Source organism: Coleofasciculus sp. FACHB-1120 (genome assembly GCF_014698845.1).
Lineage (GTDB): Bacteria > Cyanobacteriota > Cyanobacteriia > Cyanobacteriales > FACHB-T130 > FACHB-T130.
This window is the reverse complement of record NZ_JACJTV010000007.1, coordinates 1-200,552: the sequence shown is the minus strand read 5'-3', so window position 1 is coordinate 200,552 and position 200,552 is coordinate 1. Positions and strand designations below refer to the sequence as shown.

162 protein-coding genes and 3 pseudogenes are annotated in these 200,552 nt (G+C 46.8%); 74 read left to right on the top strand and 91 right to left on the bottom strand.

The genetic code is table 11. From position 1 onward, the window contains the following. Positions 1-60: 60 nt before the first annotated feature. The 4 genes from cas12k to H6H02_RS09885 form a co-directional block, all read right to left on the bottom strand. Positions 61-1,752 carry a type V CRISPR-associated protein Cas12k gene (cas12k, locus tag H6H02_RS09900; RefSeq protein WP_190817069.1) on the bottom strand — a complete coding sequence of 564 codons (1,692 nt, stop codon included), beginning with the start codon at positions 1,750-1,752 and terminating at the stop codon, positions 61-63. A gap of 108 nt (positions 1,753-1,860) precedes the next feature. Then, positions 1,861-3,786, bottom strand: coding sequence for a DUF262 domain-containing protein (locus H6H02_RS09895; RefSeq protein ID WP_190817067.1), 1,926 nt, complete (start codon positions 3,784-3,786; stop codon positions 1,861-1,863). A 48-nt stretch (positions 3,787-3,834) separates the two neighbouring features. Beyond that, entirely contained in the window at positions 3,835-4,143 is a 309-nt protein-coding gene (locus H6H02_RS09890) for a helix-turn-helix domain-containing protein (protein WP_190817065.1), read from the bottom strand. Beyond that, entirely contained in the window at positions 4,140-4,487 is a 348-nt protein-coding gene (locus H6H02_RS09885) for a hypothetical protein (RefSeq protein WP_199329083.1), read from the bottom strand. Before H6H02_RS09885 ends, H6H02_RS09890 begins: the two co-directional genes overlap by 4 nt. A gap of 75 nt (positions 4,488-4,562) precedes the next feature. Between H6H02_RS09885 and H6H02_RS09880 the strand changes: the two genes are divergently transcribed. From H6H02_RS09880 to H6H02_RS09870, 3 genes are all read left to right on the top strand, one after another. Further along, positions 4,563-5,081 (top strand): hypothetical protein, encoded by a 519-nt coding sequence (locus tag H6H02_RS09880; protein WP_190817063.1) that lies wholly within the window; start codon positions 4,563-4,565, stop codon positions 5,079-5,081. 262 nt (positions 5,082-5,343) lie between these two features. Further along, positions 5,344-6,711, top strand: coding sequence for a P-loop NTPase fold protein (locus H6H02_RS09875; protein ID WP_190817061.1), 1,368 nt, complete (start codon positions 5,344-5,346; stop codon positions 6,709-6,711). Beyond that, positions 6,708-12,380 (top strand): hypothetical protein, encoded by a 5,673-nt coding sequence (locus tag H6H02_RS09870; RefSeq protein WP_190817059.1) that lies wholly within the window; start codon positions 6,708-6,710, stop codon positions 12,378-12,380. The genes H6H02_RS09875 and H6H02_RS09870 overlap by 4 nt, the downstream gene beginning before the upstream one ends. A 13-nt stretch (positions 12,381-12,393) precedes the next feature. On the opposite strand, the gene H6H02_RS09865 is transcribed toward H6H02_RS09870, so the two are convergent. From H6H02_RS09865 to H6H02_RS09805, 13 genes are all read right to left on the bottom strand, one after another. Beyond that, a complete protein-coding gene (locus H6H02_RS09865; RefSeq protein WP_190817057.1) occupies positions 12,394-12,543 on the bottom strand; it encodes a hypothetical protein in 150 nt (49 codons plus the stop codon). Between the two features lie 143 nt (positions 12,544-12,686). After that, positions 12,687-14,762: a protease Lon-related BREX system protein BrxL gene (gene brxL / locus H6H02_RS09860; RefSeq protein ID WP_190817055.1), complete on the bottom strand. Its 2,076-nt coding sequence runs from the start codon at positions 14,760-14,762 to the stop codon at positions 12,687-12,689. A gap of 77 nt (positions 14,763-14,839) precedes the next feature. Next, positions 14,840-17,353 (bottom strand): PglZ domain-containing protein, encoded by a 2,514-nt coding sequence (locus H6H02_RS09855; RefSeq protein WP_190817053.1) that lies wholly within the window; start codon positions 17,351-17,353, stop codon positions 14,840-14,842. A gap of 13 nt (positions 17,354-17,366) precedes the next feature. Beyond that, positions 17,367-18,032: an MAE_28990/MAE_18760 family HEPN-like nuclease gene (locus H6H02_RS09850; protein ID WP_190817051.1), complete on the bottom strand. Its 666-nt coding sequence runs from the start codon at positions 18,030-18,032 to the stop codon at positions 17,367-17,369. Beyond that, positions 18,029-19,132, bottom strand: a complete 1,104-nt coding sequence (locus H6H02_RS09845) for a DUF262 domain-containing protein (RefSeq protein ID WP_190817104.1) — start codon at positions 19,130-19,132, stop codon at positions 18,029-18,031. The genes H6H02_RS09850 and H6H02_RS09845 overlap by 4 nt, the downstream gene beginning before the upstream one ends. Positions 19,133-19,191: 59 nt before the next feature. Further along, entirely contained in the window at positions 19,192-23,940 is a 4,749-nt protein-coding gene (pglX, locus tag H6H02_RS09840) for a BREX-1 system adenine-specific DNA-methyltransferase PglX (protein ID WP_190817049.1), read from the bottom strand. Between the two features lie 99 nt (positions 23,941-24,039). Next, positions 24,040-25,083, bottom strand: a complete 1,044-nt coding sequence (locus H6H02_RS09835; protein ID WP_190817047.1) for a Fic family protein — start codon at positions 25,081-25,083, stop codon at positions 24,040-24,042. Next, a complete protein-coding gene (gene brxC, locus H6H02_RS09830) occupies positions 25,080-28,784 on the bottom strand; it encodes a BREX system P-loop protein BrxC (protein ID WP_190817045.1) in 3,705 nt (1,234 codons plus the stop codon). Before brxC ends, H6H02_RS09835 begins: the two co-directional genes overlap by 4 nt. Positions 28,785-28,807: 23 nt before the next feature. Next, entirely contained in the window at positions 28,808-29,371 is a 564-nt protein-coding gene (locus tag H6H02_RS09825; protein ID WP_190817043.1) for a hypothetical protein, read from the bottom strand. Then, complete coding sequence (locus H6H02_RS09820) at positions 29,358-30,212, bottom strand: BrxA family protein (protein ID WP_190817041.1); 855 nt, start codon at positions 30,210-30,212, stop codon at positions 29,358-29,360. The genes H6H02_RS09825 and H6H02_RS09820 overlap by 14 nt, the downstream gene beginning before the upstream one ends. A gap of 98 nt (positions 30,213-30,310) precedes the next feature. Then, positions 30,311-30,829, bottom strand: a complete 519-nt coding sequence (locus H6H02_RS09815; protein ID WP_190817039.1) for a TniQ family protein — start codon at positions 30,827-30,829, stop codon at positions 30,311-30,313. Beyond that, complete coding sequence (locus tag H6H02_RS09810) at positions 30,829-31,638, bottom strand: TniB family NTP-binding protein (RefSeq protein WP_199329082.1); 810 nt, start codon at positions 31,636-31,638, stop codon at positions 30,829-30,831. The genes H6H02_RS09815 and H6H02_RS09810 overlap by 1 nt, the downstream gene beginning before the upstream one ends. A 123-nt stretch (positions 31,639-31,761) precedes the next feature. Continuing rightward, a complete protein-coding gene (locus H6H02_RS09805) occupies positions 31,762-33,504 on the bottom strand; it encodes a Mu transposase C-terminal domain-containing protein (protein ID WP_190817037.1) in 1,743 nt (580 codons plus the stop codon). A 963-nt stretch (positions 33,505-34,467) separates the two neighbouring features. Here H6H02_RS09805 and H6H02_RS09800 point away from each other — a divergent pair. Continuing rightward, positions 34,468-34,701: a hypothetical protein gene (locus H6H02_RS09800; RefSeq protein WP_190817036.1), complete on the top strand. Its 234-nt coding sequence runs from the start codon at positions 34,468-34,470 to the stop codon at positions 34,699-34,701. A gap of 81 nt (positions 34,702-34,782) precedes the next feature. Here the strand turns inward: H6H02_RS09800 and H6H02_RS09795 are convergent, their stop codons facing one another. After that, the gene (locus H6H02_RS09795) at positions 34,783-35,433 is read right to left on the bottom strand and encodes a hypothetical protein (protein ID WP_242040643.1); all 651 of its coding nucleotides are present in this window, start codon (positions 35,431-35,433) and stop codon (positions 34,783-34,785) included. Between the two features lie 47 nt (positions 35,434-35,480). Continuing rightward, entirely contained in the window at positions 35,481-36,557 is a 1,077-nt protein-coding gene (gene ribD, locus H6H02_RS09790; RefSeq protein ID WP_347342594.1) for a bifunctional diaminohydroxyphosphoribosylaminopyrimidine deaminase/5-amino-6-(5-phosphoribosylamino)uracil reductase RibD, read from the bottom strand. Between the two features lie 48 nt (positions 36,558-36,605). On the opposite strand from ribD, the gene H6H02_RS09785 reads away from it, so the two are divergent. Both H6H02_RS09785 and H6H02_RS09780 read left to right on the top strand, forming a co-directional pair. After that, positions 36,606-36,941, top strand: coding sequence for a hypothetical protein (locus H6H02_RS09785; protein ID WP_190817034.1), 336 nt, complete (start codon positions 36,606-36,608; stop codon positions 36,939-36,941). A gap of 95 nt (positions 36,942-37,036) precedes the next feature. After that, complete coding sequence (locus tag H6H02_RS09780; protein WP_190817032.1) at positions 37,037-37,849, top strand: HAD family hydrolase; 813 nt, start codon at positions 37,037-37,039, stop codon at positions 37,847-37,849. A 47-nt stretch (positions 37,850-37,896) separates the two neighbouring features. On the opposite strand, the gene mreD is transcribed toward H6H02_RS09780, so the two are convergent. From mreD to H6H02_RS09765, 3 genes are all read right to left on the bottom strand, one after another. Then, positions 37,897-38,448 carry a rod shape-determining protein MreD gene (gene mreD, locus H6H02_RS09775; protein WP_190817031.1) on the bottom strand — a complete coding sequence of 184 codons (552 nt, stop codon included), beginning with the start codon at positions 38,446-38,448 and terminating at the stop codon, positions 37,897-37,899. Between the two features lie 111 nt (positions 38,449-38,559). Continuing rightward, positions 38,560-39,294: a rod shape-determining protein MreC gene (mreC, locus tag H6H02_RS09770; RefSeq protein WP_190817028.1), complete on the bottom strand. Its 735-nt coding sequence runs from the start codon at positions 39,292-39,294 to the stop codon at positions 38,560-38,562. Positions 39,295-39,420: 126 nt separating this feature from the next. Next, a complete protein-coding gene (locus tag H6H02_RS09765; protein ID WP_190817026.1) occupies positions 39,421-40,428 on the bottom strand; it encodes a rod shape-determining protein in 1,008 nt (335 codons plus the stop codon). Positions 40,429-40,726: 298 nt separating this feature from the next. Between H6H02_RS09765 and H6H02_RS09760 the strand changes: the two genes are divergently transcribed. Continuing rightward, entirely contained in the window at positions 40,727-41,089 is a 363-nt protein-coding gene (locus H6H02_RS09760) for a single-stranded DNA-binding protein (protein ID WP_190817024.1), read from the top strand. Positions 41,090-41,408: 319 nt separating this feature from the next. Here H6H02_RS09760 and H6H02_RS09755 read toward each other — a convergent pair whose 3' ends face one another. The 8 genes from H6H02_RS09755 to arsM all read right to left on the bottom strand — a co-directional run bounded on the left by H6H02_RS09755 (position 41,409) and on the right by arsM (position 47,790). Then, positions 41,409-42,128, bottom strand: coding sequence for a TVP38/TMEM64 family protein (locus tag H6H02_RS09755; protein ID WP_242040642.1), 720 nt, complete (start codon positions 42,126-42,128; stop codon positions 41,409-41,411). A 100-nt stretch (positions 42,129-42,228) separates the two neighbouring features. Then, entirely contained in the window at positions 42,229-43,230 is a 1,002-nt protein-coding gene (gene arsS, locus H6H02_RS09750; protein WP_190817022.1) for an arsenosugar biosynthesis radical SAM (seleno)protein ArsS, read from the bottom strand. Between the two features lie 775 nt (positions 43,231-44,005). After that, on the bottom strand, positions 44,006-44,629 hold the full coding sequence (arsH, locus tag H6H02_RS09745; RefSeq protein WP_190817020.1) for an arsenical resistance protein ArsH: 624 nt from the start codon (positions 44,627-44,629) through the stop codon (positions 44,006-44,008). 97 nt (positions 44,630-44,726) lie between these two features. Continuing rightward, entirely contained in the window at positions 44,727-45,200 is a 474-nt protein-coding gene (locus H6H02_RS09740; protein ID WP_190817017.1) for a dual specificity protein phosphatase family protein, read from the bottom strand. Positions 45,201-45,207: 7 nt separating this feature from the next. Beyond that, positions 45,208-45,621: an arsenate reductase, glutathione/glutaredoxin type gene (gene arsC / locus H6H02_RS09735; RefSeq protein ID WP_190817015.1), complete on the bottom strand. Its 414-nt coding sequence runs from the start codon at positions 45,619-45,621 to the stop codon at positions 45,208-45,210. 13 nt (positions 45,622-45,634) lie between these two features. Next, on the bottom strand, positions 45,635-46,327 hold the full coding sequence (locus H6H02_RS09730) for an MIP/aquaporin family protein (protein WP_190817098.1): 693 nt from the start codon (positions 46,325-46,327) through the stop codon (positions 45,635-45,637). Positions 46,328-46,438: 111 nt separating this feature from the next. After that, positions 46,439-46,762 carry a metalloregulator ArsR/SmtB family transcription factor gene (locus H6H02_RS09725; protein WP_190817013.1) on the bottom strand — a complete coding sequence of 108 codons (324 nt, stop codon included), beginning with the start codon at positions 46,760-46,762 and terminating at the stop codon, positions 46,439-46,441. 59 nt (positions 46,763-46,821) lie between these two features. Then, a complete protein-coding gene (gene arsM / locus H6H02_RS09720; RefSeq protein ID WP_190817010.1) occupies positions 46,822-47,790 on the bottom strand; it encodes an arsenosugar biosynthesis arsenite methyltransferase ArsM in 969 nt (322 codons plus the stop codon). 343 nt (positions 47,791-48,133) lie between these two features. Here arsM and H6H02_RS09715 point away from each other — a divergent pair, with 343 nt between their 5' ends. The 3 genes from H6H02_RS09715 to H6H02_RS09705 all read left to right on the top strand — a co-directional run bounded on the left by H6H02_RS09715 (position 48,134) and on the right by H6H02_RS09705 (position 51,166). Next, positions 48,134-48,469, top strand: a complete 336-nt coding sequence (locus H6H02_RS09715; protein WP_190817096.1) for a (2Fe-2S) ferredoxin domain-containing protein — start codon at positions 48,134-48,136, stop codon at positions 48,467-48,469. 194 nt (positions 48,470-48,663) lie between these two features. Next, positions 48,664-49,638, top strand: coding sequence for a M48 family metallopeptidase (locus H6H02_RS09710; protein WP_190817009.1), 975 nt, complete (start codon positions 48,664-48,666; stop codon positions 49,636-49,638). 238 nt (positions 49,639-49,876) lie between these two features. After that, positions 49,877-51,166 carry a hypothetical protein gene (locus tag H6H02_RS09705; protein WP_190817007.1) on the top strand — a complete coding sequence of 430 codons (1,290 nt, stop codon included), beginning with the start codon at positions 49,877-49,879 and terminating at the stop codon, positions 51,164-51,166. Positions 51,167-51,264: 98 nt separating this feature from the next. On the opposite strand, the gene H6H02_RS09700 is transcribed toward H6H02_RS09705, so the two are convergent. Beyond that, complete coding sequence (locus tag H6H02_RS09700; protein ID WP_190817005.1) at positions 51,265-52,296, bottom strand: YbhN family protein; 1,032 nt, start codon at positions 52,294-52,296, stop codon at positions 51,265-51,267. Between the two features lie 635 nt (positions 52,297-52,931). On the opposite strand from H6H02_RS09700, the gene H6H02_RS09695 reads away from it, so the two are divergent. The 11 genes from H6H02_RS09695 to H6H02_RS09645 all read left to right on the top strand — a co-directional run bounded on the left by H6H02_RS09695 (position 52,932) and on the right by H6H02_RS09645 (position 72,321). Then, positions 52,932-53,489, top strand: a complete 558-nt coding sequence (locus H6H02_RS09695) for a DUF6658 family protein (protein WP_190817003.1) — start codon at positions 52,932-52,934, stop codon at positions 53,487-53,489. 109 nt (positions 53,490-53,598) lie between these two features. Beyond that, positions 53,599-54,195, top strand: coding sequence for a DUF6658 family protein (locus H6H02_RS09690; RefSeq protein ID WP_190817001.1), 597 nt, complete (start codon positions 53,599-53,601; stop codon positions 54,193-54,195). A gap of 358 nt (positions 54,196-54,553) precedes the next feature. Continuing rightward, a complete protein-coding gene (locus H6H02_RS09685) occupies positions 54,554-55,534 on the top strand; it encodes a HetZ-related protein 2 (RefSeq protein ID WP_190816999.1) in 981 nt (326 codons plus the stop codon). Between the two features lie 199 nt (positions 55,535-55,733). After that, positions 55,734-57,113: a hypothetical protein gene (locus H6H02_RS09680; protein ID WP_190816997.1), complete on the top strand. Its 1,380-nt coding sequence runs from the start codon at positions 55,734-55,736 to the stop codon at positions 57,111-57,113. After that, positions 57,110-58,465: a DUF1822 family protein gene (locus tag H6H02_RS09675; protein ID WP_190816995.1), complete on the top strand. Its 1,356-nt coding sequence runs from the start codon at positions 57,110-57,112 to the stop codon at positions 58,463-58,465. The genes H6H02_RS09680 and H6H02_RS09675 overlap by 4 nt, the downstream gene beginning before the upstream one ends. A 64-nt stretch (positions 58,466-58,529) precedes the next feature. After that, complete coding sequence (locus H6H02_RS09670; protein WP_242040640.1) at positions 58,530-60,995, top strand: CHASE2 domain-containing protein; 2,466 nt, start codon at positions 58,530-58,532, stop codon at positions 60,993-60,995. Continuing rightward, positions 60,988-61,746 (top strand): hypothetical protein, encoded by a 759-nt coding sequence (locus H6H02_RS09665; protein ID WP_190816993.1) that lies wholly within the window; start codon positions 60,988-60,990, stop codon positions 61,744-61,746. The genes H6H02_RS09670 and H6H02_RS09665 overlap by 8 nt, the downstream gene beginning before the upstream one ends. Before the next feature lie 89 nt (positions 61,747-61,835). Next, positions 61,836-65,345, top strand: a complete 3,510-nt coding sequence (locus H6H02_RS09660) for a CHAT domain-containing protein (RefSeq protein ID WP_199329081.1) — start codon at positions 61,836-61,838, stop codon at positions 65,343-65,345. A 29-nt stretch (positions 65,346-65,374) separates the two neighbouring features. Further along, the gene (locus H6H02_RS09655; protein ID WP_190816991.1) at positions 65,375-67,564 is read left to right on the top strand and encodes a caspase family protein; all 2,190 of its coding nucleotides are present in this window, start codon (positions 65,375-65,377) and stop codon (positions 67,562-67,564) included. A gap of 211 nt (positions 67,565-67,775) precedes the next feature. Continuing rightward, positions 67,776-70,823, top strand: a complete 3,048-nt coding sequence (locus tag H6H02_RS09650; RefSeq protein ID WP_190816989.1) for a tetratricopeptide repeat protein — start codon at positions 67,776-67,778, stop codon at positions 70,821-70,823. Between the two features lie 34 nt (positions 70,824-70,857). Beyond that, entirely contained in the window at positions 70,858-72,321 is a 1,464-nt protein-coding gene (locus tag H6H02_RS09645; protein ID WP_190816987.1) for a serine/threonine-protein kinase, read from the top strand. A 145-nt stretch (positions 72,322-72,466) separates the two neighbouring features. Here H6H02_RS09645 and H6H02_RS09640 read toward each other — a convergent pair whose 3' ends face one another. From H6H02_RS09640 to H6H02_RS27595, 5 genes are all read right to left on the bottom strand, one after another. Next, positions 72,467-74,995: a sigma 54-interacting transcriptional regulator gene (locus H6H02_RS09640; RefSeq protein WP_190816985.1), complete on the bottom strand. Its 2,529-nt coding sequence runs from the start codon at positions 74,993-74,995 to the stop codon at positions 72,467-72,469. Positions 74,996-75,204: 209 nt separating this feature from the next. Further along, positions 75,205-75,879 carry a GNAT family N-acetyltransferase gene (locus H6H02_RS09635; protein WP_190816983.1) on the bottom strand — a complete coding sequence of 225 codons (675 nt, stop codon included), beginning with the start codon at positions 75,877-75,879 and terminating at the stop codon, positions 75,205-75,207. 18 nt (positions 75,880-75,897) lie between these two features. Further along, entirely contained in the window at positions 75,898-76,722 is an 825-nt protein-coding gene (locus H6H02_RS09630) for a PD-(D/E)XK nuclease family protein (protein WP_190816981.1), read from the bottom strand. 390 nt (positions 76,723-77,112) lie between these two features. Beyond that, a complete protein-coding gene (locus H6H02_RS09625) occupies positions 77,113-77,694 on the bottom strand; it encodes a PAP/fibrillin family protein (RefSeq protein ID WP_190816980.1) in 582 nt (193 codons plus the stop codon). Between the two features lie 43 nt (positions 77,695-77,737). Beyond that, on the bottom strand, positions 77,738-77,863 hold the full coding sequence (locus H6H02_RS27595) for a hypothetical protein (RefSeq protein WP_277922538.1): 126 nt from the start codon (positions 77,861-77,863) through the stop codon (positions 77,738-77,740). A gap of 45 nt (positions 77,864-77,908) precedes the next feature. On the opposite strand from H6H02_RS27595, the gene H6H02_RS09620 reads away from it, so the two are divergent. The 5 genes from H6H02_RS09620 to H6H02_RS09600 all read left to right on the top strand — a co-directional run bounded on the left by H6H02_RS09620 (position 77,909) and on the right by H6H02_RS09600 (position 82,756). Next, complete coding sequence (locus H6H02_RS09620; protein WP_190816978.1) at positions 77,909-78,148, top strand: DUF3134 domain-containing protein; 240 nt, start codon at positions 77,909-77,911, stop codon at positions 78,146-78,148. Positions 78,149-78,238: 90 nt separating this feature from the next. Beyond that, entirely contained in the window at positions 78,239-79,351 is a 1,113-nt protein-coding gene (gene mraY / locus H6H02_RS09615) for a phospho-N-acetylmuramoyl-pentapeptide-transferase (RefSeq protein WP_190817091.1), read from the top strand. Between the two features lie 434 nt (positions 79,352-79,785). After that, positions 79,786-80,469, top strand: coding sequence for a response regulator transcription factor (locus tag H6H02_RS09610; protein ID WP_190816976.1), 684 nt, complete (start codon positions 79,786-79,788; stop codon positions 80,467-80,469). Between the two features lie 589 nt (positions 80,470-81,058). Next, positions 81,059-81,643, top strand: a complete 585-nt coding sequence (locus H6H02_RS09605) for a low molecular weight protein arginine phosphatase (protein ID WP_190816974.1) — start codon at positions 81,059-81,061, stop codon at positions 81,641-81,643. A 129-nt stretch (positions 81,644-81,772) separates the two neighbouring features. Then, positions 81,773-82,756, top strand: coding sequence for an alpha/beta fold hydrolase (locus H6H02_RS09600; RefSeq protein ID WP_190816972.1), 984 nt, complete (start codon positions 81,773-81,775; stop codon positions 82,754-82,756). Positions 82,757-82,838: 82 nt separating this feature from the next. On the opposite strand, the gene H6H02_RS09595 is transcribed toward H6H02_RS09600, so the two are convergent. Next, a complete protein-coding gene (locus tag H6H02_RS09595) occupies positions 82,839-83,546 on the bottom strand; it encodes a PHP domain-containing protein (RefSeq protein ID WP_190816970.1) in 708 nt (235 codons plus the stop codon). 96 nt (positions 83,547-83,642) lie between these two features. Here H6H02_RS09595 and H6H02_RS09590 point away from each other — a divergent pair, with 96 nt between their 5' ends. Continuing rightward, a complete protein-coding gene (locus H6H02_RS09590; protein ID WP_190817089.1) occupies positions 83,643-84,371 on the top strand; it encodes an ATP-binding cassette domain-containing protein in 729 nt (242 codons plus the stop codon). A 68-nt stretch (positions 84,372-84,439) separates the two neighbouring features. Here the strand turns inward: H6H02_RS09590 and H6H02_RS09585 are convergent, their stop codons facing one another. Beyond that, entirely contained in the window at positions 84,440-85,636 is a 1,197-nt protein-coding gene (locus tag H6H02_RS09585) for a HetZ-related protein (protein ID WP_190816968.1), read from the bottom strand. Between the two features lie 478 nt (positions 85,637-86,114). Then, positions 86,115-86,768 (bottom strand): L-threonylcarbamoyladenylate synthase, encoded by a 654-nt coding sequence (locus tag H6H02_RS09580; protein WP_190816965.1) that lies wholly within the window; start codon positions 86,766-86,768, stop codon positions 86,115-86,117. A gap of 70 nt (positions 86,769-86,838) precedes the next feature. Between H6H02_RS09580 and larC the strand changes: the two genes are divergently transcribed. The 6 genes from larC (at position 86,839) to H6H02_RS09550 (ending at position 93,660) form a co-directional block, all read left to right on the top strand. After that, positions 86,839-88,203, top strand: a complete 1,365-nt coding sequence (gene larC / locus H6H02_RS09575; RefSeq protein WP_190816963.1) for a nickel pincer cofactor biosynthesis protein LarC — start codon at positions 86,839-86,841, stop codon at positions 88,201-88,203. 114 nt (positions 88,204-88,317) lie between these two features. After that, on the top strand, positions 88,318-89,178 hold the full coding sequence (gene blaOXA, locus H6H02_RS09570) for a class D beta-lactamase (RefSeq protein ID WP_190816961.1): 861 nt from the start codon (positions 88,318-88,320) through the stop codon (positions 89,176-89,178). 408 nt (positions 89,179-89,586) lie between these two features. Further along, positions 89,587-91,287, top strand: coding sequence for a GTPase HflX (hflX, locus tag H6H02_RS09565; protein WP_190816959.1), 1,701 nt, complete (start codon positions 89,587-89,589; stop codon positions 91,285-91,287). Between the two features lie 208 nt (positions 91,288-91,495). After that, positions 91,496-91,891 carry a hypothetical protein gene (locus tag H6H02_RS09560; protein ID WP_190816957.1) on the top strand — a complete coding sequence of 132 codons (396 nt, stop codon included), beginning with the start codon at positions 91,496-91,498 and terminating at the stop codon, positions 91,889-91,891. Positions 91,892-92,102: 211 nt separating this feature from the next. Then, complete coding sequence (locus H6H02_RS09555) at positions 92,103-92,648, top strand: NUDIX hydrolase (RefSeq protein ID WP_190816955.1); 546 nt, start codon at positions 92,103-92,105, stop codon at positions 92,646-92,648. A 229-nt stretch (positions 92,649-92,877) separates the two neighbouring features. Continuing rightward, entirely contained in the window at positions 92,878-93,660 is a 783-nt protein-coding gene (locus H6H02_RS09550; protein WP_190816953.1) for a DUF72 domain-containing protein, read from the top strand. A gap of 96 nt (positions 93,661-93,756) precedes the next feature. Here the strand turns inward: H6H02_RS09550 and H6H02_RS09545 are convergent, their stop codons facing one another. Further along, on the bottom strand, positions 93,757-93,957 hold the full coding sequence (locus H6H02_RS09545) for a hypothetical protein (protein ID WP_190816951.1): 201 nt from the start codon (positions 93,955-93,957) through the stop codon (positions 93,757-93,759). Here H6H02_RS09545 and H6H02_RS09540 point away from each other — a divergent pair. Then, on the top strand, positions 93,956-95,359 hold the full coding sequence (locus tag H6H02_RS09540) for a hypothetical protein (protein WP_190816949.1): 1,404 nt from the start codon (positions 93,956-93,958) through the stop codon (positions 95,357-95,359). The two genes, H6H02_RS09545 and H6H02_RS09540, sit on opposite strands and share 2 nt — an antisense overlap. Positions 95,360-96,021: 662 nt before the next feature. Here H6H02_RS09540 and rppA read toward each other — a convergent pair. After that, the gene (rppA, locus tag H6H02_RS09535; protein WP_190816947.1) at positions 96,022-96,729 is read right to left on the bottom strand and encodes a two-component system response regulator RppA; all 708 of its coding nucleotides are present in this window, start codon (positions 96,727-96,729) and stop codon (positions 96,022-96,024) included. A gap of 86 nt (positions 96,730-96,815) precedes the next feature. Here rppA and hisG point away from each other — a divergent pair, with 86 nt between their 5' ends. Genes hisG through H6H02_RS09520 form a run of 3 tightly spaced genes read left to right on the top strand, consistent with a single transcriptional unit; the run spans position 96,816 to position 99,610 of the window. Then, the gene (gene hisG / locus H6H02_RS09530; RefSeq protein ID WP_190816945.1) at positions 96,816-97,460 is read left to right on the top strand and encodes an ATP phosphoribosyltransferase; all 645 of its coding nucleotides are present in this window, start codon (positions 96,816-96,818) and stop codon (positions 97,458-97,460) included. A 14-nt stretch (positions 97,461-97,474) separates the two neighbouring features. Continuing rightward, entirely contained in the window at positions 97,475-97,708 is a 234-nt protein-coding gene (locus H6H02_RS09525) for a hypothetical protein (protein WP_190414807.1), read from the top strand. A 27-nt stretch (positions 97,709-97,735) separates the two neighbouring features. Further along, entirely contained in the window at positions 97,736-99,610 is a 1,875-nt protein-coding gene (locus H6H02_RS09520; RefSeq protein ID WP_190816943.1) for an ABC transporter ATP-binding protein, read from the top strand. Positions 99,611-99,774: 164 nt separating this feature from the next. Here the strand turns inward: H6H02_RS09520 and H6H02_RS09515 are convergent, their stop codons facing one another. Further along, entirely contained in the window at positions 99,775-102,171 is a 2,397-nt protein-coding gene (locus tag H6H02_RS09515; protein ID WP_190816942.1) for a PhoX family phosphatase, read from the bottom strand. A 566-nt stretch (positions 102,172-102,737) separates the two neighbouring features. On the opposite strand from H6H02_RS09515, the gene H6H02_RS09510 reads away from it, so the two are divergent. Next, a complete protein-coding gene (locus H6H02_RS09510) occupies positions 102,738-103,571 on the top strand; it encodes a hypothetical protein (RefSeq protein ID WP_190816939.1) in 834 nt (277 codons plus the stop codon). Positions 103,572-103,847: 276 nt separating this feature from the next. On the opposite strand, the gene H6H02_RS09505 is transcribed toward H6H02_RS09510, so the two are convergent. The 3 genes from H6H02_RS09505 to H6H02_RS09495 form a co-directional block, all read right to left on the bottom strand. Further along, complete coding sequence (locus H6H02_RS09505; RefSeq protein WP_190816937.1) at positions 103,848-104,324, bottom strand: hypothetical protein; 477 nt, start codon at positions 104,322-104,324, stop codon at positions 103,848-103,850. A 209-nt stretch (positions 104,325-104,533) separates the two neighbouring features. Continuing rightward, on the bottom strand, positions 104,534-107,329 hold the full coding sequence (locus H6H02_RS09500) for a PAS domain S-box protein (protein ID WP_190816935.1): 2,796 nt from the start codon (positions 107,327-107,329) through the stop codon (positions 104,534-104,536). A gap of 140 nt (positions 107,330-107,469) precedes the next feature. Continuing rightward, complete coding sequence (locus tag H6H02_RS09495) at positions 107,470-112,299, bottom strand: PAS domain S-box protein (RefSeq protein ID WP_190816932.1); 4,830 nt, start codon at positions 112,297-112,299, stop codon at positions 107,470-107,472. A 428-nt stretch (positions 112,300-112,727) separates the two neighbouring features. On the opposite strand from H6H02_RS09495, the gene trpD reads away from it, so the two are divergent. From trpD to H6H02_RS09465, 6 genes are all read left to right on the top strand, one after another. Next, on the top strand, positions 112,728-113,816 hold the full coding sequence (gene trpD, locus H6H02_RS09490; protein ID WP_242040639.1) for an anthranilate phosphoribosyltransferase: 1,089 nt from the start codon (positions 112,728-112,730) through the stop codon (positions 113,814-113,816). A 227-nt stretch (positions 113,817-114,043) separates the two neighbouring features. Further along, positions 114,044-115,195, top strand: coding sequence for a glutamine-hydrolyzing carbamoyl-phosphate synthase small subunit (gene carA, locus H6H02_RS09485; protein ID WP_190816930.1), 1,152 nt, complete (start codon positions 114,044-114,046; stop codon positions 115,193-115,195). 243 nt (positions 115,196-115,438) lie between these two features. Next, positions 115,439-115,807, top strand: a complete 369-nt coding sequence (locus H6H02_RS09480; protein WP_190817085.1) for an anti-sigma factor antagonist — start codon at positions 115,439-115,441, stop codon at positions 115,805-115,807. Between the two features lie 357 nt (positions 115,808-116,164). Next, entirely contained in the window at positions 116,165-116,584 is a 420-nt protein-coding gene (locus H6H02_RS09475; RefSeq protein WP_347342593.1) for a ribonuclease III domain-containing protein, read from the top strand. Positions 116,585-116,960: 376 nt separating this feature from the next. Continuing rightward, a complete protein-coding gene (gene rlmB / locus H6H02_RS09470; RefSeq protein WP_347342592.1) occupies positions 116,961-117,980 on the top strand; it encodes a 23S rRNA (guanosine(2251)-2'-O)-methyltransferase RlmB in 1,020 nt (339 codons plus the stop codon). A gap of 61 nt (positions 117,981-118,041) precedes the next feature. Continuing rightward, entirely contained in the window at positions 118,042-118,329 is a 288-nt protein-coding gene (locus tag H6H02_RS09465; RefSeq protein WP_190816924.1) for a DUF1816 domain-containing protein, read from the top strand. Between the two features lie 357 nt (positions 118,330-118,686). Here H6H02_RS09465 and H6H02_RS09460 read toward each other — a convergent pair whose 3' ends face one another. Together H6H02_RS09460 and H6H02_RS09455 are read right to left on the bottom strand one after the other, a co-directional pair. Beyond that, positions 118,687-119,538 carry an alpha/beta hydrolase gene (locus tag H6H02_RS09460; protein ID WP_190816921.1) on the bottom strand — a complete coding sequence of 284 codons (852 nt, stop codon included), beginning with the start codon at positions 119,536-119,538 and terminating at the stop codon, positions 118,687-118,689. A gap of 5 nt (positions 119,539-119,543) precedes the next feature. After that, the gene (locus tag H6H02_RS09455; protein ID WP_190816919.1) at positions 119,544-120,260 is read right to left on the bottom strand and encodes a CAP domain-containing protein; all 717 of its coding nucleotides are present in this window, start codon (positions 120,258-120,260) and stop codon (positions 119,544-119,546) included. Positions 120,261-120,785: 525 nt separating this feature from the next. Between H6H02_RS09455 and H6H02_RS09450 the strand changes: the two genes are divergently transcribed. Further along, positions 120,786-123,935 carry a PAS domain-containing protein gene (locus H6H02_RS09450; protein WP_190816917.1) on the top strand — a complete coding sequence of 1,050 codons (3,150 nt, stop codon included), beginning with the start codon at positions 120,786-120,788 and terminating at the stop codon, positions 123,933-123,935. Between the two features lie 81 nt (positions 123,936-124,016). Here H6H02_RS09450 and H6H02_RS09445 read toward each other — a convergent pair whose 3' ends face one another. Further along, complete coding sequence (locus H6H02_RS09445; protein ID WP_190817083.1) at positions 124,017-124,805, bottom strand: thioredoxin domain-containing protein; 789 nt, start codon at positions 124,803-124,805, stop codon at positions 124,017-124,019. Between the two features lie 237 nt (positions 124,806-125,042). Here H6H02_RS09445 and gatA point away from each other — a divergent pair, with 237 nt between their 5' ends. Next, on the top strand, positions 125,043-126,500 hold the full coding sequence (gene gatA, locus H6H02_RS09440; protein ID WP_190816915.1) for an Asp-tRNA(Asn)/Glu-tRNA(Gln) amidotransferase subunit GatA: 1,458 nt from the start codon (positions 125,043-125,045) through the stop codon (positions 126,498-126,500). 79 nt (positions 126,501-126,579) lie between these two features. Further along, positions 126,580-130,125, top strand: a complete 3,546-nt coding sequence (locus H6H02_RS09435) for a DNA polymerase III subunit alpha (protein WP_190816913.1) — start codon at positions 126,580-126,582, stop codon at positions 130,123-130,125. A gap of 49 nt (positions 130,126-130,174) precedes the next feature. Here H6H02_RS09435 and H6H02_RS09430 read toward each other — a convergent pair whose 3' ends face one another. The 4 genes from H6H02_RS09430 to H6H02_RS09415 all read right to left on the bottom strand — a co-directional run bounded on the left by H6H02_RS09430 (position 130,175) and on the right by H6H02_RS09415 (position 132,784). Then, positions 130,175-131,380, bottom strand: coding sequence for a serine/threonine-protein kinase (locus H6H02_RS09430; protein ID WP_190816911.1), 1,206 nt, complete (start codon positions 131,378-131,380; stop codon positions 130,175-130,177). 135 nt (positions 131,381-131,515) lie between these two features. Then, positions 131,516-131,818 (bottom strand): TMEM165/GDT1 family protein, encoded by a 303-nt coding sequence (locus H6H02_RS09425; RefSeq protein ID WP_190816909.1) that lies wholly within the window; start codon positions 131,816-131,818, stop codon positions 131,516-131,518. A gap of 80 nt (positions 131,819-131,898) precedes the next feature. Further along, positions 131,899-132,225, bottom strand: a complete 327-nt coding sequence (locus tag H6H02_RS09420; RefSeq protein ID WP_347342591.1) for a TMEM165/GDT1 family protein — start codon at positions 132,223-132,225, stop codon at positions 131,899-131,901. A 208-nt stretch (positions 132,226-132,433) separates the two neighbouring features. Then, on the bottom strand, positions 132,434-132,784 hold the full coding sequence (locus H6H02_RS09415; protein ID WP_190816905.1) for a YkgJ family cysteine cluster protein: 351 nt from the start codon (positions 132,782-132,784) through the stop codon (positions 132,434-132,436). A 251-nt stretch (positions 132,785-133,035) separates the two neighbouring features. Between H6H02_RS09415 and H6H02_RS09410 the strand changes: the two genes are divergently transcribed. Beyond that, positions 133,036-133,158 (top strand): photosystem II reaction center protein Ycf12, encoded by a 123-nt coding sequence (locus tag H6H02_RS09410; protein WP_190817081.1) that lies wholly within the window; start codon positions 133,036-133,038, stop codon positions 133,156-133,158. Between the two features lie 158 nt (positions 133,159-133,316). Here H6H02_RS09410 and H6H02_RS09405 read toward each other — a convergent pair whose 3' ends face one another. Together H6H02_RS09405 and H6H02_RS09400 are read right to left on the bottom strand one after the other, a co-directional pair. Next, positions 133,317-135,482: a DHH family phosphoesterase gene (locus H6H02_RS09405; RefSeq protein ID WP_190816903.1), complete on the bottom strand. Its 2,166-nt coding sequence runs from the start codon at positions 135,480-135,482 to the stop codon at positions 133,317-133,319. An 89-nt stretch (positions 135,483-135,571) separates the two neighbouring features. After that, the gene (locus tag H6H02_RS09400; protein WP_190816901.1) at positions 135,572-135,997 is read right to left on the bottom strand and encodes a hypothetical protein; all 426 of its coding nucleotides are present in this window, start codon (positions 135,995-135,997) and stop codon (positions 135,572-135,574) included. Between the two features lie 477 nt (positions 135,998-136,474). On the opposite strand from H6H02_RS09400, the gene H6H02_RS09395 reads away from it, so the two are divergent. Both H6H02_RS09395 and H6H02_RS09390 read left to right on the top strand, forming a co-directional pair. Beyond that, positions 136,475-137,059, top strand: coding sequence for a hypothetical protein (locus tag H6H02_RS09395; RefSeq protein ID WP_190816899.1), 585 nt, complete (start codon positions 136,475-136,477; stop codon positions 137,057-137,059). Between the two features lie 97 nt (positions 137,060-137,156). Further along, the gene (locus tag H6H02_RS09390; protein ID WP_190816897.1) at positions 137,157-137,999 is read left to right on the top strand and encodes a DUF1350 family protein; all 843 of its coding nucleotides are present in this window, start codon (positions 137,157-137,159) and stop codon (positions 137,997-137,999) included. Between the two features lie 106 nt (positions 138,000-138,105). Here the strand turns inward: H6H02_RS09390 and sbcD are convergent, their stop codons facing one another. The 4 genes from sbcD to H6H02_RS09370 form a co-directional block, all read right to left on the bottom strand. Continuing rightward, the gene (gene sbcD, locus H6H02_RS09385; protein ID WP_190817079.1) at positions 138,106-139,458 is read right to left on the bottom strand and encodes an exonuclease subunit SbcD; all 1,353 of its coding nucleotides are present in this window, start codon (positions 139,456-139,458) and stop codon (positions 138,106-138,108) included. 91 nt (positions 139,459-139,549) lie between these two features. Beyond that, complete coding sequence (gene cysH / locus H6H02_RS09380) at positions 139,550-140,281, bottom strand: phosphoadenosine phosphosulfate reductase (protein WP_190816895.1); 732 nt, start codon at positions 140,279-140,281, stop codon at positions 139,550-139,552. A 293-nt stretch (positions 140,282-140,574) separates the two neighbouring features. After that, positions 140,575-141,030 carry an orange carotenoid protein N-terminal domain-containing protein gene (locus H6H02_RS09375; protein WP_190816894.1) on the bottom strand — a complete coding sequence of 152 codons (456 nt, stop codon included), beginning with the start codon at positions 141,028-141,030 and terminating at the stop codon, positions 140,575-140,577. 244 nt (positions 141,031-141,274) lie between these two features. Beyond that, positions 141,275-142,045 (bottom strand): YebC/PmpR family DNA-binding transcriptional regulator, encoded by a 771-nt coding sequence (locus H6H02_RS09370; protein ID WP_190816892.1) that lies wholly within the window; start codon positions 142,043-142,045, stop codon positions 141,275-141,277. A gap of 434 nt (positions 142,046-142,479) precedes the next feature. On the opposite strand from H6H02_RS09370, the gene H6H02_RS09365 reads away from it, so the two are divergent. Then, complete coding sequence (locus tag H6H02_RS09365) at positions 142,480-143,811, top strand: ABC transporter substrate-binding protein (protein WP_190816890.1); 1,332 nt, start codon at positions 142,480-142,482, stop codon at positions 143,809-143,811. A gap of 110 nt (positions 143,812-143,921) precedes the next feature. On the opposite strand, the gene H6H02_RS09360 is transcribed toward H6H02_RS09365, so the two are convergent. The 3 genes from H6H02_RS09360 to H6H02_RS09350 form a co-directional block, all read right to left on the bottom strand. Beyond that, positions 143,922-144,968 carry a glucokinase gene (locus H6H02_RS09360; RefSeq protein WP_190816887.1) on the bottom strand — a complete coding sequence of 349 codons (1,047 nt, stop codon included), beginning with the start codon at positions 144,966-144,968 and terminating at the stop codon, positions 143,922-143,924. Between the two features lie 4 nt (positions 144,969-144,972). Further along, positions 144,973-145,617 (bottom strand): histidine phosphatase family protein, encoded by a 645-nt coding sequence (locus H6H02_RS09355; protein WP_190816885.1) that lies wholly within the window; start codon positions 145,615-145,617, stop codon positions 144,973-144,975. 191 nt (positions 145,618-145,808) lie between these two features. After that, a complete protein-coding gene (locus H6H02_RS09350; RefSeq protein WP_190816883.1) occupies positions 145,809-145,997 on the bottom strand; it encodes a hypothetical protein in 189 nt (62 codons plus the stop codon). A 353-nt stretch (positions 145,998-146,350) separates the two neighbouring features. On the opposite strand from H6H02_RS09350, the gene H6H02_RS09345 reads away from it, so the two are divergent. The 3 genes from H6H02_RS09345 to mutY all read left to right on the top strand — a co-directional run bounded on the left by H6H02_RS09345 (position 146,351) and on the right by mutY (position 149,096). Beyond that, positions 146,351-147,310: an RNA polymerase sigma factor, RpoD/SigA family gene (locus tag H6H02_RS09345; RefSeq protein ID WP_190816881.1), complete on the top strand. Its 960-nt coding sequence runs from the start codon at positions 146,351-146,353 to the stop codon at positions 147,308-147,310. A 275-nt stretch (positions 147,311-147,585) separates the two neighbouring features. Next, positions 147,586-147,933: a DUF760 domain-containing protein gene (locus tag H6H02_RS09340; protein WP_190816879.1), complete on the top strand. Its 348-nt coding sequence runs from the start codon at positions 147,586-147,588 to the stop codon at positions 147,931-147,933. Positions 147,934-147,971: 38 nt separating this feature from the next. Further along, a complete protein-coding gene (gene mutY / locus H6H02_RS09335) occupies positions 147,972-149,096 on the top strand; it encodes an A/G-specific adenine glycosylase (RefSeq protein ID WP_190816877.1) in 1,125 nt (374 codons plus the stop codon). A 115-nt stretch (positions 149,097-149,211) separates the two neighbouring features. Here the strand turns inward: mutY and H6H02_RS09330 are convergent, their stop codons facing one another. Together H6H02_RS09330 and H6H02_RS09325 are read right to left on the bottom strand one after the other, a co-directional pair. Next, positions 149,212-149,640, bottom strand: coding sequence for a DUF29 family protein (locus tag H6H02_RS09330; protein WP_190817077.1), 429 nt, complete (start codon positions 149,638-149,640; stop codon positions 149,212-149,214). A gap of 184 nt (positions 149,641-149,824) precedes the next feature. After that, positions 149,825-149,995, bottom strand: a complete 171-nt coding sequence (locus tag H6H02_RS09325; RefSeq protein ID WP_190817108.1) for a hypothetical protein — start codon at positions 149,993-149,995, stop codon at positions 149,825-149,827. 64 nt (positions 149,996-150,059) lie between these two features. Between H6H02_RS09325 and H6H02_RS09320 the strand changes: the two genes are divergently transcribed. Then, on the top strand, positions 150,060-150,353 hold the full coding sequence (locus tag H6H02_RS09320; protein WP_347342590.1) for a hypothetical protein: 294 nt from the start codon (positions 150,060-150,062) through the stop codon (positions 150,351-150,353). Here the strand turns inward: H6H02_RS09320 and H6H02_RS09315 are convergent. After that, positions 150,341-150,693, bottom strand: a pseudogene (locus H6H02_RS09315) (aminotransferase class I/II-fold pyridoxal phosphate-dependent enzyme); the annotation flags it as partial. The gene H6H02_RS09320 and the pseudogene H6H02_RS09315 overlap by 13 nt on opposite strands. Positions 150,694-150,816: 123 nt before the next feature. Next, the gene (locus tag H6H02_RS09310) at positions 150,817-151,011 is read right to left on the bottom strand and encodes a hypothetical protein (RefSeq protein ID WP_190412161.1); all 195 of its coding nucleotides are present in this window, start codon (positions 151,009-151,011) and stop codon (positions 150,817-150,819) included. 538 nt (positions 151,012-151,549) lie between these two features. Between H6H02_RS09310 and H6H02_RS09305 the strand changes: the two genes are divergently transcribed. The 3 genes from H6H02_RS09305 (at position 151,550) to H6H02_RS09295 (ending at position 155,405) form a co-directional block, all read left to right on the top strand. Further along, the gene (locus H6H02_RS09305; RefSeq protein WP_190816871.1) at positions 151,550-151,888 is read left to right on the top strand and encodes an STAS domain-containing protein; all 339 of its coding nucleotides are present in this window, start codon (positions 151,550-151,552) and stop codon (positions 151,886-151,888) included. A gap of 117 nt (positions 151,889-152,005) precedes the next feature. Further along, on the top strand, positions 152,006-154,711 hold the full coding sequence (locus tag H6H02_RS09300) for a TIGR03960 family B12-binding radical SAM protein (RefSeq protein WP_190816869.1): 2,706 nt from the start codon (positions 152,006-152,008) through the stop codon (positions 154,709-154,711). A gap of 7 nt (positions 154,712-154,718) precedes the next feature. Beyond that, complete coding sequence (locus H6H02_RS09295; RefSeq protein WP_190816867.1) at positions 154,719-155,405, top strand: metallophosphoesterase; 687 nt, start codon at positions 154,719-154,721, stop codon at positions 155,403-155,405. A gap of 71 nt (positions 155,406-155,476) precedes the next feature. Here the strand turns inward: H6H02_RS09295 and H6H02_RS09290 are convergent, their stop codons facing one another. Together H6H02_RS09290 and H6H02_RS09285 are read right to left on the bottom strand one after the other, a co-directional pair. Next, entirely contained in the window at positions 155,477-156,667 is a 1,191-nt protein-coding gene (locus tag H6H02_RS09290) for a glycosyltransferase family 4 protein (protein WP_190816865.1), read from the bottom strand. Positions 156,668-157,255: 588 nt separating this feature from the next. Next, a complete protein-coding gene (locus H6H02_RS09285) occupies positions 157,256-158,953 on the bottom strand; it encodes a DUF2079 domain-containing protein (RefSeq protein ID WP_190816863.1) in 1,698 nt (565 codons plus the stop codon). Between the two features lie 114 nt (positions 158,954-159,067). On the opposite strand from H6H02_RS09285, the gene H6H02_RS09280 reads away from it, so the two are divergent. After that, positions 159,068-160,267: a histidine kinase gene (locus H6H02_RS09280; protein WP_190816861.1), complete on the top strand. Its 1,200-nt coding sequence runs from the start codon at positions 159,068-159,070 to the stop codon at positions 160,265-160,267. A 7-nt stretch (positions 160,268-160,274) separates the two neighbouring features. Here the strand turns inward: H6H02_RS09280 and H6H02_RS09275 are convergent, their stop codons facing one another. The 7 genes from H6H02_RS09275 to H6H02_RS09245 form a co-directional block, all read right to left on the bottom strand. Beyond that, positions 160,275-161,315, bottom strand: a complete 1,041-nt coding sequence (locus H6H02_RS09275) for an ABC transporter permease (protein WP_190816859.1) — start codon at positions 161,313-161,315, stop codon at positions 160,275-160,277. A gap of 8 nt (positions 161,316-161,323) precedes the next feature. Next, a complete protein-coding gene (locus H6H02_RS09270; RefSeq protein ID WP_190816857.1) occupies positions 161,324-162,007 on the bottom strand; it encodes a DUF1877 family protein in 684 nt (227 codons plus the stop codon). A gap of 163 nt (positions 162,008-162,170) precedes the next feature. Beyond that, on the bottom strand, positions 162,171-162,770 hold the full coding sequence (locus H6H02_RS09265) for a DUF1877 family protein (protein WP_190816855.1): 600 nt from the start codon (positions 162,768-162,770) through the stop codon (positions 162,171-162,173). Between the two features lie 98 nt (positions 162,771-162,868). Next, positions 162,869-163,327, bottom strand: coding sequence for a type II toxin-antitoxin system VapC family toxin (locus H6H02_RS09260; RefSeq protein WP_190816853.1), 459 nt, complete (start codon positions 163,325-163,327; stop codon positions 162,869-162,871). Next, positions 163,324-163,593, bottom strand: a complete 270-nt coding sequence (locus H6H02_RS09255) for a hypothetical protein (protein WP_190816851.1) — start codon at positions 163,591-163,593, stop codon at positions 163,324-163,326. Before H6H02_RS09255 ends, H6H02_RS09260 begins: the two co-directional genes overlap by 4 nt. A 54-nt stretch (positions 163,594-163,647) precedes the next feature. Beyond that, the gene (locus tag H6H02_RS09250; protein ID WP_190816849.1) at positions 163,648-165,156 is read right to left on the bottom strand and encodes an ABC transporter ATP-binding protein; all 1,509 of its coding nucleotides are present in this window, start codon (positions 165,154-165,156) and stop codon (positions 163,648-163,650) included. Positions 165,157-165,245: 89 nt separating this feature from the next. Continuing rightward, positions 165,246-166,310 carry a BMP family protein gene (locus tag H6H02_RS09245; protein ID WP_190816847.1) on the bottom strand — a complete coding sequence of 355 codons (1,065 nt, stop codon included), beginning with the start codon at positions 166,308-166,310 and terminating at the stop codon, positions 165,246-165,248. 186 nt (positions 166,311-166,496) lie between these two features. Here H6H02_RS09245 and H6H02_RS09240 point away from each other — a divergent pair, with 186 nt between their 5' ends. Continuing rightward, a complete protein-coding gene (locus H6H02_RS09240) occupies positions 166,497-166,919 on the top strand; it encodes a DoxX family protein (RefSeq protein ID WP_190817075.1) in 423 nt (140 codons plus the stop codon). Positions 166,920-167,100: 181 nt separating this feature from the next. After that, positions 167,101-167,595, top strand: coding sequence for an ureidoglycolate lyase (locus H6H02_RS09235; RefSeq protein ID WP_190816845.1), 495 nt, complete (start codon positions 167,101-167,103; stop codon positions 167,593-167,595). Positions 167,596-167,700: 105 nt separating this feature from the next. Here the strand turns inward: H6H02_RS09235 and H6H02_RS09230 are convergent, their stop codons facing one another. Next, positions 167,701-168,060, bottom strand: coding sequence for a hypothetical protein (locus H6H02_RS09230; RefSeq protein WP_190816843.1), 360 nt, complete (start codon positions 168,058-168,060; stop codon positions 167,701-167,703). A gap of 467 nt (positions 168,061-168,527) precedes the next feature. On the opposite strand from H6H02_RS09230, the gene H6H02_RS09225 reads away from it, so the two are divergent. Next, on the top strand, positions 168,528-168,935 hold the full coding sequence (locus tag H6H02_RS09225) for a helix-turn-helix domain-containing protein (RefSeq protein ID WP_190816841.1): 408 nt from the start codon (positions 168,528-168,530) through the stop codon (positions 168,933-168,935). Between the two features lie 58 nt (positions 168,936-168,993). Here the strand turns inward: H6H02_RS09225 and H6H02_RS09220 are convergent, their stop codons facing one another. Both H6H02_RS09220 and H6H02_RS09215 read right to left on the bottom strand, forming a co-directional pair. Then, positions 168,994-169,695, bottom strand: coding sequence for a methyltransferase (locus tag H6H02_RS09220; protein ID WP_190816838.1), 702 nt, complete (start codon positions 169,693-169,695; stop codon positions 168,994-168,996). Positions 169,696-169,816: 121 nt separating this feature from the next. Further along, complete coding sequence (locus tag H6H02_RS09215) at positions 169,817-170,038, bottom strand: hypothetical protein (protein ID WP_190436149.1); 222 nt, start codon at positions 170,036-170,038, stop codon at positions 169,817-169,819. Between the two features lie 447 nt (positions 170,039-170,485). Here H6H02_RS09215 and H6H02_RS09210 point away from each other — a divergent pair, with 447 nt between their 5' ends. Together H6H02_RS09210 and H6H02_RS09205 are read left to right on the top strand one after the other, a co-directional pair. Beyond that, positions 170,486-171,229, top strand: coding sequence for a TVP38/TMEM64 family protein (locus tag H6H02_RS09210; protein ID WP_190816836.1), 744 nt, complete (start codon positions 170,486-170,488; stop codon positions 171,227-171,229). Next, the gene (locus H6H02_RS09205; RefSeq protein ID WP_190816834.1) at positions 171,229-172,761 is read left to right on the top strand and encodes a mercuric reductase; all 1,533 of its coding nucleotides are present in this window, start codon (positions 171,229-171,231) and stop codon (positions 172,759-172,761) included. The genes H6H02_RS09210 and H6H02_RS09205 overlap by 1 nt, the downstream gene beginning before the upstream one ends. A 46-nt stretch (positions 172,762-172,807) precedes the next feature. Here the strand turns inward: H6H02_RS09205 and H6H02_RS09200 are convergent, their stop codons facing one another. The 8 genes from H6H02_RS09200 to H6H02_RS09160 form a co-directional block, all read right to left on the bottom strand. After that, complete coding sequence (locus H6H02_RS09200) at positions 172,808-174,184, bottom strand: leucine-rich repeat domain-containing protein (RefSeq protein ID WP_190816832.1); 1,377 nt, start codon at positions 174,182-174,184, stop codon at positions 172,808-172,810. A gap of 161 nt (positions 174,185-174,345) precedes the next feature. Continuing rightward, positions 174,346-175,269 (bottom strand): LysR family transcriptional regulator, encoded by a 924-nt coding sequence (locus tag H6H02_RS09195; RefSeq protein ID WP_190816830.1) that lies wholly within the window; start codon positions 175,267-175,269, stop codon positions 174,346-174,348. 299 nt (positions 175,270-175,568) lie between these two features. Continuing rightward, entirely contained in the window at positions 175,569-176,255 is a 687-nt protein-coding gene (locus H6H02_RS09185) for a BMC domain-containing protein (RefSeq protein WP_190817073.1), read from the bottom strand. A 186-nt stretch (positions 176,256-176,441) separates the two neighbouring features. Further along, complete coding sequence (locus H6H02_RS09180) at positions 176,442-177,128, bottom strand: hypothetical protein (protein WP_190816826.1); 687 nt, start codon at positions 177,126-177,128, stop codon at positions 176,442-176,444. Positions 177,129-177,267: 139 nt separating this feature from the next. Next, positions 177,268-178,923 (bottom strand): ribulose bisphosphate carboxylase small subunit, encoded by a 1,656-nt coding sequence (locus H6H02_RS09175; protein ID WP_190816824.1) that lies wholly within the window; start codon positions 178,921-178,923, stop codon positions 177,268-177,270. A gap of 31 nt (positions 178,924-178,954) precedes the next feature. Beyond that, complete coding sequence (locus tag H6H02_RS09170; protein ID WP_190816822.1) at positions 178,955-179,257, bottom strand: EutN/CcmL family microcompartment protein; 303 nt, start codon at positions 179,255-179,257, stop codon at positions 178,955-178,957. 93 nt (positions 179,258-179,350) lie between these two features. Beyond that, positions 179,351-179,692, bottom strand: a complete 342-nt coding sequence (locus tag H6H02_RS09165; RefSeq protein WP_190412142.1) for a BMC domain-containing protein — start codon at positions 179,690-179,692, stop codon at positions 179,351-179,353. 132 nt (positions 179,693-179,824) lie between these two features. Next, a complete protein-coding gene (locus H6H02_RS09160; protein ID WP_190412141.1) occupies positions 179,825-180,133 on the bottom strand; it encodes a carbon dioxide-concentrating mechanism protein CcmK in 309 nt (102 codons plus the stop codon). A 674-nt stretch (positions 180,134-180,807) separates the two neighbouring features. On the opposite strand from H6H02_RS09160, the gene H6H02_RS09155 reads away from it, so the two are divergent. The 3 genes from H6H02_RS09155 to H6H02_RS09145 all read left to right on the top strand — a co-directional run bounded on the left by H6H02_RS09155 (position 180,808) and on the right by H6H02_RS09145 (position 185,579). Beyond that, positions 180,808-182,679: an NAD(P)H-quinone oxidoreductase subunit F gene (locus H6H02_RS09155; RefSeq protein ID WP_190816821.1), complete on the top strand. Its 1,872-nt coding sequence runs from the start codon at positions 180,808-180,810 to the stop codon at positions 182,677-182,679. Positions 182,680-182,776: 97 nt separating this feature from the next. Further along, positions 182,777-184,291: an NADH-quinone oxidoreductase subunit M gene (locus H6H02_RS09150; RefSeq protein ID WP_190816819.1), complete on the top strand. Its 1,515-nt coding sequence runs from the start codon at positions 182,777-182,779 to the stop codon at positions 184,289-184,291. Positions 184,292-184,448: 157 nt separating this feature from the next. Next, the gene (locus H6H02_RS09145; RefSeq protein ID WP_190816817.1) at positions 184,449-185,579 is read left to right on the top strand and encodes a CO2 hydration protein; all 1,131 of its coding nucleotides are present in this window, start codon (positions 184,449-184,451) and stop codon (positions 185,577-185,579) included. 94 nt (positions 185,580-185,673) lie between these two features. Here H6H02_RS09145 and H6H02_RS27865 read toward each other — a convergent pair. Further along, positions 185,674-186,684 (bottom strand): annotated as a pseudogene (locus H6H02_RS27865) (SDR family oxidoreductase). Positions 186,685-187,453: 769 nt separating this feature from the next. Here H6H02_RS27865 and H6H02_RS09135 point away from each other — a divergent pair. Then, entirely contained in the window at positions 187,454-187,942 is a 489-nt protein-coding gene (locus tag H6H02_RS09135; RefSeq protein ID WP_242040636.1) for a DUF6335 family protein, read from the top strand. 136 nt (positions 187,943-188,078) lie between these two features. After that, positions 188,079-188,309 carry a hypothetical protein gene (locus H6H02_RS09130; protein WP_190816815.1) on the top strand — a complete coding sequence of 77 codons (231 nt, stop codon included), beginning with the start codon at positions 188,079-188,081 and terminating at the stop codon, positions 188,307-188,309. On the opposite strand, the gene H6H02_RS09125 is transcribed toward H6H02_RS09130, so the two are convergent. Then, positions 188,293-189,312 (bottom strand): SDR family oxidoreductase, encoded by a 1,020-nt coding sequence (locus H6H02_RS09125; RefSeq protein WP_190816812.1) that lies wholly within the window; start codon positions 189,310-189,312, stop codon positions 188,293-188,295. The two genes, H6H02_RS09130 and H6H02_RS09125, sit on opposite strands and share 17 nt — an antisense overlap. A 670-nt stretch (positions 189,313-189,982) precedes the next feature. Between H6H02_RS09125 and H6H02_RS09120 the strand changes: the two genes are divergently transcribed. Both H6H02_RS09120 and H6H02_RS09115 read left to right on the top strand, forming a co-directional pair. Then, positions 189,983-190,726 (top strand): chromophore lyase CpcT/CpeT, encoded by a 744-nt coding sequence (locus H6H02_RS09120; protein WP_190816810.1) that lies wholly within the window; start codon positions 189,983-189,985, stop codon positions 190,724-190,726. A gap of 90 nt (positions 190,727-190,816) precedes the next feature. Further along, a complete protein-coding gene (locus tag H6H02_RS09115) occupies positions 190,817-191,599 on the top strand; it encodes a PEP-CTERM sorting domain-containing protein (protein ID WP_190816808.1) in 783 nt (260 codons plus the stop codon). On the opposite strand, the gene phaB is transcribed toward H6H02_RS09115, so the two are convergent. The 3 genes and pseudogenes from phaB to H6H02_RS09100 all read right to left on the bottom strand — a co-directional run bounded on the left by phaB (position 191,590) and on the right by H6H02_RS09100 (position 195,175). Beyond that, a complete protein-coding gene (gene phaB, locus H6H02_RS09110; RefSeq protein WP_190816806.1) occupies positions 191,590-192,312 on the bottom strand; it encodes an acetoacetyl-CoA reductase PhaB in 723 nt (240 codons plus the stop codon). The two genes, H6H02_RS09115 and phaB, sit on opposite strands and share 10 nt — an antisense overlap. A gap of 288 nt (positions 192,313-192,600) precedes the next feature. Continuing rightward, complete coding sequence (locus tag H6H02_RS09105) at positions 192,601-193,638, bottom strand: hemerythrin domain-containing protein (RefSeq protein ID WP_190816803.1); 1,038 nt, start codon at positions 193,636-193,638, stop codon at positions 192,601-192,603. 336 nt (positions 193,639-193,974) lie between these two features. Then, positions 193,975-195,175 (bottom strand): annotated as a pseudogene (locus H6H02_RS09100) (thiolase family protein). A 1,086-nt stretch (positions 195,176-196,261) separates the two neighbouring features. Here H6H02_RS09100 and H6H02_RS09095 point away from each other — a divergent pair. Continuing rightward, positions 196,262-197,488, top strand: a complete 1,227-nt coding sequence (locus H6H02_RS09095; RefSeq protein WP_190816801.1) for a sensor histidine kinase — start codon at positions 196,262-196,264, stop codon at positions 197,486-197,488. A 46-nt stretch (positions 197,489-197,534) separates the two neighbouring features. Here the strand turns inward: H6H02_RS09095 and H6H02_RS09090 are convergent, their stop codons facing one another. Beyond that, the gene (locus tag H6H02_RS09090; RefSeq protein WP_190816799.1) at positions 197,535-197,942 is read right to left on the bottom strand and encodes a response regulator; all 408 of its coding nucleotides are present in this window, start codon (positions 197,940-197,942) and stop codon (positions 197,535-197,537) included. Between the two features lie 394 nt (positions 197,943-198,336). Between H6H02_RS09090 and H6H02_RS09085 the strand changes: the two genes are divergently transcribed. Then, positions 198,337-198,870, top strand: a complete 534-nt coding sequence (locus H6H02_RS09085) for a vitamin K epoxide reductase family protein (RefSeq protein WP_190639221.1) — start codon at positions 198,337-198,339, stop codon at positions 198,868-198,870. A gap of 516 nt (positions 198,871-199,386) precedes the next feature. Next, complete coding sequence (locus tag H6H02_RS09080) at positions 199,387-200,445, top strand: SDR family NAD(P)-dependent oxidoreductase (protein ID WP_199329078.1); 1,059 nt, start codon at positions 199,387-199,389, stop codon at positions 200,443-200,445. Positions 200,446-200,552: the final 107 nt, after the last annotated feature.

Below are 200,552 nucleotides of genomic sequence, written 5' to 3'. Positions count from 1 at the left end.
GCTTACTATATACTTTTTACTCATTGGACAGCTCGGTGGTAGTTGGTTAAGACTTTTACCTTAAATACTACCCAATTTATACCCATCGATTTGCCCTTGACAGGCTAGTAGGACAATACTGCTAGCTCGATACTGTAAAGCCACTTCCACAATCGCTTTTGCCAGCAGTCTATCCACATACTCCCCTTGCCTCGATTCTCCAAAGTTACAAGGAGTACCCTTTTTTTGAGCGTTGTGGTGTTCGTAGTTGTTGAGGCGTTGTTGCTCTCGCCTACGTTTGAGTTGCTCATACTGAGTCTTTTTCTTCTTAGTTTTCCCTTCCTTGATGGGCTTGCTCAGTAATTGCTTAACATCACGATATGCCAGAACTTTTCTAGTCTCGATGTTGACAACCGCAACCGTTGCCGGTTTAGTTTTTCCGAAGCTAACCCCAATGACAATTGAGGGATTGCCCTTGTAGCCTGCTTGACTGGGGCGAGAGAAGCCATCAAAGGTTTTGAGTAGGTTTAGAGAAGTTTCATGGGCTGTCAGCTTGTTACTCCGACTGCCTTTTGCTTTCATACTGTCGATAATTTTTTGCGTTTTCGCAATTTTCTCGGCACGTACCTCCTCGGTTCCCTCCGCTGTCCACAAACGAGTCTCAACAGAGCAGTGAAGCAACAGTCGATGCACTTGCCAGGGTTCGCCTTTGCCTTCACCTTCTTGCCAAACTAATCGAGCAGAACGTAAAGTCAGTAATCCAGCAGGAACCTGCTCCTTGTTCTGGGTAAAAATTTTATAGTCTTGAACAAGGCGTTCAAACCAATGTAGTTGGCGCTGATCGCAGAAAACCTCAAAAGTATGCTTGCTGATGCCTTTGCCATTGAAACTAACGCAGATGCGTTTGTGTTCATTTCTCGACCATCGCAAGTCGGTGCTGGTTTCGTAGGATATCGAGAAGGGAACTGAGCTTTGTTTTCTGGTAAGACTGGCTTGCACTTCTCTCAATTTCTCGTCATCGAGGATTAGTTCCTGCGCTTGTTCCAGGGCTTCCAGCCACTCTTGGTCAGATAGATTTCTTCCCTTGGGAAGACGGCTCTTGAGCTGTTCGTCGAGGCGGTCGATTTCAATTTCCTTCTTGCGCCGCCGCAGTTGATAAGCTTTGGGGTCTTCTTCTACTTCCCTAACCTCGCAATTATTTTTCAATAAATAGGCGATCGCACAGCGTTGCTGAGGGGCTTTAGCTTTGTCGTAGGCTTGGAAAAGGCTGTTGAATAAGGCTTTTGAATTATCCTTAGGAGCTTGATCTGATTTTTCTTCTTGATTGCGCTCTAACTCAGCCTTCTTCTTGGTGAGGACTTTCGTGGCTTGAGTACGTAGCTTTTTTAAACTACAACCGCTTTCTAGTTCTAGTTCCAAATCGCTTCTAAGCATATCGAGCCAGTGTTGTTTTTTCTGGAGGAGAACCCTGCGTTTTTCCTGTAGAGCAAACCAGGACTTGTAAATGTATTTGACTAAGTTCTCAGCAGCGTTGGCGAAACGACCTGGCATATCCTGAAAGCGAGATTCAGCTCTGAGATTTTTGCAGAGTCCTTCGATGACTTCGGCGGTAATGTTTCCTTCTTGCAACCAGTTATCTAAATCAGGGTGAGTATTAATCTGTTTCAGAAGTTCATTGACCAAAAGTGTATTTTTCTCTGCCATTAGGCTCCAGAGATGGCGCAGGGAGTCTTCAGTCGCTTTGAGCTGGCATTGAACAGTAATGATGCTCATGACTTGGGAAAACTAACAGAGTTTGATTGGGATACTGAATGGAAACAGGTGTACTACATCAGCCCGAACAAAAACAGTTGTTCTTATTACAAGAGGCGATCGCAACTGTCACTTCCCAGCTTGATAATCGGTAAATATCTTTGGATGAAATCCATTACCGTTGCCATTTTCCAGCAAAGGCTCCCCAATCAAACCCTTACCCATTGCTCGACCCATTTTCGATAACAGTGCCTGTGTTCTTGCCTCAAAAAATGCATCAAAATCATCGTTGTGCAATGTCATCGGCTCAATCAGGTGCGATCGCAAAATCTCATCAATCCGTTGCCGCGACATCCCTTGTTCTTCTAATTTCGCCAGATATGCTGATGGTGCTTTCCCCCCTAAGAATTTATTCGTCTTCGCCGTTAGGGGAGTCTTGTTCACGATGCTGTTGTAGCGCCAACGGGGAATCTTCTGCTGCTTGCACCACTCCCTCGAAAAGATGTGATGGTTCTCAATCCGTTGTTGGAAGTAACGCACTGCCGTAATCGGTTCGCCACTCAAAAAATCCAACGCTCCATCGCGTCGAAGCAAGGCAGTAATTGCTCTATAAGCCGCCCCTTGAGAACTAACCAAATTCTGCAACCGTGCCGCAAACAGCTCAGCTTCCTGAATCGTGGCAGGCACTTCCCCACCATTGACCCATTGGGGAATTTCAATTAAATCCTTAGCCGCCGTTGATTGCCGCGAACGGGAGTAAATTCCTGATGCTGCCCCGCAGTAAAACCACTGTTCGATGCGTTGCCGTACCCAGTCGAGCTTCAGGGTTTCGCCCAAGATGACAAACAGCGGCACCATCACCACTAATTGCATCGGGTAGGGCAAGTCATCGGCATCAAATATTGCCTGGGTATGGAGAAAGCGAGCAACGGCCTCAAAGCCCTGAGTAATGGGTTCCACCCAACGCTGATACTGGGATAAATCCAGACGCAACACATCCTGGTAATTGCACACCACCGCTGGCAGTCGGTCGGTATCACTACCTTGGTTGAGAGCTTCAGTTCGCCGTTGGTAATTGACCATCAAAGCGATCGCTTGTAGGAAATCCGTCGCCTTGAGCAGCCGCAACACTCGATGCGTCGCCAAACGCTGTTCTCGTTGCGTCCAATCTTGCCGCAAGTCAAACTCACTAGCAGCAAAGGCAGAGGTTAATAAGTCAAAGTGGGTAAGTTCACTCTGCCGCTTGTTGTTTTCCTCAAAAATGTAACAGACAGCTTCTTTAGGCAGTTCACTTTTCAAGACAAACAACCCCATCTGATAATGCTCGAATTTTTTGATGACCGTCGCTTCAAACTGTTCAATGAGAGCTAACTTCTGTCGGTCGTAATTCCAGTATTGGCAGTATTGAGAGCGCCACTGGGAAAAGTTAAATACCTGGGAGACGGGAAATAAGCCCGATTCAAATTCTTTTTCTGGAGTAGAACAATTAAGCGCCGCTTCTCCTAGCCGATGCAGCATTCTGTTAGCGGTTAAGCCAAAGATGGCATCGCGACGGTCAGTATGGGGGTAATCTAGGGCTTTGAGGATGTCGATGTAGTACCAGCGCTGTAAAGGGGGATAGCGTTTGCCCTGGTCAATCCAAACGGGTTGGTTGGATAGCAGAGACATGAACAGGCTGGTAAGGCGTTGCTGTCCGTCGAGAATCAAGGCGGTAGGCGTCGGCGGCTGGTCGAGGGTCGTGCCCTCAACGAGGCGGGGTTTGAACTTTACGTCTGAGTTGCCTTGCTGGAGTAGCATCACAGCACCGACAGGGAAGCCTAAAGAGACACTGGCGATAACTCGTTCGATGCGCTCTTCGTCCCAGCACCAGGAACGCTGAAAGTCCACGAGCTGTATTTTGCCCTGTTGGATGTCCCGTAGCAGGTCGAGCAGGGGTTCTTTGGTGATATCGAAGGTGGAAATGGAGGTCATGCCCTTGTTCGTGCTAGAAGTCGGCAGCAGCAACGGAGTAGTTTTAACTACCCTAAAACGTTCTTGTGTGACCAAGTGAGGCATCAATGGGATTCCTCTCAATCTGATAGTTTTTTGTTAACTTTGTTTAAATCACTCTTGACTATTGAAGGGAGGGCATAAAAGAGCCTTCAACCTGTCGGGAATTTCTTCAAAATGCTCGATAAACAAATCTGCGAGTGCTAGGTAGCGCAGGTGGTATCTAGTGGGTGGTGAAAAGTTTGTTCCTCGCTCAAACCAGCGTTGGACTGTGGCAAGGGAGCATTGACAGATTGCTGCCATTTGCGCTCGCGTTATGTTCCACTTGGCTTCAAAGGCACGGGGAGACATCCCTAACTGGCAGGTGGCGTAGAGACGAATTAACTCCAGTTCTCGTTGTCCGAGGGGACGAGGAGAGGTCATGAGTTTGTCTCCAACGGTAGAGGTTCGAGATGTTCTTCCCAGCAGGTATCAGCGACACAGAACTGAGCGCTGGGAGATTCAGGAGCCAGGAGAATCAGGTATTTCCACTCCCACTGGTAGCGATGAGGAGCAAAGGTGTAGAACCGCCCAATGACGATGCCCCTGTCAGTTTCGTCTGTATCAGATAGCGGCTTCCACTGGAGGCGATCTCCATACAGAAAACGTGGTATTTGGGCGCTATCTGGGAAGTTGGGGGGGAGGCGGACTGATGGAGGCGGTGCATCCAAACCGATTAAAGGCAAGTCCGGAATCACGATTGCTTGGGGTTGAGTGAATACAATCAAAAGTACGCGATATACGCGATATTAGCAATAATAGCAATATTAGCGAAAATAGAGCTTTCGCGAGTTTGTGCGAGAATGAAGCCTGAAACTCCCGTGTATAGCTTATTTGTGGTCGATAAAAGGAAATCTACGAATTATCAGGAGTTGCGGGGTTTTGTCCCTAAGACGCTTTCCTTGAAGTTCAAGGGAATTTGTAAAAGTTTGGGTCAGGATATTAATGTCGGTTTAGAGGAAGCGATCGCTAACTGGATCGAAAAACAGCAACAGCAGGAAGACTCGCCACTGTCTGAATCTTCGGGAGTAGTGGCTGCATCGACTGCGCCCCAAGCAGTACCCACGATCGCATCTGTGATTGACGAAACGTTGAGTAATCGCGACTGGGCACTTGGGAGACTTGCGGTGGATGCTGAAATGTCTGTGGAACGGATTAATGAGTTACTGGAAGGCGATCGCGCTTCAGATTCAGAACTCCAAAAACTTGCCCAACAGCTTGTTAAACCGGATGGTGAAGCGTGGGAGGAGGAGGAACTGGTGGATATTCGACTAGCTGAGGATTTGAAGCGGAGACGACAGCACAAGCGCTCAAAAAAATGACTCGAAGACCTGTCTGTTTTCAACAACCAATTGAGTTCGGTTACATGTTGTAAATAGACCACTATTCTCGGCAAACCACGCTGGCGATTCCCGTGTTCTGGCGGGGAAAGCGAAGTTTTAGGACTACACCACTCAGATACTGCGCGCTTTAACTTTCTTGTCACTGCCTGAGCTTAACAGAAGCTAACAATCTTCCATAAAACCCTGCTGGTAAAGCTATGGTGTCGAATAGGGCTTCCAAAGAAACCAATTGGGACGTGGCATGACGGTAGATATACGAAAATTTTTTCAGGCAACTGACCCTGGCAAGACCCTGGTCGTAGAAAATCCGGAAGACAAGAAGTATTACATTGACTTTTCTTCGGTTCGGGGCGGCGAGATTATCAAGAAGCTGAAGCAAAAAATCACATTTTTCTCCCCCGATGCTCCTACCTGTGTTCTATTTACAGGGCATATCGGTTGTGGCAAATCCACCGAGCTAATGCGGCTGAAGACCGAACTGGAACACGAAGGCTTTCAGGTGGTCTATTTTGAGTCCAGTGAAGACCTGGAAATGACGGATGTTGATATTAGCGATGTGTTGCTGGCGATCGCACATCGAGTCAGTCAGAGTTTGGACAAAATTACACTTGAGGAACCCAGTAGGCTCAAAGGGTTGCTACAGGGAGCCTGGAAGGTCTTAAACTCCGAGGTGACGGGGTTTAAATTGAAGCCTCCCGAAATGCCTGGAGTTCCCAAACTTGGTGATATCGGTATCACTTCGGAAAACGAAAAGTTTTCTCTCGCGTTTGGTATTGGCGAAATCACGACAAAGGCGAAAAGTGATGCAACGCTGCGGGAGAAACTCAACCAGTATTTGGGTCCACAAAAAACGCAGTTGTTGGAAGCTATTAATCAGGAACTGCTAGAACCTGCGATCGCTTCCCTGAAACAGCAAGGCAAAAAGGGGCTAGTGGTGATTGTGGATAATCTCGATCGCTTAGATACCCGCACCAAGTCTTGGGGGCGTCCTCAACAGGAATACCTGTTTGTTGATCAGGGTGAGTATCTCAAAAAGTTGAATTGTCATCTGGTCTATACGATGCCGCTAGCCCTGAAGTTCTCAAATGATTATGGGAACCTCACTCAGCGCTTTGATGAACCGAGGGTACTGCCAATGGTATCGATACAGTTACAAGATGGCAGTGAGTGTGAGGCAGGGATAGCATTGCTGCGGCAGATGGTACTGGCGAGAGTGTTTCCAGAGTTTGATGAGCAAGAGCGCCTGAATAAGATTACTGAAATTTTTGACAGTCCCAACACACTAGACCGCCTGTGCCGTGTTAGCGGGGGTCATGTTCGAGATTTGCTGAGGTTGCTGAATACGTGGATTATGGAGGAAATGGAGCTTCCTCTGTCCGGTGCAACGTTGGAAGCCGTGATTCGCGCCCGTCGCAATGAAATGACCATGCCCATTTCCGATGATGAATGGGAGTTGCTGCGTCAGGTGCGGCAACGAAAGAAGGTAAGTGGTGATGATGGATACCAGGCGCTTATCCGCAGCCGATTGGTGTTTGAATATCGGGATAGCAGCGAGTCTTGGTTTGATATCAATCCGATTTTGGCAGAGGCGAAAGAGTTGCAGCCATGAGTGAATCGCACCAACCGCAAGATGTGGCTGTTCACAACGAGCGATCGCTTAAAAAATTGGCTTGGGCGATTGAGGCGTCTGTTGGGCAGTTCAAGCTGTTTTTAGCGCGTTGTAACTATACCCGCTTGCGATCGCAGTTGGTTGAGCGGTTGCAAGAACTAATGAGCGTCGAAATCCGTATTCTGGAACTGAATGAGTCTGAAAAGACTCTCTATGCCAGAATTAAGGAGGAATTAGACTTTCAACAGCCAGATGCTTTGATGGTATTTGGCTTAGAATCAGTGGGTGATTTGGATGAGTTGTTAAGTGCAACCAATCAAGTCAGAGAGGAGTTTCGCAAGAATTTCCATTTCCCATTGGTGCTTTGGGTGAATGATGAAGTTTTGAAGAAACTGCTTGGGCTAGCTCCTGATTTCGAGAGTTGGGCAACAACGACGGACTTTACGCTCACCACTCATGAATTAGTAGACTTCCTCAGAGAAACAGCCGAGCGATTCTTTGAGGGAAATTTAACCGTTACTTTATCAGCTTGTCGGGAAATCAAACTAGCTTGTCAGGATTTACAAAGCCGCGAACAAGTATTAGACCTAGAACTCAAAGCGAATATAGAATCCTTGCTAGGGCTTACTAAATATGGGGATTCTACCAATCGAAATTTAGATTTCGCTCTAGAGCATTATCAAAAAGCCTTAGAAATTTGGCAGCAGAGTAACAATTTAGAGCAACAGGGGCAACTCCTCAGTAATATAGCCTTCTGCTATTACCTGAAAGCACTTCGGCATCGAGAAATCGACCACCCAGATTGGCAAGCAACTCGGCATTATCTTCGGCAATGCATTGAAGTTTTTGAACAAGCTCAACGTCCAGACTTAGTTGCTAATTCAATTTTGACCTTTGGTATAATTCTGCGGCGATTACAAGATTGGCAGCAATTGCAAGCTTTAGCTCAGAAAGCTTTGCAATGGCATCAAGCTGCAAACAAGACGATAGAAGTGGCTCAGGCTTATGGCTTTTTAGCAGAGGTAGCTCTAGCAGACAAACGCTGGCAAGAGGCGGGGGACTTTGCCCAGAAAGCCATAAAAGTTTCATCAACAGCGTCTGGCTCCCAATCGCCTATCATTTCAGATACTGAGTCTAGGTCTAGGTTACGAAATAATCAATCTGTAACCTCATACGCTCCAGTTTTCTATCGGTTTCTTCTGGCGCAAGCACAACAACAGATAAACGAAACTCAAGAGGCTATCCGTAATTTAGAAATAGCGAGAGAAGTAGGTAGCCCTGAGTTTGATACCTGGTTTTATCTCGACATCCTGAGTCATTTACAGAAACTTTATTTCGAGCAGCGAGAATATTTCAAAGCCTTTGAAATTAAATCTGCTCGACAATCTATTGAGCAGCAGTATGGGTTTCGGGCGTTTGTTGGTGCAGGGCGCATACAGCCGCAAAGACAGGCAAAATCTGCTCTGACGCAGCTGGCAAGTCAGGAAACTGTAGCTCCAGAGATTACCGCTTCTGGTCGGCAGTTGGATGTGGACCGTTTAGTTCAGCGGATAGGCGAGCCTAGCTACAAGCTAATCGTCATTCACGGGCAGTCTGGGGTGGGTAAAAGTTCCCTAGTCAATGGGGGGCTAGTGCCAGCTTTGAAACACAAAGCGATTGGCACGTCTGATGTTTTACCTGTACCGATGCGAGTTTACACGAGCTGGGTTGGGGAATTAGGGAAATTACTGGCAGAGGCACTCTTAGAAAAGGGAATCGATTTACCCATTCCCCTTGATTCAGAAGCAGCTATCTTGGAACAGCTACAACAAGGTGAATCGCGCCATCTGCGGACGGTACTGATTTTCGACCAGTTTGAAGAATTCTTCTTTGTCTATCCCACTCCTGGCGAAAGGCGGCGATTTTTTGAATTTATGGGAGCGTGCCTCAACATTTTGCCAGTGAAGGTAATCCTATCGTTGCGGGAGGATTACTTGCACTACTTGCTGGAGTGCGATCGCCTGGACAGCATGAAGACGATTGGCAATGATATTCTCACCAAGAATGTCCGCTATGGGTTGGGCAACTTTTCAGCCGAAGATGCGAAAGCGATCGTCGAGCGCTTAACCGAGCGCACTTATTTCCACTTAGAACCTGCGTTGATCGAGCAACTGGTGCGGGATTTAGCAGGTAATGAGGGGGAAGTGCGCCCGATTGAGTTGCAAATTGTGGGGGCGCAGTTGCAAGCAGAGAACATCACCAAGCTAGCCGAGTATCAGGCTTGCGGTCGAAAGGAAGAACTGGTCAAGCGCTATCTGGCGGAAGTGGTGAAAGACTGCGGTGCTGAAAACGAGCAAGCGGCGGAATTGGTGCTGTATTTGCTCACGGATGAAAAAGGAACTCGTCCTCTGAAAACTCGTGCCGAATTGGAACGGGATTTGCAATTCCTATTGCCGTTGCCTCCCATCATCATAAATAAAATTCCTCTGCGAACTCGCAACATTCTGAAACAGGATTTACAGGCATTAGCGGCAGAAGCGGGCAAGTTGGATTTGGTACTCCAGATTTTTGTCGATTCCGGCTTGGTCGTGCTGTTGCCAGAACTTCCGGCTGACCGCTATCAGCTAGTGCATGACTATATCGCTACGTTTATCCGCCAGCAACAGGAACCGAGATTGAAGGAATTAATGGTTGAGCTGGAAAAGGAACGAGAACAACGAAAACTCGGTGAAGAAAAGCTCAATCAGTTTCTCAAACGCGCCCTTAAAGGTTCAATTGCGGCTGGGGGCGTGTTTGCAGTTCTGGCAGTTGCAGCTTTGGGATCGGCATGGCGGGCAGAAAATCAGAGACAACGGGCAGAAGTGAGCGAGATCAATGCTCTCACTGCATCTTCAGAAACACTTTTGGCTTCAGACCGAGATTTCGATGCGTTGATCGAGAGTTTAAGGGCCGGAAAAAAACTCAAGCAGGCAGCTTGGGCAGACGCTAAAACTCAGAATCGAGTGTTAGGAACACTGCAAATGACGGCTTACAGAACCAGAGAACGCAGCCGTTTAGAAGGGCATCAAGGCAGGGTCTGGAGTGTAATTTTCAGCCCCGATGGCAAGCAACTGGCGAGCAGTGGAGATGACGGCACGATTCGCTTGTGGGATTTATCCGGCAAGGAGTTGGCCCAATTTAAAGGGCATCAAGGTATGGTCTGGAGTGTAATTTTCAGCCCCGATGGCAAGCAACTGGCGAGCAGTGGAGATGACGGCACGATTCGCTTGTGGGATTTGTCCGGCAAGGAGTTGGCCCAATTTAAAGGGCATCAAAGCTCGGTCAATCGTGTAATTTTCAGCCCCGATGGCAAGCAACTGGCGAGCAGTGGAGATGACGGCACGATTCGCTTGTGGGATTTGTCCGGCAAGGAGTTGACCCAATTTAAAGGGCATCAAGGCAGGGTCTTTGATGTAATTTTCAGCCCCGATGCCAAGCAACTGGCGAGCAGTGGAGATGACGGCACGATTCGCTCGTGGGATTTGTCCGGCAAGCAATTAGCACAATTTAAAGGGCATCAAAGCTCGGTCTATAGTGTAATTTTCAGCCCCGATGCCAAGCAACTGGCGACCCGTGGTTCTGACGGCACGATTCGCTTGTGGGATTTATCCGGCAAGGAGTTGGCCCAATTTAAAGGGGATCAAAGCTCGGTCAATCGTGTAATTTTCAGCCCCGATACCAAGCAACTGGCGAGCAGTGGTTCTGACGGCACGATTCGCTTGTGGGATTTGTCCGGCAAGGAGTTGGCACAATTTAAGGGGCATCAAGGTATGGTCTGGAGTGTAATTTTCAGCTCCGATGGCAAGCAACTGGCGACCAGTGGTTCTGACGGCACGATTCGCTTGTGGGATTTGTCCGGCAAGGAGTTGGCACAATTGAAAGGGCATCAAAGCTCGGTCAATCGTGTAATTTTCAGCCCCGATGCCAAGCAACTGGCGACCAGCGGAGATGACGGCACGATTCGCTTGTGGGATTTGTCCAGCAAGGAGTTGGCACAATTGAAAGGGCATCAAGGCTCGGTCAATCGTGTAATTTTCAGCCCCGATGGCAAGCAACTGGCGACCCGTGGAGATGACGGCACAGCCCGGTTGTGGGATTTGTCCGGCAAGCAGTTGGCACAATTTAAAGGGCATCAAAGGGTCTTGAGTGTAATTTTCAGCCCCGATGGCAAGCAACTGGCGACCAGTGGTTCTGACGACACGGCCCGGTTGTGGGATTTGTCCGGCAAGCAGTTGGCACAATTTAAAGGGCATCAAGGCTCGGTCAATCGTGTAATTTTCAGCCTCAATGGCAAGCAACTGGCGACCAGTGGTTCTGACGACACAGCCCGGTTGTGGGATTTGTCCGGCAAGCAGTTGGCACAATTTAAAGGGCATCAAGGTATGGTCTGGAGTGTAATTTTCAGCCCCGATGGCAAACAACTGGCGACCAGTGGTTCTGACGGCACAGCCCGGTTGTGGGATTTGTCCGGCAAGGAGTTGACCCAATTTAAAGGGCATCAAGGCAGGGTCTTTGATGTAATTTTCAGCCCCGATGGTAAGCAACTGGCGACCAGTGGTTCTGACGGCACAGCCCGGTTGTGGGATTTGTCCGGCAAGGAGTTGACCCAATTTAAAGGGCATCAAGACTCGGTCAATCGTGTAATTTTCAGCCCCAATGGCAAGCAACTGGCGACCAGCGGAATGGACGGTATGATTCGCTTATGGGATTTGTCCAGCAAGGAGTTGACCCAATTTAAAGGGGATCAAAGCTCAGTCTATAGTGTAATTTTCAGCCCCGATGGCAAGCAACTGGCGACCAGTGGAGATGACGGCACAGCAGGGTTGTGGGATTTGTCAGGCAAGCAGTTGGCAGAATTTAAAGGACATCAAGGCCCGGTCACGAGTGTAATTTTCAGCCCCGATGGCAAGCAACTGGCGACCAGTGGTTCTGACGGCAGGACTAAGTTATGGCAGGTTGAAGGATTGGATGAACTCCGGGTGCGAGGTTGCCATTGGGTGCAGAATTATTTGAAGAACAAGCGAGATTTAGAGAAGAACAGCTTGGATGTCGAAAAGAGCGATTATAACCCCTGCGATGGTATAGACAGAGATTGGTTAGCAGAGGGTGATGAGTTGGCACGAGCAGGCGACATTCAAGGAGCAGTCGTCAAATTTCAAAAAGCACGAGAGAAAAATCCTACACTACCGATCGCTCCAACAGAAAGAGCAAAACGGGTAGCAGCCCAAACTCTCGCCGATAAAGTAGATATTTTGTTAGTGCAGCATAAATTCAAAAAAACGATTAAGTTCAAGGACGCGATCGCAACCTACAGCGAAGCCCAAAAGCTCGATGCAAACGTTGACATCTCTGCCGATTCTTGGAACACCCTCTGCTGGGACGGTAGCCTGCGAGGGTATGCCAAGCAAGTAATGTTTGCCTGTGAAAAAGCCGTAGCACTTGCTCCTGACGATGGTAATTTTCGCAATAGCCGTGGTCTTGCCAGAGCTAGAGCAGGCAACACTAAAGGAGCGATTGAGGACTTTCAAGCATACATCAAGCAAACTAAGGATAAGGAAAGTAAATCCCAACGGGAACGTTGGATTAATGCCCTACGTGCTGGTGAAAATCCATTCACACCTGAAGAAATTAAGAGTCTACTCAATCAGTAGAAAACGATAAAGTTCAACGGTAGCCTAATTCACATAGTTGCACCGAGTGGGGATAAGCCCCAACGCGATTGACAAGAGTGGCAATCTGTATCTCTAAAATGGAGTGAAGGCGATCGCGAAGTGCTGCTGCGTTAGCGGAGCGGCTCTGAAAGAGCGATCGCATTGCCCCTCAGATGTAGAACTCAAAAGCTCGCACAACGGTTGGTTAAACCGGATGGTGAAGCGTGGGAGGAGGGGGAACTGGTGGATATTTGACTGGCTGAGGATTTAAAGCGGAGACCGCAGCAGAAGCGATCGCGCTGAGCTTCAAATTTCTGCTAATGCCTTAAACGCAGCCTGTGCCGGATCGCTGTAAAAATCAATCTGTAACTTATCAATCACCCCAGCAGGCAACTCGGCAAAGTCTCGCCGATTCTCAGTTGGGAACATTACCCGCTTTGCCCCTGCATCCATCGCAATACGAAGTTTGTCTCCCAACCCTTCCACCCGACTCAGAACGCCGTGAATACTCATTTGCCCAAGAATTACTAGACCGCCTGCAATGGGACGGTTCAAAATGGCAGAAATTAAACCGATGTAGAAGGCTACACCCAAGTCATCGGCATCTTTGCCCTGCATCAAACTCATCACTTGGATGTTGAAGTCGTAGGATGTGAGGTCGCGGTCAATGCCTACCCGTTTGGCATTGGCTTTCAAATAGTCATACGCCATACGTGCGCTTTCTTTGATGCCTTTGCCTGTAGTGCCGATGAGATTGAAGCGGTGTGTCCCAGGTATGGCAGAAATTTGGATGCGGTAGAGGGAGTAACGGCTTTCGTTGGAGTCAAACCCGACAGTGAATAAGTCACCGGGGGAAAGGGGATGATCGGGAATCATCTGGGCGGAACTGAGTTCGGGGCAGGTGACAATAGTTTCCTGTCCGGTTTGTTTGTCGATGTAGGAGAGATTCACCTTGGAATACTCAATGCCCCCCATGCGCTTGAGCTGTTCTTTGACTCGGCGACGTACTTCAATGGCAAGGGTAATGTATTCTTCAATTTCCCCTTGGGAGCAGTTGCCATCGGGGTGAAGGAGTTTGACGAAACCAGCGGTAGTACGTGCGATCGCTCTCCTATCCCTCTCTTCTACATGACTACCCAAACTGAAAAAGCGATCGTAGGTATCGGTGTAGTTGCGCCTCCTTAACTCGGTGTGGAAGATTTCGGCAATGTAATCGGCAATAAACCCCAAGTGGGCAGTAAAATAATCCGGTTGCATTTTGGGCATTTCCCAACCGGGGAGATAGGCGTGCCAGCGATCGTGGAATGCCATATCGTTGCGGATGGCATCTGGGAGGGCGTTGAATAGGTGAGAGATACGGGCAGTGGTTTCTACATCACCGTCTAGGTTGCCGTTAAAGACGATGCCAGCGTCAGCAGAAAGGGTGCCTTTGTCATCCCCGCGAGAGAAGGAACCCTGTTCCATGTAGCCCTTGTACATCTGTTTGTTGGCTTCGACTTTGAAGTTGGAACCTGCCACTTCATCAAATGCCACCAAGTCAAATCTCAACACCAATCCAGGCTTATCGCGACGGTTTTTCCAGCCAAACAGGTCAGCAATGCTCCCTTGTCCGCCAGATAGGAGGACGACATAGGGGGAGATTTCTCGGTAAACGTAAGATTTGCCCGTTCCACGCGGCCCCAGTTCAATCAGGTTGTAGTTGGATTCGACAACTGGGACGAGACGCAGCAGGAACAATAGCTTGCGGCGTAGGGTAAAGTCGGGGTGGGTGGGTTCGTAGCCCATCGATCGCACAAGTACGTCAATCCATTCGTCGCGGGTGAAGTGCGATCGCCCTTCGACAAATTCTTCAAAGTTGGCGCTGGCAATTTGGATGGGGGCGAGGCGGTGGATGACAAACGGGCGGATTTGACCGTCACTAACGAAGGAATCGTCATAGACTAGTTCCAGATTCGCCCAGACACCTCCGGTGAGCAGTCGTTCGTACTTGTGAACGATATCCTCATCGATATGAACTTTGTCGAGTCCGCAGGTGGAAAGTCGCGCCCAGAATTTGCCGCCTTGGACTTTTTCATCAAAGGTAACGATAACGAGGTCAATTAACTTGAGGGAACCCAAGCGTTGCAGACGGGCTTTGATTAGTTCGGACTCGTCGCCGCGTACCACCCGTTCAGAGATCGCGTTTTTTACTTGTTCCAGTCCCGCTTGAATTTCCACTTCATCGGTGGTCGAGCAGTATTTGCCCAGCAGGTACTCTAAAACATAGACGGGAATGTTGAACCCGACTTTGAGTTTTTTTACCAAGTCCTTGCGGACGATTCGACCGGGGAAAGCCTTGTCTAGTTTGCGATCGAGTTCATCTAATACTAACTCGCCTGCCATATCAGCCCTCGTAAACAATATTGCCCACAGACATTAGTCCGGGGCTATTGCATTCACTAGCCAAAGTGATTTTCTTATCAAAACCACTCGTCTAGGTCAACTTTGAGCGTAACAGTCCTGCGGTCTAATACCTCTTCATCATCAGCATCAATGAGCCGGAGTTCCATTTCGGTGCCGACTCTGGCTTCTGCCCCTTCTACCTTTTCTAATTGTAGGATTTGCAATTCTGCCCCTGGTTCAATCGCTACGGCAGTTTTGGACTTGAACAGCCGTTTCCCGGTGCTGAGGTCAACGACATTAACCTGCACCTGTCGGGTTGTCAGGGTTGCATCGAGGTTGCCAAATAAATCCGTGTTGACGGCGGCAGAGGCAACTTCTATCCGTTGGCTGAGGGAAGTAATCTGGGTGATGGGCTTGAGGACGACTTTAATTTTCTTAGCTCTCTGGTGCCAGTTGGCTTTGAGGACAGGGATAATTAGTTCTTGCAGGGTTGCGCCGCCGTGAAAGAATCCCAGTCCGCCGTAGGTTTTGAAGGCGTTGATGCTTCTGGGGACGTAGCAATCTAAATTGCCATTGGTGACGCGCAGTTTGATGGCGGAGGAGTGCTGGAGGTTTTGACCCGCGATCGCTCGTCTCGATTTCCACAGGATATCGCCTTCTGGTTTTTCTGGGTCATTCTCGTCTTCAGCAGGTTGCCAGCGGAAAAAGCCATGATCGGTCACCATCACAATGGTATTGTATCCCCCAGAACGCAGGCGGCGAATTAGGGTGGCGTAACGTTCAATGGTGGGATTGAGTCCAAAGGGTTCGAGGGTGTCGTCGTGGTCATCGAGTTCATCACCGAAGATGAAAATGAGTTTGCCTAAATTGTTGATATTAATGGCATCGTGTGTCTCAGAATCTAGGACATCCTTGACGGTTAGTATACTTTTCTCTTTGAGCTTGTAGTTCTTTTTCAGCCATTCCCGTCGCTGTTCGGCTTGGCTGAGGTCGCCGGGGAACCCGTCTGCCGTTACGCGCCAGTAACTCCCTGGTTTTTTGGGAAATTCAACCCGAAGTTTATCGGCAATTCCAGGGAGGCAGAAGGGCATTCCCAAGGCGGTGATGGAGGGGATGGGGGCTTTGGCAGGAGTAACTTCAGCGCGTTGGGTGGGTTCGCCTTGGTTCAGCACTTCGGCGAGGCGACAGCCGATGTCGTAGCGACAGGCATCAAGGACTAGAACGGCAACGGGTTCTTTTGCAGAGGCTTGGTTGACGGTAGGGGAGATCGCATTTCCGGCAAAAGGCAGGGGTAAGGACTCCAATGAAGCGTTAGACAGCAGTTCGGAGAAGGCGGTGTTGATTCGGTCTAGATGACGCAGGTACGCTTGACGCAGCAGGGTGCGGACGCGGATGAGTCCGTTGGGGAGTTCGGTATCTTCTTGGAAAAGAGCTTCTCCGGCGCGATCGACTTGCCAACCTTGAGTGGTGAACCAGTTAACGGCATCTATTGAAGTCTTCCACTGCTGTTCTACCTGGTTGTGTTGGTATAGCAGGCTGGCGTTCATGGCGAGTTTTACTAGATGACTCCAGCAGACTTTGTTTTTTGCTTGATGTCCCCAGAATGCCTCGGCATGGGTTTGGTAGGCAACAGCGCGGGATTCTAGGGTTTTGACTAACTCCTCAAAGGTTTGAATGGTGCTGAGGTGTTGGATTTGCTTTTGGAATAGGGTGTTTTCCGCAATTTGGGAAGCAAGGGGGATGGGAATGGTGTCGAGGTGGCTTGCCCAGTATTGCAGGGTGGTTTGGTTATCGGCTTGAGGGGATAATTGTTCAAAGTAGTCAATTAGGTTAATTTGGTTTTGCCAACGGTCAAGCAGTTTTAATGCCGCCTCTCGCTGTTGCCCTTCTGGAATGATGCGAGCGCGTTCGGTGGGAGGATGATTTGGGCATCGGGTAACAGCATCGGTGACTAGGAGAGACGCGGTTGCTTGGATGCGCCATGCTTCGGCATTGTCGGGTTTGGGTTCGGGGAGTCCGAAATCTTCCACGACGCGACGGGCAAAGATGGAAAAGCGGTTATCGGTGAGGAGGCGATCGAAGCTGAGTCCGGGAGTGGCTAGGAATTCTAGGATTTTCTCGTCATTGACGAGGGTGCTTTTGACATTACCGGGGGTGAGTTCTTTCCAGGCCTCTTTGGGATAATCGAGCCATTCTTTGGCGTGGGCAGGTAGGATGGGTTCGAGTTCAACGCGGTAGTCTGAGGGGATGTCTATGCCGTATTCGGAAAGGGCTTCGGAGAGAGTGAGTTGTTTGACCGCTTCAGCTTGGAGTTCAAAGACTTTGAAATAGGTAATTTCGTCGCGGCTGACGGGTAGCCAGACGATGCGGGGAGTGCGGGGGGTTTTGTAGAATTTTTCTCTAAGTATGAGTTCGTGAGTGTCTTCTGCCCAAAGTTCAAAGATGTTGTCCTCTGCTGCGGCTTGTAGCAGGTCTTTCCAGATGCGCCGAGGGTCGCACCAGATGAAAAGGGGGGGTTGGGGACTCCTTCGGTTGAGGATTTGCAGGATTTCCTGGCGAAGCCAGTTGCGAAGGCTATCAGAGGAGGTCATCTATTAAAAGAGATTAGGGTGATGCAATAGATGCACCTGGGCAACAATATTGTTTAGTTGCTGCACAGTTATCTATTTGATTCCGAAAAGTATCCATCATTGCTATGACTTGCGTGTGTAACTCATCATATTGTTCTTCATCTATATCAAGATAATTACCATGAGCAATTTTATTCCTTTTTTGGAGCAATCTTTCATCAATCAGCACTTCTTTTGATTCATAAAATCTGTAGTCTAAGCCAAGCATACATACTATTTCTTTAAATACAGATGATGATAAATTAGAGGTAGTAATTCTATTTTCATATCTAATTAAACTTCTGTCGCTAAGTTTTGTTGTAAAGAAATCTGCAACCTCACTATATATAGTTGCTTTATTCGTTTCTCTTGCTTGATCTAACTTATCCTTCATAGCTAAAGCTATAAAGTTATTTGCAAGTTGCTTATAAGGTAGACCCTGCATAGCAACGAATTCCAAATAGCTATTTGCTGCTACTTTGATAAATCCTTCCCAATGAGCATAAAGCATAGTGATTCCACCGCGCAGTAATGCCTTCCGCTTTCCAGATGCAAATGACTTCGAGTCAATCAGAGCTTTCAATGTTGAAAGCTCTACTTTTCGCCATCCAAGTTCCTCAGCTAGTTTATCGCTAAGGTTTTCTGCTGTGCGTATTTTCATGGTTTGAACATTTGACGACCAAAGGGAACTAGCCTTGGTACTCTTCGCTGTGCAGTAGTGCCTGAACCTGACCAGTTCGTATATTCAGGATTTGTCCAAATTTGCTTCACTCTATCTCTTATATCTATATGAGAGTGAGATAACTCTGCATAGTTATAACCAACCCCCAAAGCAATCACTTCGTAGGCTGAGACTAGGAACCCACCTAAAAACTTGTTTTTATTCGGAGAATATCTGCGAAAACTATCACTTCCCATTTGTTCATACAGAATTTCAAATGTCTTATGGAATGCATCTTCTTCTTGTTTATAATTAAAATTCTTATCTTTTGCCATTTCTACCATCCTATCGGTCAAAAATCCTCCCAAATCACCTATTCCTTTCATTGCATGTTCATCAATATTGCGGAATACTAAGAACCTTAGTAATAGCTCCATATTATATTGTTCTTCGAGGGGACGCTCACTAAGAGCTATACATTCTCTGAACATTTCGTTTTGGCTCAAGTCTTTCATCCATTGAAACATTTCTCGATTAACCATCACGAGAATACAGTTCCTGACTTCCTGCTGTGTAGCTATTGACCCTCCAGTATTTAATCGTTGGAATAACTCATATTTAGCAATCTCATCGCTTTCTTTTAGGAGAATAGCTGCATCAATTTTTGCTCTTTTTATCAAAAGCCGTTGTGTCGAGCTTAGGGAATTTGCTGTATCATAGGCATCGTCCCACTTTTTACCTTTCAAATTTGGTAAATACTTAGTCTCTTCAAGGACTAAAGGTGGTATCAAATTTTTATCTTCATCCTTTAGTTTCCCAGCAAATTCGTATATCGTAGATAGCCTTTGTAGACCGTCTACTACATCCCAAACTCCATCCTCACGCTGAGATACAAAAATAGGTGGGATGGGAATGCCAAGTAAAATAGACTCTATGAGGCTGGTTTTTTGGCGACTAGACCAACGAAAAAATCGTTGGAATTCTGGATGTATATCAATTTCTTCATTCTCATAAAGGCTTATCCATTCACCGATAGACATTGAATAGCCATCGGCTCGAATTTCTTGCCTCATGCTGTCAATTTCTTCCTGAAGTCCCATATTCTTACTCCAAGCTGTTTCGTGTGTATAGCGCTCTGATATGTTAAAAGAATAAGTGTTTACTTCCACCATCCGGGCTGTGGCAGTTTCCCCTCGCGGCACCAACGGCGTTCGTCCGCACGCCACTCCGCCCGATCGCTTATTGCCTTCTCGACATCCTTTTTCGCAATTACTTCAGCAGCTAATAGTCCAGCCTTCTGTAACGGCGCAATGTTAACTCGCACACCATCGTTCAAGTCTGGCACGTAGGCACTTTCTTGAGCAACAAACTCTGCTACTGTCTTGGGTGGGTTGCGGCGTCCGTCGAGGCTGGAAATGGCATCATACAGAGGCTGCGATGATAACCAGGGTTCCCAGGTTTCGGCTTCTGGGCATTTCCAGGTTTCGATTGACAAGCGAATGGCTTCCCCCGTTTCTGTGCGTTGTTTGAGTTCTGCCTTGAGGTTCTTAATTTTAGCTTTGAGGGTTGCCTGTCTGTGCTTAATCTCGTCTACTAGGAATTTTTCGGGTGTGGTGCCAAGGTTATCCCACTTTTCCTTAAGTTGTTTGGTGTCTTCTGTGGCATCCTTAATCTGTTGTCGCAATGGGACTAGCAAGGTTTCATTGAATTTCGCCCACCAGCGCTGACAAGCGAGAGATAGGGAATTCTTGACCATTGATTTTGCTTCTTTGCAGATGAGTTTGGCGAGGTCGGCTGAGGTGGGGTCGTTGGTTAGGTTCGCGGCATCCGGTGGCTGAGTACCGACAGCAGAACAGTGATGGTCGAGATGTATTAATGCTTCTTCTATCCAGTTAGGGAAGTCGGGGTGGAGTTTGGTTTCTTGCGCCGTTTGTTTCCAGGTTTCCAGGGGTGTCGGTTGCATCACGTCCATCAGTTTTCGTAACCAAAGGACTTTGAGGCAGAGGGTGGCATCGTCAATTGCTAGTTGGCGCAGTCTGGCTTTTAAGGTTTTGGCATCGCTGGGACAAAAGCCAGTGGTGGCTACTTCACTCAGTTTTTGGTCAAAGGTGTTGAGTTCTTCTATCCAATTCTGGAGTTGCAGTATACGTCCAGCTTGGTCGGTTGTGCGTTCGTCGCTGGGGATGTTTTCTAAGGTACGCAATTCGGTTTCGTAGCGCGTCCGCAGGGAACCGATGTACTGAGTGCGAAGTTTCGGCAGGAGGTCGCCGTTGAGTTGGTGGTAGTAGACGAGGCTGGAAAAGGCAGGGGTTGTACCTCGGCTTGCTTTGCTACGAGTCGCAGGGGTGGATTCCATTTGCCACGCGATCGGGCGTTTTTTGAATTGGGAGATGTGGCGTTTGAAGAATCCCCCGGTCAGCCATTTTTCTAGGCTGATGCCGACGATTTCTGCAAATTCCCGTTCGATGCTGGCGACGTTGCCGTTGGGGAATTCTGCGGCGATTCTGTCACGCACTCTGTCTAGCAGGGTTTGTTCGCCTGCACCTATGGAAATGGGGATAATGCCGTCTTTGTCTGCCCAATCGGGGACGGGTTCGCCTGCTTCGATTTGTTTGGGCCACCGATGACCGAGTAGGCGAAGCACCAGGACGGTGAAGGTGTCTTCGGTGAAGCGCTTTTCTTCTGGGATACAGCGCCAGCCTTCCTGTTCTCTGCCTTCTTTGAGTAGCCAGTAGACGGAGATGGGATGGATTTCTAGTTTGACGGAGAGTTCTTCGAGGAAGGTTTCGGTTGGGATGGGGATGTGTGCGCCAACTGCAACTTCTGATTCTTCTTCATCTTCTTCGTCATCAGTTGGGGTGTCACTGTCTATGTCTTCGTCTTCAACTTTGGCACCTGAACCTGCTTCGTAGAGATTACGCAGACGGCGTTTGAGGTTGGTTAGTTCGCCTGAAGGGAGGGTGAGGCGATCGCACTTTTGCAGGTAGTCGAGGATTTCTGGGAGAATTTCAGGAAGTTCTGAGGGAATTTTAGGTAATGTTTCGTAGTTAGAAATGATGGAAAACCAACCAGGAGAAGTGCCAACCTCATCAAATACCTGTTTTTGGTCATTGGAATCCAAATCATATAGGTCAATAATTACTGTCTCGATCATCCCCTCTAAGGTATGAATTAATGTTTCTAATATTATAAAGTTAAACTGAGCTTTAAACAATTGAAGTAAATTCCAGTAATTAAATGTTTCTTCTGTAGGGTTTACTGATTCAATATACTCTTTGATTTTTAAAGAATAATTACTAAAATCTGTAAGCCTTTTGCAAGTAAAAACAGAATTAGGAACTGGAAGTTGACTTGCCGTGCCAGCCTGAAACATTAAATTTTGGCTAATAGTACGGAGAAACCAAGAAGCTAAGCGAGAATTTAAAAGACCTAATAAAGGTAGACAATAATCTTCTATTTTTGGAAAAACCCCCATACTCGCTACATCAAATACGCATCCTTCCATAACGCGAGTATTAAGCGCTCCTCGACATATATAAGAATAGGTTAAGCCCTTCTTGAAATAGTAGTTTGAGTTTTGAAAACGAGCACGAGGACTTGTTCGTAATTGCATCGCATCATTGCGCCAGTCAATTTTATATGTCTCAAGACCCACCCAACGACAGAAACCTCCTCCTTTTCGATAAGATACCCAACCTGGAAGAGTTGTAATTTCCCAATCAGTTCTTATAAATCTCTCATTTACTCCAGTTTGTAAACCGGCAACTACATCTGCATACTGTTCCAGAGTAGGATTTTGCCTCACAATCTCAAAAAAACTAGGTCGTAGTGAGTAGACAAATGGATATCCAGCAACTGATAATAGATTAGCTTGAGCAGTTTGATAGGAAATTGTACAAATAGTTTCGGAAATTGCATTAGCTAGCAGTTGAGCTTGCTCATCAGCTAACCGAGGAGCAGACAGGCGAAAAGCATGGATATGACCATTAAGATGATTCGGAGAAAAAACGAATAAAACAGCAAATCCTGGTGGATCTGCCTCTGAAAACGCATATCGTCCAAGCTGTGCAATCAGATGTATGCAGTCTTCCTGAAGAATTAAACGACGTATTTCGACATAGGAAGCATGGAACATCCAAGCATGAAGAGTAATCATTCCTACTCTTCCACCACGCAAACATAATTGACGGCAGCGAAGCACAAAAGCAGTATATAAGTCACCTTTACCAAAAACATAATGCTTAGTGATATAGCTTTTCAGCCTTACTTCCATATTTCTAGCCCCCATATAAGGCGGATTTGCTGTTACCACGTCATACCGTTTTGCTAACAAATCAAATAACGCCAACCCCTTCCCAGCAGACTGTCCAAAAAACGCTTGAGATAAATCCGCCGTCTCCGCCTCTGCATTAAAATGTTCCTTCAACCTGGAGAGCGTCTTCTTTTGCCAATCCTCATAAGACTCCACCCCGAAAGGCAATTCCCCTTGAACCACCACAGGTTCAAATAAGTCCAACTGAAGATTCATCTTCATCTCAAATTCTTCTGTGCCTTTGAGGTAGCGCAACTCCTTCTCTACAGGCTCCTCAATCTGCACTAATGACCCCAGTTGGTGAGCATTTGCCAACCCTTCAAACACCGTTTCCAGTGCAGGACGCAGCGGTTCATCGTCTGGGTATCGCTTGAGAAACGCCTCCAGATGATTCTTACCCCTCGGCAGACGAATATTCGTCGCCACTAAATGTCCCCGAAACTCATCCAAATAAGACGCTTCCAAATCCGGCGCTTTCTCCTTCGCCTTCATCCACAGCGCCGCCGTTGCAATCTGCACTGCCCGTTCATCAATATCAATGCCATACAGATTGTGATTAAGAATCGCCGCACAGATTTCCTCTGGTTCCGTTAACCTGTCCTCCTCCTCATACATCGCATAAAACAGGTCAAACGCCTCCAGCAGAAAATGACCCGAACCCACTGCTGGATCGAGAAAGCGAACCTCTAAAATCGACTTATGCTCGACAGGCGATCGATCCGCATCTTTGACAAAATACTCCCAATCCTCATACAGCTTGGATTGCGGATTCATCCCCATCCACAACGCCCCCAAGCTATTCTGCACCAGGAACTTCACCATGTAAGGCTCGGTGTACAATTGAGTCGCCGGGACAATATCCGCTCCCTCAATCTTCGCTCCCTTCTTGGTGCGAACCTTCTCAAAAACTCGGTTTTTCTCCTCCGCGTTCCAATACTGATACGCCCAACCCAAAGCATCCGGTGCCTCAAACACCTCATCCGTGGCAGGTGCCTGCACCCCAACACTCTCCCGTCCCGACAGCAAAGCAATACACCGTTTCAGTGCCGATACCGAAGGTCTTAGGGCGACGGCTGGTGCTTTAGGATTAAATAGCTGGGGTAACTCCGTTGCTCTCTCGACAAACTCCTCACTCAAGACGGCAAACAACCCATCGTCCTCACCCGCACAAGCTTCAGGGTTACGACGGGCAAAGCGATTGTGAACCAGCGATCGCCCCCCATAGGCATCTTTCTGTAAAATTACCTCATCGATAATCATCCGCGCCTCCATACAGCGCAGCGCAAACAGGCGGTTTGCCCAAGTATAAGCAGACTCAAGACAGAACTCCGCCACCGCCTCCTGACGGGAGACACCCGCCTCTTCCCGAAATTGAATATAGGCATCAACAACCCGACGCGCATCTTTATCTTCAATGCATAAATGAGGTAATTCGTCAAGAGGTTTCGCAGTGCGATCACGCCAAATCCCAATCTCATTTAATCGGCGTTCCAAATCGCCAGCGTGAAACTTGCCCCGTTCGTCGTAAGTGCCTTCCAGAATATGGCGAAGTTCTAGCGAGAGCGATCGTAGGATTTTTTTCAGAGAGGCTTCCATCTGACTCAAACTTCTCAATGGAGGATAACGTAACGAATAGCTTGTAACCCATAAACATGATCGCAATCACCCTTGATGATCATATTAATTAGATCGCGATCATATTTTTTCCCAGACAGCATCACGTCCAGGCTTGATACAACGAATTTGATTTGTCTTCCGCAACTCTGCCAAAGCTCGGTTGATGGTAGGACGGCTAACACCGGGGCAAGCGCGTTCCAAATCAGCAAATTGAAACTGGTTTGGCAACCGCTGCACTGTATCCAGAATCATTTCCCGTTTAGCCCCTCGCGTAGTCGTAACCAATCCAACCCGTTGCTCAAATTCCCGATACGCCGACAGCACCACTCCCAGAAAATAGGAGTACCAGGGCAATAAGCTATGTTGCCCCTGATGCCAGTTTTGCGAGCACTGGTAGAGCGTATCGTAATAGCTTTGCTTAGTGTCCTCCACAATCCGCTCCAAGCTAATAAACCGTCCCACCTCGTAACCCGCTTGGTATAGCAGCAACAAAGTGAGAAGCCGAGCCATCCGCCCATTCCCATCTAAAAATGGGTGAATGCACAAGAAATCCAGAACATAACTAGGAATTAGCAGCAATGGCTCAAATTCACCGGACTGCCAAAGGTAGTTGAACCGTTCGTGCAAGCGTTCCATTGCCTCTGGAGTTTCAAAGGCTGGAACAGGCTGAAATCTCAGAAATTTCGTGCCATCAGGACGAGTTTCACTAATTTCATTATTAGCCGTCTTCCAGCGTCCACCCTGAGGCACTGAAAACTGGTAAAGATCGCGATGTAGTTGTAAAACTACACCCGTAGTAAACGGGATATGAGCATAGCTGGCGTGAATTGTGTTTAACACATCCCGGTAGCCAGCTATTTCCTGTTCCGAGCGATCGCGGGGCGTCGTTTTCTCAGCCACCAATTGCTTGATGCGTTCCAAAGGGGCAGTGATGCCTTCTATGCGGTTAGAAGACTCAGTACTCTGAATAACGGCAGCTTGACGCAAGGTTTCCAGGGCTTGGGGGGCTTGCTCTTTGAACAACTCCTGCTTACCTTTATATTCCCCAATCAGGCGAATCGTCTGAAGGAGCTGTTGGGTAATCGGCGGTTGTTCAATGAAGCCTTGTTCAAATGACTTCATCCCAACTCCACTTCATTCCCGTTTTCCAGTTCCTGCCTCACGGCTGCATCCAGCGCATCTCGCACCTGTTCCCATTCTTCCACCGTCTTAATCCGAGTTTTCTTGGCAACCTCTGGAACGCGAATCAACTTAAACGATGACTGGTTTGGATCATTGCCATTCTTGGTATCGGGTACCCAATTAACTGGCTGAGTCGGCTTGGTTTCTTCTGTTGGTGTTTTAGGGACACGAGAGAGCCGTTCTTCCTCAATCGCTGCCTCTAACTTACGAATTAAACTTCTCGCCTGGTCTGAAAGTGAGGCAATATGAGCAACTTCCTTATTTTCATCCAGCGCGGCAAGAAACTGATTGAGTTCTGAAGCCAGGGAGTCTTGCAGTTCATCAACGGATAAATTGTTGTCAGCTAGCTTTTGGGGCAATTGGTCAATGGCTTCCTGCGCGAGAGTTCGCGCCTCATTGCGCCAATCATTAAGGATTTTTTTCCAATCCAAAAGGGCTGCGGCTTGGTCATTTTGTAAGCCCTTCCAAACCGAGCTGTCTGTAATCGTGGCATCTGCGATCGCTGTCTTCCAGTTACTTAGAAAAGCAGCACTGGTGCTATTTTTGGGGAGTCGATAGTCAACCGTAGTAATAGATGCGGCAAAATCACGCATTTCTGTAAATGCCTTGCGCCATTTCTCCACAAAGTCAGACACTCGCACAATTGCATTGGCATACGTTTTCAGATGCTCTTGATGAACGTGAATTTCATTCACCCGATGCATTGGGTTAGATAATGCTAAAATCTTGTCAAACACATCTTTCCCCTGCTGGAAATCAGCAGGTAAGGGCAGTTTCGCTGGTTCTGCCCAAAGTGCTGCTGCTGTAGCCTTCTCTAAAATCTCCGTACCAAATTTCTCCATCTCCTCCGAGAGTGCCGCAGGAGTCTCGTCAACCTTGCGATTTCCCGTTAACTTAAACAATATCTTGCGGACATCGGTCAAAACGTCCGGGTTAAGCTCAGTCTCTTCTAGAACCAGATCTACTGTGTTAAAGCTGCGGCTGTTTCTTAGGGCATTCTGGAGTTCAGCATCTACGGGATTCGTGTAAGCCTTCTTATTAATTAGAACCCGCATGGCTCCCGCCCGAACAAGGGCTGCTACCCCCACGCGAACCGCATTTCCATCCCAACCATAAGGAGGCTTAACAAACTCATCCAACAAATCTCTCCCCAGCGTCCGCTCATTTTGACTCTGACGAGCTAAAAGAAAGACACGAATCGTATCGAGCAACGGACATTGCAAATCGATTTGTCCGGCTTTATCAAAAATCTTCAGTTCCTGAACGTCAGCACTGAGGTTCTTAGAACCGTTCAAGACATCTGCGATCGCTTTGCCTTCATTGATAATGCGAACAGTAACCTTCTCATATTTCGGGTACAGCGTGGGAAAAAACGCTGCGACTTCCGCCCGTACCGCTTCTCCTGGCTTCTGTCCCGCTCTAGCGGAAACCGTGCGCGTTGCGCCCCGGAAAACGATGCGTGCTTGTCTGAGTCCCTCTTGAATACCTTTTTGCACATGCCCTCGCAGCTTCTTCAAGTCATTGGACTCGCGCTCGGAGGCTAATTTCCGCGCCTCCTCAGACTTGTACGGATCGCCCTTCCAGCGATCGACAACCGCTTGCATCGCTAAGTAATAGCGCAATTGCTCATCAAATCCAGCAACGCGATCGCACAAGACAAAAACGGTTTGTTTTGCTTCGGAGTTAAGGCTTTGATTTTCTAACTCAGCAACATTGGTTGAGAACGCAGCTAGCGGAGAATAAACTCGAAGCTCGACAAACCCATCTTTGCTGACTAAATTATCGTCAAAGTAAATCTTGATCGGAAATTCTGTTCCCTTAAACGGAATTTTGGGAAATCCCAAAACATCTGCACTGGCAAATTTAGCTAATCCTTTTTCTAAATCAGGAACTCGAAGTTCTCCCGATTCACCCCCCACTTCTTCCTCAAATGTGCGCCGCTCACCCGTCAAGAACTCATACTCTTCACCAAGCTTGGCAACCATTTTCGCCTTTATCAGCTTGTCTAGTTCTGGTTTTACCCAGTTACTAATCGAAGTCAGGTCATCTGTGGTGTGTTCGGCTAGCAAACGAGCAAGATTATCAATCGTTTTAGGGATAAAAGCAATGTCACGAATTAAGTAGAGTACCTCAGCTACTCGGCGCGTTAAGGTAGTTGCCCCTAGAACATCCCTCTCAATCCGTCCCATCTCTCGCCGGACATCCGGGGTTACTTCTACTTGCTGATCTCCAGCTATAGACAAGTTACTGTAGATTTCATCAAAAGAAACGATTTCTCCAACAGTTTGATCGAGATAAGTACGTCGTCCCTTACGTAAAATATCCTGAGTAATTCCTATGAGTGTTCTGGTTGAACCCGATAATTCCTCTCCACGACCCCCTGCACGTCGCAAGCTTTTGACCACTTCTGGAATCAAATGAATTTGGTAAGGCAGAAACGGATAAAAGGTTGTAAACCGCTCCTCGCTACATTCTGGCAATTTCTGACTGGTATTTTTCAACTCTCCCAAATCACGCAGAATTCCTGGATTCTCGTTATAAGCTTCTATTACGGCATTTTTCCCAGCCAAATTTTTTCTAAAAATCCTATCTTCTAAAACGAGTTCGATATTTTCTGTCGTCAAACTAAATTTGAAGCGAAATCGCCCTTCGAGTCTTTTGATATCGGCTGGACGTGTACGAGCATTTTGAAGCACAGCTCCCATATCTTCATGAGTGGTCACAAACACCCAAATCTTGCCCTGAGCTTTCTCTGCCGCTTCCTCAATGAGGGCTTGTAGGTGATTAAGGCGATCCCTATCCTCCCCAATCCACTGCCCAGTTTCATCTAAAACCAGCACTAGACGGCAGGGTTTCCCCAAATCCCGCTGACGGGTTTCTAGCTCATCAAGGACAGTTTGGACAAAAAACTGAATATTGTAGAGGTCTCCCTGTTGTGCTATCGTCAGTGCTTTTTCCACCTCTTGTGGTGAAGAAAAGGCATCGGGGGCTACTTCACAAACTGCCTGATAAAGATGTTTCGAGTGATAAGCTAGATTCTTTTGCAGTTCTTGCCAAGGTTTCTTTGCCAGCCGTTCGATGGTGCTGTGAAGCTCAGACAGCTTGCCTCGCTTGTCCAGTTCTGCCTCAATGACACGGGCATAAACTAAATTGGTTCCGTATCCTTTGGCGAGGTAATACTGAGATAGCAAGATCTTAGGCAGGGGCGTCGGCGTCGTTTCACCTTCAGTTAACGCATTGATATTGAACGCTAACACTTGCGTATCGCATTGGGGAAGCCGGGAAAGACTCGCTGTAATGGAAGCTTGCCTTGGAGCGTTAACGATCCGAGCTTTAAATCGCTCAGAGGCTGAGTAACCGTCAAGGATAGGGTTTTCAATCAGAAGTGCTGCAATCTTGGCAAAGTAGGACTTTCCTGAACCAAAATAGCCAGAGATCCAGACACCGATTTCACCAGTCTTTAACCGTAACGTATCAGTATAATGTTCCAGCAAGTCATCGATATAGCGTTCGATGGTTGGTGTAACAACATAGCTACCAATTTCAGCGGCTAGCTTCGTGTCATCTTGGCGTTCCCCCACTTTAACAACGGGTTCAATATCTTCCTCAACGGGAGTTTGAAATATTTCTCGAATTCGCATAGCCGCCCTTTAGGACTCCTGTTTTAAATAAGGTCACCTCTATACATAGAGTGTTCCCGTTGATTGATGAAAAAGTACACGTTTCTGCTTTTAAGCCTGCCAGGAATCAAAAAAACCACTAGTCCCTCTACTCCACCTTCCTCCAGAGTTTTCATCACCGCCTGGGGGCTTGTTACTGGATAAAGAGCGCTCAAATGCTCCAACACCACTACAAGCTTGGTAGTAGATGGCTGGGACAAAACTTGCTTGACCTGCTCGACTACTGCCCTCACCCACATCTGACCCAACTCAGCTTCCGGGTTAGAACCGGGCATCGGAGCAGCAAGTGTGTCTGCGATCGCCTCACTACCCAATTCATCAACCACTGACATGGTGACCGCTAGAACATCTACGGTTCTAACGTCAAACTCCGATCCCAGTCCACTTGTTAGCGTTGTCCACTCTCTTAAGACTGCCGATTCCACCTCTGGCGGATAGACGACTCCTAAAAACGACGCACCTGTCTGACGACCAATAAACTCGTATCGGGTTTTGATTTGTTCAACAGCCTCCCGCAACGTTCCCTGCCAATCCCTACTTTGGCTCATTGGGAACCTCCGGCATCCGTATCATCTCTAGAATGACGGTTCTACCCACTCTTTCAAACCTGATCCACCGTTTTTGGGCAAGTTCGCTTAAAGCGCTGGCTACCTCCGTTTCAGACCAGAGAAACAGCCGCCAATCTGGTGCTGACAAGATAGCTTGTCCCCTCAGACCTTCTGCCATGAGAATGCACAACAGATGGAAAACTGTTTCTGAAGCAATCGTTGGTCGTTGGATGTACTTTTTCCGAATGCCTCTAAGAACACCAAAATCCCTAAGCGAAGACAGGGCATTACTTGCCAGTTTTTGAAGCGTACTTTCGCGCCATCGATTAATCTGAGGGAATTCATCAGCCTGTTGTTTTAAAAAATCCAGCACATCATAGCGATCGATTGCCGTTGCCTGTCGCTGCCACTTATCCGAAACTACCTGGGTTACAAAATCAAACACTAAGCGATCGCGCAGAGCAAAGTATAGATATGCCAGAGAAAGGTACTCTGCTGATTGTAATCCCGACTCACTAGCCTCAGCCAGGGAACCCCCCACCCACTTAGCGCACACCGAAAGATACCGACGCGAGATCGCATCCCAAATTTTTCGACGAGTTTGGTAGGAACGCTTCTGAATCACCTCTCCTGCCACTACGCTGGCACGCACGTCGGATAGAGGCAATCCGTTTCTAACAGCACTGAAGAGAGTATAACTCTCCCCTACCAACGCCCCATTAGAGGTATTGCGAGACGAAGCTGGAGAAGTATCTCGAATCTGACCCAAGAGTTCCATAATCGGGAATCGCGGGTCAGTTTCCAAACATTCTTGCTGTTGTTCTCGCACACAAAGATCCATTATCCTCTCCGACGGCATTGCTGCTACTGGATCATAAATCCAGGCAGCTCCTTATGCTCGCTGATTTTGCTCAATCTTTATTCAGGGATTGCACTCAACTATTTATCACATCTTGTCAAAAGTTTTTGACGTTTCGCCATTGTTGCAAACGGCAGAAAACAATGCGGACATTCACCGTGTACCCACAACGCAGGAACCGGGAACGGTGTTTCACAGTTAGTGCATTTTGCTAACAAACGCAACTGGTGGCGATCGCATCCCCATCGCTCCTTAAACTGCCACTCAAGCCGATGATAGGGGTTCTCCCCATAACAAGCTGCACATAAACGAATCGGTTTAAGCTGCATTACCACACCCTGCGAGGGCAGCATTTGATACAGCCTTTCAATCTCCACCCCCACTATAGAGGCTAAAGCCTCTAACTCTTGCTTTGTAGGAAAGGGATTCAAGTAAAACTTTTCCCATCGTCCGACAACCCAACCAATGCCTGCCAGTTTACCTAATTCCCCAGGAGTCAAATAATTATCCCGGCGAAAGCGTCCTAAAAAATGGCTGATACTTTCGCCTTCTAAAGGTTCTACTTGGAAAAACCAAGGTTTATCCTCAACTGTTTCCACTACTCAAATCGCTCCAGCACTTCATGCAATGTAGCTTTATCAATAGATTTCAACCCTTTCTTTAAAGATAAAATTGCTGCTTTTCGGATTACTTTATCTAGCAAACCAAGTTTACCTCCTGTTTTTGTATACAAAGGCTTTAAAGTTTCTTCTCTGTTAAGATTCGATGGCACTGGTAAGTCAGCAATCTCCCGTTCCCATATTTCTACCATCTTGGGAAATTTCTTTTCCGATATGACATCAAAGCGGTAACACTCTATGAAGCGATCGTGAATATACTCATTTCGCTTGATTAAATTATCTAGTCCATCTGTACCCACCAGAATAATCGAAATTTTTAACAAATCATAAATACGGGCAATTTCGCTGAACGTATTCAGCTTAAGGAAATTGGCTTCATCAATAATAATCATCTCTACCTGAGATTCCTTCAGAACCCGTTGAACCCTTTTTCTAAGTTCGGTTACTTTCCCCGTAGTTGCACCATACTTAAGAAGCTCAAGAATTAATCCTAATAATTCTCCTACGGAACAATCTCCAGGGGCTTGCAAATACAAAACGGGTACAATATCTCGCCTACCTGGTTTTTTCTGTGGCTTATTTAGCAACCTGTAAACATCGCAAGTGATAGACTTACCTGCTCGTGGAGGAGCCACAATTCGCCCTGGCTGTTTCGATAGGCGCTGCATATCCAACCATTCATGGATCTGTTGCATATGTTCCAGTTCTACAACGATTGGAGTAATTAATCGCTTAATTAATGGTTGCAATTCCTCAGCAATTGGCTCATCACCCCATAACTTTTGCACCCATTTCTGCAAATTAGTATCTGTCATTATCAGTATTGTTTTTTTTTTAAATCTTAAACAACAAGAATTTCGTTAAAATAAATTTTGATATTTGTGAGCAAGGGATACCTAAGGGTTTAAAAACTATTCATCGTAATCTCTACTGAGTTGGTCAAGGTTAAAGACTCTAGGACGTTGCGGTTGAGTTTCAGGCTGTGTTTCAGAAGATTCCACCGCTTCTAATTGAATATTTTTAGGTGACTCGTAAATAGGATGCACCTGAGCTTGTTCTGATTTTTTGCGTTCCTGTCGGCTTTTTTTCTTTTGCTTGATGAAAACATCCCGCTCACGGACTTCTGCCAAGATAGATTTATTATTAATATCTTTCCCCGCCTTACGCAGTTTACGACTAGCCGCTTTATTATCTTCAAAAGAAAGTTGCTCCGTTTCTAAATCTAGAGCATGGGCAGCAGTTAGAAATACATCTTTTCCCATCTCCGAACGGTATACCCAAACGGTGGTGATATCTCTAGGGTCAAATCGGAGGGTTACAGTTTCACCAGCGTAAACTGGCAGGCTATCACCCCGATACATGATATTTTCAAAGCTTAAATACCCACCTTTATAGATACTGCGGCGAGTTTTTTTCATCAGGCAAATATCTAATTCCCGCTCCTTAATTACAGGCGGCAAAGTAGGCAATCCTGCATCCCACCGTTCAAAACGAGTCTGATCTTTTGTTCTGGCATCAATGCGCTGATTGTAGTTATCAACGATGTAGCGCACCAATAGCAGATGTATCTCCCGTAGCGTTACGCAAGCTTCTTCCTCAGCTTTCTCTGAGCGTTCCTGCACGTTTGAGCCTAAATATCCGTAGAACCCGGCTAGAAAATCAGTATTAATTGTCCCAAATCCCCGTTCTTCTATACCCCCTTCAGAAGGGCGATCGCGCAAATGGCACTCAAAGCCAAGTTCAAAAGCAATTTGCTTCAAATGCTCCGAACGAAAATCCTTGCCACCATCAGTGAACAAGTTTTCTGGAATGCCATAAGTTCCCCACTCACAATGAAGGTTAAATTCAGAACTATAGTGCTTGGGTAAAATTGCATGGCGCAAAGCTAAGGCAACAACTTGAGAACTCGGTGCATCGAAGCCTAAATGAATGCCCATGATGCAGCGAGAATAACTGTCGGTGATTTTGCTTAGCCAAGGACGAGCCAAAGGTTCACCATATTGATCCACCAACATGATGTCTAATTTTGTATGATCGCACTGCCAGACATGATTGCTATGCCGCACGTCCAGAGTTTGCCCATCGCGAGTCTTATGGGATACTCTTGACCCTCGCCAGCCAATATTTCGTATCTTCTGTTTCTGTTCTTGTCGCTCAATTATAGGATTAAGAACCCTATACACACTCATATGGCTAGGGTATTTCTCGCAACCTAGCTGCTCCGCTCTAGCTTGTACCCTAATTGCCACTTGAGCCGGAGTCATTTTTTTACTACCTTTATTCCCCTCCTTAAAGGTTTTAATAATAAAATCTTGCCAGTCAGGATCAATTCGGTAATTGCCTTTATCGGAGCGCTCAGTGTCAGTAATCGCCGATAAACCTTCTTTCTGATACTTGTTAACGAGTCGCTGTACTGTCCGAACCGTTTTTCCGAGTTTGTCCGCTGCTTCCTTTAATTTTTGCCCATAGGTTTTGCGATCGCATGGTGCAATCAGGCTTTGAATCACTTCCATCCTGAACTTTGCTTCGTCTGACAGTTCAGTTACGATCGCAATTTCTTCTGTTACTTCTTTCTGTTGGATTTCTTCTCGGTCATTGTCCTCATCAGAAAGAAGAGATTCAACACCAGGATCTATCAGTGGCATTTCTTCCATAGTCGGGCTTCTATGTCAAAGCATGAATTAGTAGCGGTGTAGCATCGCCGAGTTTAAGAGCGACGAGAGCTAGGTATCAGCATTCTGGTTCTCGTCCTACAGAGGTAAAGAAGTGAATAGACCTAATACACAGCGCGACTTAGTACATTTGTATTAATCACTTGATTAATATAATACATGTTTATTTCCAAAAAGCGACACTTTATTTGTTAAGGAATGTAGAAAATTTGGAAAAGGTAAATTTCAAATAAGCGACATCTAAATTGTTAATTATTTAAATAACGACAAATAATGTGTTAAAATTGATTTTGGAGGAAAACACATTAAAAATGGCTAAAGCCTTTGAAGGGTAAAGGTTTTAGCCATGACAACTTCGGCGACAATAATTTGTTAAGACGACAAATAATGTGTTAATCGACAGAAAGAGTTTATAAAGCTTTTTAGCCTCTACAAGGCAATTAGAATCAGACTTTATGTTAAGCATACCTTAATAATGTTTGTCGTGCTTAACAGCAGATTCTGAGAAGAGCGCCTGGTGCTACTAGCGTTCCCAGAAAGAGGTTCCAGAATGTCCAATACACTTATCGCCGAGTCTTCTAGCCTCTTTCTTGGCTCTATCTCGCTGAAACGCCTATGGAGCCTAATTTTTTCATGAGGGTTAGGGTGGCGTTTTAGAGGTTTTTGCCAACCTTGGAAGGCTCTCAACCATCGTTAACACCGAACTGTCTTAACTTTCCATTTGAGTCCCTGTCAAGTTATTGTTCGCTTTGTTAAGTATTTGGTAACTCTTGTTGCAACTTGTGCGATCGCGATTTTGGTATTACCAGATAAGTTATCGTGGAAAGCTAAAGGAATAATTAAATAAGAGGCAGTGTGCCGTACCCATCTGCTCCCACCACCCACATAACACTCGTTCCTAGCCAATTCGGCACTCAGAACAGCTATCCGCTTATAGGAGGTTTTATGACTCCCACAATGCTGCGTCAGCTTTGGGCTTTAATTGAAACTACTCAGGCCAATATGTTATTGAAGTTAGACGATGCCAGCCTAGTACAGTGGCTGCTGAAGCAACTGAAACAACAGCGATCGCTCAATTCCGACGAAACAAATATTATGACTGACTATCTGCACTCAAAGCTATCCCTGATCCGGGATCTTGCTCAAGAGCGTCAGTCTGTCTGGCAAGAAACCAATTAACAATCCATTAGCAAGTAGAGACGCGATCCACATCGCGTCTCTACTTGCTAAAGTGCCAATTATTTATTAGAAGCCGAAGAGCTACTTGGGTGCCAACGGACGCTTTGGGAAAGACTGCGGCTCCGGTGGGGGTGCCGCTGGTGGATTAACCTGTGAAGAATTCGCCAGCGTTGCCGACACGAGGGCATAGCCCAAATAAGCCGGTAAACTTATCGCCATCACAGCCGCGATCGCAGCCACCCAGGTACGCCGCGTCAATACAGGCCCGTAATGGCTGCGATAGGGGTCATAAGCCAGAGATTCTGATGGAATCATGTCCCGCATGGCAGTCGGTCGCTTGAACCGCACCCGCCGATCATCCATTTTCTCTAACAAAATCCAGCCGGATTGTGCCTCTTCTTCACACAGCTTTTGAAAAACTGTTGGATTGCGAAATAAATCGCTTTTAGCTCGCACAATTTTAAATTCCCAGCCCATCAGTCGCGGATCTTTAAATATCGGTGGCGAGGAACCATTACAAGGCGGCTCTGCGGGTGCCACGTCTTGTTTAGATTCATAACGAGTTAAAGTTTCTTCCTCTTCTTCATGTTGCTGACCTGTACTCACCTGCTGCCAGCGCATCCATCCGCTTACCATGACTGCCTCCAGACCAAAACTTCCAACCAACAGGCTCCACACAATCACTTCGAGCATATTTTGATAGCTATCAGCTTTGCTAATGGCGAATGGCAATTGACAATTAGCTATTCGCCATTAACGTAATGACCAATAACCACTGACTATTGACTACTGACTGCTAAGGGTAAATAACCTTCAACCAGACAATCTGAGCCGACAGCTCGCCAACAGACGCGCTCTAAAGAGAGTGCCTCTGTCATGCTTGCAAACCCCAAATCCCCAATAGGAGAAGGAGCCAACCTGCCGCCGACAATTTTGGGAGCAATGAAGGCAAGAATTTTTTGCACTGTCCCTTCTGCGATCGCGCTTGCTGCTAAAGTGCCGCCACATTCCCACAGCACGCTCGATAATCCACGCTCATATAGGTACGCCATTGCCTTGGTCGGTGTTAGTGGAGTCAGCTCCACTACCATCACACCCTTTTTCAACAGCATCTGCTGAAAATCCGGATTAGCTCCCACCTCTGTTAGCACTAAAGTGGGAGCCTCCACCGTCTCCCACACATGAGCCTCGACGGGCAAATCCAGCGTGCGACTCATGACTACCCGCAAGGGATTGTGTGCCTCTGTCTGATGGCTAGTCAAGTGGGGGTTATCCAGACGCACCGTATTGCCGCCCACGATCACCGCATCACACGCCACCCGCATTCGATGTACCTCATTGCGGGCATTCGGGCTGGTGATCCAGGCACTATGTCCGGTGGTTGTAGCAATTTTGCCATCCAAAGTCATGGCGTATTTTAAAATGCCAAACGGACGCTGGTAGAGAACGCGATGGATAAAAGCCTCATTTAGCTGCCGACAGGCGTCTTCTTCCACGCCCACCACAACTTCTATGCCCGCTGCTCGTAACCGCTCAATCCCTCCTCCCGATACGCGCGGATCGGGGTCTACCATGCCCACCACCACCTTGTTCACCCCTGCGGCTACCAACGCTTCCGAACAGGGAGGCGTCCGTCCGTAGTGGTTACAAGGTTCCAGATTTACATAAATTGTGGCTCTTTTGGCTCGTTCACCGGCGTCCCGCAGCGCAAAGACTTCTGCATGGGGATGACCGGCACCGGGATGAAACCCTTCCCCCACAATCTGCCCATCCTGGACAATGACAGAACCCACTAGGGGATTAGGCGCGGTTTGTCCCAAGGCGCGACGAGCTAATTCTATACACCGCTGCATCATCGCGCGGTCGAAGGAGGTAAAAGGGGACTCCTGTTGGAGTGCATCCGATTGGGTGTTTGCGGAAAAGTTGTCCATGAGTTTGCTGCTGTCCTGGCTACACCTGAGTGTAATAGCCAGCCTACTTTAGCAGCAGCAGGCTTAGGGAGGGATGCTAGGTGGATTATCCCTGCAAAAAAAGAGGAGCGCGTGTTTACCTGTCAACAGCAGAATATGGGGGGCGCATCTGAGCCGATAAGCACCGTTTCATGGTGCTTTGCTTTGAGAAATTCATCCGTCGGGGAACCAATCACTAATTTGCGATTACCCACCTTCAGTAGTTATCTTGATTTTCACCCCGATTTTCACCCCGATACTTACGCGATCGCGACATATCCCTATAAATAGGTCTAATATATTTTGAGGGCTAAATCCCATGACAACTTATGTCGCACCTGTTAATGTAAATAAACGTATCAAAAAGTTCGGATTCGTAACGTCCTATGAACTGCTGCCCCGCCGCCTCAGATTTGCAACCACCTCAGCCCTACCGGCGTCAAGCCGCTGCCCCTCATTTCCAAAAACTGACTGTGTTTTGCGACTTTGACGGCCCACTGGTGGACGTTTCCCACCGCTATTACAGTACCTATCAACTTGCACTCGCTGATACTCAGGAGATATACCAGGAGCAAGGAGAAATCCTGCATCTTCAGGTATTGGCTAAAGAGCAGTTCTGGCAAATGAAGCAAGATCGCGTCCCAGATGTGGAAATTGCAATGCGATCGGGCTTACAGGGGGAGCAAATTGATGTGTTTTTGCAGCGTGTTGTGAGCATCGTCAATCAACCGGCGCTGTTACAGAAAGACAAAATGCAGCCAGGCGTTAACTGGGCGCTAGCATTGCTACATTCTCAGGGCATCAAGCTAGTGTTAGTGACGTTACGATGTCAATCCCAAGCTCTGCAAATCTTGCAGAATCACGGTTTGGCTCGTTTGTTTAGTGGCATTTACGGGACTCAAGACAGCCATGCTGCTTATCAAAACTACGCTGAAGTGAAAACGCAACTTCTCACCACAGCGATCGCAGAACATTGTTCGCCGATGCAAACCGCCGATGATTGTTGGATGGTCGGCGATACAGAAGCAGACATCTTAGCAGGACAAGCGCTTTCGATTCCTACCATCGCTCTGACTTGTGGCATTCGCAGCAGCCAAAGGTTGCGACAGTTCCAACCAACCCTCATTCATAGCGATTTACTTTCTGTTGCTCATTACCTGCTAGGAGTGAGTCATCGGTCATTGGTCAATCGTCAATAGTCCTCACTCAATACTCAGAAGACTGAGTATTGACGATTGGCTAGAAACTACTTGGAAGACTGCCCTAACAGGTTCATCTGCTGCCACCAGCGATTTAGAGGATAGTAAACAACAGGTGCCCAAAGGCTGCTCAGGATGGCACTGGAGAGGGCAATACGCTGGTGATATGTCCAAATTGCGGTTAGATCGCGATCGCCCTGTAGCGTGAACTGAATTGCACTCACCGTCTCCCCCACAACCGCCATCCCAAAAACAATTAACGCCACCGAAATAAAATCTTCCTCAATATACCGCTGCTTTTGAATCCGAGCGGTCAAAATTCCTACCACTGCTAAACTGAGGGCATGACTGGGATCGGGGGATGTCATCCCATCTTGGATCAGTCCTAACACTAAACCAGCGATCGCCCCTTGCAACATTGTTCGCTTCAAACTCCAGGCGACCACCCAAATTAACAACCAGTTGGGGCCAATTCCCAACAATTCCATTCCCGGTAGGCGCATCGGCAAGACCAATAAGCATAACAGGGCAGAACCAATGGTTACTGCCCAGTTAAGCATTTGACGAGGCCAAGGTGACAAGTCAGATACATTGATCATGGGTCATGGGTCATGAGTCATCTGTGATTAGTCGTTAGTCCATCGTCTATTACTAATGACTAATCACTATTTACTATCGCTATTTCCTAATGACAGCTAACCCCTCATTCCTCATTTCGGGTACGCAACCACCCATTCCAAGGAACTCATCGGTGCTGTCAACTCAATCACAGCTTCAGGCGCTGGAGTTTTGTCCAAATTTACAGATTCTATTCGCCCTATCGGCAATCCTGACGGAAAAAGTTTACTGACAGATGATGTTGCCACGACATCGCCCCGACGGACATCAGGAACTTTATCAAAAAACTGCATCACTGCTCGGTTAGAACCTTGCCCCCGAAGATAGCCCATATAACGGCTGCGGCTAACTACAACCCCCACCCGGCTGCTAGGATCGCTAACCAGTAAGACCCTGCTGCTATGGGGAGTCACGTTGGTTACGCGACCGACCAAGCCACCCGTACCCATCACGATGAAATCTGGTTTGATCCCATCTTGACTTCCTCGACCGAGGGTTATCTGTTGCCACCAATGATCGGCACCACGTCCTGCAATCGGAGCGACTATCCCTGGCTGTTTTTTCTGTTTAACATAACCCAACAGCTCTTTTAACTTCTGATTTTGGCTTTCGAGTTCAACTAACCGCTCCTGTAGTTCTAGGAAGCGGGCATTCTCGATGCGCTCTTGTGACGTGGGTTCTATTTGAAAAGGACGGGTGAGCAACTGGTAAGTCTCATAAAGAGCAGCTCCCTGAGTCTCCCGAATTGCCCAGGCACTTCCGATTGCTAGCCCAGCCAATATAACTTGTATTCCGTGCCGAACCCACCAGCGACGCAGTGTAAACATTTAGCTATCAGCGATTTGTCTTTAGCCCTTTAGTTTTTAGTCCTGAGTCCCTAGTCCCTAGCCTTAGTCTTTAGTTCATTGCCTACTGCCAATGACTAATGACTAATGACTAACGACTAATGACTGCTACATATGGCGCGATCGCCCGCTGAACACCCGCTCTAGCTGTTTGAAATTCTCCAACACCCGCCCGGTTCCCAGCACCACGCACGAGAGTGGATCTGCCGCTACGTGGGTGACAATGCCGGTTTCGTGGCTGATGAGCGTGTCTAGCCCCTTTAACAAAGCACCGCCGCCAGCCAGCATGATGCCCCTGTCGATAATATCGGCTGCGAGTTCAGGTGGCGTGCGCTCTAAGGTTCGCTTCACCGCATCCACAATCACTGAAAGCGGTTCAGACATACTTTCCCGAATTTCTGGCCCCTTGATAGTGACAGTGCGCGGCAAGCCAGAGAGCAGGTGTAAGCCTCGCACTTCCATGATGGCTTCTTCATCAAAACTGGTAGGGTAGGCAGAACCAATCTGAATCTTGATTTCTTCAGAGGTGCGTTCCCCAATCACCAAGTTATGGACTTTTTTCATGTACTGCATGATGGCTTCCGAAAGCTCGTCGCCAGCCACGCGCACCGATTCACTTAAAACCGTTCCTTGTAAAGAAAGCACGGCAACTTCTGTGGTGCCGCCACCAATATCAATGATCATGTTGCCCGTAGGCTCAGCCACTGGTAGTCCAGCACCAATGGCGGCAGCGACCGGCTCATCTATCAAGTACACATCCCTGGCACCTGCCTGAGATGCTGCTTCCATCACGGCTCGTCGTTCTACGCCAGTGACACCCGAAGGAATGCCAATGACAACACGAGGTGAAACTAAGGCTCTTCCCTCATGTACTCGCTGAATAAAATGCTTAAGCATTAGCTCAGCGACATCGAAATCTGCAATGACACCATCGCGCAGGGGGCGCAGGGCCACCACATTGCCGGGAGTTCTTCCCAACATTTTTTTGGCATCTTCGCCCACGGCTAGCGGGGTTTTTGTGTCCATATCCATAGCAACCACAGAGGGTTCTTGGAGAACAATGCCTTTGCCGGACACATAAACCAGGGTGTTAGCAGTGCCCAGGTCGATACCCATGTCCCGGGATAAGGAAAAGCGACTGAAAAGACCCACTCGTTTCTACGCCCCCAAAATGAAATGCTGTTGTGTGTGATGGAATTCTAACGGAAATGGAACCGAGGTGGATTCTATTACGTTTTCTACCCGGAGTCTAGTCAGGTAGACGAATTTATCCTGTGAAAACGCCACGCTCCCCTTGCCAAGCATCATTCTAGTAGTAGAAGAGCAAATCAGGATAAAGTTGACTTGAACCTATCATCTAAATATTGGTTAAAGTATATTCACTACAATCAGTACAAGCGTACTAACTAATCTTATGAGCCTGAACGTTGTGAATTTGGTTGGTCGTGTGGGTGGAGATCCTGATGTCAAGTACTTCGAGTCAGGTAGCGTTAAGTGTAAGCTGACATTAGCCGTGAACCGTCGCACGCGCAATAGCGACCAGCCTGACTGGTTTAATCTGGAACTGTGGGGGAAGACAGCGGAAGTCGCTGCGAACTATGTGAGAAAGGGCAGTCTGATAGGGGTACAAGGCTCCTTAAAAATAGAGACTTGGAGCGATAATAAGGCATCCAACCGTTCTACACCCATCATTAAGGTGGAGCGCCTGGATTTACTCGGTTCCAAGCAGGATACAGACCCTGGTGCAGTGAATGGCTATAACGACAGCGAATTTTAATTCGTTGCTACTTGTTAGCTGTTAACGACAAGCCATCAGTCCCCAGAGAACTGATGGCTTAGTTATTGTATTTGGGCGGAAAAAACGAAGAATCTTCCAATCTTTAACGACAGTCTACCTCTTGGTGATTTGCACCGAGCCGCTGCTAGACGAGTTCAGATCGCCAAATTCAGGGAGATTCGCAGTCAGGTTTTTGCCGTCCATCGTGAAGCTTCCCGATACGTCCGCAGTCCGATAAGAGCCAATCTAGCGAGAGTGCGACATACCGCCCATCCACTGATAGTGAGAACTGCTGCCAAGAATTTGTTGAATTTATTCGTCAGTTAATTGGTTGCGTCTTTTTACGAGCCAAAATAGGCAATACAGAGAAGAGGGTTAAAAAACTGAGCGCTAGTAGCAAGGGCAAGCGATCGCCTCCCTGCAAAGCTTGCTCACCCGTAACCCCCACCCAAGCATAAGCTAGCGTCCCCGGAATAATTCCGATAAACGTGCCAACTGAATAATGCACCCAGCTGATAGGCGTGAGTCCCAACAAGAAATTAACCACCGTGAAGGGGGAGATTGGCGCAAAGCGGATCGCCAGCACAAAAGCCAGAGGCTGACGGGTCACGGCTTGATTGAACCGCATCAACGCTTGATGTTGACCAAATCGGTGTTCCGCCCAGTCGCGCAGCAGATAGCGAGACGCCAAAAATGCGCCAATTGCCCCCAGCGTTGCGCCGATGACCGACCAAAGGCTTCCCCAGACCAAACCGAAAACCGCACCAGCCGCAACAGGAAACATAATTCCAGGGATGCCGATGGCGCTGGACAGGGCAAAAACCAGGATAAACAGGCAGACTGCCCAACTGCCGAATCTTTCCAACTGACTAACTAAGAAAGATTTATCCAACAAAAGTTTCAAGGGGCTAAAGATACAGAGCAGAAAGCAGATCGAGAGTGCGATCGCTATCCACAAGGGGGGACTTTTGAGCGTTCTGACCCACTGGCTGCAACGTTTCAGCATTGGGGAAGCACTTTGGTTGATCTTATTTCTCATCCGATAAAATCCAGGCAAAATAAAGTTTTGCGAATAAACTTTGCCTTGACTGAGAACGGGGAGAATCTAACTTTTTTTCCTGGTTTCAATTTTCCTAGTTTCAAATCAGGGCACCCCCACAGCTAGAACCACATCCAGCCGTGCAACCATAGCAGTAAGATGCAGTTTGTATCTCTTCAATAATGTCTAAGCTGCCAGCTTCCAAAATCTTGGCAACTGTCAGCTTTTCACCATTACGGTTTTTCGCGGGTAAATTTTCCATCTGGTTAAAGTCGCAATCATAGACATTTCCCAGATAGTCAATTGAAAGTTCATCGCGACACATTAAATGTTCAATGGTGCTGCCATTGAAATTTGACTCTAAAAAGTGTAAATAAGGCTTAATTAATTTTCTGTGTTCTAAATGAAACTTTGTTCGCCCAATTGGTAAATTTGTAATCGTGAACAAACTGTTGAAAACAATGTCAAAATGCTCTTTTAGATAAGCTTTGTAATCTTGTTCCAGATTTACCTGATTAGGGGTCAAAGAAAATTTTTCGGTTGCCGGAACTGGAGGATTGTATACCAGATCGAGGATTAAGTTAGGGTCAAGACCATAACCTTGCTGATTCAAACATTGCAGCGCTTGAATTGAGTCGTTATAGACCCCAGAACCGCGCATTTTATCAACATTGTCTTCCAAATAGCATGGCAAGGAAGCAACAATTCTTGTTTGGTGTTTGGCACAGTATTCTGGAAGATACTCAAACCCCTTTTCAAAATAGATAGTGAGGTTAGAACGCACAATTACTTGTTTACCTGCATCCCTTGCTGCCTCTACCAGGGGTTTAAAACCATAGTTCATTTCCGGGGCACCCCCAGTCAAGTCAACAATCTTGATTTGGGGAAATTTATAGATTAGTTCAATTAGCTGATTACAAACTTCTGGGGTTAGTTCTTCAGTTCGTTTTGGTCCTGCTTCTACATGGCAGTGAGTACAGGCAAGGTTGCAGCGTTTCCCCAAATTAATTTGTAAAACGCTAATTTTACTTTTAGTTAACGGGGCACCAATTTTTTGTTTAAAGGGTGTTACGGTTGAACGAGTTGATTCAAGATTAATCATGGGGTACTCCTAAACAAGGAAACATGGTTATCAAAGATTGCGTTGGTCATAACAATGACATCTGCCAAATCTTCCTGCCTAAACGGTTGTTTGCCTCATCTTGTCAAACATGAATAAGGCATAAATGGCACGCGAAAAATTAGGTGCCGTAACTGTGGCAGACATTTTAGGCAGAATCTTCTAATAAATTAGTAGATAGACAACTCAAAATTAGATTTAACAAGTCCAGTTACCGCCAATCTCCTAAAAGGAAGTGACAAAAACACTGTTTTATGGTAATAAATTCTCAATTACAACTTTAAGCGTCGCTGCTGTCGCAGTAGATGCTAGCATAAGTGCCGAGCCTAGTGCGATCGCCTTTGCAGTGATTTTTTTGTTCTGATTTTTTTCTGAAATACAGCGATACTCGGATAACTCATCGTCCTATCCTAATCAGTGCCTGTAGCTCAGTACATTGACCCTCGGCAAGATGCGTCGGCTGTTGCCGAACTTGCCCAAAAGATAGAGGGATATAACCTGATACCCTTGTATGACTACAATTAAACAGGTCAGGTATTGAGCTTAGATATTATTAAAACTTGGCAAGCTGATTATCAGCTGAGAACAATCTTAGAAGTGGTCTATAGCGGTTCTCACGCTTAGTGCAATATACACACTCATAACCCCACCCCCAACCCCTCGACATCTACGGAGGGGGAATATTGAACCCCGCCCCGTTCGCGGGGCGGGGCTGGGGTCTTTCAAGGGTAGGTTTTTAAAAAGCGAGATGTCGTTATCACCTCGGCTGAGTTGCTGCTTTTTCCTTGCGTTCGCTGTAGCGATCCGTCAAGTAGTCTACTCGATCTCGGAGTAGTAGCGTAAACTTATAAAGTTCTTCCATTACGTCGATAACGCGATCGCGATAAGCGGAATCCTTCATCGTTCCGTCTTCGTTAAACTCGTTGTACGCTTTGGCAACAGAAGACTGATTGGGGATGGTAAACATCCGCATCCAGCGTCCTAAGATTCTCATGGTATTAACGGCGTTAAACGACTGAGAACCACCGCTGACCTGCATGACAGCCAAAGTTCTGCCTTGAGTCGGTCTCACTGCCCCTAAAGTTAGGGGAATCCAGTCGATTTGGTTTTTCAGAATGCCCGTAATATTCCCGTGCATCTCTGGACTAGACCAAACTTGTCCCTCAGACCACAAACTTAAATTTCGCAATTCTTGAACTTTCGGATGGTCAGCTTCTACGCTACCGTGAATCGGCAATTCACGCGGGTCAAAGAATCTGGTTTCTGCACCAAAACCTTCGATGATTCTGGCGGCTTCTTCTGCTAATAAACGGCTGTAAGAACGCTCTCGTAAAGAGCCATACAAAAACAAAATTCTGGGTGGATGATCGAAACTTGTCATGACTAAGGATAACTTTTGCTGAAGAACCTGCTTTTTCCAAGCCTGGGCGCTGATTTGTAAACGATCCCAAGCGCTACAGAGGGGTGGTATGTAAGGCTTATCCTCTTGCCAATTCTCGCAAAAAGGCGCTTTGAGCTTCTCGCAGTTCGACTTCGGAGTTTGCACTCTCAATTGTCTGCATTGCGTCGTTATAAGACGAGCCAGTGCAAATCAGGTAAGACGCCAGCATCGTTCCCGTCCGTCGTCTCCCACTGGTGCAATGGACTGCAACAGCGTTGCCTTGGCGATTTTGGCTGTCAACAAAGTTTTGTAATTCCTCAACCTGTTCCCGACTGGGTTGGGTACCGCCTTTGGTTGGCAACCAGAGGTGAGGGATGTTTGCCTGGTGATAAAAATCTAGGTTGGAGGGGTCATCCATAACAGAGACAATCGCGCCAACACCGGCAGCCTGTAGTTCAGTCAGTTCCTCTGGCATTGGCTTACGAACACCTGCTAGTTTGCCTGGAATCACCCACCACAGGTTCTCTGCAATCGGTTGGATTGGTTGCTCTATCGGTGTTTGGTTTGTCATCAGAACCTTATCCAACAGGTGTCGCTTCTTCCTTTAGTGATTCAATGAGTTTAGTCACCCGCTCTTTTATCTGATCGCGCACTCTGGGGAAAATTTCAGGCTGTTCAGCCGGATCGTCAAGCTGCCAATCCTCAAAGACTTCCCGAAGTACCCAATCTGTCGGAAGATTAACTCCACAACCGCACAGGGAAATTACCACATCAAAGTCTTCAGCCTTAAAGTCGCTAAGGGGTTTCGAGTGTTGATTGGTAATGTCAATGCCGATTTCTTTCATAGTAGCGATCGCTTCCGGTCTAACCTGAGAGGCTTCTAATCCAGAGCTAATTACTTCAATTTTTCCCTTACCCAGCGTTTTTGCAAAGCCTTCCGCCATTTGGGAACGGGCAGAATTTTTCTTGCAAACAAACATTACTCGTTGCATCAGGTTTTCTCCCTTACTTGATATCTTGAAATCCGTTGGAAAGTTGGCTGTAAATCAACACGGCTAATTGCGCTCCTAAAATCGGTGCAACCCAATAAACCCAGTGGTGCTGCCAAATTCCGCCCACTAAAGCGGGACCGAGCGATCGCACTGGATTCATACTGGCTCCCGTAATTGGCCCCATAAATGCCGCCTCTAGCCCCACCGTCAAGCCAATCGCTAACCCCGCAAAGCCAATCGGGGCGCGGCGATCGAGACCGGAACCAAAAATCACAAACATTAAAATAAAGGTGAGAACCGTTTCTAGCACCAGGGATTGCAGCCAATTCCCTTCTAGTGGCACAGTTGCACCCAGATTGCCAACACGCCCTAAAGCCATCAAGAGTAAAGCTGAAGCAGCAATTGCCCCCAAGGACTGCGCCAAGATGTAGGGCAATACTTGGTGTTTCGGAAAAAAACCGCTTGTCCAGAAAGCCAGTGTTACCGCCGGGTTAAAGTGAGCGCCGCTAATGTGTCCCAAGGCGTAAATTAAAGCGGCAACAACTGCGCCAAACACAAAGCTGATACCGAGATGAGTCACCGCGCCATCGCTAATTTGGTTTACCATCACGGCACCCGTACCGGCAAACACCAGGATGAATGTACCCACTCCCTCAGCGATCGCTTGTTGCTTGCACGATTGGAAAACTGAGTCCCAACGCGCCATCCGGGACACTGATTTCACGACCATCCCCAGCACCCAATAATTTTTTACACCTGGCATTTCAAAAAAACTTGATGGATTAAGTTTATTTCAAAAAAAATTGATGTGTCAAGCCTAGTCTTTGCAGGAACGCGCGGATAAGACGGGACTGAAGCAACTGTACTCTGCCAAATACTGCTCCAAAACAACAAATTGGGGCAGATTGAGGCTGTAGTAAATCCAGCGTCCTTCTTGCCGGGAGCAAACTAAGGCAGCTTCTTTGAGGGTTTTTAGGTGAAAGGAAAGTTTAGACTGAGTGACCCCCAACTGTTCGCAGAGTTCGCAAACGCATTGCTCTTGTTCGCGCAGCAGCTCCAATACTTGAATCCGTAGGGGGTCAGACAGGGCATGAAAGCCAGAAGAAACGGAAGGAGGTGCGATCGCGGGTAGTTTAGCCATCAAGGTTTATTTTAAAATCTCTTCAGCTATCCTATCCAAGCACCCAGCCAATCCGTCATTTAACAGCAACCGCCGCCCGTATAGTACCAAGTTGAATCAGTAATCAGGATTTCTTTTGGCATCAATGCACCAAGCTTCCCCGCTGTCTTATCGCATACTGCTGCTGGTAAACCCCGTGGGAGGATATGCCCATTCGAGTCATCAAAAAACTCTTCGGTGCCGGTGTAAATCGCCGTTTTTCCCGTAAAAATACAGGCACCATCTTCGGGAATTTGCACTTTAAAAGAAACAGAATCCAAACTTTCTAATAGCAATGGTTCCTGCAACCCGTAGCTAGCACAATCCAGCAGTCGGTAAGGACGCCGCGCTCGAATTTCTATCTGCCCAAATCCAGCATCAATAAGATGCTGAGTATATTGCTCGTAAGTTAAAGCACCCGATAGACACATCGCTCGTAACCGTTCATCCTGCCGAAGATGAGGTGGAATGGGACGAGTGGCAATGGGGTCGCTCATCAGTAGGCGACCCCCTGCTTTTAACACCCGGAAGGCTTCTTGAAGCGCCCGATGCAGGTCGGTGGGTTCAAAGATATTAAACAGACAATTCTGCGCCACCACATCTACAGAGGCATCTGGCACCGGCAGGGAGAAGGCATCGCCTTCCCGAATTTCCACAAAACTGGGGTCAAACCAGGAATTTTCTTGGGCAGCGATCGCTAAGTTACGAGTCGCTGCCTCGCGCATCGCTGCCACCGGATCGACGGCAATCACCCCACCGGGACGGCGAGAAAAATAAGCAAATTGCAGCGCTTCCAAACCACCGCCAACACCGACATATAGCACCGTCGGGTCATTACCAAGTTCAGCGGCATGGACAGTGGTACCGCAACCGTAGTTCATCTCCTGCATCTGAGGCGAAATTTTCAGTCCTGGCAGTTGCAGGGGACTGTTTTGGACACAACACAGTCCGACTTGTGGCGTCTGCGCCACTTCACTATAAAACTCAGCAGCGGTTTCGAGATAACTCACTCAAAGATTCTCCTAGATTAGCATTGCGACTTTCTAGCAAATTCAGGGCTTCTGCTCAGGACTTCTGCTCTAAAAGCTTGAAACCTAGATCGCCCCCTAACCGTCCTGAACAAGAGGGGAACCGGAAAAGTCCCCCTGAAAAAGGGGGACTTAGGGGGATCTGTGCGTCAATCCTAAATTGCTAAAAATACTCTAATTCCAATCTATAAGGCTATCAACTTCCAAATAGATGAGTATTGCCTGAGAAAGGATTCTCTCCGGCGCTACTCGCTTTCCCCCTAGTCTGCTGAGGCGAAGTTAACATAGAGCCATAGGAATTTATACTGTTGTGCTGGACTCAAAAGTGGAAACTGGTTCGCAAGAAAAGTGTTTAGAGCAGTGTTTAGAGCAAGATCGGCTTTGCGTCATTGTTTGCCAGTACCGTTCCTGTCTAGCTAATGGAAGCGCAGAGGTACTTGCCGCTTTTGAGAGTGCTGAAATTCCCGGAGTCATGGTAACGGGTAGCGGTTGCCAGGGACAGTGCAGCTGCGGCCCTACGGTGCGAATTGTCCCCGAAGAAACTTGGTACTGCCGAGTTCAACCCAGCGATGTCCAGACGATCGTTGAACAACATTTACAAGGAGGGCAACCGATAGAAGCAAAGCTCAATCCCAGAATTCACATGAGAATCAGTTTTTGAAGTGATTTTCGCTCCGATAACTGTCTCCGTGTCAAGTTTTCTCAGACGTGGGTTGATTACTTGCTTAAATCAAGCAGTTTTCGTGACAGTTTGACGATACTGCGATCGCGCATCTATGTGATGTAGATCAAAAACCGCTCGTTGTATTTCTAGGCTTTAATAGTTCAGTAGAACGCTGTATAAGACTCATCAATATGCCTACTTATACCGGAATATCCAGTGAAGCTTTTAGACATCCCCTTGACCGACAAGCGGAGCAAGCCTTACGCAGCGTGCCTGGATTTGATATGGTTGCCCGTAGATTTGTAGAATTTGCCTCTGAGCGTCCCCAGTTTGTCTACCACATGGGCAATAGCATTCAGGTCGGGCCGCGTCAGTATGCTAGCATCTACGGAATCTTCCGGGAATGCTTACGCGATCTGGATGTTTACCCAGAACCAACGCTTTTCGTTTCTCAAGCGCCTTGGGTGAATGCCAGCGCCCTCGGACAAGAACGCCCTTATGTGATCCTGAACTCTGGACTTTTAGACTTGCTTGACGAAGCGGAACTTCGGGCAGTCATTGCACATGAATTGGGACATATTAAATGCGGTCACACGACCTTACGTCAGATGGCAATTTGGGCTTTGCAAGCCGTCAATTTTATCGGGAATGCGACCTTTGGTTTCAGCACTTTGATCAGTACCGGGTTGATTTTGGCGTTTATTGAATGGAGCCGTAAAGCGGAATTATCAGCAGATCGAGCCGCTTTTCTAGTGACCGACGAACTGAATCCAGTGATGCACTTAATGATGAAATTTGCTGGCGGCAGTGCCCGTTATGGCAATGAAGTGAGTTTAGATGAATTTATTCGCCAATCGCAAAAATATCAGGAATTGGACCAAGACGGGTTGAATCAAGTCTACAAGTTCTTACTTTACAATAACTTTACTCAAGGTTGGTTTACGACCCATCCCTTTACGGTCGATCGCCTTCACCACTTGCAAGAGTGGGCAAACTCAGAGGAATATCGTCAGATTCGTCGGGGCAATTACCAACGTTCCTCTGCACAGGGCGCGGTGAATGTCCCATCAGAAACAGCCGTTAATGAGGTGGATGCGCTACAGCGTCAAATTGAGGAATTGCGAGAACAAATTAACCGTCTCCGGTCTGAATCGGAAGATCCCTAGCGGTTGAGAGCAAATTCCCCCAGCGTATGTATTTTCAAGGATTGCTATAGGCAGTCAACTCAAGTAATATACACTGCAATTAGCATTTGACGCTGGGTACTATCTACTTTTATCTACTTTCTCTTCTCACACTCTAAGGAAGGACTCAATAGTCCTATTTAATGGAATGGTCAGGGACATTCTATCAGATGAATATCAAACCGAGCTTTTCGTCATCTCAACCCAGCCAGATCAAAATATGATCTATCGTTTTTTGGTGGACATTGTTCAGCAATGGCCTCCAGAAGCCGTTCTGCAAGAATTTAAGCAGTTATTTATTTACTACACTCCTAACGCTGTTAACACCAATGCGGTAAAAGCGCTTTCAGATATTATCTTTGCGAATAACGAAGAAGAATTCACAAACACTCTGAAGCGCTCTTGCTATATTCTCATCAATAACTGGGAGACGACTCGAAGCTATAACTCAATTAAAGAGTTAATTCTATTATTTGGCGATCTTAATATCAGTAGGTCAACCTTGTCTCCTAGTTTGAGTAAGCTAAGACTTTGGTTGTCAAACTTTATTAAAAGCCAAGATTATCAAGACTTAAAGATATTTGTCGCTCGATACGAAGAACATGAAACAACCCATTGGAGCCATCGTTATACTTCTTATCTGTTAGTTCCTCAATATGCGAATCTCAAAAACCCCGTAGAACAGCGGGAAGCTGCCAGAGCATTGTCGCAAGAACTGAAAGATCGCTTCAAGTTTGACCTGGCGATGTATACTGCGCGATCGCAATCGGCAATGCCTAGAGAAATTTTGCCTAAAAACCCGACTGCCTTGGGAGACGAGGTGCTGCGTCTGATCAAGACGATTGTCGCGAAACGGGGGCCGTTTAGTTATACAAATTTGGCAAATATCTTTGTCCAACAAACTCAGGAACTTCCCTACAAAAAATTTAAGCAGAGTCTACAAAATTATTTGATTTTTTCAGTGGAGAATCGAAAATTTGTAGAGGTATTGAAAACAAAATTAGCGGAAAAGCTAGATGTTGTATATGAAAATCATCATGAAGAAATTCTAGATGAGGCTCTGTTGTTAAGAACCTGTAACCGGGTGATCGAATATTTAACAACAGAAAATCATCGGGAACCTTCGCCTCTATTTATTTTATTGATGTCGCAAGGGCATCCTTTGACTTTAGTTATCGTCCTGCTGAAAATTCTATTAATTTGTAAAAATGTTCGCACCCATTTAGAGACTTGCATTGCTGAGTTAATCAAATACTATATGCACTATCCGGAAGAGGATTGCAAGTGGGTAGTGAATTTCTTTGAAATCTTTCATATAACTTTTGCTATCTATGCTGAAAACGTTCAATACAATTTGATCAAGATGAACGGAAATGGAACAAAGAAGCTGCCTCACGGGACGGCACAGATGTATCGGGTGTTTTCTCAACTGAAGTTTGATAACAATATAAAAGCTGCAACCTCTGCGATCGCAGAGGTGATGTCAGATTCAGGACTTGCAGAAGATTAGTTTTCTGGCTACCCGTCGAAAGCGGGATAGGAGAACCCCACCCCTAATTCCTCCCCGTGAACGAAGAGGAGAACCTTGAGCTGTAGTTGATAGCCGTTTTATTTATCCTTCAGCTCGCTCAAAGTTGCCAATCCAGCAGCAGCGGCTTCCGCTAAAATACTCACCAAGCGGAATAGGGCGACGACGCTGAGAAGAATGGCGGCAGAAAAATGTTGATCGAATAGCGCGATCGCTGTCGTTTCAAATACCCCGATTCCCCCAGGTGCGCCGGGAACAATCAAACCCAACAGCCATGCGAAACTAAACCCACTCAGCAGCATCGGTATCTGATTCGGATTCACTGGCGTCAGCGCTAGCATGGCAAACAAAAACCCCGCGCCACGCAGTAACAAAAAGCCAATTTCTCCCAACAAAGGGAATAGGGGATAGCGCTCAAGTCGAAAAGAAGCTTCTGTCGCTTCTGTGGGGGGTTGAGAAGCTGAAGCAGAGAAATTGGCATTTTCTTCTCCCCCGCCCGCCTGTGTCCCTGTATCCCTGTGTCCCTGTATCCCTGCGCCTCTTGCCTTCTTTCCCTTCAACTTACTTGCCAACTTCATCAGCGGGTTCAAAATTCGGGGATGAACGCTCAACAAAACCACACCTAAACCGAGAATTTGCAAGGTTCTCGTCTGGGTATTCTGCGGGACGCCTGCCCAACCTAACTGGCTACCTGCTAAGGCAACTAATAAAGCGGCTGCTGCCATCAGGAGGGGTTCAAGTAACACGCTGAGAGTCGCGGCACCGAAAGAACCCCCGTGGGATGTCACCGCCACGATGCGCCCGTAGTAGTGCCAGACATTCCCTGGTAAATACTTGGCAAGGTTGGTTTTGAGGTAAACTTGGAGCGCCCATCGAGGCTGAACGGGTTGCCGGAAGGATTGCAAAATCCAACTCCAGACAAATCCAGACCAAGTATGAGCCAGTAAAGTAATCAAAAAGGCGATCGCTAGATTTGTCCATCCCGCATCAGTCATTCGGATGGCTGCGACTTCCCGCCAGTTGTCTTTGAGAGCTTTTGCCAAAAAAAATAGCGTCCCGCCGAGAATAACCCAGCGCAAGTACGGCTTCAGGAATGACCAAATTTTTTTCATGACCTTTCACACTGGGAAGCAAGTTGAGGCAAATACCTCATCCTAGAGTATGAGAATACCGTAGCCAGAACGGTAGCGAGTCTGTAACTTTTGCTAGAGGGAGCGATCGCTCTTCTCTTTCTACACTTTGCAGACATTAGCGAACAATTTCCCCAGCACCTGGCGGTTGAAACCGTAAAGCGACAGCAAGCACACAAACGAAACCTGCCAACAGCAGGTTACAAAATAAAACTCTTGATTTGCAGTTAGTATCGCTCTAAATTCCCTTCTGAGGGCTTCGTCAAAGATGTGAGTCGGCAAAAATTGTACGTCTGGGATACGGATAACGATCTGATACCTGGTGGTGAGGCAAGTTTGATGTGGGCGATCGCGCTTGAACCAGATCGATGCCCATACTCATCAGATCGTGAAAGAACGAGAAAAATTAGCCAAGTTTTAGGCTGAGCGACATTTTTAACCAGCATAGTCACGAACAAACCAATATAACCGTAGTTTGGCTTATTTTTTAGGAATCTCTCTACGGTTAGAGAGAGGTGGCTTTTAGTTGCAGTCAGAATGTGACCTGCGCTAGAGGCTCAAATACCGTAGCCTTTTGTATTGTTTATGACAGTTCGTAAAAATCTTGGGAGTAGTGTGTGAAACACTTAACTGCTTTCTTTAAAAAACTACGGTTAGGTCAAATTTTGACCGTTTTTTTGGCAGGTGTGTTGCTAATTTTTACCACCGCTTGTAACAATGGCGATTCTTTAGGGGCACGTCCCCAAAATCCCCCCGTACAAATGGGAGGGAACAACAATCCCCACAGCAATGGTGGAGATGGCTACACAAATTACAAAATGTCTACCGATCCGACAGTCAGCAAAACAGCGAATCCACGCGATCGCGCTGACTTGCAGATCCTCTCTAATCAGTTAATTGCTACCAGCGATTCTGAAATCCTCTACCCAGGTGCTGAGACACCACAGGGGCGGTTGGAAAAAGAGAGAGAACTTCCCATCAAAACCGCCGATGACTTCACCCAGGCTAAGCCAGGTGGACTCAATCAGCGCAATTCCGATATTGGAGAGCGAGCCGGAAATCGACTGGAGAAGGTCGGTGAAGAGTTTAAAGAGGCTTCTAGCTTCCTTAAAGATAAATCAGATGAAGCCGCTCAGAGACCCGAACTGCAAAGCAACCCTGCATTGCACAAGTAAGCAAATAATTGAGGTTTGAGATTTTCGATTGATTGCCAATTGAAAATCTCAGATTGCAATGCGCTAACAAAAACAACCATTGACTCGTACAGAAAAAGGAGTTTTTTCGATGAACAGCGTCATTAATTGGTTTAAAAAAATCAACTTGGGCAGAATCATCACCGTGTTTTTGTCCGCCACGATCATCTTTGTTACCACCGCTTGTAATGGTGGGGCGCAAGCGAAGACCGCGGACCAAGTAAGGGAGGACGTTCCTACAGGTGCCTTAACCAATGAGTACAAAGGCGGGATGAACGACTATAGCGATACCGATCCCAGAAGAGACACTTCAGGCGTAGCAGCTAAGGCAAAAGGTTTAATTGACAATGCTGAGCGCCACGTAATTGACGAGACCGATGACGTAGGTACGAACACCAAGCGGATTTTGGATAAGAAGGGCGAAAACGCTAAACAGTTCGGTGACAATGTGAAGCAAAATGCCGACGCAGTTGGCGACAAAGCCCAAAGATCGGCTAGCGATTTTGCTAGGGGAACAAAGCAGGGAATTGAAAATATCAAGGGCAATACTCAGGATTCAACCAAAGACCTGGGTAAAGGAACGCAACGGGCAGCTGACAATATCCAGCAAAATACTAAAGATGCAGGCAGAAATGTAGTTGAGAGCGCCAAGCGGGCAGCTGACAGGGCTGCTGATGCGATTGATTAGCAGCTTCTGGAATTAAATAAACTCCAGACTGAATCAATGATTCTAGGGGCAGGATTATCCTGCCCCTATTTATTTTTGTATCCCTATAGTCGTTCTTGGTTGAGTGGAATATATATAGGAACCTCACCCCCAGCCCCTCTCCGTGAACGGAGACGGGAGAATATTGAACCTTTTTGGGTGAAGGGAAGGTCAAGGGGCAGGGGTGGGGTTAAACCGTACTGCATCGAATAAAGAATTGTGATAGTACCCTGTCAGGGTTTCTCCGGGAGACTCCTTCCGGAGAAACCGGATCAAAAATACATAACCTCAGCCTGACTGAAGATATAGCCGAGTAGAACACACACTCTCGGCGATTGAAATGAAAAAATTTCTAACCGTTGTGCTGTCTCCAACTGAGGTGGCGAAGCAGCTGGCATCTGACTGTCCTGGCTATAGCGCAGCAACCCATGAAAGTATTGCGCTCTGGCTGGTAGGAGAGGACGTAGAGCGTTTTGAAACGTTTAACGCAACGCAGAGAACAATTGCCTTGCAAGCGATGGATTATCGCTATCGCATTTTACGGCAACGCTACTTAGGCGTGGCACCAGAGCGTGCTTATTGTAACTTGACGACTCGGTTGGGGAGTTTAGTCTTGCTGAAGAATAAAATTCGGACTTGGGTAGCGCTATCGCGCGATCGCTCGGCAACAGTTGTCGATGTGTTGCAAGAAGTCCTTCAGGAATTATTGCATCGCGATCGCTACATTCAACAGCAAATTGCCTGGATTGGCAAATGTACTTCCGACCCTCGCTTAAGCAACGCCCTACTGATGAGCAGCATCGAAGAATACTGTCTCAGACCAATTCGCAACCAGCCACTTTTAGTTTATAGATTTTTTAACTATCTACGTCGTTCCCGGCGGGGAGGAATGACTCATATCCCAAAGGGTGAACTGGTGCGACTGGTTTCTGAGGAAGTGCCTTCCCATGAGACAAACAATCCGGTAAGTTTCCTCGATATCCACGCAGTTGCCGAGTATCAAGAAAATCAAGCAATTGAGGAACAAATGTTTCTGCGGACAACTGTAAAGCAGGAGTTTTACAACTATTTAGCCGAAAATGTCAGTCGAGAAGCAGCGGTTTGGCTGGAGCTTTACCTAGCTGGCAATTCTCAAGAAGCGATCGCTCGCACCTTGAATTTGCAGAGTAGGGAAGTCTATCGTCTGCGGGAAAAAGTCAGCTACCATGCAATTTGCGTTTTTGCCAGAAAAAAGAAGCCGGAGCTAGTCGCAAGCTGGCTAAAACCCACCGCAGCCGGTAGAACATCTGAGCAACTTGTGCCGATAGGAATGGAAAAGTAGCCGAATGAAGTTTGGGGAAAAGCGGGAATTTCTTGAAGATGTCACTTGCTTTGTTTAAAGTTATCCTTATCGTTTTTAGCCGTTCAATCAGCTCCCCCGAACTTGCCTCAATTGACTTCGAGCGGCATCCTGGTTTAAGCGAGGCAAGGATGAGGAACTTCAGAGTCGCTTTGCATTTGCACAATTGAGTGAAATAACGATGGGTACGGCATCGAGATACTGGCTGTTGATGAGAATTGATAGTTTCGGCAAGTGCCGAACTGAAGAAGTTGAGTCGGCAAAAGCCTTTTTCTTGACTCAATTTCCCGACCTCTCTGACCGAGAGGATATGCCAGACCGGGAAATTCAACGCCAACTCATGCAGTGGTTCCAGAACGATGACACTCGCCGCCAGATGGCTGAGGTGTGTCTGCGCTGCTTTATCTCTCATCAAATTCAAGAATTTTGCTTAGAACTAGAGCAGAAGTTTGGCAAAAACCATGACTTCACCAGTCTCGATCTGTTGCCGTTGGTACTCGATAGCACTTTGCGTTCTCCACGTCAGGAAATGGATGAAAACCGGACAAACTCTCCCTCTGTAACCGCTCGAATTTTGCAAACCTTTGACCCGGATAAGAGTAAATTATCGACTTGGACGGTCAGGATGGTAAAGAGCGATCGCTTCCTCAAACGATTCTTACTCGAACACGGAATTGAGCAAGTAACTGACTGGATGATTTTGAGTTACATGAACCCCGGACGATTACAGCGAGTTTTATTAGAGTTTGACCGGACACCAGCAGAAATCAACCAAGCACTTCAGCTACTTGATAGCTACCATCAGATTTATCGCACCCAACTTTTGCAGCACCGCAAGGCTGGAGAGAAAAGCCGATATCCAGACCCAACCGCCTCGCAATTGCGTCAAATGGGTGAACAATTGTCAGCCACTCGGACAATATTTCCCGAACAAATCTTAAGAGAATTGCAAGAACTCGCGCAGTTTCTCAGAGCCGAACGCCTCCGGACTCGCAAAGGCTTACCGTTAGATAATTCAGGAAATCCTGCGGAAAGAAATAGAGCATCTAGTGAGGAGGATTCTAATGAGCAATCAGAGTTCTTAGCAGGTTATCACCAGCAATTTAATACCTGTTTATCTCAGTCCGTTAAGCAGGTCATTCAAGCTCGCTTTATCTATTTGCAATCAAAGAAAAATCAGAAAGCGCAAAACTTCCTCAAGGCACTTCATTTATTTCACTGTCAGGGAGTCCCCATGAAAGAAATAGCTCCCCAACTCGGCTTAAAAGACCAACCTCAAGTAAGCCGCCTGCTGGAACTCAAAAACTTACGCAGCGATATCGGACGCCGAACCTTATTGTGCTTGAGAGCTTGCGTTTTAAAGTTAGCTCAATGTTATGTTAATCCCGTGCAGCTCCAAGATTTGGAGTCTAAAGTCCAATTCATTTTAGATAAAGAGATTTCTACAGAGATTGAGAAGGCGAAAAAAGAATCTCACATCGGACACAATCGAGTTATGAACAGTCAACTAGCTGCAACTATTTGTAACCATCTTAATAGCCAGAAAGAAGAACGAGCATGAATTACTTAACAGATTTGACAGATGATTGGGTCGAACTTGAAGAATTGCCAGAAACAATTCCCTTAGAATCAGAGCAGCTTGACCAAGCTGTAGAATTGAGTAACCAAGTAGGGAATGAAGACCGTAAATGGCAAACTTATCTTCAAGCTTTAATTTTATTGAGTTTTGAGGAATGGCTCCGGAAACGAGAACCGGAAATTTTTCTAGATAGAGAACACTCTTCAGTTTTTCAACCCCAGTATACTAATGCAATCGACGCCGTTTTTAATTTGAGAGTTAGCAAATTCAAGGTTTGTTTAATTCCTACTATTACCTTAACCGATAAAGAAGTCACTATTCCCAGAGCAGTAGTAGATTTACCAGAATTTACCGCTCATTTTTATATAGTTATTGGCATTGAGGAAGACTTAGAAATTGCAGCGATTAGAGGTTTTTTGCGTTACGACCAACTGATTAATTATCAACCGCAATTACAACCAGAAGCGGATTGGACTTATCAGATCCCGATTGCTTGGTTTAATCGCGAACCTAATGAACTGTTGCTTTATTTGCAATGTTTAGCTCTATCAGCAATTCCTTTACCTGAAATCCCAACGAATCGTCAGGATACCCTAGCTCGAATGCAGTCAACCCTATTAACATTATTACCCCAACTGCGTAACCGTCCTTTGTGGCAAGTCTTGACGTGGGAGCAGGGAGCAGCAGTTCTAACGACGCCGGATTTACTCAATTGGCTCTACCAGCCGCTAACTGAAAATACAGCAACCGTTACCAATCATCTATCAGAGCTGCTCCAAATCTTGACTCAGCAAGCGATAAATGTCAGGAACTGGTTACGCAACCAAGTGGATGAAGTAATGCAAGAATTGTCCTGGGAAGCCTTGCCAGCACCGTCTCCTTTGCGCGGAACTGAGCCAATCAGAGAGTTACCAGCATCATTTTCCCTCCGCAGGAGCGAACAAAACCCATCTCAAGAATTAGATGAAATTTTGATAGAAATTAGTCGCAATAATCAGTTGGAGATTCCAGCCAATTCGGGTCGTGCTTACCGAGACTTAACCCTAGGAACTCGGTTGCGGCTGTATGCTGTTACCTGGTCTTTCCCGGATGATGATGGCTGGACGTTATTGCTGATATTAAAGGCGATTTATGGAAATGAATCTCAGGAGGAGATGACGTTGCGTGTAAGCGATCGCGTGGAAGTTTTGGCGGAAGATACACTGCAATTAGATGGGAACGAAGACTATATTTTTACTCAAGTAGCGGGGACTTATCAGGATAAATTTCTCGCAACCATTACCTCAGAAACTGGGAAGTTCCAAACTTTGCCGCCGTTTGAATTTATTTTATAACTACTCGAAACTCATCAGAGGTGGGACGACTCCGACCTCCGCAAAATTCAAAATCCAAAATTAAATGATGGATAGAATAGTTTTTAAGCTTAGGGTTAAGCAAGTCGGCACTGTTTGCGACTTTGAGTTGTCTTGGGGGAAAGGACAAATACTCTCTGTAGAGCTGAATTATCCCCTCTCGCTGACCAGGAGTTATGAACAGTGGCAAAGCGCCTATCTTAACTACTATAGGCGGCTGCGAGGGCACAAAGTCATCAGCGGTAAAGGCACTCTCCCAGTTGACCGACATCAGGAACTGGTGAAAGCAGAAGTTCAGCTAGGGGATGAATTTCAGCACTGGTTGCTCACTCCTGAATTAGTCAGTATTCGCCGCGAAATTGTCAAAGCGGCTCATAAACCGGAACATCATATGGTTGAGGTGTTCCTGACTTGCACTCCTCTAGAACTGGCGCGATTACCGTGGGAAATTTGGGAAATTGGGACGGATTTGGGTGCTACTCAACAAATACGTATTGCTCGCACTCCCGCCAATATTCTGAATGAACCCGTTCGTCCGATTCGCCGTAAAGCTAGGGTTTTAGCAATTTTAGGGGATGACACAGGCTTGAATTTGGAAGCTGATCGAGAAGCACTGCGATCGCTCGATCGTGTTGCAGATATTCAGTTGATTGGTTGGAAACGGAACCAGGGGAAAACTGAACTAAATATCCCGAAGAGTGTAGAGGCTCGATTTTTTGATGCTGATGCACTCAAAATGGAGATCCAGAAAGCGATCGCATCTGAACCTGGTTGGGATATCTTATTTTTTGCCGGACATAGTAATGAAACTGTCCTGACGGGTGGAGAATTAGGCATTGCACCTCATACTTCAATCTCGATTCGGGAAATTGAAGAGTCACTGAAACAGGCGAAAAAACGGGGACTTCAGTTTGCAATTTTCAACTCGTGTAGTGGCATGAATATTGCCGAATCCTTGATTAACTTGGGATTGAGCCAGGTAGCAGTAATGCGGGAACCGATTCACAATCAGGTAGCACAAGAATTTTTGGTGCAGTTTCTCGCTAGTCTGACTCAATACAAGGATGTTCATTCAGCTTTGCTGGAGGCAAGTTTCTTTCTTAAACAACAGGAAAAGTATCTTTCCTACCCTTCTGCTTACCTGGTTTCCTCCCTATTTCGTCATCCCGAAGCCGAGTTATTTTGCATTAAACCTTTTGGGTTCTCTGACACACTAAAACGCTGGTTGCCAACAAAAAAAGAAGCTTGGTGGCTAGCCACTATCCTGTTTTTAAGTTTATTATCACCCGTACAAAGTTTATTATTAGAACCGCGCATCTTACTTCAGGCTGTCTATCGCCAAGTCACCTTCCAAGTGCCAGCCAAAGGAAGTTCACCCGTGCGACTTATCCAAATTGATGAAGAATCTCTAAAGGCTGATGCAGATAAAATTAAACAAATTTATCCGATGGATTATCGTTATTTAGCGGCACTCTTAAATCGGGTTTCTGAATTAGAAGCTAAAACTGTTGGCATTGATTATATCTTAGATGATAAAAAGCAACCGAATAACACGCTAAAGCTTAAGCAGTCTATACGGAATGCTGTTGATAAAAATACTTGGTTAGTATTTGGTTCGGGAGAGGGAGAATCCACTCCTAGGTCAGGGGTAAGCAAGGATATTGCCAACCTCAATTGGAGTTTGGAAGGGGATATCATGTTCTTCCCTTGGTATGTTGAACTTTTGCCAGCAGAACCCGAAAGTCCACAGATGTATCCTTTTGCTTACCTCTTGGCGATAGCGTATGCGTTAAATCAAGAATTACCTCCTAATTTACCGCGACCAAATTTGCAGGCTCGAACAAATTTTAATTCCTCAGTTACTAACTATTTAAATCAAATAAGCCAACCTCCCCATAAAATGGCTTTTTTACGAGAAATTCGCCTTCATCCACTTACCCGCTTTTCTCAAAATTTTATTCAAGCATGGTTGCATCCAATTATTGACTTTTCTATTCCCCCCAAATCTGCCTACGAACGCATTTCTGCCTGTAAGTTGCTAGGAGATTGCCTAGGAAAAGGAAAAGTACCAGACACCTTTAAGAATGAAGTGGTGTTGATTACTCCAGGTGGATATAAAGGAGCCGGGTTAGAAGGGAAAAATGAAGATAATTATGCGATTCCTTTAGCTGTCGGTTTCTGGCGCGGTTGGGAGGAGGAAAATTTTCCTGGCGGTGAAGCTCATGCTTATATGCTTCATCATTTATTAACGCGGCGGTTGGTGATACCTATCCCCGATTTATGGATGATTTTACTTTCAGGATTGCTGGGAAAAGGCGTAACGCTGATGTTACAGGATAATCTTCGTCAGCGGCAACGGTGGGTGATGAAGTTAGCAGCATTTACAAGCGTTTATATCCTTGCTTCCTTGCAAATTTATATATCAGTGGCGATGTTATTACCTTGGTTTTTACCAACCGTTTTGTTTTGGAATTATATTCGTTTAGCATTTAGGAGACAGTCTCATGGCTAATTTTAAACGAGTCCAGTCAATTTTGTTGATATCTACCTTAATTACAACTTCTTTCTCACTACCAATCCAAGCGGCAATTAGACAACAACCGTATCCTGTACTAACAGAAAGCAATGATACATATCTAGCTTTATCGTGGGGTGATATCTGGAGAAAGTTACGTCGCAAAAGGAAAGGAGGGGGTGGGCGAGGAGGAGCGATTTGCGCGATCGCTCCTGGGAAACTGGTAGACGCAGATTCGCTTCATGCAAAGCCAGGGGAAATTCTAGAGATTTGGAGCGATCGCCCTCTGTTTCTCTGGAATATCCAAGGAGGAACGGTAAAGCGAATTGACCTATCTCGTCAGGGGAATAAAGGGGTATTGTGGTATCGACCCATCGCCCCAGAACAGACGAGAGCGGTCTATGATGAGGAACCGTTGCAACCGGGTCAGCTCTACGAATGGTATTTGTATGCTTCAGCGCCGTACCCGATTCAAATCGGATTCGTGTTTCAAGTGATGGAATCGGAAAGACGCGATCGCATTACCGCAGAATTGACTGCACTGGAGGAGCGATTCAAGGGAGCGTCAGAGGAGACAATTGCGCTGGAGAAAGCGAACTACTTTGCCGAACGCGAACTCTGGTCAGATGCACTACAACAACTCTACTCGGTGCCAAAACCTTCGGCGGAATTAGTGGATGCGATCGCGCTTCTTCAAGCTCATAATTTCTGTGCAGAAGATGAGCCAAACGTTTCTGCATCTCGATAGGCTACTGGTGGGGTTTTTGCATAAGTTCCCCTTGCCAAAGATATATGTAAGCGGGTAATCTCAAATGCTGCGGTTGGACTCTTAGAGCTATGCGATTGAAAAGATTTTTCTGGATTGCACCTACCACTGTACTACTCGTTGCCTCGCAGTCTTTTCAGCTCAATTTTCCGATGCCATTGGCAGTGTCTCCTGTAGTAGCTCAAACTTCAGATGCTCGTAAAGCGGAAGCTGACCGACTGTTGCAACAAGGGCTTCAGCAGTTGCAGACTAAGCAATGGCAGGCGGGGGAAAAGTTGCTGCTACAGGCGCTCGCAATTTATCGGAAAATTGGCAATCGCCCCGGAGAAGGCAAAGCTTTAGTTTATTTAGGATTGAGTTACTTTGCTCTAGAGAAACCCGACAAAGTAATCGAGTATATGGAGCCAGGTTTAGCGATCGCACAGGAAATCAACGACCCTCGGCTAGAGAAATTAGCGATGGAAATATTACCAATAGCTCGCTTAATGAACCCCCGTACAGCCAAAGCTGACGTGCTGATGCAGCAAGCAAATCAACAGGGTCAGACTGGTCAATTTCAAGCTGCCATCCAGTCTGGACAACAAGCACTGAATATTTATCGAGAAATTGGTGACCGTAGAGGAGAAGTGCGTGCGTTGGGAATTTTAGGAGAAGCTTATCGTTTACTGGGAGATTTGCCTCGCGCCATTGAGCTGTTTCAGCAATGTTTAGCAATTGCGCGGGAAATTAAAGACCCTCAGCTAGAGAAGTTAGCTTTGCAGAGTTTATCGCGAATTCCAAATAAAAATAATCCTCAGAAAACGGAAGCAGATAAACTGACGCAACAAGGGACTCAGCAACGGCAAGCCGGTCAGTTTGAAGCTGCATTAAAGTCTTACCAACAGGCGCTAATCATTTACCGGCAAATCAAAGACCGGCAAGGCGAGGGTTTGGTGCTGGCTAATCTAGGGAATGCTTACAATAACCGAAGTGACTTCACCAAAGCGATTGAGTACTCCCAGCAGGCGTTGAAAATTACACGGGAAATCAATGACCGTGAAAGTGAGGGAAGGATACTTTCAAATCTCGGTGCTGCTTACCTAAATCTAAAAGACTACCAAAAAGCGATTGAATACTTCCAGCAAGGATTATCAGTAGCACGTGAATTAAAAGACCCTCAACTGGAGCAACAAGTTCAGACATGGTTACAACTGGCGCAAGGGCAAAGTAATCCTCAGACAGCTCAAGCAGAGAAACTGATAAAACAGGGTAATGAGCAGTTACAAACTGGTCAATTTGAAGCTGGATTACAGTCTTTTCAGGCGGCGCAGAATATCTATCAGCAAATCAAAGATCGAGGAGGCGAAGGGAGGGCGCTAGCTAAGTTGGGTCTTGTTTACGCTAACTTGGGAGACTCTGCCAAAGCGATTGGGTTTGCCGAGCAGTCACTGGCAATTGCACGAGAAATCAAAAACCAACTAGGCGTGGGTGACGCGCTGAATAATCTGGGTACTGTTTACCTAACTCTGGGGGACTACGCTAAAGCGATTTGGTACACACAGCAGAGCTTGGAATCTACGCGGGAAATCAAGAACCGAGGAGGCGAGGGAGCGGCGCTGGGTAATCTGGGTCTTATCTATATGCGCTTGGGGGATTACGCCAAAGCCATTGAGTACCACCAACAAGACTTGCAGATTGCACGGGAAATGAAAAATCGGCAAGGGGAAGGTCAGGCGTTGGCAAATCTGGGTGCAGCCTACCTAAATCTGGGGGACTACAGCACAGCCGTTGAATCCCTACACCAGTCTTTAGCAATTGCACGAGAAATTAAAGCTTCTCAAAACGAGGGTCAGGTGCTGGGAAATCTGGGTGGAATCTACTTAAATGTGGGGGATTCTAAACAAGCGATCGCTCACTTTGAGCAAGTATTAGCGATCGCGCGGGAAATTAAAGACCCTCAAATCGAGGGAATGGCGCTAGTAAATCTGGGGGTTGCTCACGCAGAACTGGGGAGCTACAAAAAAGCGATTGAGTACGAACAACAGTCGTTACTCATCTCACGGGAAATCAAAAACCGTTACGGCGAGAGTATGGCTTTGAAAAATTTGGGTCGTGCTCTGTTTAAAGAAGGAAATCTCGCTCAGGCAGAAACCACCCTAATGGAGGCAATTAAGGTTCAGGAATCTCTACGAGGTGGGTTGAACGATCCCCAAAAAGTCTCTATTTTTGAGACGCAACTCGATACCTACGAAACATTACAGCAAATCCTCATTGCCCAGGATAAAACGAATGAAGCACTGGAAATCTCTGAACGGGGACGCGCTCGCGCATTTGTTGAATTAGTGGCGTCTCGCCTATCACCCGACCAAACCACATCTGTCACACCTGATCCACCAAACATTCAGGAAATTAAACAAATTGCAAAAGAGCAAAATGCCACAATTGTTCAGTATTCAATTTCCAATTCTAGAGAAGCTGTACAATTTATTCCCTTTTCTAATTCCTCAGAAGTCAGAAACTCGGAACCGAAAATTGAGCTGACTAACAAATCTGAATTCTACGTTTGGGTTATCGAGCCAAACGGCAAAGTTACATTTCGTTCTTATGGACTTAAATTTAAAGGCACGGAAGCAATGGCAGGAGGTTCTGCCCTACGAAAACTTGTTACTGAAACCCTTGCATCTTTAGGAGTCGGTGAAGATCGCCAGGGGATTTTTGAAGTAACTTTCCCTTCACCTGATCCACAGCTGCAAACTAAATCCTTACAACAACTCTATTTTTTCCTGATTCAGCCGATAGCAGATTTGTTGCCAGCTGACCCCAACTCCCGCGTTATCTTCGTTCCCGATCAAGAGCTGTTCCGCGTTCCCTTCGCCGCTCTTATTGCCCCAGACGGCAAGTATCTAATTGAGAAACATACGATTCTCACATCTCCCTCTATTCAACTGCTGGAGTTAACCCACAAGCAACGGCAAAATGGTTCCCGTTCAGGACAAGGTGCGCTAATCGTGGGCAATCCCAGCCCCATGCCGAAAGGATTTACACCCCTCAAAGGTGCCCAAAAAGAAGCCCTAGATGTCGCTCAACTGCTGAAAACCCAACCGCTCATCGGCTCCCAAGCCACCGAGCCTGCCATTATGCAGAAGTTACTGAGCGCACGTATCATTCATCTGGCAACCCACGGCACCTTTAACGAACAGCAGCCTTTACTCGGTGGTGTAGCACTCGCACAAACGGGTAAAGACACCCAAAATGACGGACTGCTCACCGCTGAAGAAATCTTCAACCTTAAGAGCAAACTAAGTGCTGAATTATTGGTCTTAAGTGCCTGCAACACTGGACGCGGACGCATCACGGGTGATGGTGTCATCGGCTTATCTCGCTCATTTATTGCAGCTGGCATCCCTAGTGTCCTCGTCTCCCTGTGGGCTGTCCCCGATGCTCCCACGGCTGAATTAATGACCGAGTTTTATACTAATTTCTACCAAAAGAAACTTGATAAAGCCCAAGCCTTACGCCGAGCGATGCTCAAGATGATGGAAACCCACCGCGACAATCCTAGAGCTTGGGCTGCTTTTACTCTTATCGGTGAAGCTGAGTAAACATTCTGCTATTGGAGGAGAAATTAGTAATGTCCCGCATTTCTCGCCGTCATTTCTTACAGTTCGCTGGCTCAACTATAACCACCTTGGGATTAAGCCAGTTGGATATTATCAGTAAGGGAAATCGCTACGCTCAAATTCTGGCGCAAAATACCCCGCGCAAGCTCGCTCTTTTAGTGGGAATTAATGATTATCCAGCCAACGACCGCTTCTTTAGAAACCTGGAAGGATGCGTCACCGATGTCACTTTGCAAGAAGAACTGTTGATTCATCGTTTTGGTTTTAATCCTAGTGATATTGTCAAGCTGACGAGCAATCAATCTTCCTCTCAACAGCCGACTCGCAACAATATTTTAACAGCGTTTGAAGAACACCTAATTAAACAAGCTAAACCTGGAGATGTGGTGGTTTTCCATTTTTCCGGTCACGGTTCTCGATTGCGCGACCCTAATCCTATCCAAGGTTGTTCTAATCAGGCATCGAATGATGAATTTAATAGCACTTTAGTCGTTGCCGATGAAGGACAAAACAGTTTGGCACCGGACATCATGGGACGCACTTTGTTTCTTTTGATGTCAGCTTTAAATACAGAAAACGTCACAGTCGTACTAGATAGTTGTTACTCTGGTGGTGGTACTCGTGGTAACTTTCGAGTGCGTTCCGTACCTGGTGATAAACTCAATCCCAGCCCTGAAGAAATCGCCTATCAAAAAGGCTGGATGGAACGGCTGCAACTGTCCGAAGCCGAACTCGCCCGTCGGCGCTGTGCAGGTGTCGCTAAAGGGGTTGTTTTTGCCTCAGCTCAACGAGAGCAAGAAGCTTTGGATGCCGAGTTTGGGGGCTTTTCTGCCGGTGCGTTTACCTATTTAATGACCCAGTATCTCTGGCAACAAACCGATAATGTGGGGAGCGCGATCGCTCAAATCACTATTGGCATAAATTCGCTTTCTAGTCAAGTTCCTTTAGCAGATGGCGACCTGAAAAAACCAGTTTATTTCATCAACAAACAAGTTCCTCCGATTGATGCTGTAATTACCAAAGTAGAAGGCGAAAAAGCAATTTTGTGGTTGGGAGGAGTAGATTCTGAAAGTCTAGAAGCTTTCCAACCCGGTGCTACGTTCGCAATTGTCGATGATAAAGGGCAAACATCGGGAAAATTGCAATTAATCTCTCCTCGTAGCGGTTTAAAGGGAGAAGCGAAGCTGGTTGAGAAAGGAGCCAATGCGTCTCTAAAACCAGGGATGCTACTGCAAGAATCAAGTCGGGTTGTGCCAGCGGATTTGAAGTTAAGCATTGGTCTTGACCCGTCTTTAGGAGGAGAGACGAACGCGGCTAAACAGGAACTCTCTGCGATTAATCGCATTGAAGCCGTACTTGCACAATCGGGAAATGTCCCCTATCCGGGAGGGGTGCAATATATTTTCAGCCGGATGACAGCAGATTATCAACAAAAACTGCAAAAGCAAGTGGAAAATCTTCCAGTCGTTGGCAGTATTGGTTTATTTACCCAAGGACTGGAACTGGTGCCGAAATCCTTTGACGAACCAGGGGAAACGGTAACAGCAGCGGTTGAGCGTCTGGAAGCTAAACTCAAATCTCTGCTAGCAGCTCGGATTATTAAAAAGACTTTAAATGCCGATTCCTCAGAGCTTTCTGTAGAAGTTTCGATGAACTTGGTAGAACAACCCAATCAAACCCTTGCTAGAACTTCCAGTCGAGGTAGGAATACTCGTCAGGAGTTGGAACAAACTTATGCTAATAAGTTACCAGTGAATCAACTATTTCAGTTTCGAGTTACCAATCACGAGTCTAGCGATCTCTATCTGACGACTTTACTGATTGACTCGACTGGGGGATTAGTGGTGGTATTTCCCTATCAGTGGCCCGCGTCAAATGAGACGATGAAATTACGACCCAATCAAACGCAACTGATTGGCGACCCGCAAGAACTGAAATTGAGAGCGATCGCAACCGGAACAGGAGAAGCGCTGGTAATTGTTAGCCGTAAGCCTCTAGACAGAGCTGTCAAGACATTAGCATCTCTAGCCGCTGAACTGAATCAAGATAGAGGGGCGTTGGAGTTAAAAGAGCCAGTTGAGGTGATGGGTGATTTACTTGATGATTTGAGTGGCGAGCGTGGTGGTATTGCTGTAGAAGCCATACCCATGAACACTTCAGAGATGGCTACTTTGTCAATCGCCTTTGAGGTGAGCGATTAGCGATTCACGGATTTAGGGGGAAAGAAAAAAGCATCTGAAACGGCTGTTGAGCAATTTCACCCTCAACTGAGCCAAGGAAATTGTCAAAGTATTTACGAACAACGCACTCTTCGGAATCTTCGGGAAGAAGTTGAGTGAATTTTTACATAACCTCCCCAACATGGGAGATATATATAAGCAGTTCGCTAACCCACTGCTAGAGAATTCTGCTATGAATCATCATCTGCGTCGCCTTAGCGTTGTTACTGCAACCTTGCTCATCTCGTTGAGTTGTCCGTTACCAATGGTGGGAAATAGTTGGGGAAGCGATGCTGTTTTGGCGCAGGTGCAAACTAGAGAACAACGCAGAGATGAGGCGTTTCGTCTATACAAAGTAGGAGTTCAGCAGGATCAGCAAGGACAATTTAGAGAAGCTTTGGAAACGTTTCAAAGTGTTTTAGTTATTGTCAGAGAAATTGGGGAGCGTCAAAGAGAGGGAGCCACTCTCAACTATCTTGGGGGAGCTTACAGCAATCTGGGACAGTACCCGAAAGCCTTGGAGTATTTTCAACAAGCTTTAGCTATTTACGAAGAAATTGGTAATAAGGCAGGAGAAGGTACGACGCTCAACAATCTTGGAGGAGTTTACATCTACCTGGGACAGTACCCAAAAGCCTTGGAGTATTTTCAACAAGCCTTAGCCATTTATAAAGAAATTGGTAACAAGGCAGGAGAAGGTACTATGCTCAACAATCTTGGGTTAGTTTACATCTACCTGGGACAGTACCCAAAAGCCTTGGAGTATTTTCAACAAGCCTTAGCCATTTACAAAGAAATTGGTAATAAGGCAGAAAAAGGTACGACGCTCAACAATCTTGGAGGAGTTTACGCCAACCTGGGACAGTACCCAAAAGCTTTGGAGTATTATCAACAAGCTTTAGCTATTACCCAAGAACTTGGTGGCAAGGTCATGGAAGGGAAGACACTCACCAATATTGGGGAAGTTTACCGCAACCTGGGACAGTACCCGCAAGCTTTGGATTATCACCAACAAGCCTTAGCCATTACCCAAGAAATTAGTGACCGGGCAACAGAAGGTATATCTCTCGGCAATATTGGGTTAGTGTACACCTACCTGGGACAGTACCCGAAAGCTTTGGAGTATTCTCAACAAGCCTTAGCAATTGCTCAAGAAATTAGTGACAGGGCAACGGAAGGTAGGGCGCTCATCAATATGGGGGAAGTTTACCGCCACCTAGGACAGTACCCACAAGCGTTGGAGTCTTATCAACAAGCTTTAGCCATTGCCCAAGAAATTGGTGGCAGGGCAGCAGAAGGGACGACGCTCAACAATATTGGGACAGTTTACCGCCACCTAGGACAGTACCCACAAGCGTTGGAGTATTTTCAACAAGCCTTAGCGATTACCCAAGAAATTGGTGACAGGGCAGGAGAAGGGATGGCGCTCGGCAATGTTGGCGGAGTTTACGACAATCTGGGACAGTACCCACAAGCGTTGCAGTATTATCAACAAGCCTTAGCGATTACCCAAGAAATTGGTAATAAGGCAGGAGAAGGTGCGACGCTCAACAATATTGGTACAGTTTACGGCAACCTGGGACAGCCCCCACAAGCGTTGGAGTCTTATCAGCAAGCTTTAGATATTGCCCAAGAAATTGGTGGCAGGGAAGTAGAAGGGACGACCCTCAACAATATTGGGATAGTTTACGACAAGCTGGGACAGTACCCACAAGCGTTGGAGTCTTATCAGCAAGCCTTAGGTATTCACAAAGAAATTGGTAACAAGGCGATGGAAGGGACGATACTTAGCAATGTTGGTTCAGCTTACAATACTCAAGGTAAATATTTCCAAGCCGAAACAACCTTATTTGCAGCTATTGAGGCTCTGGAGTCTCTACGGTCGCGAGAATTAAAAGATGACCAAAGAATCTCTATTTTTGAACAACAAGCTGGTTCTTATAGAGTGCTTCAACAAGCATTGGTCGCACAGAATAAATTTGACCAAGCTCTCTTAATTGCCGAACGCAGCCGCGGTCGAGCTTTGGTGGCTTTATTAGATTCTAAGCTATCAGAAAACCTCAGCAATCTACCCGATATAAAACCCCCACTTCTTCAAGAAGTTAAGCAAGTTGCTTCTGAACAAAACGCTACAGTCGTTCAGTATTCGATTATTTATGAACCATTCAAAATTAAAGGAAAAGAAGAATGGCAGCAAAAACTCTACATTTGGGTGATTAAACCAACAGGCGAAATTGGCTTTAAGCAGGTTGATCTGGAAAAATCTCTGAATAAATCTTTACAAGACCTTGTTATCAATAGCCGTGACTCTATCGGTGTCAGAAGTCGCAGTATCTTTGAAGTCACTCCCACAAATCCCCAACCTCAAAACCCAACTGAAAAATTACAGCAACTCCATAAAATACTCATCGCACCCATTGCAGACTTGCTACCAAAAGACCCTAACGAGCGTGTCATCTTCATCCCGCAAGAATCGCTGTTTGTCGTCCCATTCCCCGCACTACAAGACGAGCAAGGCAAATACTTAATCGAAAAACATACCATCCTCACTGCTCCTGCAATCCAAGTTTTGGACTTAACCCGCAAGCAGAAGCACAACGGTCAAAGGTCAGTCAAGGATGTGCTGGTTGTGGGTAATCCTACCATGCCCAAAATTCAAATTGGGGAATTAGTTGCAAAGTTAGACCCTCTCCCTGGTGCAGAAAAAGAAGCAATTCAAATTGCTAAATTCTTCAATACTGAAGCATTGACAGGTAGCAAAGCCACCAAAGCAACCGTGATGCAACTCATGCAGAAATCACGCATCATTCATCTGGCTACCCACGGCTTACTTCATGATTTTAAAGGATTCGGTGTACCGGGAGCGATCGCGCTTGCTCCTTCTGGGAAAGCTAACGATGGAATTGATGGTTTACTCACTGCCGGGGAAATCTTCGACATGAAACTACAAGCTGATTTAGTTGTCCTCAGCGCTTGCGACACGGGAGGCGGGAATATTACAGGAGATGGTGTAGTTGGCTTATCTCGCTCTTTGATTTCTGCGGGAGTTCCCAGCGTCTTGGTCTCGCTGTGGGCAGTTAATGATAATTCTACTGCCTTTTTAATGACTGAATTTTATCGCAATTTACAACAAAATCCTGACAAAGCTGTTGCCTTACGTCAAGCGATGCTGACAGCAATGAAACAATATCCTAATCCGAAACAATGGGCGGCTTTTACGCTTATTGGTGAGGCGGAGTAAGTTTTTACATACATTGCAGGAGGAATTATTTCTTATGCTTGCAGAAGAGCAGGTCTTGCGCGATCGCTATCACATTCAATGCCAATTAGGGCAAAATTCTGGACGGCGTACCCTACTAGCGCAGGATTTACAAACCCAGGAACTTGTTGTGCTTAAGATTCTCACTTTTAACAGTGACTTCCGTTGGGAAGATTTAAAACTGTTTGAACGAGAAGCAGAAACCCTAAAATCTCTATCGCATCCGGCAATTCCCCGCTATCTCGATTCCTTTGAATTGCACTTACCCGATCGTCAGGGATTTGTACTCGTGCAAACTTATATTCCTGCAACCTCCTTGGAAGAATGGATTAAGCGCGGACGGACATTTAGCGAAGAAGAGGTAACAGAAATCGCGAAAGCATTACTGAATGTATTGAACTACTTGCACTCTAGCAATCCTCCGGTGATTCATCGGGATATTAAGCCAAGCAATATTTTATTAACTAGCGATCGCTCTGCTCATCAGGTTGGAGATATCTACTTGGTTGATTTTGGTTCTGTGCAAACGGCTGTCCGAGAAATCGGGACGATGACAATTGTTGGAACCTATGGTTATATGCCACCCGAACAATTTAGCGGACGTGCTTTTCCAGCCTCCGATCTTTATAGTTTGGGAGCAACATTAATCTACTTAGTGACAGGAACACAACCCGCCGATTTGTTACAAGAAGATTTGCTGCTTGAGTTTGAACCCGCGACGCATCTGGCTCCCAGCTTTGTGCAATGGCTCAAGCAAATGACCCATCCCAACCGCAAGCAGCGATTTAGTTCAGCTCAATCCGCGCTCGCTACGTTGGAGCAGCCGTCTCTCCTGCAACTCCCATCTGTTGCATCAGCAACATCAACTCCTCTAACTCTGCAAAAACCGGATTATAGTAAAGTTTCTCTTCACAAAAATGCAGAAACTCTAGAGATATATCTACCTCCAGAAACTTCTAATGGAGGAGCGGGTTGTCCAATTTCCTTTCTTTTTTGTTTTACTATTATTTCATTGATAGCACTGATTGGTTCTTTGCCTAGCGGAAACGGATTCTTAATCTTGATGAGCTTGTTTCTTCTAGCGGTTGCTTGTTCCAGTCTGTGGCAAGCTTTTTTCATCAGCAAGGTAAACACTTACATTTATATCGATCGCAAGTCAATAAAGGTAACTCAACTAGCGTGGAAAATACGGCGACTGGTTTTTCAGGCAAGTCGCAGTAGCCTCTATAAATTGACCTACGTTAAGCGCCTGTATCGTCGAGATACTGAAGCGGGCATTATGGAGGTACCGCCAGAGTTAAAGATTTGGGCTACAGAGGGAGCCATCAACTACACAGACGCTAGCTCTAGCTATCGCATTGGGCAATCAATAAGTACAGACAGTGAAACTCGCTTCTATGGTTATTTGACAACACAAGAACTTGATTGGTTGGCGCAAGAATTAAGTAATTGGTTGGAGTTACCAATTACCAGAGAGTAGGAGCAAAAAATTTTTGAAAATACGACAAGTTACATAGTTTGTGGCAGCTTTCATATATAGCCATCTTAAATAATTCCTCAAGGTGAGATACCAGGCTTCTTAGAGAAGTCTGGTATCTGATTACAAGAGTCATTTACTACGCCGACTATCTCACAATAATTGCCCAGAGACTCACAAATAGAGCGATCGCGCCCAGATGCTGAGGCAACAGCGCTCGGAAAGATTGACGAGCAATTTTTTGGGTTAATAGCATCGTCAATAGGAGTGAGAAAATTAGCGTTGTGCCTTGCAAAAACTCAATCACAGCCGGGTGTGCAACCAATACAGGCAACCCTTCACCGCTAAGACCGAAAGTTGCCATTGTTAGCGGCAGAATCCGTCCCGCTTCCCCTAAACCCAGCCGCCAATAGTGAGCTAAATTTGCCCCCAACACGAGCGGCAAATATCCATAAGCCAACTCTATAAACGAGCGAGGCTTTACGGAACCCTTAAAGAGTTTGATGGCGCTATAAGCTAAAAACGGCACAGTCGCAGGGACAATTAAAGCTACCAGGGAGAACCCAAAATGTTGCCAAAACTGGGTTAAATCCAGGTTCAATCTCAAAGTTGATTGCAATTCTGGCAACCGATGGAGATAGACGCCTCCTAATAGCAACAGTAACAGCGCCACTTCCGAATCATGGGGTACATGAGTTGTCCACAATTCAATCCCTGGCGGACGCAAATTTAACTCGACCGAACGGTGGGGACAAGCTTTGAGACAAGTCATGCACAAAACGCAGTCTTTGTTCTCTTCCAACTGAGCCGGGTGAGAGTACAACGGACAGCCGCCGGTTTCTAAACCTTCCCCTTTTCGAGGGCCACCTTTGTAGCATTGATAGGTGGTGCATTCCGCCGAACAAGTACCCTGTTGCGCTCTGAGTTCAGTCATCGATAGTTTGGCAAAAAGGCCATTCATCCCGCCAATGGGACAGAGATACCGACACCAAAACCGCCGCTCAAAAATTGCGGAGAAAATCATTGCCCCAGCAGTAATTAATAACAGCAAACAAGCGGAGAGGTAGGCAGTATCTTCTAAATCCCAGAGTTCTTCCCACAGGTAAATAAGGACAAATAGCCCGAACAAAAACCATCCGCCCCACTTCTCGGCAGATTGTCGGGGCCAACGCTTCAGCGATCGCCCTGGAAAAAGCCACTGAGAAAGTTTTTGGGTGACTTCCCCATAAATCATGAAGGGACAAACAGAGCACCACAGGCGTCCGACAAACGGAAAACCGATCAATACCAAAGGCCACCACCACGCCCAAAATAGGTTTAGAGCTACATTTTCGGAGCGATGCTGGGGACCCAAAAATAAGAGGGCGATGACAAGCGCAAAAGCACCCAAAGTAAAGCCGTAGTTAATCCGGTCGGGCCACCAAGAACTGCGGAGAAATCGCCGCAAGTCGGGATAGGCATTTAAAAGATTGACGCGAAATCGCTTTTTATGGGTTTCGGCTGACCAGAATACTTCTTCGGTGAGCAGATTCACACCGGCACATTGAACGAGTGCCCGTTCTACGAGACTTTGCAACTCTTTCAGGTTGCCGGGGAAATCATAGGCTTGTAAGCGGCGTATAGCTTCTGGAGCGACTTTGGGTTTGCGAGTGCCCTTCGCTCGACAGAACAGGCGAATGTAGTATTCTACCTGGTCTTCAATGTCCGCTTTTCGCACCCGCAGCGGCGGCACTTTGATTAAATGACCGACTTGACGCTCAATTGTCGGCAGGTGCTTTTCCGCAATCATCATAATCCGGGCTTGACACGTGCGGCTGGGCGCGGGGGGATCTTCCGAACGGCTGAGGGGGGTGTAGGTATTGGTTTCTAATAATTGAGCCAGCTTAGGCGTTAACTCTGGCGGAAGTTCTTGAATGTTGTTGAGGACTAAGGTGCCTGTCCCTAGGGATTCAATTAGCCCTGGTTTGCCACTAGCACGACCAAATAGTTCTGCACCACTTGCTTGCAGCGCACTACAGTTTACTTTAACGATCGGTTCGCGTCGATAGGAAGAACCAAAGTGAACCAGAGCAGCGGTATTGTCTTTTTCTAGTCCCGGTTCCCCGAAAATCAACACTGGACGCCGATCCTCAGCCGCCTCTTTGATTTGCTGGCGCAGCCGGACTGCATAGCGGCTTTTTCCCACCACCCCGCGTCTTGCCTTTGATACTAGATAAGGGCGCAAGGCGGTTTGACGCTCTTGTTCGTAGTTCAGTTGAGACGATAGTTGAGCGAGTTCTTGAGCCAACTGCTGGGAGAACGCTTGGGCAATTTCGGGATATTGAGCGACTATTTTGCGAAATTGCGCTGCGGGAATCAACCACAGCGTGCATTCGCTGAGTGTCTTGATAGTTCTTTGAGCCTGCTGGTCTAACAGTAGCTCTTGTAAGTGAATGGTGGCTCCGGGAAGAAAACTAATCACCCAGGCTAAACCTGTTTGGTTAGCGCGATCGCCTTCTAGTTGCCCTTGTTTGAGAATATAGAGTCCTTCGGGGGGCGTTTCCTCCGCCACTAAGGTCGTTTGCGCTGGTACGACTTTTTCTTCCAGAAGTTGCGCGATCGCTTCTAATACTTCTGCCGATAGTACACCCAGCGCTGTTCTCTCTTGTAGCCATGTCACCGTGTCTTTTGATGTCATGGTTGCCTTAAAAATAAATTTCGCTTTACATTTTAGCCATTTTTTATAAAAAATATTAATTAGTTAATTTGATTGCCAAGATTAAAACAACTGAGATGAGCGAGCTTGTCAATCTGTGGGTTCCCCTAGCCTTATTGGGTTTGATAGTCTTAGCGGCGATTTTCTTTAGCCGCAGCAGTAGCTAAGGAAAATCCTTATCAAAAAGAAGGTTAACTTTCGGGATCGGAGAAATTCGGAGGTTCGACAGGAGTTGATGGAGTGTCAGTCACCATAACTTTTGTCGCTGCTTCGCTAGCAATTCCTTGGGTTTGAGTGGAAGGACGGCGGCGCGTTCGTTTATAAGCAGCCCTCTCAGCTTTTTCGCGCTCGTAGGCAATCAGCCTGCCATAATAATCGTGCTTGCTCAAATTCATCGACAAGAAAATGTGCTGGCGAGTATTGCCAAAACCTTTGCGGCTAAAAAACTTCACGGCTGGGACATTCGCGGGATCGGTATCCACCAGCATGAACCGCACCCCGTCTTCAATCATCCGTTCTACCAGCTTATCAACGAGCTTGTCTCCGACGCCCCGACGCTGAAAATTCGGATTCACACCCAGCCAAATAATGTATCCATAAGTCCAAGATGCCTTGCTAATCACGGTTCCCAAAATGAACCCTGCCAGTTGTTCGTCGATTTCAGCAACCAGACAGTATTCCGGATCGGTATTGTAAAGCCCAATCACCTCCCATTCATCCCAGGTTCGATATAAATAAGGGTACAAATTGCTAGTAAATACAGCTTCTCCCAAGTGGTAAACTGGGGCAAGATCATCAATTTCTAGGTCGCGGATATAGATAGAAGAGTAGTTAGATGCAGCCTCGTTCTTATCAGGATTTGTCATAACTTCTAATTTATTCTTTTATAAGGAAACTTCCTGAATATTTGCTAAGTTCGGGAGCCAATTTTGATGAGAAAGATTTTCTTCATTGGTGTGATGAGAAGCATTCGCTAAGTTGCGATCGCGCTGACACCGAATCGCAAAATTACAGTCAGGGCAACGATTAGTGATTTCTGGAACTTGAGGAAAATCTTCTCCTTGCTGATAACGTTGCAAATAATCGGTTAGCTGCGTCAACAGTTCCGTTAAATCCCTTTTTGTTTGCTCGTGTTGAGCGGCATTATAAGTAAATTTGAGGCTTTCTGGATGAGGCTGAGACTGGACAAACCAGTAAGTCATCGAAATCTGTTCTGGCAAATAATCGCTAGTCTCTGCCAAAACATAAAGATACAAGCGAGTCTGCCAATCTTTTTCTAGCCAACGCCGATTTTTTGGTTGAGGATAAGTTTTCCAATCTAAAATTTGAGCAGATTTGGTATCTTCAATGAACAAATCATAGATGACTGTCAATAAATATCCCTGAAAATTCAGGGTGCGACAATGTTCGCTTTGGCGGAATGTTTTCGGGTTAGATATCAAAATTTCTGGTGCTGCATCCACCAATGCCGTCACCCAACGATGTAATTGGGCGTCCTCTTGCACCAAAGATTCTACCGGCAATCCTAGTTCTCGCTGCTGCATCAATAAGTGAAACCGGCTACCCCAATTTTGCCGTTCTAGCTGTTCTGGATTGGTGGGTGAACTCAGTTTATCTAAGTAGATTTGTTGAAACTTTCGGGGACAAGTTTGTAGCAGATTTAATTGTCCTTGGGACAAGCGGAATAAAATTTCTGGTATGGATTCCATCTGATTAATGACTAAGGATTTTTAGTTAAGTGGATATCATTTATCTGTAGCAATCATAAGTAATTCGTAAAATTCTCTTTATTCTTTCTCCCCTTCTCCCTCTTTCTTAGCGTCCTTGGCGTTCTTCGCGGTTCGTAAAAAAATGAGTGATGTATCTCTCTTTTGCAGGACTTTTTCTTCTTAATGGCTAATGGTTAATTATTATTAGCCATTAGAGAATCTCTGAAAAGTCATAATCGAGACGCTTAAATGGTCGAGATCCCCCTAAAAAAGGGAGACTTTGAAAAAAATCTCCTCCCTTTTTTCTAGCGAAGCGGCGCTCTCTTCGCGGGGGCTAGGGGGGATCGAAGCAACTTTTGACACTTCTCGGACATCCTCTGAGCCATTAACCTAAGCTTTTGTTAACACAAACACACTGCCTTCATTGCCTCGCCCTATTCGCAAATCCTCATCTAGATAAGTAGTATCCAGCCAACCTTTCTGGTTGCTGCTGTCGATACCAAAATCTAAAGCTGGGAATCGCTGACCGTTTTCAATTTGCCGAATAAATTCTGAAGGCGACTGATAGTTAATGAGACGCTGTAAACCAGAAATAGAACGCTCAAATTTTACCAAAACACGACGTTCAGAAACTGGTTCAAACCGAGCAGCAACGCTAACAAATCCTTCCAGATAGGGTAAGCCATAAACTTCAGCAATATTGTAAACTTTGGCGTCTTTGGCTCGAATGCATTGATAGATTTGACCAAGTTTAAACAATGGCAGTTGGTCAATCGTTAATAAACCGCGACTGGTGGTGTAAAGTAGTCGCCAATTGCCATCTAGTAGGTCAGTCGCCTCAACCGGACGGGGAGTAGGGTTGAGGTCTTCCAATCGGGCAACCGCTGAGAGAATCGCTATTTTGTCGGTTTCGGTTGCTAGCAGTCCGCGATTTTGAGAAGCGATCGCTTCCAACAGTGCTGCTTTCCTCATTTCCTCCTAGACCTCTTTTGTGGGTGATTTCTCTACCCCCAGCTTAGCTTTTGTCCAACACCCTGCTGGCATCAGCGACCAGTGCCCAGTTGATAAGTTTGATAACAACTCCCTTGACACGTAATAGTATCCACGCCAGCGATCGCGTTTCTGGGAGTGGTAAACTCAATATGTCTAGTTAGCTCTCAATCCGAAATTCTCAAATATGTCAAATATGTACAACCCGTCTCTGCGTGAAGAACCTCGTCACCAGCTGGCTGGTCTGATTCCGTTACAACAAGAACCATCCATTCTCGACTGGCTCGAATCCACAGGACGCTTGTTGGCGCGAGATGTTCAAGCTGAAGATAGCTTCCGCGATGGTGATGCAGAAATCTCCGATCTGATGGCACCGGATGATGTTTACGACGATCTTGAAGACGATGATGATGTCGTCGATGTAGACGAAGATTAGACAGAGGAAAAGAATTCAGCACTCAGGCGTCAGAGTAAATCCTGGATTCTGAAATTCTGAATTCTGGTGTGAGAAGTGAACGAAAAATTTGTGGACGCTAAAATATTTTCTGGTCGGTCGTTCAACCCCTCAGGAACTAGCCTGCTAGCGTTACTGGCAGTTGGGCTTTCCCTAGGGACGATATTATTCGATCTGCAAGCAGGTGTTTTCCCTGCCGTGGGCATCTCGATGACCTTGCCCCTGTGGTTTTGCGCCTTAGTGACAGCTCTTTTAGGATATCGGGCAGTTCCCTTCCTACAAGCCCTAAAAGCAGGGCAATTTATTCGGGAGGATGGCCCCCAAGCGCATTTACAAAAAGCAGGCACTCCGACAATGGGCGGGGTGTTTTTTGTACCAGTCGGGGTAGTCGCCGCCTTGGTGTGGTCTGGATTGGCTGTAGGGATACAAGGACTGTTTCCCGTTCTTGCCGTATCAATCGTAACTTTAGCCTACGGTGCGATTGGCTGGGTTGACGATTGGCAAGTGATTAGACGCCGATCTAATAAAGGCATCTCGCCCCGGATGAAACTCATTTTGCAGATTGGGGTGGGTGTTCTGTTTTCTATGTGGCTTGTCTGGAACCAACCAGCAACTATCACCACGATTGCCTTGCCTTTTGGTTTAGCGATTCCTTTAGGGCTGTTGTTCTGGCCTTTGGCAGTATTTGTGCTAGTGGCGGAAAGTAATGCGACAAACCTTACGGATGGAGTGGATGGACTCGCAGCGGGAACAGGCGCGATCGCTCTTTTGGGACTCGGTGCCATTGTTGCTCCCGTGTCGCCAAGTTTGATGATTTTTTGTGCCTGCATGAGTGGCAGCTACCTAGGCTTTTTGGTTCACAACCGCAACAAAGCCCGCGTCTTCATGGGCGATACGGGTTCGATGGCACTGGGAGGCGCACTGACAGCAGTTGGACTTCTGACGAACAATCTCTGGGCGCTGTTTATCCTCAGCGGTATTTTCTTCGTGGAATCCCTCTCAGTGATGGCGCAGGTGGGCTACTATAAAGCCACCAAAGGCCCGGATGGTATCGGCAAGCGTTTATTTAAAATGGCACCGATTCACCACCATTTAGAACTGAGTGGCTGGAGTGAAACCCAAGTGGTTGCCGCCTTTTATCTGATTAACGGGATCTTGGCTTTGTTGTGTCTTGTACTTCGTTAGTTAAATAGAAGACTTAACTCAGCTACAAGTGAGCAAGCGTTAATTTTTAATCAATCAAGGTCTGCGATCGCTTGTTTTACCGAACAGACTGAGTCGGTAGCGATCGCACCAACTCTATGCGCCGACTTAAAGGCAAACAAACCCCAATTTCTAAGTCATCTGATAAGGCCTCTGGAATTCAGGGGTTCAAAAATCTAGCAGAAAGACGATGCTTTTCCCTCTTCCTAATTGAGTAGGCAAGGGGAAGCACCTCTGTTAAACAGAATACAATTTGAGCGAGTTTAATTTTATTATTGATGGTTGCATTTGGATAGTCCAGAAGTCCGAACAAATAGAGGTTTAAAAAGTTCGCTACATTAATTAAAAAACCAGCAGCAAGGGAACACAGCTGTTAAGAAAATACTGTTAAAAAATGTAGCGGTAAGGAAAGATAAATGACAGGAAAATTGTTACTGGTAGACGACGAACCCGGACTGCGCGAAGCAGTCAAAGAATATCTGCAAGACAGTGGTTTTACCGTTCAGGTTGCCAGTAACGCTGGTGACGCATGGCAGATGTTGCAGAAGAACCAGCCGGATTTAGTGATTTCAGATGTGATGATGCCCAAGGTGGATGGGTATCAGTTCCTCAAGCAACTGCGGGAAGATCCTCGCTTCAAAACTTTACCTGTAGTATTTTTAACGGCTAGAGGCATGACAAGCGATCGCATCCAAGGCTATCAAGCAGGGTGCGATGCCTATCTTCCGAAGCCTTTTGACCCGGAGGAATTGGAGGCAATTGTTAAAAACTTACTGGAACGTCGCACCACTCCAACTAGCACTACCAGCGGTAACGATATTGAGGACATCAAGCAACAAATTGCTGCCATCCGGGGGATGTTAGAAGATACAAATCGAATTCCCCAGTCGCCTTCCCATATCCGCATAGACTTAACGCCACGAGAGCAGAGTGTTTTAGACTTGGTCGCGGAAGGATTGATGAATAAAGAAATTGCCCGACGCTTGGAAACCAGTGTCCGCAACGTTGAGAAGTATGTCAGCCGCTTGTTTAGCAAGACAGGGACGAATAGCCGCACCGAGTTAGTGCGCTATGCCCTTGAACACGGTTTGACTCGATAACTGTCCTCGCTCTCAAAACGTTTAGGGGAACGGGCTTAGCCCGTTTCCTTACGTGTTTTTTTATCTATATCTGCGCTTGTCTTTAGGAGCGATCGCACCGGCGATTCTTAAGAACTGTTGCGTTTATTAAAGAAACTTGTCCTTTTCTCATTGATCCCTTAAGGTTGCTGGTATTCTTCATTTAATACAATTCAGAAATTAAAAGAAAACCACATGAAAGTTTCACAAGCGCCACATCTGGGTCAATCAGTTTCTCTGGCAATTCTTTTAGTATTAATGAGCGTTAGTGTTACCGTCCTGATGGTCATTCAAAGTGGAATCTAACTTTAAAAATAGCTAATTTTTGCTTGTTTTCACCGATAAAAGCCGCTCCGCAATGAGCGGCTTTTGTTTAGGTAAAATCAATATTATATTCCTTTAGATAGAAGCGAAAATTGATTAATTAAGTATCTGTTCGTTAAATCAAAAATGGCAGCTGCGGGTACCGGCCATTCATTTGTAAAAATAAGTCTAATGCATTTTAAAAAGTTAAAGGGTTCACCATCAGTCGTAGCGTAGCAAAATAGACGTTACTTCACTCACTTCTGGTATGCGAGTTCTATTTGTTTGTACTGGCAACACCTGTCGCAGCCCGATGGCAACAGCGCTATTTCAGAAAAAGATTCGGGAACTGAAGCAAAGACAGGAAATTTCAGCCGAAATTGAGGTACGCTCTGCGGGACTTTATAAATTTAAGGGGATACCCGTTTCGCCCCATGCTCTGACAGTATTGGCAGAGTACGGAATTCAATATGACTGCGAACCGCAAGGATTAAAGCCAGAACTCCTCGAATGGGCAGATTTAGTGCTGACGATGACGAAGTTCCATAAATATGTAGCGATCGCGACATATCCTGCGGCGCTCAACAACACTTTCACGCTCAAAGAATTTGTAGGAGAGCAAAATTCCTTAGATATTAGCGATCCCGTTGGCAAATCTTTATCCAGATATCGCCACTGCGCCCAGGAAATCGACTGGGCACTCAATCTTTTACAGCAGAAATTAGTCCACATCTCATCGGAAAGCAGCTTTGGTTCTTTTTCATTCCCGACTCCTCAACCTTTACCCCGCACCCTACCCTTGTTCAGATGGCTGATTAGGCTGACTCGGTTGGCTCAGAAAACACAACGTTAAGACATGACTTCATTTCTGAATATCTTCTGAAGGATTCGCTGAGTCCTGGTGGCTGTTAATCTAAATAAATGTAGATGCGCTGCGCCGCATTGAATTCGGGCTTCCCATGCAAAAACGATTCAGATAAAAATGTTTAACTATTCCACCTTTACCGCAGCATTGGTGCGAGAGACAAAAGCCCGTGAAGATGCGCTACCGCTGATGGATGAAACTTGCGGCTCTCGGTTTTTTCTCTACTCTAATCCTACGGACAAGGTGTGTCTGTTCTTTCATGGGTTTACTGCCACTCCAGAACAGTTTGTGCCGATAGGAGAAGCTTTCTTTAAGGCAGGCTACAACGTCTTGATTCCTTTGCTACCTGGGCATGGGATTGCAGGCAATTGGGATGGAGATAACCCTCCTCCGCTTCCCGAAGAACAGGAGGTTTATCAACAGTTTGGGATTTACTGGCTACAACAAGCTCAAGCTTTGGGAAGAAAAGTGGTAGTGGGAGGGCTTTCTGGTGGCAGCACTTTGGCAGCTTGGCTATCCCTAGAACGCGCTGTACAAATTTATCGGGCTTTGCTGTTTGCCCCTTATTTGAGTGGCAGCAATAAAGTAGTCGATTTGTTGGTACGGGTATTTAATATCTACTTTGAGTGGAAGACTGACCCAGGAGTCGCACATTTTGGCTATGACGGCTTTCTCATGCCATCATTGCGAGTATTTTTAGACATGGGAAGAGATATCTTTGAGCGGGCGGAAACAAGTTACGCCGCGCCCATGTTGATTGTGTCGAGTGAAAGCGATCGCGCAGTCGGCGACGAAGAACATAAAGCTCTGTTTAAAACCTTACTCCCGCAACAACCCAAGTGCTGGTATCACCGCTTTGACCAAAGTCTGAATATTCAGCACAATATGATGACCAAAGCGGAGGGGAATGAATACGCAGACTTAGTCATCGCAGTGGCTAAAGCCTATGTTGAGAGCGATTTAACCTGGGGTGAGGTGGAGGAGATGCGCGATCGCTTGCAGCAGGGTAACTCCTTCCACCAAGTCGTGAATCAACTCCATCTGAGTCAGCGGGTTTCTCCCGATTTGTCTACCGTCATGTCATTGCTAGCCCTCGATTAAAAAAAGCCAGATCAAATCCGCCGAAGTGCGCTTTGCAAGTGGCTCCAGTTGCCTTCTTGAGCCTGTCTAGCGGGATTGAGTGTTACAGGCGTTGGAGCAAATTTAAGCCGTGGGTATCGGTGCCGCAGGTGCTAAACAAACCATAAGTGGCAGCGAGCTGTTCCACCTCTTTCGTTTCCCTCAGACTGGGTTGCCAGGGACTAGGGTTGTTGTAGGCGTAGTAGGTTTCAACGCCGTCAATGCCTACCTCAGCGGCAGCAGGAATAAGTTTGGCAGCAGGAAGGCGGTAGCGGGCTGGATGAGCCAAGACGGCAAAACCACCAGCCTGATGGACGGCGTCAATCACATTAACAGCGTCAGCATCGCTTCCTTTGGGTGCAGAGCCTTTCAGATATCGCTTCATCGCAGAGTGTTCTGGATCGAAGGCATAGCAAAGGATGTGGACTTCAGTGTTCAGCAGGATAGAGGTGATTTCGGTGCCGATCCACAGGTGGGGTAAGTGGGCGGAATCAGGATTCGTGTAGGTGTGTTGCAGCCAGTATTGAGCCTCTTTGAAACCGCAAATCGTATGGTGGTCGGTAATCGCCAGCCCTTTAAGACCAATCGCGATCGCCTGTTCCATCAACGCACTCGGTGGCAAACGACCATCCGAGTAGACGGTGTGCATATGGAAGTTATAGGAGTGCGGACAACTATCAGCCTGAATCGTCTCAAAGACGTGCCTGAGTGCTGTTGTATTCTGGGCTGGTGGCTGGGGTGAAGCAGAAGATTGAGCAAGATTGATCGCCATAACCGCCGAGTAGCTGTGCGCGTTCTTTGACAATTGTTAACATATACCCTAACAAAACTAAAGAGGAATTGCGTTGGGACATTCGATGTGCATTCCATGCTGAAAGTCGCCTTTAGCAAAAATTTTCTGCCCAAATCGGCATCCAATGGCGGGCAGTTTCACTTAAATATTCAGTTTGAAGTTTCTGGCGGCTTAACCGTTCTATTTGGGCCTTCTGGCTGTGGCAAGAGTTCGACATTACAAGCGATCGCAGGGTTGTTGCGTCCGGACTGGGGCCGGATTGAAGTGGCGGGAACAATCTTCCTGGATACTAAAGAGCGTCTAAACTTGCCAGCGCACCGGCGAAATGTCGGTTATGTCTTCCAAAACTGCGCCTTATTTGGGCATTTGAACGTAGCGGAAAATATTGGCTTTGCTCTCAACCGCTGGCAACGGCACCGGCGGCAGCAGCGCGTTCGTGAATTAGTAAACTTGTTAGAACTTGAGGATTTGGTACATCAACCCGTGCAGCAAATTTCTGGCGGGCAAGCTCAACGGGTAGCGATCGCCCGTGCTTTAGCTCCCTACCCTAAAATTCTGCTTCTCGATGAACCTTTCAGTGCCCTCGATGATGATTTGAGAGCAACGCTTCGTACCGAGTTGAAAAGCATTCAACGTCAATTTAACTTGCCGATTGTCCTGGTGACTCATTCACGAGCCGATGCCTTGGAACTCGCCGATCGTTTAGTCATATTAGCAGCGGGACAAGTCGTGGGAGTGGGTCAGGCGGAGCATTTGCTCGGTTCCCGTTCCTATTCCATTCCGGGAAAATTCCAATGGGGATAGGGGAAAGTCATGAGTGAAGAGTGTTGAATCAAGAGAATTTTCTTCATTCAACACTCGAAACTCATTAGTCATACATCTCCTTGGTTGCGGATTTTCCAAGCCATTTCCAGCACTTGAGTCCAGCGCTTTTGTAACTGTTTGGGCGTGCATCCGAGTGTTTGAGCAATTTCCCGATCGTTGACTTGAGCTTGTTTTAACTCCAACAGCTGCTGCTGTTCCTCAGAAAGTTGATTCCAAAACGCTTCCCACTGCTGAGAAGAGAGGCCCAGTTTTTGGTCGAGATCGGCTCCCAACCATTGATGTACCAGCTTCCAGTTGTTTTGACGAGAGAATTTTTCCACATGGTACTTAAAGCGCTGTTGTAAGTAGTCGCGCTGACGGGCGGTTAAACCCAGGATTTCGTCAATCTCTGGTGCGGAGAGGTCTTGCAGCTTTAAAACCAGGTAATTAACACAGTCCTCTTGACCTTGGGCTTGCAGGTATTCCATCAGTTCAGCGACGACGCGATCGCGCAACACCGCTTCCGCCGGGTCAATCGTATCGGCAACCAATTGCGATCGCAGCTGGTGCATCGCCGCTGACCGACTTTGAGTGTCCGCATCCTCACCTCTAGGAAACTCAATCGCCTTCTCAATATCCATGCTCGTCTCAGCAGGCTGGCGGCGAGCAAACCCCTGTGCCCTCAACACAACTAGCTGCTGGCTGGTGCCATTCGGTAAATTGATGCGACGCTTGGCATACTGTTCGCTGAACGCCATATACTCCGCCAGTTCCAGTTGAGTGCGGGGAGTATAGTCTATTGTCAGCTCATTTTCCCGCCGGAACGCTTTGATGGACTCAGCGTAAAACTCTTGCAAGAAGTCCTCAATCAGGTTGTAGCGGGCTTGGAAACCTAGCTGAGAGTGTGGCGACACCACATAACGATAAACCATCGCGCTGAGGTTGCTGTGCAGTTCAACCCGACCCCGCTTAGAACCCAGGCGGTAGTATGACAGACACTTTTGCAGCCGATGCCGTCCCAGATTCAACTGCCAAGAACGAACCTCACCCGAAGTCTGGATGCGGGCACTCTTGCTGCAAATCCGCGCCACCTCTAGGGCGATCCGGTTAGCCACAGCCTGAACGTGCCAAGACATCACTTTAATTTCAGTCCGCAATTCCTCTAACAACAGATCGGTCATCGTTTGCACGTCGATTCCCAACAGTTGCTCGGTCGAGTGACATAGGTTTTCAGAAGATTGGCTGGGAGAATTGATAGTTGTCATGGTGAAAGCCCCTGGTAGCGACAGAATTCAAAGTCAACAAGAGCAGATGAGAACGGTTCAAAAGTTTTGTCTCTTGTCAGGCAGCGCCTGCATTTGACCGTTTCAACTCTCTATATTTAGACTGTAGGGGCTTATTGTTAGACACCGGACAGCGGGTGTGTGACTACTCTCAGCTCACTATGGGTCATCTCTACCCTCTCCCACCATTTTCTCTGACCTAAAGAAGCACTAACCCTTGCTGTACCTGGGCTTACGCTCCCGCAAACGATGACGGATTGGTGTTTTCGTAAAGCGGTCGGAGCGGGTGTTGAGTGGACAATCCAGGAACTGGATTGCTGGTAGGGTTCTCTTCCGAAGTCCCTAGTGATGAGGCTGTAGTAATAGTCTTTAGTTCACAAAGGGATTTTAGATGGGCGATTTGGGACTTTGGATTTAAAAGCTTTAACTCAATCTTTAATCTTTAATCTTTCATCTAAAATCAACTGACCGATGTCGCCCAAGCCGTTGCAGCCTCCCATCCCAGACCTCTCCGGACGATGACAGGTTCCTCACCTGTCAAATCCAAAATTGTGGAGACCCCATCTCCTGGTTCCGAGCCAATGTCCACAATCAGGTCTACTAGCTTGTCTACCTGGTCAAACAATTTTGCCTTCTCCAGCCCTAGGGTTGGGGCGTTGCCATTCCGATCCTCTAGGTGAGCTGAGGTGGAAATAATCGGATTACCCAATGCCTGCAACAGCGACTGGCACACTGTATGTTCCGGAACCCGAATGCCTGTCGTTTTGCGCTTGGGACTCATCACCAGCTTGGGCACTAATTTGGTGGCTGGAAGCAGAAATGTGTAAGTCCCAGGAATTAAATTCCTCATAATCCGATAAGCGACATCAGTGACGACGGCATATTGGGCAATGTTGGACAGAGACGGACACAGGAACGTCAGGGGCTTATCATTAGATAGCTGCTTAATCTGCCTCACACGCTCCACCGCTGACTTGACATTTAGGTCACAGCCAATGGCGTAGACAGTATCAGTGGGATATAGCATCACAGCGCCATCTCTTAGGGCACCTACTATTTGTTCTATTCCACGAGTTTGCGGTGTATCAGGATGGATATTGTAGATTGTCGCCATAATGCAGAATCCAGAACTGAGATTACAGAATTCAGAATCCAGAATTTTTCCTGACTCCTGATTACTCCTTATGAACAAGCTAGCTTACCTAGAATGTCCAACAGGAATTGCCGGTGATATGTGCCTGGGGGCACTTGTAGATGCGGGAGTTCCCCTAGATTATTTAATTGAAAAGCTCAAGAGGCTGGGAATTTCCCAAGAATACCAGTTACGAGCCGAACACGTTCACCGGAACGGTCAGCAAGCTACTAAGTTTCACGTAGATTTGAGCGATCGCGATCGCACTGATTCAAATCACCACCACGAACATCACCGGCAAAATGGTGGGCATCAGCATCAGCATCGGCATCCCGATGGCGATGGCGATCTCGATGGGGTTCATTCTCATTCCCCGACGCGGCATTTACCAGAAATTGTGCAGTTGATTGCAGCAGCGGAGTTTCCGTTACGAGTACAAGCGTCCAGTTTGGCAGTGTTTCAACGGCTGGCAGACGCAGAAGGAGCGGTTCACGGTATTCCCCCAGAAGAAGTTCATTTTCATGAAGTCGGGGCGACTGATGCCATTGTAGATATTGTCGGCACTTGTCTGGGCTTGGATTGGTTGGGGATTGACGAACTATACTGTTCGGCACTCCCTACTGGTGGCGGGATGGTTAGAGCAGCTCACGGTCAGCTAGCGGTGCCGGTACCGGCTGTATTAAAGTTGTGGGAATCGCGCCAGGTGCCAGTTTATAGTAATGGGATCGATCGGGAACTGGTGACGCCGACTGGGGCAGCGATCGCTTGTACACTTGCCACCGGCTTTGGATCTCCACCACCCATGACGATTCAGCGAGTTGGGAATGGTGCCGGTTCCCGTCAGTTACCAATTCCCAATATTCTGCGCCTCTGGATTGGCGAGGGTGTAGAGACGCGATTTGCTTCTCTACAGGAGTCGGGATTCCTTCAGCCTTCCGAAAGCCCCTGTTTAGAAATAATTTCGGTGCTGGAAACTCAAATCGATGATTTGAGTCCCCAAGCGATTGGCTATGTATTTGAGGCACTATTTAACGCCGGTGCGGTGGATGTGTTCACTCAACCGATTGGAATGAAAAAGTCCCGTCCTGGGATTTTACTGACGGTTATTTGTCATCCAGAACAGATATCTGCTTGCGAAGCAATCTTATTCCGAGAAACGACAACCCTCGGCATCCGGCGTCAGACACAGCAACGCTCAATTTTGCAGCGAGAAATTCAACAGGTTCAAACAGAATATGGCTTCGTTCGCGTCAAAGTTGCCTGGACTGGGAATCCTGACCAGAAAGCGATCGCGAATGTGCAGCCAGAATACGAAGATTGTGCCGAATTAGCCAAGGTAAACAACCTTCCCTGGCGCGAAGTGCATCAACTGGCGCTCAATACCTGGTATCTCCAGCACAGTCGCAACTTTACTTGAATTTGCTGCCAGCGAAGACGCTGATACCCGATCGGATATCTGAATAGATTTCTGGAATTGCCAAACCCATTGCTGTATTACAACTGGTTTGAAAATCACATAAGGAAAATCCTGATGTATCGAATGAAGCAAGTGCCAATAGCGATCGCGATCGCTATTGGTAGCCTCGTGGCGCTGTTGACCATTAACGGTTTCTTTAGCACTGCGGCGAACTCTCAGCCCCCTCAACCAACTTCAGAAATCACCACAACTCAAGGGATAGACCTGGGGCGTTCTTTCCGAGAACTGGGCGTTGAAGGGTCAATTTTGATTTACGACCAGAACAAAAATCAATTCTACGAACATAACGCGCCTCGAAATTCAACGGCATTCTTCCCCGCTTCAACCTTCAAGATTTTCAACGCGCTTGTGGCATTGGAAACAGGGGTGATTCAAGATGAAGTGACTGTTTTAACCTGGGATGGCATTCAACGGAACATCGCAGCTTGGAACCGAGACACCAACCTGCGCCAAGGTTTCAAAGACTCAACGGTTTGGTTTTACCAAATTTTGGCTCGGAAAATTGGGCATGAACGGATGCAGAAGTTTATCAATCAAGTCGGCTATGGAAACCGCAAAATTGGGACATCTGAGCAGATCGATCGATTTTGGTTAAGCGGCCCTTTAAAAATTACGCCCAAACAAGAGATTGAGTTTCTGCAACGTCTCTATCGCAACGACTTACCCTTCTCTCAACGCAGCTTAGATTTGGTCAAAGATATGATGGTGCGCGAACAAACGCCAGACTATGTACTGCGCGGAAAGACGGGCTGGGCTAACAGTACGACTCCTGAGAATGGCTGGTTTGTGGGATATCTGGAACAGAACAATAATGTTTATTTCTTTGCCACAAATATGGATATGCGAAACGATAATGATGGTGTCAATCGCATTGAAATCACCCGGCGCAGTCTTAAAGCCTTAGGACTACTTTGAGCTTCCTTAAAAACAGTCTCTTAGACGATTTATCGCAATTCTATTTGAGCTGCGAACCAGCCCTGTAGATCCCCGACTTCTCTAAAAATACCCCTGGCGAATCGGGGGTATCGCTCCTCAGATGGGATGAAATCCAGAAGAAAGAAGAGACCAAAGAAGCCAAAGATACCAACAGTAGAATTAGGCCTGCCAATGCATGGGGGTGGCGTTGATTCAGAACCATCCGTTCTAGCAGCCATCAGACTGGTATCTTATTTTGTTGCAAATCCCTGAGCTTTTTTATACCAGATCCCACTTTTAAAACATCCTCTTAACTCCTACTTAATCCAAAAGGAAGATTAAGTCAAAAAGGAAGATTAGTAAATATTGAAGCAAAGGATTCAATAGGCCAGTTTTTTAGCGAATCTTATGCAAACTATTTACGGAAATCTTCAAGGATTACAATCGAGCCATATCAAACAACTACAGCGGCTTTACGAACAGCGCCAACCAAGCGATCGCCTGACGACTCCAGAATTCGCTCAAGCGCTAGCCGAAATCAGTACGTCTATTCATCATCCAGTATGCTGTTATATCAATCGACGCGGGCACCCGATCCGAATCGCTGTCGGGACTCCCAGCCAAACGCAAATTCCGCCCCAAGAGTTGCCTCGGCATAAGGGCGAACACTTGAGTGGAATTCGCTGTCTTGCCACTCAACTCAAATCCGATCCACCGGATACAGCGGCACTCAGGGCAATGGCACAGCAGCGCCTAGACGCCTTAGCGGTTTTAGTTCCAAGGGGCGATGGGGCGCGACGAAATGGTGAAGCCGCAGGCGATGTCAAGGAAGCTTATCTGGCTCACCTGGTTCCCGAAGCAGAAAAGCCCTGGGTTATTTCTCGCCCCCTTAGCTTAGATGACCTGACAGAGCAAGGCTTTGACGACTTAGTAGATGAATGGGAGAGTGAGTTCTCCGAGTCGGGCTTTGAAACCTTGCAACTCCCAGAGAATAACTCAGACGGCGATCGCGTTCTGCTGGTTGGGTTGATGACAGAAGACGTCTCTCCCCAGCGGTTTCAAGATGGTCTGGAGGAACTCGTTCGCTTAGTTGAAAGTGCCGGAGGACAAGTATTAGAGACAATGCAACAAAAGCGATCGCGTCCTCATCCTCAAACGGTCGTCGGTCATGGAAAAGTTGAAGAAATTGCCCAACGCGCTCATCAACTGGGAGCCAATATTATTGTCTTTGACCGAGATATCTCTCCCTCTCAAGCTCGTAACTTAGAAACCGAGATCGGGATTCCTGTTGTAGACCGGACTGAAGTAATTCTCGATATCTTCGCTCAACGCGCTCAATCCCAAGCAGGTAAATTGCAAGTGGAACTGGCGCAACTGGAATATATGCTGCCTCGGCTGAGGGGTCGGGGTCGGGAAATGTCCAGACTAGGAGCCGGGATTGGTACGAGAGGACCGGGTGAAACCAAACTAGAAACCGAGCGGCGAACCATTCAGCGCCGAATTGCCCAACTCCAGCAGGAAGTCAACCAATTACAAGCGCATCGCTCCCGGATTAGACAACAACGGCAAGAGCAAGCGATTCCCTCTATTGCTATGGTTGGTTATACCAACGCCGGGAAGTCCACCCTGCTGAACGTGTTAACCCACGCCGAAGTTTATACGGCAGATCAACTGTTTGCTACCCTCGACCCCACGACTCGAAAGCTGGTCATTACAAACCCCGAAACCCAAGAGCGACGGACGATTCTTCTGACAGACACCGTCGGGTTTATTCACGAACTCCCGCCACCGCTGATGGATGCTTTCCGAGCCACCCTGGAGGAAGTCACGGAGGCAAATGCCATGCTTCATGTCGTCGATCTATCCCATCCCGCTTGGGAAAGCCACATCCGTTCGGTCATGGAAGTGCTTGAAGAAATGCCTGCCCTTCCAGGTAAAGCTTTAATCGCTTTTAACAAGGTCGATCAAGTAGATAGCGAAACGCTAGCCTTAGCTCAACAACAGTATCCCGAAGCTGTGTTTATTTCTGCCACTCAACGCTTAGGTTTAGAGACTCTACGTCAGCGGATGGTGCAACTGGTTGATGAAGCAGTTCCACAACTGCACTAATAAAGCACTAATAAAAAGGTGACAAGAAGCGAGCAGTTACGGTGTCTATTTTTGCTAATTCCCCAACCCACTTAAAAAGGGGTTATAGAGCAATCTCCCCCCTTTTTAAGGGGGGCTAGGGATCAAGTGTATAGGACACCCAGTTAAGTAAACCGTATTCACAACAAATCGAGCAAACCAAACAAGAATTTACACGCTGATTAAAACGATGAACAATCCAATAACGTGGAAGTACGTATTTCAAACCAAAGCTATCATTAACTGGGTTGAATCTATAGCTTTGCTGTTATCCGACCAATGGATTCGCCAAATACTGGGTCAAGAACCGCTCACCAATCCTGAATATTTACATCTGTTCGGCGCATTAGTATTTACGATCGGGATTGGTTATTGGTGGGTTGGTAAAGATATCTCTCGCAATCACGACCTTGTAAGATTTGGAATTTGCGCCCAAGTTTCTGTCTTTATCGTTCTGGCTTATCACACCTTAATCGGCGGTCTTCACCCATTTTATTTAGTTCCAGGTGTTATTGACCTTACCTTTGCAATTCTCTTTAGTTTATTTCTCTCCTCTTATGAACGGATTAAACCAGCTTTAGAGTAATGAGAGCTTTGTGCATTTCGATAACAACCTAGAACCCCACCCCAACCCTCCCCGTTTACGGGGAGGGTGAAATATTATCTCCTGATATTAACGCAAAATTAGGAGCTTTCGAGACAGTTTGCATCATTGAGATGCTCCTACATTCGCGTAGTTATGACGAGAGAAATTCCAGTTACTTTTCGTCGATTACTAAATAGAAAAAGAACGCAACATGACACAAAAACATGGCCCTTGGACAATCCAAGAAACGAATCGAAAGTACCAAAATTCGTTTATCAATGTTCGTGAAGACCAAGTTCTTCAGCCTGACGGACAACCGGGTACCTATGCCACTGTCACCATGAAATCTGGCGTTGCTATTTTGCCAATCGATAGCGATCGCGTAGTCTATCTTACCCGGCAATTTCGTTATGCGCTTGGCAAAGAAAGCATTGAGGTTGTCGCTGGTGGTGTTGAGGAGGATGAACCGCACCTGGAATCTGCACAACGAGAAATTGAAGAGGAATTGGGAGTTAAAGCCTCAGAATGGCTCGATCTAGGAGTTTTTGATTTAGATACATCAATTGTCTACTGTCCGGTGCGTCTATTTCTAGCAAAGCAATTAACATTCACCCAATCCCATCAAGAAGGAACGGAAACGATAGAAACAGTTCGGATTCCCTTAAGTGAAGCGGTGCAAATGGTCATGGATAGCGTAATCACACACGCGCCAAGCTGTGTGCTGATTCTGAAAGCGAATAAGGTACTTGGCGAATAATAGGCGATCGCGCTGACACTGGCTAAACATATCACCACAAACTTTGGAACTTATTCATAAGTCTCACGGTTGGGACGCACTCAAACTAAGCTAATGGCAAATGTGGCTGGCAAATGTGACTCGCAATAGTGGCTATGACTTTGGTTGCGACTTCCTTTTCAAGCACTTTTAGTCACTCGGGCTTGGTGATTTGCAAGAGATAATGATTTAGTTCAAATGGAACAACTGAATGAGTGAAGAACAAGAGCAGGAATCTCAACCTTTTACGGCAGCTCCGCTGCTGCAAATTGGTACTAGCGGTTGGGTTTATAAGCACTGGATGAACATTTTCTATCCAGCGCAGATGCCTGGAAACCAACAACTCCCATTTTACGCACAGCACTTTCCAACTGTAGAAATCAACTTTTCTTTCTATCGTCTGCCAGAGCGGTCTGTATTTGAAACGTGGCGAGAACAAACACCTGAAGGGTTTATTTTTGCTGTGAAAGGTAGCCGCTACCTTACCCACATGAAAAAGTTAAAAGATCCGGCTGAGCCGCTATCTCGCTTGATGGAACGAGCGGGTGGGTTGCAAGAAAAATTAGGCCCAATTCTGTTCCAATTCCCTCACACATGGCCCTTAAATATCGAGCGCCTTCAGCCGTTCTTAGAATTACTTTCTTCTTATCCAGAAAAACGTTATACATTTGAATTTCGGCACCAAAGTTGGCTAATTCCACAGGTATACGAACAATTAGAACGTGCGGGTGCAGCCCTTTGTTTGCCCGTCAGCCCCACGGTTCCGCTAGATATTCGTTTGACTGCGCCCTGGACTTATATTCGCATGCACAGCGGACAATGGGGTGTTGGTTACAGCGAGGAAGAATTGTCTACTTGGGCTTCTCATATCCGCTCATTTCTTCAAAAAAAGATTGACGTGTACGTATATTTCAACAACGATCCAGATGGTCATGCTATCCACGATGCTGAACGCCTGAAAGCATTACTGTCCATGAATTGTTCAACGTTTTAGTGATGAGGAAAAGCAAATAATACCTGGCGATTGGAAATCGCGGCTACACAAACAAAGTCCGCCTGCGCGGACTATTGAACTCTGCTTCTGTCAGGTTTAGCGTGTAAGAACGCGATCGCTCGTTTCCTCTGATGCAGCTAAATTGTTAGCGCTAGCTGTGTCGTGGGAATACTGAGAAAGAATGCGATCGCTCGTTTTCTGTGATGCAGCTAAATTGTTAGCGCTAGCTGTGTCGTGGGAATACTGAGAAAGGATGCGATCGCGCTGCTTAAGTTTTAGCAACCAGGAGAAAATCATGAGTTTAACAGTTACAGCAACATTTATGCTTGCTGATTGGATCGCCAAAGGACTTGCAGATGGAACCTTTGAGCGGTTTGGAGGTGTGATCCGGGAAGTAGGGACGAAACACGTTGTTACTTGGTTAAAGGATATAACAGCAAATTCTTCTCAAATGCCAACACCAACAGGTTCTTCTCCCAATTTACTCAACCTTATTTTTTCAGGGGCAAATCTAGCTGGTTCAGTTGCTAATGCAGCAGTGACAGGGAAAGGATTAGGTGTTGTTAACCAGCGTCTGGGTGGACTTGAACAAGCCAGTTTCGGTAATCTCGCTGTTTCAGGGGTAACTTTGGTCGCTTCAGTGGCTAACGCCGCTGTTACAGGGAAAGGATTAGCTGATGTGAACCAGCGGCTAGGTGGAATTGAGCAGCAAGTAGGAAATATCCACCAGGGTTTGCAACAAGCTCAAGGAATTTTGCAAGTGGCTTCTGCTGCTAGCGTACTGAATCTAGGTGTTGCGGTGATGGGATTTGCTGTATTAAACCAGCGTCTCAACGAACTGGAACAACGCCTAAAACAGAGTGAGGAACTGCTAAACAAAATTAATCGCAAAATTGACATTGGATATTATGCTAACTTCAAAGCTGCTATTGGTCTGGCGATGAATGCCTTTACAATGACCAAAGTGGAAAACAGAGAACGTATGGCGATTGAAGCTATAAACCGTTTTCTAGAAGCTGAACATATTTACACTGACTACACAGACAAAGAACTTGAGCAAGGTAGCCAGATTGCTGATGAATATCTTTTGACGTTATCTCTAGCTTATATTGCTGAAGCACGCTGTCATCTTGAGTTAGGAGAACCCGAAACAGCACTAAGTCGCTTCCAAGAAGGCGCGAAAGTTGTCCGTTCTCGTACTCAGAAATATGTTGATCTTCTACTTACTTCTAACCCAGCAGCCTATTTACAGCCTCAGTTCAAAGGTAAGATAGATTTGCGGCGACTAACCCGAATTTACCAGTGGATCGATCCAGCTTTGGATGAAAATGCTGTGTTTGAACTTCAACGTGAGAATTTGCTCAAGATAGCGCAAGATCCTGATAAATGGGCTGAATCTCTACCAGCGGCAATTCTAAGTCGCGTTGAGGTTGCAGGCGGTTGGTTTGGGCCAAATGCAGGAGATTTGAAGCGAGAAGCTGATAAACGTCTTCCCGAAGTGCTGGAAGTAATAGAATCTATGGTGGAAACTAATCGCCGTTTTGAAGCTTATCAGACAGAAGTACAAGCGATCGCACAATTGGGAATTACCTTCCATGACTGGCTGAAATTAACTCCCTCTATAGAATCTAAACCCGACGGTGCAGAATTAATGTATATCATTCCATCCCAGCCGTTAAAGTTGCAACTCTCTGTTTAAAGCAGGGTGGTTTTATACAATCAAAGAAAACATCAAGGCATTGCGACATTTTGTAGGGGCATGGCAATCAAAAAGCCCCTACTGGCAACCAAAATCAACGTTAGAGAATTTTATTTTAATAATACATGAAAGCCCCCTGCCCTTTCCTACAAAGGAAGGGTAGGGGGTTAGATTTTGTATTTAATTCAATCAATTACTGTTATAAACTGCATAAAACTAATTATTTAAAATTTAAAAGTAAAAAAAGATAATCCGTGGTCATTGCGCGTTACCAATAAAAAGATAAATGTCAAGACAGCACCAGAAAAAATAGCCCATAAAACATATCGATTTTTTCGATTCAGCCAACTAAAGAAGAATACTAAGAGGAGAAAAAGAATAGTAGTAAAAATTCTTTGTAAGTTTCTTAAATCCCAAGCTATCAAGGGGTCTTCTAAATCTCCAAACATGATTAAAATGGCTCATCGTAGTTTAGGCTTATTCTAAGCGATATAAATAGACAGCTCAACAGCCAAATCAATATTTTTGTGTAGCCTATTCGAGGCGATCGCTACTGTTGGGGAAGCAGATATAGGGAATAGTGTTGAAATCCTACTAATGAGAGTTGACAAACATCAGAAGTTTGCTTTTTGAATCTCGCTACTCAAACTTAACAAGCCGCGTCAGCCACCCTCTCCGAGGCGATAACCTTTGCCGTAGACAGTATGAATTAAAGGCATCTCCCCAGTCGCTTCAATCTTGCGCCGCAAAAGTCGAATCAAAGCGGCTAAAACGTTACTGCTGGGTTGTTCTTCCGGGTTCCACAAATGTTGATGAATTTGGGCGTGAGTCAGCAACTGCCCCGCGTGACGCATAAAATATTCCAGCAACTGAGTTTCTTTCTCCGATAACTCAATGGTGCGTCCGTGACGATAGGCTAGCTGGTTTTCACAATCTAGTTCTAAATCTCCAACCTGAAGGAGGGGAGGACGGTTGGGTGCCTCTACACTTACGCTGGCAGGCGCATCAGTCACGGAACGACGCAGCAAAGCGCGGACTCGTGCAAGTAACTCTCGCAGTTCAAACGGCTTCACTAGGTAGTCATCTGCACCAGCATCCAAACCCAGTACACGGTCGTCTAGGGTATCTTTGGCAGTGAGAAAGAGGACGGGTGTTGCATCTTTGCGCGATCGCATCTGCTGACAAATTTCCAACCCGGTGATCTGCGGCAGCATCCAATCGAGAATCAGCAAGTCATAGCCTCCTTGCAGCGCCATCTGACTGCCAGATGCCCCATCGTAAGCCAAATCAACGCTGTAGCCTTCACGACTTAGCACGCGACTCAGCGGTTCAGTCAGCTCAACTTCATCATCCACTAAGAGAATTCGCATCACAAAAGTTATGAATTATGAGGTATGAGTTATGAGTTACCTTGTGAAATCCAAAACTCAATACTTAACACTCAGAACTCTATTCTATGCTTACCGTTGCATTGCCCAAAGGCGCACTCTTATCTGATAGCATTCGTCTACTGCAAAGTATCGGACTCGACTTTAGCGCCTTCAAAGATTCTGCCAACCGCCAACTCCAAATACAAGACCCCACTGGCACCGCCCAAGCGCTACTGGTAAGGACGCAAGATGTCCCAGTTTATGTGGAATATGGGCAAGCGCATTTAGGGATAGTCGGGTACGATGTTCTGCGGGAGAAAAAACCCCAGGTGGCTCATTTAGCTGACCTCCGGTTTGGTGCTTGTCGGCTATCAGTAGCGGTAAAGTCTTCTAGCCTTTATCGGTCAGTCTTGCAACTGCCGCCCCACGGTCGAGTCGCGTCTAAGTTTGTTCACTGTGCCTACGAATACTTTGAAAGCTTAGATTTACCCGTAGAAATTGTGCCTTTGTCTGGTTCTGTAGAACTGGGACCAATTACCGGGATGTCGGAGGCGATTGTGGATTTAGTTTCCACAGGTCGCACTCTGCGCGAAAATGGCTTGATCGAGATTGATACACTATTTGAAAGTACGGCGCGGTTAATTGCCCATCCTCGGAGTTATCGCCTGAATACGGGCGATATCCATCAATGGGTCGAAGATATCAGAAATGCTGTTCTAATCAAGTGCTAGCGCAAGGCGATCAAATGGACGAAACAATTAGGATTTGCTCGGTTGATAAAAATGCTTGGAGTTCGGTTGTGCAAGGTTTTGACCCAAATATTCTCCAAGATGTGCTAGAAGTCTATGGCGCTGATGGCGAGAAAGTCGGAACTCTGTGCGAATCGGTAGATGGCAAATCCTACATCAATGGGCAACCTGAAACAGCTTACTTATCTCTACAGGCAGCTGCTACAGCACTGGTAAAAGGGGAACAATAAAAAAAGTAGAAAGAAGATAGTGGCAGCATGACTCAATCCCCGCTTCTGACGGAAACTAAAGAGCGATCGCGCGTTCGGGAAAGCGACTGGCGACTTTTCCTGCGCCTAGTCCCCTACGCCCGGAAAAGCAGTCGCCTGTTGATAATTTCCATCATATTGTTGGTGCCGCTGTCAGTCGCAGGGGCAATTCAACCGATCATCGTGGGGCAAGCAATTTCGCTAATTCGCGGGGAAGATGTTTGGTCTTTTCTTCAAGGTAAAGGCTTGTTGGAAGGAATCAATCTTCTCGCCGTTTTCCTGCTGGTAACGATGATCGTTCGCATGGTGTTCACCGCCGCCCAAGGTTACACCGTGCAGAAGGTGGGGCAGCAAATTACCGCCGAGATTCGCACTGACTTATTTCATCACGTCACTTCCTTGGCGGTGCGATTTTTTGATCGTACCCCCGTGGGACGCTTGATTACCCGCCTCACCAGCGATGTAGAAGCCCTGGGGGATGTCTTTTCCACAGGTGCGATTGGCATTGTCAGCGATCTGGTGTCGATTTTAGCGATCGCTGTCACCATGTTTTTGCTGCAATGGCAGCTGGCATTGATGCTGACACTGATGTTAGTGCCAGTCACGGCTTTGATTATTTACTTCCAACAGCAGTACCGCAAAGCCAATTACAAAGCCAGAGAAGAACTGTCTGCACTCAACTCAACCCTGCAAGAAAACATCGTTGGGGTGAACGTCGTGCAGCTATTCCGGCGAGAGAAATTCAACTCAGAACTGTTTCGGGTGACGAATCAGCGGTACGTCGAGGAAGTGGATAAAACCATCTTTCACGACTCAGCGGTATCAGCCACCTTGGAGTGGATTGCACTGGTAGCGATCGCGGGCGTACTCTGGTTAGGCGGACAAATGATTATGGGCAAAGACCTTAGTTTTGGCACCCTCTCTGCCTTTATCCTGTATGCCCAGCGTCTATTCGATCCCTTGCGACAATTTGCTGAAAAATTCACCTCCCTGCAATCTGGTTTCACCGCCGTCGAACGCATTACCGATATTCTCAACGAACCGATTGAAATTCGCGATCCTGAAGTTAAACAAAAGCACCTTCTAGAGACGCGATTTATCCCCTATGGATCAGAGGAAGAGAGGAGAATTTCCCATTCCTCAATCCCAGCCGCCAAAGGTGAAATTCGCTTTGAAAATGTCTCCTTTGCCTACAAAAATGATGAATATGTCCTCAAAAACCTAAACTTCACCATCCATCCCGGCGAAAAAGTTGCTCTCGTGGGTCCCACAGGTGCTGGTAAAAGTTCGATTATTCGCCTGCTGTGTCGCCTTTACGAAACCACCGAAGGTCGCATTTTCCTCGATGGTGTCAACGTCCGGGACTTACCTCAAAAAGAACTGCGGGAACATCTGGGCGTCATCCTCCAAGATGGCTTTCTGTTTGCCGGTGATGTGAAGAGCAACATTACTCTAGGAGATACTTACTCCTTTGAAGAAATTCGACAAGCCTCCGAAAAAACCAATGTTGCTAGTTTTATCGAACAACTGCCTCAAGGCTACGATACCCAACTCAGAGAGCGAGGCACCAATATCTCTAGCGGACAAAAGCAACTCTTAGCATTTGCCCGTGCCGCTATCCGCAATCCCCGTATTTTAGTGCTGGATGAAGCAACAGCTAGTCTGGATGTGGCGACAGAAGCCTTAATTCAAGATGCCCTCGACAAATTGCTGGAGGGACGCACCGCCATTATCATCGCGCACCGTCTCTCCACCATCCGCAATGTAGATCGGATTTTGGTGTTGAAGCGAGGGCAACTGGTAGAGTCGGGCAGCCACGATCAATTGTTGCGCCAAGGCGGACTCTACGCCAGTTTGTATCAGTTGCAAATGTTAGGCGCTTAAGAAGGCAAAAGTAAAAAGGCAAAAGAAAGAGACAAGAATCTTTCTTTTGCCTTTTTAGTTAGTTAAACCCAAAGTGCAACTTTTCTTAGCCCCCCTTTTTAAGGGGGGTTGGGGGGCTCGAGACACTTAGGTAGCAACGGCAGATTCGTGGCACACGGCATTAATTAAACAAACGTGCCATTTGACTGTTTACGGCGAATGCCAATCACTGAAGGACGTGGTGGCCCTTGAGGATTGCCCTCAATATTGCTAGGCCAGTTACTGCCCCGAGGAACCGTGCGCTGTTGGTTAAATAGAGTGCCATTCAAGTCCAGCATCTCAATCGTTCGGCTCAGGGTTTGCTGAGGAGTGAATGGCACATCTTCACCGGGATGCTGCACCGCCAGGATCAGCGTATCCCCAATAAACGTTGGTCCCGTCAACTCGCAACGCGGTGGGCCATAGGCAAACGGTACAACTTCTCCCGCATCCGGCCCAGTGGTGGGAATGAAGAACAGCCAGTTATTGCCAAACACCCCAATCAGGTTAGAAGTCTCAACATTGAGATTAGAATCATCCACACTAGGAGATTCAGAACCCACTACCCTGTGGTCTATGCGTAGTGGAGTTGCGGCAGCACCAACATCAAAACCATTGTGAGCGCTCGTAGACATATCCGTAACGCCCCAAATATTTCCTTGGGGATCAAATGCCAAATTATCCACATTGGCGAAACCCGAACCTGGTTCTGCTCCCGCTTCCCCACCTTTAGCAAATCGCTGCCAGCGGAAAGTTGTACCCGTGCCATCCGAGCTGTTTTCCATAATTTTGAACAGTTCGCCCGAAGGTTGTCCGGCGTTGACGGCAGGGCTGTACTTAGAAACTACAAAGATTCGAGAATCAGGGTAGCCATCGCTTCCCGCCGCACCATCCGTGTAGGCAATAAATACATCCTTGGTGCGAGGATGAACTTCTAAATCTTCGGGACGTGCGGTGGGAGTTCCGCCAACGAGGTTTGCAGCTAAGAAGGCATCCACGAGGACAGCACCTTGGCTGGTGTAGAAATTGGACAGCTTTTTCCCTTTGTAAGCTGGCAGGATGGTAGCTTCATTCGTTGTATCTACATTCAAAGCACCGCCATCGGTCGTTTGACCAGCAACACCGTTCCGTTTGGGTAGTTTAATCAAACCATTCCGGCTTGCTTTGCCCAAGGCGGCAATTTCTTTAGAGCCAAGCACGGATGGCGGAATGGGATTGGTGGCACTATTCAAGTCCAGGGGAATCCACGTTCCTGTCCCATCGGGATTGTAACGGGCGACGTACAGCGTCCCATCCTCAAATAAAGCGCTGTTGTTCTTGCTATTGGGGGCAGAGACTGTGCCTTTGCTGACAAATTTCCAGGTGTGTCCGCCGCGTCGGTCATCACCCATGTAGGCAACTAATTTTTTTCCAGCCTCCACCCGCATGGTGATATTTTCATGGCGGTAACGACCCAAGACGGTGTGTTTCCGAGGACGGAAATTGGGATCGGCGGGGTCAATTTCGACCATCCAACCATATTTTTCCCCAACTAAGCCAAAGGTAGCTCCGCTAGTACCCGCAATATAGCCAGTCTGCGTGCCGTTGGGGTTCACGGGTTCTGTGACTCCAATGAAGAAGAGGCTACTGGCTTGGAAGTTCTCTTCAGCGGAGAAAATGGTTCCCCAAGGACTGGTGCCGCCAGAACAGTTGTATCCAGTGCCGATGATTTTGTTACCCAGTCCATCTGAACTTAGAGGGAAGACTTGAGTTGCGGCGGGTCCAGTGCCAATTAAGTAGTTTTGATCTCCTTTCTGGTAGCTCTTGGAACCCCAGGAGGTGACATTTTTATACGCATCGGAACGCTGAGCGTTAATCCCTAAACCTGAAAGATGGTGGATGCGTCGATTTTTGGGATCGCGGACAACAGAAAAGCGTCCGCCACGATCTGCGCGGGCAATCCGAATGACGGAGCCACCCATGTTGTACAAAAATTCGCCCAAGAGTTCGATGTTCGTTCTGTCACTCGGCAAATTTTGCCCAATGACTAAGGGGTACGATTCGGGGAATCCGGCTAAATCCTCTGAAGTGCCTGGAGCCTCCAAAGAAAATGGGTAAGAGACATACTCGTGATTTACCCATAAGTAGCCGTCGTTGGGATTTCTGCCATCTAGAGGAACGAAGCCGGTGTAGTCGTTGTTGTAGCCAAAATATTCTTCTTGGTTAGGGAAGACGCGATCGCCCCAACGTACAATCACATAACGTTCGTATTCTGGTGGCACGACAACATCATCAATGATGTTGTAGGTGCTTAACCGAGTATCGGTAGAAGCATTGATGACGCTTCCTTGATTATTAATGGCTGTAGCGTAAAAACTTTTTTGCTCTTGATAAATCGGTAAAGGATGTGGCAATCGCACTGGGGTAAATTTCAGTGGGAGAACCGCTTGGGCAACGTTAGGATTGCTGCCAAAACGCTGTCTTCCCAAAGTAGGAGCTAGTACAGCAGTACCGGCACTCGCCCCAAAAAAAATTAGTAGCTGCCTCCGACTGAACTTAGACATTAAATTCCTCTCTTTTTGCGATCGCAATAATCAAAAATCTTGAGTCATTATTTGGCAGGAATTTAGCCGAGCTAACCTCTATAAAGCCTAAACAGTCAACCAAAACAGCCAACCAAAAATGCTGCGACAGCGAAGCCACAGCATTCATGTCAACTGCTAGTCAACGCAGCATTACCTCAAGCCATCGGCATAAGTAGCTATACCTGTCGCATCTTGCCTGCTTTTTGTTCTCTCTAGTCGAATGGGCGGCTCCCTCATGCTCGACTTCCACCGCCAAATCTGGGTGTTTCTACGCACCCTCTGGAATACTACTGACGTAGAATTAAGCTTCTTTAATCTCTGGGTTAATACAAGATTAATAAAATATAAATTTATCCAAAAGTTGTCAATAAAATTGTTAAGCCGAATTTTAGCAGGTCTTATTCCTCTATTAATGTTTGCTTAACCACAAATGCTTTTAATAGAGGTATCCGTGAAAATACTTAAAGTCAACCCAAGCCTGCTCTTAAAAATTAGCAGAACTTGAAAAATGACCTTTTTTGCGGAAAAAACTAGGAGTCATCTCAATGATAAAAACAATTAGTCTTGCGGCACTTGCTATCGGTGCCAGTGTATGTTTTCCGGATACAGCAAAGGCTGCTATCCTGAATGGAGGATTTGAAGAAGGGTTTCAGAGTTGGAAAACCGTAGGCGATTATCGAATAGAAACTTCAGCTTTCGGAATTAAGCCATCCCAAGGAAAAAGTCAAGCTTTTCTCTCAACTGCATACCAAGAACTTCTTGGTTTTGACAATAATTCAAATCCGATTATTGGCGGTAATGCTGCTCCCGTCACCTTCATTTCTGGCTTTGCTGAAGAAGAGAGCTTAGAAGGATTCTTGGGTTTCTCAACTTTCTTGGGCGATGAATCTTTATACGATCTGGCTACCGCAGAGCCGATTGAGGGATCTGCCATCAAGCAAACTTTTAAAGGCAGTACTGGGCAAAAGTTATCTTTTTCTTGGAACTTCCTCACGAATGAGGCTGTTGAGCAAGCTGCGGTTAATGACTTTACCTATCCTGATTTTAATGACTTTGCTTTTGTCAGCCTTCAGTCAGACTCTGGTACTCAATTCTTTAATTTAGCGGATACAATTTCAAAGTTCAGTGACTCTGCAAGTGTCTTTAATAAAGAAACTGGATTGCAAACTTTTTCTTATATTCTTCCAGCTTCAGGGGAATATACTTTAGGGATTGGAGTTGTGGATGTTGGGGATGGAACACGTATTTCAGCCTTAGTGGTTGATGAGGTGGCAGTTGTTCCTGAAACTACTCCTACATTGGGTATCCTTCTGTTTGGAACTTTGGCAACAATAACCGGGTTAAAGGGTAGAAAGAAAAATCCAGGTTTGTTGTCTTAAAAAGATTATTTTAGCGTTTTTTATACTTAGAGGCGCAATGAATAATTTTCAGTGATTGCTGTAACGCTTAGATTCCCCCTAGCTCTCATCAACTGGGAGCGAAGAAGCTTAGGTGTGGCAATAAAAAAGTGAATTGAGATTTAAAAAACTCTTTTTTACTTTTCTTGCGCCTTTTGAAGGGGGGGATTGAGAGGCGCTGAAGTTTTGGCTTAAAACCTTAACCGAAGTGTATTAGAGGCGCTTATTCGCGCCTCTATCTGTATATTTACCTGTAGATTAATCATCGCGAAAACCCGGATCGTCTTCGCGCCCGAAGGTGGGTGTCGGAGGAATCGGTGGTGGCAAGGAATTAGATGAATTATTATAAAAGCCTAGCAACAATCCAGAATTATCAAAATAGCGAATCCAACGGTCAATTTTAGGTTCTGTCTGCCAATCAGAACGATACACTTTTGAAAATAGAAGCGGGGCTATTAGTCCTTTGACATCACCGAAGATTCTGATATAAATTTGTGTAACCTCCGGGTTTCGTGCGAATTCCTGCTCAACAGAATTACTAGCAATCGATTCTGCTTGCTCAAGCACGTCTTCAAAACTTTGATTGACATTCGGGCTAAAAATTAGATCGATTTGTTGGAGTTCAGGTTGTTTAGTTGTAAACTCCTGAATTTGAGAGAAAACAGGGGGAGCGATCGCGCTCAATCCTGTCAAAATTAAAAAGGTAGCTGAAACGATGCCGCGATGGATACCCATTGCTGTTACTCGTTAAAATTTTATCGCTTTATTTATTCTACTGAAAGTCCCTTTGGACACAGCTTATTTCTGCGCTAACACTTCAGCATGAACAGACTAACACTCGTCGAATTAATCAGCCACTCAGTTAAGGTTAATCAGTAAAAACGAAAAACAGAAGGCACTAGTTAGCTGTAGTGTATTTAAGTGCAAAGCCGATAAAATGGAGCCTAAGTGTGCTGTTGAATCGGAATTGCGATCGCAAACTCTGTACCTTGCCCCAATTCCGAGAGGCAGTCCAATTGACCTCCGTGCTTTTCCACAACAATTTGATAGCTGATCGACAAACCTAAACCCGTGCCTTTGCCTACGGGTTTAGTTGTAAAAAAGGGATTAAATAGCTGTTTTTTCATGGCTTCTGTCATCCCTAGACCGTTATCGGCAATGCTGATCGATACCCGATCGGAGTTGATAACAGAGGTGCGAATCCGAATCTTAGGGATGTAGGAATGAGTATTTTCTTCTCCATGACTCATTCTGTCTTCTAAGGCATCAATTGCATTCGTCAGTAGATTCATAAAGACTTGATTCAACTGTCCGGCATAGCATTCTACTTGTGGCAAGTCGCCGTATTCTTTCATTAATTGAATGCTAGGATGGTCGGGCTTCGCTTTCAGGCGATTTTGTAGAATCAGGAGGCTGCTCTCAATCCCTTCGTGAATATCAACTGCCTTCATTTCTGCTTCATCCAGACGGGAGAAGTTCCGCAGCGATAAGACAATCTGACGAATGCGCTCAGCACCCACTTTCATTGAAGTTAGCATCTTGGGAAGGTCTTCGATCAGAAAATCTAGATCGATAGCCGTCATTTCGTCTTGAATCTCAGGGACTGGATGGGAATAGTGGTGCTGATAAAGCTGTAGCAGATTGAGGAGGTCTTTGGAGTATTCCTCCGTGTGAGCTAAGTTGCCATAAATAAAGTTGACGGGATTATTAATTTCATGGGCAATACCGGCAACTAACTGCCCTAAACTCGACATTTTTTCTGTCTGTACCAGTTGAGCTTGGGTTTGTTGGAGTTCGTGCAGGGTTTGTTCGAGCTTGGCGGCTTGTTCTTGGAATTGTCTAGCAGTGGTGCGGGTGGCGGCGTAGAGTTCGGCTTGGTTAATCGCGATCGCAAGTTGGTCAATTACAGCGTGCAGTAGTTCGACTTCCCAATCGCTCCAAGGTCTGGGTGCAGAACTCTGGCAACAGCTCAGGATACCAATGGTACCCGATCGCGTTTGAATGGGCAGCACCAAGATAGAGGCGAAGCCCATCGAACGCAGAAATCTACGCCACAAGCGATCGCTAACGTATGCCGCGCTTCGCGGCTTCTCGCTTGGCTGAGCCGCCAGACGCGACCTCTGGCTCAGTTTCTCAATATCATCGATTCGCAGCATTTCCAGGTTCAAAAGCTTTTGCCCCATTGACCCGACAGCAGCAATCGGATAGTAACCCTTTAAATCGGAAAGCTCCGGATTGCGAGCTTCCTTGACGATTTCCCAGCCGGGTTCCTCTCTGTCAGGGTAATACCAGGCAAAATGACACCGCTCAATCTGCAACAAATTGCGGATCTCTTGCACAGTTGTTTCTAAAACTTTGTCTAAGTTGAGACTATTACGGATTTGGCTAGCCAGACGGTTGAGCAAGTTTTCCCGCCTTGCTTGTTCTCTCAGCCGCGTCTCACTTTCGCGCAGTGCTTCTTCCGCCTGTCGGCGAGCGGTGATATCCGTAATCATCGCAAAGGCTCCAGCATAATTTCCTGCTGAGTCGAAGATGGGAGAGGTCGAAACAATTGCCCATCGAAACGAGCCATCTTTGCGACTTAATTTAAAATCAATCTTGCCTTCGATCCCTTGGCGATGAAGTTCGACTTGGTGAGCAGCGATCGCTTTCCCTTCATCATCCATGAAATCATGAAGCGGTCTACCCTGCATCTCCTCAATTGTGTAGCCAAGCATTTCTGTCATTGTGCGATTGACAAAAACCGTCTTGCTTTCAGCGTCAATCACCCAAACTCCTTCTAAGGCAGTCTCAAGAAAGTTACGATAACGCTCTTCGGATTCTCGAAGTGCCTCCTCAGCGGCTTTCCGCTCGGTGATATCCCGCGAGATGCCAATCAGACCAATCACCTTACCAGAAGGGTCACGCAAAACGCTTTTGGTCGAAAGATAAGTCTTGGTGATGCCCATGATGGTAACAGCTTCCTCAACCACTTCAGTTTTTCCCGATGCCATAATTCGACATTCGGTCTCTGTGAGTTGACGGGCAAGTTCAGGTGGCAACAATTCGCTATTATCCTTGCCAATAATTTCCTCTACCTGCCGATTCAAAATGGTGCCAAGACCTAAATTAGCCATCACCACCCGGCAGTGCAGATCCTTGACAAAAATTGCATCAGGCGTTCCTTCAATGACTCCCTGCAAGAGGTTATAGCTCTGCTGGAGCGCTGCCTCGGTGCGCTGGCGCTCTAGCATCTCCCTCTGCAATTGCTCGTTGGCTTTCCTAAGTTCAGCCGTCCGTTCTTCAACCCTGATTTCTAGCTCAGCCTTTGCCTTTTTTAGCGCTTGCTCTGCCTGGTGACGCTCGGTAATGTCAATTCCCGTACCGATAATGTACTTAACCCCACCAGCGGAGTCGAGCAGCGCCGTATTTGACCAAGCAATCAAACGGCGATCGCGATCGCGCGTTAACCAGTAGTTGTCATATTGGTTTGGGAACTGACCCGCTTGAAGCGTTTTGAAGACCGCTTTGACAGGTTCCACTTCTTCTGGCAGCAGAAACAAATCCCAGAATGGTCTGCCTTTGACCTCCTCCGCCGAGTAAGCAGTGGTTTGCTGGCAGGCTTGATTGAAAACGATAATTCGTCCCTGAGTGTCGAGAACCACTACCAAAGTTGCTGCTGTATCTAGAACAGCGGCGACGAAGTTGCGCTCGTCCGGCAACACTTCCTCGGCGTTGAAGGTTCCACGACTTTCTGACATATTTTTTCAGATAGTTATTCGTAATTTGTTGATTTTACATGATGGTACTATTGGTTCAGATTATTTAGCTACAAAAATTTGGATTTGAACTGTTTACCCAAGGCTTGCGTTAATGGAAAGGAAAATAGCCTAAATAAATCTTAATTCGACTGCGCTGTAGCCGATTTAGCAGACAAAATTGACTGTTTAATTGGAAGAGAAATCGCAAATTCTGTTCCTTCTCCGAACTGGGAACTTACGAAAATCTTCCCACCATGTTTTTCAATAATTTGGTAAGAAATTGAAAGTCCTAAACCTGTCCCCTTTCCTACTTCCTTGGTTGTAAAAAATGGGTCAAATATCTTCTCTATTATGGGTTGATAGATTCCAGACCCATTATCTCGAATTCTCACGCTAATCTGATTGTTTGCTATTACTTGAGTAGAAATGACTATTTGTTTCTCGCTCTGCTCTTTTTGACCTAATAGGGCATCAATCGCATTATTTAGAATATTCATAAACACTTGATTGAGCTGGGCGGGATAACACTCAATGAAAGGTAAATTTCCATAGTGCTTAATCACCTCAACCTCTTTTTTGAGACGGTTATTTAGAATTAACAGCGTGTTGTCGATGCCTTCGTGCAGGTCAGCGGCTTTCATGTCCGCTTCATCAAGGCGCGAGAAGTTCCGCAAAGATAAGACTAGCTCGCGAATTCGCTGCGTTCCTATATTCATGGAAGACAGCATTTTGGGCAGGTCTTTAGCCGTAAATTCTAGCTCGATTTTCTCTACAAAGCTTTCAATTTCAGGTGTAGGTTCGGGATATTGCTGCTGATACAGCTCAACTAAGTCAAGCAAGTCTTGAATGTAGTTATTGGCGTGTTGGAGGTTGCCGTGGATAAAGTTAACCGGGTTGTTAAATTCATGGGCAATGCCAGCAACCATCTGACCGAGGCTGGACATTTTTTCGGCTTGAATCAGTTGGGTTTGAGTTTCTTGGAGTTCTTGCAAAGTTTGTTCGAGTTGCAAGGCTTTATCTTGGGCAAGACGGGCAGAATGACCGGCTTCGGCGTAGAGTTCAGCTTGGTTAATTGCGATCGCCATCTGATTTGCGATCGCGCAGAGCAGTGCCACGTCAGCATTCGTCCAAGGTTTTGCTTCTTGGATGCGATTACAACTTATCAAGCCAATCCTACCGAATTGTGTCTGAAGCGGTAGCCCTAATACAGAAGCAGCACCCGTTCCCAGTAACACCTGCTGCAACGCCGGATCGTCGTTTAGAGTCTTGACATCATCGACACGAACAATTTCTTGGCGCAGGATTTTCTCAGTAAATGCAGCAAAAGCTTCATCCGGGAAAAAACCCACCCAGCTAGGAAAATCACTATTTTTTGCTTCCTTAACCCCTTCCCAACTAACCGGCTCCATCTCAGGACGGTACCAGGCAAAGATGCACGTATCCAGGTGCAACCGATGATAGATTTCGTTCACAGCCGTCTCTAGAATGGTATCCAGTTCTAGAGAGTGGCGGATCTGCCTAGATAGCTGATTGAAAAGTTCTTCTTGAGCCGCCAGTTCTCGGAACTGAGCTTCCGATTGCCGCAATGCTTGCTCAGCAGCTTTGCGATCGGTGATGTCATTGCCAATTCCGAGAAACCCAGTAATCTCACCTTGTGCATCGCGCAAAGCCGTTATCGACAGCAGCACGGGGAAGCGGCTACCATCTTTGCGAATATAAGACCATTCTCGCTCGTCTGACCCCCCTAATCGGGCTTTGGCAACAAAAACCTCAAAATTAGGATCAATTGGAACTCCCAGCTCCTGAGATAGTTCTTGCGCCCGTTTTACGACTTCTTCTGGGTCATGGATGATCGCAGGCGTCATTTTGCCCACGACCTCAGAGGCAGCATATCCTAGCGATCGCTCTGCGGCTGCATTAAAAGTGAGAATCGTACCCGCTGTTGTCGTAGAAATGATTGTGTAGTTAGAACTATTTAAAATCGCTTGTTGTAGCGATGTTGTTCGTTGCAGCTTCTCCTGTGCCAGTTTTTGCTCGGTGATGTCGCGGGTTACTTTTGAGAAACCCCGTAGCTGTCCACTCTCATCCCATAAAGCTGTGACGATCGCATTCGCCCAAAACTGCGATCCGCTCTTGCGAACGCGCCAGCCTTCGTCTTCAAACCGACCGGCGGTGGTCGCTACCCTCAGTTCTTCCTCTGGCTTACCTAGTTCGATATCTTCAGCGGTATAAAAGCAGTGAAAATGCTGTCCCAAAATCTCGTCGGTTCGATAGCCGTTAATGCGTTCTGCCCCAGCATTCCAACTGGCAATCCTTCCCTGAGGATCGAGCATGAAAATTGCATAGTCTTTCACACCCTCCACTAACAAGCGGAATCGCTCTTCACTTTCGCGCAGTGCCTCCTCCGCCTGCTTGCGCTTAATGCCTATCGCAATCTCATCGGCGGCAAATTCTAGCGCTTTGAAAGTAGATTCGCTGAAGGTATGGCGGGCAAACATAGCAATCACCCCAATCAGCTGATCTTCGACAATTAAGGGATAGCCCGCAAAGGCAACCATTCCCTCTCGGTTCGCCCAATCCTTATCGCTGACACGAGGATCGTCGAGGACCGAATTCGTTAAGTGCGGTTTTCGCTCTTGGGCAATCAGACCGATTTTGAATTGTCCGACTTTCACGCGGTGATGGTTGCCGTGTAGGTGAGTGTATATCCCTGCACTAGCTTGCAGTTCCAGTACGTTCTCCTCGGCATTGAGCATCCAAATGCGGGCAAATGCGGCATCCAGGTGTTTAACCACAGCCAAGGCGCAGCGTTGCAGGATGCCTGGTAAGGTGTCGCTTTGGGTGAGAGCAGACCCAACATCAGCACGAAATGCAGCTAGTCTGGCTCGCTCTGCCAGGGCTTTCTCAGCAGCTTTCCGCTCGGTGATGTCGTGGAAGTAGACAGAAAGCCCCTCTTCACTGGGGTAGACACGGACTTCAAACCAGGTATGGAGAGAGGGGTAAAATTCTTCAAACGCGATGGAAATTTGTTGAGCAGCACTCTGGTGATATTGATTGTAAAAAGTTGACCCAACTGGTTCGGGAAACACATCCCAAATATTGGTGCCCAGAAGTTCCGATCGGGTTCTCTGTAAAAGTAGCTCCGCTTGCTTGTTGATATAGGTGAACTCCCACTGATGGTTGAGGGCATAAAAGGCATCCGTGATGCTTTCCAGAATCTTGAAGACTCGCCGGTTTGATGAATACAACGCCTCTTCTGTCTGCTTGCGATCGCTAATATCAAAGATCGCTCCGTCTAGAGACAGAAGCTCCCCAGCGGAATTGAATATACCCTGACCTTTCTCATAGACCCATCGGATGCTTCCATCGGCTCGAATAATTCGATACTCGATGATAAAAGGCTGTTTTTTCTGCACAGCCTCTTGGACAAGCCTGTCCACCATCGCGGTATCTTCAGGATGGATAATACTGGCAAAAGTGCGAACTTGATTGTGAATAAAGTCCCCTGACGGATAACCAGAAATTTCTGCGATCGCATCGCTGATAAACTCCATCTTCCAGTCGTTATCGCAGCCACACCGATAGATGGCACCTGAAATATTAGCAACCAAAGCTCGAAATTGCTGTTCGCTTTCCTGCCGTGCTGTTTCGGCTTGTATGCGATCGCTAATATCACGGGCAACCGCGTAGATTAAACCTTCTGGCGCAAAGGGAACACACGTCCACTCCAACCATTTATAGGAACCGTCTTTACAGCAGTAGCGGTTTATCAAGGAGCTAACCATCACCCCATTGGCAAGTTTCTTTGCCTTAGCAATGCTGGTTGCTCGATCGTCAGAATGAATAAAATGCAACAATGGCTTTGCTAAAAGTTCTTCGCCAGTGTAGCCAAGTGTTGTTTCAAAAGCTGGGTTTATCTGCTTAAAATAGCCGTCAAACCCAACGATACAAAGCATATCGAATGAAAGGTTGAAGAAGCGATCGAGCTGTGCTTGGGTTTGCTTCAGTTCCTGGGTGTAGGTGCCGACGCTGCGGATCAGCTGATTGAGGGAGGTTGTCAGGCGTCCAACTTCATCCTCGGTGACTACGGGTGCTTGGAGAGTAAAATTTGCTTGTTCGGTAACTTGCTGAGCAATTTGGGTGGCGGTTTCCAGAGGATGGGCGATCGCTCGACTGGAATAACGGGCGATTATCGTAGCGATCGCCATTGACAGCAACATACTGGCAGCAATAATCTGGATACGTAGTTTCTCGACCTGCTGGAAAGCGATCGCTGTTTCTTCCTCTTCCTGAGTAGAAACCTCAATCAATTTTGTTAAATCATTCGAGAGACTATCAAACTTAAGCGCCTCTTCAGTATCGGTAAAATTTAACAATAAATTCTGGTTTTTGGGAACTGTTTCTGGCTGTAACCCAGCTTGCTCAATTTTTTTTAAGATTAAGTTTAAGTTTTGGCTGTAAGCTTCTACAGTCCCACCGTAAATTTCCAACCATTTTTTGATTTCCGCACTTTCTTTCTCCGAATGCTTAAAAAGTTTATCTTGAGTCCCCAATAAATTTACTTGGAAGTAGAGTTCTTTAACTTTATTAATTTGGTGTGATAAGCGGAAGACTTCGCCTTGAAACTCTTTTGGTTTTTTTAACTGGGAAATTAACTGCTGCTGGTGGGTTCTTGCTTCTAGTACAGCGATTTTCAAGTGGCTTAAGAGATATTCTTCTTGCTGGGCGTGTTCGAGTTGCTCTGCTACCTGTCTCTGGTAATATTCCCCAACTAGAAGCCCCGCACTGGTTCCTAAAGCTGCTATTCCGATAGCAACCGCATATCCATAACTAATTTTTTGCCTAATATTTAAGCGTCTAATGAGTTTCTTTAATCGATTTCTAGGAGGTTTTTTAGCGTAATTTCCTGGGATAGGTACAGCGCTTAAATTTATTGTTTCTTGAGAAACTTTCTGCTTAGAAGATTGCATTAAAAAACCTCCGTAATCATCCCGATTTGATTCATGCTTGAACTACTAATTTTTTGTAAAATAAATTTATTTTTATTGTAAAGAAGCAACGATTTATATAAAAGTTTTGTAAAGTGAACAAAGAATGTATATATAACTACAGGCAAATTTAACAAATAGGAAAAAACTGAAGATGGCAAACACTAATACTTAAATCATCAAACTAAAAGAGCCGAATTGGAATCGGCAAAATAGCTGAATCTTAATATTTAGTCAAAAACCTATTGTGCGATCTGTGCAATCTCAGTCTGTGCAATCTCAGTAAGATTACGGGAGAGAATTGTGCAGGACGTTGCTAGAGAGCTTGGCGATCCGATAAGCTTTTGCAAAATGCCTCTGAACTGAGTGCGCCACACCCAGACCTGTTAATGACTAATACTCCTTCACTGATGAGCCAAGATACTGCTGGGACGACAGGAGCGATCGCTTCTACCGACTCATCCATCTGGCCAAACTTGCTACAACAGCTACTCGATCGGCAATCCCTGCCTCATGACCAAGCCTCCTCTCTCATGCAGGCATGGTTAAACGAGGAAATTCCACCAGTGCTATCGGGGGCGATTTTAGCCGCCCTTCAAGCAAAGGGGGTTTCAGCAGACGAACTCGCGGGGATGGCTCAGGTGTTACAGTCCCAGTCTTCTCCACTCAGCCAACCCCTACAGTCCCCAGTCCTCAGCCCAGTTATTGACACCTGTGGAACTGGCGGAGATGGGGCATCAACCTTTAATATTTCGACAGCCGTTGCCTTTGTCGCCGCTGCTGCTGGCATCTCAGTCGCCAAACATGGCAATCGTTCGGCTTCGAGCAAAGTTGGCTCGGCGGATGTCTTGGAAGCGCTGGGAGTCAATCTGAATGCCAATAGTGAGAAAGCACAAGCAGCACTTGAGAAAGTCGGGATTACCTTTCTCTTTGCACCTGGTTGGCACCCAGCGCTGAAAGCGGTGGCACCGCTACGGCGAACCTTGAAAGTGCGGACGGTCTTCAATTTACTAGGTCCCTTAGTAAATCCGTTACGCCCCACCGGACAGATCATTGGTGTGTGCGATCCCAACTTGGTGGTGACGATTGCCCATGCTTTGGGGCAGTTAGGAACTCAGCAGGCAATTGTCCTGCATGGACGAGAGAAACTGGATGAAGCTGGGTTAGCAGACGCAACCGATTTAGCAGTGCTGTCTGGTGGTGAGGTACAACTGACAACGCTGCATCCCGAAGAATTAGGCTTGACACCAGCACCCACCACGTCGATTCGGGGTGGAGATATTGAGGAAAATGCCAAAATTTTGCGCGATGTCCTTCAAGGAAAAGGAACATCCGCGCAGCAGGATGTAGTGGCTTTGAATGCGGCGTTGGCACTCCAGGTTGGCGGCGCGATCGCAATGGGTAGCCATGTAGAGGGTATTGCGATGGCTAGAGAAATTTTGGGTAGCGGTACTGCTTGGTCGAAGTTGGAGCAGTTAGTTGAGTTTCTGAAAAATTAGCCATTCGCGAATTTTCTTTTAAACGGGCGGTGTCTAGATAGCCGTTCTCCCGTTCAATAAGGCATGGCAATGCCATGCCCTACTAATACAATGCCATCCCCCTTCAATTCGGATCTGCCAAATGCGATCGCATTCTCACACAACGCCCCGCCTGCCTTATCCCAACCGGCTGTGAGATGATAACTTAACCAAATAAGAACTAATTTCTAAAAACTAACCACTCCCTTATGCCTATTTCTTCTAATCAACCAGCGCTGCTCGTCCTTGCCGATGGCACGTCGTACAGAGGCTGGTCTTTTGGTGCCTCTGGAACGTCTATCGGTGAAGTGGTCTTTAACACGGGTATCACCGGCTACCAAGAAGTCTTGACAGATCCCAGTTACTGTGGTCAGATTGTCACCTTCACCTATCCAGAATTAGGCAACACTGGCGTCAATCTAGATGATGAAGAATCAAATGGTCCTCAAGTGCGGGGCGCGATCGCTCGTAACATTTCCTCCCGTCCCAGCAATTGGCGTTCCAGCCAGTCTTTGCCCGATTATCTCAAGCAACACAACATTCCAGGCATCTACGGCATCGATACCCGTGCCCTTACCCGGAAGATTCGCTCCTCTGGTGCCATGAATGGCGCGATTTCCACCGAAATTCTTGACCCCGTTGAATTGTTGGAGAAAGTGCAAGAAGCTCCCAGCATGGCAGGATTGAATCTCGTTCGAGAAGTGACGACTGCCAAGGTCTATGAGTGGTCTGACCCCACCGAGTCGAGTTGGGAATTTAGCCCTGGAATCCCCTCAGAAACCGGGGAACCCCTCACGGTGGTCGCCCTTGATTTTGGGATCAAACGGAACATCCTGCGGCGTCTGGCGAGTTACGGTTGCCGCGTGGTCGTGGTTCCCGCCAATACACCCCCCGAAGAAATTCTCAAACACAACCCGGATGGAATTTTTCTTTCCAATGGTCCCGGCGATCCCGCTGCTGTCACCGAAGGCATCGAAACCACCAAGGCACTGCTAGAAAGCCAAAAACCGATGTTTGGGATCTGTATGGGGCACCAAATTCTCGGTCTTTCGCTGGGGGCTGACACCTTCAAGCTCAAATTTGGTCATCGGGGCTTAAATCAACCCGCTGGTTTTGAGAACCAGCGAGTGGAGATTACCAGCCAAAACCACGGGTTTGCGATCGATGCGGATTCTTTAAATCCAGAAGTGCAAATTACTCACCTAAACCTGAACGACCGCACTGTGGCTGGGTTGCGGCACAAATCTCTGCCCTTCTTTTCCGTGCAGTATCACCCAGAAGCCAGCCCTGGTCCACATGATGCCGACTATCTGTTTGAGCAATTTGTTGAGCAGATGCGATCGCATAAGCGGATCTCCTAGACGCGATCGCATTGCCTGTTAAGACTCATTCGCGAGGATGTCTCCCTCTCTTCTCCCCCTCTTTGCGACTAAAGAGGGGAAGGGGTGAAGTTTGTCCCAGGTGACGTAGCAAGTCTGATGTCCTTGACTTATCAGCTTGACTAATCGTCAATGACTCAGGACTAATCACAACAAATGGGTATATCCGCGCATTGTGTTTTATAATAAAGCCTCGACTAAGGACAATCCAGCTAGGAGGGTGTTATTCCTGAGCCACTAACCCTAACTGTCAGCTTAAGAGGCACTCGCGAAGTTAGGGACAATTATCAACTATTCCGCCTCACAGGCTTATTGGATGCTTTTTCCGAACCCACATTTCGGAAAGTTATCAGCAAGTGTATTGAGGAAAGTCCCAGTAACATTGTTCTGGATCTTTCCAAAATTGATTTTGTTGATAGTTCTGGATTGGGCGCTTTAGTGCAGCTGGTGAAAAAGGCCCAAAGCCTTGAGGGTAGTTTGCAAATTGTTACAAATGCCCGTGTGACTCAAACTGTCAAGCTGGTTCGCTTGGAACAGTTTCTGTCATTGCAGCCTTCAGTCGAAGCGGCATTGGAGAATGTCAAGCCTGCTTGACCTAATACAGAAGCGCGATCGCGTAGCGGCGCGGATGCGCTCTTCGTGATGCCGCGATAACTCGGCTGATCGCACTTGAGGGGCGGGGGCTTGAGAACCCGCCCCAATCATTTTCAAAAGTCCTGAACGGGCAATGATGGGGAAATAAAAAGCAGCGGTGCAGAGGCTTAGGAGACACAGGGAACAGGTGATTACCGATTCCCCTTACCGAGTGCCTACTACCGATTCCCTATCACCTGGTTTTCAGGCAAAAGCATTAAGATCAACTAGAGGGCGAGGTAGGGCATAAATGTGAGTTCACAGGAGGAAGAGTGTTCAGATTGGCTGAATACTAACCCTGTACTGGGTCAAACCAAAATATCGTTGAACTCGACCTGGGCGATCGCACGCAGCAGTCAAATTCAGCAGATTTCCCCGGCGTCTTTAGCTTATCTAGGAGATGCCGTGTATGAACTTTATATCCGTAGTTTTTATCTACTGCCACCCAAGCGATCCCACGCTTATCATGACATGGTAGTGGCGCAGGTGAGAGCCGAAAGTCAAGCAAAAGCATTGCGATCGCTCGAACCCCACCTCACCAACACAGAATTAGAAATCTTGCGGCGAGGACGTAACGCTGCGGCAGGTCGTCCCAAGCGCCTTGATCCCGAAATTTATCAACAAGCTACCAGCTTAGAGACGTTGATGGGCTATCTTTACCTAACAGATCCCCAGCGATTGAACCAGCTGCTGAGCTACTTAGAGCTAAATCCACTTTCACAAGTTAAAGATTCTTAACAATATGGCCGATCAACATCGCCGCCCTCATCATCCGAACAGAGCCACTACCAGTCGAGGGAAGCCCATTCGAGCCAAGCGTGCCTTCCCAAAGCGGATTGGGGAAAATCGGATTGGGAAGCGAATTATAGAACACCGGACGCCCCAGGAGCGCTCTATCTCTGATAACGAGGATGCGAATTGGGATTCGCGCCCGGTTGGGAAGCACGAGCAAGTCAAGCCGATTCTTCAGCGTCGAGAGCGTCAGCAAATTCGTCCCGTCTCCCGCCACGAAGACTCTGACTCGACTGATACGCGCCGAGAGCGTCAGCAAATTCGTCCCGTCTCCCGCCACGAAGACTCTGACTCGACTGATACGCGCCGAGAGCGTCAGCAAATTCGTCCCGTCTCCCGCCACAAAGACACTGACTCGACTGATACGCGCCGAGAACGTCAGCAAATCCGTCCCGCCTCCCGCCACAAAGACACTGACTCGACTGATACGCGCCCGACAGACAACTTTAAGCCAAAGAAGTCGATTTCCAACCGGCACGAACGGGAGATCCCCAGAGGTCGTCCCCAGGACGAGGATCGAGCAGCAGCTGCCGCACCCGAAGAAGAAAGCGATCTGATTTATGGACGGCATCCTGTCCTCACCGCTTTGGAGAAGCATCGCCAGCTAAATCGGGTTTGGATACTGCCAAATTTGCGTTATGATTCCCGCTTTCACTCCCTCCTACTGAAAGCCAAGGAACGGGGAACGGTAATCGATGAAGTCAGCGCCCGCCGCCTAGAGCAAATTAGCCACGGGGGGAATCACCAAGGTGTAGTCGCTCAAGTCGCACCCTACGCTTACACTGACCTGAGTGAGTTAATCGCTAAGGCAAAATCCGTCTCAGAGCAGCCAGTGCTGGTGGTAGCGGATGGGATTACCGATCCCCACAATCTGGGAGCGATTATTCGCACGGCAGAAGCCTTGGGTGCCCAAGGATTGGTGATCCCTCAACGACGGGCAGTGGGAATCACCTCCGCCGTCATGAAAGTGGCAGTCGGAGCTTTAGAAACTTTTCCTGTTGCTAGAGTGGTTAACCTCAGCCGTGCCTTAGAAGAATTGAAAGCGGCTGGCTTTTGGATTTACGGCACCGCCGCAGGTGATGGTCAAATGTTACACACTACGCAATTTACTGGACCAGTAGTATTAGTAATTGGTTCTGAAGGTGAAGGATTGAATCTTCTGACCCAAAAGTGTTGTGACTTCTTGATTTCGATTCCGCTACAGGGAAACACCCCAAGCCTAAATGCCTCAGTCGCAGGAGGAATGGCTCTTTATGAAATCTATCGTCAGCGTTGGTCGAATCGGCTCTATTTGAATAACCTCACGAAAGAGGGTTTCAAAAAGAAAGATGACAGAATATAACAAAATGTAAAGAACTCCCTTTTAGAAGGCTGCTTTGTATCCCCTAAGATAGGCAAAGAACATGAAGGAATTTTTGATTAACATTCTCCACTTCTTTGGATGGGCTTGGTGGGTTGAGATTGTCACAGACAACCCCCGTTGTACTTACTACTTTGGTCCTTTCCTTCGCGCCCAGGAAGCTGATGGAACTAAAGCTGGTTATATCCAAGACTTGGAAGAAGAAGGAGCTAAAGGTCTTAAAGTCACGGTGAAGCGCTGTAAGCCAGAGAGGCTAACGATTTACGATGAGTCGGGGGAGCGTTTTGACCGCCAGAGAACAGCCACGTTTTTTAGCGGTCAGCCTTCTTAAGTTTTGAGCCGTTTAGCGGGTAATATCCCGATCTTTGGCACCTCACCCTCAACTCCTCTCGGTTAACCAGAGGGGTTGGAGGCGGGGTTAGATGCTTCTGGAATCTGGAAGATTAACAAAATTTGATTTGGATACCAAATTTGAACTGGCATACCCTCTAGTCAGAGCTAAGTCCAGGGTGTTTTCATCCAATCAAAGAAAATATCCAGGCATGGCGACATTTTGTAGGGGCATTGCTATACCCCTACCGCTAACCAAAATCAACGTTACAGAATTTTCGTTTAATCAATGAAACCACCCTGCTCTGGTCAGGGCTAAATTGCCTTGGTACAGGGTGAGGTGCCGATGGGATGGTATCTATACTCTCTCTGGCATTGTGACTTGCGGATGGCTATCGAGCCAGGAGTCAATATCCCGCAGTACCTGTTCGGGAATTTCCCAGGGAAATAAATGAGCGGTATTCGGGTAGCAATGCCATTGGCAATCCTTGAGGTGATGAGCCGTTTCTAAACTTGACTCAGGAGTGATGTGGCGATCGCTTGCTCCTGCCAGCATCAAACTCGGACACTGGATGTGCTGGATGTCTGGCAATCGGTTGTAACCAGCTCTCAGAGCAGTGTTGAGTGCCCGTGTTGCCGCCGCTGAGGTTTGCAGGTAAGCTGACATCGCTTCTAAGGCGAGGTAGCGGTAGGTGCCGGGAGTGTGTTGTCCGATCAGGTAGCGATAGAGCGATCGCTTCCCAAAGGTCTCGATATTCCACTCCCACCCAGGCTGTACCCGATTCACAATCGAAGCAACCCCCGTGTACAAATTATCCTGCCAACTGATTGGCGGATGATTCCCACGGGGGCGTGCTGCTGTGGCAATCAAAATCAAACCCGTGACTCGCTCTGGTAGCCTCAGCGCCAGCTCCATCGCCAAAATTCCTCCTAAAGACCATCCCAGTAATAGGCAACGCTCAATCTGGAAGCGGTCTAGAAGCGCCTCCAAATCGGTCAAATGGTCTTCCATCGTGAAATTTCCATTAATGCGACTGTTACCGTATCCCCGGAGGTCAGGAGCAAAAGTTTGGAATTTTTGGGATAAGTGGTTAGTGAAGACAGACATACTGCTGCCTAAACCCGGATGACCGTGTAGACAGAGAATCGGAAAGCCTTTTCCCTGGCACAGAACGCTGAGGAGATGAGATGAGGAGGACGAGTGATCCATGAAGCCTATTTCTCTTTATATCCTCCAGCATAGGTAATCACGCACATGGATTTATATTTTGCGTGAGACCCAAAAGCTACTCCGGCAACTCGGAAGGCGGGGTTGAAAATGTTTTTCCTGTGACCGCGATTCGGAACTCCATCATCAATGATTAACTGCATCACGATAGATTGAGCCGTGTCAGAGCCGTAACTAATATTTTCGGCTGCGGTGGTTTGCCAGGAACCGTAGCGGTTGATACGAGAAAACGGATCGCTGCGATCGCTCCCATTGTGACCGACCTTACCTTTTGGTCCTTGGTCTTTCACATGATCTCTAGCCCCCAATGACATCCCTTTCGATGCACTTAGAGGTGGGAGAGGACGAGTGGATTTCAGAAAGCGAATCGCTTCATCGACGGCTTTGACGCCTTCTTGGGTTTGTAAAAAGACATTTCCAGACATTCTGACTTGCTTACCCTGGAAGCGTTTTTTCCAATTCTCCAGCACGGCGGCATAGGCGGCGGGATTTTTCCGCGCCTGATTCATTTCAGCAATCACTGCTTGTTCTAGAGGTGAGAGCGTATTTGCCTGCGCCAACAACAGAGATCCTTCTTGAGCAAGACCAATGGGGACAATATTACCGCTAACATTTGCCACAGACTGCCGCGCTTGAACGATCCCAGGAAAGAATGTAGCGAGTAGGACGATGGGGGCAAATGCCCAAAATTGAATTCGACGCATAATTTACTTTAAGACTCGCTGTCACGAGTTGATAAACTGTCCGTATTAGATAAATAGACAGCACCCGACGAGAAAGTTTCCCCATTTTTGACCGCGAGGGGATCGCCTAAAATTTTCAGTGTTTGTGCTAACTGAGTTTCATTTTGAATCGCGTTACAGTCGATGTCATCGGTGCGATCGCGTACTACTTAGCCTTGAAGTTAGCTTGGAAGGCGCGTTCAGCAAGTTCGTATCATCTGACACAATAAAATTCTTGTGCTGAACTGATTCAGAATTTAGGGCGCTGGTAAGGTGTAGTGGTAGCAGGCCTATCACTTGTATTTGCCAGCGATAAAACTTATCTATATACGCAGAATTCTTCTCGTTTTTTTGCAATTCGTTATTTCAACAAATGTTACTAGCCTTTGTGTGAAGGGAACTCTAGATATTGAATCCTCTTTGTCATCATGCACTTTGGTATGCAGATGGGGAGGCTGAGAAGTCCCAGTATTAGATACTGCCCAGTGTAGGAACAACCCCTAATTCATGAAACAGCACTTCCCGGCTTTGAACCCTCTGAAGCACGATTGCCTTTGTTTCCGATTCATCGAAAACCTACCCTTGGCTGCTGCCATTCTCGATTGCAACCTCAACTATTTGCTGTTCAGCCAGCGGTGGTTGAGCGATTTGGGACTGGACCAACAGGCAATTATTGGGCGATCGCATCCTGAGGTTTTCCCCACGGACTGGGAACCACTACAGGCAGCATACCAACGCTGTTTGACCGAAGCAGTCGAGATGTTGGTTGAAGAACCGTTTCAGCGAACGGATGGCGCAACTGGCTGGCGCAAGTGGGAGATTCGTCCTTGGCAAGATGAAACCGGAGTGATGGGTGGCATCATCCTGGCAACCGAAGATATCACGGAGCGTAAACAAGCCGAGGCAGCTTTAGCTGTGAACGAGGCACGATTTAGAAATACCACCGCGAATCTACCTGGGGTGATTTTCCAGTTTACGAACCGGAACGATGTTTGGAAAGTAGATTATATGAGCGAAGGAATCTGGAATCTCCTAGGCGTGACGGCTGAGGTGGTGATGGCAGATTTCGGCGCGTTCATTCGTCAGGTGCATCCTGACGACTTAGAACGCTATTATGCGTCGGTCGCTGAAGCGATTGAGCAATCGATCCCTTGGCACTATGAAGGGCGATTAATCAAGCCGAATGGAGAGATACGCTGGTGGCAGGGTAGTTCTATCCCTACGAAAAACAATCAGGGTGAAATCATCTTCTGTGGGGTGCTGCTAGATATCACGGAGCGCAAGGAAGCGGAAGCAGCACTGAACCAAGGGAAGCTAGAGCTAGAACAACGAGTCGAGGAACGGACTCAGGAACTCCAAGCGGTGGTGGCACACCTGCAAGACGAAATTCGAGAACGAGAGCAGGCAGAAGCCGCTTTGAAAGAGAGCGAGGCAGAACTACAAGCGATTATCGATAACTGTCCGGCAGTGATTTATTTAAAAGATATTCAAGGACGGCACATTCGGGTTAATCGGGAATTTGAACGGTTATTTGGTATTACCAGAGAGCAGATCAAAGGAAAGACGAATTACGACTTGTTTCCCCAACAAACGGCTCAGCAATTTACACAGAACGACCGACGGATTCTGGCAGGGGGAAAAGCCATCGTCTCAGAAGAAGTTATCCCCCATGAAGATGGTTTGCATACATACGTTTCGGTGCATTTCCCGATTCTGGATGAGGATGGTGTGCCTTACGCGCTGGGTGGGATTTCGACGGATATTAGCGATCGCAAGCGCGTCGAAGACGAACGCAAACAAGCGGAAGCAGACCTGCGTGAACGCAATGCCATCTTAAACTCTATTTTGGAAAGTACACCAGACTTCATCTTCGTCAAAAATCAACAGGGGCGTTGTATCGCGCTCAACTCTAATCTGGCAAGCTTCTTTGCAAAGCCAATTGAGGAGATTCTTGGCAAAGACGATTCTGAACTGTTCCCTCCCGACCTTGCCCACCAAATCATGGCGAAAGACCGTCAGATTATGGAAGCAGGCGTTGCTGAAGCTTACGAGGAAGTTGTTTCTAATGGTGACATCAAAACCACCTTTTTAACGACAAAAGCTCCTTGGCGGGATGCTCAAGGTAATATTCTGGGTATCGTTGCCATAACAAGGGATATTAGCGATCGCAAACGGGTAGAAGATGCCTTGCGATTGTCCGCGCAGCAGCTAAAAGAGCAAGCACAGCGTGAACAGTTAATTAATCGCCTCACCAACCAAATTCGCAATTCTCTTGACTTTGATGCCATCTTAGAAACAACATTGCACGAAATCCAGCAAGTCCTTCAGACCGATCGGTGTCATCTTGGCTGGTATCACGGCAATGTAGAGGAGCCGTACTGGGAAATTTCCCCGGAAGTTCGTCATGCTCACCTACCCGATTTGACCGGACGCTATCCCGCATCGGCATTTGGTGTGTTAGCGACCAAACTTCTGAAGCTGGAACCCTTACGGATAGAAGATATCGAAACGGTAGAAGATCCCACTTGGCGAGAATTTGTACGCACTCTAGGAATGCGAGCAGTGCTTGGTATCCCCGTTCAGTTGCCTGGGGGGATGGTTGTCGCAATTTGCTGTAGCCACAGCACCGAGCCGCGTCTTTGGAACGATAGCGAGGTGGAGTTGTTACAGGTCGTGATTGAGCAGTTTGCGATCGCGCTCAACCAAGCAGATTTGTACAATCAAACCCGTACTAAAGCGCAGGAGTTAGAGCAAACGCTCAAGGAACTCCAGCAGACTCAGGCGCAATTGGTACAAACCGAAAAAATGTCCAGTCTGGGACAGTTAGTGGCTGGGGTTGCCCATGAGATTAACAACCCCGTCAACTTCATCTACGGCAACCTCACTTATGCCAACGACTATATGCAAGACTTGCTGAGGTTGCTGGAACTGTATCAAACGCACTATCCGCAGCCGCATTCAGAAATTCAGGAAGAAGCTGAAGCAATTGACCTAGAATTCCTGATGCAAGACCTGCCCAAGCTGCTATCGTCGATGAAAGTCGGAGCTGAGCGAATTCAAAAGATTGTGTTGGCACTCCGCAACTTCTCGCGCATGGATGAGGCAGAAGTGAAACCTGTCAACATTCACGAAGGAATTGACAGCACGCTGACCATCCTGCACAATCGCCTGAGAGATAAATCCGAACGTCGCGGCATTGAAATCATCAAGGAATACGGAGATTTGCCCTTGGTGGAATGCTACGCCGGTCAGTTGAATCAGGTGTTTATGAATGTGCTTTCCAACGCGATGGATGCTCTAGACGAACGGGACGCACAGCGATCGCCTGAGGATATCAAAGAAAATCCCAGCCGCATCACCATTGATACCCAGTTACTCAACCCCCAGCAGGTACAAATCCGCATCGCTGACAATGGACGGGGGATGACTGAAGCGGTTAGAAAACGCCTGTTTGAACCTTTCTTTACCACCAAGTCGATTGGTAAAGGCACCGGATTGGGCTTGTCTATCAGCTACCAAGTGGTCGTCGAAAAACATGGTGGTCAACTGGAGTGCATTTCTTCTCCCAGTAAGGGAGCCGAGTTTCTGATTACACTGCCTTTAGTTACCAAAGGGACAGCCTCTCTGGAATCTGGCATTCTTTCAACTCAGAACTAAATGACTGAGGCTGTCAGAAGCCCTCAAAGGCAATGAACGCTTAAAACGCTCAATCCAGATTCAATCTTGGTGACACCGGAATTACTTGGCAGCAGTGAGTAGATTTTCCATATCTGACAGTTGGATAGGGCCGGAGAACGTCTCAGTATCGATCAAGAAAAAGGGAGTGCCTGCAAGCCCTAAACTCTCGGCTAGCTGAATATCCTGTCCAATCGCAGCACTAGCAGCATCGCTGGCGCGATCACGGTTAAATTGCTCTAAATCCAAATTGAGTGTTTGGGCAATCTCCACATACAACTCCTCGCCCAATTTGTCTTGCTTGGCAAATAAAGCATCATGATATTCCCAGAATTTACCTTGCTGCTCTGCCGCCCAAGCCGCTTTAGCCGCTGGCATGGCTTCCGCATGGATCGGAGCGAGAGGAAAATGCTTGTAAGCTAAAGTCACTTCATCCGGATGCTTTGCGATCAGCTCCTTTAGCGTGTCATGCGCTTGGGCACAATAAGGACATTGGAAGTCTGAAAATTCGATTAGCACAACCTTTGACGACTCGGTTCCCGTCGTCGGAGAGGCACCAATCACTGCCTTGGGGTTAGTCTTGAACTCCTGCAAAAATGACTGCTGAGCTTGGCTTAGCTTCTGTTGTTGTTGTTGCTGATATGCCTGAACCGACTCCAGAACTACTTCTGGGTGCTGACGAATCACCTGCAAAATTTGCTCTTCCAATCGAGGACTAATTTGGGTAGCGGCTTGCACTGGAAGTGTCCAACCGAAAAATGTTAGAGACAATAGCAATAGGGTTGCGAGTCTCAATACTTTCTGAGCGAGAAAGCGCATGGGAGCGATCGCGCAAAACTGAAATCGACGCATAATTGACCTGGCGCGTGTGATTGACACGATCCAGTATGCTCGAATTGGAAGGTAATTGGGCAAGGTTGGGGAAGCGCTGTTTTCTATAAAACAACCTTCGGATCGGCATTTCAGGGTTTGCCAAACTTCCTTGCTAAAATTTCTAATTCCAAAGAATTGCTGAATTAACCATCGCGTCTAAACCACGACCTATACTAAATATCTGGACTTTGAGTCACTATAAGGTAGAAGCAAAGCATGGCATCCATCCGCGAGTTGCACAAACAACTCATTAGTAAAGAACGCTCCGCTGTAGAACTTACTCAAGAAGCTTTAGACCGCATTCAGGCACTAGAGCCGAAATTGCATAGTTTTTTGAGCGTGACAGCAGAGAGAGCATTAGAACAGGCTCAGGCTGTGGATGCCAAAATCGCTGCTGGTGAAGAAATTGGGCCGCTGGCTGGCATTCCCATTGGCATCAAGGACAATCTCTGTACCCAGGGGATTCGCACCACTTGCGGTTCCAGGATTTTGGAAAATTTTGTCCCCTCCTACGAGTCAACCGTGACCCAAAAACTGGCAGATGCTGGTGCGGTGATGGTGGGCAAAACGAATATGGATGAGTTTGCGATGGGCAGTTCTACGGAAAGCTCTGCCTATCAAGTCACCGCCAACCCTTGGGATTTACAGCGGGTGCCGGGAGGATCGTCTGGCGGTTCGGCGGCAGCGGTGGCGGCAAGAGAGTGTGTGGTGTCTCTTGGTTCCGATACAGGGGGGTCTATCCGTCAGCCAGCGTCTTTCTGCGGTGTTGTCGGGTTAAAACCGACTTATGGGCTGGTTTCCCGTTTTGGTCTGGTTGCTTATGGGTCTTCTTTGGACCAAATTGGGCCATTTGCGCGGACAGTCGAAGATGCGGCAATTTTACTAGGAGCGATCGCGGGTTACGATCCCAAGGACTCCACCAGTCTCGACGTTAAAATACCCAACTACGCCAAATCCCTGCGACCTGACCTTAGACCTAGAGGTCAGCTGAGAGTAGGTTTTATTAAAGAAACTTTTGGCGAAGGTGTAGACTCCTGCGTCTGGCAGGCAGTTACAAAAGCGATTGAGCAGCTGCAAGACTTAGGAGCCGAAATTCAAGAAATTTCCTGTCCTCGCTTCCGCTACGGTTTGCCTACCTATTACATCATTGCTCCTTCTGAGGCATCCGCCAATCTCGCCCGTTACGACGGCGTGAAGTATGGCTTCCGGACGCCTGACGCGGACAATCTATTGTCAATGTATACTCAGACTCGCTCCAGTGGTTTTGGCACCGAAGTCAAACGGCGGATCATGTTAGGCACTTATGCGCTCTCGGCGGGATATTACGACGCCTACTATCTCAAAGCGCAAAAAGTCCGCACTTTGATTAAACAAGACTTCCAGCGGGCTTTTGAAAGAGTTGATATTTTAGTGTCTCCCACTGCTCCTACCACCGCATTCAAAGCAGGGGAAAAAACAGAAGATCCCTTGAGTATGTATTTAAATGACCTGATGACGATTCCTTTGAATCTCGCAGGTTTGCCTGGATTGAGTTTACCTTGTGGATTCGATGACCAGGGATTACCGATTGGCATACAGATGATGAGTAATGTGTTGCGAGAAGATTTGCTATTGCAAGTCGCTCATGCCTATGAGCAAGCAACCGATTGGCATCTACGCACCCCAAAACTCTAGATAGGTAACGGGTAATCGGTCGTTGTTTATTCACATTACTGATTACCCATTTCCCATTCCCTATTAGCGATTACCAAATATGTCTTTTGTTGGTTTGCACGTTCATAGTGATTATAGTTTGCTGGATGGTGCCAGTCAGTTACCAGAACTGGTCGATCAAGCATTGAAATTGGGGATGCCTGCGATCGCGCTCACGGATCACGGTGTTATGTATGGCGCGATTGAGCTAATAAAAGTTTGTCGCGGCAAAACAATTAAGCCAATTATTGGCAATGAAATGTATGTCGTGAATGGTGATATCGAAGAACAAAAGCGCGGTAGAAAAAAATATCACCAAGTTGTTTTAGCGAAAAATACAAAAGGCTATAAAAATTTAGTTAAGTTAACGACAATTTCTCATCTCAAAGGTTATCAGGGAAAAGGTATTTTTGCCCGTCCTTGTATCAACAAAGAATTATTAGCTGAATACCACGAAGGTTTAATCGTCACCAGTGCTTGTTTGGGCGGCGAAATCCCCCAAGCAATTCTTCAACGCCGACCCGATGTGGCTCGCAGAACTGCCCAGTGGTATAAAGATGTTTTCGGTGACGATTTTTATTTAGAAATTCAAGATCACGGTTCTCAAGAAGACCGAACAGTTAACGTTGAGATTGTAAAAATTGCACGGGAACTAGACATTAAAATTGTTGCGACAAATGATTCCCATTTTATTTCCTGCAACGATGTCGAAGCTCACGACGCCTTGTTATGTATTCAGACCGGAAAACTGATTTCTGAAGATAATCGGATGCGCTACAGCGGTACTGAATATCTGAAGTCCGCTGATGAGATGAAATATCTGTTTCGAGATCATCTACCGGACGACGTAATTGAGGAAGCGATCGCAAATACCCTAGAAGTCGCAGACAAAGTTCAACCTTACAACATCCTTGGTGAGCCTCGTCTTCCCGATTATCCCATCCCAGCCGACTACACCGCCGATACTTTTCTCGAAGATGTTACCTGGAAAGGTCTTTTAGAACGGTTTGGTTATCGCTCTCGTGCTGAAGTCGATCCCATCTACAAAGAGCGGCTGGAATATGAGTTGAAAATGATGCAACAGATGGGATTTTCAACTTACTTTTTAGTTGTTTGGGACTATATCAAATATGCCAGAGATAATAACATTCCTGTGGGGCCTGGTCGCGGTTCTGCGGCAGGTTCTCTAGTTGCTTATGCCTTAAAAATTACTAATATCGATCCTGTCCATCATGGGTTACTATTCGAGCGATTTTTGAACCCCGAACGGAAATCCATGCCGGATATTGATACAGATTTCTGCATTGAACAACGGGACAAAGTGATTGAATATGTCACCCAAAAATATGGCACGGATAGGGTGGCGCAGATTATTACCTTTAACCGCCTCACGTCTAAAGCTGTCTTAAAAGATGTCGCCAGAGTGTTGAATATTCCCTATGGGGATGCAGACAAAATGGCAAAGCTGATCCCAGTGGTGCGAGGTAAGCCAACAAAACTCAAGGTGATGATTTCGGATGATACCCCCGCACCAGAGTTTAAAGAAAAATACGAGAATGACCCCATCGTTCGCCATTGGCTTGATATGGCGATACGAATTGAAGGAACGAATAAAACTTTTGGGGTACACGCAGCGGGAGTCGTGATTTCAGCAGAACCTTTAGATCAAATTGTGCCGCTGCAACGAAATAACGACGGCTCAGTCATTACCCAGTATTTCATGGAAGACTTGGAATCACTGGGATTATTGAAGATGGACTTTCTGGGGTTAAGGAACCTAACCATGATCCAGAAAAGCATCGATCTAATTAAGCAAAATAAAAATATTACGCTCGATCCCGATCAACTCCCACTGGAAGAAAGAAAAGCTCAGAAAATCTTAGCCAAAAGTGAAGTAAAAAAATTACCCCTAGATATTCAGAAAACCTACGAAGTCTTAGAAAAAGGTGAATTAGAAGGCATCTTCCAATTAGAATCTTCCGGGATGCGGCAGATTGTACGTGACCTAAAGCCTTCCAGCATCGAAGACATTTCCTCCATTCTCGCTCTCTATCGACCGGGGCCATTAGATGCGGGTCTGATTCCCCTATTTATTAACCGCAAGCATGGTAGAGAAGAAATCAAGTATGTCGATCCCTTATTAGAGCCAATTCTGCAAGAAACCTATGCTGTTCTTGTTTATCAAGAACAAATCATGAAAATGGCTCAGGATTTAGCAGGATATTCTCTAGGCCAAGCAGATTTATTGAGAAGATCGATGGGCAAAAAGAAGGTTTCGGAAATGCAAAAGCATCGAGAAGCCTTTATTGATGGAGCTGCTAAAAATGGGGTAAAAGAAAAGATTGCTGAAGATTTATTCGAGCAGATGGTTAAATTTGCTGAATATTGCTTCAATAAATCCCATTCAACTGCTTATGCTTATGTAACTTATCAAACGGCATATTTAAAGGCAAATTTTCCAGTTGAATACATGGCGGCGCTGCTGACTTCTAACAGTGGCGACCAGGATAAGGTGCAAAAATACATCACCACTTGTTTGAGTATGAATATTCAAGTGGAGCCGCCGGATATTAATCGATCGGGGGTTGATTTTACACCGCTGCAAACTAGTATTTTATTCGGATTGTCGGCAGTCCGAAATGTCGGAGAAGGGGCGATTCGGTGCCTTTTGGCAGCACGGGAAACTGGGGGCAATTTTAAGTCTTTGGCTGATTTGTGCGATCGCGTGGATCTTCGTACAGTTAACAGCCGCGCTTTAGAAGCTCTAATCAAATGCGGTGCGTTTGATACCCTCGAACCCAACCGACAGCAATTAAGCAAAGACCTTGAGCTGGTTCTCCCTTGGGGACAAAACCGCGCCAAAGACCGAGCCAGCGGTCAGGGAAATCTCTTTGACTTTGGAAACGCGACAACAGAAAGTAGCTTTGAATCTGCTCCCAAGGCTTCAGCGGTGCCTGATTTTTCTGACAAGGAAAAGTTAGATTTTGAGAAAGAACTGCTAGGCTTCTACGTCTCTGACCATCCCCTCAAATCTGTACGGAAATCCGCTCAAATTCTCGCTCCGATTAATCTTAGCGAACTCAGCGACCAGCGGGAGGATACTACTCTTAGCGCCATTGTGATCGTCAGCGGGATCAAACCCATAGTCACCAAAAAGGGCGATCGCATGGCAATCTTGCAAATCGAAGACTTAACAGGCCAATCTGAAGCCGTCGTCTTCCCGAAAACTTACGAACGCATTCACTTACATCTGGTCGTGGATAATCGCTTGATTATTTGGGGAAAAGTAGACAGGCGAGACGATAAAACTCAGCTAATCGTTGAGGATACAGAACCCATTGAACAAGTGCGGATGGTGATGGTAGAACTGACACCTCATCAAGCGGGTGACATTGCGGAACAGCGTCGCTTGATGACCAATCTCCAGGAACACTCAGGGGATAAAGACAAAGCAAATGTCCCGGTGATTGCAACGGTGAAAGGAGGACAGCGGCACTTAACCGTTCGCCTCGGTCGTCAATTCTGGGTGCAAGACCACAACACGGCTGTCGAGGCGCTCAATTCGGCTGGGTTTCCGGCTCGTGTTCAGCCTCTGATGACTGTTTGAGATTGTTTAATTGATGGCGGTGCCTTCCAAAACCGCCATCCCCAAAGCGCTAGCTCTGAGGAGGCTTTTTGGGTGTTGGAGATCCCAGAAATTGACTTTTTAGCTCCTCTAATTCCAAATCGACTTGCCGCTCGCCATGATTTTTAGATTTAGTCGGATTTGGGGATGGAGGTTGTGAGGAAGCTGATTTTTGATTTTCGTTTTTAGAGGTGCCACCACCCATTATTTCGGCTTTTAAAGCCTCTAATTCAACATCAATTTGGCTTTTGGATAGGTTAGCAGGCGTGTTAGCAACGGGTGGTGTCACCGGCGATGATTTGACTGGAGGCTTGGCAGGTGTCGCCGGTGTCTGAGAGATTACCGTTACTACTTGAGCTGACGGAGAATTCAGGTCTTTAAGGACTGCTTCTGCTGATTGATAGCGCCGACTGGGAGCTGTTTCCAGCATTTTGTCCAGAATTTTTCCCAGAGAATCGCTAACTTTAGAGGTTAAATATTGCCGCCAAATCCAAGCGTCTTCGTTAATATCGTACAAGTCAAACGGAGAGCGCTGAGTTAATAGATGAATGCAGGTGACGCCTAAACTATAAATATCGCTAGCAAAAGAAGCTCTGCCTCTGGCTTGCTCTGGTGCCACATATTCAGGGCTGCCAATGCTGGTTCCCGTCTGGTTGAGGGCGTTGGCGGTGGCAACTTTAGATGCGCCGAAATCAACCAGAACCAGCTTGCGATCGCGACTTCTGCGAATAATATTTTCTGGCTTAATATCTCGGTGAATCACTTGTTGGCTGTGGACAAATTGCAGCACTGACAATAAATCACTCAGTAACTGACGAATGTGAGCTTCGCTAAAAGCACCCACCTGTACCAATTCTTGGGCTAAGTTTTGCCCATCGATAAACTCTTGCACCAAATACTGGCGGTCATCTTGAGTAAAATATGCCAGTAATTCAGGAATCTGGGAATGTTTACCCAGTTCATCCAGCCGCATCGCTTCTTGGTTAAATAACTCAACTGCCTTTTTAACCGTGCTGGTGCCTTGGGCTTGCGGGTAAAACTGCTTGATTACGCAGCGCGGTTTAGAAGGTTTGTCTTCATCCACTGCCAAAAAAGTTCTACCAAAACCGCCTTGCCCAATCGGTTTAATGGCACGGTAGCGGTCTTTGAGCAGCAACTTAGTGCCACAAGTCAGGCAAAACTTTGTATCAGAGGGATTTTGAGGATTTGGGCAAGCTGGATTGAGGCAATAGCTCATAGTGGGAAGCGCTGCAACTGACTAAATCTATGTTGACACTCCTAGAGCGAAAGCCCGATTTTTTTCCATAAATTAACGCTTTTGCGCCTGGAAGTTTTCTTACCAGTCTAAAATCCCAAATCTAAAACCTGACATTTACGGTTTCTCTTCTAAATCTTCTTGCACGTCGGTATCAGGCCACAACAAGCGGACGGCAATCAAGGCAAATCCAATGGCTGCGATCGCTTTGAGTAACCGCGCAGGCAACAGCACCGCCACGCCTTCTCCAGCAATGACTCCCAGGAAGCTAGCCAGCAGCAGTGCGGCGATCGTTCCGAGAAACACGGCACGAGGAGATTTAGAACTGCCACTGAGCGCGATCGCTGCCAATTGGCTCTTATCGCCAATCTCTGCCAAAAATACCGTGATGAAACTAATTCCGAGAAGATGCCAATCCATAGTTGAAGGTTGGAAGGGTTAAAGATTGAAGCTTTTGAATCGCTGACAGGTTGAACTTCACAACTTGCCAACCTTGCAACTTAAAAATGCACGACATCCCACAGCAGCATCACAGAAACAAAGAGCAAACACGCTCCCGCTGCCATGTCCAAGGTTTTAGGAGATAGCCTGGTTGCCAGCCAACGCCCCAACAATACACCGACTAAGCTTGTGGCAATCAGTGCCATCGCCGCACCCGCAAACACCAACCACGGCGACTGAGATTCTGCACTCATTAGCAGCGTTGCCACCTGAGTTTTATCCCCCATTTCTGCCAAAAAGATCGTCAAGAACGTGGAGCTAAAGACTGTCCAAGGCACCCGCTGGAAAAGCTTCACTTTTGGCTTTTGAGATTTAGAATGGCTAATCCTTGAAGAGGGTGAAGGCGCTGGTTCAACGTCAGGTACCTGGGCGCTAGGACGCTCTAAGGCAGGCAGGCTAGGAGGCAGTGCAGAAAGTTTCACTATTGAGTTAGGCTCAACGCTAGCTAATTTTCATATTCTTTTCATTTTCTCAGAATATGGCGCAAATATCAACCTTTGGTTGCTTGCAAAAGATTTAAGTTCCTAATCTGTCTTAAAAGCCAACTTCCTGGTTAAATCGGATCATTTCTAAAGAGCGATCGCCATAAACGCCTTCAATCTGTTCGCGGCAACACTCAACCGCAAAGTCATTGAGTTCCTCTGGCTCAATGCCGTACAATTCTTCAAAAACATCTGCCTGCACCCGACAAAAACGAGGACGATCTAGATAAATCTGACATTCTCGCGTCTCGCGATCGAAATTCACACACCATCCCCCTTCGCCGACCATGCTCAGATATAGCTGTAACTCCTCCGGCGTGAGATATTGATCTAAGTCAGGGCGATCTGCTGGATCGAGATGACAGCAGGCTCCACATTGCTTAACACAGCGCCAAGTCGGCATTGTTCAAAACCATCTTTCAAAAAGTTCTCGTCTCTTCAGTTTAGACGCGATAAATCGTGCCTTGGAGAGAGGTTTTTCCTTGCCATCTGCAAGAAACGACTTCCTGAGGGTTTTTTGTCATTGTTTATACTTTTGTAAAGTTCTTTAAATAAAAGACGCGATCGCTGGGTAAGATTAGATGGCAAAATTTGCCAATTAGCTATTCAAATCAACACATTGTAAATACCCGTAGAAAGGCAGGACAAATGGAGATTTTCAGCAGTTTAAGCGGCATCAACTGGGAAGTCATTGCTCAGCTAGGCTTTGTGGCGGTAATTATGCTTGCTGGCCCAGCAGTTATCTTCGTGCTGGCATTTCGAGGCGGCGACCTCTAAAATCCCGGTATTTTGACACAAAATCGTATTTTTAATGCAGAGTAACGCCAAGGATAGCGCAGAGTAACGCCAAGGATAAGCAGATAGCTTTGCGTATCTTGGCAAATCCCTTTGCGTTACTTTGCCTTAAAAAATCTTATCTCGCTTTCTCAGAAAACTTAGGTATTTTTTCCCGGTATATCCAGCGCTTGCATCGCTGCCTTAATCAATGGATAAAACGGAGGTTTCGTCACATCAACCTCTTTGGCGTCTTCCCGCATAATTCCGAGTAAACCCGTTCTGTGTCCTTGCTGAATCGCCAGAACTTTGCCTTCGGGATTTCTAATTCTTAACTCTTTTAAAGACTCAGAAAGGCTACAAGTGTAGCGGCGCTGGTTGTAGTGAAACTCAGCTTTCAAGCCTGGGGAGAAGGACAATTGATGAGGTTCCCCTGTGGAACGTCGCAGACCCACTAACTCCAGTTGGATCGTGGTGTTGCCATTCCAGGTATTTTGGCGCAGTTTGTAGGCGATATCGACCCGCGACGGTAAAGGGTAATAATTTCCCCATCGCCAAGCGATCGCATCGATTTTCCGAACCTGATTCCCGTTATCCCCCGCTTCTTGCAATTTCAATTTGACGTGACCTTTCCCAACAGTTTTTTGCTCAACCACGCGGACATTCGGCGTCCAGAAAACGGGATCGGCGTTTTCAATCCCGCACGGGTGGAGGGCATCAATCTGTTGATACAGGTCGAGATTAATCTCGTTGAGGTTCGCCTGAACGTCAATCTTGAGTAGTGGCTTGAGGTGTTGGGGTTCCAGACACTGATGAGCAAAAAGGCTAAGACGCGATCGCAATGCGGGGAGATTTTCGGCTGGCATCGAAAATCCCCCCGCCGCCTTGTGTCCGCCAAATTTCCCTAGCAAATCCTGACAAAACTGCAAAGCTTCAAATACGTGAAATTCAGGAATTCCCCGCGCCGAACCCCGGACGTGATGCTCATCTTCATAAGTTCCGATAAACACCGGCACGCCATAGCGTTCCACCAAACGCGAGGCAACAATTCCAATTACGCCATGATGCCATCCCGGTTGAACCAGCACCAACACCCGTTCTTGCTGGAAGTCAATCGACTTATCTGGAATTTGAGATAAAACCTCACTGGCAGAATTTAACTTTTTATTCGGGGTTGCAATAATCTGGGTTTCTTCACACCAAGTAACAGCATCCCGTTCAATCTCTTCACAGAGTTGCTGTCGGTGTTTGTTAATTTGTTCGCACTGCATCGCCCGTTCCAGTGCGATTCCCATATTATCAGTTATCAGCAATTCAATCACCGTCTGCGGGTCGGCAATCCGTCCCACAGCGTTAATTCTGGGTCCCAGACGAAACCCAATATCCTCTGGCTTTAAGGATTGTGGATTTGGGATTTTAGATTTTGGAGTTTCCGCTTCGCTGTTCTCTGTGCCTTTCTCTGTGCCTTGAGGTACACCCGCTATCTGAATCAGCGCCTGAACTCCCGCTAGTTGAGAATTCGGTAATTGTTGCAAACCCCGCTTCACCCAGCGGCGGTTTACTCCGGTTAACGGTGCTAAATCGGCAATAGTTCCGAGGGTAAAGAGTTCTAATAGTGGCTTCACCAATCCCTTCGTTTGCCCCATCTGTTGGGCGAGGGTGACAGCCAAGATATAAGCAACGCCGACGCCCGCCACCCCGCGATAAGGGGAGGATTCTCGAATCAGCTTGGGATTGAGAATGGCATCCGCCGGAGGCAGTTTTTCGGGAATATCGTGATGATCGGTGACAATGACTTTGACACCCAGCTGCCGTGCCCGATCGATCGGTTCAAAAGCAGAAATGCCGTTGTCTACCGTTAAAATCAGCCAAACGCCTTCCCGGTGAAATTCTTCAACAATCCGGCGATTAATCCCGTAGCCTTCACTCATGCGGCTGGGAATGGCATAATCCACCTGCGCCCCTAACCACCGCAGTGCCCGGAGTAATAGCGCGGTGCTGGTCATTCCATCTGCATCGTAGTCTCCGCAGATCGCAATTTTGTGCTGGGATGCGATCGCTTCTTGCAACAACTCCACACTCATTGCCAAGTCGGGAAATTCTTCCAACGGTGAGGGCAAAACCTGAGATTCTGGATCTAGGAATGCTTGCGCCTCTTCTGGCGTCTCAATGCCTCGGTTAATCAGTACCTGACTCAACAGTGGTGAAAGACCCGTCGTTTTAGCTAACTGTTGGGCTAGTTCGTCTCGTACTGGAAATATTTGCCATCGATGATTGGGCAATCGGGCAGGACGAGGGGATGATTCTGAATGAGGACGATCTTGCACAGGCGTCGTATTTCCAGCAGTCTGGCTCAGCCCATCCTATCAGTTTTAATTCGTTAAATGACTGGGTCTCTAAGGATATGCGATCGCTTTTAATAAACAGCAACCCGACCGTCATCTCTGAGATAAATTGTGCGATCGCCTGGTGGACGCCCACCGGGACGGACTTCGATTCGTAAAGTTCTAGCATTCGGTTTAGAAAGTCGCATTCCCAGCGGCAAACCCGTTGCATCCCACAGCAAAAGTGATAGATTCGGGTCTGTACCTCCTCCCCTAACGAAAGACACCACTTGTCCGGGATTAAGGGGAATCGGATCTGTACCCACTACCTTCTGCATCTGAACCAAACTCGATGTCAGGTTTACTACCTCATAGGTGATGCGTTGTCCCGGTACGAACTGTAGCGGGGCTGGGGGGCACTTTGCCGCACAAGTTCCAGCCGAAGCTGGTTGAAGGCGTGCAGCGGCACCGAGAATAAAACCAGCTGCTACCAATGAAGTAAGTAAAATTTTATACATTAAATTTGGCAGTTTAACGATTAGAGAAGCCCCAGACTTTAAGCTCCTATACTAAAATTTTGTAACATATTTATCTAAATTTCAACAGATAAAGCCAGTTCTCAGACTATTTTGTCTGGTTTAGACACACCTAATGTTTATTAACGAACTACGCATATTTACTGAGTAAATTTTGAAACTTACAACAAAAAATTAACGAGTTAAGGCTTAGATTACCAGCAACACCATCTTTAAATCGCATATTAAATTGCATAGATAAGTGACACTTAAACGTGCTAACTAAGATGCGTTTCACCAGAAAAAGCGACTGTGAACTAGCTCTAAACAATAGTTAAAACTATATAGAAATTGCCAAGATGAAGCCAAAAAAACTGAGCCATTAGTAATTGAAAAACTAACTCAGTAATTTTTTAATATCAAAGAGTATGAGCTTCGTCTTGCTAAGTAATTTCCCTCACAAATTTACTAAAAAACATTATGCTTGTTTCAACCTTTGAACTTCTGGTAAAGTCCCAATTACCAAAAAATCTGCCTTCACCGCTACCGAATAACCTTGAAAAACTTAGTCGTACAGTAATTCAAGGTTATTTCTTAACCCTGGCGAATACTACCAGCTCAACTGTAAAAGTGTCTCTTGTGTTTACAGCGGTCTCTCCGGCTATAGACATTGAGAAAACTTTCGTTTTTTTGGATGTTGAAGGGGTAAATATTCCGGGCGATCTGATCCCGGATACAGCTCCCAATAAGGCAAGATTCACGATAACGATTCCTGCGAATGACACAGGTTTATTCATCTTGCAACCAGATATTTTGAAGACAGGCAAAGATAGTAAAACTCTACTAGATACTGCCGACTTTGAGCTTCGGGGTTATGTAGAAATCTTCATGTCTTCTCTGTCGAAGTCTAAATCAGCAAAGCTTCTATTAACACCCGAACACCGAGGGACATTCTTTAAGAATTTAAAGGATGCCGATCCTCAGCTCGATCAAATTGTTTACAGCCTCCCTACAGCCAATGGTGGATCTCTTTTCAATCTAAAGAATTCCAACTCTGAGGATTGATAGGAAATAATTAATAGGGTTCGCAGAATAGTTTAGCTCTGCGAACCCTATACTAAAAATTTTCCCTCTACCAACTACATAAAAATAGTAGAAAATCATGAATGTATTGTTTAAACCAATTGCTCATAGTTGGGTTGCAGAAAATCCCAATCCAATTGGCGTAATTCAATTTATTGGAGGAGCCTTATATGGAACTTTACCAACTATTTCTTACAGACATTTCTTACAAAGCTTGTTTGAAGAAGGTTACACCATCATTGCTGTACCTTTTCAGTTTGGTCTAAATCACGGAGTTATTGCTAGAGGATTACTCGACGAACGCGATCGCATTCGTCAAGCACTAGACTATCCCGAAGCATTACCGCATTTTTGGGTTGGACACAGTTTGGGTTGCAAGTACATCGCCCTTTTAGAAGCATATTCATCCGAAGCTATCAAAAAGGGAGCAAAAAATATCATCAATGAACCTTCTTTATTGATTGCACCCGATATTTCTGACACCAAGGATGCTATCCCAATTCCCGGTTTACCCTATTTACTAGACTATTTCTCTCTGGGTGTACGTCCCACGAAGAAAGAAACTCAAGACATCATCCGAAATAGTGGTTTATTTAATCTAACAGCACTGATTTCTTTTAGAGATGATGACATTGCAGGAAATGCTATGGGATCGCCCGATGAAAGTGACGTTTCCTGGTTTATCCATGAATTAGAGTATCAAAGGGACAAACCGTTGCTGAGAAAGGAAATACCAGGAGGGCATAGAGAGCCAATAGGTATCAGAATAGGCGAGTCTCTGGTCGATCTCAATTTGTGGGATGGGATTTTTGAACCAATTGGAAAAAGACACTTAGAAGGTGTCGCCATTCAATTTTTGGCAGAATTAGTGCAACGACGAGGTACATTTGCTTTGGCAAAATTACTGAATAAAACGACATAGAAAGTCTAGGTGTGCTTATTTTTCCTGCCGCTCAGTTGGGCTTTCGACCCAACTACTTAGCAATATTGGAATTTTTGCAGATTTAACACTAATTCATACCAAACTTTTACAATAAACGCAGTTGGGAATCTGTCGTTGACACAGGCTGCTGACTAGGTTGATTCGTTCCTGTCGCTGATGCTTCCTCTATGTCAGAGGTGTTTAACCACGCCTCTTCCTCATGTGCCAGTAACTTCTGGGCTTCTTCCAGCATCAGCGAGGCAATATCCTTAAGGTCTTCTCGATTGGCTAAGTAAGTTTTCAGCGCTTCCATTGGATCGATGCTGGCGCTAGAACCCAGTTCGGGTAGGCGAGGACGTGCAAGCTGACTGACTAATTCCGCCTGAATCGTGTAGGTGTGGGCGTCACTTAAGCTGGCGTGCAGGGCGTTATTATCAATCAAATCTATCTGCTCGGAACGCAGTTTGTAGATTAGCCGCACGACAGCATCTTTGATATCTTTTTTGCCTATCGCTTTGATTAAAGCGGCTTGCGGCTCAGCTGCCTCAGAGATATCCACTTCGATAGTCCGGAAGGGACGAACCGGGAGGGAACAAAATTCCCACTGGGCGTTGCCTCGTTCCAGCTGAATCATTACATAGCCTTTGTCTTCTTTTTCTTCGCTGAAATCAACTCGCTCAATGCTGCCTGGGTAGACAACGGGGGGCTGGTTCGACTTGTTGAGGTTCTGATGTCGGTGGACGTGCCCCAGCGCTACGTAGTCAAAGCAAGGTCGCGTCAGCATCGAGATGGGGATGGTAAACCCTTTGCCGACTGCCAGGAAGCGCTCTGCGCCTAAGTTAGCTCGGTCTGCCATCAGGTGAGCTAAAAGAACGGTTGGCACTTCTGGGTCTAGACGCCGGATCTCGCCTTCCAGTCGAGGTTCCAGACGCTTAATTAATAACTCGTTGACTTCGGCAAGCGATAAATCTTCGGTGTCCGGGCGCGTCAGCAGGGCGGAACGGGTGAGCCAAGGAAGGGTAATGATTTGGACGGGACCGCTGCGGGTTTCGATGCGATGGGTGACGATGCGATCGCCTACAATAAACCCCGGCACTCCCAATGTCCGATAAATACATAAACTCGCGCCGCCCTCCCCTTGAGAATGCTGGTCGTGATTTCCCACCAGCAACACCGTCGGAATCTGGGCATCGACTAAGCGGCGAAACTGACTAGCAAACGCTTCCTGTACATACGGCGGCGGCGTTGCATCGGGAAAAGCATCTCCACCAAACAAGACTAAATCGACGGGTTCGCTATTCTCTCCGTCTGGGCTTTGCCCAATCGCTCGATCAATACACTTCGATAAACTATTGACAAAATCCTCCAGCCGCGTGTTTGTACCCGTTTCCGGATTAACCCGTCCGTGGGAGAAGCCACTCCCCATGTGGATATCGGATAGGTGGAGGATTTTAATCATTTTGCTCATTGCGAATGGGTGATTGGTAATGAGTTATTGGTAATTTTCCTGGCGATTACCGATTACCAATTACCCATTACTTCTTAGCATTCTAAATGTGAATTCCACATTCAGTTTTACCCATCCCGCGCCAGCGACCTGCGCGTTCGTCTTCACCCTCAGCAACGGGTGTTGTAATGGGTTCGTCGCCGATACTGGCATATCCCTGATCGTGCAGAGGATTGTAAATCATGCCATGTTCAGCCACATAAGCCCAGCTGTCCTTGCGCGTCCAGTTGGCGAGAGGATTCACTTTCAGCCGTTGCTGTCCATCTAGTTCCAAGACTGGCATATCCGCACGAGTCACGGCTTGGTCACGGCGGCGTCCGGTAATCCAGGCGACCGTATTGAGTTCTGCTAGACCCCGTTGCAACGGTTCAATTTTGGTCAGGTGGTGGAATTGGGCGATGTCTTTATCCCACAGCGCTTCGCCGTATTTAGCCGCAAAGGCTTCGCGGGAGTCTAGATCGGGAATTTTGTAAGTTTGGAGGTTTAAATTGTAAAGTGCCTGCGCTTTAGCAACTAACTCCAGGGTTTGGGGAAAGTGATACAGCGTGTCCAGAAACATGACTGGCACTGGCGTTGCTGGTTTGAGATCGCGGTATAAAAGATCCGTAATTACCAAATCATCCACATTAAAGGCGCTGGTTTGCACCAGTCCCGTGGGGATATTTGTAACACACCAAGCCAGGATCTCTCTGGGATGAGCTTTGTCAAATTTTTGGTTAAGCTCATCCAGATTAAACGAGGAGATGCTAACGGGAGCTGTGGTGCTATCGCTCATGGTACGTTTCTAGGGGATTTCTGAATTCTTTATTGCAAGTCATTTTACCTCTTATAAGCACCTAAGGTTAGGGAGAGGACAACACACCGATGCTCTGGAGCAGTTTGGTAGAATAAAAAATTACCCCACTAATTGCAATGCAATTAGCAGGGGATGCATAACGAGGAAGCTGCTAAAGGTTAGGCATCTGAAGAAGCTTCCTCTCTCTTATTGGCGGTTTCTAGAAGAGGTGTTTTGAAAATCGGTGCAATGTTTAAGACTGATTTCATACTCTCAAAAGGCACAACTTCAGACTACTTAGCACCCATTTCGATTACAGCACTGCGGGTGAAATTAATCCGCTCTTCAAAGTCCAGTTGCTTGATTTGAGCAACAAAATCGTTGGTTTCTGCGGGCAGTTGATAGTCAGAGGGCACCGTAATGATTTCACCTTTGTCCATCCCTTGTGCTAACCGCAGCCACACATCCAGCTTAGAGCTAGAACTTACAGCTTTATAGGCACGGCTAATATCAGTATCGGCTCGTGAAGCGATGTCGCGCTGCGCCTGTAACTGTTGTTCCTTGGGCATTGCCAGGATTGCATGGTACAAGGCGGCGGCTTCTTCTTGGGCAGAAGTGGCATTTGCTGGTGTCAGTTGGTCTTTGATGTCGAGGTAGCCGAACCACAGGATGGCAAGCTGAGTATCTACATCAAAGCCCTGAAACTTTTGTAAGGCTTGTTTGCTGGTTTCGTTGGTAGTAAATGTCATTTATGAATCTCCGATTGTTTTGCTTTAATGACAGCTCAGGAAACTGAGCTGCTGAAACAAGTTCGTTTTGCCTCAATATTAAGATTTAATAAGCTGGCGACCGGAGATTAACCTCGCTTAAGACAGAGATAGCGATCGCGCCTGAAGACAGATGTAGATACACGCGATCGCTCTTAAAACACGGGCGCGGGAAAGAATTCCTGCCAATGAGTCATTCCCACCGATTTTAATTTCCAGAATTTTGTCAGTGAACGAGACTCACAGACATCAGCTCATCCGCCATCTCGAAGTTAGCGGTAACGTTTTGCACATCATCGAGTCCTTCCAAGGTCTCAATTAATTTGAGGAGCGATTGCGCCTGCTGTGAATCGCCGACTTCCACCGTATTATTAGGAATCCAGCGCAGTTCCACCTCGCTGACTTTAAAGCCTTTCTCCTTTAGGGTTCGCTCTAGGTTCTCCAAATTTGCCACAGAGGTAAACACGTCGGCTCCCTCCGTATCCTCCTCCTGTGTCAGTTCGTAGGACTCAGCACCCCCTTCTAGGGACGCATCCAATAGCGCCTCTTCGTCAACCGCACCGAGCAGGATACAGACACCTTTCTGCTCAAACATCCACGAGACGCAGCCGCTTTCACCGAGATTACCGCCATTTTTGCTAAAAGCCGCTCTCAAATCAGCGGCGGTACGATTGCGATTATCCGTCAGCGCTTCCACCAAAATCGCCACGCCGCCGGAACCATAACCTTCGTAGCGAATTTCTTCTAGCTGAGCGCCATCTGCACCCCAAGTCCCCGCACCTTTAGCGATCGCTCTTTCAATATTTTCACTCGGAATCCCCGCCGCCTTTGCCTTATCAATCGCCGTGCGGAGTTGAAAATTACCTGCTGGGTCTGGTATACCACTCCGAGCCGCCACAATAATAGCGCGAGCTAGCTGGGTAAAGGTTTTGCCCTTCACTGCATCCACTCTCGCCTTCTGACGCTTAATATTCGCCCACTTACTATGTCCAGCCATAGACTGAAATTATTTATACGATCGTCCAAACATTAGGATAAACAAAAACCAACCGGACTTCATACCAAGCCTGTTTGCTTAGGAGGATGTCTGGAAAGTCATAATCGAGGCGCTTAAACAGTAGAGATCCTCCTAAATCTCCCGATAAATTAGGGTACTTTGAGGAACTTCTCCCTTCTTTTTATGGGGGCTAGGGGGATAAAATCAAATTTTGACACTTCTCAGACATCCTCCTAATCTCGTTTCTATACCCTGCGTAGCCAATAGCTGAAGCTTTACTTTAAGCCAATAAAACAGATGTTTTAGTTTAAGCAAGAAAATCATAAGTATAAAAAATATTTACAAAAACCAATGTTCTTAAGAAAAAAGATGGCTTTTAGTCGCTGATGATGAGTATTTTAACGCTGTTTCTGTTCAAAATTAGGCATTCAATTATGTCAGTTGGATTTAAAGGATCTAGTAATTTTTTCCAAAAACTGTGGAGTTTTTTGAGCCAGGGGTTGCTATTAGGCATCGTCCTGTTAGGATTGGCAGGATGTCAGCTACAGCCGAGGACGGAAGCAGCGGATGTTATCCGACTGACGTTGTGGCAAGGGGTGAATCCGCCGCCGAATCGGGATGTGTTGCAGTCGCTGGTGGACAAGTTCAATCAGGCGCATCCGAATATTCAGGTGGAATCCCTTTATGTGGGACAAGCGGATCAGCAGTTACCGAAGATTTTGGCAGCGGTAGTGGGAAATGCGCCGCCGGATCTGTTGTGGTTTAACGCGACGCTCACAGGTCAGCTGGTAGAATTGGATGCGATCGCGCCTTTGGAAAATTGGCTGGCGCAATCCCCCGTCCGCGACGAAATTGACCCCGCGTTGTTTGAATCAATGCAGTACGCAGGTCATACTTGGTCGGTGCCGTTTGGGACGAATAATGTCGGAGTTTTTTATCGTCCTAGTTTGTTTAAAGCAGCGGGAATCACCGAGTTGCCAAAAACTTGGGACGAATTGCGGCAAGTTGCTCGTACTTTAACCCGCGATACGAATGGCGACAAGCGCATCGACCAACACGGGATGTTTTTACCTTTAGGAAAGGGAGAATTTGCTGTATTCCTTTGGTTGCCATTTCTGTGGAGTGGCGGCGGTGAGTTGGGGAATGCTCAAGGGCAAGAAGCTTCTGCGATCGCTTTAGCCAACAATCAAGGCGCGATCGCTGCCCTTCAATTCTGGCGCAATTTAATTGAAGACGGCTCAACCATTTTGTCTCTACCAGAACGCGGCTATGAAACCGATAACTTCCTTGCCGGAAAGGCTGCAATGCAACTGACCGGCCCTTGGACGCTGGGGCAACTGAAAGCCACTGGCATTGATTTTGGCGTTTTCCCCATCCCAGCACAAAAAGAACAAGCGACGGCGACGGGGGGCGAGAATCTGTTCATTTTAAAAACGACTCCGGAACGAGAACAAGCCGCATGGACGTTTGCTGAATATGTTGCGGGAGAGGAATTTCAGACCGAATGGGCACTCGGTACCGGCTACCTACCCGTGAATCTGAAGGCGCGACAAAGTGCCAAATATCAAGCCTTTGTCGCCGAACAACCAGCGGTGAAAGTGTTTTTAGAGCAAGCCAAGTACGGGCGATCGCGTCCTATCTTCACGGGTTATAATCGGGTTTCCGAAAATGTAGGTAGAGCGCTGGAATCTGTCTTACTCGGCAAAAGTTCGCCCCAGGAAGCACTTAAAAACGCCCAGCAGCGGCTAGATTTGATTTTTAAATAATTAAACGCTTTCGGGACAGCAAATTTGTAAAGACGCCAAAGTATCCCCTCTTGCCAATCCGAAAGCGATTCCCTTCGCGATCCGAAAGCGTTTCCCATTATTGACACTGGCTACAATCTAGCAGCACAGACGGCGGCTCCAATCAGTCCCACTCGCGGATTTAGCACAATATGCACTGGTATTCTTTCGAGTAACGGACTCACGCGACCTTTGTTCAGAAAGGCATGGAGGAAACTGCCTTCTTGAATCAACGGCAGAATTTTGGCAGCGATGCCACCAGCAACGTAAAGACCGCCATAAGGTAATAGTTTGATGGCAAGATTCCCAGCTTCGGCACCGTAAGCTTCCACGAAGATTTGCATCGTTTGTTCGCACAAGCGATCGCGCTTTTCTAGAGCAGCTTTGCCAATAATCGCGGCGGGATCGATCGTCTTGTCTTTCTGCCCGATCTCTTGTTCCCATGTTTTAATAATCTGCCCAATTTCTGACGATTCCTCAGCAATTTTCCGATCTCTTAGGAACTGGTAAATTGAGACGATGCCTAGACCGGAAACTACTCGCTCGACTGAAATTCGCTGAATATTGTGCTTATCGAGCAAATATTTCAACAGTTGAAATTCTAACTCCGAGCGAGGTGCAAAGTCAGCGTGTCCGCCTTCCGAAGGGAAAACCTGATAAATGTTGGATGCTGAGCGGATTAAAAATCCTTGTCCCAAGCCGGTACCCGCACCAATCACGCCCATAGGAGCGTCTTCCTGATGCTTGCCAGTTTGCAAAGTGTACAAGTCTGATTCAGCTAAACCCAGGACACCATAGCCAACAGCGGCGAAATCGTTAATTAAACTAACCGCAGCGATTCCCAATTGTTGCTCCAGCCGTTTGCTATCAAGCGACCAAGATAGATTTGTCAGGATAGAGGTGTTGTTGACAACGGGACCTGCGATCGCAAAACACGCTTTTTCCGGCTTCGGCGTCTCGCCGAGTTCTCCAGCCGCCGCCGTCAAAAACTGCCGCACCATTGGCACTAAATCGGGAAAGTTGCCGCTGGGGAAAGTCGCCTCATGCAGAGTCTGCAATGATGCCCCAGAATCAGACGCCTCGACTAAGCGCAGAATTGTCTTAGTACCCCCGATATCCCCTGCTAGTAACAATCCCATAACCTTAATTAAACCGGATGACTTTTTCAGTTTGACTCAAGTGGGAGACATCCCCATTGAGTTCCATCACCCATTCTTCACCATCGCGCACCAGCTTAACCAAACAACACAGTGCCGCATTTACTTCAGTTTCAGCTGTACCCCCCCTGATGCCGAGGGTGGCACCCAGCACCGATGCACCATGACCGACTAACAAAATATCTTCTGAAAACTCAGCAGCAAGACGTCTTGCGACTTCCCCAGAGCGTTCTAGTACTTCTTCCCCAGTTTCGGGATAATTCGCGATTACGCGAGAAGTGTAACTGAGGTCAATTTGGGGAAATTGCTCGTGTAATGCTTCGATTGACAATCTTTCTGGCATGGCTGGCATCCAGTGAGGATTTAACCATTCGCTTAAGCCAGACTCAAGTTTGATGGGTAAATTCAGCACTTGTGCAACTTGGTGCGCCGTTTGTACTGTTCGCAGGAAGGGCGAGGCAAAAATATGGGCAATCTTTTCTCCCTTCAGGCGCTGCGCGAGTTGTTTGGCTTGTTCCACGCCATCCTTAGACAGGGGTGGATCGTAGGGACGTTCGGCGGTTAAAAACCAGTCGGGGTTCACGAAGTCGAGGCGGTTGGCGTGTCTTGCAATCCAGACGGTTTGAGTCATGGGTTTAGAGGATAACGAGCAAAGAGCAAGCCTAATACTATGCCACTTTCAGGTGGCTACAAATAAAATGTTGTCTGTGGCGACTAGGCGGCGACTAGGCAAAAACGCGAACTGACTCTTTCAGCGCTAGGCTAACGCCTCGCTTCGCTGTTTTCATGCCCAAAGGGCTGTACGCGATCGCTGCAAGTTTTCTATAATCCAAAATCTGTAATCAATAGGGTACGAGGCGATCGCTTGAGGCGGCTGCCCATTGAATCTACTCTGCAAAGCCAATTCTGAACACAGCCACGATTCTGCTCAAATTGCCATTGCCGCCTTTTCTTGGACTTTGCCCCCCAAAGACCATCCGTTTGCTTAAGAAAATCCCTATTTTTCGGCATCTCGCTCTCAGACCTGATGCAATAATGTAATACCGCCGCATCCCTCACCGATGAGAGTAATTTCTCAAACGTTTCGCGATGCCTTTTTCTGGAGACCCAGGTGCCGCGAGCATCGTTCTACCCCCCCGTGCCAATGTCACTGAGTTTCAGTAAGCATCTGCAAGATTTTTCTCATTTTGTTTCTCAAGATGCAATTATCCGATGGATTCGTGGGTACCTTTTTAATAGCTGATGTTGAAGGAAAAGGCACAGGAACCCCCCTCTTGGGATAGACACTACTTCTTTCAGAAAGGATACAATAGTTTACAATTGCGATCGCTCTAAATTATCGCTCTGATTCAAGACTCAGCGCTATGAAAACTGCTCAGACCTCTACAGATACCGTCCGTGCTTACTTGCGAGAAATTGGGCGCGTTCCCCTGCTTACTCATGAGCAGGAAATCCTTTATGGAAAACAAGTACAGCGCTTAGCCACCTTGCAGGAAGCAAAAAATTCCCTCTTGTTGCAGTTAGGACAAGAGCCAACCGATGAGGCGTGGGCTTCTTCAACTGGGTTGTCAGAGAAAGAATTACAGCAGGCGATCGCAGCGGGTGAAATCGCCAAGCGCAAGATGGTCGAAGCCAACTTGCGGCTCGTCGTCTCGGTTGCCAAAAAGTACATCAAACGTAACGTAGACCTCTTGGACTTGATCCAGGAAGGCACAATGGGAATGCAGCGGGGCGTCGAAAAATTTGATCCCACCAAAGGCTACCGATTTTCCACTTATGCTTATTGGTGGATTCGGCAGGCGATTACTCGCGCGATCGCAGAAAAAGGTCGCACCATTCGCCTCCCCATTCACATCACCGAAAAACTCAACAAAATTAAGAAAGCTCAGCGCCAACTTGCTCAAAACCTGGGACGAGCGGCTACAGTCGGCGAACTAGCCGCCGAACTAGAATTGACCCCCAAGCAAGTTCGGGAGTACCTAGAACGGGCGCGACAGCCCCTTTCCTTGGATCTGCGCGTCGGAGATAATCAGGATACAGAACTGGTAGAACTGCTGGAAGATACCGGCCCTTCCCCAGAAGACTTCGCGACTCAGTCTTCCCTCCAAGTTGACTTAGAAAAACTAATGTCAGACTTAACGCCTCAACAACGCGAGGTATTAGCACTGCGGTTTGGTTTAGCTGATGGACAAGCCATGACGCTGGCAAAAATTGGCGAACTTCTCAACATCAGTCGGGAACGAGTCCGGCAAATCGAACGGGAAGCCCTCTCCAAGCTTCGCAAGCGCAAAGCCGATATGCGGGAATATATTGCGGCTAGCTAACAAGAGGATTCGCGTAGCGGTGCTCTACTTGAGGACTGTTAGTGTACCTAACAGTCCTCATCACTTAATAAAGGTAAAAGAATCCGCCGTTTAAAGTTCGGTTCTGCCCACTGTGACCCCCGAAGGAGCCTGCTAAATTAAGGGTATTAGAAGGATTTACAACTCTCGGAGCTAGTTTCCGAGTCGATCGATAGAACAAGTCAAGTAGTGAGCAGCGATCTTTCCGGGTACAAGGATCTGAGAGTAGCTGCCTCTAGAAAGTACGGAGAAACCAAGTGAACAACCCGTCAAATCGAGTCTCAGAGTTCTTTGAAAGTGAGTCGGAAGGCGGCAACTTGCTTTGGCAATACGTCCAATCCATGAGTCCAGAGACGATTACCCAGCTTTCCAAACCCTCGTCTCAGGAAGTATTTCAGGTAATGGAACGCAATATTGTCGGGCTATTAGGGCACCTACCACCAGAACATTTTGGGGTTACAATCACCACCAATCGTGAAAATTTAGGGCGTATGCTGGCTTCGGCGATGATTAGCGGCTATTTCTTGCGGAACGCCGAACAAAGAATGACCTTTGAAAATGCCTTGACAGGTGCTGCTGAAGTCAACGTATCTGATGATGAATAGGGACATTGAGCGGCATCAGTGCCAATTGCGATGATGCGATGAGTGTATTGCAATTGCAGCAACAAAATGGCTCGGTAGGCTGGGAAGTCAGTCTGCCGAGTTCTGCTATTTTGGAGTTTAGGCGATCGCTTCTAGCCTGGTACTCCCAAAACGGTCGAGACCTCCCCTGGCGTCACCACCCCGACCCCTACGCCATCTGGGTATCGGAAATCATGCTCCAGCAGACCCAGGTAAAAACCGTTATTCCTTACTACCAGCGGTGGTTAGCGCAATTTCCCACCATTGAAACCCTCGCCGCCGCTGATTTGCAGCAAGTCCTCAAAACTTGGCAAGGACTCGGTTACTACGCCCGCGCCCGTAATCTGCACAAAGCATCTCAGGAAATTATCCAGCGTCACAACGGAATTTTTCCTACCAACCTATCAGACGTTTTAGCTTTAGCCGGGATTGGACGCACCACCGCCGGAGGCATCCTCAGCGCCGCCTTCAATCAACCCGTAGCGATTCTAGATGGCAACGTCAAGCGGGTTTTAGCGCGGCTGGTAGCATTGCCAGTGCCACCAACAAAAGCAACAAAACCGCTCTGGCAGCTCTCAGAGAGCCTTCTCGACCCCCAACAGCCCAGAGATTTTAATCAGGCGCTGATGGATTTGGGAGCCACTATCTGCACTCCCCACAACCCAGCCTGCAACAGATGTCCCTGGATGTTCCACTGTCGCGCATACAATTTGAATATTCAGTCAACTTTACCTATGCGCGAAACCTCCTCCCCCATCCCCCACAAAAACATTGGCGTTGCCGTTATCTGGAACGACCAGAAAGAAATTTTAATCGATCGCAGGCCCCAGAACGGTCTTCTAGGTGGTCTTTGGGAATTTCCTGGTGGCAAATTAGAGCCGGGTGAAACCATTGAAGAGTGTATTAAACGCGAAATTCAGGAGGAATTGGGGATTGAAATTGAAGTGGGTAAGCATCTCATCACCATTGACCACACTTATACTCACTTCCGCGTCACCCTCAACGTCCATCACTGTCGCCACCTCACAGGCATTCCCCAACCCATCGAATCCGACGAAATCCGCTGGGTGACATTAGACGAAATCGACCAGTTTCCCTTTCCCAAAGCGAACGTCCAAATTATCGACGCCCTGCGGCAGGCTTAGAAATTTCTAATCCGATTTACGAACCGCAAAGACGCAAAGGACGCAAAGAGAAGAGGGAAGAGTGGGCGATTCTTTTTTATAAAATTTTTAGTATCATCATGACTTGTAGATGACTTCATGCTGGCGGTGTGATTAATACCAAGGCATGATTCAGAAGCTCTTTTTTATTAATTAGTTGTTCTAATTCTTCTAGTTCATAATGCCCTTCTTCTAACTCTAGCGAAGCTTCATCAATAGCATTCAAGTAGGCTTCTTCTAAAGTTTCAAGCAACTCTTCTGGACTTAGATAATAACCTCCTGCTTTACGACACTTATTTTCCCTCTGAATTTCCCGAACAGAATTGCGAGTCGAGACTTCCCAAGAACGAGTCGTGCGATTTTCAACTTGCTGTTTAATTAGATGCAGCAGGAAAATCACTGCATAACTACGAATCGTCTTAACTATATCGTTGCGGCTCATTTCTTCAAGTTCTTCTACAATCGCTAACGAGCCTTGGATATCACCTTTTAACAGCAAGTTTTTAAGGTCTAATAGTTCTTCCATAACGGCTGATTCAATCCTAAGTTGTTTGTATTGTATTTTGAAGCGATCGCAGTTGCAGCATTGCAGCGTTACAGCAACTGTCAGTGTTACAGGTTCCATAGATTAGCCGTGAGATACGGAGATTACACAGATGTAGTCTAGTCGTCTCTCTTGTGGCAAGAATATAAACATCTATCTATTATCATCAGAAGCGATCGCTCATCTTTTCTCGCTTTCGTCGGGTTTCTTCTGTATAGCCGCGATTTCTAATCGCTGGGACTTCTGAGGGCAGCCAACCAACTTCGTACAATAAAGAAACAACTCGCGTTAGCCATTCCTCATTCCTGATTGTGAAGCAAGCCTCAAACAATTCCACTCCTAACTTTCAGCCTTGTCAGATTGTTTGTTTAGACCATGAAAATACTTGCCTGTACGCTGACGTGATACAAGTTGTCGATTCGCGGCAAATATGTTGGGTGCGTCCTTTGATGCTTACTATCGTTCCAGACAATAGTGGCAACGTGTTACCAACGCTGTACGATTTGCGTCAGGGTGCCGATCTAGTATGGCCTGTAACGTTGTTTCGACCAGCACTGGATACCGAGGTGATTCCCTTGTTAATGCAACTGGACGCCCCAGATGCGACAGCGGACGCCTCAGACGCCCATCGGCAACTCAGTTGGTTTGTCCACCAAGTTTGGCAAGCTAATCAGAGTGATTTTCAGGCTTCGTAGCGAATTCCGGCATCTCTCACCCGTTGAATCGTTTCGCGCATCCGTTCATCTACCACGGTGAGAGCAATCAGCAAGCCTTCCTCAACAGTATCATACCCGTTTCCAGGGGCACAATCAGACCGCATTTCTCCAGTAACAGGGTGACAAATTCCGTTAAAGTATAACCTTTGGGAACGGGTACCCAAATATAGAGAGTTGCTTTGGGAGGCTCAATAGACCATTCTAAGGCTTGGGCTTGTAATCCTTCGACGATGATGTTGCGGCGGTTTTGATAGCCTAAAATCACCCCTGGAAGTTCTTCCGAAGTTTGATAGGCAATGATCGCTGCCCGTTGAATTGCCAACAATTAGACAGTTTACCGCCAGGTGAGTCAAAGGGATAAGAGATTGATCTAAAAAGATTCCAAAGGCACAAGTATTGTCTCGTGCCATCGACTAAATCTGCCTTTGATTTTTGATTTTACTTATGCACTCGGCACAAGTTGAATTCGACCGGCATCCATTTCTGACATGAGTAATTCCAGTGCCTCATAATCAACGTCAGAAATGTGACCCATTCTGGTCAATTCATAGTTTATTTCGTTCTCTATATCTGGAGTTAATTTCTTAATATAGAGAGCTTTTTCTACCAGTTGACGAATCGCGTATGTAGTTCTCATAAAAACCGATAGAACCCCGCACTTAAAAATTATCAGTTGAATATATAGATGAGCCAGTGATCTAAAACTAGACTTCAAGGTGATCTAAATCACTGTGAGGTTCGCCGCAATTACCGCTGATTTTTTAAATAATTTCTGACAACTCCATGAGGCTTCGGAGTTGATGTTTAATAGCAATAATATTATCGCTGATGAGCTTTCATGGCGGGAAGAATCGCAACGGATGTCTGTTTGAAGACCTTAGCCCCTGCCTTGCAGAAATGCGCTTCGCATAGGATTATACAAAGGATACATCTGTCTTTGGTTAGATGCAGCAAGTTGAAAAGACAGATATTGAGTTTTTCTTAATGTAGAACTTCTAGAAAGTCCGTATTAAGGAACACTATTTCACTAAATCTTATTGAAAACTTTATATAAAAGGAGGTAACTAATGAAGATTTAGCAAATTACCTAAAAGGGGGTAGCCAATATCATATTTACCGTTTATTGTCGAAGCTATTACACAAAGTTTTGTTTAGAGTTGAAACAGGATATTGTCATGCAAAATACGCTAGTTCGCCCCAACGTTGCAGTTATTCGCCCCCAAGGTCACATCAATGCATCGAATGCGGTTGAGTTTCAAGGTCAATTGACAGAAGCTGTTTCCTCTCCCGATCAATCCATTGTGCTAGTTGATATGGCACAAGTAGAGTTCCTGGATAGTGCTGGCTTGATGGCGCTTGTTTCAGCCCACCGTTTAGCACACAGTCTAGGACGGCGGTTCAGCCTCTCTTCGGTTTCAGCCTCCATTCGGATGATTTTTGAACTGGCTCAACTTGACGGAGTATTTGAAATTTTTGAAAGTCCTGCCGCCTTAGAAGCAAATATTGGAGTATAGGAACGAGCAAATACTTTTGAAGGAAAAACTGAGAAGTTAAGCGCTGTTGCTGAGTGCTAAACCTGAATTGGTGCTAGGGTTGAATCTGAGGCACTGGAAGCAGGGGAGCGTTTTGCAGTGGCGATCGCAGTCGAGAAACTACTTACAGCAGAGATACAGAAACCAGCTCGTTATTTAGGAAACGAGCTAGGAGCCGTCCACAAACCTTGGGAAGCGGCGGCGGTACGCTGGGTTCTGACATACCCAGAAATCTATGAAGTGGGTGCATCGAATCTTGGGCATATTATTCTCTACAACATATTGAATGCTCAGTTGGGGCAACTGTGCGATCGCGCATATTTACCAGCCCCAGATTTAGCGGCGAAACTCCGAGAAACACAGACGCCCCTATTTGCCGTGGAGTCGCGGCGAAGTCTTACAGATTTTGACATTTTGGGCTTTAGTCTCAGCTACGAGCTAGGAGCCACCAATATCCTGGAAATGCTTGATTTGGCCGGGATTCCTCTGACGTGGCGAGAAAGGCTCACCAGCACAGACGCAGGGGAAAGTGAAGATTTTCTCTGGAATTATCCCCTGATTTTTGCTGGGGGACAGACCGCAACCTCGAATCCCGAACCTTACGCAGACTTTTTCGATTTCTTGGCTCTGGGAGATGGCGAGGAAGTGCTACCAGAAATTGGCTGGGTAGTGGAAAAAGCCAAAAAAGCTCACCTCAGTCGAGAACAACTATTGCTGAATTTGGCACAAGTACCCGGCGTATATGTGCCACAGTTCTACGACATGGCAGAAGATGGCTCAGTCCATCCCAATCGCCCGGATGTACCCCAGCGGATTTTACGGCGAGTTGCTGCCCCCTTGCCAGCTTATTCCATCGGGCTAGTGCCTTATGTGGAGACAGTCCACGACCGACTGACCATTGAAGTGCGGCGCGGCTGTACTCGCGGTTGCCGCTTCTGCCAGCCAGGAATGCTGACTCGTCCGGCGCGGGATGTGGAACCGCAGGAAGTCGTAGAGGCAATTGAAAAGGGAATGCGGGCGACGGGATATAACGAGTTTTCCCTACTCTCCTTGAGTTGTTCGGATTACCTATCTCTACCGGCGGTGGGGATGGAAATCAAAAATCGCCTCAAAGATGAAAATATTTCCCTCTCTTTACCCAGTCAACGGGTAGACCGATTTGATGAAGATATTGCCAATATTCTCGGCGGGACGCGGCAAAGTGGACTGACTTTCGCGCCGGAAGCTGGAACCCAGCGAATGCGGGACATTATCAATAAGGGGTTGACGAACGCAGAATTGCTGCGGGGAGTGAAAACCGCCTACGAGCAGGGTTGGGAAAAAATTAAGCTGTATTTTATGATTGGTCTGCCTGGAGAGACGGATGTAGATGTGATCGGCATTGCCGAAACTCTCCGTTGGCTACACCAAGAATGTCGCACAGAAGGCAGAAAGCGTCTGCATTTCAACCTGACGATTTCTAACTTTACGCCGAAGCCTCACACGCCTTTTCAGTGGCACTCTGTCTCTACAACTGAGTTTCAACAGAAGCAGAAACTTCTCCGCGACGAGTTTCGCGGGATGAGGGGGGTGAAGGTAAACTTCACCGATGTGAGACTTTCGGCGATGGAAGATTTTATTGGACGGGGCGATAGGCGTCTGGCATCAGTGCTGCGTCGCGCTTGGGAACTGGGTGCGGGGATGGATGCCTGGTTTGATAGTGTGGAACGGGCTTTTGCTGCTTGGGGAGAAGCGATCGCAGAATCTGGCTTAACCTGGAAATATCGCCTTGTCGAGAATGGCGAATGGAACTGGATGGAGAATCGGAATCAACAGCTACCCATTGATGATTCCCACTCCCCAATTCCCAATCCCCAATTCGATGCGCCGTTGCCTTGGGATCATATTGATACGGGAATTGATAAGAACTGGCTAATCACTGACCTGAAACGGGCTTTAGAAGCTGCGATAGTGCCGGATTGTTCCTTTGAAGGCTGTTCTCACTGTGGCATTTGCGGAACTGACTTTGGGCACAATATTGTCATCAAGCCGCTGCCGATTCCAGAATTTGCCGGACACTTCACGCCGAATACAGATAGGGTGCAGCGGTTGCGGGTTTGGTTGGGGAAGCTGGGCGATATGGCGCTGGTAAGTCATCTAGATTTGGTGCGCCTGTTTGACCGTGCTGTGCGTCGGGCGGCATTGCCAGTTGCTTTTACGGGCGGGTTTCATCCCAGTCCCCGCATTTCTCCAGCGAGTGCGCTGTCACTGGGATCAACCAGTGAAGGTGAAATTGTGGACTTTGAGCTAACCCAGGCGATGGATGTGGCGACGTTCCAGGAGAAGTTAGCTGCCCAGTTGCCGTCTGATATGCCCGTTTACCGGGTGGCAGAAGTTGATTTGAAGGCTCCTTCGGCGACTCAGTTGTTGGAAAAAGCGGAGTATTTGATTACGGTAGCAGCGGTTGAGTCGGCTTTACCAGAGGAGTGGGAAGGCTGGGTAGAGGCGATTAAAGCCAGTGAGAGCATTTTAATTGAGCAAACGACGAAGTCTGGGAAGAAGAAACAGACAAATCTGCGCGATCGCTTGTTTGAATTGGAAGTTAACAAAGCCCGAAGACGCCCTAGCGTTAGCGCTGTAGAACGCGAAGAAAGCGGGGAACTGCGGGAGGAAAAGTCTTCTGTTGTTCTGCGCTATTTAGGCAGTTGCCAAAACGATGGAACTGTGCTGAAACCGGAGCATATCGTCTTCATGCTAGAGCAAGTGACGGGGCGCGAGTTTCAGATGTTGCATGCTCACCGCCGTCAGCTGCTCCTGAAGGATTGATTGCATAGTGCGAATTCTTGCCATTGGCGACATTCACGGCTGTTCGATAGCGTTTGATACGCTGCTTGCCGCCGTGAAGTTGCAGCCAGAGGATCAATTAGTCACTCTGGGCGACTATGTAGATCGCGGGCCAGATTCCAAAGGGATAATTAACCGGCTGATTGCACTGCATGACACCGGACAACTGGTGGCTTTACTCGGCAATCACGAAGTGATGATGCTGAAAGCTCATACTAGCAGCAAAGAAATGCACAGATGGGTGTACTGCGGGGGAGGTGACAAGACCTTAGATTCATACTCGCCAGATAGCAATGAGTATGACCTGTCAAATATCCCCCATATCCATTGGGATTTTGTAAAAAATGCGTGCGTGAAATGGCACGAAATAGACACTCACTTTTTTGTACACGCCAACGCCTATCCTGACCTGCCTCTATCTGAACAACCTGAGTTTATGTTGTTCTGGGAACGGTTTAACAACCCTGCGCCCCACTTTTCCGGTAAAACGATGATTTGTGGACATACCAGTCAAAGAAGTGGCGTGCCGGTCAATCTCGGTCACGCTATCTGTATCGATACCTGGGTTTATGGTGAAGGTTGGCTGACTTGCCTAGATGTGACAAGCGGTAGAGTCTGGCAGGCAAATCAAGCGGGTCAGCTGCGGATGGCTGGAATTGATGAATTTTCGCGATAGTCCTGATGCAGAGTCTCCAATTTCTGGTTTCAGATTCAGCTTGGGAACGCAGAATATCCTTTAACCTTTGATTAAGGCCAGTGAATATGCGATCGCTCTTGCACGACTCTTTGATAAACTGCTTCAGTTTGTTTGGCTATCTTCGACCAGCTGAACCGACGCTCTAAATCTTCATAAGCGTTGTCAACAAGCCACTGGGCGTAACCCGGATTTTTTAGCACTTCTAAGATGCCCCAGGCAAGAGAATCCCAGTTGTTCGTCTGGGTAACAACCCCAGTCTTCGTGTGTTGCACGACTTCTGGTAAGCCCCCTGTGTCTGATACTACAACGGGCACGCGGGCGGCAAAGCTTTCTAAGGCAACAATGCCAAAAGGTTCGTAGAGGCTGGGAAATACAGCGCAGTCGGCAACCGTTTGGAATTTATCTAGGTCGGCATCCGACATAAAGCCCGTGAAATAGCAGTCGTCCCAAATGCCTAAATTCCAAGCTTGCTGCTTCAGGGGGTCAGTATTGCCGCCGCCAATAATCACAAATTTGACATTGCCCCCCATTTCCCAAAGGACTTTCGGGGCAGCATTCAACAACACGGAAACGCCTTTTTCGTAGGACATTCGACCCACATAGTAGACAATTTTCTCCCGATCATCGGCAAACTGGCGACGGAAGTTCAACGCATCAAACTCGTGCCAACGCGGTTTCTTTTCCGGTCGGATGCCATTGTAAATCACATCCATTTTGTCCCAAGGAGTTTCTAGCGCTCGTTCTCCTTCTTGGCGCATATAGTTGGTACAAACAATAATCCGCCAAGAGTTATAGGCGAGAAGTTTTTCTTTGCCGCTAATGTAGCGGTGGTCGTCGTTGTAGATGCCGTTGTAACGACCAAATTCGGTGGCGTGAATCGTCGTAATCAGCGGCACTTTAAAATTGTGCTTGAGAGCGATCGCGGCATCTCCCACCAGCCAATCGTGGGCATGGATCAAATCAAATGGGCCATCTTCCATCATCAGCTTACCGCCGTGAATCCCCATGCTCTGGTTCAAATTCACGACCCAGTGAAAGAAGTCATAACCGTAACCGACTGGCACCCGATGCACGTGGACACCATCTACCACCTCGTACAGCGGCGCGTGACCAAATTCCACTGTCAGCAAGTGGACTTCATGCCCCAGTTTTATCAGTTCTGGATATAACTCCCCTACATGGCGGGCAATTCCCCCGACAATGCGCGGCGGAAATTCCCAAGTCAAGACTAAAATCTTCATTTCCCCAATCTCCCCATATCAGTTACAAATCGCTACAAATCGGCATAGTTCTAAAAATTATAGTCGCCTCCTTGGGACAAGAAGGGTCTTATCGATTTAAATAATCTTTTAACTCTGAGCAGAGATAGACACTCAATCTATTTCTATTGTTGCTTTTATTTGAGGGCTAAACAGTTAATCGAGTCAAAAGTAAGAAAAAAATAAATTTTGAAATGTGAAGCCTTAAGTTTATGGCTTTTCTGGCTCTATCCCTCAATCGTCTTCATCCTACCGCTAGCTCTTAATGCGCTGACGAATAAACATTTCAATACCGAAGTTTGCCCCCAATAAACTTTAAAAGACACTTCAATTGCTTATCCGGTTTTTCCACAATAACCCTTAAATTAATTAATCCCCCTACTACTGATGCGCTTGACCATCAGTTTCATTGTGGAAAAGAATGTGAAAAAGACGGCATTATGTGCAATCTATATTGCCATTTGGGAACATCGCTGACTTCCGTGGGAATGCGGATGTTGCTGGGATGATATGGAATGACTCGGTGCGTGCGATCGCTTAGTCTGTCGCTAGATGCGACAAAAGACGAATTTAAGTTGGGGAAATCTGTTGGCGAAATGCCTGCCACCTTGCGATCGCTTGCTCATTCGAGGCAACTCCTTTTTGCATCAAAATAACGCCATCTTTGAAGTCAATGATGCCATACTCCCCACTACCGGACAGCCGATCGATCGTGGGAACACTCTGTTGCAATAATCCGCGTTCTTCATTGAACGCAACTTGATACTGCTGCGCTTGCCACAAATCAGCAATAATGTAATCCACATTCACCACTTCACCAGCATCATTGCGGAGTTGCAAAGAAGGAAAGCGGATGATTTCGCGGCGACCCGAAAGATGGGGAACGAGATGGGTCGTAGTCGCTACACTGGCGTCAGGCGGAATCTGAGCCAATAAAGGGCGAACTTGGCTAACGTGTTCCCACTGCCGTGTTGCGGGGACATAAACCAAAGGCTGAATAGAATCTGGGATCAGGAAGTAAAAAGTTCGATTGGGGTTAGAAGTGAGCGTAAAAAATATTGAAAGGCAGAGACAGACGATCCAAAAACGCCGAAACGACGGCGAAACCGATTTGGGATAATTATCTGCAACCTCAGCCTCACCCCTCTCTGATGTCTGAGCTTTTCGCCCCCATTTAAAATCTCTTATCCAGATTCTAAAGTCGCTTTGCCCTGCCCACCAGAGAATCGCCCCGTAAAATAACCCCGGCACGATTGTCATCGCATAGCGAATATTAATGGCGAGAACCGACTGTCCCTTCCCTAATAAAAGTTTCAACAGAGGAAATCCCGCAACCATCCAAGAAGCCGGAGAAATCGCTGGCACAAAAGCCAGGGGCAACCATTGACCTAGTAAATACTTAATCGTGCCAAAGAAGGGTGAAAACAGCTCGACGATGAGCCGCCAAGGGTTGCTCACCATTCCCCAGATAATTTCCAGGGTAGAAGCTTCTTCGCCATCCGCATACTGCCCAAACCGCTCCATCATAAACCGCTGAGAAATATCCTCGGAAAACAGCGGCATGATCAGATTGGTGAGGACAATCATGTAAGCAAAGCTCAGGGTACAGACGGCAAGACCTGCTCTGGGATAGCGTTTGCTCAGGATCATGTAAAACCCGATACTAAACAGACTCACACCCGAATCTTCCCGAACCGCCAGAATCAAAACCGCCAGCACCCAAAATAGCCACCACCAGCGCTTTTCCATTGCCAGGAGCAATCCAAAGGTAAAGAGGGGAATTTGGCAAATATCGTGGAAATTAGCTAAGGTAGGGCCAAGAACGGCATTAGCGCCGTAAAAGCTGATGGTAATTAGGGCAGAAATCCCCGGTTCCAGATGCTGTCGAGCGAGAACGTATAGAACCAAACCGGCAGCGGTTACGAGCGTAACTTGCAAAACAGTGAGAGTTGCGGGTGACGGAAACAGGGCATACAAGGGTAGCCACAGCAAAAGGGCTGGGGTGAAGTGTTGCCCTAAGCGGTGATAAAAAACTTCTGGGACTTCGCCATTGTGGACGACGTTGGTAGAAAGCTGCGAAGAAAGGGAACTCTGAAAGAAGCGACCGTGAATGCCGTTCCAGAAGACTTGATTAAAAATGCCTTGATCGTAGGAGGAATAAAAGGTGAAGTGCCGATGTAGGGTGAAAATGAGCACCAATAAAAAAAATGCGATCGCTGTACCGATCACCATCCGTAACGCTGGCTGCTTGTGTAATTTCAACAACATCACTCACAATCGTTTATAAATGTTAAATAGATATTAAATTGAAAGCGGATCTTCACATCTCGTCCACTCTCAGTCAATACCCCTAAGAATTAAAGTGTCATCGGTTGGTTCCCAGTGCTGAAACCAGATTACATAAAGGCAGCTCTTGAAAAACCTACCCATTCTGAAGCGTCGCTACAGTTACTGCTGTTTGTCGATGAGCGTCCGGGTTCGCGTAAACAGATCCAGCAAATCCAAACGTATCTGGAGAGCTTAAAGACTGAGGTTCCTTTTGAACTTCAGATGGTCGAGGTGGGGGAGCAGCCGTATTTAGCCGAACACTTTAAACTGGTGGCAACCCCAGCCTTGATCAAGATTCATCCAGAACCCCGACAGACGCTCGCTGGGAGTAATTTGATCGCTCAACTAAAGAATTGTTGGCCTCGCTGGCAACTGTGTGCTGAAGAATACCAGGAGACTTTAGCACGGGAACGGGAGACAGATTTACCGACCACTGCGACAGAAAATTTAGCGATTCGGTCTGTTGCTCATTCCGCAGAACTGATTCAACTGTCTGACGAAATTTTTCGCCTCAAGAAAGAAAAAGAAGAACTGCTGGAGCAGCTACAGTTCAAAGACCGGGTACTCGCCATGTTAGCTCACGACCTGCGGAGTCCCCTAACAGCCGCCTCTCTGGCAATGGAAACCTTGGAATTAAGCTTAAATACAAACAATAGCAACAGACACGCCAAGCTAACACCAGCACTGACCGAGCAGTTAAGCAAGCAGGCTCGTAGCCAGATCCGCGCGATGGATCGGATGATCGCAGATATTCTGCAAGCCGCCAGGGGTACGAGTGCCCAATTGCATATTCAACCGCATAAGTTAGACTTGGGGGCACTTTGTCATGAGGTCATTAATTCACTGAAAGCTCGGTGTCAGGGGAAATCTCAATCTTTGGAAACCGATATTCCCCAGGATTTGCCCTATGTCTATGCGGATGAAGAACGGGTGCGCCAAGTGATAGTCAACCTTCTGGATAACGCGATTAAGTACACGCCGGAAGGTGGCAGGATTCAAGTTGCAATGCTGCACCGCACGACTCAGAAAATTCAGGTGAGCGTTGGCGACACGGGTTTTGGTATCCCTGCGGAGAATCAAGAGCGTATCTTTGAAGATCGCTATCGCCTAGAGCGAGACAAAGCAAGAGATGGGTATGGGATTGGTCTTGGCTTATGCCAGCGGATTATTCGGGCGCATTATGGGCAGATTTGGGTAGACTCAAATCTCGATAAGGGCAGTATTTTTCACTTCACGCTGCCGGTTTACAGATAATTAAAAATTAAGTCTTGAGCTTCATTTGACGTTCAACTGCAAAACTAATCGCAATAAATAAAACGGTTAAACCCTGAATGGCGTAAACGACGGTAACGGGAACGTTTGCGCTGCGTTGCATGACGTTTGCGCCGCTGCGGAGGATACCGAAGAATAGGGAAGTGAGGACGATACTGGCAAGATTACCGCGACTCAGGAGTGCGATCGCGATCGCGTCAAATCCATAGCCGGGTGAAAAACGGTCGAATAGCCGATATTTCAGCCCCATGACTTCACCCGCACCTGCTAATCCTGCTAATCCTCCAGCAAATGCCATCACAGCGATGATAGTGCGTTCTACCGACATCCCGGCGTAACGGGCGGCTATGGGATTTTGTCCGACGGCTTCGATTTGGTATCCTAAAGGCGATCGCGTCAGCAATACCCACAATAATCCTGTAGCGAGTAATCCGATAAAAATCCCCGCATGAGCTTGAGTTTGGGGCAAAATAATCGGTAATCGGGCGGATTCTGCGATTAAAGGAGAATAGGCACTCGGCGCACCTGGTGCCTTCAAAGGATTATTCACCAGATATCCGACAAAGTTCAGCGCCACATAATTGAGTAGCAGCGTGGTAATCACCTCATTTACACCGCGCACCGCTTTCAGATAACCGGGAATTAATCCCCAAATTGACCCTAAAAGAAATCCCCCCAGCAGCGCCAGCGGTACGTGAATTAATGGGGGTAATCCTTGTAGATACAACCCCACCAAGGCGCTACCGAGTCCCCCCAGGTAAATCTGCCCTTCTGCGCCAATATTAAATAAACCCGCCTTCAACGGCACCAGCACCCCCAAACTCGCTAACAGCAACGGTGCGGTTTTTGCAATGGTATTGGCAAAGCCGTAGTAGTCTGCGAGAGATTCTTTAAATAGAATGCTGTAGGCGGTGATGGGATTCGCCTTTGCCAGCAAGATAAGAATAGCGCCGACGATGAGGGCGGATGCGATCGCTACTAGGGGCGATAAAATTGGCAGCAGTACAGGTTGAATCCGATTAGTTTGCATAAAATCATCTAACTTAAGTAGAGAAACATTGCATTTCCCTTCTCAGCAGCATCTTGGTAATATCTCACAAGCGGATAGTACTTATAATCGAATAAATGATCGAAATAATCTTCTTGCCATCCTCTAAATTTCAACCTTTCCTTAATCATTGCATGGGAATATTTTGATAACGCCTCTGCTACTTGCTTAACTTCATCAGCCGTCAAATATCTTACCAACCCGTATGTTGCCTCGTGTTCTATTTCGTTTCCACTTAAAACAGCATTGATTGAAGGCAGACCATCCTCCTCATTCTCTCCTACTAAAAAGTTGAGACGAACCGAGTAATCATATCCTGTGAGTAAAAAGTGTATTTCACGCCATGTTTTATCAGCGTCAAAATATTCAGCTTTCCCTTCTTCAATAATCACAGGTATATCTGCTTTAAGCTTCTCAAATTCCTCTGGCTTTTCCTCCTTTAATTTCTGCAACGTCTCTACCGCTAATTTCTGCAACGTCTTTGCCGCAAAATTTGAGTACTCGTCAAACAACTCAACATCGTCAGGATCATCTGAATTAATTGTAAACTTTTGCCACAAAGGTGAGTCAGGCAGGTATTTTGCATCAAAAAACAATTGTGCAAAGTCAGGATATTTTTTTAGCTTTTCCAGCAGGTATGGAGATACTTGTTTGAACTTTGCTTCTATGCCCATAGTTGGCTATTCCTTAGAAACGCAATTTAGTAATTTTGTACTATATTAACTGATTGCGATCGCTACCAGCGGCGATAAAATTGGCAATATAACGGATTGAATCCCATTAATTTTCGTCATTGCGGGTTATTGTTTAATTTTTACCTACTACCTATTAACACCATCAACCAATAGATATTAACATTGCATTTTCTTTTTCGGCAGCATCTTTGTAATAATCTATCAATTCGTTAAACAAATCAGTATATTCAAGCCAATCTTCATATTCTCTTTCCCGAAAATTTACTTTAGCTTTTTGACATATTTTTCTTAGTCTTTCCCTATCATTTTCTTGTGCAACTCTCGATAATTCTTCTGCTACCTCCTTGACTTCATCAACAGTAAAGTATCTTATATACCTTTCATATTTCAGGTAATTCACACTTGTGACAGCATTAACTCGAAGTAAATCATTTTCATCCTTGCTATAACTATTTGGGAAAATTAAATCTTCTTCTCCACAAGTAGCTGTAAGATAAAATTGGATTAGTTGCCAATTCTCCCCAAGATATAACCATCTATTTTTACCCTCAGCCAAAAGGCGAGGAACATCGGCTTTAAATTCGTCAAAGTCCTGGTGGTAAAAAACAGACTTAAATTCTTGCCAATCATTGGGATCAGATATGGTTATTGCCTCAAAAAATACATCATATGCATAAGGATTTTCTTTTAGCTTCTCCAACACTTTAGAAGATACTTGAGAAAGAACTATCGCTGTTGACACAACTTTCAACTAAGATATTAATGAATTGACATTAGTACGCCACTGCAATGCAACTTAAAGATACTCATAAGTTGATTGAGGCTTTGCTTTTTTAAAAGCTACAGTGAGGGCAAAGGTGGAATTGTAAAATCATGAAACGAGCGAACATCATAAGACGTAGCAGCTACAGCCCTCACCAACTTCTCATCGAGAGTCAGTAGCGTAGCACTAACTTGTTGAGAAAGGGCAACATAACTCGCATCATAAGCAGAAATTCCACAAGCAAAGGCAATATTAACAGCCTCCTCCATCAAATCAGCAGTGGAGACAACCTGCAACGGAAAAGCTTTAAGATCGGCTAAATTTCTCTGAGCCAGAGCAGCATCGTAACGTCCTGCGCGGACATACTTCCAGATAATGTTAGCCGATTCGATATAAAACAAATCAGGCACATAGAATTCCGTCTGAGGATAGGCAAGGTGAGCAAACAGTCCTACTACTTTGCGGGATAGTGGATCTGGAATAAATTGCTTGATATTCACACTTGCATCCACAACGCACCGGAGAGGAGTTGTCATCTGTCGCGGTCTTCTCTAAGTAAGGTGGTACTATCAGGTAGTCCAAGATCGGTAGGCAACAACTCTCGACGGCGATTGATGTCAGCCAAGAGTTCTTTTACAGACTTTTTGGGTGCGTTGTCTTGGGGTGGCTTTGTCTCGGTTGGCAAGGCGCTTTCTAACAGAGTAATGACTTGTGCATCAATTGAGCGATTATGAGATGCAGCGAGTTGTTGTAGCTTTTCATACAAATCATCGGGTACGTTTTGCAGGTGAAGGGTAGCCATAAATTGACCTCCAAATAGTTTTTTCTCAATCGTACATAACAGCGATCGCGATCGCTACCCTTCAACACTCGCCGAGATGCCACCAGTCATTAAATAACCAATTTGTTCCACCGTGGCAGTGGCAGCATCCAAGATATCAACGAATTGTCCTTCATACATGACGGCAATGCGATCGCTCATTGCCATAATCTCTTCTAATTCTGTCGAAATATATAAAATTGCCGCACCTCGTTCTCGTTCAGCTAATAAGCGTTGCTGCACATATTCTGTCGCACCCACATCTAAACCGCGTGTCGGTTGCATCGCCACAATCAAGGCTGGATTGCCAGAAAGTTCTCGTGCTAACACCACTTTTTGTTGATTACCGCCGGATAATTGGCTAACTTTAATCGAGGGATTTTCGGCGCGAATATCAAAGTTTTGCATTGCCTCAGCCGCATGATGATTCATTACCTCATCCTGGAGTAACCAGCGGCGGCAAAATGGCAGAAAGTTAAAAACTTTGAGAATCAGGTTTCTAGCAATGCTAAATCCCATCACCAAACCCATTTTCTGCCTATCCTCTGGAATATAAGCTGTAATTCTTCCTGTCCTCCCCCTTTTGAAGGGGGAGTTAGAGGGGGATCTCCGGATGGTTCCCGCAGTTACAGGACGTAAAGAGGCGATCGCATCTGCCAACTCTCGCTGTCCATTGCCATCAACACCCGCAACTCCTAGTATTTCGCCTGCGTGGAGTTCAAAAGATACATCTTTTACAACCAGCAAATTCCGCTCATCCTGCACCTGTAACTTCTGCACTTCTAACACTACTTCACCAGAGTAACGAGCAGATTTATTCAGTTGAAATAAGACTTCTCTACCTACCATCAATCGGGCTAATTCTTGAGTGTTAGTATCTGCGGTTGTAGTGGTCGTAACTACCGCACCCCGCCGCAACACCGTGACACTATCGCAAAGATTCATCACCTCTTCTAGCTTATGACTGATAAAAATAATTGTGTGTCCATCATCAGCCAGTTGGCGTAAAATAGCAGCTAATATTTTTACTTCTGGCGGCGTTAATACCGCTGTTGGTTCGTCAAGTATCAGCAACTTTGCCTTGCGGTAAAGTGCCTTGAGAATTTCTACCCGTTGCTGAACTCCTACAGGTAAATCTCCCACTTTTGCTAATGGATTTACTTCTAAACCATAAGATTGAGCGAGTTGCGCGATCGCCTGCGCTTTCTCTTTTATATCTAGCCGCCAATCGAAGCTAGTTCCAAGAATAATATTTTCGGTTACTGACAGTTGCGGCACCAACATAAAATGCTGGTGAATCATACCAATCCCCTGCGCGATCGCATCACTTGCTGAAGCAATTTGCACTAGATTATCTTGCAAGTAGATTTGACCGGAATCTGGCTGATAAAGTCCGCAAAGGATATTCATCAAAGTAGTTTTACCAGCTCCGTTTTCGCCCAGCAGAGCATGAATAGATCCGCAACTAACGCTCAAATTTATGTTGTTATTAGCGATAAAGGTGCCAAAGCGTTTGGTAATACCTTCAAGACGTAAATAAGTCATTTTTAATATTTTTTGCTAATTGGCTTAGCCAATATACCGCCGGGGAATTGATTCCCCGACGGGTGATAAGCGAAGAGATATCAACTGAATTAAGCTTGCTTCACACACCGAGTATCCTTTCCCCCCTCTTTACACGCCTCAAATGTAACTTTCTTAGCTAATATTGCCTGCTTCGTATTAAGTGCTTTTTCCTCTACATTTTTTGGCACCATTGCCCCAAATTTACCAAGATAGAGAATCTCAGGATTTTCCAAACCAATTGTATAAATCTCACCTTTTAGATGGCCTTTCACAGCAAGATCGGCTAAGTATGCGATCGCTAAGTCAATTCGCTTCACCGCACTGGTTAATACTGCCTTTGGCGCAACATCCAGTTGATCTGTGGTATTGCCGAAAGCAAAAACTCCCTTCTCAGCGGCGGTTTGCAGCACCGCAGGAGAAGCATTATCCAGCCACTGATAAATCACATCAACGCCTGAAGAAATCAACGCTTGCGTCGCTTCCTTCGCCTTAGCCGCATCATTCCAATCGCCCGTATAACTGGCAGCGATTTTAATATCTGGTTTAACAGACTTCGCGCCTAACTCTAATCCCCGCAATTCTTCATCAGTTGCTTGAAAAGATTGAGCCGCTAGATAAGCCATTTTATTTGATTTTGTCATCAAGGCACCTATGATGCCGCACAGATAACTGGTTTGCAAATGATCGATTCGCAAAGACGCCATGTTATCGCCTTTCACCGTACCATTGACACCGACAAAAAACGTCTTCGGAAATTGCGCTGCTACCTGCTCAATCGCCGCATCAAATTGTCCCCCGTGGGCATACACTAAGTTGTAGCCACGACGCGCAAAATCTGACAAAGCTTCTGCCTGATCCGCTTGTTCCACCTTCTCAACGTGAGCAATTTCAACTCCTAGCTGTTCTTTAGCAGTTGTCACGCCTTCATAGCCAGCCTGGTTCCAAGCTTTATCTGTGATAATCCCTGGCAAAACGATGGCAACTTTTAAATCCTTACCCGTTTTAGCAGAAGTATCCCCGCTAGCTGCTGTTTCTGTTGGGGTAGGACTGCCATTGCAAGCCTTCAGCAACAGACTGGTACCCAAGGTAGCTGAACCGTACAGGAGAAATTTGCGCCGACTATATTCCATCATGCGATCGCCCTCAGATAGATAGTCTTAATTTTGCGCGATTCCGGGATGCGATCGCTATGCTAACGCCAGTCTATTTTTCCAACTGTTGGCTGAAAACAAAGTAACATCAAACTGAATAAACTGAAGAAGCGACAAAATTTGTCAGCAGATTCTAATCGTTAGTCTGTATAGGGTGAGATGGAATACATCAAAAAGAACAAAGAACTGTTGCGAGTGATTCTGTGTGTGTGTATCATCGGCGTCGGCATAGCGCACTTTGCCATCCCAGCACCATTTGTTAAACTCGTGCCGTCGCAACTTCCTTACCCTCTGGAACTGGTTTATATCAGCGGCTTTTTTGAAATCCTGGGTGGGATTGGATTATTAGTTCCTCCCGTAAGTCATGCGGCTGCTTGGGGACTGCTTGCTCTTTTTATCTTTGTTTTCCCTGCCAATATCAACATGGCAGTGAATCACATCGACCTCAATCCTATCCCAAGCTCACCTTGGTTCCAAGCCGTCAGACTTCCCTTCCAAGCAGTCTTAATCGCTTGGGCTTGGTGGTATACAAGACCAAGCGATGGGGAAAAACAAGCTTCAATTATTCCATACAAAACCAAAACTGAATAAGCAAAATACCTGGCGATTGAAATCGCGGCTACACAAACAAAGCCTGCCGACCCAGGCTGAATTGAGTCCGCGTAGGCGGACTTAGTTTGTATAGCCCCAGACTTCCAGTTTGTGGGTAATTTGGTTAGTTTTTTCGGATTAAAATAGCCGATAAAATGATAAAAATACAAGCAAATTTGATATGAATCCATCACAAACAGTGCAACAATTACCGGCAGAATTGATAACACCAGAAAATTTTCGGCGTTATGGTCAAGTAATCTCTGCAAGTGTTGACGGCAAACTTTATGATTCTGAAGAAGCGCAGTTAAACCTGCAAAATGGAATTCCCCGGTTTTACATTATGCGGCTGCACCACAAAGGTCGCAAGTTTCACCAAATTACGCGCCATGTCCAATGCACTCAATGTCTAGGTTCGCTGGAAGGGAAAGACTGGTTAATCGCGGTTGCGCCCCCAAATAATAATACTGACGAACCGGCATTAGAAGACATTACAGCTTTCCGCATTCCAGGGAATTGCTTTATCAAGTTAGAAGTCGGAACTTGGCACGCTGGGCCATATTTTGAGCATGAATTTGTAGATTTCTACAATCTTGAACTCAGCGATACCAATGTAGTTGATCATTTCACCCATAACTTTCAGGGAAGTCATCAGCTAGAGTTTGAGATTGTCTAGGCAAACCAGCGACTACCCAGACAATTAACCTGGATAGTCGTTTGCCTCAATCCCCGATAGTTAATACCATTCGGAGTAGATGGATGAGATGAATGGAGGATAATTTTATGCAGCTAGATCGGGCTTCCATCGATTTCGGATAGCCTCAACCAGTAGCCCTTCGGGGTTCCGCACTAGCATTCCTCGCTGACGATATGCCTTCAGCACTGCGATCGCATCCCAAACCACTTCAACACTGGAACTTATAATTAAATCCTCTAGCCAAGGATTAAGTTCTATTCCGACAGCTTCCACCGCCTGCAGGATTTGGTCAGCGTTAGCATTTGCAGGAGATTGTTTGCTTTCCGGAGGATTTTGAGCAATCTCAGCAAATTTCATCAGATAATCCAGCCGTTCTACGCCATACATATCAGCAAATTCTTTCGCTACACGCAGCGTTTCCAGAGTTTCACGATTTGAGGTCATAATGGTCATGTAATGAATTACTGCTTCCCGGTTCCCCTCTATGGTTGGAGTCGGGAGTTTTTCTTTGCCCAAAATAGCATTGGCTCCATGACTGCAACCCTAGAGGCGAATCCGTTCGTATTTTCACTGTATCCCTTACCAAATAAAGTGTCCAGCAGCTCTAATATGTTGTATGATGCGTACTTAGCTATGTGTCTAGATGCGTATTGATTATGTTGTATGATGCGTACTTAGCTATGTGTCTAGATGCGTATTGATTATGTTGTATGATGCGTACTATTAATGTTGTCAGATGCGTACAAAGGAGACTACTTGTAAGTAAAGACCTTTTAAGGAATTCCCGGATAAAGGAATCCCTGTGCAAGGCTGCTGAGTGCTAAAGGATCTGGATCAAGTCAAAAAAAAGGATACAAAACTTTACAAAAACAGCCAATCATATCAGCGTACTGGTGAGTTATCAGATAGCTATGTCACAAAAGCCCCGTCGCCAGAAGCATCCTAAGCCTCCCAAGAATTGGCAACCTCCCCCAGATGACAAAGGAACAATTCTTGTTCGTAGAGAGCTGGATGAATATGGCTTGAATATCTATGAGTTTCGGGTACTAGCTCACGTAGCACGTAGGGAGTCCAAGGCAGAAGGTTGTTATGCCAGTCAAGCAAAGATGGCAGAAGTTTGTGGGATAAGCCAGCGCACAGTTTTGCAAGCCCTGAAAACTCTTTGTCAGGCAGGAATTCTGCGGAAGGAAAAAAACGAAAAGGGTCGTACTAATATCTACAGATTGAACGAAGGCAGCAAATGGAAACACCCAAGCGAACTGGAGAAGATTCGCAAAGCAGAAGAATCGCAAGAGGACGAATTGTTGAATCTTATATAAAAACAGAGAAGGCACTGAGAATAATAGCTACAGGTAAAGGTTGCCCGCAACCAGTGTGTTATTCCCCGCGTTTTGCAACCCAACCACCGACGAGTAAGGCACTATAGAAGCGTTCCACCATCCCAAAACCAGCCTCTTCAAGCAGCGCAACGATCCGCTCTTCCGGCACTAAGTGGATATTTTTGGGAATATTTTCGAGTCTCTGCTGTACCTGTTCTGGAGGAATACCTTTTTTGAGAACGTAATTCTTTAGGATTTCAAACTTTCGTTCAACTTGACCCGAATTCGACTCTCCGTATGAATCCACCAGCACAAAAGTAGCACCTGGCTTGAGCCGTTGAGCGATACTGCGAAGCATTGCTAGCTTGGTTCCGTCATCTGGAAAAAAATGCATGACTAGAATCAACGTGGCGGCGTCATACAAAATATCTTCAGGTAAGTCAGACACAATGCCTTGATGCAGGCTGACGCGCTCTTGAAGTCCGGCTTTCTGGATGCGATCGCTAGCAATACTCATCATCTCCGGAGACGGATCTACTCCTAGCAGCCGCCATGAGGAATTTGCCTTACCCAGAATCTCAAGTTCTTTACCTGAACCCGAACCAGCAATTAACAGTGAGGACTCTTCCGGGAGGCGCACTTGAAACATCGTCTGTAACAAATCGTGTATCAGCTCATATCCAGGCACCCAGAAAGGAATGTCTTTATCATAATTCCCGGCGCGTTCTCCCTCGAAAATAAATACTTGCTGATTTGTCATGTCTGCAAATTTATAAAGAACTGATAATTGCTAATTTCGGGTCATTGGTAGCTGTTAGTAGGAAGTAAATGGTAGATGCACCTTCCCCATTCCCAATTTTACTCCCATTACCTATTAGCATTTAGCCCCCAACTTCTCCAATCAATTTTTTTAGATAAGCGGCTGCTTCTTTGGGTGGTAACATGACTACCTCATTTTTGCGAAGGATTTCGTACTGGTTACTTCGATAACCGTGACCCAAAATCAGCCCTAAACTAACTGCTCTATTGCCAAGTTCGTTTAACTCGTTGAAGCTCATTGCTTCAACTTCCATGTTCAGTTGTTTAATGATTTCCTCATCCATGTCTTTAGGTCTCCGGTTAACATCTTAGAATTTTACGTACAGTTAATTCCAATTCAAGGTGCTGATACTACACATCTGTTCTCCGTTTATCCTCTTGGGGAGTTAGGAGGAGCTTCATTTAGCACATCAAAAATGGAAATGGTATAACTAAATCGCCGACGCAAGCGATCGCATCTGGGTGAGGCTAGTATTTTACAGTCCCCTTACTCACCCACCCCTCTTAGCTTTCACCCATTCTAGCTTTTGTTTAGTTCCACTTTTTCGCATCTTTCCGAAGAAATACTTTTTGCGTGACATCTTAAGATTCTTTTTAGAAAAATCTAACGCTTTTTTCAATAGAATCGTTATCAATTCTCAGCTAAAAATCATTTATTACCCAATTTTTACTGTAAAAATGAGCTTAGTCTTTAAGTATCAGCTTCCATATCTGTGTTAATAAGGTAGGTTATGGAGAATGAATCAGTACAAAGCCCCTCCAGTTCAAAGATAAAACGGATTTTTGGTTTTTTTCTAGTTGCTGCTCTAATCGCTGCCCTCATCTTTGCAGCTAAATATTTTAATGTCCAGGAACAGTTGAAGAGCGCTTTGGCGTGGATTGACAGTCTGAGATTTTGGGCACCCGTGACTTTTATTGCCATCTACATCCTAGCCACCGTACTCTTCATTCCCGGCTCTATCCTCACCTTGGGAGCAGGTGTGGTTTTTGGCGTAATTTTAGGTTCAATTTACGTCTTCATCGGAGCCACTTTAGGAGCCGCTGCTGCATTCCTCGTGGGACGTTATTTGGCTCGTGGGTGGGTTTCCAAGCAAATAGAAAACAATCCTAAATTTAAAGCTATTGACCAAGCCGTTGCCAAGGAAGGATTCAAAGTTGTTCTTTTAACTCGGCTTTCACCTATCTTTCCCTTCAACCTTTTAAACTACTCTTTTGGAATCACCCAAGTTTCCCTGAAAGATTATTTTTTAGCCTCTATCGGCATGATTCCAGGAACGATTATGTATGTTTATATCGGTTCTTTAGCTGGTAGTATTGCCACAATTGGAGCAGCGCAGCCCAAGAATCCCGAAACTGAAATAGCCCAATGGGTAGTTCGCATCGTTGGATTTGTTGCCACTGTTGCTGTGACGATTTATATTACGCGCATCGCTCGAAAAGCATTAGAAGAAAGCGTTAATCAGGAGGAATTATAATGCCACAGCTAGGAGTTGAACGGGTTACTGTGTCACCAATGGATGTCTATAACCAAACTTTGGTGGCTCACGTACATCCGCCCGATTGGGTTAATCCCGAACCTGCACCTCGTTACAATTTGGTTGTAATTGGAGCGGGTACTGCGGGACTGGTGACAGCCGCAGGTGCAGCCGGTTTAGGCGCTAAAGTCGCGTTAATTGAAAAGCATTTGATGGGTGGAGATTGCCTCAATGTGGGTTGCGTTCCCTCAAAATGCATGATTCGCTCTTCTCGTGTTGTTGCAGATATTCGGGATGCAGAGCGATTTGGTGTTCGCGTTCCTGAAGGTACAGAAGTTGATTTTTCTGCCGTAATGGAGCGGCTACGGCGAATTCGTGCCGGGATTAGTCATCACGATTCTGCTGAAAGATTTCAAAAATTGGGTATCGATGTATTTTTGGGAGATGCTCGGTTTTCTAGTTCTGACACTATCGAAGTGGCGGGAAAGAAATTACGTTTTAAAAAAGCAGTTATCGCTACAGGTGCGCGTGCAGCTAGCCTTCCGATTGAAGGATTACAAGAGGCAGGTTATCTCACCTACGAAACCGTATTTTCCCTCACAGAACGACCAAAACGACTAGCAGTAATTGGCGGTGGCCCTATCGGCTGCGAACTGGCTCAGGCGTTCCAGCGGCTTGGTTCAGAAGTAGTGCTGTTACATAAAAATGCCCATATTCTTGACAAAGAGGATACTGATGCAGCCGAAATTGTGCAACAGGCGTTTATTCAGGAGGGGATTAAGTTAATATTGCAGTCCAAAATTAAGCGAGTTGAAACAAGCAGCGCTGGAAAAGTTATTTATTACGAAGCGAATGGAAAAGAAGCTTCAGTAACAGTTGATGAAATCCTAGCTGGAGTTGGGAGAGCGCCTAATGTTGAAGGCTTAAATCTTGAGACGGTAGGCGTACAATATGACACCAAAAAAGGGGTCATTGTCAATGACAAGCTTCAGACAACAAACCCTCGCATTTATGCTGCTGGTGATATCTGTATGGAATGGAGATTCACCCATGCTGCTGATGCTGCTGCCCGGATTGTGATTCAGAATAGTTTGTTTTTTGGGCGCAAAAAACTTAGTACGCTGACAATGCCTTGGTGTACCTACACTGCTCCAGAAATTGCCCATGTGGGGATGTACGAGAAAGAGGCGTTGGAAAAAGGAATTGAGGTGGATACTTACTTCATTCCATTGAGTGAGGTGGATCGAGCAGTTGCAGACGGCGAAGAAGAAGGATTCACCAAAATTCACGTCAAGAAAGGCACCGATAAAATTTTAGGTGCAACCATTGTGGCGAGACACGCAGGTGACATGATTAGCGAAGTCACCTTAGCGATGGTAGGAAATGTTGGCTTGAAAACGCTTGCTACGGTTATTCACCCCTATCCCACGCAAGCCGAAGCGATTCGCAAGACAGCAGATGCTTATAACCGCACTCGTTTGACGCCGTTTGTGAAGAAGTTATTTTCTAATTGGTTGGCTTGGACAAGATAGCTGTTAATTTCACGCTCAAGTGCAAATTTCTGATGTAGGAGTCGATTTAGGTTTCGACGGCAAATGCTTCTGGGTCAACGTCCCAGTTTACCCAGCGAATCGCCTCTCTGGCTGACGTGAGGGTGGGTGGAACGCGCAGGACGTGAAGATGGTTTGTGCTGGGACAGGTCATTTTCAGCAGATGGATGGGTTCGACATCAATATCTGCATTAATTTTGAGCAGGGTGTATTCGCGCCAGGTATCGAGCGCTTGCGCCGCCAACTCCTGACAAATGCGATCGCAGCCAATCTGCTGAATTAACACTCGCCGGACTTCCGCATTAGTTTCTGTCAGCAGCCAATCGGCTTGCCACTGGTTAAGGTGCGTCCAGTAGCGGCGAGGAAGCTCAACCTCAAAACAATAAACCGTCAATTCTGGATTGGGATGGTTGGCTAACAGCGATAAATCTTGAATGGAATTGCCACTCAGAAAGAGTTCTGTCAAAGAATACAGTTGCCCAATTTCTGCTGGCAGGGATGCAAGCTGGTTGAAGCTCAGATTGAGTTTTGTCAAAGAATGCAGTTGCCCAATTTCTGGTGGCAGGGATGCAAGCTGGTTGAAGCTCAGATTGAGATATGTCAAGGAATACAGTTGCCCAATGTCTGGTGGCAGGGATGCGAACTGGTTGCCACTCAAATTTAGATATGTCAAGGAATGCAGTTGCCCAATCTCTGGAGGCAGGGAGGCGAACTGGTTGCCACTCAAATCTAGATATGTCAAGGAATGCAGTTGCCCAATCTCTGGTGGCAAGGATGCAAGCTGGTTGTAGCTCAGATAGAGATATTGCAAAGAATGCAGTTGCACAATGTCTGCTGGTAGGGATGCGAGTTGGTTGCCTTCCAGATAGAGATATGTCAAGGAATGCAGTTGCCCAATTTCTGCTAGCAGGGATGTGAGCTGGTTGCCGCTCAGATAGAGATATGTCAAGGAATGCAGTTGCCCAATTTCTGCTGGCAGGGATGCCAGTTGGTTGTAGCTCAAATTGAGATATGTCAAGGAATGCAGTTGCCCAATTTCTGCTGGCAAGGATGCAAGCTGGTTGCCACTCAGGTCGAGTTTTCTCAAGGAGGAATGCAGTTGCCCAATTTCTGCTGGCAAGGATGCAAGCTGGTTGCCACTCAGATTGAGATATGTCAAGGAATGCAGTTGCCCAATCTCTGCTGGCAGGGATGCAAGCTGGTTGCCTTCCAGATAGAGATATGTCAAGGAATGCAATTGCCCAATTTCTGCTGGCAAGGATGGCAGTTGGTTGTACTTCAAATTGAGATTTCTCAAGGAGTGCAACTGCCCAATTTCTGCTGGTAGGGATGCGAGCTGTTTGCCTCCCAGAGAGAGTTTTGTTTCATCTACGGAATTTAGAATTAGCTGTCGAACTTCTTCCATCTGCGACATCGTTCCATCCTTTGCCTAAGCGGCGTTGGGTAGGCTCAATTGGGTCGCCTACCACTGAAGCTGGGCGAATACTTCAGCATTTCCTGTATCTATACACCTATCCCCGGCTCAATTCCAGCTAAGTCTTTACGGCAAATGCTTCCCAGAAAAATCTAATTGCTACTTGCCGGTGGCTCACCCGCAATTCGCTTCGCTTCTTCCAAGAGATAATCAAAAAATGTGCGAGCAACAACGGAGAGTTGTTTGCCAGCCGGATAAGCAATATACCAATGACGGCTGATGGGAAAACCCTCCACATCAAGGATAGTGAGTTCGCTGCTGACACCATCCAGCCCTAGGGTGTGGCGAGATAAGACAGAGATCCCTAAGCCACCTGCGATCGCTTGCTTGATTGCTTCATTACTCCCCAACTCCAACCTGACTTTCACCGCAACCTCATGCCGCTCGAATAAATTTTGCACCGATGAGCGCGTCCCCGATCCCGCCTCGCGCATAATAAACGGCTCACCCGCCAGACTAGAGAGGGGGATATTTTTTTGCTGAGCCAGTGGATGATTGATAGGTGCCAAAACCACCAACGGGTTTTCTAGAAATGGGTGGCAGCGGATATCCAGATGATCTGGTATTTGGCTCAGAATATACAAATCGTCTAGATTCTCGCTCATGCGGCTCAGAATCCGCTCGTGATTCGTCACCTGGAGGGCGATATCAATTCCCGGATAACGCTGGCAAAATGGCCCTAATAAACGCGGGATAAAATACTTTGTGGTTGTAATCACACTCAGCCGCAAATTTCCCTGTTTCAGCCCTTTCATTTCAGCCAGAGTCATCTCAAATTGGGCTAATCGCTCGAAGACTTCCCGGCACGTTACCATCAGTTCGCGTCCGGCATCTGTAAGATAAAGACGCTTGCCCACCTGCTCAAACAGGGGTGTTCCAACAGCTTTAGTGAGTTGCTTCACCTGTATAGAGACAGTCGGTTGGGTGAGGAACAGCTCTTCTGCCGCACGGGTAAAGCTCCCGTGGCGAGCAACTACCTCAAAAACCTTCAACTGGTGCAGCGTTGCCTGCTTCAAACGCTCTTCTCCTGCCAGTTATAGATAAAACTCTATTGTATCCATCACAAATAATACCTTTTATCCATAAAGATTCAAGGTTATGATTAAATCACTGAACAAAGTAACAGTCTTCCTTCCTAAAGGCGTTGTACATTTATTTGATGCTTGGTTAGGGATAGTTATCATTCATTTTCATCCTGTCGTTTTACAGGCTGATATCCCCCAGACATCAAAGGTCATAAATGTGCAACGCTTTTCTTTTGACAGCAATGCTTAGCCTCTGTACTCAGTCCTACATTCACAATCTAAGATTTAAATTATTCTGTAATCTCAATCGGTAGCTTAGCTAAATCTGGCAATTCTACCAACTGTTTTTCCGGTTCCTTGATTGAGACTGGCAACTTCAGGGGTTCGGGTTTCTCCTCTATCCAACAAGCAGCAGCCGGTAGGCATTGCTCCAGATCGTCCAAGGGTCGCGGAATCACCATTAAAGAACTAAATTCCCCAATCCTCTCGGCTTCTTGCATACCCGCTTCGACAGCCACGGCAACATCTGCCACGGAACCCCGAATAATCGCGGTACATAATCCACCGCCAATCGTTTCATAGGAAGACAGATACACTTCTGCGGCTTTGAGCATGGCGTCACAAGCTCCAACCATCGCCGGAAATCCCCGCGTTTCCAACAGACCAACCGCTTGATTGCTGAGACGGCTGTAACCGTTGTTATCGGTAAGCATGGAGAGGTGTTTGCCTAGCGGAAAAATGACTTCCAAATTTGGCAGGGGGCGAGGAATCACCGACGAGGAAATATACTGACCAAACTGTTCAGCAGTCTGGGCACCCGCTTCGACGGCTAAACGGACATCGGCAATGCCACCTCGGACAATCGCGGTACAGTAACCACCACCAATTTTCTCAAACCCGATGAGCGTTACCCCAGCGGACTTTAGCATCATATCGGCACAGCCGACGATGGCGGGGAAACTGCGAGTCGAAACCATGCCCAGAGCAGTATCTTTAAAGTTTTTGGATTGACTTTGATTTTGCCTCTCAAATCGAGCCAGTCCTGTCTGTTGTGCCTCCACCGATGACCTCCGAGAGAAACTACTCTTGCGCCTACTTTTAGTATGCCCACAGTCACAGATTAGTTGATAATTGCTAGTCCTGATAACTGCCAAAAGTCAAAACTATGAACTTTGAGTGTCTTTGGGGAGGGTATTGGCAGATTTATAGTGAGGAAACAAAGTTGTCAGCAGCCGATTGAGGTTAGCTTGTCCATAGACTGGAGTACCAGCAGATGGAGATTGCGGCGTTAGCTCGTTCGGGGTGTCTTCGCTGTTTGATGTGGAGAGAGTAGAAGCGATCGCTTGCCCATTTTGAGTTTCCTCGCCAGTGGATGCTGTGGGCGAGTCCTCTTGGTTCGCTTGCGGATCGGAAACAGCCTCGCTGGAAGCGGCAGTCGGGGTGGCGGCAGTCGGAGTGGCGGCAGTCGGGGTGGCGGCAGATGGGGTGTCGGCAACTTGACGAGTGTTATCTCCTAACAGAGAACCCGGTGGCACGATTTGCCAAGACTCCACACTACTGTTAAAAATCGTTGTTGTGGCACCAATGCAGGCATTCGCACCGATCTTGCCTTTGCCGACGACGAGGACGCCAGCTCCCAAGATTGCCCCTGTTTCTACTTCTATAGTGCCTTCGTGGGCATGAAGAATGGTTCCCATGCCGATACAGACACCCGCAGCAATAATAATTTTACTGTCTGGAGCTGCTTGCAGGATCGCTCCGGGAGCGATCGCAGCACCCTCATCAATGCTTACATCCCCTTTCACATAAACTTGAGAGTTGCTAAGTGGCGGCAGTAGCGGCAAGTGCATGGGGCTAGAAAGTAAGGAGTGGCGAAATAAATTTTGGCTGAAGGAACAAGAATTGAATTTTTCTTTTTATCCTTCATCCCTGCGAAAGGATGAAGAATGAAATTTTTCATTCTTCATCCTTACATTCTTCATCCTTGCTCTAGCGGCTACCGCTCTTAGCTGGCTGTTGAATCAGCAACGGTTTGTTGACGCGACGCTTGGCTTTGGGGTCAATTCCAAAGAAGCGCACGTACTCTCCGGCATGGCTAGCCATGCAAGCTTCCAAGGCTGCGATCGCTTCTGCTTCCCGATTTGTTTCAATCGGAGAGCAAGTGTGCCAAGAACTGGTGCGGAAGCGGCGCTCATCGGCGTGTTCCGTGCCAATCTTGTAGCCTTGAGCCAATATATTTCGTACCTCCTCAACCGCTTCTGAATTTAACAGAGAACTGTTTTCAATTTGCGGGGCGCTGGTGGAACGATTCGCTGGGGCAGTGTTAGCACTCTTAGGAGCCGGTGCGCCGTCGGGACGTTGGATAATTTGCTCTAGCACCCGCCGTTTGGCTTTGGAGTCGATGCCAATTAAGCGCACGTATTCCCCTGGGTGTTCGGCAACGATCGCTTCTAACGCTGCGATCGCCTCAGATGCTGACCGAGCTTCGATTGCTTTCCCACTCGTCCAGGAACTAGTGCGGAAGCGGCGTTCGTTCGCATATTCGGTACTAATCTTGTACCCTTGATTCAGCAGGCTTTGTACTTGTTGTGCCAAGTCCCCACCCTGGAAGCTAGCTGTGTTAGCCGCTGGTTGGGTGTTACCGTTATTAGATTTAGTGTTAGCAGTTTTAGTTGCTTTGGCTTGTGTGGGTGCCTGCCCGTCGGGACGTTGGATAATTTGCTCTAGCACCCGCCGTTTGGCTTTGGAGTCGATGCCAATTAAGCGCACGTATTCCCCTGGGTGTTCGGCAACGATCGCTTCTAACGCTGCGATCGCGTCCGACGCTGACCGAGCTTCGATTGCTTTTCCGCTCGTCCAGGAACTGGTGCGGAAGCGGCGTTCGTTCGCATATTCGGTACTAATCTTGTACCCTTGATTCAGCAGGCTTTGCACTTGTTGTGCCAAGTCACCGCTAAAAGAAGCACTCGTCGAAGCTGGTGTAGCCGGACGGCGATCGCGCCCACCTTGGTTGGGTTGATGCAACTCATCCCGAATGGGTGTAATACACGCATTATCTCCAGCACACAAATAGCCAGCTCTTAGCGCCTCATTAATCCCAACGACATGACGGCTAAATTCGGTATCTTGTGTTTGCACATCCGATAAGCGGTCAGCTTGCTGCTGATTGGTAATCACCGCTCCCGAAGGTACATACTTTCCTGGAGGAATCTCTACATCCTGAATCAAGGCGTGCATCATCACAATACAGCCTTTGCCCACCCTGGCGTTAAATACCGTAGAGCGGAAGCCAATAAAGCAATTATCCCCAATATAAGCGGGGCCGTGAATCAAAGACAGATGGGTTAAGGAAGCATTCTTCCCGACCCATACCGAGTATTCCTGATTGTCATCTCCAACGACTCGACCTTTTTCCAAACCGTGAACCACGACACCATCTTGGATATTCGTGCCTTCACCGATGTAGAATGGCGCTCCTTCATCAGCTCGGATCGAAGTTCCCGGTGCAACTAATACTTGAGGGCCAATCCGTACATCTCCAATAATGTTGGAAAAAGAATGTACGTAAGCGCTTGCATCAATTCTCGGTTCCGCCAAACTTTTTGACCAAGGGGTCGGGGGAGCCGCAAAGCTGCGGGCTGCCATATCTCTAAACCTCACTAACTGAACAAAGTAACTAACGATATTGTTCTTTCTTGCTGTACAGGAGGCGATTATTGACACTGACTGTGTCAATAATCGCCACCACCATCGCATCGAGAGGACGCTTTTCGCTACCATCTACAATCCGGGCAGCACTCCCACGGCTTACCAGAACCCACTCATCTATACCAGCACCGACCTGATCGCCAGCTACCTCATATTGGGGTAGAAGCTGCCCCTCTTCATCGATGAATTGCAACAGCAGCAGCTTAACGCCCCGAAGGCTAGGTTCTTTGTGGGTACTAACAACCGTGCCACGAACTTTGGCAATTTGCATTTTCGGTAATTTGGGAAAAAGGGAAAAAGGTAATTGGTAAAAAGGTCTTTTCCCATTACCGATGACCCATTACCCCTTACCCATGACCTAATTTTACGGCCTGTTGAAAGGACGAATGCCACTGACACTTTCGCGGAATTGTTCAACAGCTTCTGTGTAACGAATGGGCAGAACGTACTCCAGGTTCTCGTGGGGACGCGCAATAATGTGAGTAGACAATACTTGACCGCCATTCACTCGCTTCACGGAATCAACGCCCGCTGATACCGAAGCCTGTACTTCCGAGACATCTCCCCGCACGATCACGGTAACGCGACCGCTGCCGATTTTTTCATAACCCACTAGCGTGACGCGGGCAGCTTTTACCATCGCATCAGCAGCTTCCACAACGGCAGGAAAGCCTAGTGTCTCAATCATTCCAACTGCAATTGCCATCAGTTCTTCCTTCGCTAAATTTAAGTGTTTTGACGTGAAAAGTTTGGACTTTTAAGGGGTTCGAGCTAAGACACGACCGAATCGGAGGCGAACAACACCGCCACCGGCTCGCTGCTGGCGTCTTGACCCTACTTAAGTCCGGAACTGTTCGACAACTTCCGTGTACCGAATCGGTAGCACATACTCCAGGTTCTCATGAGGACGCGCAATGATGTGAGTGGAAAGAACCTCTCCGCCATTCACACGCTTGGCTGCATCCACTCCAGCGGACACTGACGCCTGCACCTCAGAGACATCCCCCCGAACAATTACCGTTACCCGCGCACTGCCTATTTTTTCATAGCCTACCAGTGTAACCCGAGCCGCTTTAACCATCGCATCCGCAGCTTCTACGATCGCTGGAAAGCCTTTTGTCTCAATCATTCCAACCGCAATTGGCATCTATTATCTCCTACCTACAGGGACCTCTACTCGTCTTAGTTTGTACTTCCCGTAAAATTTGGACGAGGATACCCATTATTTCAGCTAAAGAACTATCGCTTAGCCTCGCATCATTAAGCATAGAGAAGCGAGGCTTACTTGACAATATAAACTATTATGATATTTTTATATTAAATAGTTTAAGAAAACTTAACGGTCGTTAAAATGGCGTCTCTCCTCAATAAAAGCTTATCCGTTTCTGGAATGCTTCCTTATGTTTTATAATTTCTTTATTACTTTTGAATACTTTACAGGATTATCGCCTGTAAACCGCGCTGTGGGGGCTTTTCAATAAAATTTGGAGACTTTCACAGGGCTTAGTCCGTGTCGAAACTAGACACGGACTAAGCCCAAGCTTTTAAAAGTATAAGTTTTTCAAATTTGCTTTATAAACACAGGTATAGTAGGTAAACATACCGATGTTTTTAACAGCTATCAGGAGAGATTGAGATGAGTATAAATAATTTTTGGAGTTCCTAAGTGTTAATTTACAGCAAAAAAACGTCATGCTGAAAAAAAAATAAACCTATTAATCTGACGTTTACATAGACCGCCATTGGTTGCCTGGAAACTACTTCCAGGTGCCTCTTAGTAAGCAAGTTGATTGATGAAGAAAATAGCAAGGGCTTTCTAATATGACAGAGTTTCTCACCCAGACAAGTTGGTGGGTGCCTTTCTATGGATTACTGGGGGCAATTCTGACCCTGCCGTGGTCAACTGGATATATTCGTCGGACAGGCCCGCGACCAGCGGCTTACTTTAACTTGTTGATGACTATCTTGGCGTTTGTACACGGCACGATTGTCTTCAGAAATACCTGGAACCAAGAGCCTCAAAAGCTGGTGTTTCACTGGCTACAGGTGGCAGATTTAGACCTGACATTTGCCGTGGATATCTCAGCGGTGAGCGTTGGGGCAATGGAGCTAGTGACGGGTTTAAGTCTCCTCGCCCAACTGTTTGCTCTGGGATATATGGAAAAAGACTGGGCATTAGCTCGCTTCTTTGCCTTGATGGGATTTTTTGAAGGGGCGATGAGTGGCTTAGCAATTAGCGACTCTTTGCTTCTCACCTATGCCCTCTTGGAAGTGCTGACCCTTTCTACCTATTTACTGGTAGGGTTCTGGTATGCTCAGCCCCTAGTAGTAACGGCAGCGCGAGATGCCTTCTTAACGAAACGGGTGGGAGACATCTTGCTGTTGATGGGGGTGGTAGCACTATCGACTTTAGCCGGAACCTTAGATTTTCCCGATTTATATGAGTGGACGGAAACGGCTACCTTATCGCCCTTAACATCCACGTTATTAGGATTGGCATTGATTGCTGGGCCTGTGGGAAAATGTGCCCAATTCCCGCTGCATCTTTGGCTAGATGAGGCGATGGAAGGACCGAACCCCGCTTCAATCTTGCGAAACTCGGTCGTGGTGGCTTGCGGTGCTTATGTGCTGCTAAAACTCCAGCCAATCTTAATCCTTTCGCCGGTAGCTTCGGCAACTTTGGTGGCGATTGGCACAATGACAGCGATTGGTGCTTCGTTGGTAGCGATCGCGCAAATTGATATTAAACGAGCTTTATCCCATTCCACCAGCGCTTACTTAGGCTTGGTATTTATCGCCGTCGGGTTGCAATGGACGGGTTTCGCCCTGATGTTGCTGTTTGCCCACGCGATCGCCAAAGCGTTATTGTTCATGAGTATCGGTTCCGTCATCATCACTACCAACAACCAAAACCTTACGGAAATGGGCGGTCTCTGGTCGCGGATGCCAGCGACAACCACCGCCTTTTTGGTCGGTAGCGCTGGATTAGTCGGACTCCTGCCCTTGGGAGGCTTTTGGGCGCTGCGCCTGGGGATTGATGACTTTTTGACAAACCAACCCTGGCTGGTAGCAGTCGTGCTCTTAGTGAACTGCCTAACCGCCGTAAATTTAACTCGCGTGTTTCGTCTAGTTTTCTTGGGCGAACCCCAGGCAAAAACCCGCAGGGCACCAGAGGTTCCTTGGACGATGGCGGTGCCGATGGTGTCTTTGATCATCGTCACATTGCTAGTCCCGGTGATGATGCAGCGCTTGTCACTGCTACCTGATTGGGAATACCTGAACCAACAAGCGTTGCTGGTACTGGTTATCTCTGGCTTAGTCGGCACGGGTCTCGGAAGCGTGATTTATCTACCCAGAACTTGGTCTAGATCCGTTCGGATTCCCTTCAGATTCCTGCAAGACTTGTTCGCTTACGACTTTTACATTGACCGACTTTACCGCGTGAGTGTGGTTTTTGCAGTTGACCGACTTTCCCGATTAAATGCTTGGATTGACCGCTATGTGGTAGATGGATTCGTTAACTTGGTTGGCGTAGCCACAATTTTCAGCGGGCAAAGCTTAAAGTACAACGCTACAGGTCAGTCCCAGTTTTATTTACTCACTATCCTCGTAGGGTTAAGCGTTTTAAGCATTCTCATACTCTGGCCCATTTTAAGTGTTTTGAGTTCCGAGTTGTCTTTAGGTAATTGGTAAGAGGGAAAAGGTAATGGAGTCCCCCATCCATTACCTTTTCCCCTTACTATCAACTACAAATTACAAATTACAAATCACAAATTACCAGTTCCCTAGTATGCTCAGTGCTTTGATTTGGTTGCCGGTATTAGGCGCTGCGATAATCGGGTTTCTGCCCGGAACGATGAACCCCCAAGTCTCCCGGAAAGTGGCTCTGGCAGTGATTAGTGGTGTCTTTATCTGGTCTATTTTCCTCGTCAGTCAGTTTCAATATACAGATGGACGTTTACAGTTTTCTGAGTTCCTGCCTTGGATTGACGCCTTAGGATTGACCTATCATCTTGGCGTGGATGGCTTGTCTTTGCCTTTGCTGGTTTTAAATAGTCTTTTAACAGGAATAGCGCTTTACAGCACGAATAACTCTATTCAGAGACCTCGGTTCTATTACGCTCTAATTTTATTGTTGAACGGGGCTGTCTCTGGTGCCTTTTTAGCGCAGGATTTGCTGTTGTTTTTCCTGTTTTATGAGGTAGAACTGATTCCGCTGTATCTGTTGATTGGTATCTGGGGAGGACAACGGCGAGGCTACGCAGCTACCAAGTTTCTTATTTATACAGCAATCTCCGGAATTCTAATTTTGGCATCTTTCTTTGGGCTAGTTCTGCTCAGTGGTGCCTCGACGTTTGAATTTGAAAAATTGTATGCCCTGTCCCTACCATTAGGGACACAATTTCTGTTGTTAGCAGGAATTTTGATAGGTTTTGGCATCAAAATTCCTTTAGTTCCCTTCCACACCTGGTTGCCGGATGCTCACGTAGAAGCCTCAACGCCCGTTTCCGTCCTGTTAGCTGGTGTGTTGTTGAAGCTAGGAACCTATGGGTTACTGCGGTTTGGGTTGGGTTTGTTTCCCGAAGCGTGGGCGGTTGTGGCACCTTGGTTGGCGACTTGGGCGGTTGTGAGCGCGTTGTATGGTGCATTCAATGCGATCGCTCAAAAAGATATGAAAAAAATGGTGGCTTATAGCTCCATTGCTCACATGAGTTACATCTTGTTAGCAGCAGCCGCCGCTACCCCTGTGAGCCTGATGGGAGCCGTCTTCCAAATGATCGCCCACGGCTTAATTTCATCGCTCCTGTTTTTGCTGGTAGGCGTCGTTTACAACAAGACAGGCACCCGCGATATAGAAGCTCTCAAGGGTTTGCTCAATCCAGAGCGGGGCTTGCCCCTGATTGGTAGCTTGATGATAGTCGGGGTCATGGCAAGTTCCGGGATTCCCGGCATGGTAGGTTTTATTTCAGAATTTTTGGTATTCCGGGGCAGTTTCCCGGTGTTTCCGGTTCAAACCCTCCTGTGTCTAGTAGGAACCGGCTTAACCGCCGTGTACTTCTTGCTTTTGGTGAACCGTGCCTTTTTCGGACGGTTGTCTGAAAAAGCTATGAATTTGCCACCCGTGCAGTGGAGCGATCGCTACCCGTCGATGCTTTTAGCAGTTCTGATTGTCATCCTGGGAATACAGCCTAACTGGATGGTGCGTTGGAGTGAATCTACGATGACAACAATGCTCGACAGATCGAGTATCGTCGCGGAAGTTTCTCCGATCGCTAAATCGGTGGATATCAAAACCGAACCTTAGAACAAGTCCCCCAACCTTCTTCCCGACAAGGGAAGCGGAAAATGACTCCTCTCCCCTCCTAGGGAAGGAGTCAGGGGAGAGGTAAACCACTAGGCAGTTCTGAAAATATTTCCTCTTTTAATTTTTCATACACATTTTACGGTTACGAATAAGTCTCATGCCAAGCACCGCTTTAAAATATTCAACTCACCCTCTAGCCGCGTATATTAACCGGCTGCAATCTGGAGAGGCTTTACTCGCCGATACGCCAGAAAATGTCATGGAAGTTGTCGGCATTCTCAAAAGCTACGGCATAGTGCTGGATGCTTATTATAAAAATCTCCTCTACATTGCCGATCATCAATTCTTAGTGCTGTTTCCCTTCTTTAAGTACTTCAATGGCGAGATTACTTTCCAGAAGTTGCTGCGCCATTGGTGGCACGACCGGATTAATTATGAGTACGCCGAGTACGTGATGAAGGTAATGCTCTGGCACGGTGGCGGTAGTATGGATGCTTACCTAGATTCACCGGATTTCTACCAGCACGCGAGAGCCGCAATCGAAGCCAAAACTAAAACAAACTTGCCGATTAGAGGTTTGGACAAACTGTTTCCAGAGTTTTTGCTCGAACAAGTTCGTCAGCAAGTTTATTACAGCGCTCTCGGTCAATTTTGGGAGGTGATGAGCGAAATGTTTCTCAACTTATCTGACCGCTATGACCGGGGAGAAATCAAATCCATCCCTGATGTGGTAGGACATATCCTGGCGGGTTTGGTCGCAGCGGCGGCTTTGCCGATTACTTACTCAGTAAAAATCAAAGACAAAGTTTATGACATCATTCCCAAATCAGCAGGGTTAACCTTTTTGCCCGATGTCGCTGTGCCCTATGTGGAAACGATTTTCTTTAGAGGGACACCTTTCTTAGGAACGGTTTCCTATAATGCCCAGGCTCAGCAAATTTCTCCAGATCAAGGTAGATTTGAATACGGCGCTCTCTATGCCGATCCGTTGCCGATTGGCGGTGCTGGAATTCCACCCACGCAGCTGATGCAAGATATGCGTCATTTTATACCCGAATATCTGCACGAGTTTTATCGTCGCAGCCGTCGGGGGGAAGATGATTTGCGGGTGCAAATTTGCATCAGTTTCCAAAAGTCGATGTTTTGCGTGACGACTGCCGCAATTTTGGGACTGGCACCCCACCCCATTGACACGACCAATCCATCTGAGCAAGCAGCGAATCAAGCTTATTTAGCGAAGTGGATGGATCGGTTTATCACCTCGCGCTTAAGTGAGGTGAATCCTTAAAAAGTCAATTACTGGTTAACGTTGAATGGAGAAGTAGGGGCATGGGTTTCATGCCCTTACAGACCTTCACAACCCGATCGACACCACACTCCATTCACTCTTCGTTTTTGAAAACTTGTGTTGCCAGGAAAGCTAAGGCAGCGGTACTGGCAATTGCGCCCAATTGGAGAGCCGGATTCTTAGCCAGCCAGTCAGTAACGCTCGGTATCACCAGATTGGTAAAATCTCCCTCCACTCTAGTATCGTCGGGGACAGGCTCATAAAGGTTGTTGCGATCTTCTGGGGACTTCGGCTCATTAGTGCGTTGGGCTTGGAAGCCGATAAGCAGCAACAAGGCATCCGCCAGTTCCGGCGAGAGCCGCTGTAGCGCATCTAGCGCTCTAGCCGCATCCCCAACCAAGTAATCACGAGTTGGATGTTCGGCAACGTAGAGGATCGCATCAGCGACCAGCCTGGGGTCGTAGTAGGGCGGTATCCCTGACGGCTTCACGCCTAGCTTGGTGAGACCATTGTTCCAAAAAGGTGTATTAATGACCGCTGCTTTGACACTCGTCACGCTGATGGGGATGCCCTCATGTTGCAACTCGACGCGCATTGCTTCCAAGAATCCCTCGATCCCATGCTTGGCTGCGGATTATGCACTTTGATAAGGGAGACTTCGCACGCCCTCCATTGAAGAAATGTGGATTAGCGCCCCCCGTCCCTCTCGCTTGAGATGGGGTAGCGCCGCCATTGCACCGTATACCTGCCCCATCAAGCTAACGTCAATGACGCGCTTAAACTCTTCTGGTGTGGTGTTGTCGAAGGTGGCAAAGATGCCGACAGCAGGGACGTGTACCCATGTATCGAGCCGCCTGTACACCTCTACGGTACGATCTGCGATCGCTTTGACCTGCTCGAAGACACTCACATCAGCTACCACAGCCGTTGCTTCACCACCAAGGCTACGAATCTCGTCCATCAAAGACGCTAGCTTCGACTCACTACGAGCTGAGACAACTAACTTTGCCCCTTTCTTGGCAAATTGAACAGCTGTCTCGCGCCCGATGCCGCTACTTGCCCCAACGACGGCAACAACCTGCTGATTGATTGGTTTTAGTTGCATTAATGCTACTCCTTAAAGTTTTTATGCCAAAACTTTACCTCTGAAGGTAAAGCTTTTCTAGAACATTTGGTCTAATTGCAATTTACAAAATCAATTTTTCAATAATTACATCAGAATAACCGAGCCTGCATCAGCTCCAGGATTGACACCTTTCCCCACTTACCGGATAAATAAATCCCCTCCCTTCTATGTCTTCACCAGTTATCTTCTTGTGCGAGTCAACCAATTTCAATTCAATACTCTGTGAAATAGCAGCTTATCTCTCGTTTAACTCATAAACCAAACCTGTTTTTCTGCTTTAATTTTCAATTAATATTCCCAGGTTAAATATCCCAAGCAATAAGGTATTGAAGGTGAGGCTTTTGTCATGTATGACTTTCCTTATCGAAATGAACGTTGGAGTTAAGCATGAGTAAAAGCACCCTAAATCTTGTGAAAATCAAAAATTAGAAGCTTGCATCTTTACTCATCAGTTAAAAGGAGTATATTGGAAGATGCGATCGCTTGCTGAATCTATTTATAACTATTTAAGCCAATTTGTGCGCTTTTAAAGAGAATAATTACTATGGTTTCAGCCAATTTCTACCCAAAGCAGGGTTTATTATTACGCTAGTAAGTGTTCGTAGATATAAAGAACTTTAGCTGACGCTAGAAATTGAGTTTTTTATTCAGGAAATTAATAAATTTTCATCCTATTTGTGGATTCTAGGGAATCTCATCTTTAGATATGTTGCATTTATAGGCATTCGCAGGATTCACACAAAGCATTATGGCTGATAAGAATAGAAAAGCAGACAAGGAAACCAAGATAAGGGATCAAGGCAATCTTTCAGATGTACCCATCGAAGATACTGATTTGGTTTCAGATATACCCGTAGAAGATACTGGCGAACCCATTATTTCAGATTTACCCCAGGAAATTACTGAATCCTATGGAACGGGCGTTGCCCAGGAGCCGGGGCTAGAAACCGGCGGACGAACCATGCGCGATCGCATGGAGCAGTATACGTCGGCTGGCCCAGAACTAACCGGCGGTGATATTGATGCTCGTTGGGATCAGGCGGAAGCAGTTGGTGACGAAGCAGTAGGGGGAACTGTTGCGACTCCCGATCAGAATGTTGTTCAAGAACTCGGAGTTGCTGTAGGGCTGGATTATGACGACGGCGTATCTCTTCAGACAAACGATATTTTGGAGTCACGGGACGCTGGTCGATGGGAGTTAGACCCCATGTCTGCGGAAGATTATCCGGAGCATTGAGTATTGTGTGGAGCGCGATCGCATTTTCCGTCAGATTCACACCGATTGCTGGGTCAAAGATTCGAGTGAACCCTTGCAATCAGGGAACTCCCAGAAAAAAATTATCAATCTAAATTAATCCTACTAAGAGCAGTTTATGGCAACCCCAGATCCCGACACCAGACCAATAGAAGACCTAGAAATCACTGGAAACATTGATACACCAGATACACCATCGATGCCAGCTCCAGATGCCTATGTTAATCTAGGCGATTCGGCAAGCAACCCGCTAATTATTTCGCCGCTGTCGGAAGAAGCAGAAGCAATGGACTATCAGGAAGAGACTGAAGATGCCGAAAGCTCAACAGCAGCTAGTGAGGGAGAGTGACTTCTGTTGGCAGGGTTAACAGAGCCGCTCCCAGTGCGACAACACCTGCTAAGGCACCCCACTTGACAACGGGATTTTTATCCAGCCAGTCGGTAACGCTCGGTATCGCTAAGTTGCTAAAATCTCCCTTAACCTTGTCATTGGCTGGGATAGATTCATAAAGATTGTTTGGCGCATCGTCTGACTTTGGCTCATCGGTGCGCTGGAGTTTGAAAGCGACCCGTTGCAATATGGCATCTACCAGTCCCGGCGAAAGCCGTTGAAGCAAATCTAGCGTTCTAGCCGCATCCCCAACCAGGAAGTCACGAGTTGGATGTTCGGCAACGTAGAGAACCGCGTCAGCGACCAAGCTGGGTTCGTAGAAAGGCGGTAGGCTGGCTGGCTTCACACCTAGCCTGGTGAGCGCATTGTTGTACAGAGGTGTGTTGACAGCGGCGGGTTTGACACTCGTGACGCTGATAGGTATTTTCTCATGTTGCAGTTCGACACGCAGGGCTTCGATGAATCCCTCCATACCGTGCTTTGCCGTGCAGTAGGAACTCTGAAGCGGGAGACTGCGCCTGCCCAAGACTGAAGACATATGGATCAGCGCCCCTCGCCCCTCACGCTTTAGATGGGGGAGTGCTGCCATCGCACCGTATGCCTGCCCGATCAGTCCGACATCAATGACGCGCTTGAACTCTTCTGGTGTTGTGTTGTCGAAAGTTGCATAGACGGCAATAGCGGGGCAATGCACCCACGTATCGAGTCGCCCGTAAACCTCTACAGTACGGTCTGCGATCGCTTTCACCTGCTCGAATACCGTCACATCAGCGACGATAGCAGTTGCCTCACCGCCAAAGCTTTGAATCTCTTCCACCAAGGATGCTAGCTTCGATTCACTGCGAGCGGAAACGACCACCTTTGCGCCTCTCTTGGCAAACTGGAGGGCTGTCTCCCGCCCGATGCCGCTGGAAACCCCAACGACGGCAACGACCTGCTGATTGATTGGCTTCAGTTGCATCAATACTACTCCTTCGAGTCCTCAGGACAAATTCTTCACCTCTGGAGGTGAAGTCAATCTAGAAATGCTGGATTTAATTGAAATCTACGAGTTCAACTTCTACCCAATAAATAAGCCAGAGCAAGGGTGCCTACATCAGCCGCAGGGTTGACAGTTCTCTAAGCAGCAACTCCAGGGAGAAACTGGCTCAACTGGGCACTAAAAATTTCCGGGCGTTCGACATGGGGTAGGTGACAGCAAGCAGTCGGGGATTAAGGCAAGGTGTCCTTGCTTGAGGCGGCTAACCGCGTCGTGAGCTTGCTCTTTTGGGAGAACCAAATGCTTCCGTCCCCCACACCACAAGAGTTGGCATCGGTAACTGCCCTAGAGAGTCGAGAAACACTTGATGCTGTCAAATCTAAAAGCTTTAGATGATTCGACAATTAGCATAGTCTTTTATTGAAACTCCACATATCTGAAGGAGGGGGAGTTTCGCTAGACGTAATCAAGCTAGATAACATAATTGCGATCGCTTTATCTTAACGCTTGGATAACTCAACACTAAAATCCATCTTTAGTAAAACCTGTCTTTAGGAGGATGACTAGAAAGAAACCACCAAAATAAATTCAGATAACTTTTATGAAAACCACCTTTTGACAAAAGGATTAGATTCTTTAGTCCACTCTTGCTATGAATAAACTACAAGCCTATACTTTGACAGTTTTATTTTCAACATTAACATTTGCCCCAGCAAGTCGTGCTGCTACCATTGCTCCACCACTTGAGGAACAGGTTAATCAGGTAGCGCAGTGGTTCACTGGTTTTTTCAACAATGCACAACAAGTGGCTGGCAACCCTTCTGTTCCATTTATTTCTATGTCCAATTGTGGGGTTCAACTAGCTGATGCCAACCCGGTCGATGCCACACAGAACGTTTATCTTGAACAAAAAAGTTCTGCTTTCGCGCGTCAGAGCTTTTATTCCTTTAACCCTGGAAATTCGGCAGTAAATCTCAGCGTTCGTAGCTTTGTCAATAGAGATATTTTAAGTGGTTTATGCAATAAACCTGAACCGCAACGAATCGTTAACATTAACAATATAGTTGCGACAAGCTGTGACCTTTTTCTGATATGGGAACCAAAGCGCTATACAGCAACTAACGCTCCAAATGGTTGTCCAACAAGTTCTGGTGGCAAGGTAGTTTCCCTGGTAGCTATCTCAAACAGCGGCATTGATGCCTTAGATCAGATATTCAATGCACAAGGTAATTTGCTGGTCGGCACGAAGATCGAGTATCGCCCAATTAACTCTAACTCTATACCCGAACCAGACTTCACCTTGGGACTTTTAGCTCTCGGCATAGGGAGTACAGCAGCACTATCAGGAAAACTCAAAAAGAAATCAACACAGAAAGAGAAAGCTTTTAAAGTCTGATTTATCTACAATTTTTAAAACATTGCGAAAAATTAGCAAAGCGTAAGTAATTAAGTTAATCTAAGAGAATTTGCTATCAGAAATTGGGTTATGAAAACACGACTTCGGAGCCTTTCAGTCAGAGATTTGTCTACGGTTGCTGGAGTAGCGTTGACTGCTGTAGTATTAAGCTTCCCATCACCCGTTCAAGCGATCGCATTAGTCACCGAGCGGACAGCTTTAGGAGGCAATGACCAAATAGATTGGTCTAGTTTGGGTCCAACGAACCCTTTCAACTTTTTACCGAATTCCTTCGCAACAACTTCTGAAGAAGGACTAGGGCTTTTTGTTGACATTCCCTCGGCAGGGGCTAATTTTACCCCACCATTTGTCTTTCAGACTTTGCCTCCACCAAACGGCATTCCGACTAACTTTGCCAGTGGTGATTTCCTTTTATTTACAGGGTTTATACCAGGTTCTTTTCCTGCCGTTGGCAATCCAGGTCCTCTGAGCATTAGCTTCGATACGCCTGTCTTTGGTGCTGGCGCTCAGATCGCCGTAGACGATACACCACAATTCACAGGCTTCATCTCGGCTTTTGATGAAACAGATACCTTGCTGGGGGCATTGTCGGCGGCTGGGACTTCTTCCTTGGCATTGGATAATTCAGCTCTTTTTCTTGGCATCAAGAGCGATCGCGCTAACATCTCGCGGTTAGTTTTTAGCATCTCTGAGCCAAACAGGGCTTTGGCAATTAATACCCTTAGCATTGTTGCGCCTACTTCTGTCCCCGAACCCACATCGGTATTAGGTTTATTTGCCTTTGGCACTTTGAGCGCTCTTTCAGTATTGAAACGTCAACAGCACAAATCCATAGAGAGCAATCATGTGTGATGAGCGCCGTTGACTCTCACAACTTCGCCAGTAACGTAGCTGCTAGCGATTGGCGAAAGCAGGAATGCAACAGCCCAAGCAACTTCCTCTGGCTTACCGAAGCGACGAAGCGGAATCTCGGACACAATGCGCTCTTTCACCTTATCTGGCACCGACTTGACCATATCAGTCTCGATAAATCCCGGTGACACAGCGTTAACTCGTACCCCATAACGAGCCGCCTCTAAAGCGAGGGACTTAGTTAAACCAATCACAGCCGCCTTGGTTGCGGCATAGTTGGTTTGACCGATATTTCCTCGCTCCCCCGAAATCGAGCTGATGCAAACCACAGAGCCTTCTTTCCGCTCGTACATCTTGGGGATAACGGGCATCAAGGTGTTGTAGACTCCTTTCACGTTAGTGTCGATTACGGCGTCCCAGTCTTGGCTTGTCAGTTTGGGAAAAAAGTTGTCTTGGGTAATCCCAGCATTCGCCACAATCCCGTAAATTGACCCTAGTTTCTGTTCAACCTGTTCTGCTACTGCTTCCATCGCTGCCTTGTCGGTTACATCAGCTTGGATTGCCAAAGCCCCAGACTGACCATTGGTAGCGCTGCGGTGGGTGTAAGCAACCTTAGCTCCCAGCTCCTCCAGCAGACTAACGACCGCTGCTCCTATCCCTCGATTACCGCCTGTTACGAAGACAACTTTATCTTCCAGTCCCAAAGATGCCATGAGTCACTTCTACCCCTATTTCGATTAGTGATTCCAGTGACTTCGCTGCTCAGCGCCAATAATGTAATGTTTGCAGCTTTCTTTGGCATTGTCAGCAGTTGTAGTCGCTAATAAAAAGTCACGTTCGCGGGTTAGGAATGTGGATTAAATAACTGATAAAATTCGCGTTCTGTAGGGGCATGGCACAAACCCGCCCCTACGTAGGGAATTGGAAGTTAATAAATCTACGATCCTTAACTGGCAATGTCCCTCAAATTCAGTACAGCAAGATGCTGACTAGGATTGCAATTAGGCTGACATCTCTTGCTGAATCTTACTCTTGGCAGCTTTAAATTCAGTCGCCATTTGCTCTTTCTGCTCGTCGCTGCAATTGTTGTCAATCGCTGCGAACATGGTGCTTTCTTCTTGGCGAATGTGGTCGCCAACCGCATCCATTAGGTCTTTAATTTTTGAGCGGAACTCGTCGGCTGAATTGGGGTCAATCGCCTTAATTTCATCGAGCATCCGCTTCATTTCGGCTTGCTCATCGTAAAGCTCTTGAGTGTTGTCATCGCCGTAGAAAGATCGTACTTTCGGGTACACGACTTCTTCTTCTGCTTGAGCGTGTGCTAATAAGTCTTTGTAGATTTGCCCGAAATACTCTTGGAGCTTTTGAGGATCTTTCGTCGCTCCAACTTCAGTGAAAAGTGTATTCACTTTCTCATGATCCAGCCGGATAAGGGTCTGGATATTCATATCTTGCTTGTCAGTGTTTTGAGTAACCACACTGCCAGCTACACCCGATAGGGCGGCAACTGCATCTTGCACCCTTGCCCAGAGTCCCTGATGCGCGTCTTGACCCGTCATTTCGCGGACTCCCACCTGTTCGAGCATCCCCTTGAGTTGTTCCTGGTGAGCGCGACCCTCGAAGTTGACGGTATTGAGAGGCCCGATTGCCAGTTCAATATCAGCCCCTACAACTTGAGCGGCTTTGTGGATCATGATTCCACTCATGGCTTGACCATGCTTTATCAGTTCGTGGTGAATGAGTTTTTGATAATAGGTAAACTCATCACCTGACATCATCTGCTCAAACTGCGGAATAAATATCTTGGTTGCAGCACTCGGTTCAGATTGAATACCGTATTGAACGATTACAGTGTCTATGATGCCCAGGTGTTTCTGGTCATCAGAAAGCATATCTTGGAGACGCTCGCGGACATCTTCATAAGGGCAAGAATCTATGAGTTTTTGCTCGTTAGAGATGATTAAATTTAGAAAGGCTTTCAAGTCTGCCAATCTTTCAGCGATCGCCATCCGCTTTGTATCGTCTAGTGTTGTAACCATGTTTTGTTATCCTGTAGGAAAATAATCTGATTGATACCCGCTTCACCGCAGAGGTAATGTAGCTCAATACGAGTTACCCAAATATTACTCACAGAGCTTTTAGAGGTGTTGTTCACCCCTTGCTTTGAGAACCCGAACGAACACCATTACCTTAGTTCTGGAAATGGGTTATTTCAAGCGAAAAAAACCTTGAATATCTTGATTCTGTCGTTAATCCAGCTCTCTTCCACCTAGCCTAAGTTAGATGTTTTGGTTTAGTCCACGAAAAGCTGAGTTGGGTTACTGAACCAAGAATTCTACGGCTATACGTTGTAAAAGCCTTGGAAGCGTCAATTATCAAAGCCGCTCAATTGCGATCGCAGTCCCGCCACCAGTTCCATGACACACCGATGCCAGTCCCATCTGTCCATTTCGCTCCTGCAAGGCGTTGAGCAGTGTGACGATGATTCGCGCCCCGGAAGCGCCGATGGGATGCCCCAGCGCGATCGCTCCTCCATAGACATTCAGCTTCTCGTAAGGAATGCCTAGCTTTCGGTTGAACAGGACGCTGCTTAAAGCAAAAGCCTCGTTGTTCTCGAACAAGTCAAAATCGTAGATTCTCATCTTGAGCTTGTCTAAAAGCTTGTTGACTGCCAGAATCGGAACTTCCGGGAAGCGCCAAGTTTCTCCGCCTATCGACGCTCCCCCAAGGATGCGAGCTATAGGTTTGAGTTTGTAGCGTTCCACCGCCGTTTTGCTTGCCAAAACTAAACCTGCGGCTCCATCGGATATCTGACTGCTGTTTCCAGCCGTGAACACCCCATCTTCCCTAAAAGCAGGTTTTAACTTGGCAAGGCTCTGTAAGGTGGTTTCGGGGCGAATTCCCTCATCTTTGTCCACGAGTTGCAAACCTTTTTTGCCCTCTATTTTTATGGGTGCAATCTCCTTCTCCTTTTTGAACCAGCCGTTCTCGGTTGCGATCGCTGCCCTAGCTTGTGAATATAGCGCTACTTCGTCCAAGTCATCCCGCGTCACTTGGTAAGCTGCTGCCAGCCGCTCAGCTTGCTCTCCCATCGTTTCGGTGGTCGTGGAATCGGTAAGACCGTCCTCAAGTAAAATATCCCTGAGTTGCTCTGGCGCACTCAGTAGCATTTTATACCCCCATCTAGCTCGATGCGATAGGAAAAACCCTGCCTGGGACATGGATTCCATGCCGCCAGCAAGTACGATTTCCGCTTCGCCAGAGCGGATAGCTGTGGCGGCGTTCATCACGCTCATCATTCCCGACGAACACACCATATCCACTGCATACCCATTCACCGTCTGGGGAATCGCAGTTTTGAAAGCTGCCTGACGGGGCAATGACTGCCCGTGTCCTGCCCTGAGGACGTTACCCAAGATATACAGACAGGTCTAAAGCTTCCCCCGAAACTTCCGCCCGCTCCAACGCTGCTTGCATGGCGTGGGCACCTAATTCTACTGGGGAAAAACCCGCTAAGGCACCTCCAAACCGACCAAGCGGCGTCCGTACTGCCGAGGCAATATAGGCTTCTTGCATACATCCTCATTATTTTTTACAATGTCACGTCGTCCAGATATACCAACTTAAAGCGGGATGTTTATTAAGGCTAATTTCCTTAGTTTTAAGAAGGTTTCATTATTTATACAAAGTCGAGTTAAAGCTATCAGTTGTTATTGCTTCATGGAACTGACTCAACCCATATTCCTCTGCTTATCTGACTGTCATAAAGGGATTTCTTAGCAAAGCTTTTATGCTAAAAATCAAAAACAGTCCTTTTAATCTCTATTTACAACAAACTTAAAAAAAATACTTTATTTATAAATCATCCATTAGAGCTAATTAGCAACTATTATTTAATTAAAATGGTGGATAAGACAATCAGCATCCAAATAAAAAAGTAAAAGGAGTAACACTAATGGATTGGGCAAATAATTTTGAGCAATTTACCAGGCAGTTAAGCGAATTCCAGAGCGGTATTTTCAAGAGCTGGAATTCTAACATGCCGACAATGAAAGGTTTCAACACGTAAAATTATCGCGAAACCTTCGAGAAAACTCTGAAATTTCAGGAAGAAGTGCTGACAAGTTCTCTGCAATTCCAGGCTTTAGTGGCTCGTTTGTCAGTTGAAACTCAGAAGCAATTTTGGGAGGGATATTTCAATACAATGCGGAATACGCAGCTCAAAAATCTAAGTAACTCTTAGAGTTATGTTTAACTCACATAGATAGTGGCTCTATATTTTTTAGAGGATGTTTGTAAAATTATCTACTTTCCAAATATTCTCAAAGGATTAATCAAGTTTCCCAAGGCATTTTTTGGGAGCTTTATTAGTATAAAACAGTTTTTTTAAAAAAGTTTTATATTCATTCATACATCAAAATGTTCAATTTACAAAACAAGCCATAGACTAAACTAAACCTAGTAATTTTCTTAATCCTCTACCTATAGAAAGGACATAATGTTAAGCAGCTTTGTACTTTTGCATACATAGGTCGGAAAGGGGTGCTGAACCTTGGAAAAAATATTTTAAAGTGTACTCGACCGACTAAAGTGCGCGATCGCTCAATGTAGAATGATGGCAAGAAGGTTTTTGACCTGCTCTTCCCCACGCCTCTTGCCACAATGGATTTTAGCCAATTGCTCGTTGAAAAAATAGACGCGATCGCCAAAAACTGGGTTGAAGCAGTCCGTTCGGATAGGCAGATTTCCCGCACTGACGATTTACCCGGCTCAGCTATCCGGAATCATATTCCTGATGTGCTAGAGGCGATGGCAACTGTGCTTTCCCACTCGCAGGAAAACGATATTCAGTCCATAGTTCAGAACAGTTTACATCATGGCGTTCTGCGGGCTGAACAAGGTTTCTCTCCCACAGAAATTGCGCGAGAGTATCGTCTACTGCGCCAGACAATTTTTTCCACTCTAGAGGCAGATTTACTAGAGGGTACCGTTCCCGAAGTGATGCGAGCTTACAATGTGATTGACGCGACCCTCGACGAAGCCATTGCCCAATGCTTCAAAAGTTATGTAGAGGAGCGATTGCAAGAACTACAGCAGGTACAAAGTCAAGTAGAGTTAACCAATCAAGAACTAACTCGCTTGCTAAAAGCGAATCAGAATAATCTCTCTCAACTAGCCCACGAACTGAAAAATCCTCTAAATTCGATTATTGGCTACTCGGAGCTGATTTTACGCTCTTCACGAAAGAATGTTGAAGTTCAAGACAATTTTCCCAATCTAGAACATATTGAGCGAGTGCTACGCAATGGCAGACACTTACTTCGCCTGATCAACGATACATTGGAAATCGCCCGGTATTCCGCAGGGAAGATAGAACTGCACCCAGAACTAATAGATGTATGCTCTTTAATCAACAATGTAGTTGAAATGTTGGAGCCTTTGGCTGCTGCAAAAGAGCTACAAATGGTGATTGATTGTGATTCGGCTAGCGCCGATAGTTCCGCTGCACGCGCTCCGGAAAAAGTGCTGACAGACCCCTTGCGATTACAGCAAATTGTCACGAATCTTCTAAGCAATGCGATTCGCTACACAGAGACAGGGAGTGTGCAATTAACGTGTCAGACGTTATCTGATAACCATTGGTTTATTGCGGTAAGCGACACCGGAATTGGGATTGCCCTAGAAGACCAGGCGCGTGTTTTTGACCCCTTCTTTCAAGCTGGAACTCGCGATCGCATGCCCGATAGCACTGGCTTAGGTTTGGCAATTGTCGCCCAACTGGTAAACCTAATGCAAGGCAAAATCGAGCTGGTATCCCAGGTTGGCGTTGGCTCCACCTTCACCGTCATCTTGCCCCTAGAAGTGAAAACCCTGGAATCAATTTCTTGAATTATGGTTTTATCTGGTTTTTCTTTTAACTGTATAATTTTTGAAATTATTGAGAAGGATTAACGATGGTTTTCAATCGTAAAGATGCTTTAACTCTTGCCATTAACTCCTCAAAATCAATCGGCTTCCGAATGAAGTCATTAGCTCCTAACTCCAATCCTTGAGGGATACTAGCACTTTCACTTGCCGTAATCATCAGAATCGGAATAAAAGGGAGTTGCGGATTTTCCCGAATCCGCCGAGTTACTTCATAACCATCCATTCCTGGCATCATGGCATCCATCAACACTAAATCCGGTGGCGATGCTTCTATCTTGGCTAACGCTGACTTACCATTTCTAGCGCTATCAATCTCATACCCTTCTTCCGCCAAAATCGCCTCTAGGAGGGATACATTATCCTCTAGATCATCGACCAATAAAATGCGTTTAGCTTGAGCTTGAGACGACACCATAAAATCAACCCTCCCTGTGGGTAAAGATACTTATAAAAGTTTCTAAGTTTTCCAATCTTTTAAATAGTAGTTGTTTGCTTGCTAACTAACCTCTTACCTTAGGGGAGTCTCCGCTTAAACCAACGGAAAATCGTGAGAGGAAAAAAGGAATCTGATATTAAGCCAGTTTGTACTTTTGAATACCACAACATATCAAACGCAGCGTTTAAGAAGTACCTCCAGCGTAAGAGGTACGCATCAAACCGATTCGTGAAAATGGTAAGGAATTTATTCGACTATCAGCAACGGGCGCGATCGCTGCCGAATAGAATACGCAGTATGTATTCTATTCGTCGGTGGAAAGCTCCGTGCATCGCTGATGCGACCGTTAATACCTTATCGAGGATTGCGCTTCATGGAGCCACAACAACTAAGTCAGGAATTGCGTAAAGGACAAAACCCCCACATGAGCCGTCGGCGAGCGATTATCGGCTTGTCTATGCTGGGAGGTTCGATGGGACAGCTGGTGACGCTATACCAAACCGGGATCGTTAGTCACTTACCCGATCCTCCGGGACAAAAGCTTTTCGATGCAGACCGCGTTGACGCATCTAACTACGCTTACGACAAATTTAACTCGCCCGATGGCCCAATAATGGTGTTTACTTACGCCATCACTGCTTGGCTGGCTTCCGCTGGTGGTCTGGATCGCGCTAGGCGCAACCCGATCTTACCAATTGCAATGGGTATAAAGATCCTGATAGACGCGGTGACGAATGTCGAGCTAGCTCGTGAAGAGTGGAGCGAGAACAAAGCGTTTTGCGAGTACTGCCAAGTGGCAACGCTTTGCACGTTCGCGTCCCTAGTGTTGGCAGCGCCTGAAGTTATGGCCGCTGCTCGCACCCTACTCGGACGCGGCGACAAAGACACCGCAGAGAACACACAGTAATTGATACACAGTAACCGATACGAGGATACCAAGCACCGAAGTGCAGTTAGTCTTCTTGAAAGCCTTTTTACCAGCGTTTAGATTCCTGGTCTGCCTCCTGGTTAACTTGATATATGGGCTTTAGGTATATCTGGGCTTTTGGGTGGGTTAAACCAGTCAAAAGCTCAACAATTGTATTCACAAGTACATTCCAACTTAAGACTAACTTCTCCCATTAGACTCAGCAGTCGCTTCAGTATCACAACCCGTTAGTCAGAGGAGAGGAGAAGTCTAGCCTTCTAGGATTGAGGATGTTAATGGCTGAAAGGCTGCATCCCCTGTCTGGTTCCTATCTACCGTGGAGATGCACAAATTCAGCGTTAAGTCTCTTGGGGTCAAGGTGAACGCAGCGGTTTAGTATACCGAGACTACGGCACATCTGAGGTATTTAATCCCAACGAGATGCAAATAGTTCAGTAGTGCAGGAATCAGCGTAAATCTCCTATGGATAATCAGAATTCTCTTATTTTTATTGCAATGAGCGTCGGCGCTTTGATCGCCGTGCTTTGGGTAGTGAGATGGTGGCGCGAAAATCATAAATACGATCTCACAGGCAAGACGGTGCTGCTGACGGGTGGTTCTCGTGGACTGGGTTTGGTGATGGCACGCCAGTTGATACAGCAAGGAGCGCGTTTGGCAATTTGTGGCCGCGACGCAAGCGAGTTAGAAAGAGCGCGTCATGAATTAGAGCAGCAGAGTGGACAAGTATTGGCTTTGCCTTGCGATGTCACCGATAAATCCCAAGTTGAGCAGATGGTGCAGCAGGTAGGCGATCTCTTCGGTCAGATTGATGTCCTCATCAACAATGCAGGCACCGACATTGTGGCACCAATGGACGTATTGACGATGGAGGACTACGACGACTTGATGAAGCTGCATTTCTGGGCACCGCTATACACCACGTATGCAGTTCTGCCGGAAATGCGTCAACGAAAGGCTGGACGCATCGTTAATATCTCTTCCATCGGTGGCAAGGTGGTCTCCCCGCATATGTTGGCGTATTGCGCCAGCAAATTTGCCTTAACCGGGCTGTCTGAAGGGATGCGGGCAGAACTGGCAAAAGATCGGATTTCTGTCACAACAGTCTGTCCCGGTTTCATCCGCACAGGCGTGGTAGACCACGGTATCTTCAAAGGTCAGCACCGCAAGGAGTATACCTGGTTCAGCATTGCTGATTCCTTGCCCTTCCTCTCGACCAGTGCTGAAAATGTTGCTCGTCAGACCATTGCTGCCTTTCGACGGGGTGATGCAGAGCTGATTGTGCCATTTTGGACTCTAATTAGTGCCAAATTATTTGCACTCTTTCCAGGGCTTAATTCTACTCTGCTCGGCTGGGTGAATCGATTGCTACCTGCATCAGGTGGCATTGGTACCGAACGCGCTTTCGGAAAAGACAGCCACTCCTTTTTGTCGCCTTCGGTGTTAACCTCCTTGAGCGAACGAGCGGCACGTCGAAACAACGAGATTGCAACCGAGAAGGCAGATAGTGCGGGAGCAAAGTTAAAACTGAGCAATCGAATGGACATGGACAGGTAGTACCTTGTCAAGCTTGAATTGATGGGTAAAGACGCTTGAGCTTAATGCGAGCATCAGCGGTAGTAAATTGCCAATCAATTTTTCGAGAATCTAGATTTCGTTGTTTT

Coding starts and splice junctions, on each gene's coding strand:
- H6H02_RS09165 (WP_190412142.1), bottom strand. CDS start 179,692: ATGGCAATTGCAGTTGGAATGATTGAGACACTAGGCTTTCCTGCCGTT.
- H6H02_RS09730 (WP_190817098.1), bottom strand. CDS start 46,327: ATGGCGCGTTGGGACTCAGTTTTCCAATCGTGCAAGCAACAAGCGATC.
- H6H02_RS09755 (WP_242040642.1), bottom strand. CDS start 42,128: ATGAGAAATAAGATCAACCAAAGTGCTTCCCCAATGCTGAAACGTTGC.
- H6H02_RS09105 (WP_190816803.1), bottom strand. CDS start 193,638: ATGGTTACAACACTAGACGATACAAAGCGGATGGCGATCGCTGAAAGA.
- H6H02_RS09375 (WP_190816894.1), bottom strand. CDS start 141,030: ATGACATTTACTACCAACGAAACCAGCAAACAAGCCTTACAAAAGTTT.
- trpD (WP_242040639.1), top strand. CDS start 112,728: ATGAGCCAAGATACTGCTGGGACGACAGGAGCGATCGCTTCTACCGAC.
- H6H02_RS09495 (WP_190816932.1), bottom strand. CDS start 112,299: ATGCAATCTTCTAAGCAGAAAGTTTCTCAAGAAACAATAAATTTAAGC.
- H6H02_RS09390 (WP_190816897.1), top strand. CDS start 137,157: ATGAATGTATTGTTTAAACCAATTGCTCATAGTTGGGTTGCAGAAAAT.
- H6H02_RS09595 (WP_190816970.1), bottom strand. CDS start 83,546: ATGGCGATCAATCTTGCTCAATCTTCTGCTTCACCCCAGCCACCAGCC.
- H6H02_RS09430 (WP_190816911.1), bottom strand. CDS start 131,380: ATGAGCTATTGCCTCAATCCAGCTTGCCCAAATCCTCAAAATCCCTCT.
- arsS (WP_190817022.1), bottom strand. CDS start 43,230: ATGATTAATCTTGAATCAACTCGTTCAACCGTAACACCCTTTAAACAA.
- H6H02_RS09360 (WP_190816887.1), bottom strand. CDS start 144,968: ATGGGATTGTTACTAGCAGGGGATATCGGGGGTACTAAGACAATTCTG.
- cysH (WP_190816895.1), bottom strand. CDS start 140,281: ATGAGCGATAGCACCACAGCTCCCGTTAGCATCTCCTCGTTTAATCTG.
- hflX (WP_190816959.1), top strand. CDS start 89,587: ATGCAAACTATTTACGGAAATCTTCAAGGATTACAATCGAGCCATATC.
- H6H02_RS09630 (WP_190816981.1), bottom strand. CDS start 76,722: ATGGAATCCATACCAGAAATTTTATTCCGCTTGTCCCAAGGACAATTA.
- H6H02_RS09855 (WP_190817053.1), bottom strand. CDS start 17,353: ATGACCTCCTCTGATAGCCTTCGCAACTGGCTTCGCCAGGAAATCCTG.
- H6H02_RS09585 (WP_190816968.1), bottom strand. CDS start 85,636: ATGACAACTATCAATTCTCCCAGCCAATCTTCTGAAAACCTATGTCAC.
- H6H02_RS09875 (WP_190817061.1), top strand. CDS start 5,344: ATGACGGTAGATATACGAAAATTTTTTCAGGCAACTGACCCTGGCAAG.
- H6H02_RS09865 (WP_190817057.1), bottom strand. CDS start 12,543: ATGCGATCGCTCTTTCAGAGCCGCTCCGCTAACGCAGCAGCACTTCGC.
- gatA (WP_190816915.1), top strand. CDS start 125,043: ATGGCATCCATCCGCGAGTTGCACAAACAACTCATTAGTAAAGAACGC.
- H6H02_RS09130 (WP_190816815.1), top strand. CDS start 188,079: ATGGCAACCCCAGATCCCGACACCAGACCAATAGAAGACCTAGAAATC.
- H6H02_RS09890 (WP_190817065.1), bottom strand. CDS start 4,143: ATGACCTCTCCTCGTCCCCTCGGACAACGAGAACTGGAGTTAATTCGT.
- H6H02_RS09560 (WP_190816957.1), top strand. CDS start 91,496: ATGAACAATCCAATAACGTGGAAGTACGTATTTCAAACCAAAGCTATC.
- H6H02_RS09705 (WP_190817007.1), top strand. CDS start 49,877: ATGATCTATCGTTTTTTGGTGGACATTGTTCAGCAATGGCCTCCAGAA.
- H6H02_RS09880 (WP_190817063.1), top strand. CDS start 4,563: ATGAAGCCTGAAACTCCCGTGTATAGCTTATTTGTGGTCGATAAAAGG.
- H6H02_RS09250 (WP_190816849.1), bottom strand. CDS start 165,156: ATGACTTATTTACGTCTTGAAGGTATTACCAAACGCTTTGGCACCTTT.
- H6H02_RS09135 (WP_242040636.1), top strand. CDS start 187,454: ATGGCTGATAAGAATAGAAAAGCAGACAAGGAAACCAAGATAAGGGAT.
- H6H02_RS09605 (WP_190816974.1), top strand. CDS start 81,059: ATGCGAGTTCTATTTGTTTGTACTGGCAACACCTGTCGCAGCCCGATG.
- H6H02_RS09350 (WP_190816883.1), bottom strand. CDS start 145,997: ATGCCGAAAAATAGGGATTTTCTTAAGCAAACGGATGGTCTTTGGGGG.
- H6H02_RS09330 (WP_190817077.1), bottom strand. CDS start 149,640: ATGGAAGAACTATTAGACCTTAAAAACTTGCTGTTAAAAGGTGATATC.
- H6H02_RS09580 (WP_190816965.1), bottom strand. CDS start 86,768: ATGGCGACAATCTACAATATCCATCCTGATACACCGCAAACTCGTGGA.
- H6H02_RS09760 (WP_190817024.1), top strand. CDS start 40,727: ATGAGCCTGAACGTTGTGAATTTGGTTGGTCGTGTGGGTGGAGATCCT.
- H6H02_RS09235 (WP_190816845.1), top strand. CDS start 167,101: ATGAATCCATCACAAACAGTGCAACAATTACCGGCAGAATTGATAACA.
- H6H02_RS09600 (WP_190816972.1), top strand. CDS start 81,773: ATGTTTAACTATTCCACCTTTACCGCAGCATTGGTGCGAGAGACAAAA.
- phaB (WP_190816806.1), bottom strand. CDS start 192,312: ATGGCATCTTTGGGACTGGAAGATAAAGTTGTCTTCGTAACAGGCGGT.
- H6H02_RS09825 (WP_190817043.1), bottom strand. CDS start 29,371: ATGAGCCAAAGTAGGGATTGGCAGGGAACGTTGCGGGAGGCTGTTGAA.
- H6H02_RS09175 (WP_190816824.1), bottom strand. CDS start 178,923: ATGGCAGCCCGCAGCTTTGCGGCTCCCCCGACCCCTTGGTCAAAAAGT.
- H6H02_RS09545 (WP_190816951.1), bottom strand. CDS start 93,957: ATGATTTTCTCCTGGTTGCTAAAACTTAAGCAGCGCGATCGCATCCTT.
- H6H02_RS09510 (WP_190816939.1), top strand. CDS start 102,738: ATGATAAAAACAATTAGTCTTGCGGCACTTGCTATCGGTGCCAGTGTA.
- H6H02_RS09690 (WP_190817001.1), top strand. CDS start 53,599: ATGAACAGCGTCATTAATTGGTTTAAAAAAATCAACTTGGGCAGAATC.
- H6H02_RS09835 (WP_190817047.1), bottom strand. CDS start 25,083: ATGAAGTCATTTGAACAAGGCTTCATTGAACAACCGCCGATTACCCAA.
- H6H02_RS09645 (WP_190816987.1), top strand. CDS start 70,858: ATGCTTGCAGAAGAGCAGGTCTTGCGCGATCGCTATCACATTCAATGC.
- H6H02_RS09185 (WP_190817073.1), bottom strand. CDS start 176,255: ATGGTTTCGACTCGCAGTTTCCCCGCCATCGTCGGCTGTGCCGATATG.
- H6H02_RS09210 (WP_190816836.1), top strand. CDS start 170,486: ATGGAGAATGAATCAGTACAAAGCCCCTCCAGTTCAAAGATAAAACGG.
- H6H02_RS09275 (WP_190816859.1), bottom strand. CDS start 161,315: ATGCAAACTAATCGGATTCAACCTGTACTGCTGCCAATTTTATCGCCC.
- H6H02_RS09090 (WP_190816799.1), bottom strand. CDS start 197,942: ATGGTGTCGTCTCAAGCTCAAGCTAAACGCATTTTATTGGTCGATGAT.
- H6H02_RS09455 (WP_190816919.1), bottom strand. CDS start 120,260: ATGCGTCGAATTCAATTTTGGGCATTTGCCCCCATCGTCCTACTCGCT.
- H6H02_RS09845 (WP_190817104.1), bottom strand. CDS start 19,132: ATGGGACTTCAGGAAGAAATTGACAGCATGAGGCAAGAAATTCGAGCC.
- H6H02_RS09115 (WP_190816808.1), top strand. CDS start 190,817: ATGAAAACACGACTTCGGAGCCTTTCAGTCAGAGATTTGTCTACGGTT.
- H6H02_RS09820 (WP_190817041.1), bottom strand. CDS start 30,212: ATGGATCTTTGTGTGCGAGAACAACAGCAAGAATGTTTGGAAACTGAC.
- H6H02_RS09200 (WP_190816832.1), bottom strand. CDS start 174,184: ATGGAAGAAGTTCGACAGCTAATTCTAAATTCCGTAGATGAAACAAAA.
- arsH (WP_190817020.1), bottom strand. CDS start 44,629: ATGACAAGTTTCGATCATCCACCCAGAATTTTGTTTTTGTATGGCTCT.
- blaOXA (WP_190816961.1), top strand. CDS start 88,318: ATGTATCGAATGAAGCAAGTGCCAATAGCGATCGCGATCGCTATTGGT.
- H6H02_RS09415 (WP_190816905.1), bottom strand. CDS start 132,784: ATGCCGACTTGGCGCTGTGTTAAGCAATGTGGAGCCTGCTGTCATCTC.
- brxC (WP_190817045.1), bottom strand. CDS start 28,784: ATGCGAATTCGAGAAATATTTCAAACTCCCGTTGAGGAAGATATTGAA.
- H6H02_RS09310 (WP_190412161.1), bottom strand. CDS start 151,011: ATGAGAACTACATACGCGATTCGTCAACTGGTAGAAAAAGCTCTCTAT.
- H6H02_RS09850 (WP_190817051.1), bottom strand. CDS start 18,032: ATGAAAATACGCACAGCAGAAAACCTTAGCGATAAACTAGCTGAGGAA.
- H6H02_RS09620 (WP_190816978.1), top strand. CDS start 77,909: ATGTACAACCCGTCTCTGCGTGAAGAACCTCGTCACCAGCTGGCTGGT.
- H6H02_RS09740 (WP_190817017.1), bottom strand. CDS start 45,200: ATGACAAACCAAACACCGATAGAGCAACCAATCCAACCGATTGCAGAG.
- H6H02_RS09870 (WP_190817059.1), top strand. CDS start 6,708: ATGAGTGAATCGCACCAACCGCAAGATGTGGCTGTTCACAACGAGCGA.
- H6H02_RS09150 (WP_190816819.1), top strand. CDS start 182,777: ATGCTCAGTGCTTTGATTTGGTTGCCGGTATTAGGCGCTGCGATAATC.
- H6H02_RS09160 (WP_190412141.1), bottom strand. CDS start 180,133: ATGCCAATTGCGGTTGGAATGATTGAGACAAAAGGCTTTCCAGCGATC.
- hisG (WP_190816945.1), top strand. CDS start 96,816: ATGCTTACCGTTGCATTGCCCAAAGGCGCACTCTTATCTGATAGCATT.
- H6H02_RS09205 (WP_190816834.1), top strand. CDS start 171,229: ATGCCACAGCTAGGAGTTGAACGGGTTACTGTGTCACCAATGGATGTC.
- H6H02_RS09260 (WP_190816853.1), bottom strand. CDS start 163,327: ATGACAACTCCTCTCCGGTGCGTTGTGGATGCAAGTGTGAATATCAAG.
- mreD (WP_190817031.1), bottom strand. CDS start 38,448: ATGATCAATGTATCTGACTTGTCACCTTGGCCTCGTCAAATGCTTAAC.
- H6H02_RS09550 (WP_190816953.1), top strand. CDS start 92,878: ATGAGTGAAGAACAAGAGCAGGAATCTCAACCTTTTACGGCAGCTCCG.
- H6H02_RS09710 (WP_190817009.1), top strand. CDS start 48,664: ATGCCTACTTATACCGGAATATCCAGTGAAGCTTTTAGACATCCCCTT.
- H6H02_RS09700 (WP_190817005.1), bottom strand. CDS start 52,296: ATGAAAAAAATTTGGTCATTCCTGAAGCCGTACTTGCGCTGGGTTATT.
- H6H02_RS09365 (WP_190816890.1), top strand. CDS start 142,480: ATGTCAGTTGGATTTAAAGGATCTAGTAATTTTTTCCAAAAACTGTGG.
- H6H02_RS09725 (WP_190817013.1), bottom strand. CDS start 46,762: ATGGCTAAACTACCCGCGATCGCACCTCCTTCCGTTTCTTCTGGCTTT.
- H6H02_RS09370 (WP_190816892.1), bottom strand. CDS start 142,045: ATGGCTGGACATAGTAAGTGGGCGAATATTAAGCGTCAGAAGGCGAGA.
- H6H02_RS09765 (WP_190817026.1), bottom strand. CDS start 40,428: ATGGGTATCGACCTGGGCACTGCTAACACCCTGGTTTATGTGTCCGGC.
- H6H02_RS09780 (WP_190817032.1), top strand. CDS start 37,037: ATGAACTGCTGCCCCGCCGCCTCAGATTTGCAACCACCTCAGCCCTAC.
- H6H02_RS09515 (WP_190816942.1), bottom strand. CDS start 102,171: ATGTCTAAGTTCAGTCGGAGGCAGCTACTAATTTTTTTTGGGGCGAGT.
- rppA (WP_190816947.1), bottom strand. CDS start 96,729: ATGCGAATTCTCTTAGTGGATGATGAAGTTGAGCTGACTGAACCGCTG.
- H6H02_RS09655 (WP_190816991.1), top strand. CDS start 65,375: ATGTCCCGCATTTCTCGCCGTCATTTCTTACAGTTCGCTGGCTCAACT.
- H6H02_RS09665 (WP_190816993.1), top strand. CDS start 60,988: ATGGCTAATTTTAAACGAGTCCAGTCAATTTTGTTGATATCTACCTTA.
- H6H02_RS09635 (WP_190816983.1), bottom strand. CDS start 75,879: ATGACAAATCCTGATAAGAACGAGGCTGCATCTAACTACTCTTCTATC.
- H6H02_RS09095 (WP_190816801.1), top strand. CDS start 196,262: ATGGATTTTAGCCAATTGCTCGTTGAAAAAATAGACGCGATCGCCAAA.
- H6H02_RS09680 (WP_190816997.1), top strand. CDS start 55,734: ATGGGTACGGCATCGAGATACTGGCTGTTGATGAGAATTGATAGTTTC.
- H6H02_RS09450 (WP_190816917.1), top strand. CDS start 120,786: ATGAAACAGCACTTCCCGGCTTTGAACCCTCTGAAGCACGATTGCCTT.
- H6H02_RS09225 (WP_190816841.1), top strand. CDS start 168,528: ATGTCACAAAAGCCCCGTCGCCAGAAGCATCCTAAGCCTCCCAAGAAT.
- H6H02_RS09650 (WP_190816989.1), top strand. CDS start 67,776: ATGAATCATCATCTGCGTCGCCTTAGCGTTGTTACTGCAACCTTGCTC.
- sbcD (WP_190817079.1), bottom strand. CDS start 139,458: ATGATTAAAATCCTCCACCTATCCGATATCCACATGGGGAGTGGCTTC.
- larC (WP_190816963.1), top strand. CDS start 86,839: ATGAACAAGCTAGCTTACCTAGAATGTCCAACAGGAATTGCCGGTGAT.
- pglX (WP_190817049.1), bottom strand. CDS start 23,940: ATGGAAGCCTCTCTGAAAAAAATCCTACGATCGCTCTCGCTAGAACTT.
- H6H02_RS09085 (WP_190639221.1), top strand. CDS start 198,337: ATGGAGCCACAACAACTAAGTCAGGAATTGCGTAAAGGACAAAACCCC.
- H6H02_RS09670 (WP_242040640.1), top strand. CDS start 58,530: ATGATGGATAGAATAGTTTTTAAGCTTAGGGTTAAGCAAGTCGGCACT.
- brxL (WP_190817055.1), bottom strand. CDS start 14,762: ATGGCAGGCGAGTTAGTATTAGATGAACTCGATCGCAAACTAGACAAG.
- mutY (WP_190816877.1), top strand. CDS start 147,972: ATGAGTGTATTGCAATTGCAGCAACAAAATGGCTCGGTAGGCTGGGAA.
- H6H02_RS09660 (WP_199329081.1), top strand. CDS start 61,836: ATGCGATTGAAAAGATTTTTCTGGATTGCACCTACCACTGTACTACTC.
- H6H02_RS09245 (WP_190816847.1), bottom strand. CDS start 166,310: ATGATGGAATATAGTCGGCGCAAATTTCTCCTGTACGGTTCAGCTACC.
- H6H02_RS09500 (WP_190816935.1), bottom strand. CDS start 107,329: ATGTCAGAAAGTCGTGGAACCTTCAACGCCGAGGAAGTGTTGCCGGAC.
- H6H02_RS09805 (WP_190817037.1), bottom strand. CDS start 33,504: ATGGAAGAAATGCCACTGATAGATCCTGGTGTTGAATCTCTTCTTTCT.
- H6H02_RS09610 (WP_190816976.1), top strand. CDS start 79,786: ATGACAGGAAAATTGTTACTGGTAGACGACGAACCCGGACTGCGCGAA.
- H6H02_RS09800 (WP_190817036.1), top strand. CDS start 34,468: ATGACTCCCACAATGCTGCGTCAGCTTTGGGCTTTAATTGAAACTACT.
- H6H02_RS09590 (WP_190817089.1), top strand. CDS start 83,643: ATGCTGAAAGTCGCCTTTAGCAAAAATTTTCTGCCCAAATCGGCATCC.
- H6H02_RS09525 (WP_190414807.1), top strand. CDS start 97,475: ATGGACGAAACAATTAGGATTTGCTCGGTTGATAAAAATGCTTGGAGT.
- H6H02_RS09305 (WP_190816871.1), top strand. CDS start 151,550: ATGCAAAATACGCTAGTTCGCCCCAACGTTGCAGTTATTCGCCCCCAA.
- H6H02_RS09255 (WP_190816851.1), bottom strand. CDS start 163,593: ATGGCTACCCTTCACCTGCAAAACGTACCCGATGATTTGTATGAAAAG.
- H6H02_RS09675 (WP_190816995.1), top strand. CDS start 57,110: ATGAATTACTTAACAGATTTGACAGATGATTGGGTCGAACTTGAAGAA.
- cas12k (WP_190817069.1), bottom strand. CDS start 1,752: ATGAGCATCATTACTGTTCAATGCCAGCTCAAAGCGACTGAAGACTCC.
- H6H02_RS09290 (WP_190816865.1), bottom strand. CDS start 156,667: ATGAAGATTTTAGTCTTGACTTGGGAATTTCCGCCGCGCATTGTCGGG.
- ribD (WP_347342594.1), bottom strand. CDS start 36,557: ATGATGCAGCGGTGTATAGAATTAGCTCGTCGCGCCTTGGGACAAACC.
- H6H02_RS09145 (WP_190816817.1), top strand. CDS start 184,449: ATGCCAAGCACCGCTTTAAAATATTCAACTCACCCTCTAGCCGCGTAT.
- H6H02_RS09685 (WP_190816999.1), top strand. CDS start 54,554: ATGAAAAAATTTCTAACCGTTGTGCTGTCTCCAACTGAGGTGGCGAAG.
- H6H02_RS09080 (WP_199329078.1), top strand. CDS start 199,387: ATGAGCGTCGGCGCTTTGATCGCCGTGCTTTGGGTAGTGAGATGGTGG.
- H6H02_RS09435 (WP_190816913.1), top strand. CDS start 126,580: ATGTCTTTTGTTGGTTTGCACGTTCATAGTGATTATAGTTTGCTGGAT.
- H6H02_RS09520 (WP_190816943.1), top strand. CDS start 97,736: ATGACTCAATCCCCGCTTCTGACGGAAACTAAAGAGCGATCGCGCGTT.
- H6H02_RS09555 (WP_190816955.1), top strand. CDS start 92,103: ATGACACAAAAACATGGCCCTTGGACAATCCAAGAAACGAATCGAAAG.
- H6H02_RS09505 (WP_190816937.1), bottom strand. CDS start 104,324: ATGGGTATCCATCGCGGCATCGTTTCAGCTACCTTTTTAATTTTGACA.
- H6H02_RS09120 (WP_190816810.1), top strand. CDS start 189,983: ATGAATAAACTACAAGCCTATACTTTGACAGTTTTATTTTCAACATTA.
- H6H02_RS09395 (WP_190816899.1), top strand. CDS start 136,475: ATGCTTGTTTCAACCTTTGAACTTCTGGTAAAGTCCCAATTACCAAAA.
- H6H02_RS09285 (WP_190816863.1), bottom strand. CDS start 158,953: ATGTTGTTGAAATTACACAAGCAGCCAGCGTTACGGATGGTGATCGGT.
- H6H02_RS09180 (WP_190816826.1), bottom strand. CDS start 177,128: ATGCACTTGCCGCTACTGCCGCCACTTAGCAACTCTCAAGTTTATGTG.
- H6H02_RS09355 (WP_190816885.1), bottom strand. CDS start 145,617: ATGACTCAAACCGTCTGGATTGCAAGACACGCCAACCGCCTCGACTTC.
- H6H02_RS09170 (WP_190816822.1), bottom strand. CDS start 179,257: ATGCAAATTGCCAAAGTTCGTGGCACGGTTGTTAGTACCCACAAAGAA.
- H6H02_RS09895 (WP_190817067.1), bottom strand. CDS start 3,786: ATGCCTCACTTGGTCACACAAGAACGTTTTAGGGTAGTTAAAACTACT.
- H6H02_RS09215 (WP_190436149.1), bottom strand. CDS start 170,038: ATGGATGAGGAAATCATTAAACAACTGAACATGGAAGTTGAAGCAATG.
- H6H02_RS09400 (WP_190816901.1), bottom strand. CDS start 135,997: ATGTATAAAATTTTACTTACTTCATTGGTAGCAGCTGGTTTTATTCTC.
- H6H02_RS09625 (WP_190816980.1), bottom strand. CDS start 77,694: ATGAGGAAAGCAGCACTGTTGGAAGCGATCGCTTCTCAAAATCGCGGA.
- H6H02_RS09270 (WP_190816857.1), bottom strand. CDS start 162,007: ATGGGCATAGAAGCAAAGTTCAAACAAGTATCTCCATACCTGCTGGAA.
- H6H02_RS09125 (WP_190816812.1), bottom strand. CDS start 189,312: ATGCAACTGAAGCCAATCAATCAGCAGGTCGTTGCCGTCGTTGGGGTT.
- H6H02_RS09540 (WP_190816949.1), top strand. CDS start 93,956: ATGAGTTTAACAGTTACAGCAACATTTATGCTTGCTGATTGGATCGCC.
- H6H02_RS09230 (WP_190816843.1), bottom strand. CDS start 168,060: ATGACCTCAAATCGTGAAACTCTGGAAACGCTGCGTGTAGCGAAAGAA.
- H6H02_RS09640 (WP_190816985.1), bottom strand. CDS start 74,995: ATGACATCAAAAGACACGGTGACATGGCTACAAGAGAGAACAGCGCTG.
- H6H02_RS09445 (WP_190817083.1), bottom strand. CDS start 124,805: ATGCGTCGATTTCAGTTTTGCGCGATCGCTCCCATGCGCTTTCTCGCT.
- H6H02_RS09220 (WP_190816838.1), bottom strand. CDS start 169,695: ATGACAAATCAGCAAGTATTTATTTTCGAGGGAGAACGCGCCGGGAAT.
- H6H02_RS09425 (WP_190816909.1), bottom strand. CDS start 131,818: ATGGATTGGCATCTTCTCGGAATTAGTTTCATCACGGTATTTTTGGCA.
- H6H02_RS09460 (WP_190816921.1), bottom strand. CDS start 119,538: ATGGATCACTCGTCCTCCTCATCTCATCTCCTCAGCGTTCTGTGCCAG.
- H6H02_RS09345 (WP_190816881.1), top strand. CDS start 146,351: ATGAAAACTGCTCAGACCTCTACAGATACCGTCCGTGCTTACTTGCGA.
- carA (WP_190816930.1), top strand. CDS start 114,044: ATGCCTATTTCTTCTAATCAACCAGCGCTGCTCGTCCTTGCCGATGGC.
- H6H02_RS09465 (WP_190816924.1), top strand. CDS start 118,042: ATGAAGGAATTTTTGATTAACATTCTCCACTTCTTTGGATGGGCTTGG.
- mreC (WP_190817028.1), bottom strand. CDS start 39,294: ATGTTTACACTGCGTCGCTGGTGGGTTCGGCACGGAATACAAGTTATA.
- H6H02_RS09155 (WP_190816821.1), top strand. CDS start 180,808: ATGACAGAGTTTCTCACCCAGACAAGTTGGTGGGTGCCTTTCTATGGA.
- arsC (WP_190817015.1), bottom strand. CDS start 45,621: ATGCAACGAGTAATGTTTGTTTGCAAGAAAAATTCTGCCCGTTCCCAA.